We start from the raw sequence: 230686 nt of genomic DNA on the forward strand, positions 1-230686 counted from the left end.
ATACTTTCAGCCTTGCAACATCCACATCCAAATCCATTTTCTCCTTAATCTGCGGGTCTCCTGCACAAAGTGCTTTGATCTCCGCATAGGAAAGAGCCTGCTCATCTACATCATCACAGGAACGTACCGGAGATTTGCTGGTCATGATCTGGCTGATAAACTTCTGCTTATTCTCCAGTGTCTGATAGAGATAAGCGTCAAAGGTTCCTTCCGTCACATACTGATAAACCTGCACCTCTTTGTTTCGGTTTCCCTGACGGATGATACGACCATTTCGCTGGGTCATGTCCGCAGGCCGCCAGCCCACATCCAGATGATGCACGGCCACCAGCCTGTCCTGCACGTTCGTGCCTGCGCCCATCTTCTGTGTCGAACCTAACAACACCCGAACCTGTCCGGTACGGACTTTGGCAAACAAATCTTTCTTTTTTGCCTCGGTATCAGCATCATGGATAAATGCGATTTCTTCCTCCGGCACACCGGACTGGATAAGTTTAGCGCGGATATCCTCATAGACATTGAAGGTTCCATCGTTCTTCGGTGTGCTGAGGTCGCAGAACAGCAGCTGGGTCAGCTTATCCGACTGTCCTTCCTCATAAATCCGAAGCACATTCCGCACACAGGCGTTGAGCTTGCTGTTGGGGTCATCCGGCAGAAGCGGATTCATCAGCCGCTGATCCAGTCCCAGCTTTCTGCCGTCCGATGTGATTTTCAGCATGTTATCGACCGACGGGTCTACCACGCCGGAATGTACAGCCGCCGCCCGTTCCGAAAGCTCCGCCACCATCGCCTGCTGATGCTCCGAAGGCTGCACTACCACGGTTTCAAACTTCGCCTCCGGTACCGGCAGATGCAGCTGATCGGAAGTCTTGATATCCGCCACTTCCTTGAACATGTTCATCAGCTCCGGCAGGTTGAAGAATTTTGCAAATCTTGTTCTTGCCCGGTATCCGGTTCCTTCTGGTGCCAGCTCAATGGCCGTGGTGGTCTCACCAAAGGTAGAAGCCCAGCTGTCGAAATGGGTCAGCCCTTTCTGCTGCAACGTGCCGTACTGGAGATACCGCATCATGGTGTAAAGCTCCGTCATGCTGTTGCTGACCGGGGTGCCGGTCGCAAAAATGATGCCGCGCCCGCCTGTCAGCTCGTCCATATATTGGCACTTCATAAACATATCCGAAGATTTCTGCGCTTCCGATGTGGACAAGCCCGCAACATTGCGCATTTTTGTGTAGAGGAACAGGTTCTTGAACGCGTGTGCCTCGTCTACGAACAGCCGGTCTACGCCCAGCTGCTCAAAGGTAATCACATCGTCTTTTCGGTCGGTTGCCCGGAGTTTCTCCAATCTCGCCTCCAATCCTTTCCGGGTCTTTTCCATCTGTTTGATGGAGAAACGCTCGCCATTCTGGGATTTCATCTCAGCAATAGCATTTTCGATTTCATCAATCTGGGCAGTCAAAATCCGCTCCTGCCGTTCTGCGGACACCGGGATTTTCTCAAACTGAGAATGCCCGATGATAACTGCATCGTAATCGCCAGTGGCAATTCGTGCGCAGAACTTTTTTCTGCGGGCAGTCTCAAAGTCCTTTTTGCTTGCCACCAGCAGTTTTGCACTCGGATACAGGCGTAGGAACTCGTTTGCCCACTGAAGGGTCAAATGATTCGGAACGACAAACATGGATTTCTGGCACAGTCCCAGCCGCTTTGCCTCCATAGCAGAAGCTGCCATCTCGAAGGTCTTACCGGCACCTACCTCGTGGGCCAGCAGCGTATTGCCGCCGTACAGCACATGAGCAATGGCATTCTGCTGATGTTCACGCAGCCGGATCTCCGGATTCATACCGCCAAAGCGGATATGAGAACCATCGTACTCACGAGGACGGGTACTGTTGAACAGCTCGTTATACTTTTCCACCAGTTCCGCACGGCGATAAGGGTCTTTCCACACCCAATTCTGGAACGCATCCTTAATGGCCTGCTGTTTCTGCTGGGCGAGGGTGGTCTCCTTTTTATTCAGAACTCGCTTTTGCTTACCGTCTGCATCCTCCACGGTATCGTAGATACGAATATCCCGCAGATTTAGCGTATCCTCTAAAATCCGGTAGGCATTGGCACGGCTGGTGCCGTAGGTCATATAGGCATGGACATCGTTCCGGCTCGGTGTACTCTTGCCGGTAATCTGCCATTCTGCCGTCATGGGAGAGAATTTCACTTCAATATTTCGGCGCAGATAGAACGGCGGTTCAAAGGTTTCTTCCATAAACTGCTGGATATAATCCCGATTGACCCATGTGGCACCAAGACGCACATCAATCTCCGAAGCATCCAGGTCTTTTGGCTGTGCCTTCTTCAAATATTCCGCGTTCACCGCAAAGGCAGGGTCAGAGGCCGCAGCCAACTCTGCCACACGGAGCTTTTCCCGGACATTGCCGGACAGATATTCATCAGCTGTTACCCAGCCGGTTTCCTCGCTGCCCTGCGTCATCGGGTCTTTGAAAATGACACCATGCAGTTCCTGCTGGATTTTTTCATATTCCCCTGGTGTACCTAAAAGCTCCGACATATAGGGCAAATCCACTCTGCCGCGCTCTCCAATGGAGATTGCCAGAGCTTCAGCCGGAGTATCCACGCTGGTAACAGCCCGTTCCGGTCGAATCGTCCGTTTGGTGAACATATCCGCCTTGGATTCCAGCCTGCCGTTTTCATCCACATTTTCCAGAGAGCAGAGCAGATAATAAGACGAATCTTCCGAAAAAGCCTGTGCATTTGCACGGGAATTGATAAGCCCATACTGATCGGCGAATCGGTCATAGGCTACATTCAGTTCCCGCTGTTTCTGGGCAATCGCTTCCTCCTGGTAATCGTTCAACTGATAGTCGATCAGTTCCTGCACAATGGTGCGAAGCTCCACCATGCCTTTGATCCTGCCGGTGGCTGTCGCAGAAAGGTCAGCCTTCCGCATGATGCTGTTCTCACGGAAGTAGACATCCCCATCCACTACGGCATAGGAGAAGTTCTTGACATTGGGGTCTGCCGGAATAGTTTCGCCCTGCAAGGACAACTCCTCCTCCGGTGCCAGCTCCTGTGCTTCATAATGACCGCCGATGTGCTGCACCGCCTCATGCAGCTGGTCTCCCAGATCCGCACCTGGAATCGGAATGACCGTACATTCTTCCTTGCCGTACTGGGTACTTTCCGTTGTAATCTCACCCAGCACCATTTCCGGGTGGTCAACAAAGTAGCCGTTGAGGGTAATACCCTCCGATGTCAGCCCCAGATGCACCCAATCCGGTTCGATATCAATGGGATGGTCTCTCTTTTGCAGGAAAATGATATCCGACACCACATCCGTACCGGCATTGGCACGGAATGCGTTGTTGGGAAGTCGGATAGCTCCCAGCAATTCTGCCCGCTGCGCCAGATACTTTCGTGCGTCCGGATTTTTGGAATCCATCGTATAGCGGCTGGTAACAAAGGCCACGATACCACCGGGCCGAACCTGATCCAGTGCCTTGGCAAAGAAATAGTTGTGGATAGAAAATCCGAGTTTATCATATGGCTTATCGCTGACACGGTAGTTGCCAAAAGGCACATTGCCCACGGCCAGATCATAAAAATCACGCCGGTCGGTGGTCTCAAAGCCTGCCACCTTGATTTCTGCCTGCGGATACAGCTTTTGCGCAATACGCCCGGTGATGGAATCCAGTTCCACACCATAGAGCCTGCTCCCCAGCATGGAATCCGGCAGCATACCGAAGAAGTTGCCGACACCCATCGACGGTTCCAGAATATTGCCTTTCTCAAATCCCATACTGTCCAATGCCTCATAGATTGCACGGATCACGGTAGGGCTGGTGTAATGCGCATTCAGAGTCGAAGCCCTGGCTGCGGCATATTCTTCTTCCGTAAGAGCTGCTTTCAGCTCCTTATATTCGCCTGTCCAGGCAGTTTTCTCTGCGTCAAAGGCATCTGCCAGCCCACCCCCAGCCGACATAATTGGCCAGCGTTTCCTGTTCTTCCGGTGTCGCATCCCTATGCTGATTTTCTAAGGCTTTCAGCGTGTAGATGGCATCCATGTTGGCACGGAATTTCTGCTTAGGACTGCCTTCGCCGAGGTGAAAGCTGTTGATGCGGTAGTTCTCCGCATGTTTTGCTTCATGCCCTGCCCGGAACGCTTCTTCTTTTCCAGAATTCAGATCAACCACCAGATTGTGCAGGTGAACATTTTCCTCATGCCCCAAAATTCTTGCCAGATTTTCCTTGCTTTCCGAGCGGAAGATCGGATACACGGAATCCGGGTCCCGAAGTTCCACATCGAAAAGCCCGACTTTTTCAATCGTAAATGCCTTTCCGTCCAGATACAGCGTATCTCCAACGCGATAATCCGGCTGCACCGGAGCTGCGGGTTCTGGCTGCACAGTTGCAGGCTCTTTTTCAGCCTCCATGTTCCTGCCGCGAATCTCCTGCAACGCCTCTGATGCACTCACATAATCGGCAAATGTCTGCACTTTTCCGTCCGAATATCCGTAATACTCTTCTTTGACATAATCCCAGATGGCAAACGCATCTTTAGAATCCGGAAAGTTCTCGCCGGTCATTGTGACCACAAACCGTTCATCCGGTGCATAGCCAGACTCTCTGGAAAGTTCGCTGGCGTGTTCCTGCATTTCCAGTACCAGAGGATCTGTCTCTGCGTGAGCCGATTCCTGTACTTCTTCGGATTCCACATCTGGGAATGGAATGTCCTGCTGCAAATTCTGCTTGCTCTGTTCAACATAGAGCCAGTCTTTTGCTTCCCGTTCCTGAACTTTTTCAATCAACTGCTGGCGGTAGGTCTCTGCCTCCCATTCGCTGGTAAACTCTTCGCTGACACCATCCGGCTCCACATGAATGCCGTCCTGAATATCATCCCAGACCGCATAACCATCGTCTGTCTCCATCACGGTAAACCGCTGTGGTGCCGCCAGTTCACTCCGGGCATATACATCCGCAGCCGTATTCAGCATGTTGTCCACATGCTCATTTCCGGTATCGTAGCGTTCCGGTGGCGTTGGCGGAAACACATGGGCGGCAGTCGGCATAGGAAGCGGCGCGCCGTATTCCTGCTCCAGCTTCCGATACTCTTCCATTTCCAGCGCGGTCAGGTACTGATCATTTTCCACAAGCCGGTCTAACCGCTTATCCACCGCCGACCATGTGAGTCGCACTTCCCGGTCATGGTCATAATTGCGAAGCAGAATACCTCTTCCGTTATAATCGGCAAAACCGCGACTGCCATCCATAAAGGTATAGCTGTGGCCACCGAGACCGTATTCCGCTTTCAAGAATGCAGCTCGTTCTTTTGCGTCCCCTTGCTGCTGATACAGCGCATAAATACGGATCTTTCCGCCTTCAAAATTGGAGCCTGTCCGCAGCATCCGGTCGATTTCATCCTCAGAAATAACAAAAGCGGAGGGCTTTTCGCTCTCCGCTTCTTTGGCTGCATTTTCTGCCGCCGCATCAATTTTCTGAATCTGCTCTGCTTCGGACTGAAACAGACTCATGAAGTTTAACTGTTGATAAGTTCCGTCAGAATGACTTCCTCTGCCTGCGCTTTCAGCATGTTCATGTGCTGCACCCAGGCCATCTGGTTCAATTTCTTGTCCGGTGCCGGATTCGCTTTCAGAAGATCCGCCATCATCTGCTCCATCCGTGCGGTCGCGGTCTCCTGAATCTCCCACAGGTGCGGGTACAGCTTCTCGGTCAGGATCAGGTGATTGTACAGCAGCGTGTTGTTCTCCTGCAGAAACGCTCTGCGCATCCTCCCGTACTTGCCCAGGGGCTTCTGTTCCTGCACCGACAACTGGATGTCCGGAATCAGGTAATCGCCGTTCTTCGTGTAATTCAGCTCCATCATAGTTTTGGCTCCTTTCTGCCTGCTTATCTCTTTCATAGGTTCGGATCGTGCGTTCAATTTCCCGGAAGATCTGGCTGGACATTTCGCTGACCGCAGTTCCCAGCACATTGGCGGCAGCCTGCGTATTAAAATCAAAGATGTCCAGAAAATCCTCGTGCTCAAAATAGTCATCTGCATTGCCCACCGTCCGGGTAAAGACGGAATATGCGATGCTGACAGCGGCAGCTCTCTTAAAGGAAGCTCCGATGTTGAGTTCATCATATCCTTCCAGATAGGAATCTGCAACGATGTCACTGATCTGCCTGCGGTTTTCCTCCCAGTAATCCCTTGCAAGGCGTTCTGCCGCTTCCATGATATGATTTTCCAGAGACCCAGCACCGGCAGAAACATCAAATGCTGCATCCAGTGCGCGAATGATTGGCTGCTCATGCTCCGCATTCATTTTCCAGAGCTGTACCGGTCGGGAATTCTTCCGTTCTCCGGTATCTGCCACATCAAATACATACCGCAGTTTCGGCTGCTCGCCGCGCATGTCCAAAAGAGCAATGCCCTTGGAGCCACGCTTCACATAGCGGTTCATCCGATCATTCCAGAGATCGTACTCTGCACAGGCCGTCGCTTCTGGTCTCTGCTTATAGATCATCAGCTGCTCCGCAAAAGGATACTTATAAAGCCGTGCGGATGTGGTCAGAAACGCTGTCCACTGCTCTTTGCTGCCAGTGATCTGTGCCGCAGCTTCCTGCGCCATCTGCATATAATAAGCCGTTTTCGTCATCATCTGTCTTTTTCCTCCTCTCCTTTATTCGTCCGGATACAAATCCAGTGCCTCATATTCTGCATCCGTCATCTCTGCCAGTTTTGCAAGCAGCGAGGCCGTCCACCTGCGCAGGTTTCTGTCTCTGCCCGTCAGACTTTTTTGCATCTTTTGAAGCTCTTCGATCAGCCCTGTCCGTGTGCCAGGGCTGTAAAGCATCATGAGCATCCATTCGTCATCCGTAAAACGCATTTATAACTCCTTTTCTTCGCAGCACCTGCGAGGCGGCGCAGGCGGCACAGCCTCCTGCTTTTCCTTCAGCTGATCCAGAACCGATGCTTTCTCCACCGGTTCTTCCTTCTTTCCGTTATTGATTACGCCGTCAATCATGCCGTAATCGTCCTCCATCGCCATTTCTGCGGCTTTCAGGTAGTTCTCCGGTTTCAAAAATCCGGGCAGTTCCTGGAAGCCGATGGAATCCACATAGTGACAGCTTACAACACCATTCTGCCGTAAAGCCACGATGTCAGACACAGAAAGACTATGACCAGTAAAATCATCAGGGCGGGAAACATTGAATTTCGCATACAGTTCCTCTAACATCGTATTCTGATCCTTGTAGGGAAGAAGCGGAGCCGTATAAACCACCTCATAATGGTCAATATCCGGTTCCAGCCCCATCCGTTCCAGTTCGCGCATAGACGAAAAGCGTTCATATACCGTATCCTCGCTGCGGCGAAGCTGCAAAATCGCATACTGGTCGGTAGTACTGTCGAGAAATGCCATCATTCTTTCGTCCGGTGCCTGCGTTCCATGCACTTCATCCCATTTTTCAATTCTTGCCATCGTTCATTTCTCCCTTCTCCATAAACGGCAGGCCGTTTTCCTTTGCTTCCTGCCGCTGCTGTTCCCGCCGCTTTTCACTATAAGGCGGTCGGATACCGACGCAGCGTTTCGGAATCGTATAAGTGACCGACCCATGCTCCCGGTGCTCCAAAATAAACTGCTCCGGATACTGTTTTCGCAGTTCCCGAAGCTTCTTAATCAGGCGGCTGTCATGGGTATAAATGCTGGCGGTATCCAGTTCATTATCAAAATTGATGACGGTTTCCTGCTCTGCCTTCGTAAGCTTGTATTTCATCGCTCTGCCTCCTTCGCCTTGGCAGCTTTCACCGGCGTATCCGTTCTGGAAGACAAATCCGAGAGTTTACCCAGCACAGATTCCCGTCTGCTGATTTCCGCTTCCTCTGCACGATCACAAAGTTCATCATAGTCAATCCGCGTCATGGTGCGGCCACCGAACCCATAATCCGAAAGAATCTGGTCTCTGGCTGCATTCATGCTGATTTCCGGGTTGTCGATCTGTCCACCGTCAATTTCCGTAAAGTCCTTATGATATAAGGTATAGTCGTAACCGTCCTCACAGGTCTGAATGGCAAGAAAGCCCTTGCCTCCCAAATCCCATGCACTGCGTTCTTCCGTAATCAGCGGCTCCGGGCGGCATGTACCACCGCCGCGTTCCAGCATTTCTGCCAGCTGACAGATGTGCAAAACATCATACCCCAGGCGCAAATGATATTCGTCCATATATTCGCAGCGAGCTGAGAACTTCCGGTTCGGATACTCGATCTCCACTGCACTGCCATCCGGAATTTTGAACCGATCCTCGTAGTTGCTGGTGATAAACCGGATATTTTTTGCATTCTCCAGCTCAGGATCAGCCTTTTTCATCTGCCAGAGAACCTTTCTGCCGCCGCGTACCTGCTCCAGCATCTCCGGAGCTACCGGCGCAACGGCAAGACCGTCAAGCTGGGAAATCTTCTGAAGTGCTACCACCCTTGCGCTTTCTTCCAGCGTAGAAGACGGCTGTTTATCCAACACATCCCAGCCAATGTGTCCCTCGGTGGTCTGCACCTTGCTGTCCATATCAAAGCAATGGAATTCCACGCCGTCCTGCTTTTCCTGCAAGGAAAGCAGCGCAGCATTATCCACCAAATAAGCTGCATTCATCATTTTCATGCTCATTTTTTACCTCCAAACTCCAGCTTAAATGCTGCTGCACCGTCCTCGCCAGTCTCTACATGAACGGTTGTGTCATAGTAACGTCCAGACTTCTTGGAATAGCAGTGGGTAAGCCGTGCTTTTCCCTGATTTACCAGTTGCTTTGCCAGTTCCTCTGTCATCTGCTTTCCCAGTGTCTGAAAGAACCTGTTTTCCTTCCAGAGTGCAAATTTACAGTTCTTATCCCTGCAAAACCATCCATTTGCCGTTTCACAAACATCACTGCCGCAGGCGGGGCAGGAACCAATGACTTTGCATTCCGGCTGCATCAGGACATTGGCACCTTTCACAGCCTCGTAGGTTTTTACAAGTCCGCTGACCATGCTGCTGATTTCTCCCATAAAGGCATCGCTGTCATACTCGCCGTGTTCTATTTTCAGCAGTTTTACCTCCCAGTCTGCCGTCATGGATGGAGACTGAATCTGTTCCGGCACCACCGTCACCAGCGCATTTCCCTTGTCCGTAGAACAAAGGTATTTCGTTTTCTTATCGCCCCTGCGCTCGATAAAGCCTTTCTGTACCAGTTTTTCGATGATGGCAGCGCGTGTAGCTGGTGTGCCGATGCCTTTTCGCTCTACACCAGCCGGAAATTCATCCGAGCTGGCACTTTCCATCGCTGAAAGCAGAAGATCTTCTGAAAGCTTTTGTCAAGGGGGTGCATGGATATTTTTCATATTACTTACGCAGATTCTCTCTCTGCTTCTGCCTGAATAATGCGTTTCAATCTGTCCTCAGCAGTCAAACCGCTACTATGGTCAAAAAACACTTTGACTTTATAATTTGTTTTGCCTTGCTTAATCACAAAAACTCCATCCGGTTTATTTTTCTCCGAATGGTTATTTGGGGTGGGTAGTGTACTGTTCACGATATTTGTCATACGATATTCCTCCTAATTAAATGAAAAAAGCCCGACAAGGAAAGGTCTGACAACGAAGTTCCGACAACGGACATCAGAAAACCTTTTTTCTTTATCGGGCGATACTATTTTTTTACTATTTCCTTTTTCTTTATAATATTGGTTGTCATGGTTGTCAGAGAGGGAAAAGTGCCGCAATATCAAGGCTTTCGGGATTTTTGCCCGACAACCAGACCGACAACCGGCTCGACAACCGAAGCGACAACGGGCTTTTATTTTTGCTTCAACCATTCCTCCGGAAGTCCTAACTGTTCCATTTCCTCTGTCGGGATTTCCTGAAAACCATCCATGCTGTTGTCAGGCTCGTTGTCGTTCCTGATACGCTCCCAGCCCTTTTGTCTGCGGTAAGGCTCTGGAAAATATCTCGGATTGCTGAACGCCCTCCAGCCTGTGACAGCGTTATTCATAATGTCGTTGATCTCTCGCAGCTCCCATTGTTTCGGTTCGTCATAATCATGCCCCAGTGCTTCCTTGTAAAGCTGCTTAGAGCAGACTATGCTGCCGGAATAGCGTTCCAGATAGTCTAAAATCTGTCCTGCCTTTGTGTCCTCCGGCATAAAATCCTTTTGGTGGGCTTTCAGATAATCGTTCATAGCCGGACTGAATCTCAGACGGAAATTGCCGCTTCTGTAAATCTCCATAGCTTCTGCCCACATCTGATTGATATACTCTCTGGAAGCCTGTTCATCTGCCAAAATATGAACCTCAGCCCTTTCAGGATAGACCATAACCGGAACGAAGCGGCGGTTGCCTGTTCTGTCAAGGGGAAGAAAGTCAAGGGTATTAGAAGAACCTCCAAACACACATTGTTGTTTTCTGTCTGCCGGATGTGTTTCATAGGGTATCTTATAGGTTTCCTTTTGGCGGCTCAGAAAGGATTTGATTTCTTCAATGCTCTTAGCGTTGGCGGTTGCAATCATTTCCGACATTTCAATAATCCAATGCCCCTGCATTTTGCGGTACACATTTTCATCATCCAGCTTTTTCAAGTCATCAGAGAACCAATCATCATTGACCGCAAGCAAACGGAAGAAAGAGGACTTTCCGGCTCCCTGACCGCCTACAAGACAGAGCATTACCTCAAATTTGCACCCCGGCTTAAAGGCTCGTGAGATAGCACCCAACAGAAACAACTTCAATGCTTCATAGGTGTAATCATCTGTATCAGAACCGAGAAAGCGGTGCAGACAGAAGCGTATGCGTTCCGTTCCGTCCCAGTGTAGGGCATTGAGAAAATCGCAGACAGGGTGGTAACGGTTTTCGTTGGCAATAACCGCAACTGCGTCTATGATTTTCTTCTCTACGGTCAATCCATAGTTTTCTTCAAAATATAGGAGCAGATATTTCACATCTACATCCGTCAATGTCGGGCTGTCACGATACCAGCCGAGGGGCTTCACAATGTCGATTCTTTCGGTCAGAAGATTTTTTCGGATAGCCCCTTTCAAAAGTGGGTCATATTGCAGAACACGCTTATAATTTGCGGCAGTATTATAAACCTTACCTTTCTCGCTCTGCTCTAAGCTGTTTCGGATTTCTTCTACTGTGCATGGTTCTGTCTGCTGACAGTTCTGCAATTCGCTGTTCAAGTTTTAACACCTCCTTTCTCTGTTCTGCCACAAGTGCTTTTCGTTCCTCCAATGAACCATACAGAAGAATATCAAGTAGATATTCGATATAGTTCTTCTTATACAGTGCTTCTGCAAACAGGGGATTCCATTCCTCATCCGGCTGTTTAGGAGCGTATTTCTTTTCCCATTCTCTAAGAAGATGAAAATAATCCGTCAGCACCTTGTAGCAATGATTTTCTTCTTTTTGATACTTCTGTTCCGGTGTCGGCTCACGAATACGAGGGTGAATACTGGGCTTTTGTCGGCTGTCATAGTTAAGACCAAAATCTTCAGCAAGTTTGACAGCAGCTTCCCTCAGCCCGATACCGAATAGCTTCGCTGTCAGATCAACAGTGTCTCCAGTTGCTCCGCAGCCAAAACAGTAATAGCGTTCATCCAGCTTCATACTGGGGGACTTATCCGAGTGAAACGGACAGCACGCCATACCAGTGCGACCCACTTTCAAGCCATAGGCTTCTGCGGCTTGTCGGGCAGTAACATTTTCTTTTACAACTTCAAATACATTCATGTGACTCCTTTCCAGAAACGAAAAAAGCACCTGTCATTTTCAAAACGAAAATAGCAAGTGCCTTAAAGTTCCATATTTAATTTTAGGTGCAAAAAAGCAGGAGACCTTTTCAGATTTCCTGCTTAGCAAAGCTGTGAAGATTTAATTGTGGTTGGGTTGCCAGTTATACAAACTGGAAATTTTCTTTTTAGAATGAATTATTTAATTTCTACAATAGCACCATATTTCGTATGCGGAAGATATTGTACCTTTAAATAAGTATTTTTATCAATATACCTTGAAAATACTGTGATTTCGATTTCATCATCTTTAACTTTATCATATAGAAAAATACTTCTTCTTTCAGAAGATATATCTGCACCACCATGAGATTGTTCAGTTACATATCCTTCTGCATAACTATACTGTTTGTTTATGATGTAAGGCATATCTAAAACAAAATCTTTCAAATATAAGATTAAAAGAATAGCTACTATAACAAGAATGGTATTAGCCAATCGAAGAAATATTATATCATTTTTTCCAGTATATTCTTTTTTTATCGCTTCTTTATCAAAAAATATCGAATAGATAAGTTTTCTTTTTTTAATTAGATAGATAATGCAAGCAATTAACGCTATAACAAATAATGAAACTCTTATAAACAATCTAAATATAGCAAAATCCATAATATCATCCCCTTAAACTTCAAGTTTGTTGCTTACATTATACTTCATCAACCTAAAGAATGGAAGATTTTTTTCTTGCCTCCCAAAGCAAAAGCACCTGTCATTTTCAAAACGAAGACAGCAAGTGTCTTAGAGTTCCACATTCTATTTTGAGTGCAAAAAAGCAGGAGAACTTTTCAGATTTCCTGCTTAGTAAAGCTGTGAAGATTTAATTGTAGTCAGTTTTTCTTATACCATCCGAAATTTATACTTTAATGTTCTCTCATAACAAAAATCAATTTTGTCCTCCAACAAAAATACCGTTTGGGGGATTATCCCATATAAAATTATCCTCAGCCACTTCGCTCTCCAATGCAATTTCAATTTTATATATCCCCACATTTTGAGCATTTTCATCATCCTCACTATACATATAAAAATTCATACAATACCGTTCCTTTTCTGTCAATATGAGATACATACCATCCAATTCCGTTTTCCTTTTACCATAGTTGCTTTCACTTGATGATGCACAATCGCCCTCAAAACTTTGGATACTGCCCTCAATATAATCGAAAAAAGCAGAGATTTCAGTGTCTAAATTCTCAATGTTCTTTTTGCTTTCTTCGGAAAATAGAGATTTGAGTTTCTCTGAATCCTGTTGCTTACATGCCTCGATAATTTGTTGACACATCTTATCCGTTTCATTTTGTTCAGAGCTAAACCAGTCATTGAAATATTTGTTAGAGCAGCCTGTTAAACCGAGTATAATAATCACACTGGAAAGCAACAATACTTTTTTCATATAATTACATCCTTTACTGAATAATTGCAAAATCACTTATTGGATTAAGGTCATTACAAAAAATTTCTTACTATCATTATACTTCATCAACCTAAAGAATGGAAGATATTTTCTTACTCCCTAAAGCAAAAGCACCTGTCATTTTCAAAGTGAAAACAGCAAGTGCTTTAGAGTTCCATATCCTGTTTTTTGCTTTTTGCCTGATCCGTCCGGCTGACTTCACGCTCTGCAATTTCTTTCTTTTTGCGGCTCAACTGCTCTATAATAGAATTTTTGGCTTTCTTCTTGATTTGCTCCGTTCCGGCTTTTTTGACCTCCGGCTTCATCAGCGTGGTTTGAATTTTCTGAATGGTTGATTTCATAGCGTTTGTGATTCTGGCAATTACTCCATCCAATCGTTTCACTGCATACTCAACTTCTTTCTTTGAAGCCTTACGCTCAGGGGAGAGAACCCACGCCTTAGACTGCTCCACCAGCTTAATATCCTCCTTGTGCGTTTCCAGTTTCACAGTATCAGCAACGACCTCAACCGCCTTGTCATAGGCAATATCGGCAACCTCGTCCACCAGAGCTTCCACATCTTCAATCTTCATCGTGAGTTCTTCTAACTTTTGCTCCTGTGCTGCCAGTTGCTCCTTTTGCTTGAAAAGAATATAGTCCTGTTTTTCCAGATAAGCACGACCACCATATTCCGGTTCTTCTTCCAGTTGTAAGCCATGCTTTTTCGCCACATCGAACAGCAGCACTCGGCAAGCTGAATCGAAAGTCATCTTGCGGTTATTTTTTTCTTCCGACAGGCTTCTCCGGTTCCGGCAGTTCAAATCCCAGTGCTTCCAAAGCCTTTTTCCTGTTGTGGGGCAATCTCCCCATATTGATTTTCACAGTCGAACACATGACGCTCGTGAATATGAGGGGTGCTTTCATCCAAGTGCAGCGCCCAATTCAGGATATGGACATGAGAGCCGAAACGCTCATTTACGATTTCCATAAATTCTGTGACAATCTCAATGAGCAGTTCCGGTGGAACATGATTATCAAGTGTTCCAATCTGATAGACCGTTTCCTCTGGACAGGTCTTTTTGCTTTTGAGCAAATCACCGGTTTCCTTATTCCTTTCAGGGTGTCGGTTCTTCACATTTCTTTCGTTCTGTCCGGTTACAAAATCACGATACCGCTGACGATAAAAAAGCTGTTCCACATCTTCAAAAGTGGCAGACAGCTCATTTTCCTTATCGGGATTTTTGAAATTGCGGAAGCCATTGTAACAGTCCCAATAGAGATTTTGTTTGGCTCGTTCTTCGTCAATGTGTTCGCTGTTGGCAATGTCAAAACTGCGGTCATTGTGCTTCGGATTATAAACGCCATTCTTTCCAGCTCGTCCATTGTGCCTTGTTAATTTCACATGAGTTCCTCCTTTTCTTTTTGATTTCCCCGACAGGGGAGAAGGGCAGCGAAGCTGATTCCTTGCGGCTTTCTGCGTCAAGTAATACCCAGTACTAAGTGGCGAAACGCCACTTAACTGGGCAAGGCTGCCGCCCTTGACCTGCACAGGGGTATTGCATTCCCTGTACCCATGCACAAAGGGTTGCACCCTCTGTACTCCCGCCCGAACAAACTGACTTCGCCCCGTCTCAAGCTCTGTCAGTTCCTTCGGTTTTGCAAAACAGTCCACCGGACTATTTTTGCAAAAAGAAAAACCGACGCATGATCGCTTTACGCTCAATACATCGGTTTCTTCATCTGACCTTAACGGTCATATTCAGTTGTGGCAGATTAGCCAATTTGAAAAATTATTCTGGCACATCTACTGAGTAGCTCAGACAATCGCCTCTTTTATTGCTTTCCAAATCGTTATAATACCACATATACATCGTTCTACCATATTCTTCATATTCTATAATTCCATCTGGCTTTTGACCCTCTACTTCTAATGAGTAAATTTCTTTATCATGTGCATAGCCAAAAACGAATCTGGTATCTGGATAATTTGGATTTAAGTCTTGTTGAATATCACTTATTGTTAAAGATAAATGGATAAATTTTTTGAAGTCTCCCCCATAAGTGGTATCTGGTGTAGTGGCAGATGGTGTGGCATTTACAAACGCATATTGTGTACTTTCATTTTCTATCTGTTTTTTGCAGCGTGCAATCACAAAACCTTGAACGGGATCGTTATCACTTCCTGCTCGATAGAAAATCGTATCATACTGTTTGCCATTCCATATATGCAATATTTCATCAACATGATTAAGAAAATCTTCTGGAGCTGATAAATCTTCATGTTCTGCTTTTAAGGGGGAATTCAAAATAGCTTCTTCGATAGAATTATAATATGTAAGTTTAGAATCGTCTTTTCCATTATCTGTCAACTTAAACTCGATATACTCATTTCCTTTGTTTTCTTCTTCCGGAACATAAGTATAACGACCATTTTCAATATGGTCATCATAATCAACAAACAGTCCAATACATATCAACGCTGCAAAAATCAAAAAAACTATTCCTATAACGATTAGCAATATTTTCAAAAATTTTTTCATACAAAAGTCCACCTTCTTGCTTCATTTCAGTAAATTATATCATACCGATATGAACAATTCAATTTACACTCTATCAAGTAGTTTTTTTTACTTACCTGTAACGCACATTTCTGCAAAATCCATAGTCCCCGATACTTTCCTCACGGGTGATATACAGTCGGAATTCTGTCAGCTCATGAAATAAGAAAAACCGACGCATGATCGCTTTACGCTCAATACATCGGTTTCTTCATCTGACCTTGACGGTCATATTCAGTTGTCTAACATCGTACTGTTATAAAATCTATGTCATTTACGATTTTTCTTATGCTGATTTGCCCAGTAAGATTTTACAGGGATTCTTCTTCTTTTTATGTCCTCCATAAATTCTTCTTTGTCAATATTACTATCAATGGTAAATAATTTTTCTCCATTTACATATACACGCATAGAACCTTTCTTTCTCTCGCAATAGGTAATATCTTCAAAGTGAAAAGTTCTCTTTCTTCCAAAAGTTGAACGCCATGTGATTTCATCTCCGTTCACTTCCAGTTTCCACATAATCATGTTCAATGAGCCGATTAAAGAAACAATAAAGAAAATACTAAAACCAATTGGTGGCAATAAATCATCTTGTTGAATAGCACTGGCTACCGTAGCTCCCCCAAAAAGAAACACCGCCAATACAAAAAACATAGTAAGTACTTTTTCGGTTTTTATTATATAATGCGTCCTAATTATTCCCTTTTTCTGTTCTTCCTCTCGTTCTTTAGCTCTCTTTTGTTGAAGATTTACAAGATATTTCAAAAGAAGAAGTACAACTAAATAGGGACCTATTTGTGTAATTATATTCAAACACATTCGTAAAAAATTATTCATTTTTGCCCTCCATAGTTCCAGCTATATAAAAATGATTGTTTGAAATCGAGTATTAAAAACCTCAATTTTTCATATCTCATTATACTTCATCAACTTAAAGAATGGAAGAAAAAATTTTGTGTACAGAGTTCCTGTTCAAGCCTTGTAACGCACATTTCCGCAAAATCCATAGTCCCCGATACTTTCCTCACAGGCGATAGGCAACGGTCAAAACATCAGGTCTGCACCTGACATTTTAACCGCATATCAGCCCTGATTATCACATTATCCCTGCTGGCTGTTCAGCCCATGCTTTTTCGCATATTCGCTGGCTTTCTGTCTGCGTTCCTCACTGTAAGGCGGCAGGAAACGGATAGACAGACGGGACTTTGCCAGCTCATAAGAAACACCGCCTTGAACATTGGATTTTTCCAGTCGGCAAAGGTCAGGGTACTTCTTAGCAAAAGCAGCCAACCTCTTTTTCAATCCGGCGTTGTGGGTGTAGATATTTGCCTTGTCCTCGCCCTCATTAAAGAGAACGATTGTTTCTTTCTCAATCTTCGTCAGTCTCGTCATAGCAGCCCTCCCTATGGTTTTTCAACACACGCAGCTTGCAGTAAAAGCAGCGATACCACCTTTCAACACCCTCAGCACTCAGCTTGACGGAAAGCATATAAAACAGCTTCTTCGCCACTGGATCGGGTGCAAGGGCAGCTACCATACGCAAACGCTCGACAGTTGCTTTCAGGTTCGGACAGCCAAAGGCATAAAGGGCTTCCATTTCATTCCGGTTCATCTTCATTGTGTTTTCCTCCTTAAAGTTTGATAAATGAAAAGCGACAGACACTTCATAAGGAAATACCTGTCGCTTCGTTTACGATACAAATTTGTTGGTTTTGGACTTGATAAAATCAGCAGTAAATCATTTCCTGTCTGATGATTTCTTCGGCTCGGTTACGGATAGAGTTCATGGACTGTACCCACAACATCTGATTGTCTGCTTTCATGGTTTCGGTCACGCCCTCGGCTTGTTTCATCTGCTCAATGATAAGGCTGCACCTTTCCGTTGCCTGTTCGTCCAGGTCAGCAAGGTAAGTATGCAGTTCGCCGGATAAACAGAGGGCAGAGAACCTTGTAGGGCGGTACTGCTCCAAATATGTCCTGTGCAGTCTGCCCCACATACCGATAGGGCGGTGTTCCTCCGGTAGCTTCAAGTCCGGCACATAGTAATCGCCCACAAGAACATAGTCCAGACCGTTGCTTTTGTCATGGATTCGTGATTTCAATTCTGTCATGCTATTTTTTTCTCCTTTCACTTTTTGCCGATTTGATTTGCTTGTGACGTTCTGTTCAACACACACATTGCTATCAGAACTTTTTTCTTCTGCTATACGCTCATGCTCCGCAAATTCTTTTGATTTCTCACGAATCTTTTTCATATACTTACGATTGGATTCTCGTTTTCTGCGAAGTCGTTCCGCCTCTTTTTCAGCAGCAATCCTTTCTTCCTCTGTTGGTTCATGCTGCTCCACAGGTACTTGAAATTGCCCGACATAGTTAAGATATATCTCCACCTCTGTGGTGCGGTCTGCACCTTTTCCTTGTGGCTCGTGAACCAGAATTTTGTCGATAAATTCATTTATCATGGCAGGAGTAAGTTCTGTAATATTCTCATACTTTTTAACCAGCTTTAGAAAACGCTCCACATTATTTTGACCGCCTATAATCCGTTGCATATCAGCGGTGTCAGTCTCAATAATCTTGTTCAGCTCGTTCTGCTCATTTTCATAATCAGTAAGCATACTCTGAAAAAGTCTGTCCGGCAATCTTCCAATCACATTATCTTCATAGATTTTCCTGATAAGCATATCCAGTTCGTGAACTCGCTTCTGATTTCTTTCAATGCGGTTTTTTACAGTTTCAGAAACAGCAATATCTTTCATCGCCGATTCTTCTTGCAGAGAATAAACAAACTCCCGCTCATTCAAAGAAACATAATGGCAAGTCTCCTGTATGGTTTTCAGAATGATGCTTTTAAGTGCTTTTGTTGAAATATGGTGGCAAGTACAATGTCGGTCATACTTCTGATAAGCAAGATTATATGTGGAACATTCATAACAATCTGCCGGATTGGAATGACTTGTCCTTTTTTTCGCCTTTGGCAGTATAGTATATTCTTTCTCGCCCTTTCCGCTGCCTGTGATTATACATCGGCGCACCACAATCAGCACAGTAAATCTTTCCGGTCAGAACATTAGGCTCGCCCATAGGATCGGCTTTTCTTACATTCTGTCTTAACTTTTGAGCAAGCAGCCATGTTTCTTCATCGACAATAGGCTCTTGTGTATCATCAAAAACCACCCAATCTTCCTTGTCTGCCCTTTTCGTCTTTTTGTCCTTATAGGAATTTTTGAATGTCCTGAAGTTGACAGTCTTTCCAATATACTCTGGTCGGGCAATCAGAGTAGTAACCTGATTTCCTCGCCACATATACGGATTTTCTTTGTCATAGTTGCTTGCATGATTTCCAAGTCCCTTTTTTCCAAGATAATAAGACGGTCTTTCTATTTTTTCTTCTGAAAGTTCTCTTGCTATCTGATAAGGTCCTTTTCCCTCAATAGTCATGCGATAAATTCTGCGGACTACTTCAGCAGCTTCTTCATCAATAATCCAATGGTCGGGGTTTTCGGGATCTTTCAAATAGCCGTATGGTGGGATATTACTTGTATGAGCGTTGCCGGAAGAACCTCTGGATTTCAGTACAGCTTTAATTTTCTTACTTGTGTCCCTGACAAACCACTCATTCATGATATTCAGAAAAGGGGCAAACTCACTGGTTTCTTGACGGTCACTGTCAATACCATTATTGATTGCTATAAATCGAACTTCCTTTTCTCTAAACAGAATGTCAGTGAAAAAACCTACTTGCAGATGATCTCTGCCGATTCTGGACATATCTTTGCAGATACAGGCAGTGATTTCTCCGTTTTTAACACCTTCAACAAGTCTGTTCCATGAAGGTCTGTCAAAAGTCGCTCCACTCCAACCATCATCGGTAAAATGAACAAGATTCGTAAAACCATGTTTCATAGCATAATCTTCAAGCATTTGCTTTTGATGAACTATACTGTTACTCTCTCCAGCATTATCATCATCACGAGACAGTCTTTCATACAAAGCAGTAATGCCATTGCTTCTATCTTTTTTTCTTCTCATGCTGAACTCCTTTCTTCAATTCCTATCCACTCCTTACGCTCACAAAATATCACATCGGTAAACCTCTTGGGTGGGCTGGTCTTGCCTTCTTTCAGATCGACACCGGCAAGTTCCAATGTCATGCCTTCCGAAAGCTCCGGAAGATCACCTGCCTCCGCATTCTTCTCAGCATCTTCAACCGGCTTTCCTGCATATTGCCTCCAGCCCATATCCGTGACTGTTTTGCCTTTCGTGCGGAACTTCTGACCGGCACACTCCGCTTCTACTATGGTTTCTGCATAGTGGCAGGGTGTTCCGACCGCACAAATCAGCCGCACCGCCAGCAGAGTAAGAATCGCTTGTTCTCCACTGGGAAGCGAGGAAATGTCATAACCCGCCGCTGTTTTTGTAGGGATAATGGCATGGTGATCGGTGACTTTCTTAGAATTGATGACCTGCGCTGCATTCACCGGTGCCGGTACATCCGCCTGAATCTGAAAGCTCTGCTGGATCACAGAAACAAGTTCCGGCACCAGCGGTGCCATATCATCCGTCAGATACCGGCTGTCGGTACGGGGATATGTCACGAGTTTCTTCTCGTACAGAGCCTGTGTGTAATCCAGGGTCTGCTGGGCAGTGAATCCCAGCTGCCGATTTGCTTCTCTCTGAAGCGATGTCAGATCAAACAAGGCCGGGGGCTTCTCTGATTTTTCTTTCTGCTCTACCTTGGTAATGATGGCACTTCCTGCCTGGCAACACTCTGCCACCAGTTTTTCTGCTTCTGCTTTTTCTTTCATTCGCTCACCGCCCGCTTGAAAATCCCGAAATTTTAATTCTGCCGAGTAGAACGGCTCCGGCTTGAACGCCCGGATTGCTGCATCTCGCATAACCACCATCGCAAGCGTTGGTGTCATCACGCGCCCCACATTCAGGGTCTGCCCATACAGACATGAAAAAAGCCGGGTGGCGTTGATTCCGACAATCCAGTCGGCTCGCTCCCGGCATAAAGCCGCCTCATATAAGGCATCATATTCTGTTCCCGGTCTGAGCTTCTGAAAGCCTTCCCGGATAGCACTGTCCTCCATTGATGAAATCCAAAGCCGTTCCACCGGCTTTTTGCAGCCGCACTGATGGTAAACCAGTCGGAAAATCAGTTCGCCCTCACGCCCTGCATCGGTTGCACAGATCAGACTCTCCACATCTTTCCGCTGCATGAGCTTTTTCAGGATTCCGAACTGCTTTTTCGTGCTGGCGGACACCTGATACTGCCAATGTTCCGGCAAAATCGGAAGATCATCATACTTCCACTTTGCATACTTTTCATCATAGGCTTCCGGCTGGGAAAGTTCCACCAGATGCCCCACACACCAACTGACAAGGTAGCCATTGCCCTCCATATAACCGTCCCCGCGCTGATCTGCCCCGATCACTTTCGAGAGACTCATGGCAACCGAGGGCTTTTCCGCTAATACAAGCTTCATTCGATACTGCTCCTTTCGCAAAAAAATTAGCAGCCAGGCACCGAAGCGCATGACTGCTATGTAAGGAACGGTATTCTGTTTTAGGTCTACAAACTGGGCCTTTTATGATCTTGCCACAGCTTATCAGTCTATGCACGTCAACTGTTGAAACCGCCGTGTACCGAACGGTACGCACGGTGGTGTGAGAGGACGGCGGCTAGTCACCGCCTCCTACTCGCTTGTGCCCATGTTTCGGCCCTCCACATCATCACTCCGCGCATGCGTTGTGCCTCGCCGCAACGCATTCTGCCCCTCGCTGACTCATCGCCAGGCATCGCTGATGGTGTTCGTCTGCCCATCCTCACTTCTGCAGTATCTGCTTTTCGTTCTCCTGCACACGCCGCTCGAGCGCTGTATACTGCCGGAGCTCGTCCTCGGTAAATCCCCGGAACTTCGCCTGCTCGTAGTCACGCTCCGCGGCCGCGATATCCTGCAGCACCGCATCCGACGCCGGCAGCAGCTCGAGACGAATATTCCGCGGCTCGCGTTTTTTCTTCGTCATTCCGTTCGCGTCTGCATCCTGTGCCTCGCCACGCTTTCCGAAAAGACCGGTCGCCTCGGCTATTTCCGCCGCTTCACGTCGTTTCCTCGGCACGTCGACCACTTCGAGCATCCCGCGTGAGACCAGCTTCTGCAGCGCGGCGCGCAGATCCCCGCGGCTCATATGCATCAGCTCCGCGAGATCCTTCCGGCTCAGCGCCTTTCCGGCATCCTTTCGATCAGTCGCCTCCACGGCATCTTCCCGCGCAGGCATCTGCGCTTCAGCCCCTCGAGTGAGCGCCTTTCCCGCGTCCTTCCGATACAGCAGCAGCGACAGCTCCGCCAGCGTCATATCATACTTCAGCGCCACCGACTCGAGATAGCGCTCGAGCAGCTTCCGGTCGCGGTACTTCTCCACGATGATCCCATCCTCCGAAATCACCTCCTGCAGCGCCTGGCTCCGCTCCTCACCGAGCTTCTGCGTCCCCGGAATCGTCGCCGGGAACACGAAACCATCCTTCGCCGCATCCACTAGAAAATGATAGACCTGCAGCCGCTTCCGCTCATACGCATCCTCATCCAGCACATGCTTGAAGAAGTCGTTGTAGCACTCGAACATCGCGAGTTTCATCTCCACCGTCCGCGCGAAGCTGATCTTCTGATTCACCAGCGAACCCTTCGTCTTCACATAATAGTAGACCGGCGTCCGCAGCGCATAGAACGTCGTCGCATAGCGCACATACTCGAGATTAAACAGAAAATCCTCGCACCAGCTGAGCTTCGCATCCATCCGGATCCCGTGCGCCTCCACAAGCGAGCGCCGGTACAGCTTATTCCACAGCACCCCATAGTAGTAGTCCGCCGGGTTCTCCATCATGAAGCCAACGAACGCTTCACGCCCGATCACCTGGTCCGCGTCGATATCCCCCTTCCGCGACACCATCTCTCCGACGACACGATAGAAATCCGCGATCACCATGTCGCAGCCCGTCTCCTCGGCCGCCCGCACCATCAGCTTCGTCGCATCCGCCGTCAGCCAGTCATCACTGTCCACGAACTGCAGAAACGTACCCCGCGCCCGCGCGATCGCCTGGTTTCGCGTATCCGACACCCCCGTATTCTCCTTATGCACGACCACCACGCGCGCATCCGCCCGCGCATATCCGTCGCAGATCTCCCCGGACCGATCCTTACTTCCATCATCCATGAGGATCAGCTCGAAATCCCGAAACTCCTGATTCAGAATACTGTCCACACAGCGCGCGAGACTCTTCTCCGCGTTATACACCGGCACGATGATACTGACCTTCGGCTCCATAGGCACCTCCATCAAAAAACTACTTCTAGTTGTACCATAAAACCCTCCCGTTGACACTCGTATATTTCTGCTCACTTTTCCCGGGCCAATGTCTCGGCCCTCCGCCTGCTCACTCCGCGCCCACGCGTCCGCACCCTCCACCTTCTCACGTCGCGTCCACCCATTCGCACTCGTTGCCTTTATCGCGCCCATGCCTCCGCCCACTACCTCCTCACGTCGCATCGAAGCACCAATTCCCTCATGAAAATGTCATATTACAGCATAAATTCGCTCATGAAAGTGTAATGAAGCACGGATTATTCCCTCATGAAAGTGGCAAAATACTGAAAAGAACGCTCATAAAAGTGGCAGAGCACGGAAATCTGAGAGGAAAAAGAAGGTGCCATGGTGTTAAATTATTCTTATGATATTTCCGCTTCCTGATGATTTTTTTGAATTATCTTAACTTTAATATCGAAACTTAACTTAAAACAAGTTATAATACAAAAATAGAGTTAAATAGAAGGAGAACATATGGAATATCTCTATAAAGTTCTGGGAATTAAAGCGACAGTTCAGCGCGCAGAGTTTGACCATCTGCCCAATTATATAGCTGTAAGGTATCGTTTACAGAAGGTATCCATGGATGGACAGAAAGTGATTTTTCTTTATCCAAAGACAGAGTTGGAGCAGATCAAAGACCTGAAGGCTCAGCTCAAATCCACCGGCGACGCCATCCTCGCAGAGTGCGCCGTCAAGGACCACATCTGGGGCATCGGCTTATCGATGAAGGACCCAGATCGACTCGACGTGAAAAAGTGGCACGGAACGAACCTGCTGGGGTATGCACTCATGATCGTACGAGAACGGGTGTGAAGGGCGAAAATCCAGATACCAATATAAATACGTATTTGATGATTTATAGATATGAATAAATGCAGATCAAAATGCGCAGAATATGAGCACTTATAGACATTTAATCAACACTATATGAAAATATGCCTATTATTTTTGAGAGATGCTGGATGGTAAAATTCCGAGTTGTTGAGCTGTTCTTACTTTCTATTTTATCAGATATCGCCTACAGAGTCCATAGCTTCATAGCTCAAAACAGTTCACCCACCAACCATTTGGCTATGTAAAGGGGACGGCTTTTCAGCCGCCCCACCGGTCAACGCTGCGTTAATCAGACAGGTTCATCTTCCGATTCCGCTTCATAATCCTCGTTGACATCCACTTCTTCGTCCTCGTCACCATCATCCTCCGGCAGCTGGAGCGTATCTTCATCCTCATCGTGATAATCCGCATCCGGGTCCGGCTGATTTTTCTTGGACGCAGGCTTTACGCCCTTCATCTTGATATAGAGATAACCGCCGACACCGGCTGCACCGATCACAAACAGAAGCAGCATAATCATCGGAAGCGGAGACGATTTCTTCTGCTCGCTCTCTGTTTTCTGCTCTTCCGGTGCCGGTTCCGTCTCCTGCGGCTTTTCGGTTTCCGCAGGTTCCGTGACTTCCGGCTCCTTCTCCCGATACTTGGCAGCTTCCTCTTCATCCATCAGCGCAAGCAGATCGGCCTCGTCCACCATGTTCAGGAAATGCACATTCTGGTTGCCGTCTTTATCGCGGTCGATGATCAGATAAAAGGTGTTGCCCGCCTTTGTCACCAGCGTAATGAACTGCTGGCTGGATTTATCTTCTTCCTCACCGATATCGTCCACCAGCGTCATATTTCCTTCCGGAGTCAAAGCTGCACTGGATTTCGTCTCATCCTCGTATGACATTCCACTCTGCATCAGATCCAGAAACAGCTTCAGCGCATCTTCACTGAACATGCTGCTGTCTTTTGCAGAATCCGTGACATTCAGGTACTTTCCATGTGCATACCCGGTTTTGCCGTTGAAGTTTACCTTATACCAGTCACCGCATTTTTCGACAATCTCCACCGTATCGCCGGAATGCAGATATCCGATAATCTCCTGATCCATGCCGGGACCGGAACGAAAATGCAGACTGGTGATCCCCGGCACCACCGTACCAGTCTGCTTTTGGGACTTTTCGCTGCCGATATTGTATTCTTTGCCGCCCACCGTAACGATCAGGTTCCCATCCGCATCCGTAGAGACCTCATAGCCATCCGGCAGAACCTGCATGTCCGGGTCGATTTCGATGCTGTCGGTATTGTCCGTTTTCCCCCGCATTTGTGCTTTCTGCTGCATCCGTCTCCTGTGCAGCGGTACTGACAGGCGTGTTCTTCTGCACATCATCGCCCGTATAGGCAAATGCAGTGGTCGTAAAGGTTCCTGCCGCCATCACGCTGGCAAGCAGCATTGCCATCATCTTTTTCATTCCATATCCTCCGTTTCTTTCTCATCCAGTTTCAGGTTCTCCGGGTTGGGAACCGCAGCCTGCGCCAGCTGAATGATGACTGCCAGCTGTTCCGGGGTCAGGCTCTGGGCATGTACCATTTCACAGATTTCGCTGTTTTCCTGCTCGTGGTACTTTCTGTCCCATTCCTTTCTGCGCTCCTCCCATTCATCGCGTTTCCTGCGGGCTTTCTCGCGCTCCGCAGCAATCTTTTCCAGTTTCAAGCTCATATCGTATCCTTTCCGGGCGAATAAACGCCCTATTTTTATCGAATTCTTCCCATGCAGTAGTAGTGCTGCCGCCAGTAGCTCGTCTCAATGGAAGCATAGGAAATTGGTGAGCCACAGTGGATCATCATCCCGTTGCCGACATAAATGCCCACATGGGATGCGCCACTGGTGTTGTAGGTTTTCTGGAAGAAGATCAGGTCTCCGGGCTTTGCCTCACTCTTCGGGATAATGTCGCATTTTCCCATCAGACCGTTGGCCGTCTGCCTGCCTACATTCCAGCCATTGCCGCAGTGGTTGATGACCCAGCTTACAAAACCGGAGCAGTCAAAACTGGTACTCGGCGAGCTGCCGCCCCAAACATAGGGATAACCGAGATATTTCTCTGCTTCGGTAATCATCTTCCGGAATTTTTCATCCGTCAGAGCTTCGCCCGGAATGTCGTAATCCTGGTATTCTCCGCTGGAACCCGCGCCATCCGGCGTTGCAAAGGCTATGCCTGCAAACAGGTCATCTCGATTGCCCCGGCACTCCAGTGTGACTTCGTATCGTTGCAGCTGGTCATCTGTAAGGCCGGAATTTCTTGCAACATAGTCAACGCCCCGATTGAGCAGTGTTACATTGAGGATTTTATACTCATACTGTACCGTCACCTGATAGGTGTAGGTGTGTCCGGTTCCGGTGATTGGATTGTAGCGATAGCCCACACGGGTTTCCTTCCTTGTCCGGATTTCCACCTTTTCCTCCAACTTCAGCTCATACTGCGCTTCAAAAATACTCTGGAGCCGCGCCTGCACCTGGCTTCTCGTATAGTTTTCAAATTCTACGGTCAGCAGAGATGCAAGCTCATAGGGATTGTGACCAATCTCTGCCAGATTGTAGCGATACTCGTCATAGCCCGGATGGTCGGTTTCAATGCGGTCGATTTGTTTGCGAAGTTTATCTTCCAGCTTGGTATAATCCGTCTCCACGCCTTTCAAATCTTCATCTTCTGCCGTGTAGGAAGTCCCCAGCACCACATTGCCGCCGCCATTGATCAAGACGGAGCATGACGAAACCGACCCGGCAATCACCAAAACAAGCAGTCCCACGGCTGCGATACCGATGATGATATGCGAGTGGCTCTGCACAAACTGAAATGCCTTTTCCGTTATACTGACAGTACCCTGTGCAGCTTTGGCTGTGCCAGATGCTGTGTTCTCCGCAGCGGCCGCACCTGCCTTCGCAGCGGCATACTCTTTTTTGATGGCCTGCTTCTGCCGCCATCGGGAAAAGAGATTGGAACCAGCCTGCGGATCAGACTTCATGCGTTCCGCAAAGATGGAATCTACGGCATCTTTATTTCCCTTTTTCTCCAACCGCTCCAGCTTTTTGTACTGCCGCAGCTTTCGACCATATTGGAACCGGGAACCAGCACGGGCTGCACCTTCCGCTGAGCCTTCGGTAAAATGCGCTGCCTCCACACCAGAATTATTATCCTGGTCGGCATTGCGCACACTCTGATGTGCCTTGGCTGAAAGTGCATCTGCCGCAAGATTTCCCGGCTTCTTTGGCTTTCCGCCTTTTTTCCCGGAAGCTGCTGCATTCTTTTTCGCTTTTGCTTCCTGATCTGATTTCAGCTTCTTACTGCGCATCTTAGCAAGATCGGCCTCGTGACGAATCTGCCTTCGGTGTTCCGCTTTTTTCTTGCCGCCGTCTCCCGTACTGCTATCTGCGGTTTTGCTTCTGGAATCGCGAAGGGTGTTCTCCGCACCCTCGCGCTCCTGCCGCAGCTTGTCTCCGAGATTCGGATTTTTCTTGCCAGCCATCGCTTACGCCTCCTTCGCTTCCTGCACTTCGGTTAATTTTGTCGTCATAATCCGGTACAGTTCCAGATCGGTCGGGAAACGATCAACGAACGGCAAAATCACATTTCCGTAGAACAGCAGTCCTTCGCCTTCACCGGAGTGGGTCACATAGGACAGCTGATGTGGGCTGATATTCAGCTGATCCGCCAGAATCTGACGATCACCGGCTGCTTGATTCAGCATATAAATGAAGTCGCTGTTCTCAAAAATGTTCGTCACTTCGCGGGAAGAAAGCAGGTCGTAGGGTAGGGTAAAGGCGCCTTGCCGCCGTTGGCGGTAGGTTTCCTACACCCTCCCTCGGAACCGGACTTACTCCTCTCGAAGTATCCGGCTCCCCATTAGTAATTAACGTATTGATTAGTGTCTGTGTATTCTTTCATGGCACTTGCTACAAACAACAAGCGTTTTCCGCCGCTTCTTTTTCATCACGGTTTCCCAATCAGAATTACCCAATTCGTTTAAGTTCCGTATAACGTGAACCTCATACAAATCGGCTTCTTTACACCCACATAGTTCACAAACTCTGGCATTGAGCCGTTGTCTAATAGTGGTTTTCCAGCTGAATTTCTTTCTCTGATAAATGATGTCACTCGCTTCGCCACGCTTACAATCTGCGATTTTAACAGGGCGAACACGTTTTGTTCCTGCTTTAGTTTCATAAGGGACAGACCATGTTTTCCCGTCTTTATACTGGCGAATGATTTTGCGGATACTGGTTTTGTGCTTATTAGCAATCGTCTTTAAGCAACTGTACTCCATAAGATAGCAGAAGTAGTCCAGCGTGTGATAATCACAAGCCAGATTGTAATAGTTGCATAATCCTCTTGCTTCGGCATTGTACTGTTCCACAATCTCATAATCCGCAAGGTTGAGAAGTCCGGCTCGGTGTATCGGCTGAAACTCCCCGTTTTCCTTTTGGCGAATGACTTTCTTTGCAAACATGAATTTCTCAATCTTTTCCGTATGGGGAACAGACAGGGCAACTTTCATGTGCAGGGTACGGGATTTTCTCCACGTTCCGTTTTTCATTCTGTGACCTTTGACTTCCTGATTTCTGCGGACGCAAATATCATATCCAATGAAACGGACTTTTTCGGAGCTGTGCGTTATCAGCGTCTTTTCCTCGCTTAGAGTTAATTTCAGCTCTGTGCTTAGAAATTCAGCGATTTCGGCTTTCAAGTCCTCACATTCCGCTTTTGTGCCGCACACACCTGCCAGCCAATCGTCCGCATAACGGACAAAAGTGAACTTCTTGTTGTCGGCAGGTTTGCAGGGCAGATTTCTCATAGCTTCCTTCTGTGCCCTATGCTGGTCAATCAGTTCTTGTCTTGCCGCTTCATCAGCGGTATGGTCAATCCAATAAGACAGTCTTTTTAATTCTTTGCTTGCCGCATGATATTCCGGTGTCTGATATGCAGACCTCGGCTTATCAAAGCGTTCTGCGATTTCCCGAAACTTTTTGTCCAGCTCATTCAGATAGATATTTGCAAGTATTGGAGAACAGATACCACCCTGCGGGGAACCGCTGTAAGTGGCGTTGTATTTCCAATTCTCGATATACCCAGCTTTCAAAAACTGGCGAATGATGTTCAGAAAACGACTGTCCTTGATTTTCCTGCTCAAAATCTCAATCAATTTTTCGTGATTGATGTTATCAAAACAACCTTGTATATCGCCCTCGATAAACCAGACCACGCCTGTGAAGTCAGAAGAAATCTGACGGAGTGCGGTATGACAGCTTTTACCCGGTCTGAAACCGTGGGAGTGGCTGTCAAAGACAGGTTCATAGATAGCTTCTAAAATCATTCTGACAACTTCTTGCAGGAGCTTGTCACGGAAAGACGGGATACCCAGCGGACGGAGCTTTCCGTTTTTCTTTGGAATATACTCACGCCTTACAGGATTGGCTTTGTAGGTTCCGTCCTTTAGTGACTGGATTAACTCTTTTACATAGAAGTCACTGAAACCGTCTGCGGTATCGTTGTCGATACCCTGTGCTGTTGCACCTTTGTTTGCATAAAGTTTCTGATAGGCGGCGTAGTAAATATCTTCACGAAGTAAGTATCTGTAAAGTCTTGTGAATACGCCGTCTTTGTGTTCGCTGGAACACTTTTCAATACGCTCTAAAATTTCAGATGTTGGTTTCATTGAGGTTTCTCCTCCCTTTCATTCTTACATTTTAGATGTTACTAACTGGCTCCCTTCGCCATGTAAGGGTCGTTATCCCTCTCGGACTACTATGGAGCCTCCGTTACCATATCCGGCAAATGAGCCAGACTTAGGCAATCCCCAGTTAGCACTGTGCATAGGTTAGTGAAGATTGTCGGATATGCTTTCGGTTCGTTGTGACGTGTTCTCACGCCTGTTTCATAACGTGTTGGCAGTTGTCCCGCCGTGAAAGATGACGTGACAGCGTTATGACATGGGTTTCAGGACTTTTCCCACACCTGCAAAAAACAGGAACTGGAACCTTACATTCGATAAACCCAATCTTATCCTCATATCTTCTTAACATTAGAAAACAGTCGCACCTAAGTCCTTTGGTGACTATTCCTTTTTCTGCCATGCGCTGTTCCCGTAAAGGATTTCTCCTTAGTCGGTAAGGCAGATTGTTTCGCACACTGCCGTGTGCGGCAGTACCTTAGACTGCTTTGCACAGCGCCCTATCTGGGCGCACTTTCACGTTCTGGGTGATGCCGGTGGGAATACCGCCCCATTTACGGAATCGCTTCCAGATTTCCACGCTGTAAGCCGCTGTCTGCTCCTCTTTCAAAAGCAGATGGAACTCGTCCATATAGTAGCGGGTGGCTTTACCGGCGTTACGGTTGGCGGTCACACGCCCCCAAACCTGATCCTGCACCACCAGCATACCGATCTTTTTCAGCTGCTTGCCCAGCTCCTTGATGTCATAGCAGACCAGCCGGTTATTGATATCTACGTTGGTGCGGTGGTTAAACAGGTTCAGAGAACCGGTCACATAGATTTCCAGTGCCGTTGCCACATGGTGTGCTTCCTTTTCATCCTGCCGGAGCAGTGCCTCGTACAAGTCCTGTAACACCGGCATATTCTCCGGCACCGGGTTCTCAAAATAGGTCTGGTAAATCTGATGCACACAGCGGTCGATAACCGTCTTTTCTACCGGCTGCAAGCCTTCCTTGCCGCCCACGATCAGCTCACACAGGGACAGGATAAAATCTGCTTTCAAGGCAATGGGATTATCCTCTTCTGAATAATTCGCGTTGATGTCCATCGGATTGATATACTGCGTGCTGGAAGGGCTGATTTTAATAACCTGCCCCTCAAATTTCTGCACCAGAGCCGTGTACTCGGCTTCCGGATCGCACACGATTACATCGTCATCCGTCACCAGAAACGCATTGGCGATTTCTCTCTTGGCAGAAAAGGATTTACCGGAACCGGGAGTACCAAGAATCAGCCCGTTGGGGTTCTTGAGCTTTTTCCGGTCAACCATGATCAGGTTGTTGGACAGGGCATTCAACCCATAGTACAGAGCCTCTTTCCCGGTCTGAAACAGTTCCTGGGTGGTAAACGGCACGAAAATTGCCGTGCTGCTGGTAGTCATGCTGCGCTGAATCTCAATCAGGTTCTGCGCCAGCGGCAGGCAGCTCATCAGCCCCTGCTCCTGCTGAAAGTCCAGACGGCGCAGGTTGCAGTTGTACTTCTGTGCGATGCTGGAAGCCTGAAACACGTTGGTCTCCAGCTCCTGCTCCGTCTCGCCGGTGTTCATCACCAGAAAAGTCAGCAGGAACATACGCTCATTCTGGCTCTGTAATTCCTTCAGCAATGCCTTTGCGTCCTTACCATAAGTCGCCAAATCCGACGGAATGATGTCCATATCGTATCCAGAACGGACTGCTTTCTTCTGTTCCTCAATCTTGGAACGATCCAGCTCCGTGATGGTATGCTTAATGGACTTGATTGCTTTGTTCTGGTCTACCGACTGAATGTGCATGGTCACGATCTGGCTGGATTCCATATCCAGAAAGTCCTTCAGCAGCTGATCCGACAGGTCGGAAGCTGTGATCTGGAGATAGGACATAGAACCATACATCCCGCCCATCTGAAAAATCCGGTTCTTCGGAAAGGCAAATCCGGTCGGAGCAATAAAGTCCTTTACCGACAGCCCGCTCTCCGGCAGCCACTTCCAATCGAAATTGAACCGGTCATGGTCGCCCATGTGGAACATATCGTGCATCAGATGAAGCCGTTCCTTGCCGTTCAGCAATTTTGCCCGGACACCCAAGCGTTTGAAGTTGTTCATCAGGTCGATCTCGATGTGAATGAGCCTCGGCTTTGCCTGTTTCATGGATTCCGCCTCAATGCCAAACGTCAGGTACTTCGTCTTGGTCAGGCCGTTGTTGCCCTGGGCAAGCTGGCGGCGCAGCATGGTGCTGTACTCCGTGCGCACCGGATTGAAATGATCCTTCTGGTACGGAATACACACCATCTTCTCAAAATTCGAGGCATCCGTAGCCATATTCATAAAAGAAAGCTCAAAGCGGATGCTGGAATCAAAGAAGTTCAGGAAGCTGCACCATTCCTCAAAGATAGCTGTCTGATCCTCCTGTTGTGCCAGCTGATAATTGATATCCTGATACTGGATGGTTTTGGTGTAGTAGTTGTCCGTCACACGGCAGATACCGTCCGGGAACATCCGCTGAAAAGGAATGCTCTCCTGTGCCGAATGCGGAATCGTGCGGTCCCCCCTTGCGCGGTCAATCACCGTCTGCACCTGTTTCTGCTCTGCGGCTGACAGATGAGACGGCATTCGGATGTCATCCTGCTTTTTATTCTTCGATGTCAGCTTTTCGAGAATTTTGAACAATGCGATTTACCTCCATTTCCACGTCTGCCTGCTGAACCAGCAGTGCATAGTAATTTTTTGTTTTGTAAGGCCGCGTTTTCGGCCTCTTGAACTTTGCCTCATAGAAGTGCTTTGCCACCACTTCCAGCGGCTGACCGTCTTTCTCGTACATGGCAAGAAAGAAAAGCGGCAGCATCACTGCCATCATGCCAAGTGCAGCAAGGCTCAGATTCCCGCTGGACTTGAGCAAAAAGAAAACCGGAACGCCAATCAGCGCACCGGCTCCGAAGCAGAGAATCTGCCGTTTGGTCAGATTCATAAAGACCTTGGTTTTGACCTTTGAAAGGTCACGCGGTACAGAAATATAAGATGCCACGAATCATGCCTCCTTCCTTAATGCGCTGCAAACACGGATTTTGCGAGGCTTCCCGTCTTAAACAGCGTAAATGCCAGCAAAACCGTATAGCCCATAACGCCCCAAATGCTGCTGATGATGTTATCCGAAAAGGACAGGTTCTGAATCAGAACTGCGTAGATGCCTACACAGATCATGATAAGAAACCCCTGGAATCCCAGTGCAAACAGGGAGCGCAGATAGTTTTGACCGGTATGGCTCTGCTCATGGTTTCCAAAGGTTGCGAACGGAATCGGCGCAAGGCTCACCATGAGTAGGGTAAGAACCCGGCGCCTTACCATATCACTATGGCAGGTTTCCGAGAACTCCCCTCCGAACCGGACTTACACCTCTCGATGTATCCGGCTCTCCAGATGTCAGTCTAACTTTCCTGCGTGTAACTTATCGTGACAGTCAATGCAGAGTGCCATTGTCTTGCGCTTACGCCCAATCATGGCGATTTCCCATTGTTTTCTGCCACTTAAATCTTTGAGTTTTCGTATATGGTGTATTTCAAGCGGCACATTCTCTGCGCCACACCACTCACACCTGTTTGCTTGCAGTCTTTTTATAAGGCTATTACGCCCATAATTCTCAAAAATTCTTGCTACTATATCAGGATTTCCGCTTTCTACTTTAGTGTCCCGGCGGAACCCATTATTGTAAAACAATACCTTTCCGACCTTGCCGTTTTTTCTTCGGATATTCCACAACAAAATCTTTTCCTTGACGGTACTTGCGGATAATTCTGCTGATTCGTGTCCGATATTTTCCAGCAAAGGTTTTGAGCATACTGTATCTCATTACATAGTAGAAGTTATTGAGTACAGACACGTTGTTTGCAAGTCGGTAGTAGTTATACAATCCACGGATTTCTGCGTTGTATTGGTTTAGGATTTCCAAATCGTCCAAGTGCAACAGGCGAGTGCGCCGGACAGGCTCCCAAACCTCTTTGTTTCCATTTTGTTTGTCATATTTAATCTTGAGGGCATTGTAGGAGAACAATCGTTTTACCCACTTATCATGGGGAACATAAAGTAAGACTTTTCCATTGTTTACCCGTCTGGTAGCCCCGGTTTTGGTCTTTTTGTTGTGTTCGCCTTTGGCGATTGTGACCTCATATCCCAAGAACTTCGCAGCGTCGTGTCCATGAGTAATCAATGTCTTTTCCTCGGACATTTCCAGATGGAGTTTGTCCCGGATAAAGTAGCCTACATCTTGTTTAATCTGTTCTGCGTCCTCTTTGCTGCCGATAACTCCGATTAAGAAATCATCGGCGTATCGGATATAGCAAAGCCGTTTATAGCTATCGTCCATCTGGTCGCTATACGGTATAGATTTCAGACTACGCCGAAGTTCCCGGATTTCTGCAATTAAGCCCTCTTTTTCTTCCACGCTCATTTTAGAGATATTTCTTTTAAGCCTTTGTTCTTTTCCTCGGCAGACATCCAATTTCTTCTTGAACGCAGGATTGATTTTACGGCGGTTTCCGCCGTTGAATTTCTCTGCATACTCTGCCATATAACTGTCCAGTTCGTTCATGTAGATGTTTGCCAGGATAGGGCTGATGATGGAGCCTTGCGGAGTTCCGGAATAAGTATTGTGGTAATTCCAATCCTCCATATATCCAGCTTTCAAGAACTTCCAGAGCAGACCGATGAAATATTCATCTGCAATCCGCTTTCGCAAAATAGCAATCAACACATGATGGTCTACGTTGTCAAAACAGCCCTTTATATCCCCCCTCAACGAACCACTTTGTCCCCGTAAAATATTTCTGCACATATTTGAGTGCCGTATGACAGCTTCTGTTTATACGGAAACCGTGGGAATAGTCGCTAAAGGTTGGCTCATAAATACTCTCCAAGATGAGCCGCACCACCTCCTGTATCAGTTTATCGTCGAATGACGGTATCCCCAGAGGACGCATTTTCCCATTGGATTTCGGGATATACGTTCTCCTTGCCGGGTTAGGCTGATAACTAAAATCCCGCATCTTTTCAATGAGGGCGTTTATCCTTGCCATTCCCATTCCGTCAATGGTTTTGCCGTCTGTTCCGGCTGTCATGTTGCCTGGTTTCGCCTGTATCCGCTGATATGCCAGCAGATAGAATTGTGGATTGTACAGGTTGCGGTATAACCGCTCGTACTTGTAACTCTTGTTACACGCCTTGGATTTTAGGCTTTCCAACACATTTTCAGGACTTCTCATAATGCCTCACGCACCTTTCCTTTTTATGAATTGGTTGACATCCTGCCTCCCTTCGCCATGTAGACGGCTTTCCCGCCCTCGGACTACTACGGAGGCTCCGTTGCCATGCCGGATATTCAGCGTCATCTTTCTTGGGTTTTTACCCCTTGAAATTTATCGCCTTGCGGCATTACGCATAGCCGGATAGTTCCGGCGTTCCGGTTTAGGCAATCTCCAGTTAGACACTTTGGGATAAGCGTATTGTGATGTCGGTAGTGGGTTTTCGTCCTTTTCCGCTTACTGCGGCTGGCTGTCATAAGTATCGTGCGGTCTGTGTTTACCTGTCACATTCCGCTATGACATACGGCGAATACAACCATCCTGCGCCGCCGGGTCGAGTATCCCGCCTCGGACTACCCTTAAAGCAGTTTAGCCTTGCTCCTCATTCACAATGTTGCGTCTTGCCGCTCAGTCGTGGGTAGATGGTTTTCCCAACTCGCGATTTTTCCGATACGCTATTGTCCCCCTTGTGGTTTCCCTCCGGGGTAAATCGGATGACGCTAAAGTGACGCGTTTCACGTCTTTGATACTTTTCTTTACCGGCTTGCTAAAGCCGGATTCCCAAAATGTCCGCGCACCGCCTTTGGATGAAAAGCGGCGCTTCTGGACGCGCGGTAAATTTCCACCATTCGGCCATACACGATGACAAAGATGATAGCCGACAACGCCAGCATCGTGACCTGAACCACAAAGGTCTGCAAATACAGTCCCAGCAGCGGTCCCAAGTCCATGCCTTCCAGTGTAGCCTGCATTGCTGTCAGGGTCGCATCGCTGACGGACGTACTGCCGGAAATCAGACCGCCACTTCTGGAGATCACTTGCTGCGCCACATCAAAGACAGCCATCGTGATATTGAATGTGTTCGAGATCAGAGTCACTGCCAGAAAGGTCTTAAAGACCCATTTGAAAAATGTCCACGTCTCGAAATTTGCCAGATTGTTATGCTCGATGAGCATCTGGATCAGCTCATAACAGGCGATGAATGTCAGCACCATTCCGGCAATGGGCAGGATCACGGATTCCGAGATGTTACGGATCATAGAGAAAACCGCAGGTGAAAAGTTCGCCGGTGTGGTTCCCACATCGCCTGCGATCTGTCCAACCTGCTGGTTGACCGAATCGAACATCCCTGAAAGATTTCCCATGATACCGCTGATGATCATGCTCTTGAGCCAATCTGTGATCTGTTCAAGGATACTCTGCATGAGCCGCCTCCTTCCTTACGCAAACACGCCGAACAGCTTCGCCATCCGGGACAGAAGCATGAACAGCTGTGAGAAAAGAGACAGTGCCGATGCAGTTGTAGTAAGAAACGCCATAGATTTGTCCTCCTGTAACTTGTCCGGCCTATCAGCCGTGCGATTCTAAACTGCGGTCCTGCGCCATACTTCCAACATGTGCACCTGCCGGAGAGCGCAGAAAATAGCCAGCTGCGGAGATTGCCTGCACCTGACTATGTAACAGGCAGCTTTCGCCGCCCGGTCGGAATCTTCGCTCCGACAGCCTTTGCTTAACCGAACAGACCGGAAAGCAGCGGCACCAGAGTCGTGCCGATCAGTGCTACACCGCCACCGGCCATCAGCTGTTTCATCCCCAATTAGGTGTAAAAACTCTGCTCGATGGCGGGCGGCGGCGTACAAAAAATCTATATGGTGTTGTTAAGAGAACCGTCCCGGCGGGACAGGTCAGGCAGTGACCTGTTCCACCTCCGGGATGGGTTTGAGATTAAAATGAATTTCGATAGAAATGTGTCTTGTTTTATCTTCGTCAATGCGCTCATGCACAACGATTTCTTTGATTAAGCGGTTGAGGGTGGCTGCGTCCAGCTCTGTGATGTTGGCGTATTCCTGAATGGCTTCCACCCATTGTTTTGCATCATTGGCAAGCTGGACTTCATCGGACAGCCGCTTTCTGCCCTCGGACACTTTTGTTTTAAGCTCCGTCTGCTCGGTCTGTGTCTTTTCCAGCATGGTGTTGAAATTCTGCTCACTGATACGCCCTGCAATCATATCCTCATAAAGCCGCATGACCATTTTGTCCAGAACCTCAATCCGTTCCTCGTCCCTTGTAAGGGAGCGTTCCATTGCTTCCCGCTGTTCCCGCTGCTCGGCTTCACAGGTATTGGTCAGGCGGTCGGCAACCGCTTCCCCGTCCATCAGGGCAGCTCTGGCACATTCCCGGATTTTCCGCAGCACATGGCTGTAAAGGGTGTCATAATCAATCCGGTGCTGGGTGCAGTGGTTCTTTCCAAAGGCATTGTAGGTCTTGCAGGAGTAAATCCGCTGGGGATGTTTAGCGTTTGTGTAGCGTACCGTCAGCGACTTCCCACACTCGCCGCATTTTAACAGTCCGGCAAACAGGCTGATTTCATTGGTCTGCCCCGGACGCTGGCGGGATTTCAGCTTGTTCTGCACAATGTCAAAGCTCATGCTGTCAATCAGCGGTTCATGCTGTCCCTCCACCACAATCCAGTCCTCCGGCTTCTTTTCCCCAATCGTGCCGATTTTGAAGCGGTAGTCCTTTTTCTGGGAAGCAATCGCCCCGGTGTAGACGGGATTCATCAAAAGGTCTTTGATAACGGAGAAGTCCCACATATACCGCCCGTTTTCTGGGTCTTTCTTTTCCCATTTGGTGCGGGTATTGCGAAGCCCCCGTTCCCGGTTCCACCATGTAGGGCAGGGGATTTTTTCTTTCTCCAGCCGTCTGCGGATATAGTTCGGACCATGACCGTTCAGGGCATATCCGAAAATCAGCCGCACAATCGGGGCGGTTTCCTCGTCAATGAGCAGATGGTTTTTGTCCTCCGGGTCTTTCCGATACCCAAACGGGGCAAGACACCCGGTAAACTGTCCTTTCTGCGCTTTCAGAAGATAAGAGGAATGGACTTTCTTGGAAATATCCTTGCTGTACATCTCGTTCAGGATATTCTTGAACGGGGCAATGTCGTTGTTATCCCGCAGGGTGTCGATGCCGTCATTCATGGCGATATAGCGGACACCGTTTCTTGGGAAAAAGTCCTCAATCAAATGCCCGGTTTGCAGATAATTACGCCCCAGTCGGCTGAGGTCTTTCGTGATGACAAGGTTGATCTGCCTGCGCTCAATGGCTCTCAACATTCTCTGTAGGTCAGGACGCTCCATGTTAAGACCTGTGAAGCCATCGTCCTGATAGACTGCCACAACCTCCCATCCCTGCTTTTCGCAGTATTTTTCCAGCATATCACGCTGGTTTGCGATACTGGCACTTTCGCCTTGCAGGTCATCGTCCTTTGACAGCCTGCAATAGACCGCCGCACGATAACCCCCGGCAAGTGCCGAACCGATTGTTCTGTATTCCATTTCGTTCATCATAGCCATTTACCCACACAATCCAGACGGTATCTGGCTCTTTTGAACCTCATCTTCATTATAGCCTATATCTTTCTTTTTAGCAAGATATTCTTTTTGCATTTGTCTTTCCGTATTTCTGGGAAATCAGGCTGACGAACACATCAGTGGCGTCAAGCTCCCCGTCAAATACAGTGGTCACATGAATCTCTGTTTTGTTTTTTGCCATAGGCAGTTATCCTCCATACATGAAAATAGCCAGACAGAGGGTGTCGGCAACGAAGTCCGGCAACGGACTTCAAAAGACCTTGCAAACAATCTCAATCTGGCGATGGTTACTATTTATACTTTTCTTTTATTTTTTTGTTGTTTTGGTTGTTATAAGGGAGAAAAGCCCGGAAATAAGGGGTTTTTCCCGGCAACCGGCTCGGCAACGGGATAACAACAGGGGGTGCAACGGGCTGTCCTTTTCAGAATGGAAGCTCCATCTGTTCTGTGACCTCCACAAAACCGTCCATCGTTTTTTCAGACGGGTTGCCGGAGTCCGTTGCCGGGTTTTCACGCTCCCAGCCCTTTTGTCTGCCATATTCGGAAAACATCCTTGGGTTTGGGAAGTACCGCCAGCTGGAAATGCACTGGTTCATAATCTCGTTGATTTCCCGGATTTCCCATTGCTTCGGCTCGTCAAAAGCATGGTTCAAGGCTTCCTTATAGAGCTGCTTGGAGCAGACCATGCTCCCGGTGTATTTATCAAGATACGCCTGTATCATCCCGGCTTTGGTGTCCTCCGGCATAAAATCCCGCTGGTGTTCTTTGAGATACCGCTGCATGGCGGGGCTGAAAGCCAGCTTGAACCTGCCGCTTTTATAAATCTCCATCGCTTCCGCCCACATCTGCCCGATATAGGCTCTGGAAGCGGCTTCATCCTCCAAAATGTGAACTTCCGCCTGCTCCGGGTACACCATGACCGGGATAAAGCGGCGGTTGCCGGAACGGTCAAGGGGCAGGAAGTCAAGGGCATTGGAAGTGCCGCCAAACACGCACTGACGGGGGCGGTCTGCCGGGTGGGTTTCATAAGGTATCTTGTAGACCTCTTTCTGCCGGCTTAAAAATGACTTGATTTCCTCAATGCTCTTGGCGTTGGCGGTTGCCATCATTTCCGACATTTCAATAATCCAGTGACCTTGCAGCTTGCGGTACACATTGTCATCGTCCAGCTTCCGCAAATCATCGGAGAACCACTCGTCCCGGACTGCCAGCAGCCGGAAGAAGGTGGACTTTCCAGCCCCCTGACCGCCTACCAGACAGAGCATGATTTCAAACTTGCACCCCGGCTGAAAGGCTCGTGAGATTGCACCCAGCAGGAACAGCTTCAACGCTTCATAGGTGTAATCGTCTGCGTCAGCCCCCAGAAAGTGCCGCAGGCAGAAGCGGATTCGCTCTGTCCCGTCCCACACAAGGGTATTGAGATAGTCCCGGATGGGATGGTACTTGTTTTCATTCGCCACAATCCCGATGGCGTTATCAATCTTTTTCTCATTGGTAAGCCCGTAGGTTTCTTCCAGATAAAGAAGCAGATACTTCATGTCCGTATCGTTCAGGGCGGTGCTTTCTCTGTGAAAACCGATGGGCTTTATGATGTCCTTGCGGTCAGTCAGGATGTTGTATGCGATAGCCCCTGAAAGCAGAGGGTCACGTTGGAATACGGTCAGGCAGTTCCGTATGCTCTGACGGACACCGCCTTTCTCGGTGGTTTCCAGCCCCGCCTTGATTTCCTCAACGCTCTGGGGCGGCTGCATGGCGTTCATAGTGTTTTTTAGTTCTTGCTGCGTCTGCGGCTGCAAGTTCTGCCATTCGCTGTTCAAGCTGTATCACATCCTTTCCGTAGTCCGTAATCAAATCCGCTTTTTCCTCTGTTTCCCCGAACAGCAGCACATCCAGCAGATATTCCACTTGGGCTTGCTTCTGTAAGGCTTCCACAAACCGGGGATGAAAGGCTTCCTCCGGGGAGTGCGGGGCGTAGTCCGTTCTCCATGCCATCAGCAGATGGAGATAATCGGCAAGAATACGGAAGCAGCGATTCTTTGCTTCCTGAAACTGTTCCTCCGGGGATTTCTGCCGGGTCTTGGGCTTTTTTTACCTTTCCCGGCGGTTTCCAGTCCTCATAGGAAAGCCCGAAGTCCTGTGCCAGCTGTACGGCGGCTTCTTTCTTTCCCAGCCCATACAGGGCGGCGGCAAAATCAATCACATCCCCATCCGCACCGCAGCCGAAGCAATGGTAACGCCGATCCAGCTTCATGCTTGGGGTTTTATCGTTATGGAACGGGCAGCAAGCCATCCCGTTCCGACCTACATGGATTCCATAATACTCCGCAGCCTGTCTTGTTGTGACGGACTGCTTCACAGCTTCGAATACATTCAAATCTATCCCTCCTTGAAAATAAGAAAAGCACCTGACATTCTCTAATTGAAAATGGCAAGTGCCTGTTAAAGTTCCATATCCTGTTGTCTGTGTTTCTCCTGTGCCGGGGCGGTTCTTTGTGCTTTTTTCTCGTCAGTCTTATCCTGCAAGACTTCTTTGATGGGCTGCTTCTTGGGCGGCTCTTTGCTTTCCTCTGTGCCGGGTGTGGCTTTCCGTACCCAGTAGCGGATGTCCCGCAGCTTCTTCAAATCCTCCTGTACCTCGGTCAGTGGTACTTTCAGCTCTGCGATTTCGCTGAGAAGCGTTTCCTGCTCCTGTTGCAACTCATTTTTCGTTTTATCCTTATCGTCCGGGTGCTTGGCAAGGTAGTCAGCGGCTTTCTCATACCGGGCAACCTCCGGGTGTTCCTGTTTGAATTTCCCCTTTATTTTCTTAAAAAATATCTTCTGGTACTTCTCATAGACAGCCTTACATTCCTTGCAGTCTGTCCGGCTGGCAAGAATCCCGTCAATCACTTTGCTCCGGGCTTCCTTTGGCTTCATCTGATTGCGGTAATCTGCGGCTGATTTCCCGGAAGATTCCAGAAACGCTTCTAAGTCCTCCACAGTGGAAAGCCCCTTTTGCCGGAGATAGGACAGGGCTTCGCTGACTGCCTTTAAGTCCTGTGAAGTTCCCCGGTTCTGTCCAGCCCTTGTCCAGTCCTTCCGTTCTTCCTTTCGTATCTCCATATACTTCATCAGCAGATTGGGAAGAAGTGTCGCTTCCTCCGCCGCCTTTTGTGCAAGCAGCTCCTTCCGTTTTTCTCCCAGCTCGGTAATCCAGCCTTTGAGGTTTTGGATAAGCTGCCGGATGGACTTCATCAGGCGGTTGGCGGCTCTGATTTCCCGGTTCAGGTTGCCGATATTCGTCTGGATACCTCGCTTTTCCATCTGCCGGACAGCAGTCCCCTCATGGACAGTGGGGACTATATCAAGCCCCCTGTCTGGCATAGGAACGCAAGTCCACACGCTCCGGGCGGTCATTGGCGTCCAGATAGCGGTTCTGGATAACCTCCCATTCATGCCGCCAGATTTCACAATACTTCTGGTCGTTCCAGTCCACCGTATCCTCCTTGTGGCTTTTCCATCTGCCGGACGGAAGTTTGATCCGTTCCCCATTCTCGTCAAGGTCATAAACCTTGCGGCTCTTGGGAAGCCATTTCCCATGTTCGTCCATTGCCCTCATAGTGAGCAGGACATGGGCGTGGGGATTGTGTCCCGGCGGATGGGGGTCATGGATGGCAAAGTCAACAATCATTCCTTTGGAAACAAACTGCTGCTCACAAAACTCCCGTACAAGGACAGCGTACTGGTCGGGCGGTATCTCTCTGGGAATGGTAAGCACCCACCGCCTTGCAAGCTGGGAGTTCCATTGCTTTTCCACCGCTTCGGCGGCATTCCATAAAGTATTGCGGTCTGCATATTCCTGTGGAGCATTTGCCGGGAGCAGGATTTCATTGTGGACGATACCACGCTTTTCCGGGTAGTGCTTTACTTGCTGGTCGTATTCACAGAACAGCTTTTCGCCGCTTTGGTAAGCAGCGGCGGCAACCGCAGACTGCCGCTGGCTGCGCTGAACAATCGTGATTTCGTTGTGTGGACAAGGCATTTCGTGTCCCTCCTTTCGCTAATTGGTGGATGGGGTGGCGTTTTACCACCTCATTTTGGGCAGAAAAAAAGCAGGAGACCTTTTTCAGATTTCCTGCTCGGTGTGCCACTGTGTGAGCGGCGGGTATTTAGTTGTAAAAGTTCGGGACAAGTTGACCCGATGTAAAGCTAACAAACTGGAATTGCACCAAAACAATCTAAGACAACAACGCTGCCCTACTTGCGATTTTTTTCTTGTACTGCGGAAACAGTTTCTTGAATGGAATAAGTGGTCGTATCTATAACATTCGATTCATATATTCCCAGATTGCAAAATTGCTCCCACATGGTTTCTACCAATTCGATATTTGTCTTTCGGTCTAACTTTGAGCGTTCAACAGCTCGCTTCAAGGTTTCTTCCTTACTTGCCCTTAAAATAATATAATGCACCTCATAATGTTCCCGAACAAGACTTTGCCACGGCTTTAAAAACCACGGTCCGATAATACCGTCAACAATTACATCATATCCACCACGAGCATATCGCTTCGCAGCTTCTAAAAACGCTTCAATGACAATCAAATTTTGCTCATTTGATTCTGGCAAATGCGGTGGTATTGCCCCTTTACTCAAATAATGATAAAAGTCATCTGTGTGCATATGCACAGACTTTTCCAAATCTGATTCTTTTGCAACAGCAGATGCCGTTGTAGTTTTTCCTGTCCCCGGCGCACCTGTGATTACAATAATTCTACCTTGATTCATCTATATTTTACCTCCACAAATTACGATTTTCTTAATTCTACAAACTGGAATTTGAGTCTCTGTAAAGCTGGAATTAACCCATACAATTATTTTAATTTAGAGGTTCTTACGCAATTATCCGTATTTTGTAATTTTTCAATACTGGAATGCCAGTGTAAATCAGCATTCTCCATTTTTATTAAAGCGAAAAACGTAAAATTGCGGAAGAACCAATTTAGATATTCACAATTTTACTTGCCACAGTATCTCGAAAAACACTGTCATGTTCTACCAGGAGCATGGTCGGGGCAAACTCCGTTATGAGTTGTTCAATCTGCATACGTGAGTACACATCAATAAAGTTGAGCGGTTCATCCCATACATACAAGTGTGCCTTTTCACAAAGGCTTTTCGCAATTAGGACTTTCTTCTTTTGCCCGCCAGAAAAGTCTTTAATATCCTTTTCAAACTGTACACGCTCAAAGTCCATTTTCCTAAGAATTGCCTTGAACAAACTTTCATCAAGGTTGTTTTCTTCTGCAAACTCGGAAAGGGTTCCACATAAATACGATGTATCCTGTGGCACATAAGAAATTACAAGCCCAGAGCCAAGTGTTACTGTACCCGTATAATCTATGGACTGCCCGACTACCAACTTTAACAGGCTACTTTTGCCACTGCCGTTCTTTCCATCAAGCACAATGCGTTCTCCCTGTCTTATTTCAAACGAAACGGGTTCACAAACTGAAATGCCATCATAATAAACTACTACATTCGATAATGATGCAAGCAAATCTGTATGGTAATTAAGCGGTTGTATCTTGAGGGCTTCTGCGGTTTCCATATTTTTCAGCAATGCTGATTTTTGTTCGATTGTCTGTTGTTGTCTCGCTTCTATAGATTTTGAACGCTTCATCATTTTGGCGGCTTTATGACCGACATAACCTTTATCTGCTGCCCCAATTTTGGAAGCTTCTACACGTTCAGACCATACTGCAGCGCGTTTTGCCGACTGCTGTAATCGTCTGATGTCCTTTTGCAAACGTTCGTTCTGAGCCAGTTCAAATTCTTGCTGTCGCTCAAAATTTGACATCCATGATGAAAAGTTTCCTCTTTGCACTTCGATATTCGCTCGGTTAATCGATAGAATATAGTCAACACAATCGTCAAGAAAGCGACGATCGTGAGAAACTAAGATGAATCCCTTTTTCTTTTTCAGATATGCCGCCACACTTTTTCTCGCTTTGGCATCCAAATGGTTGGTAGGTTCATCAATCAGTAGGAAATGCCCTTCATTAAGAAAAAGAGCGGCAATCAAAACCTTTGTCTGCTCTCCGTTGGAAAGTGTTTCAAAAGGTCGCCAAAGCACATCGACATCAACATCAAGATAAGAAAGTTCTCGCATAAGTTCCCATTCTTCCGCAAGTGGGCAAATCTCCTGCAATATATCCTCTGTAATACGATTCTTATCTGAAACGGGATAAGGAAAATAATCAAACTGTACGGATGATAGGATTTTTCCACTATACTCATATTTCCCAAGCAGAAGATTCAGAAAGGTTGTTTTACCTCGTCCGTTTCTGCCCACAAAACCAAGCTTCCAATCGGTATCAACCTGGAAACTGACATTTTCAAAAACATTATCATAACTTGTCGGATATGAAAACGTAAGGTTTTCAATTTTAATCATTGACATAAATATTATCCTCCTTTGCATGTCATACGATACAAAGTCGGTTCGGTGAATGTTTACTACGTATAGATTTCACCAAAAGGAACCGACACTATACGGAGTGAATCATGTGTAACTATCTGTTCTGCACTATTCATAAAGCACCTCCAAAACAAAATAAGAGCCACAAGAAAGTTTATCCTTGCAGCTCGTCATAGCATAAAATAACACCACTAAGCAAAAGTGGCAACAGCACTATATTGAGTAAGATAGACATATAACTTTCTTGCAATAGACACAATAATGCCAAAGTATAGCACTACCGCATATTTTGATTTTATTTGCAAGAAAAGTTAATCATCTTCCCACCTCTTTCTAAATTTCAAAATATTATACCATAAATCGCAGGCAAATACAAGTGGTTATAAAAATTTAACAAATCGCTTATAATACAATCATATAACTTTACGCATTCCTTACTGACCGTAAAATCCCGATTGAGATTTCACCTGTTTTAAGAGATTTAATAACTGTTATATTTTGTTATTAAATTCTCTGTAAACCCTTGAAAACACTGGATTTGTCGCAGGTGAGCTTTCCCTTATTGTTTCCCTTGTGTTATATCGTCCCACCAGTGTTTACGAACTCTGATAAGGGCAAATACAAGGGCAAGAAAATCCTATAAAACAGTATAACACAAAATAAAAGTGACATGGTGAACTGATTGAAATGCTTCTGATTTTTGAAACAAATGATTGATTTAACGATAAGGAGATTTGATACGATGAAAACAATATTTGCAGAATACAATCCACAATGCAACAGTATTGATGTTTATACCAGTGCCGGCTATATGCTTCGCATTGACTGCTGGGAAGCTGAAAAGAAATTAAAGACTACACCTGGATCAGACTGTGCATTAAACGCACTCGCCATTGATGCTCCTCTTGAATATGCAAGATTATATCTTGATGGAAATTTGCAGATGTGGGTAGATGCGGAAGACTCCTTGAAAATTTGATAATCTAACATCAAAAATGAGTTGTGCAAAGAGAGAAGAGAAACTATATATCTCTCCATGCACAGCTCACAAAAAATTTATACAATATCCATTCTTATTTCATCAATAATACTTTTATCCCTTAACTTGTGAATTTCAGTTCGTGTGATAAAAAACACAATTCCTATAAAAACAAATATACCACAAAATAATGCCGCCCACGGAATATGATACAATACCGGGAAAGCCTTCCGAATAGATAAATTAATTAAAAATGGAATGGCAATTCCAAGTATAACTCCCGGAACAAGTGCATTTACAACACAAAAAACACTTTCACTATATAACATCCTGCAAAGTGATTTATTTGTCATTCCAACACTCTTTAATACTGCAAACTCACGGCTTCTGATTCTGATATTTGTCGTCAGCGTACTAATTACACTTGTAAATCCCATGAGAACGAGCAGGATAACAAAGCCATACATCACAATTTCAGCAAGAACTATAGCTATATTGAGCATTTTAATCATAGCATCTGTGCGGGCAATTCTCACGGTATATCCCTGCTCTACATAAGAATCCTCTGCCACAATCGGAAAATATTCATCCATGACACTTCTGGCATATTCTGTATAATCATCTTCATCTGATGGCATACTAAACCAGTCAAAACTCCTCGCATCGGCATCAGGTACGACAATTCTGACCGGATATGGTGTCATTTCCAAAAAACCATATTCCTTTAAATCGGACTGTTCTAAAATACCTCCGATTGTAAGTGTGTTCTTCTCATTGGCTGCGTTTATCAGGGAAATCTGTGTCACATCATCTTTAAAAGGTTTTATCGACACATACTCTCCATTGTCATTATATTGGTAAGTGTTCAGCAGAAGAATACTTCCATATTCTGCGCCTGCCCTGTCACACAGTTTTTTATAGAGTTCATCATCAACGGACACGATTTCTGTCCTTGTTTCCCCATTATCATCAGAAAATTTCGGAACCTGCAGCATATTCTCTGTTAATGTATTTTTATCTAATAGCGCATTGTAAGTAAAAGTATCTGCTCCAACACCATATACGTCTATTCCGTACTTTTCCAGCTTTTGTGTAATTTCATTATATTGGTCTGATGTAACAGGTCGGCTGATTTTTCTCTCTTCTTTCCCTGTTTTCGCATTTACCTCGATATCATAATTGGAAGAATAATCCACCATCATTTCTTTTGATTTTGGTGTCATCCATTCTTGGAATTCCTTTGCCTGACCGGATAATCCTCCGGTTAACAGAAAAAGTAAAATCCCAAGTGACAATGCACGTATCGTTGCCTTATAGCCGTATTTGTTTCTTTTCATGTTTTTATAGGCAATTGCAGACTCACATCCAAATATTTTTTGGATAAAGCTGTCTTTTACTTGGATCTCTTTCAAAACTGTACCTGCTCCAATCCCTTTTACACACTGGATAGCAGTAAATTTACCAACCTTTTTAGCTGGTCTGTATGCAGAGAATAATACAATGCAAAACGAAAATACACCTGCAAACAAATATGTCCACACAGATATATGAAAGAGCAGGGAAAGGGTAAAAGGTCTCATAATAATTTCTTTTGCAGCATCATTGATATCGGAAATAAAATGTCCTGTAAATTTCACACTAATATAACCAAGTATAGTTCCTGCAATGAGTCCAAGCGGGATGGCTGTCAGACTAAGCCATAAACTCTCATAGATAACACTTGCCCTTATCTGTCTGCCTGTTGCACCAACACATTTTAAAATACCAAACTCCTGAATCCGCTTATTGGCACTAGCAGAAAATATATTGGATATTACAGTAATCGACATTGCTGCAATAAGAAGACCTAAAAGCAGTGCCGGTATTGCAAGCATGAGAGAGTATGCTCCTCCATATTCTCCATAATCCGAACCAAGGAAATCCGTAAGCATCTTATTTGCGCTTGTCACAAAGCACATTACAGTTGTAATAAGTGATGTTGCAAGTGCGATTGCAAAAATTCCTGCAATCGTTCTTTTTTTATTCACTTTCATCTGGCTTAAGGCGAGTTGTGCTGTTATTTTCATTACTTCATCACCTCGTCTTTTATGATTTTTCCATCTCCGATCGTGATGATTCGGTTCGCCTGCAGAGCTATCTTTTCGTCATGTGTGACAAGAAGAATCGTCTGCTTATACTTCTGATTGGTAAACTTCAAAATATCCAGAATCTCTCTGCTTGTTTTACTATCAAGATTTCCGGTCGGCTCATCTGCAAGAATAAATGCCGGCTCGTTTATAAGTGCCCTTCCTATGGATACTCTTTGCTGCTGACCTCCTGACATTTGCCCTGGCAGATGTTTTGCTCTTTTCTCAAGCCCCAGCATATTCACAATCTCAGAAAGCCGTTCCTTATTCTCTTTTCTTCCATCTAATTTCCATGGCAGTACAATATTTTCCTCCGCAGTAAGAGTTGGAATCAGATTATAAAACTGATACACAATTCCCAGATTTCTTCTGCGGAAAATTGCAAGTTCATCCTCACTCATTGCTTGTATCTCATTTCCATCAATGATAACCGAACCGCTTGTTGGATAATCGATTCCACCAATCATATTCATAAGTGTCGATTTCCCGGAGCCGGATGCTCCGATAATTGCTACAAATTCTCCTCTTTCTACCGAAAAAGACACATGATCCAGCGCAATCACTTCAGACTCACCTTCACCATATTTCTTTGTTAATTCCTTTACTTCTAATACAGCCATTGCATTTCTCCTTGTTTTGCGGAGCAAAATCCGAACCTTTTGTTAGAAGAGGTCTTTACTCCTTTTTTCAAATACCATCCTAGCAATGCAAAATGACTGTTCTGTGACAAAAGAAATTATTATTGTGACAATTTTGTCACTTAGAAACAATTCCTGGTCTTCCAGCATAAATGATATCACTTGAAAAATTTTAAAATAAAAGTCGTTCCCTCTCCCCTGCCTCCAAAATCAACATCAATGTCGCCACCCTGTCCTTTCAGAATAGAGAGTGCAAGCGGCATTCCGATTCCAAATCCATTTTCATTGGTAGAATTTTCAAACCTTTTAAAAAGAGCAGCATACTCTGTTTTGTCCATTCCCATACCGCTGTCCCTGACCGAAATCCAGCTATACATGGGATTTTCTCCGCTGTCAATCTCAATCACACTTCCATCCGGTGAATATTCGATCGCATTTTTGACAATGTTTGTGAGTGCTTCTGTGGTCCAGCGTTTATCACAATGTATGAGGCAATCCTGTTTCAGCTCTATGGTCAGATTGTGGATATCCAAAAGGATTGCCACCGATGGTTTTACCGCCTCTAAGAGTTCTGACGTGTGGATGTCATTTTTGATAAAATCAATTGCATGGGCATCAAGCTTTGCCATCTTAAGAAGTGCCCCTACAAGCCACTCCATTTTATTTAACGAAACCTGTATGTTATGAATGAACTCTGTCTGTTTTTCCGGCTCTGCCTCCTCCAGTAAATCCGCCATAATCATCATGGAAGTAATCGGTGTTTTTAACTGATGGGAAATATCTGCCATATAATCAGAGAGACTGTCTCTTTCTGCCTCAACTGCCTTTATCTGTTCATTTTTCGTGTTCACAAGAGCATAAATATCATTTTTTAATATGTTAAAAGAGCCTTCCTTATTCACTCGAATATCCAGTTCCTCGCCGGAACTATAGCCTTTCACAAACTCCGACAACTGTTCTATCTCTTTTTTCTTAATCCACACGATATCCCATTCCTCTCACAGTCTCAATGTGTATTGCCTCTCCAAGTTTCTCCCGCAGCCGTTTCACATAAACGGTAAGTGTATTATCCTCAACAAAGTTGCCGTCTGCGTCCCATATTTTGTCAAGAATCTGCTGCCTTTTCAAAAGTATTCCTTTATTACTCGCAAAAATAAGCAGTAACCGATATTCCAATGCTGTAAGTTCTATGCTTTTATCATTCACATAAACCTTTGCCTCATCTGTACGGATGGCTGCATGCCCCATATAGATTATGTTATTCTTCTCTCCATTTTTGATATTGACAGATAAAATGCGCCGAACTCTCGCCAAAAGTTCTCGAATTCTGAAAGGTTTTACAATATAATCCTGTGCTCCTTCATCAAATGCCCTCACAATTGTATTTTCATCATCCACAACTGTCAGGAAAATCACAGATGTAGCATTATTTTTGAATATCTCACTTACATCAAATCCAGTTCCATCCGGAAGCTGCATATCTATAATTGCCAGGTCAAAATTATAATGTTCAATTAAACTTCCGGCATCTTTTATACCTGTGGCATGATTTGTTTCATAACCTTCTGTCTCAAGTGCATACAGAATCCCCGAAGCAATCATTGTGTCATCTTCCACCAAAAGTATTCTACTCATGAATTATAGTCCTTTCGTTATAAGATTATTCTCTTCTTCATATATTCTCCATTAAACAACTTCCGATTTTAATGTCTCTATTATACCATAATGATACTATTATAAAAAAGGAAAAAGAGCTCCTTCAAGCTCTTTTGGGTCAGTTCTGCAAACTTGAATTTGTAAATATCATTTTACATTTTTATATGAAATCACAATATGACTTGGTGCAAATAATACTGATGCAATAATCAATAGCACTGACCTACTCATAATCCCACTAAATAAGAACAACATTGAAGGAATAATAGAAAGTGCTAATGCTCTGAAAACGCTGTTTTTCTTAAAACATATAATCCAAATAGCACAATAAAGCATTACCAATATGGTATCTACAATCAGATATAGTGCAAATGCTTTGTCAGACCACCACCCAAACCAAGTTCCCGGAATATTAATTATCATGAATCCGAAACAACCCAATCTCCCTACTTGTTCTGTGACCTCAACATATTTATTGTTCCACTTATTATCAAATCCATCTTTGCACTTAATCGCAATCTCGTTAAAGAACGTTGCGTCTTTTTCTCAACCCACGAAGCGACACCATACCGTCAGCTTCCATCTGCTTTAATTGCTCCATATAGGTCGGAGCAAAAGGCTTTTTGAAATGCACATTATAGGGTATACGTTCCTCAATCACATTTATATTTTCATAGGTTTCATTCTTGCGTTCGTTGTGCCTTTCCGCCTTGCTCACATCAGAAGCGGTGTACTTTTTTTACCCTTGCACAACTCATATCCGCCTTGTTGCTTTTCGCCATTTCGTTCTCCTTTCTCGGCAAGACGAAGCCATTACACAACATTCTTTGAATGTGTGTAACCCACTATGACACTTTCAGACGTTCTCCATTTGAGAGCAGGGCGGCGATTGATAACATTAACTTGCTTTTCCCATTGCCGGGATCGCCCTGCAACAGAGTAACCTTGCCAAACAGAATATACGGATACCACAGCCATTTCACTTCTTTTGGCTCAATTTCGCTTGCCTTGATAATTTCAAGATGTACAGTTACATTCATTTCATTTTCAATCATTTTCATAGTTCTTTGTTCTCCTTCTCGATAAATATTTTTGGCAATGCACCACAACACAGCGAAAACTCTGCTTACATTCACTACTGCATTTTCTGCAAAGTCGTTGTAGGTAATGCGATTTCTTTCATTCAGAAACAACGCCCACTCTTGTTTCCGCTTCTTGCTCATTCTCGGCATAGCAAGCAATCCTCCTTTCCTGCCGAAAATAAAAACCACAGGAAAGATACATTAAGCCTTGTTTGTGTCATTTCTCGGGTCAAAAATCAGGGAAAATTTCCTTTCTAAGCCTTTCAAAAAATCGCAAGGTGTTTGTACTAACCTGTGGTTGTGTATGAAATTGTGGGTTTGGGGTAACAAAAAACACCGTATTTCTACGGTGCGTTCTGTCAGATATATTCTGTTTTATGATAGCAGAAAACTGGAATTCACAGTTCTTCCATCCTTCCCATCTTCAGCGCCATAACAAGAGTTCCGGCTGCCATCACAAAGGCACCAATTTCAATCACATAGATGGGAAGAAGCGCCGGACCTGCCACGGCAAAGAAGTCCACGATAAAATGAATCCCATATGCCAGAACCGCTGTAAAAGCCGCTGTCCTGCATTTGCCTGCCTTTACCGCCCGATAGATCAGCAGTGACAACCCGATATGCAGAATGATGGCACTGATTCTTTCGATTCCGCTTACAAAAAAGAGTGGTGCCGGTGTTGTCCATAGGGCCGACAGCTGTGACACGGTCTGGTTTGCAGACTCAGCAGGAAGTGCCGCCAGCGTATTCTGCATGGCTCCGCTGTTGATCATCAGCATGGACACAAGATTGCTAATTCCGGAGAGTCCTCCGAGCAGAATGGCCTCCACACCGCCATGCCCGATTCCATACATCAGTGCATTTGGAAAATCCAGCCATTTCTTCATCCAGAACTTCATGGCAATCAGTCTTCCGGTCTCTTCAAAAACCGCTGCAGCCAAAGCCGCGTACACATAGTAAAGCCATGGTCTGCTCTGTGCGTTCAGTCCGCAGAACTGAATGACAAGAACATGCAGCAGCTGCTCCAACAGCATGGCAAACAGCAGATAGGTTCCTGCTCCGATAAAGAACGAGGAAATCCTTGCCTTAAGCTTCACCCTTCCTGCAATGAACAAAGCAATCGGTACCCCCATCGAGAGGACAACGGAGCAGATAACTCCCGCTATCGCCAGACCTGATATTGTGTTCAATTCCATCTTTATACCTCCCTGATTCTCAAAAAATTCCTTTATTGTATTTGAACTGTCCATACAATATAAAGCCTAATCCGACAATAACTGCTGGAAGAATGATATAATCTATAATTATTTCACTCCAAAACGAAACAATAAAACCTAATACAAGAGATATTCCTATAATCAGCGTTCCTGTGCCGACTGTTTTTCCATACTTTGGTATATCTTCTTCCTTTACTTTTCGCCTGTTATAAGAGTGAATTGTGCTGATATTGCCTTTGATATTTACAATTCCCACAACAGATATGAACACTCCCAAAATCAACATTATAATATTTTCCATAATGACCTCCTAAAAATAGAATAGTTCCTCAAATTTTTTGTCCAATGCAATACAAAGAATTAGAGCCAATTTTGCAGTTGGATTAAACTGTCCTGTTTCAATAGAACTAATGGTATTTCTTGATACCCCTACCATTTCTGCAAGCTGAGCTTGAGAAAGATTTGCTTCTGTGCGAACTTCCTTTAAGTGATTTTTCAGTTGTAATTGTTCTTTCATATTCTCACCTCTAAAAGATGGCTAACAAATCCAACAAATGCCAAAATCGAAAGCACAAAAAACAGAACGGTCAAGACCAAATCACTCTTTCGCTTCATTTTGATAAAACGAACTAACCATTGTGTTGCAATAATGCTGAAGTATATAACCCACGGACTGTAAATCATAGTGTGAGCAAGCACAGAAGATAACAGCGAAAGCAAACAACACACTAAAGCACCAACTTTGCTTGCGTGACTTCCGGCTTGATATACCACTTCCATTTCAGCCAAGTCCTTATTGCGATGTTCTTTTCTGCTTGCATTTAAGATTTCGTCCTTTTTCATAAAAACGCCTCCATGTCAAGTTTTCTTTGCATATTTTAATTATACACATACCAAGTTTTCTTGTCAATAGAGTTCATAAAAAAGTTACAACCGATATAAGAGGTAACTTTTCTACCACTTCGATTATACTCGCAACTTAATAACTTCTTGAATACTTGTCGAAAAAGAAAAACTGTCATCGGTTTGACAGCAGTTCTTCTTCGGTTGGTATCCGTTAGGAATACACAATATCATTCAATACAATCTCATCGGCACAGGCTCGAATGTTATTCATCAATCCTATCCATCTCATCATATCCGTTGCTTTCAGTTCTTCCGTTACACCTTGCTTCTTTGCCATTTCCTTTATCAGATATCCCGCCATATCACGAGCCGAAGTATCAATTTCGGCAAAGGTGTTCATATAACTTTCCGCTTGTCAGCAGATTAAAATATAGCACACTTCTCGACAAATTCTTACAAATAACTACAAATTTTTTCACAAGAAACGAAAAAAACGATACTGCATAGATTTCTTACTCCACACAATATCGTTCTCCTATATTTATACTTTCATTGTCTTCGCCAGAGAAGTAAGTCCTGGAAGTTTAGATACGATATTATACTCCTGCAGATCAGAAGGGTATGAACTGCGTCTGATAATCATATCAGTGTTGATAAAGAAACATTTTCCTTCGATTGCAATATGCTGAACTTTCATGCTAATAATTCACTCCTCGTATAATTTTCTTTGGGTTTAAAGCATCTGAAATCTATATCACTGTATATCCGGCATTTAATAATACAGCTAATGATTTTTCAAAATCCGCATCTTTCACTAAAATATAATCTGTGTTGAATGTAGATACCGCAAAAATTCCAATTTTATTATCTGCAAGTATTCCAGACAACTTTGAAAGAATGCCAATGAGTGAAAAATCTAAAATTCCTTGAATACGGAAACCACGCCACCCATCTTCACGTTCTATTGTGTTTTCAGGAACGTCATTTGTTTCACACACAAGAGAAATTTCTTCATCTGTTTTACCAATGAAGTAGAATTCCTTGCTTAAATCTATATCATCAATGTTTTTGACTTTACATACCGTTAGCAACCGCTCTAATTTATTTAATACCAGCAAATTACTCTCCTCCACAATTTCCGATTTTCTCAATTCTCCAAACTTGAAGTTGTATCATCATTTATCTTTATCTTTTTTTGAAAAAATAAGACTGCCAGATATACCAAAAGATATACCCAGACATATTCCGATTCCAATTCCAGCCATGCTATTTAAGACATTTATAAAAACAACGCTCCAAAGTATTGCTGCGATTATTCCGATAGTGACTCCTATAATTATCCTTTTGTTGTTCATCAGCTCTATCCTCCATAAATTCCGATTGAGATTTCACCTGTTTTAAGAAATTTAATAACTGTTATATTTTATTATTAAATTCTTCGCAACCCCTTGAAAACACTGGATTTGTCGCAGGTGAGCTTTCCCTTATTATTTCCCTTGTGTTATATCGTCCCATCAGTGTTTATGCACTCTGATAAGGGCAAATACAAGGGCAAGAAAAATCTATAAGACAGTATAACACAAAATAAAAGTGACATGGTGAACTGATTGAAATGCTTCTTAATTTTTGCTACTACTGATTGATTAAATGATAAGGAGATGGGATACGATGAGAACAATATTTGCAGAATACAATCCACAGTGCAACAGCATTGATGTATATACTAATACGGGCTATATACTCCGTATTGATTGTTGGGAAGCAGAAAAAAATTTAAGAACCACACCTGGATCTGATTGTGCTTTGACATCGCTTGCAATCGATGAGCCATTAGAATATGCAAGGTTATATCTTGATGGGAATTTACAGATGTGGGTAGATGCTGAAGATTCATTAGAGTTATGATTATTCCAATCAAAATCTACTAGAATTTATTAAAAATTAGCTTCATAATTTTAAAAGGACAGCCCTATTGCTATGAGGCTGTCCTTAAAAATACAATAGATAAACCTAGATTATTCTTGCTACTATCTGATTGTTAAATTTTCTGTATTCCATATTGCAAATCTCCCTTTTCGCAATATTTTATTAGTATGAATGCCAGAATCGCTGAAAAAACACGTGCCAATACCGTACTCCACCATATCATAATCTGTCCACCAAATAAAGGTGGTAAAACAAGCATAAATATCAGCATCAATACTGGTTCAATGAATGTAAGAATGTATGACAATCCACTTTTTTCAGTAGCATAAAATCCAGCTGTCGCTATTCTGGTAATCGCAACAAATGGTAATGACACTAAAAATATAGGTACAATTTTAGAAATCTCAATACTTACTTCATAAGAAGCTCCGAAAACCCCTCCAATATTTGCTCTGTTTACATACATGATAATTCCACCACAAACAGCAAGAATTATTGCAAAAATGTATGCCATTCTCTGAACTCCTCTCAGGCTTTCTTGATCCTTCTCACCATAAAAACGGCTCATTAAAGGTTGACTTCCATCACCTACGCCCTGCAATATGAGATATATGATACAGATAATATAGGATACACATGCATAAGTTGCAATAGCTTTTTCTCCCCCATAAGAAGCGGAGAATCGGTTTATAAACACCAATGAAATATTAGGAGTCAATGCTAGCCCAAATGGTGCAAGACCTACTCTGAATATAGCGCCACACATTTCTTTTACATTTTTTAAGGATACATACACATAAAACTTTTTATTATATAATGCGTATATGATTGCAATTGCTGCAGTCACACCCTGTCCGGCTATTGTAGCTGTGGCTGCACCTTTCATGCCCATTTCATATATCCATACAAAGATAAAATCCAGAACAATATTGGTTATGAATCCACCAACCATCGCAAACATTGACCAGAAAGAGTTTCCATAATTTCTAATGAATGGCATCATTCCAGTTCCAAGAATCTGCAATATTGCTCCAAGTGCTATAATTTTGATATAATCTGTCGCATTTGTTAATATAATTCCATCTGCTCCAAGCAATCCTAAAATTTTAGACGAAAAGGAGTAAATAATTATGGTATTGATAACACTTACTATTACAAGAAGCCACCAGCTTGTAGCAATAAATTCTTCTGCCCGTTTTCCTTTCTTTTCTGCTGCATTAATTGAGTAATAAACAGCTCCTCCCATACCAATTCCTGTTCCAAGAGCCTGAATCAAAGCCACAATCGGATATGCAATATTAATAGCCGAAATTCCAGCATCTCCTATGGTATTGCCTACAAAATATCCATCCACTATTGCATATATTCCTGATAATGCAAATGCTATAATAGATGGAATAACATATTTAAAAAATAATGATTTATGATTCATTTTTCTTACAATCTCCTTCCTTGAAAAGTCTGATAAACAGCTCTGTATTATCATTAAGACTTTCTATATTCTCTAATCCCATTTTTTCGATTACATATATTTCTTTTGAGTGCAGTTTTTCTATGATATCTTTCGTATATTCCATTCCTGATTCTGTGAGGCATATCAGCTTATTTCTCTTGTCTGAATCATCAGATACCATATTGATGTATCCTTTTTTCTGAAAATCTTTTAGTATCGTATTTACCGTTTGCTTAGGTATATTCCATTTTTCACTTATCATTTTCTGCGTGCATCTTCCATTACTTTCATAAAATGAATACAAAGCAAAAACTCCATTTGAAGACAGTCCCTGATCCTTTGACCATTCCTCATACATTGCTGTACATTCTTTCCATAAAGCATAATATCGTTGCAACTGTATTATCATATTATTATCTTTTCTCATCTTTTTTCTCCTTAAATTAGTACGAATCCGGACTTTTATAGTATAGTCCGAGTTCGTACTAATTGTCAAGATTTATTTATATACTTTTTCTTTATATAAACAATCAATAGTCCCTTACTAAGGACAGGAAGATTATGAAATTTCCCTGTCCTCTTTTAATAATATCCTCGTTCTTCCATCCAGTCTTTCACATAACATCTGATTCCAATATAAATAATATGCGACAGTAATAGCAATACAATAAGATTTATCGGATTAGCGTTTTTAATCCATTCTCCAAAGTAAATTACAACAGCTGTACTCGTTATCGCTACCACGATACTGATGATATCCCAACAATATTTCCGGTAGATTTTTTCCTACCTGATAACCAATCCCGATTATCAGCCACCCGGTTATTACGAATAAAATTGCCATGACAGTACCGGCAATCAGCCAGTACACAATCCCGGAAAGAATACTGTTAGGTATTCCACTGCTTAACTGTCCGAAAGAGTCTGCACCTGTCACAAACTCCCGAAATAAACTTCCCATTCCTTTTCCTAACGCACCGAAAAAGACGATACAGTCGTTAAGGAAAACCGGCGAAAGAATCGCAGTAAACAGTGTTGTTGTTATGCTGTACCATGCCAGTAGAAACAAGATACTTTCATAACCAATCGTCATATTTTTATATTTCTTTTCTAACTGGCTTTTACGGCTATCGCATTTTTCTTTTGCTTTCCGGTAAGCAGTACGGTCACATTTTTCACATTTCTCATAAGGCACTTTTTTTCTCAACAGCTACCTCTACCGTCTTTTGGTGTGTCTGTGCATAAAGTTTTTCCTGCTCTGCTTTTTCATACTTAAATTTCCATGCCACGGCTTCTGCGTCGGCTCTTTTCCTGCTGTCTGTCTCGCTGGTCAATCGTTCCTCTGTTTGCCTTAATCTTGTCCGCAATGCTTCGATATTCTCGGCTCTGTTTTCGCTGTTCAATTTCTCGTTCAAGGTCAGCGATTCGCTTAGCTGCCTGTTTAGTTCCTGGATTGTCTGGTCTTTCTGATCCAGTTCGTCCTGCATCTGTTCGGTCATCAGCAGAAGTTCTTCCACCTGCCCGACGTTCTCTAAGTTTCTGCATTCGCTCATCGATCTCCCTCGCTTTCTCTATCTGCTGTTTAAGGTCAGCAATTCGCTGTTCTGTTTCTGCAATAAGCTGTTCTCGTTGTTCAGCTTCTGCGTTAATTCCTGCCATTGCTGATTCTCGTTTTCCAACTGTTCGATTCTGGTTTTCTGTTGCTCGATCTGTGAGAGCAGTTCTTCTGTATCTGGCAAAAGATTTAGCAGCCTGGATAATTCGCTGTTTAAGCTTTTTAAACTCTGGTTCTGCTCCTGAAAAGACAGGAGCTGTCGATCCCGTTCCTGCAATTCCTGTACCATCGCTGCCATAAAATTCTGCTGTTCCTCGATCTGGTTTATCATTGTCTCCATCATGGGAATGACTTCCCGGCTTTCTTCTAATGTCATCCAATCGCTCCTTCCATTGTGTCAATGCACCGGATACCTTTCCGAAAGAAATCTGTATTTTATCCAGCAGTGCATTTTGTCTTTTTATGATCTGATTTTCTACCACTTTCCATGACGCTGATTGTGTCTGCCCATTTTGAAATTTCTCATCAATTTTTCTGGCATCCGCGCCCTCATGGATCGTCGGTATCTCTAATTTCCCCTGCCTTGCATAAGAACGGTGGTCAATGTGATTTTCCGTTTTCAAATGTGAATTACAGACATTCGCCCATTCACTCCGCCACAGTTCACAATTTTTCGGACTGTTCCATCCGGTAGCATCGGTTAATACACGTTTCCACTGTTTACGGTTCCTTGCACCGACTTTCTGATTACCGTTTTCGTCCAATACCGGGATTCGGATTCCATGACGGTCAGGGTCCTTTTTATCCTGCCACCAGTCCGGATGGGATTCATCCACCACAATATTTCCATTTTCATCTCTGACAAACTCCCAATCCTTGATTTCTTTGTTCCCCCATGAGTGGTCTGGATTGAATGGTCGCATCGTCACAAGTAAATGCACATGGGGATTTCCATCTCCTTTATCGTGGATACTCCAGTCCGCACACATTCCCTTATTTACAAAGGTCTTTTGAATATATTCGGTTGTATAATCAATCTGTTCCTGTCTGTTCCATTCTTTCGGAAGTGAGAACTCAAATGACCTGCCGAGTTGTGCATCTGCACTTTTTTCTATCCTCAAAACTTCATTCCATAAACGCTGCTTCTGAAAAGTAAGTTTAAATTTTTTCAGTGCGGCTTCTTTGTTATCTGCCCTTTTATATCGGACAGATTTCTGGAACCGTCTGATATTTTCAGCAGGTACATTCAGCCATTCCTGTGGTGCATTTTCACACATCAATAGGTTGGTATAAACAACTTCTCTTTTGGAAGTGTAGTAGCTGATTCTGCCGGTTTCTTCATTTTTCATCACATCACCATTGAGATAGGCAGATGCTGATATGATGGATTTCCCTTTGCTGCGTCCAACAATCTTTACTGTATAATGAAAAATCGCCATGATCCGTTTCCCCCTTTCTGCCGTATCCGGCTTTGATTTCCGGCAGGTAACGTTTTCCCAAAAAGAAAATGGTATCTGCCGGAACGCCCTCTGCGTAAGAGTGCCCTGTGAATAACAGCCTGCATGGAATGCGCCCCTCTGGCGAAGAGTGCCTCCTGCGGCATGAGCAGGTCTGCATGAAATGCCCGCCGACGGAACGAGCCCGGCAAGCGTAAGCGCAGACCGGTTGCCACCTGTGGCAAACTTATACGGACGACCTCTGGTTGTCCATAAGTGCGCCCTTCATGAAAAAGCAATGAAGGGAATGAAAAATCCACTCCCTCCGGCATTACACTTCCTCCGTATTCGCAACTGGCTCTTTCTGCATTGCCTTTGAGAAGAATCTCCCATTTGCTTCCTGCCTTTTTAAGAAGCCGATCAGCTTTGGGATATCATCTTCCTCAATCGCAGAACCCAGCACCGATTCCACCGCACCACCAATCTGGCAGAGCCTGTGTGTCCGCTTTTTGGTTTCCACATCTTTCTGACGTTTCTTCAGTTCCCGTTTCTGTGCTGCATACTGTTTTGCTTTCTCAAGGCTTTCCTGTTCTTTCTTTTTCCAACTGGAGCATACGCTCCTCATAACTCTTTGTTGATCTTGCCATAAATATCATCGTCCTTTCTTTTTCTTCCAAACATAAGTTTCCTGTTGTCTGTCAGACGAAGTACATGGTATAATCTGTTTGCGTGTAGGTATATCATGACTCCGGTCTGATAGAACCTTTGGCGGTTTCTTCGGGAACCGCTTTTTTAAGTTGAACCGTTTCTTGTGACTGCTTTCACATTTCCCTTATCCCTCAAGTCTCTGCCCTCGTTGGCTTCCATAAAAAGTTCCAGCATATCCGTTTTGATCAGGACTTTTCTCCCGACCTTTAATACCGGAAGTTTCTTCCATTCCACCAGTTTTCTCAGGGTGTTCCTGCCGATTCCCGTATAATCAGCAGCTTCTTCAATAGATAAGGCAATCTTTCTTTGTGTCATATGACCACCTCCTTTTAAATTGCATTATGCAATTTCATTTGTGCTGTCAGTATAGCGTGTTTATATTGCTTTGTCAAGCATTATGAAATTTTATTCTTTTTCCATTAATTGCATATTGCAATGTATTTTGTTGCGTGGTATAGTAATGACATACCGAAAAAGGAGGCACATCAGCATGAAAGATAAAGAACTACGCAAGCTGATCGGCAGCAGGGCAAAACAGCGCCGTCTCGAATTAAATCTGACACAGCCTTATGTCGCAGAGAAGATGGGAGTTACCGCTTCCACAATCCTGCGTTATGAGAATGGTTCGATTGACAATACCAAAAAGATGGTACTGGAAGGTCTTTCGGAAGCACTTCATGTATCGATTGAATGGCTCAAAGGGGAAACCGATGAATATGAAACTGATATTACGGATAAGAAAGAATTGCAGATTCGTGATGTGATGGGCGATATTCTCAAACAGTTACCTCTTGATCTTAATAAAACAGAAGACGCTTTTTCTAAAGACTTACTGCTGTTAATGTTAAAGCAATATGAACTGTTTCTGGATTCGTTTCAGTTCGCCTGTAAAAATTACAAAGGCAGTACCAAAGATGCGGACATTGCTAAAGTAATGGGATTTGAATCGAAAGATGAATATAATGAGATTATGTTTCTCAGGGAGATCACGCATACTGTCAACGCATTTAACGATATGGCAGATGTTGTAAGGCTCTATTCAAAGAAACCGGAAGCGGCAGAACAAAGGCTTGCAAATCTTTTATCCGAAGTTATGTATGAGGATTCTGAATCGGTATAGTAAGACAACCGGAGTTGTGATATACTTACACGCAAGAAGCATTTCAGCAGTTCCGATTGTCTGATATCGAAAGGAGACATACGATTATGGCAAAAGGATCTGTTAGAAAAAAAGGAAAGAAATGGTACTATCGCTTCTATGTAGAGGACGCAAGCGGAAAAATGGTTCAGAAAGAATACGCCGGAACCGAAAGTAAAAGTGAGACGGAAAAGCTTCTCCGCAAAGCACTGGAAGATTATGAAAATAAGAAGTTTGTCGCAAGGGCAGAAAGCCTTACGGTAGGAGAACTTCTGGATATGTGGGCGGAAGAAGAACTGAAAGCCGGAACACTCAGCAATGGCACAGTGGAAAATTATCTTGGTGCAATCCGATGTATCAAAAAACACCCGATTGCAGACCGAAAGTTAAAAACAGTTACCGCTGAACATTTACAGAGTTTTCTCGACCTGCTTACATTCGGTGGCGAGTTTCCGGATGGAAAAGTGCGAAAAGGATATAGCAAAGATTATATCCATTCTTTTTCCGCAGTGTTACAGCAGTCTTTCCGTTTTGCAGTATTTCCAAAACAGTTAATCAGTTTCAATCCAATGCAATATATCAAGCTGAAACGACAGGCAGAGGAAGTTGACCTCTTTTCTGATGATGAGGTAGAAGAAGGTACACAGCCGATTTCACATGAGGATTACGAGCGGCTTATCAAGTATCTGGAAAAGAAAAATCCACCTGCAATTCTGCCGATTCAGATCGCATATTATGCAGGACTTCGTATCGGGGAAACCTGTGGTCTTACATGGCAGGACATCAACCTTGAAGAACAATGCCTGACCATAAAACGCAGTATCCGTTATGACGGAACGAAGCATAAAAATGTGATTGGAACAACCAAGCGAAAGAAAGTAAGGATTGTTGATTTTGGAGATACACTGACTGAAATATTGAAAGCAGCAAGACGGGAACAACTGAAAAGCCGGATGCAGTACGGGGAACTTTACCACCGCAACTACTACAAAGAGGTGCATGTAAAAAACAGGGTGTATTATGAATACTATCACCTTGACGGAACGCAGGAAGTCCCGGCAGATTATAAAGAAATATCCTTTGTCTGCCTCAGACCGGATGGTAGTCTGGAACTGCCGAGTACACTCGGCATTGCTTGCAGGTCAGTGTCAAAGAAGCTGGAAGGATTTGAAGATTTTCACTTCCACCAGTTACGTCACACCTATACCAGCAACCTGCTCTCCAACGGGGCGGCTCCGAAAGATGTACAGGAACTGTTAGGACATTCTGATGTCAGTACCACAATGAATATTTACGCTCACTCAACAAGAAAAGCAAAACGGGATTCCGCAAGACTTCTTGATAAAGTAGCGAGCAACGCTTAAACAAAAATTTCCCTTATTTCCCTTACGGATTCCGCATAAGGGCAAAAATAAGGGAAAATACATATCATTTCACTATCTAATGGGCTGAAAAGCCTGTAAAATAAGGAAAGTTCAGGAAATCTCTCCACAAATTCCGATTTATTGCTGACTTTATTATACTTTATTGCCTATCGAAAAGATAGCATATTTTATGAAACTTGTCGGCTGGGAACAGCTTGCAACGCAAGGTGTCCCCAGATGACAAGTCCACAAAAGGGTAGCTGGCGGTAGCCAGCGCAGGGGAAGCGTAGCGTCCCCTGTATGATTTGGAGCAGACCATGACTGCGAAAAATCACAGCCCTCCGGCAAGGAGCCTTCGGAGAACGCAATGCACCAACCTTTGGGTGGTGTATAATTGCGCCCTTAGTAAACTAAGGGGTTTCCGGCTTCTCCCGTTCCAGCAGTTTTTTCAATAGTTCCTGCGTGTCCTGCCTGTGAAAAATGAGTTTCAACAACAGCATGACATCATCATCTGTCAGGCGTTCCGGTTCTTGCAGAAAACTTTCCAGCATACCGCCACGGGTACAGAGCCGGTGTGTCCGTTCTTTTCGGGTAAGCTGCTTTAACTGGTGTTGCAATGCCTTTTCATCATTGATAGCTTTCCGCAGTTTCTTTTCGCTTTTCTCCAGCTCCCGGTTGAGTTTTTCCAGCTTTGAGGTATCAGGCAAGGGCAGCGTCCTCCTTTCCCGGTATCAGCACATAAATCCGGTTTGGCTCCCCCACGCCCTGACGCACCCGCATGATAAGTCCGGCGGTTTCCAGTTCATTCAGAGAACGCTTGACCGTCATGGGGCTGCGGGACAAGACTGCCGCAATGGCTGTAACAGGGAAGCAGACAAACAGGATTCCATTCTCGTCCTCCTGTCCTTTGGATAGCATAGCGTCTAACATCCGGCAGTACATGACCTTTGCAGTGCTGCTGACTGGAAAACCTGTCAACGCTCTGGGAAAGGGCATACAGGGCGGCAAGGGTGTGTCTATCGTCATAAATTCAAAATTCATTCGGTGTGTTCCTCCTTTTTCTTTGCTCGTTTGGATAAATAACGGGGGCAGTCAACCACAACCGCTCGGAAGCTCTGCGTGCACCCATGCTGGCATTTCCGGCATAATTCGTTGTAAGTGACACGCCCCTGGTCATTGAGGTAAAAGGAAAGCTCCTGCTTCCGCTTTTTGCTCATTCTCGGCATATTGCGCTTCCTCCCGTTTTCGTGTATGGTTTCGGGGCGATTTTCGGCAAAATTACGGTCATAGAGCCGCTTAAAATCTCCCGAAGTATCAGCGATAGGGTAGACTATCCCCCTGTCAGATTGTCGTGTTTCGGTATCATTTCGGTGTCAGTTCGCCAGTTCTCCCCGGTGTCGTTCCTCCCCTGAATCTCACAGCGGCGTATCGCTCCCGTTGGTACGCTCGTTTCGGTCAGGGTTCCTCCACATCCCTGCCAAAAGTCATGGCGCTACATCGCCGGGGAAGCATATCCCACACAGGCTGGTCATTCGATTGGAATAATCCATCGATGAACTACCTGTATCATAGAACATTTTTGTGCCCTGTGCCGTATGTCCACAAAGTAGGAATTAGGGGTAAAAATCAGAAATTTCCACGATTACGGAAAGTGTGATATAATCCAGTTAAATGGCAGAAATAAAACCACCGGAAAGGAGCGTGCGCCCATGAAAGGAGCAACAAGCATACAGGAACGCCTTTGGGAACTCCGCAAGGACAAAGGCTTAAATCTGGAAGAACTATCAAAGCTGACGGGTATTTCTAAATCAGCCCTTGGCAGTTATGAAAAAGAAGATTTTAAGGAAATCAATCATGGAAACCTCATCACGCTGGCAGACTTCTATGGGGTTTCTGTTGATTATCTGTTGTGCCGGACAGAGAACAGGGAGCAGATCAACACGCCACTGACGGAGCTGCATTTGAACGATGAAATGGTGGCACTTCTGAAAAGCGGTCGGATTAACAACCGTCTGCTCTGCGAACTTGCCACCCATAAGGACTTTATCAAGTTTCTTGCGGACATTGAGATTTATGTGGATGGGATTGCCACCATGCAGATTCAAAACCTCAACGCCCTTGTCGATACTGTCCGGCATGAAATCATTGAACGGTATCGCCCCGGCGAAGATGACCCGCATTTGAAAGTGCTGCAAGCTGCCCATATCAGTGATGATGAATATTTCAGCCATATGGTTCTGGATGACCTCAATCTCATTATCCGGGATATTCGGGAAACCCACAAAAAGGACAGCGAGAGTGCGCCCCAGACCACCGTTGCCGATGAACTGAAAGAAAATCTGGAAGCGGTCGAAAATTTCAAGGGCAGTCGTTTGGAAAAACTGGCAGTGCTTTACTGCAAGCAGCTCGGTATCAACTATAAAAATCTGTCGGAAGAAGAATTCCGCTGGCTCATTCGGATTCTCAAAAAATCAAAGAAAATGGGAACGCCTATCAGCCAGAGGAAAAAACGGTAACAAAAAACCGCTGTTGCATGGTTGTGTTAGCTTCCATGTAGCAGCGGTTTATGCTGTGGTTATTCAGTTGAAATTTCAGAAAGACAGGCTGGAATTTATGAACTTAATGCCGTTACCAATGATAAATATCTTTCTGTCTTTTTCTTAATATCATCTTCACTAACACCATAATAGATATACAAATCTTTTAAAATTTTCTCAAACTGTTTCATTACTTTCTTGTTTCCAGAATAAGATATACCGAATATATTCCAAATATAATCTATCTCCATCTCAAGAGAATCATCACCGATTCTTATTTCATATAGATGAAAGTTCATAGGAATTACATTATCTGGCATTTCGGCAATCATTTCGCTTCGAGTCTTTATTTTACAAAAATATTCTCTGACAGATTCTTCATTAGAAACATCCGGCTTTGGAATATCCTTCATTTCACCTAAAACTTCTGGTTTATGCTGTAAAATCAAACTCTCCTTTAGGTTTTTTTGTTGTTCAATATATTTTCTCTCAGTTGAATTAGTTTCAATTAGATTGTAGGTATTCATTGCATATTGTACCAATTCATCAAGAGTATGTGAATCTGCAACCACTTTCTTCTCTACTATCTTACGTCTATATCTGTAGATAATATTTCGTATCCTTACTTTTAGAGGCTTTTTCCGTGTTCTGCCAGCTATAAAAATACTTGTTGGGCCATCTGCACCACCTATTATTGAAACTTCACTTTTGCTTTTTTCTTTCATAAGTGTTCATCCTCGCAAATTGGAATTTGACTAATCCTACATGTGCATCATATTACACTCATGTAATTATCCTCTACATAAACAGCTTTTCCATCAGCAAGCTTAATCTCATCTTTGCCGTTCGGTAATACTGTTGTTTCAGAACCATTCCAATGGGGGATAATAGGATTGTCAATAATATGTAATCCATCTGTTAAATTTCCCGCCGCATACATACTTCCTGCACTGATTCCGACATATATAAGTCCGTTTTTAATTGCATTATTAAGTATTCTATCAAAACCAGTTCTAGACATTTCACGACAAAGCACAGATACATCACCACCACTGACAAAAACAGCATCAAATTGGTTTAATTCTTCAAAAGTTAATAGCCTTGTAAGCATAAACGGGGTTGTAACATACGAAGAATAGGTTCTTTGATAGTCTTTTGAAAGAATTAATTCCAGATTGTACACTAATATATTTTCGTACTGAATTCCCATTAGAAAGAGTTCATGAAAACATATTGCAAGCGACTCTCTTGCACCATCTGTTTCAATGCCAGCTGTTGGAATATAAAGCACTTTCACATCCTTCGGACACTTTCCAATAATATCAAAGAATTTCTCTTTCATCTTATCGGTCAACCCTGCAGATGTAAGAAATAGATGTTTTCCATTCATATTCTTTTACCTCGTCAAACTCCGATTTATCATAATCATTCTACCATACCGTTATGAATAAATCATCTCATGCAAAACAATTTCTTCTGCCCGATTGTGAATGTTATTGCAACGCTGCACCCATTCCATTTGATGGGTACGCTTCAATTCCTCGGTCACGCCCTCAATAGCTTTCATCTGCTCCATGATGGTATCTAATCGTTCCTGTGCCTGTTTGTTCAGGTCTGCAAGATATGTCCACAATTCTCCGTTTAGTACTAATGTGCTAAATCTGGCTGGGTGGACTTCTCTTAAATATTCCCGGTGCATCCGTCCATACTTTCCAATGGGGCGGTGTTCTTCCGGCAGTTTCAGGTCTGGGATGTAGTAATCTCCAACAAGGATATAATCAATTCCGTTTTCCGTTATTCTTGGTTTCAATTCGCTCATGTTCCTTACCTCCTGTGGAAGCAGGCTCGTCTGGTACTAACTCAATCACATCGGTAATCTCACAATTCAGCGTTTCGCAGATACGGGCTAATGTGTCCATGCTGATGTGCTTTCCCTCTTTGCTCATGTTGGCAATCATATTCGTTGTCATACCGGCGGCAAGCCTTAAATCTTCTTTTCTCATATCACGCTCTAACAGTGTATGCCAGAGTGGTTTATAGCTGATGTGCATATTGCTTTCCTGCCTTTCTATCCATACCACCGGGGCGACTGCCCCGGCAGGAACTTTTCTCTTATTATAGCACCAATCTTGTGTAATCACAATTTATTCTTGTAGCCTGCCGCTGATACCGTCTGGATTGTGCTTTTCCTTTCTTTTTGTTCCCTTTAATTAGCCATGAACTGCTTCATGCCCTGAGACTTGGCACCGGGGTTGTCGTTGCCGTAGCCTTCCAGCAGGTTGATCGCTCCCCAGATGCCGAGGCCGGCACCCAGTGCGATAACGAGGGTCTGAAGAACGGTTACTGCGCTGTTGAAAAATGCCATAAATGTGTACCTCCTTGTACGTTGCGCCCTTATGGGCTGATGAATAGTGATTTTCCATCTGCATGTGCACCTGCAAATGGGCAAACATATAGCCAGATTTCCAATCCCAATCAGAAACCTGGCTATGTAAAGAGGCGGCAGCTCGCCGCCCCTTCTTATTCTGTTGCCAACAGCACACCTATGACATCTTCGTCACCGGAACGAACTTACTTGGCATGATCTGCATCAACCACTTCGTACTTATCACCGGGCTTGAGTTTCAGCCGATGGTCAAGAAACGCCTCGATGCTGAACGTGTTTTTCTTATCAGCACCGGCAGTGAGCTTGTAGTTCGGATGCTGGGTCAGATCATATTTATCTGACTTGAACGGTCTCACACCGCGCAGCTGCAAAATGCACTTACCGCCATCCAACACAGCCAGTTCATCCACCGAGGCCAGGTCTTTGCCACATTGTCAAGTGATGAATTCAAGAAAACGGCAGCCGCAAAGAAAAATCTTTGTGGCTGCCGTTCTAATTGGCGGCTTGAAGCAAAAAAATCCCCGGTTGTACCAGGGAAATAAAAACTTTAGTATAGCCTAAAAGAGAAAGCTAGCGCCTTGAGGCGCGGCCAAGTAGAGTGGGCTTAAAGCCTGCGTCCCGAGCCACCCGTTTTACGGGTGGCAGCGACTCCTTGTCTGTTTATCTTATACTTGTCAATTTATATTATCCAATAATGTGAATTATAATATGACAGTACGGATGCATATTATAGAAACATAACTTTGAAAGAATCAAGCATAACCTGTGGAGTGACTCTTCAACGGATAAACTATTTTCACTTCATACAGTTCCGACATATGGAATAAGGAACACCAATCGCCCTCAATACAACTTTCTTTCTATTAGTTAAAAATGCACATAATCAAAAAAGAAAATCGACTTATTTTAGACAAATTCATTGACAAGTTCTGCTTTAGGTGATAAAATAAAAGTGAAAAGTCGAAATTTATATTGTTGGGAGGTAAGACCGATGATTTGTTTTAAGGTTAAGTTGCCTAACTTAATAATGGAGCATTTTTACCGACGCTGCCAGCCTTTGGAGGCTTAGAATTAAAATTGTTTCTATTTGCGCATAAGTTAGGCATGATTATTTGTCTACTTATGCGCTTTTTTATTTGAATTTTCAGTATTAGCAGAAAGGAAGTGTTATACATAGATAACATATGGCTTATCCTTTTGCTTCTATTAAGTTTTTTTATGATTTTTAAGCCGGAACTTTTATGGAAAATTGAACACTTCTTTTCTGTAAAAGGCGGTGAACCTACAGATTTATATCTTGGTTTGATGCGGGTTGCTGGAGTATTCTTTTTTATTGCATCCATCATTTGCATTATTGTTTTGGTTTTATAAGAGAAGGGGGGCTTTTAATGAAAAAGCTAACACGTAAGATTGTTGCACTTACTCTTTCCTTGGTTATGTGCATAAGTTTTTCTAACACTACTTTTGCTTATGCCGACAACGAGAATATCAGTTCTTCTGCTGAAGCAAGCAAAGTGAATTGGTGGAAGATTGGCTGGATTATCCTTTCAGATTATGTGGAAAAGCTTATCGATCTCGATGGACAGAGTGAAAAGGATAGTAGTTGGGCCTATCTTGTTTCACCTAGCATAGAATATAACACGGGTGATATGGGGCCTGAGGTTTATTTTCGTCCAGAAGTAGATAACAGCGTTGGTTCTATCCGTATGCATGGACATAGGATTATCTTTGTCGATATTTTTACACAGATTGCACTCATCTTGTCAGATGCCTCTGGTGATACGGTAAGTCAAGCAACTACTGGTACAAATCAGTATATGTTTTATACAAAGAAAGCAGGAGACAGTTCTGGTACATGGAAAGCACAGTTTGTTTCAACTGAGACATACAAATGGCAGTTGTATTATGCCCATTATTACAATGCCAATGCTCGTTCAAGTGTTCCTATGACGGAAGATGGATTTTACTTTGGGGATAATAACAGAGTTTATCAATTCTCTGTTGCAGAATCTTACAGACTTAATTCTCTTCCTCCAGAGGTTGTTGATATGACACAACTTAATGCTCAATTTATTAATCCTGCTGATGGAAAAACTGTAGATTATCTCAAAGACTTTAATGCTGGAGATCAAGTTCATTTCTCTGATATAATTATTGACATTAGTTATGATGCGACTGAGGATGCGACTACATTTTATTTTACCGAGGATACTTATGAGGAAAACATAGGATGGAAATTTGCAGGAAATCTTCTTGACCAATATTCCGCTGGTGATGTTCTGAATCTAACTTTTGATGTGTTGAATGTCGGAAACTATCAGGGCATTACTTTTGAAAGCCTCGACTACTTTGAAGCAGCTTACGCGCATAATAACGGTGCCGCTTATCCCAATATTCAAGATTACCAATAATTTGATTTTGACATAAGGACTTATAGAAGAGGGCGTGTTGCGGATAATTTTCTGCAACGCGCCCTTTTTAGTATGCTTTAGCAAAATAAAGTTATCCCTTTTACTCTGGCCAAAGGAATAACTTTATTGCCTGATAGCATTAAAAGAAAATTGTTGTATCACTTTTGATATAAATTAAAAGTATTTAGCGTCTAAATTCTACCTTGACATTTCCCCAACAAAATTGTAAATAATCTTAACCTCCTGTGTCCTCTGACCATCAATCTTCTTGATTTCTCCAATCAGAATCCGGCTAATGAGCCGGTTCAGCACCGCCTCGTCCAGTTCCTCGATGGCGGCATAGCGCCGGATTTCCTTGATAAAAGTGCGGACTTCGCTTTCTTGCGCATCGGCACGACCTTGCATCATTGCCAGGTCATGCAGGCGTTTCTGGTTGGATTCCTGCTCCTGTTCCAGCGCCGCCGTCAGCTTCACAAACCGCTGCTCGGTCAGGATGCCTTTGGCCTTATCGGTGTACAGGCTCAGGAACATCCCGTCAATTTCCTGATTTCGGGCTTCCAGCCGCAGGCGTTCCTTTTCTGTCTGGGAGGCGTCCACCAGATACCGGTGCTCCATCCGGCGGCTGAGCCGCTGGTAGAACGCATCGGCATCCTTCATAGCCTGCGCCGCCAGTTCCTGAATGTCTTTCAGCACCAGATTGTATAAATCCCTGGCCTCGATCTTGTGGCTGGAACAGACCTTGCAGCCCATGCGGTTGTAGGTCTGGCAGATATAGTACGCCTTGTCAATCGGCTCCCGCATTTCGCCGGTGAAGCGGTTCTTCCCGGTTCGGCCCACTTTCTCATACCGCACCTGCATGGACTTCCCGCAGGTGGCGCAGTAGACCAGACCGTGGAACAGATTATAAAAGGGGCAGGAATTCCCCTGAATGGTCGGCCTGCGGTCAATGAGTTCCTGCACCTGTTCCCATTCCTCCGGCGTCACAATGGCCTCATGGCAGCCCTCGATCACTTCCCACTGGTCACGGGGAATAATGTCATAGGTGTTGGAGCGGATGCCTTTCTGATGCGTCCGAAAGACCAAATGTGCGCCCTTATAGAATGGATTTCTCAGGATGTGACTGATTCTGGCTCCGCCCCAGAAATAATAGTTGGCGTCAAACTCCGTGTTGGCTTTGACATGGGTGATTGGGATTTTTTCTTCCATCAGACGTTTGGAAATCCTCATGCAGCCCAGCCCGTCAAGGGCATAGTCATAGATTTTGCGGATGATTGGCGCTGTCTCAGGGTCAATGATGAGATGCCCCTTGTCCTCCGGGTCACGCATCAGGCCGAAGGGCGGCGTCCCTCCGCAGAACTTCCCCTGCCGGGAGCGGGTGGTGATGCCTGCCAGCACCTTTTTAGAAATATCCCGGCTGTACATATCGTTCAGGATATTCTTAAAGGGCGTAATGTCCATCTCCTGACGGGTCAGGCTGTCCACGCCGTCCGTGATGGCGATATAGCGTACATTGTGTTTGGGGAAAAAGATTTCGATATAGCTGCCAGCTTCAATATAGTTCCTACCAAGCCTGGATAGGTCTTTGGTGATGACGCAGCCGATCTTCCCCGCCTCAATGTCAGCGATCATGCGCTGGAAGGCAGGGCGGTTGAAATTGCGGCCCGTATAGCCGTCATCCACATAATATTCATACTGGAACATTCCATGCTTTTCAGCAAAGTCCCGAAGCATGATTTTCTGGTTGCTGATGCTCATACTCTCGTTGTCGCCGCCGTCATCCAGAGAGATGCGGCAGTAGAGAGCGGTGATTTTCTCATAGACTTGTTTTTTCCTGCTCATAGCGTTCTCCTTCTATGAACAGGGACACGATACCATTATAGTACCATGTCCCTGCCCCTGAATCAACCGTTTTTACGCAGCGTTTTCGGCCATTTCCCGCTGCTGACGCCATTCCTCGAAGTGTTCGCAGGTCTGACGCTCAATCAGCTGCTCAAAGGCTTCCCGCATGGACTTCTCCCCGGAGAACTCCCGCACCACCACAAAACGGACTTTATTTTTCTGCTGTTTGCTTTTTTCCATAGGCTACCTCCATAGAGTAGCAGGCCAGACGGCAGCACTGGCAACGAAGTCCGGCAACGAACCTCTGAAAACCTGTAAACTACCGTCTGACCTGCAAATCTTACTTTATCAATTTTCTTGAAAAATCTCGTTGTTTTCGTTGCCGGAGATAGAGATAGATATTAGAAAATACCTTATTTACAGGCTTTTTCCGTATCCAGACCGGAGAATCCCCGGCAACAAACCCGGCAACCAAGTGGCAACCATCCCGGCAACAGACCGCTAATTTTATGCGATCCACTCCTTCGGCAGTTCCAGCTGGCAGCATTCTTCCTCGGTCAGCTCCACAAATCCATCTTCGTTGCCGGGCAGTTCGTTGCCGGAAACGTCCCGTTCCCAGCCCCTCTGCCTGCCATATCCGGTGAACATCCGGGGATTGGAGAATGGTTTCCAGCCCGTCACCACCGTGTTCATGATCTCGTTGATATTGTGCAGCTGCCACCGCTTCGGCTCATCGTAGGTGTGGCCCAGCGCCTCCTTGAACAGCTGTTTGGAGCAGACCATGCTGCCGGTGTAGTGTTCCAGAAAGCCCTGTATCTGTCCGGCCTCGGTGTCCTCCGGCATGAAATCCTTCTGCACCTCCACCAGCTGGCGCTGGATGGACTTGCTGAACTTCATAGAGTAGTGGCCGCTGCGGTAAATCGTCATGGCCTCCGCCCAGACCTGTAAAAGATAGGCTCTGGAGGCGTCCTCGTCCTCCAAAATGTGAACCTCTGCATTCTCCGGGTAAATCATGATCGGCAAAAAGCGCCGATTTCCGGCCCGGTCAAGGGGCAGGAAGTCCAGTGTGTTGGACGAACCGCCGAACACACACTGCCGCAGCCGGTCTTTGGGCTGGGCCTCGTAGGGCGTCCGGTAGGTTTCCTTCTGGCGGCTGATAAAGGAGCGGATTTCTTCAATGCTTTTGGCGCTGCTGGTAGCCAGCATCTCCGACATTTCGATAATCCAGTGTCCTTGCAGCTTCAGATACACCCTGTCATCGTCCAGTTTTTTCAGGTCGTCACTGAACCACTCGTCCCGGATCGCCAGCAAGCGGAAGAAGCTGGACTTGCCAGCCCCCTGACCGCCCACCAGACAGAGCATTTCCTCATATTTGGAGCCGGGGCGGAATACCCGCCGGATAGCCCCCAGCAAAAAGTGTTTCAGCATTTCCTCCACATAGTCGCTCTCGTCCGCACCTAAGAAATGATGGAGACAGGAGCGGATGCGGGGCGTCCCGTCCCAGACAAGGCCGTTTAGCACGTCCTGTATGGGATGGTAGCAGTTCTCATTCGCCACGATGGAGAGCGCCGCCGTCATCTTTTTCTCACTGGTCAGGCCATAGGTCTGCTCAAAATAGAGAAGCAGATATTTCACGTCCGTATCCGTCAGGGCACTGGTATTCCTGCGCCAGCCTAAATCCTGTACAATGTCCACCCGGTCAGTCAAAAGGTTCAGGCGGATCGCCCCACGCAGGAGAGGGTCATGGCAGAACACCGTCCGGCAGTTGCCGATGGTGTTGGCGGGCTGGCCCTTCTCGGTGACGGACAGGCTTTCCCGCACCTCATCAACGCTCCGCTCCGGCGCTAAGGCTTCGGCTGCGCTCATGGCGGCCTGCCGGGTGGCTAGCGGTAAACTCTGATATTCGCTGCTCAATCTTCCTCACCTCTTTTCCATACTCAGCGACCACGGAAGCACGTTCCTCCATGCTGCCGGACAAGAGAATATCCAGCAGATATTCCGTGTACGGTTTCTTTTGCAGGGCCTCCACGAACAGCGGATTCCACGCTTCATCCGGCGTCTGCGGGGCGTATTCCTTCTCCCAGCGTTCCAGCAGATGCAGGTAATTGCACAGCACCCGGAAACATTTCTGCTCCGCCTGCCGGTAACGCAGTTCCTCGCTGATTTTTCGCTTGACCGGCCTCCTGCGGGGCGGGTCATGGCCTTTGGCGTCATAGTGGACAGAGAAATCCTCCGCCAGCTTCAGCGCCGCCTCCTTACTGCTCAGACTAAACAGACGGGCGGTAAAATCAATCACATCCCCATCTGCCTGACAGCCAAAGCAGTGGAACCGATGGTCAATCTTCATACTAGGATGTTTGTCATCATGGAAGGGACAGTAGGCCATGCCATTCCTGCCAACCTGCACCCCGTAATATTCCGCAGCCTGCCTTGTGGTGACAGACTCCTTCACCGCTTCAAATATATTCGATTTTCTCACCTCCAGGCAGAGAAAAAAGCACCCGTTTCCGCAGAAAATCAGGTGCCTCATAACTCCATATCGTGTTTCTTTTTCGGAGCAATCCGCCCCTCACGTTCCCAGCGTTCCCGGTTATCTCGGTCAGCGTTCAGCCTGCCTTTCGCCAGCTTCTCCCGGATGGATTCTCTGGCCTTCTCCTTAATCTGCTCCTTACCGGCCTTCTTGACCTCCGGCTGCATGAGAGTTTTCTGGATTTTTGCCAGGGCGTTCTGCATGACCCGTTTGATTTTGGTAATCACTCCATCCAGACGGGCGGCAGCGTAGTCACGCTCCTTCTTCGGGGCCTTCCGCTCCGGCGAAAGCACCCACTTTTTCGTTTCCTCGATCAGACGAATATCTTCTTTGTGTGTCTCCTGCCGGACGGTATCGGTCACCACCTCCACCGCCTTGTCATAGGCCGCATCGGAAACATCATCTAACAGCGTCTCCACGTCCTCGATTTTGAGCGTCAGTTCTTCCAGCTTCTGCTCCTGCGCCGCAAGCTGCTCCTTCTGCTTCATCAGGATATAATCCTGTTTTTCCAGATAGTCCCGCCCGCCGTAGGACGGCTCCTGATCCAGATGCAGCCCATGCCGTCTGGCGATGTCAAACAGGATCGTCCGGCAGACCGCATCAAAGGTCTGCTTGCGGTTGTTGTTCCGGCCTTTGGGCTTCTCCGGGTTGGGGAGAGGGATGCCAAGTTCTTCCAGCGCCTTTTCCTGCTGGGGGCACAGTTCCCCATAGCGGTTCTCACAGTCAAAGACGTGCCGCTCATGGATGTGGGGCGTCCCCTCGTCCAGATGGAGCGCCCAGTCCAGGATGTGGATATGGGAACCGAAGCGGCGCTCAAATTCCTGATAAAACTCATTGACGATGGAAAAGAGCGTATCCGGCGAGACGGATTCTCCCATCGTGCCGATCTGGTAGATACTTTCCTCCGGGCAGGTCTTGTTGTTTTTCAGCAAGTCCTCCACAGTGCGGTTGCGCTCGGTGTGCCGGGTTTTCTCATTCCGGGCGTTCTGAGCTTCCACATAGCCGCCGTAATGCTCGTAGTAATACATCCGCTCGATTTCCTCAAAGCTGAAATCCGGCTGCTCCGGGTTCTCCCGGAACTCATGGGTGGTAAAGCCCCGGTAGCAGTCCCAGTAGACATTTTGCCTTGCCCGTTCTGCGTCAATGTGTTCGCTGTTCTCCACATCGAACCGGCGGTCATTGTGGCGGGGATTATAGGTGCCATGCTTGCCGGAGCGTCCATTGTGTCGTGTCAGTTTCAAACAGATTTCCTCCTTCCTGCGAAGATGTTCTGGGGCCGGGGAAGGGGCGGCGAAGCCGCAAATCCTGCGAATTTTGCGTCAGGTAATACCCAATACAAGTTGACGCAGGCATCAACTTTCCCTGGGCAAGGCGTTTCACCCTTGACCCGATGGGGCGGCTGCCCTCAACCTGCCAAGGCACTTCGTCCTTGACCCGATAATGGCTGCCGCCCTTAACCTGCCAATGGGCGTTGCCCCTTGACCCCAGCAGTGCGCTGCCGCCCCTGCACCCCGCCACAAAGGGCTGGCCGCCCTCTGTACTTTCCGCACCGGCGAAGCTGGCTTCCACCGCAGGAACGGTGTTTGCCAGTTTCACCGGCTCCGTATCCACACATTTGCGCCCATAGGCGGGGAGTGGATACGGAATACGCCTGCGGGGATTGCCGGTCAAAACATCGGGTGCAGACCCGTCATTTTTCCCGTAAACACCCCGATTTTAGGCGATTTTTTCTTCCGTTACCACCACCTGAAAGCCATGCTCCTTTGCGTACTCCCTTGCGGCGGCTTTCCGTTCTTCGCTGTACGGAGGCACCAGCCGGATCGACAGCCGGGACTTGTCCAGCACATAGGTCACGCTGCCCTCCGGCGTGCTGCGCTCCAACCGGCACAACAGTGGGTACTTCCGGCTGAAATCAGCCAGCCTGCGCTTCAAGCTGGCGTTGAAGGTGTAGACGCTGGCAAGGTTCTCCGCCTCGTTCCAGTTGATGATGGTTTCTTTCTCATACTTAGACAGCTTCTTCATACAGATCCTCCTCATAATCGGTGTAAGATTTCAGCACACGCAGGTTGCGCTTGAGACGGCGGTACTCGTCCATCTCCATGCGCAGATGGTGATAAAAATCCTCGTACCAGCTTTCGTTCATCTCCGTCTCCACCTTCCGGGCCAGCCCCAGCATCCGGCGTTTGGCCTCCGGGTCAACCGTCAGAGCCGTCAGCCATTTCAGCCGTGTCACCGTATTGTGGTGGCTGAGACAGCCGTAAGCGTAGAGAATCTTCTTTTCTTTCATACTCAGTGTCATAATGATTTCCTCCATTTCTTTGCTGCGGAGCCATGCGCCCCGCATGATAAACTTGTTTCCTGTCCGCCGGTCTGCCTGCAAGCCGCTCCTGCCCGGAATTTCTCCCGGCGTATCGGCCTCTTTGGTGTGCTCGATTTCTGTCCTGGCGTCACTTCCCCGGAGGCCATACCCCTTGCAGCCGGTCATTCGATTTTCAAGGTTCTGTGCCTGTCTGCAAGAACCAGTTTACCGAAAAAAGAGGCCCTTTCCCGTATATCCAAAACGTCGGAAAAACGCTCGAAATCCGCATATTTCCACGCTTATGGAATCGTGCTATAATGGGTGTAATCACTGAAAAAGATAACGAGAGAGGGGGCTTTGGATGTACGCAAAGCTGACAATCCCGGAGCGGCTCAAAGACCTGCGGGTGGTGGACAAGCACCTGACGCTGGAACAACTGGCGGAGCAGACCGGCCTGTCTAAATCCGCGCTGGGAAAATACGAAACCGATGACTACAAGGACATCAGCCCGTTTGCGATTGCAACGCTGGCGGACTTTTACGGCGTGTCCACCGACTATCTGATGGGGCTGACGGAAAATAAAAATCACCCAAACACAGAACTTCAATCTCTGCATCTGAGTGATGATATGGTGGAACTTTTGAGCAGCGGCAAAATCAACAACCGGCTTCTCTGCGAACTGGCTGCCCACCCGAATTTCCGGCGGCTGATGATAGATATGGAAATCTGCATCGACCAGATCGCCAATATGCGGGTGGAGCAGATGAATCTGGTGTTGGAGGCCACCCGGCAGACCGTCATGAGCAAGTATGCGCCCGGAGAGGATGACCTCTATATGCGGACGCTGGAACTGGGGCAGGTGCAGGAAAGCGATTTTTACAGCCATGTCATGCACGATGATCTGGACAGCATCGTCCGGGACATCCGGGAAGCACACCGCAAGGACAAGACCACCGCCGACCCGCAGCCCACGCTGGATGACGTCAAGGAAAAGTTTGAACAGGCGCTCGAACAGGGCAGCCAAGAGGAAGTGGTAATCCACGAATTTTGCGACAGAATGCAGATACCCTTCGAGAAGATTTCCTCAGAGGACTTCTCTGCATTTTTGCGGATACTGAGCCTGTCCAAAATGCTCAAAAATCCCAACAACATGAGAGGAAAGGCCAAGCCGCAGCCGTACTATGCGCCCAAGCGGAAGAAACGCAGATAACAGGAAAGCCGCCCAATCTGTACCGTTGGACGGCTTTCGACCCGTTTGTGGGCGGAATAAAATATGTGGTTATACATCCGTTAGCTGACCGTTTTCATCAGCTTTTTCATAAACTTCCAGAGACGGATGCCATCTTTGAGGCCCAGCCGGTAAAAGAAGCACTCGCTTTCTGCACCAGAATCGAAAATAGAATCACAGTAGTGTCTTACAGCGTCCTTCTGTTCCTCAGACAATGCGCTGATTGCTTTTTCATACTCGTTTTCCAAGCGAAGGCAGTCCTCTTTTTTCTCCGTGCCGGTTTCTGCCTCCCGCCACTTAGCAAACTGGCTCTGCATCCGCTCCTGAATCATCAAATCAACCAATTTTTCTATATCTGTACCCATAAGCGCCCCTCCTTATGCTGGGCGGATATAATTCCGGTATGTTTCCAGGACGGAATCTGACACACCGCTTTTATATACTTTGCGGATGTCGGAGATTTCCTCTTGCTTCAGCAGTTTCAGCCATTTCAGCAGCTCAGCCCTGCCGTTGGCAAAGTTACAATAACGCCCATCGGCGTATTCGATACGGTATCTCATAGACAGGCACCTCCTTAAACAAAAATCATCTCAGAGAGGATGATTTCCTCTGCTCGGCTGCGAATGCTGTTCATGCCCCCGACCCACGCAAGCTGGTCACGGGCTTTCAGTTCCTCGGTGACACCCTCCGCCTCCTGCATCTGCGAGACGATACACGCCAGCCGGTCAGCGGCCTGTTCGTTCAGGTCAGCAAGATATGTCCAGAGTTTTCCCGACAGAAGCAGGGCATTGTACTGGCCGGGCCGGTGTTCTTGCAGAAACGCTTTGTGCATCCGGCCCCACCGCCCAATGGGGCGGCTTTCCTCCGGTAGCTCCAGATCGGGGATGTAGTAGTCTCCCACCAGCGTGTAGCTGATTCCGTTTTGATGGATTTTCTTTGGTAAATGCTCCATGTTCGACCTCCTGTATTCAGTTATTTCAGAATCCAGTTGATCGTGTCCCTGTTCATGATAAATTCAAGGCAACTGAACTCTTCACGAACAAGTATGGCATATCATGCCCAACTTTTTGGTAATTGGTGCCGTAGGATGGGCTATTACCTCTGGTATCGGAAGTGTTGTACAGATCAATCGTTTCTTTCCCCAGTGCCTGATTCAGCTCTTTCAGCGTAGTCGGCTCCGAACCGCCAAGAAAAATACGGGAATCCATATTGCCGATGATGGTATCGGCATTGTCCTTGTAGATTGCCTTCAACTGGCTCTGTGCCTGAAGCACCAGACACGCCGAGATTTCTCTTGATCGGATGGTGGCTACCAGCTTTTCCAGATTCGGAATCTGACCAAATAGTGATAGGTAAGCCTCTGGTGTTACCACCTCGGGCTTTTCCCCCACTCCACACCGTGCGTGATAGTTTCCCATCACACGGCGTTCCACCGACTAAGATTACATTTTAGTGCCTATATAGTCCTCGAATTGTATTTCTTCCAACTCCCTGTATTTTCGGAGTTTGTTTATTTTTTCTTGCATTTCCACGGTCAATGTTAAATTCTGCAACAGTTTCTTTATTACTTTATTTTCTGTTGCATCAACCAATTTTGACACATCTTTGGATAAAATTATCAAATTCCTATATGTGTCATTTCGCTCACCTTTGCACGGTTTTATGTGTATACATACCATGTCTGTTATTGACAGGGCATTGTGTGTTACTGCACATTTTCCTTTTTGTGCTATATACCTTGAAAGGGCATTATCTGCCATCTCCAAGGTCGGATAAAGATGTGCATTTCCCATCATATATTTCATAACATCATAACTGATACAGTTTTCGATGTCTGAATACTTCCTCACATATTTATTGACTTCCCGCCTTTTGTATTTTGGATATTCATACGCCACATACCCTACTGGAATAATCATTCTTCCTTTTATCCATCGGAACTGCTTTGACTTTCCATACTTTTGTTGGATAAATTTACTGGTTATCTCACCCGTTTTTGTTATCGGAAAACATCGGTTATTGTGGTTCATACCGTTACTTTTCCCATTCACTTTATAGGCGATTTCTGCAAAATCTGCTGATACCATTGTTGCCATACAATAATAATTGTGCATACCCATAACCATTGAATTGTAAAGACTTATGTTTTTATCAATTTCGCTTTGCTTGCTTGGATTTTTGATATCTTTCCAGACAGTCCGCAGCTTATTGATAACCTTATCTTTACTTTTGTCGGCTATATGTGAACGGATTATCCATTTATCACCTTTTGGAACAACTTTAAATTTGATTCCAAGAAAAGTTGTATAGTTCTTACGCAAGTTTGTGATTCCAGATTTCTCATCACTTGTTTGCAGATGTAAATGTTCTGCAAGCCATAGTTTTGTTGCATACATGGCTTTCTTAGCTGTTACATAGTCCCGACAGAATATCTTAAAATCGTCTGCATACCTTACGATGTACATTTCTTTAAGTTCTGTCTTTTCCCTCAGCTTTTTCCACTTTGGTGACCTGTCTATTGTGAGGATATTTCCCTCCTTATCAGTCCTGTAAAATTCCAGTCCGGATTTTCCATCTTTGACTTTAAACATCTCCCATTGATTAGCAATCCACCAGTCCAGCTCATTCAATACTACATTTGCAAGAAGTGGGGATAAAATCCCCCCTGTGGTGTACCTGTTTCCGGGGTAATTACAATGTCATTAAACAGGATTTCTGCTTTTAGCATCTGTTTGATTATCATAATCAGTTTCCTGTCCTGTATTCCAAGTCCCCACAACTGCCGAATCAGCTTATTATGGTCAATATTGTCAAAGAATCCAACAATGTCCACATCTACTACAAAATGCAGATTTTGCAACTGTGCCATTTTATAGCATTGAGCAATCGCATTTTGCGTTGACCTGTATGGTCTGAACCCATTATTTCGTTCATGAAATTTTGCTTCACAAATCGGTTCCAGTATTTGCAGAATACATTGCTGTATCAGTCTATCCCATATACTTGGGATTCCTAATGGTCTGGTTTTTCCATTGTCTTTTGGTATTTCTACACGCCGGACCTTTTTAGGCTGATAAAAGTTCAATTTATTTCTGACGGTTTTAATGACCGTTTCGATTGGGAGTGACTGAATTTCTGTTATTGTCTTCCCATCTGTTCCAGGGGTTTTGCTCCCGTTATTTTTGCAGATATTCCGATATGCAAGTATGATATTCTGCTCTGATACTATCAGGGGCATAAGCCTGTCAAATTTATTACCTTTCAGACTGCCTTCATATAACTGATATCCAGTTTCTTTTGCGTCATATCTTTCTGCATTTCTTTCTGCTTTATTTACAATTCGTTTTGCCATAGTAACCAACTCCTTATTGGAGAATGATTTTTTCTTCGTCTCACCTCGACAGCTATGAAAATCTCCATTTGGTGATTACTATATAGACATAAAGGAAATCTTAGTATCGGCTTGTGGCTATCCCTCCACCGCTTATTATCACGGTTTCATCGGTACTGTGCCACTACTCTCACAACCATAAATGTGCTTATTGTAGAAAGGATTCCTTTATACCTTTCCTTTTCGACACAACTACGGTACTTTGTCACTGATACAGTCAGTTCCCGTATTGGTTGCTTTCCACGTTCCACATAACTTAGGATTGTTGTCACTTAGGTCATTCCTTTAGCCCTGCAAGTATTATCTTTATAGATACCTGTGTCCTGTAAACACAGAGGGTATTTCATACTAACAACTTTTACTTTACCCCACTTGCGTACCTACTGGTACACTGGCATTTCTGCCAGCCATTCGTTTAGAGCCGTACATTCGGAATTTTGTCAGACCGCCTTACTGGTCATTCTAACCATATGGCAACCCCACCCGCACTGTCACACACAGCTTGTACCTCTACAAACCTTTCCTCACCTTGCAGTGTTAGGGTGTGCTTCGCACGACTTCCCCGAGCTTATAACCTTAATCGTCTGTATCCGACTAACGCTATTCGGAGTATTAGTGAATTCCCTTCAGGGCGTTACCCCTTCATTTGAAATTTCAGTTATGCAGTTCTCTAAAACCACATTTATTAAATTATTTGTGACTTTAGGCTACGCTTTTGTCGGTTATTCCCACCGTTTTCGGCGTAGAACGTGTCACACTGTTCGCACACTCATCAATCAGGCAGCGCACATGCACCGGCAATCTGCCGCCGTAGACATCATCCGCTTTCTCGCACAGCAGGTTAAACAGCTGTGTATAGATCATGGAAATCAGGAAATTAAAAGTCGGGTCTGTATCGCTCATAATGAGGAACAGAGCCGTTTTCTTATCTCCCACCGTATCCAGCGACAGCTCATCGTACATAGTGATATCACGGACTTCCTCAATATCGAAGGGAGCAAGACGTGCGCCGCAGCTCACCAGAATCGACTTTAAGGTCTTGCCCGCCGCCAGCTTGAACTTGGCATATTGGCGAACAGCAAAGTGGTTCGGTTTTTTCTTTTTCAGAGCTTCAAACATCTGATCCACTGGATTCTGAAAGGTTTCATCATCCTCGCGTACTTCCATCGCATTCAGGAATTCAATCAGCGTTGCAAAGTTCTGCTCTTCCAGCGGTGCCTCATAGTGGATATAACCAATCAAAGCACAATACAGCAAGGTCTCTGCCTTCGTCCAGAATTCGTCACCGGCCTTGCCGTCCCCTTTGGTGTTGGCAATGAGGGTTGTGGTCAGCTTCAAAATATCCTTTTCGCTGTGAATATAGGCGAAGGGATTATAATGCATCGACTTTCTGAAATTGATGGTGTTAAAGATCCGGATACTGTATCCGTTCTTCAAAAGGGCTTGGCCGCAGTCGATTACGATATCGCCTTTCGGGTCAGTGACCACATAGGAACTGTGACATTGTAAAAGGTTGGGTTTAAGCCAAAACCGGGTCTTGCCGCTGCCGGAGCCGCCCACCACCAGCACGTTTTTGTTTCGGGCATTTGCCGGATTCTTCGGGCGGTTGCCCATCATCAGCCGCTCCGTCCGGGTCAGAATCACATTGTTTGCAAACACTGGATCTTCAAACGGTTCAATGTCTTTCTGCGTACCCCAACGAGCAGAGCCATACTCCATGCCATGGCGATATTTCTTGGCATTTTTGCCTTTCAGGTACACAGCAATCCGCAAACCCGCTCCGCAGCACACACCAATCAGCAAATCCATCGGATGCAGACTTGGCATCGGATTGGAAAAGGCTGCACCCAGGGCAGAAAGAAAGCCGAGGAGCTTTTCAGACATGTCTGCGCCCTCGGCAATTCTCCACGCTTCTCCCAGATTGGTACATACAAGACCGGCAATGAAGTACGGCAGGTTCAGGAGCAGCTGCTTCTTTGTCTTATTACTCATAGATCACGCTCCTGACTTTTGTGGCGAACCTTATCCGGAAGAATTGCAGCAACCAGCTCTTTGAGCTTGTTAAGCTGCTCCAGAGCACTCGGTTTTTCCTTTGTTTTCAGCTTTCGGTTGGTGAATTCCTCAAAAGCGGAAGTCAGTGCATCCGCATCCTTCGCCTTAAAGAACACCGTGTACTTGGGTGGCATTACATTTTGGTCTTTCGTAATGGCATAATCCACACCATATTTCCGTGCCACCTGTTCAAAGCCTTTCAAATCCGTTTTCTCAATGGGGATACTGCTGACTCCCTGATTCTGACCGATCAGTTCTTTGATGCTCTGCTTTCCAACCGGCAGCTGCGCTGTTTTCTGAGCCACCTTTGCCTGATGGTGCCGTTTCCACGCATTATAGCCATTCACGATGGTGCGAAAGGTCAATTTCGTGGTGCTGATTGCCAGATTGACGGTACGATTTTCAACTTCTTCCTGCATGAATCTCCGCCTCCTTCCTTACAAACTGTCCCGGTCCGGTGCAGGTTTGCTCTTTTCTTGGGGCTTTGCAGCCTTTTCCTCCATCTTCTTCAGCATGTCATCCGGAACCGGAATCGCCATGATGCTGTGACCCATACGAACGAACATCTGGGGCTGATGGAACTGTTCCTCAAATTTCTGCATCTGCTCCGAAGTCAGAGAACCAAAGTCATCCTCTGTCAGCCCTACCACCAGAAAATCACCGGCATAAATGTCCTGCATATCCCCGTCTTCGGTGTAAATCGCACGGTTCAGCGGCAAGCCATTGATTTTACCGGATTCATTCAGAATAATGGCCACTTCATCCTCAAATGGATAGGTTACTTCAATATCGCCGCCGACCATTGCCTGCAAATCTTCCAGCTCCGTGCCAACGCTGATTTTCTTCGGGTAGGCGTTGGGCTGCACCAGCAGCACATCCATTGTCCTGGTCTCTGCCAATTCATGTTCTCCCACGGTCTTGAAATCCACATCGGTGAAATCGCCGGAATCCAGAACATAGTCCTGATTGTTCCACGCCTGCGTCACCATGCGTTCCGCATCTTCCTGTGAGGCAGCTTCCACGGAAACCTTTCTCTGGAGAGTCTCTGTAATCTCCACATCAAATTTCTTCATAGGCACCTCCTTAGATCAGGCGCAGTGCCGGAACCAACTCGCCGCCAATGGAAACCACCGTCAGGTTCTCGTTCACATAGTCGATGGTGCGTTCCAGCGTAAACAGATTGATGCTGCATTCGTTGCCGTTCTGGTCGATTTCCGAAACCTCCGCAGCTCCCAACAGATAGCGGGTTCTGTCAGTCTCGATCACATCGCTCTTATCATAATGGAGAAGCAGTTCCCCATCTGCCACCAGATCAGCCTCCATCTCATCGTAAACATCCTCAAAGATGTCTCGACTGCCAGCCTCGGTCAGAAGTTCGCCGCCAGCCCCCGGCAGGATCACCATCACAATGCGTTCCTTCGGGTGATCTTCACGGATTGCCTCCAACATCACCCAGTTATGAAGCATCGCAATGGACTTCTCAAACATGGAATCATCCATCGGATTCGGCTGCGATGCACCATTCGGGCAGTTCTTGCAATCCATGCTGCACACTGCGTTGTTCTGATTCTTCTTAAAGTTCATCATCATAAAAATCTCCTTCTCATCGTTCCATATCTCGTTGTTTACTTCGCTGCCACTTTTCCAGCAGCCGGATAATCGTGTCCTGCATCTGCTTCGGCGTATAGGATTTCGGGAAATACTTCCGAAGAACCTCGTTTTTAATCGTCACATGGTCAAGCTCATCCTTTTTGATTTCATTCATCACTTCACACATGGCATCCAAGGTGCAGTCGCCCTCCTGCGAGAGCTTTTTCAATCGCTGTGCCTGCGACAGGGATGGGGATGCCTGTGCATAGTCCATTGCCTCCAGAAATTCTTTCTGTTCGGACGGTTTCAGGTAAGACAGCTCTACCGCCGGATTAAAGGCGATTTTCTTCTCATCCACCATGTCCAGAATTTCTGGAATCAGGTTGGTAAGGCGGATAAAACGCTGAACTTGCGTTTTACTTTCGTTCGCATCATCAGCTAACTGGTTCACAGCCCACGACTTCTGACCAACTTGGTCAGAAGTTAAATCTCCGCGTTGTCCCTGATGCTTCATCGCTTCCAACTTCATCTTGTAGGAAAACGCTCTCTCGCTGGGAAGGATATTTTCCCGCTGCAAGTTGCTGTCCACCATAAAGATGATTGCTGCATCATCGTCCATTTCCTTGACGATGACCGGCACCGTCTCCAAACCTGCCAACTGCGCTGCATGAAGCCTGCGGTGTCCCGAAAGGATTTCAAATCCGCCTTCCGGGTCAGGCCGTACAATCAGCGGTGATACCACACCGATCTGCTTGATGCTCTCCACGGTCTGTTCCATCAGCTCATCGTCCAGCACCTTAAAGGGATGACCTTCAAAGGGATGCAGGTCAGAAAGCGGCATCTCCGTCCGCTTCTCCTTAGCCGCAGCGTCGGCAGCTGAGCCACTGCGGTTTTCTGTTGTAATACTGGTTTTTGCTTTTGCCATTCAGCTTCTTAACCTCCTTCCAGCGGTGATAGATGTCATTCTTACCTGCGAAAAACGCCTTTTTTGCCTTGCACTTCATAAATCAAGTACCTCCTTAACGACCTGCTGTTTTTCTTTTCCAATGCTCTTCCTGCGGTCCTCTCCGCTGATTCGCACCGGCGTACACATTTCCAAAATCCTGCTGTAAATCCGGGCGTATGCCACATCCTCCGGATTGCGGATTTCAGCAATCTTCAGATTGGTTGTGATAATGACCGGAAGTCCGGACTTGTACCGCTCATCGATAACGGCGTAGACCTGCTCCAGCGCATATTCGGTGCTGCGCTCAATTCCCAGATCATCCAGAATCAGCAAAGAATAGTTGGAAAACGAAGCGATATACCGGTATCGCTCTTCCGAATACATGGCTCCCATCTGATTCAGGATTTTGGAGAAGTTCGTCATCAAAACCGGAATGCCCTGTTCCAACAGAGCATTTGCTATACATGCCGCCACAAAGGACTTTCCAGTTCCGACATCTCCCCATAACAAAAGGCCAAGGTTTTCAGCCTTGACCTTTTTCCACTGCTCCACATAGCGTTTTGCCATCTGGATATCCTTGTTGTCTTCTGCAACGGCAAAATTCCATTCCAGAAGATGCTTTTCCTGAATCCCCGTTGCTTTCAGCTGTCTGATTTTACGCTGCCGCTCCACCAGCTCATCCTGGCGTTTCTTTTCCGCCATTGCCTCCTGCTGGCATCTGCAAAGGCAGGGAACAATCCTGTCTCTGCCCCAGAGCTTTACCCTGCACTGCACCGGCGTGTGGCAATTCCGGCAATACAGCAGTCCGTCCTCGCCCTGGTATTCCCGCTCTCCGGGTTCTTTCGGCGTAAAGAGCGAATCCAACGCCGCATTCAAAATTTCAGGCACCATGTCGCTCATAGGCTGTCTCCTTCCTCAAATGTGTAGTCTGCCGGGTTATACTTCGGCTTTTCTCTCTTTGCCCAGCTCCGGATTGTGGCAAGGTGATTTTTGTAGCTCCTGCCGGTGGAGGCCATATACTCAGAGAGCCGTTCAACCCGCATCTGATAATCTCTTGGGAACTCCTGCCGGAGCTTACTGTATTCCGTGTCAGAAAGAAGGACATTTTCGTATGAGCCATACCGGTGCTGGATTTCCTTCTTCTCTCTTTTATTGATTGTTTCAGTACTTGTTCTATTAGTACTTAATTGCGCGGGATTTTCCGTAACCGGTGTGTCCGTATCCGGATTTACCGTATACGGCTTTTCCGTACACGGTGATTCCGAACACGGCTTTTTCCTTGGCATCTCATAAATCACATACTCCGCTCTGCCCATCCGACCGTTACTCTCACGCTGCTGGTTCCTTTCCAGATACCCAAGACGCTCCAGCTCTTTTAGAGCCGTAAGCACCCCATCTACGCCATCCGGCGTAATCGAAGATAACCCCCGTACCGAATAGTTCCATGTGTCCGGCAAACTGAGCAGCATAGAGAGAAGTCCTTTCCCTTTCAGGCTGAGACCCTGATCGCGCAGGTGGTAATTGCACATCGTTGTGTAATTGCTGTTCTTCTCAACCCTGAATACCGGCATGGTGCTCACCATCCTTTTTCGCAGGCTCCGCTTTTTTCTTCGGACATTTGCGCGGACGATCTTCGCTGTCCTCCCGGCGATGGTATTTGCCGGTATCCTGCATCATGCGTTCAAACGCCTGAAGGCGTCCCTCTGTAAAAAGCGTCATTCGACCACACCCCATTTCTTAAACAACTTGAAGAGATGATTCTTTCCCTTGCAGGTCACTCTCGTCTGCTGCACCAGTTTTCCGCTTCTGCCGTAGCAATCCCGGACAATAAAATAGCCCCTTGCAGATTTGTCTGCAAAAGGCATCAGCCAGCCACTCGGACTGCGGTACAGATAGCGATGATCCAGTAAGAGAGCCACTGCCGTCTTCTCCGGGATTCCGATTTCCTTACAGAAATTCCGGATGCAGGTACAATCCTCCGAGTTCACAAAGGTGTCGAAGTAGTCTGCCTTGGGCTGTGCCGCATCCAGCTGTTTGCGGATACCCTCAAGCTGCTCCCTCTCGGCTACAAGCTCCTGTGCCAGGGTGTAGATGACCTCCGGATGCTGAATCACCTGATCCAAAATGGAATCGCTCATATACACACCATGCTTGCGGATAGAAGGGAGAACTTCATCAAACACCCAGTGTTCAAATCGTTCTGCCGATGGCAGCTTGCTGTGAACGATCAGCCGGTAAACATCACCTTCTGTGATAAAGGCGATTTCAACGACCTGCTCTCCAGCATCCCCATACTGATTCACCTTCTGAACGACCCCCTCACGTTTCGTTAGGGGGCCTCTGCAATGGCGTCTCACTGCAGCGTAGGGATTCACATACCCCAACGCTTTCGCCACGTCGCTTGCACAGAAGAATGTCTTGCCTGCCTCCTGAAACAACCGGATCGAACCAAACTCTTGGTTCTCGAACACCTCCGTCATCTGCCTCGACTGTCCGCCATAACTGCCCACATCGGTGTCATGGGTCTTCTGATTGAAATCCGTCATACCTGTTACCTCCTACTCAAATTTGTCTCGCCGGATTTCAGGCGAAAAAAAAAAAATAGAGCCTTGACCCATTCTCGTTTTCAAAGAATGAGCCAAGGCTCTATGTAAATCAGTCAAGTATGTGTTCGTCCGTCGATGGCAAAATTGGACTTCATTTGCTCCTATTGTCCACCAGTAATTTAACCCATAAGAGGTCAAAATGGGCTTGTCCACCAGTAATTTGACCACTATAAACCCATAAATTTCCGTTCAAATTCCATCAAAACCGAACAGTCCAGGCAGAATTTTGGGTATAGAAAAAGCCCGGAAAATAGCGCATTTCCGGGCTTTTTTAGCATTTTGAAGTTGTCGATTATCGCTTGCTGAACTGCGGTGCGCGACGAGCGGCTTTGAGGCCGTACTTCTTTCTCTCTTTCATACGAGGATCTCTGGTCAGGAAACCAGCCTTCTTAAGAATCGGACGGTAATCCGGATCTGCCTGCAGAAGTGCTCTGGAAATGCCGTGTCTTACAGCACCGGCCTGGCCTGTGTATCCGCCGCCGTGAACATTTACGATCACGTCGAACTTGTCAGCGGTCTCTGTAGCCACGAGGGGCTGACGAACGATAACCTTCAGGGTCTCCAGTCCGAAATACTCATCAATAGTTCTTTTATTTACAGTGATAACACCGGTACCAGGTACCAGATATACTCTTGCGATAGATTTCTTTCTTCTTCCAGTTCCGTAAAAACTTGCTTTAGCCAATGTGATTTACCTCCCTCTGATTAAAATGTCAGGACTTCCGGCTTCTGTGCCTCATGTCCGTGCTCTGCGCCTGCATATACAAACAGCTTCTTGTACATGGTTCTTCCTAAAGGTCCCTTCGGCAGCATGCCCTTAACAGCAAGCTCGATCACCTTCTCAGGCTTCTTGTCCATCATTTCTCTTAAGGTTGCCTCTTTCATTCCTCCAACATAATCGGAATGACGATAGTAAATCTTCTGGTCTAATTTCTTACCGGTCACTTTCACCTTGTCAGCGTTTACGATGATCACATAATCACCTGTGTCAATGTGAGGAGTGTAGATCGGCTTATTCTTTCCTCTTAATACCTTTGCTACTTCTGATGCTAAACGACCTAATGTATATCCTGTAGCGTCAACTACATACCATTTTCTTTCAATTGTTGCTGGACTAGCCATGTAACTTTTCATCGGTTGACCTCCTTAAAATATCTGCTTTCTATTAAGTAAAATACCTGATCCGGGGCTTTGGTTCAGGATATTTCCATACATAACCATGCTAAAATAGTTTACTACACACCGCCTGGTGTGTCAACTACTTTTGTGTTTTTTCAATGTTTTTGTGTTTTTTTGTTTTTTCAATGCTTTTTGGACTTTTTTCAATGGACAACTTCTTTTCGCGGATCGTTCTCATATTCCATCTTTACCAGCGTCAATCCTCTGGCCGGTGCTGTCGGGCCTGCTGCCGCCCGGCTGGCAGCTTCCAGAATGTCTTTCATATGCTCCGGCGGGTATTTGCCTTCACCGATCTCCATGAGCGTTCCGGCAATGATCCGCACCATATTATAGAGAAAGCCGTCCCCCACAATGCGCAGGGTGATGATGCTTGTCTGGGGATCTCTTGAAATATCAACAGACCGCACGGTACGCACCGTGGTCAGCGCCTGGCTTTTCACACTGCAGAAGCTGGCAAAATCATGGGTACCGATGAGGAAGGCCGCCCCCCGCCGCATGAGCTCCACGTCAATGTTCCAGTAATTAAAATGCGTGTACAGCCGGTAATTCGGCACCGGATGGATGGTGTTTAAAATCTTGTATTCGTAGGTCTTCCGACAGTGCTGCCTGCGTGGATGGAAATCCAGGGGGACTTCCCGGGAATCCACAATTTTCACATCTTCCGGCAGACGCTGGTTCATGGCAAAGCTGACCTTCTCCGCCGGCATCCGGGCGTTGGTATCAAAAACCGCCACATTTCCCAGGGCATGCACCCCGGAATCGGTGCGGCTGGCGCCGATGACCACAATATTTTCTCGCAAAAGCGATGACAGATGCTTGTTCAGCACTTCCTCGATGGTCACGCCGTTGGGCTGCACCTGCCACCCGGCATAAGCGGTGCCGTCATAGGCCACCGTCAGCATTACCCGTTTCATCACATCCGCCTTTCCTAACGCACGACGATACCGATGGCCGTCACTGCTGCAAGATAAGCCACCAGAATCCCATACGCCATATAATCTCTTTTTTCATAAAGCAACGGTTTCATTTTCGTCCGGCCTTCCCCGCCGCGATAACATCTGGCCTCCATGGCCATGGCCAGGTCGTTAGCCCGGCGGAAGGCAGAAAGGAACAGCGGCACCAACAGGGGCACCATGTTTTTCGCCTTCTGGATCAGATTGCCGTTGTCAAAATCCGCACCTCTGGCCATCTGTGCCTTCATGATCTTATCCGTCTCCTCCAGCAAAATCGGGATGAACCGAAGGGCAATGGACATCATCATGGAAATCTCGTGCACCGGCACATGTACCACCTTCAACGGCCCCAGCACCCGCTCCAGGCCGTCGGTCAGGTCGTTGGGCGTGGTCGTCAGCGTCATGACGGAAGAACCGATGATCAGGTAGATCAGGCGCACCGCCATAAAACCCGCCTGCGAAAGTCCCTCCCGCGTGATTTTCAAAATACCAAAATCCCAGATGACTTCTCCGGGAATGATAAACAGGTTGAACACCACGGTGATCAGCAACAGCACGATGATGGCTTTCAGCCCCCGCATCATATAGCGGAAGGGCACCTTCGACGTGCGGATGATCCCCGCAAGAAACAGAGTGGCCGCCGCATAGCCCAGCCAGCTTTTAAATAAAAACAGGGACACGATAAACGCAATGGTGCCGATGAGCTTTGTCCGGGGATCCAGCCGATGGATCGCGGAATTCGTCGGATAGTATTGTCCCAAAGTAATATCTCTTATCATAATCGTCCTCCTGCCGCAAGTGCACGCAGGATCTCATCCCTTGCTTCCTCCACTGTCGTGGCATCGGTGCGCACATCCAGACCTTTTTCTTTCAGCCGGTTCATCACGTAGGTCACCTGCGGCGCCGCCAGACCGATCTCTTCCAGTTCCTTATAATGGGAAAATACTTCCTTCGGGGTGCCGTCGTACATAACCTCGCCCCGGTTCATGACGATGATCCGCTCCACATAACGGGCCACATCCTCCATGCTGTGAGAAACAAGCACACAGGTGATATGGCGTTTTTCATGCAGCTGGCTGATCAGTCCCAGGATCTCATCCCGGCCTCTGGGATCCAGCCCCGCCGTGGGCTCGTCCAGGATCAGCACCTCCGGCTCCATGGCAAGCACGCCCGCAATGGCCACCCGGCGCTTCTGGCCGCCGGACAGATCAAAGGGCGACTGATGGAACATTTCCTCCGAAATGCCCGTCAGACGCAGGGCTTCTGCCGCCCGCGCTTTCGCCTCTTCCTCCGAAAGGCCCTGATTTTTCGGGCCAAAACATACGTCGCTGATCACATCCACCTCAAACAGCTGATGCTCCGGGTACTGAAACACCAGTCCCACCTTTGCCCGCAGTTTCCGCATATCATAGTCTTTTTCGTAAATATTTTCCCCGTTAAAACGGATCACGCCGCTGGACGCCTTCAAAAGCCCGTTCAGGTGCTGGGTCAGCGTGGATTTTCCCGAACCGGTATGGCCGATGAGGCCGATAAACTGCCCCTCCGGGATTTCCAGATTGATATCCTTTAACGCCTGCCGCTGGTAGGCGGTATTTTCCGAATAAATATAATTCAAATGCTCGATCACGATTGACATAATTCATCCACCAGTTCATCTATTGTCAGGATTCCATCCGAAAGCGGAACGCCTTTTTCTTTCAGCTCATGGGCCAGCAGCGTTACCTGCGGCACGTCCAGGCTGTATTTCTTCAGTTCATCTACCCGGGAGAAAATCTCTCTGGGCGTTCCCTGCATGACGATTTTTCCATCGTCCATGACGATGACCTTATCCGCCCACACCACTTCTTCCATATAATGGGTGATGAGGATGACGGTCACCTCTTCCACCTCGTTCAGCGCCCGCACCGTCCGAATGACTTCCTTGCGGCCGTTGGGATCCAGCATGGCCGTGGGCTCATCCAGCACGATGCATTTCGGATGCATGGCCACCACACCGGCGATGGCCACCCGCTGCTTCTGGCCGCCGGACAGACGGTTGGGCGAATGGTGCCGGTATTCCAGCATTTCCACTGCCTGGAGGCTCTCCTGCACCCGATCCCAGATTTCCAGCGACGGCACGCCCAGGTTTTCCGGGCCAAAGCCCACGTCCTCTTCCACCACGCTGCCGATGATCTGGTTGTCCGGATTCTGGAACACCATCCCGGCCGTCTGCCGGATATTCCAGATGTCTTTTTCCTCTTTGGTGTCCATTCCGCCCACCCACATCGTTCCCTCCGTGGGGGCCAGAATGGCGTTGATATGCTTGGCCAGCGTGGATTTTCCGGAACCGTTGTGGCCCAGGATCGCGATAAACTCCCCCCGTTCCACATCCAGATCCACGCCGTCCACTGCCCGGCGGATCTCCTCCACCTTGCCGTCCTCGTCTCTTCTGATATATTCATGCACCAGCTTTGCTGCCTTAATGATTCCCATGCAAATGCTCCTTCGTAAAAGCCGTCTAAATTACTCCCATTGTATCCAACTTGCCTCATTTTTGCAAGCGGTAATCCCATCTGCCGTAAAACATGCGTACTGTTCAGTTCTCATCCAGACATCAAAAACCGCCGCAGCGGGATTACACGCCTGCCGCTTCTATATGGCAGTTCTGTCAGATTTCAGTCACATCAACCTTAATAAAATCACCAAACTGCTGTTGTAATCGCCGGGCCACTGCCAGAGATGCGCTGTTTCTCTGATCCACCCGGATCCATACCCGGTCCAGATACAGGGAATCCCGGGCGTAGAGAAGAATCTGCCGGCAGGCAAACGAAGCCAGCCCTTTGCCACGGTATGGAGTAGAAATTATGTAGCCTAACGTTATCCTGGCATCTATCGGCTCTTTCACCGCGATCCCGTCCTCAACCGCCGTCTCTGTTTCCGATGCCTGCCTGTCTGTTTTCCCGGTCGTCTCCTCCGATTTCTGTCTGCCTGTTTCTACTGTCGGCGCTTCCGGTTCCCACCTGTCACTGCCTCTGGAATCGTTCCTGCCGGATTCTTCTGTTTGTGCTGTCCTGCCTCCGTCGCTTTCCGTTCCGTCCTCCACGCCCAATCCGACATGCCCGATGATCCTCCCGGTTCGCGCATCCTCCAGCACGTACATGCCGAAATCATAAAACCGATACATATTTTTTACATAGCTTTCAAAATATGCTTCCGGTTCCTCCGCCGGAAAAAAGGAGGGCATATAGGCAAGCATCCCCGGCTCTTCATACAGCGCCCGCACCGCCTCATAGTCATCCACGGTCATTTCCCGGATGGTCAGTCATATGTCTGTTTCCGGCACCTCCGTCTGCGCGATCGTCACCGGCAGATCATGTACCCGATGATGCAGCCGTTTTACAAAATCATAATCCACTTCCTCAAAGCCCTCGGTCACCAGATCCGCCAGACTTAAGTCCTGATTGCCGGAATCCGGGTTATAAAATCCCAGACACGCCGCACCGGCCGCCTTGGCCGCACGCACGCCGTTGCAGGAATCCTCCACGATGACGCATTCCTCCGGCTGCACACCCAGCTCCTCCATGGCTTTCAAAAACACATCCGGTGCCGGCTTCGGGTGCGCCACATCTGCACCGCTGACGATTTTGTCAAAATAATCATATAATCCAATGGCCTTCGTCGTTTTCACGATCAGATCATAATAGGAAGAAGATGCCACCGCCAGCTTCACGCCGTGGGCCCGCAGATCCAGGATCATCTGCCGGATGCCGGGGATTTCCCCGTAGCCATCTTTCTCGATGATGGCCGCCTCGTGCTCCTTGATCCGTGCCCAGTTCTCCGGCTTGCGGATGTCAATGCCGTACTTTTCCATCAGCATTCCCCGCAGATGCTCCGTGGTCGAACCGATGGACGGCGCATAGTAGTCATAATTCAGTTCGATTCCCTGCTCCCGGAAAAATGCCTGATACATCCGAAAATGAATCGGCTCCGTGTTCACCAGTACCCCGTCCATGTCAAAAATCACGCTTTTAAACATTCTATTTCCACCTTTTCTTCGGTTATGGTCGTTTTGTTCCTTCCTCACTATAGACTGTGGAGGAGGATTTTTCAAGCATGAAATGAGCGCCAGATGATGAGCAAAATTTTCTTTCGATTTTGGACAGAATAAGGTATAATAGGAAGAGAAAATTCAACGAAAGAAAGGATGTCATTTATGGCAAAGAACCCCATCGTTACCATTGAAATGGAAAACGGCGATATCATGAAAGCAGAGCTGTACCCGGCAGTTGCCCCGAATACAGTAAACAATTTTATCTCTCTTGTAAAAAAAGGCTTCTATGACGGACTGATCTTCCACCGCGTCATCAAAGGCTTTATGATCCAGGGCGGATGCCCGGACGGCACCGGCATGGGCGGCCCGGGATACTGCATCAAGGGTGAGTTTTCCCACAACGGTTTCCAGAATGATCTGGCGCACACACCGGGCGTGCTGTCCATGGCAAGAACCATGATGCCCGACACCGCAGGCTCCCAGTTTTTCCTGATGCACAAGACTTCCCCGCATCTGGACGGCGAGTACGCTGCTTTCGGAAAAGTCATCGAGGGACTGGAAATTGTGGACAAGATCGCCAACGTACGCACAGACTACTCTGACCGCCCGCTGGAAAAACAGCAGATCAAATCCATGACAGTGGAAACCTTCGGCGTAGATTACCCGGAACCGGAGAAGTGCTAAATGAGAAAAGGATAGCTGATGGGAAACAACATCCCCCGGCTATCCTTTTTCATTCCATGTCTTTTATCGTCAGTTACAAATCTTTCCCAATTTACTCTGTCTGCGTTTCTCCGAAAAGCAGTTCCTTCAGATAGGCAATATTTTTCTCCATATCCGGTACCAGCACCTGCATTTCCCGGATGGTCTGGTTGGTGTAGCCGCCGTCGATGGGCAGGCGGTACGTCTCGATATCGCTTTCATCCATGCCGATGGCCGTCGTTCCCAGACTGATCATGTCACCGATGCCGATATCCGTATCCAACATGGGATAGATGTCTTTTGCCAGGGACAGCATCTTCAGCTTGCCCTGCCCTTTCACTTTGCGGAATACCGTCATGAGCACCGTCCGCTGCCGTTCCGTACGCTGGAAATCAGAATTTCCCACCTGACGGATCCGAGAGTAAGCCAGCGCCTGGTCGCCGTTCAGCGTCTGTACCCCGGCACTTAAACTCCATCCGTTCTGCCAGTACGCCGTGTTCAGATAATCCGCCTCTTCCTGGCTCAGTTCGATTTCCACCCCATCCACCTTGTCAATGATGGTCTTAAAGCTTTCAAAATCAATCTGCACGTTTCCGTCGATTTTTACCTGAAAATCATTTTCTATCGTCTGCTCCAGCAGTTTTACACCGCCCAGAGAATATGCCGCATTGATCCGGTTGTCATCATGCCCCGGAATGGAGACGTACATGTCACGCATCAGGGAGACGATCTTCACCTTGCCGGTTCCTTTATTCACAGACACCAGCATCATGGAGTCAGAACGGCTGCCTTCCACATCCTCCCGGCCATCCTGTCCCACCAGCAGAATGTTGATGACACCTTTGCCGGAGGCCAGCTGGGTCGTATTTCCGCCGGAAGCCAGTTTTGAAAAAATCTTTCCGCCAAATATGGTGATGACCACCAGAAGCACGATGATGATACCAATGATCCCACCGATGAGACGAATGATCTTTTCAGAAAAAAACGGTTTTTCTTCTCTGCGCATGCCCTCGTCCTCCTGCTCCTCTTCCACTTCTTCATACCGCTGCTGCCGTTCCTGGCTGCGATACTGCGCTTCCTGCCGACGACGATTCTCCTCCTGCTGCCGACGTTCATCCGCAACTCGCTGCCCATCCTGCCCAGAGCGGCGACGCGGTGCCTCTTCATAGCCATCACGGCTTCTTCCGGCTTCCCGGCTCTGCCGCTCTCCATAACCATCACCAGTGCTTCCGGCAGCACGGCGGCGCGGCATTTCCTGCGCATAATCCTCACTGGCAGCACGGCGGCGGGTTGCCCCGTCACTGTACCTTTCTTCCGCTGGACGACGGCGGACTGCCCCATCACTGTACCCTTCTCCTGCAGGGCGACGGCGGACTGCTCCGTCACTGTACCCTTCTCTTGCGGGGCGGCGGCGCGACGTTCCCTGCTCGTATCCTTCTCCTGTCGGACGACGGCGCGGGGCTCCCTCACTATAGCCTTCTCCCGTCGGGCGGCGGCGCTGCGCTCCCTGCTCGTAGTCCTCTCCTGTCGGACGACGGCGCGGCGTTCCCTCGTTATAACCTTCTCCCGTCGGGCGGCGGCGCGGGGCTCCCTGCCCGTATCTTTCTCCTGTGGGGCGGCGGCGCGGTGTCTCCCCGTTCCCATTTTCTGTCAGACCTTCCCCACGCGAAGCAGAGCGATAACCGCCTGTGCTGCCCAGGGAATCACGATGCACGGTATCACTCTCTCCCTCGTAAAAATTATGGGCATCCTCATAAGAAGGCGACGTGTATCCCCCCTGCTCGCGGTTCTGCCGCTCTGCCTCCAGTCGTTCCAGCTCTCTATATTTTTCCTCGATCATCCGATCCAGGTCTTCCTGACTTACCGGATTCTTTTTCTCCATTCGTTTTCCTCCTGCATGATCCATTGCCTTTTTATTGTACCTATTTTTTTCTGGAAATTCAAGGAGACAGACTACTTCTTAAAGATTCTTTAAGGAACTCCCCATGGGGCTGCGTGCGTCTGCGTTCCACTTTGATCGCTACATAACAAACGCCACTGACGTTTTGCACCCTACGAAGCGTTTCTGTATGATAAGATGCAATCTCCCGTCATGCAAAAAGGGCACCGCCCGGTACAGATTTCTCTGTATCAGACAGTGCCCTTTTCCAAAAAACAGCTTAATCAAATAATTTTTCTTTGTAAACACCGGCAGCGATCAGCTCTTTGAAAGCTTTCACCACATCTGCCTTGTCTTCCTTATAGGTCACGCCGAACCATTTGTCCCGGCTCTCCAGCAGTTTCACCTTGGCTTCGCCGCTCTGGAGCATATCGCCGATGATGGTGGGCAGAAGATATTCCTTCTTGATCTCCCCTTCCGGAAGATTCTTGAGGAAGTCTACAAAACCTTTTTCCAGATATTCCATGAAATCCGGTGTCAGGCCCCACATGTTCATAGATACATGGCTGTCAGGGTCAAGCCAGCGGATCTGTCCGTCCTCACCGCGCACACCCGGTTTGCCGTCAATCTTCTCGATGTTGCTTGTCTCGTTGACATCCACCAGATTGCCTGCATCGTCCAGCACACACACGCCTCTCGTCACGGCACCGTTATCGCTGAGGGTATTGCCCAGGATAAAGCCCACCATGCAGAACTGGAAATCTGCGGTTTTTTCCGGCTGGGAAACCAGATAATCATGCAGCTTCACAAAACCTTCTTTGCCGTAATAATCATCGGCATTGATAACCGCAAAGGGCTCATGGATAATGTCCTTGCATGCCAGAATCGCCTGGCCGGTTCCCCAGGGCTTCGTCCGGTCTGCGGGCTTTGTAAAGCCGCCCGGAAGATCATCCAGCTCCTGATAAGCATATGCCACATCAGCAATCTTCTCGATCCGATTGCCGATAACTTCCTTGAAATCCTTCTCAAGATCCTTGCGGATGATGAAAACGATCCGGTCAAAACCAGCCTCCAGTGCGTCCTTGATGGAGTAATCCATGATGATCTCTCCATTGGGTCCCACCGGCTCCAGCTGCTTGATGCCGCCGCCAAACCGGCTGCCGATACCGGCCGCCATAATTGCAAGTGTTGTTTTCATTGTACTCACCTTCGTTTGCCTTTCTGTTGTTGCTTGCAGCGCTCCCCTGCTGCCCGGGTAATCTGTGACATTATCATACCAGATTTGGGACAATTATACAATGCTGCCATAAAAAATCGTGTCAAAATTTCAGGCAAAAGCAAGATTTTTTGACTCTAGTCACAAATACCAACCGAATTTTTCTATTTTCAAAAAGCAAACAGGAAAGTAACGTCCTATTTCCACATATCACCCGAAAGGTCTATCGTCAGCAACTGCTTTTAGACACAAGGCACAAAGAACAACCCCAACTATAAAAATTCCAACTCATCCACGTTTACAGGAAGTACTGGCTCAGCTTCTCCGTGATCTGTGCCTCAATAGCTGCCGCAGCCTCCTTATTTTCCGCACTGACAGAAATATAGGTTTTCAGCTTCGGCTCGGTGCCGGAGGGGCGCACCACCACAGAACAGTGATCTGCCAGGATAAATTTCAGCACATCGGACTTGGGCAGGCCGTCCAGTCCCTTTGCATAGTCCAGACACTCCACCAGCGCTTTGCTGCCAAAGTCCGGCGTCTCCTGGCGGAATTTTTTCATGATGCCCTGCATTTTTTCAAATCCTGCCGCCCCGTCGAATTCATAGGAATGCAGCGTATTCAGGCAATGGCCATATGTGCCGTACAGCTCTTTCAACTTTGCGGTCAGGCTGATGCCGCGGCTCTTGTAGTAAGCAAACATCTCACAGATGAGGAAGGCGCCGTCCACAGCGTCCTTATCCCGGACATAACTGCCGCTTAAGTAACCGTAGCTTTCCTCAAAGCCAAAGATATAAGAATCTTCTTTTCCCTGTTTTTCCAGCATGCCGATCTGCTCCCCGATGAATTTGAAGCCGGTCAGCACATTGATGGTGCGCACGCCGTAATGGGCCGCGATCCGCTCCGCCATATCAATGGTCACAATGGTTTTCACCAGCACCGGATCTGCGGGCATTTTCCCAAGGGCCATCCGTCTGCTGCACACGTAATCCAGCAGCAGCATACCGGTCTCATTGCCGGTCAGAAGAACATATTCGCCCTGCTCATTTTTCACCGCGATACCCACCCGGTCACAGTCCGGATCGGTGGCCAGCAACAGGTCTGCCTGCTGTTTTTTCGCATATTCCATGCCCAGCGCCATGGCTTCCCGGATCTCCGGGTTCGGATAGGGGCAGGTAGGGAAATTGCCGTCTGGCAGCTCCTGCTCTTTTACCACGGTAATGTTCGTATATCCGCTCTCTTTCAGCGTGCGCAGCACCGGCTTCCGGCCGGTTCCGTTCAGCGGAGAATACACGATGGCCACATTTTTGTCCACCTGCTCATCCCCCAGCAGCGACTGCCCTTTCACAGCCTCCACGAAAGCTGTCGTCACATCCTCGCCGATCCAGGCAATTTTGCCCGCCTCCATAGAGGCATCAAAATCTGCCCGCTTCACGTCAGCAAACACATCCAGCTTCTCAATCTCCGCCAGGATGGCAGCCGCAGCCTCCGTGGTGATCTGGCAGCCGTCTGCGCCGTACACTTTGTATCCGTTGTATTTGGACGGATTGTGGGATGCCGTCACCATGATGCCTGCCGCGCAGTGTAATTCCCGCACCGCAAAGGACAGGCAGGGGGTGGGCATGAGCTCCGGATACATGTGCACTGTAATGCCGTTTGCCGCAAACACACCGGAAGCGGTGCGGGCAAACAGATCGGATTTGATCCGGGAATCATAGCTCACCGCGATCCGCCGCTGCTCTGCCGGGAAATGTTTGATCACATAGTCCGCCAGGCCCTGAGACGCCTTTGCCACCGTGTATACATTCATCCGGTTCGTGCCCGCACCGATCACGCCCCGCAGTCCTCCGGTACCAAATTCCAGATCCCGGTAAAAAGCATCCACAATCTGATCTTCCTTGCCGTCGATCTCCCCCAGTTCTCGGGCCAGATCGGCATCCTCCGTCGCCAGCTGTTTCCAGCGGGCGTATTCATTTATAATTTTCTGATCCATCATCCTCGTCTCCTTCTATCTTGGCATGCGCACCTCTCGTCACAGTTCCAGCAATCATAAAAATTCCTCATAACTGCAACACAATGTGCCGTATCCCCCATGCCTGTATTCTGACATCAGCAGCTCACCTTCAGGAATTGTGCTTTTCCGTGCAGCTTCATGGGCACAGAATCCGCCGGTACAAAAATACAGTCTCCCCGGAAAAACGGCAGCGACTGGGCTTCTTCCTTCTCTCCCCAAAGTACCGTGCCGCACCCGTTGGTGCACAGCAGCACCTGAAAAGAATTGCTGCCCGTCTGGAAATCCGCCATCTTCCGGCAGCGCTCCGTATTTACCAGCAGCCGCTCCGCCTGAAAATACTGGCACCGGCACAGGAACTCCGAAGCGCAGCCTTCCCGGTAACGCAACACCCGCATGGGCTGCCGCGGCTCAGCGCTTCCTTTCAGGTTCGCCACAGCCAGTGATTTTTCGATATGCAGTTCCCGGGGATTGCCGTTTTTGTCCACCCGGTTGTAATCATACATCCGATACGTGAGGTTGGAGCTCTCCTGGATTTCCGCAATGAGCACCCCTGCCCCGATGGCATGCACGGTCCCTGCCTTGATGTAAAATACATCGTCCCGCTGCACCGGTACTTTCTGCAGGTACTTCTCCACCGTACCTTTCCGAAGACTTTCTTCCAGATCAGCCTTCATCATGTCATGGCGAAAACCGTACACCAGGCTGGCATCCTTCGCCGCATCCAGAACGTACCACATCTCACTCTTTCCCCGGGGCTCATGCTCCTGCTCCCTGGCGTACGTATCATCCGGGTGCACCTGCACCGACAGATCTCGCTTGGCATCAATGAATTTGATGAGAATCGGCAGCCCGTCTGTGCCATCTGGGTGCGTACCCAGATAGGACGGATGCGTTCTTAATACGTCTGCCAGAAGAGCACCTGTATGCGCCCCGCTGGCCACCCGGCTGGGGCCGTCAGGATGGGTCGAGCACTCCCAGGTTTCCGCCAGCGGTTTTAAATCAATCCCTTTGGAAAAATCGTCGTTCAGGCGATTGCCGCCCCACAGATAATCTTTTCCCGCCGGTTTTAACAGGAAGGGGCTATTCTTCCCACTCGAATTTCTGTTTGTCATGTACACTGATCTCCTTACCCAGCTGTACCTCGATGACTGTCAGCTCGGTATCCGCGATAATCGTATGACGGCAGCCCGCCTCCATGGTCACCACATCCCCGGGATGAACCGGCTGCTCCATGCCATCCACAACGGTACGGCCGGTGCCGGACACAATGGTCCACACCTCGTCCCGGTGGGCATGGCTGTGATAATTCATCCGATGGCCCGGATGCAGCGTCACTTTAATCGTCATGCTCTCCGGCTGCACATCCAGTACCCGGAAACTGCCCCAGGATTTTTCCGCAAACATGATCTGCTGATCAATTTTATCCACAAAGGGCTTGATATAGCTGGACTGCTCTTTGTCCGACACGAGAATGCCCTCTGCACTTGCCGACACGATCACGTCCTTTAAGCCCATGCACAGCACCGGCACTGCCAGCTCATTGATCACATGCACATTCTCGCATGTCTCGTTGAGGATCGCATCCCCCACGCAGGATTCCTCCATAGCCTCTGTCAGCGTATTCCAGGTGCCTAGATCCTTCCACTGACCGGCGAAACGCATGACTGTGATAGAAGGTTCTTTTTCCACCACCGCATAGTCGAAGCTGATCTTTTCCAGTGTCTCATATTTTCCATAGAGATCATCATAATCTTCAAAATCAATGAGCTCATGGGCCTTCTCCAGCACATAGCCCAGCCTGTAGGCAAACACACCGCCATTCCAGAGGGCGCCCTGGCTGATGTACTGCTCCGCCGTTTTCACATCCGGTTTCTCCTTGAACGTCTTCACCTGACTGACCGCATCCTTGTCCGCCGGAATGATATAGCCATATTTTTCACTGGGATAGGTGGGCTCAATGCCCATCAGCGTCAGATTGGCCTCCCCTGCCTGGGCCAGATCGGACAGCTTTTTCAGCGCCTCAAAATAATCCTGTTCCACAAAAGGATCCACCGGGCAGACCACCACAGCCTCCTCTGCAGGCACATGCTTCACATCATGGAGGTACGCCGTTGCCAGCGCGATGGCCGGAAACGTATCCCGGCGGCAGGGCTCCACGCAGACACCCACGTTTTCTCCCAGCTGGTTGTGAATGGCAGACACCTGGGTCCTGGAGGTGGCAATGGTCACCGATGCCCCCTGATCCACGGTGCAGATCTGACGGTACACCCGCTGCACCATGGACTCATATTCTCCGTTTTCCCCTTTGAAAATCTTGATAAACTGTTTGGAGCGGACGTCGTTGGACAGGGGCCACAGCCGCTTGCCCGATCCGCCGGATAACAATACGATATTCATATTCTGTTCCCTTCTCCTGCGCACGATTATCGCTCTGCACGCATGGGATTATGCAGGAAATCCTCGTAGGCCAGACGAATGCCGTCCCGCAACTCGGTCTTGTATTTCCAGCCCAGATTTTCCAGTTTGGACACATCCAGCAGCTTTCTCGGTGTGCCGTCCGGTTTGGAAGGATCCCAGTTGATCTTTCCCTTGTAACCGATCACCTCTGCCGTCAGCTCTGTCAGCTCTTTGATGGTCAGCTCCTTGCCGGTGCCCACATTGACCGTCTCATTTCCGGAATAATGGTTCATCAGAAATACACAGGCATCCGCCAGATCATCCACGTACAGGAACTCCCGCAATGGAGTGCCGGTGCCCCAGCAGGTCACCTCCGGCAGTCCTGCCTCTTTTGCTTCATGGAACCGTCGGATCAGTGCCGGCAGCACATGGCTGTGGGTCGGATGATAATTGTCATTGGGGCCGTACAGATTGGTGGGCATGGCAGAAATGTAATCGGTGCCGTACTGGCGGTTCAGGAACTCACAGTATTTCAGACCGGAAATTTTCGCCAGCGCATATGCCTCATTGGTCTTCTCCAGCTCTGAAGTCAGCAGACAGCTCTCCGGCATGGGCTGGGGTGCCATCCGCGGATAAATGCAGGAAGAACCCAGGAACAGCAATTTCTTGCAGCCGTTCTGCCAGGCGGAATGAATGGTGTTCATCTCCAGGATCATATTTTCATACATAAAATCTGCCAGCGCCTCTGCGTTTGCCACAATGCCGCCCACCTTGGCAGCTGCCAGAAATACATAGTCCGGTTTCTCTTTTTCAAAAAAGGCTTCCACCTCATCCTGACGGCACAGGTTCAGCTCCTTATGGGTGCGCAGCACAAAATTGTGATATCCTTCCCGCTCCAGCGCCCGCACGATGGCAGAGCCAACCATGCCTCTGTGTCCGGCAACATAAATTTTCGCATCTTTTTCCATCATCTTATCTCACAACTCCTTTTTCCAGATATTCCTCCAGATTGCATTTGATGTGCTCTTCCGCACGCTCCACGGCCACTTTCCGCATATCATGCTCGGTCATGAGCCGCACCAGTTCCTCAAAGGAAGTTTTGGTCGGGTTCCATCCCAGCTCGGTTTTTGCCTTGGTGGGATCTCCCCACAGGTTTACCACGTCTGTCGGACGGTAGAAATCCGGAGAAACCTCTACCAGCACCTTGCCGGTCGCCTTGTCGATGCCCTTCTCGTCCATGCCCTCACCGGTAAATTCCAGTTCGATGCCGGCATAATGGAAGGCCAGCTTACAGAATTCCCGCACGGAATGCTGCTCGCCGGTGGCAATGACAAAATCCTCCGGCTTCTCGTTCTGCAGGATCAGCCACATGCATTCCACATAATCTTTGGCATAGCCCCAGTCACGCAGACTGGACAGATTGCCCAGATACAGCTTCTCCTGCTTTCCCTGGGCGATTCTGGCTGCTGCCAGGGTGATCTTTCTTGTGACAAAAGTTTCGCCTCTGCGTTCGGACTCGTGATTGAACAAAATGCCGGAACAGCAGAACATATGGTATGCTTCGCGATACTCTTTCACGATCCAGTAGCCATACTGCTTTGCCACAGCGTAAGGGCTATAGGGATGGAAGGGTGTCTTCTCGTTCTGCGGTACCTCTTCCACTTTGCCATAAAGCTCAGAAGTGGATGCCTGGTATACCCGGCATGTCTCGGTCAGACCGCACAGGCGCACCGCCTCCAGCACCCGCAGCACACCGGTGGCCACCACATCTGCCGTGTACTCCGGCACATCAAAGGATACCTGCACATGGCTCTGGGCTGCCAGGTTATAAATCTCATCCGGACGGACGGAACCCACAATGGCCATCAGGCTCATGGAATCCCCCAGATCGCCGTAGTGCAGATGGAACCGCTCATGCCCTTCCAGATGGGCAATCCGCTCCCGATAATCCACGGAAGACCGGCGGATCATGCCGTGTACATCATATCCCTTCTCCAGCAGAAGCTCTGCCAGATAAGAACCATCCTGTCCTGTTACTCCTGTAATCAACGCTTTTTTCATCGTATTCCTCTTTCTCTTTCCGGGCTGCCGTCTGCTTTGGGGTGCCCACCTGTGTCGTTTACTAAATTCTTTTTCATTCTATCGGATCTCTTTCTCCTTTTTAAGGGGTTATCTTGCAGGATCCTAGCACAATATTGACTTTTTTCTTTCAAGTCTGCTATACTGATTTCAAACAGTCCGTCTTTCGCCTGTTCCGACCACATCTGCTTTATCTGATGGGTTTACAAAGGAGGTCTTTCTATGGATGATGCCCTTTTTCACGGAAATATTGTCAACTCCCGCCGTATTTTATATACGCCGTCGGCATTTGCCCGCTCCAATCTGCTGCATCTGCAGGAAATCGGCTCTCTGACGGCCCAGCGCCCTCATGTAAGCCGCCGGGAGAATCTGGCCTCCTGCCTGTTCTTTCTGGTGGAAGATGGTGAAGGAGAGCTTCGCTACGAAGATCGGATCTGGCAATTGAAGGTCGGGGACTGTGTTTTTATTGACTGCAGGCATCCCTACTCCCACAGCACCTCCCAGCCGCTGTGGAGCCTGCGCTGGGCCCATTTCTTCGGCCCCAACCTGAACAGCATTTATGACAAATACGCAGAGCGCGGCGGCCTCCCCTGCTTCCGCCCGGCCGACAGCACCCGTTACCGTACCCTGCTGGAAGAGCTCTACCAGATTGCTGCCTCCTCGGATCACATCAAGGATATGAAAATCTACGAAAAGCTGGCGTCTCTTTTGACGCTTCTCATGGAGGAAAGCTGGAATCCGGGCGCCCACCCGGAGAAAAAGAACCGCCGCAGAAACGTACAGGCGGTGAAGGATTATCTGGATCAGCACTATTCCGAGAAGATCTCTCTGGACAATCTTGCTGAGCAGTTTTATATCAACAAGTTCTATCTCACCCGGATCTTCCGGGAGCAGTTCGGACTGTCCGTCAGCGCCTACCTGCAGCAGGTGCGCATCACCCACGCCAAACAGCTGCTGCGCTTTACCGATCAGTCCATTGAAAAAATCGGGCAGGAGTGCGGCATGAACGACGCCAATTATTTTTCCCGGATCTTCCGGAAAACCGAGGGTGTTTCCCCGGGGAATACAGAAAGCAGTGGTAGGGGCGCATCTTATGACGCGATCCCTTTCCACTGCTTTGCTGTTTCTTTCTGGTTCTGTTTTCTGTGGTTACGCTTCTTCCCTGGCTTTCACCACAGCTACCACCTGATCTACGTACTGATGGCACAGTTCTTCCGTCTCTGCCTCCACCATGACGCGGATCAGCGGCTCTGTACCGGACTCCCGGACAAGGATCCTGCCGGAATCTCCCAGTGCCTGCGCTACAGCTTCCACAGCAGCCTGCACTTCCGGGTCAGCCTGGGCTTTCGCCTTATCCTTCACCCGCACATTTTCCAGCACCTGCGGATAAATGGTCAGCCCTTCCGTCAGCTGGCTCAGCTTCTTCTTGCTGGCCATCATGGCCTCCATGATCTTCAAGCTGGTAAGGATGCCATCGCCGGTAGATGCATATTTGGAGAAAATAATATGCCCTGACTGCTCACCGCCCAGCCGGCAGCCGTTCTGGGTCATGTATTCGTATACATATTTATCTCCCACGGCAGTCTTGGCATAGCCGATGCCCGCCTCGTCAAAGGCTTTGTACAGGCCAAAATTGGACATCACCGTAGTCACCACCGTGTTGGGGATCAGTTTGCCCCGTTCCTGCATGTATTTGCTGTAAATATACAGAATGGCATCGCCGTCCACCACCCGGCCCTGCTCATCCACACACAGACACCGGTCTGCATCGCCGTCATAGGCAAAGCCCACATCCAGACCATTGTCCTTCACCAGCTGCTGCAGCCCTTCGATGTGCGTGGAACCAGCATTTTCGTTGATGTTGGTGCCGTCCGGCTGGGCATTGATGACATAGGTTTTGGCACCCAGGGCATCAAAAATCGTCTTGGCAATGTTCCAGGAGCTGCCGTTGGCACAATCCAGACCTACTTTCACGCCCTTGAAGGAATACAGACCCAGAGAAATGAGATACCCCATGTAACGGTTCCGTCCTGCCACGTAGTCCACCGTGCAGCCGATTTTTTCCCGGTGGGCATAAGGGATCTCCGCATAGTCCTGGTCAAACACATGGAGCTTTCCGTCCAGATAATCCTCCACCAGGCCGATGGTACCCTCATCCATCTTTTCCCCATTGCCATTCATCAGCTTGATGCCGTTGTCGTAGTAAGGATTGTGGCTGGCGGAAATCATGATGCCGCAGTCAAAGCCATCGGTTCTGGCCACGTAAGCCACTGAAGGGGTTGTCGTCACATGCAGCAGATACGCATCTGCCCCGGAAGCCACCAGGCCGCCAACCAGCGCATACTCAAACATATAGCTGGAACGTCTCGTATCTTTTCCTATCACAATTCTAGCCGGGGTATCATCCCCTGCCCTTCTCTTTAACTCTCCGTAATACCATCCAAGGAAGCGGCCGATCCGGTGTGCGTGATCCGCCGTCAGATTCTGGTTCGCCTCACCGCGAAATCCGTCTGTTCCAAAATATCTTCCCATGATTCTCTCCTTTCGCCGTGCTCCTGCCCGGCAGATGTCCGCAAAACACAGACTTTTTTATCTTTTCTATCGTACCACAAATCCCCTTCTATCTCAACTGCAAATCAAGCTACCGTTCACGCAGGTAAAGCTGCCGTTCAAAAAAAGCGCTGCCAGCGGAATTTCTCCCCCAGCGGCGCTTTCTCTTTTTACTGTCCAGTTGTCGAATTTTCTTTTGTGTAAAAATGATCCATGACGTACTGGCGAAGCTGATCCTCGTCAGGATAGAACTCCATGAACTCTTCTCCTTTGACATTCTCGCCATCAATGGTATCGATGTCCGGCATATCACAGGCCGTCAGAAAATCTGCCAACTCCTGTAATTGCGTCACACTGCAGTCCGATGTCACATAATCATTGACCGCCAGAAGCAGCTTTGCCGTAAATCCGGCATCCCCGTCCACACAGGCCATCAGTTTCTCATACAGTGCCTGCATATACTGGCGCTGACGCTCCATCCGGTGCAGGTTCGTCGTATCATCCAGTTCCTTCCGGTTCCGGACATACTTCAACGCCTGCTCCCCTTCCAGTGTCACCGTCTCTCCCTGCACGAAGGAGGGATCCACCATGGTCATATCATCCATGACCTGTACGCTGACGCCGCCCACGGCATCGTTGATCACCGCCACCGCATCCATGGTCACCGAGCAGAAATGATCAATCGAAACGCCATACAGAAGATTGGATACCGCTTTCGCCTGATAGCGGCAGCTGTCCTGTCCGCCGCTGCCATATGTATGTGCCAGTGCCAGCTGTCCCTCATAGGTTCCCGCCGACTCTCCGGCCACACCATAGCTCTCGATCTGGGTCATGGTATCCCGGTTCAGCTGCAGCACCTGGCAGGTGCCGTTTTCCTTGTCCATGATCAGCAGAAGCAGGAAGTCCGCCTGTTTGGTGTTGACGTAGCTCTCCTCCTCCTGCTGGTTCAGGAACTTATCTTCTCCAATGAGCAGCAGTGTCTCCAGATTTTTCTTTGGAAGATACCGGCTGCCGTTGTAATAGACGCCCTCACTGTCCGCATCATCGGCTTCCACAACCCCCTCCTGATTTCTCCGGCTGTGATCCCAGACAGCAACGCCGATCACACCGACACAGAGGAGCAAAACCACCACGATACGGACCACCGCTTTCAGCCGGTGATATTTCGTCCGGCCAAGACGTCTTTTTAAATGATTCATCCTCTTAGAAGCCTGCTTTTCTCTTCTTTGCTGCTGCGGTGCATACAAGAGCTGCTGCGCAGATCACTGCCAGTGCACAGCCGAAGGACATGCCGCTGATATCGTTGGTCTGCGGAGATGCCGGGCCGTTGGGATCTACAGAAGCAGAAGCCACGTCTGTCAGGAATGCAACCGGGCAGAACTTGGTGAAGGTAACGGTTACCGTACCGTCAGCATTGATGGTTACGTTCTTCGGATCAACTGCCTCCCAGGTCTTGCCATCGCAGCGGGTCAGAACAACCAGTGTCTGACCGGGAGTCTTCTTCACATTGAAAGTCAGAGTCAGCGTGTTGCCCTCTGTATCCATGTATCCCCCATAGTTATCAGAAAAGCTGACATCAAACAGATCGCTTACCACCAGATCCTCCGGTGTGGCATCAGAGCCTGCCTCTTTCAGGACATCTGCGATCTGTGCATACAGATCTGTTATTTTCTCGGCTTTCTGAATGCTGTCATATGCTTCATCCAGATTCTTCTTAATGTCTGCGGATGCAGTGTCTCTCTTCGCAACAGGAGTAATTATGATATCTTCCTTCTTCAGACCGGCAATTTCCTTTCCGTCTTTATCTTTGAAAATACCATACACTTCCGTTCCATCTGCCATTTTTGTTGTCTTGACTTCCGGTGCCTCCTTCTGCGTTACGCTGGGTGTGAAGTCTGCTGCCATTACGGACATGGAACTTCCAAGCACCAGTGCCGCAGTGAGTAAAAATGCTGCCATCTTTTTCATTTTGGGTTCCCCTTTCCTCGTTAACCTCTTCAGTTAATCTCTTTGATAAGTTGTGCCGCCACAAGAAAACGTTTTTCATGATTTCCACTTAAGCAAGTAGAAAGAATGATGCCATCCGTGTCAGCAGAAATATATGCCTTCTGATCCACACAGGCATTGATCGCCCGGGTATTCAGAATGTCGCGATAAAAAATCTCAGCCATGCGCATATTGTCAAAATCATAATTATACAAAATATGCACATTGCTGTACGGAACTGCCGCAAAAATCTGATAATGCAGTTCCCGGTCAGGCAGGTAGATGACCGCCTCCCCGTACTGCTGCAGCGCATCCTCACTGGAGTACAGCTCCTGCAGCGAACCAAACATTTCCTGGTTCTTCATATTATGCCCGTAGATGACTGTCATTCTGTCTCCCATCTTCCCATCATTGTAAGAGCATTCGGTAAAAAGACAGCCTTCCTTGTCATCCTCCCCCTTATAATTCCGACGAAGATAATACTCGTCCTCCGTGGGGTGCTGTAAAATCGGGTAACTGACATTCGTTCCCGGAATTTCCAGCCATGCATATATATCTTTGTTTACTTTCTGGAGTTCTTCAAAATCCACCGGGCTCACATAGGACGACGCCTCAGCCGTCTCCGGTGCTTCCGCCTCTTGCGCGGAAGTCTCTTCTTCCGTCTGGTCTATATAGCCGGACAGATCTTCCTGCCCCGTCTCCCAGGGCCATTCAATCGGTGCTTTCCATAAAAACACAGCCACAGCTGCGACCACCAGAATGATCAGCAGCAGCCAACGGTCTATCTTCTTTCCCATGCCTGCTATGCCTTCTTCTTCGTTTTCTTCGAAGCCTTATCTGTGCCGTATCCATATCCGTATTCATATTTTCCATAGCGTTTGCCGCCATGGCCGGACATGGTGACCGCAAATCCCAGTACGTTGGTGCCGACATACTTCAGCTTGCGCACCGTATCATCCAGCACCGGCTGTTCGCAGTAATCTTGGCGCACCACCACGATCATACCATCCAGCATTTCTGCCAGAACCAGCGCATCGGATACCACCCCAACCGGGGGAAAATCAAAAATAATATAATCAAATTGGTTTTTCCATAATTCCAGGTACTTCTTCATGGCATCGGAACCGAGAAGCTCTGACGGGTTGGGCGGCACCGCCCCGGCCTGCACCACGCTGAAATTACAGTCTCCGGCAGGTGGGATCACCACCTCCGCTGCCTCGCATAAACCGGCCAGCAGGTTGGACAGTCCTTTGCGTTTCTCCAGCCGTAGCTTGGAAACAATGCCCGGCAGACGCATGTCCGCCTCGATCAGCAGCACATTGGCGCCATCCTCGGCCACCATATACGCCAGATTGATGGCGGTGGTGGACTTTCCTTCCCCGCGCAGGCTGCTGGTCACGCCAACGACCTTGCACTCCTTCTCCGCCGGTACCGCAAACTTCAGATTCGTTCGCAGCAGCTTATAGGCCTCTGTGCCCTCAAATCCCAGGCTCGGTCCGAAATAGATGCCTTTGCGGGCTTTTCCATAAGACTTGGCCTTCTTCTCCGGCTTTGCGTCTTCTTTTTTCTCTTTTGCCTCAATCTCCATCTCGTCACCGCCCCTACTTATAATAGTACTGTCCATACTTGGATGAACCCTTCTTCTCTAAATCCGGGATCACCGCAATAACCGGGATATCGTAGCGTTTGGCCAGTTCCTCCGGATCGTGCACCCGCTTATCCAGCAGTACCCGAAGCACAATGATGCCGGCACTGATCAGGAAGCCCAGAGCAATGCCCAGGCAGAGATACTTCATCACACTCGGCGAGCAAGGACCCCCAGCCAGTACTGCATACTGCACCACCCGCACCGAGCTTCCATCCACAACCTGAGAAATATGCTCCGGCAGAAGCTCCGCAATCTTATTGGCGACCTCTTTCGCTTCCTTCCGGTCCGCATCCGTCACGGTAATCTGAAATACTTCCGTTCCATTCACAGCCTCCGCTGCGATCATATCCTTAAGCTGCTCATAGGAATAAGGGAGCTCCAGCTCATCGATCACATCATCCAGCATGGGACGGGAATTCAAAATAACAATATAGGTATCTACCAGTCCCTGCGCTGCCAGCAGATCGCCCTGAGAAAACTTGATGGAAGTACTTCCCACAGAAATATCCGTATTGTTGACATACATCTGCACATCCGACTGATACAGCGGCGTGACCAGATAATTCGCATAGCCAAACCCTGCCGCACCAAATATAACCATACTTAATAAAATGATCCAGAAATGCTGCCACAGCGCACGCAGCAGACGTACCAGATCAATCTCTATATAATCATTCTCTTCCGACATATTTTATCCTCTTCGCATCCCTTTTTAATTTAAAAATTAATTTTTATATTAATATCTGTATTATGCCACACTATTTTTCAAAAGTCTATAGCATAAGTCACTATTTTTTTGTCCTTCTTTGCCGTTTTTCTGTTCCATCTACGCGAACAGCCGCTTCAATCAGCCCAAAACGCAAAAATAATGCGTAAATATATGAAATTCCACGGATATCTCCCAGCTCTTTCGGACGCTTCACCGTGATTTTCCCGTTTCTCACACCGGCAAATGCCAGCAGCACCGAACTCCAGGCCAGGCTCTTGCTGTTCTCCCGCCGGTCAATCCACAGCTCTTTCGTATATGACCCGTCTCTTCCCCTGTGCAGTTCATAGGTAAACGGCAGGCCCGAATACGTCCAGAACGGCAGCTTCTGACAGGCAACCACCGCATCCCACAGATGCTGCTCCGTGGGTTCCGTCTGCAGGCGCACAATCAGTGCCTCCCTGTCCGGATCCGGCAGTTTCTCTTCTATTATATTCTGTTCCAAACCATCACCCCGCACTTTCGTCACTGATCCCCGGCCAGATTTCCTTAAAGATCCAGAAGCTGTCTTTTCTTCGTCTCAAATTCTTCTCGGGTGATCACACCCTCGTCCAGCAGCTGTTTCCATTTCCGCAGCTCATCTGCCCCGGAAAACGTGCTGCGGTCTGCCTGCTGCGTTTTCTCCACCGCGCTGCAGATCACCTGCAGCAGAGAAAGGATCTCCTGTGCATCCTGATATGCCTTTTTGTAAGTTCCGCTGTCCTTTGCCGTCTCCGTGCTGATGAGTGAAATATACACCACCGGAGACACCATGCTGGAAACCGTAATCTTGATGCAGAGATTTGTGCATTTCTGGTGCGCCCGTTTACCACCGGTGATGCCGCCCACGACAGCGCCCACGCCGCCAAACATAAAACCACCGACAACGGCCCTGCCCAGGCCCCCTTTGACCACACTCGTTCCATCCTCCAACAGTTCGAAATCCACGATATCCTCATACTGATAAACGGTTCCCTTTTCCAGCGGTGCAAAAATGCCTTTGCCGACCACCCACTGTCTCGTATCTTCATTGATGCCGAAATAAGAACCCACTTTTTTCGTCAGCATCAACTTTTCTTTTTTCTCTGCTCCGGTGTCAGACTGGTATGCCCGCTGCGTTTTCTTTTTTCCTTCGTAAAACCGATATTCCGTCTGGGAGCTTTCCCCTGTTCCTGACATCCCCTCGAGTATGATTTCCGGCCGCTGCCAGCGCTGTTTCACCGTGATGCGGACCTCCTCCCGCCGGGTGGTGTCGATCTTCACCACGTCCGACCTGTTATTATGTGGAAGCGCACAGCTGAAATAAATCACGCCATCCGCCGCATAACAGATCTCCTCTTTTCCATTCTTTACCCGGCACAGCAGCGTATCCCCGTCATAACAGTTCATGGCCAGCGCCGCTCCCATCATGGATTTCTCTCGCTTAATGATCAGTTTTGCCAAACCAATCCCCCCTATGTCACAGCATTTTCGATCTCTGCCAGAAATTTTTTTGTTCAAAAGCATTGCAAAAGTTACCTGCTGTAAGCATAACAAACCGTTCCTGTGAAATCAATACATTTATCCATCTTTACTGTTTCCGGTCTTTCTGTTCCTCTCTTTCTGTTCCTCCCGGCACAGATATACCCATGCGATCGAAAAGAATTCGCTGACTGTCGGGCGCTCCCGCAGCGGATACCCTGCCATCTCATTCAGGAAATCCTGGTTGCCTCTCTCCCAGCAGCTGATCACACACGTCCGGATCGCCCGCTCCACGCTGGGCCATCTTGCCTTATACGCTTTGCCAATGTCCGGATACAACCGCTTCGTCACGCATTGCAGATAATCCGAATTCTCCCGGATCAGCTCAAATCCTTTCAACAAATACTGATACCCGCTCAGATTCGGCCATATTCCCAGCTTCTTCAATAATTCTTTCTCTGTCATAAACAAAATCCCCCTCTCTTTCTATCTATAGAGAAAACGATCTTGTTCAAGATTTTTTTTCACTTTTTCAACAATCTTTACACTTTCTTAACATTTTTCGTCTCAACGTTCTAAAAAATAAAATTACACGGTAAGTTTCACTCACATGATAAAACAACAAAAAGGACCGCTCCAGTCCTGTGAAAACTATTAGCGGTCGTTTTTTGTTTGTACTTTCCAGGACTTTAAAGAGTCTCCCCTCTCTGTCAGAAATCTTCATTCGAAAGCATTGCAAAAGTTTCCAGAAAGCTGGCCCATTTACTGTCCTTCGGCGCCAATACAACAAGCTCATCCACCTTGCCGATCACAACCTCTTCACCCTTAAAACGACATGCTTCCGGAAGCCGAACTGCCTGTCCCTGTTCGTCCTCAAATAATTCCGTTGTCATACAGTCATACACCTCCACATAAGCAATCCGCAATCTGTGCGCGGCTGCACTCTGCTGTAAGCATAACAAACTGTTCCCACGAAATCAATACATTTATCGACCTTCTTCAACAGATATTTTATTCCTCTTCCTCCAGTCCCTCCCGGCACAGATACATCCACGTGATTGAAAAGAATTCACTGACTGTCGGGCGCTCCCGCAGCGGGTACCCCGCCATCTCATTCAGAAAATCCCGGTTGCCTCTCTCCCAGCAGCTAATCACGCACGTCCGAATCGCCCGCTCCACGCTGGGCCACTTTGCCTTATATACTTTTCCTATGTCCGGATACAACCGCTTCGTCACGCATTGCAGATAATCTGAATTCTCCCGGATCAACTCAAATCCTTTCAGCAAATACTGATACCCATTCAGATTCGGCCATATCCCCAGCTTCTTTAATAATTCTTTCTCCGTCATAAACAAAATCACCCTCTCTTTCTATATCTATAGAGAAAACGATCTTGTTCATGATTTTTTTCACTTTTTCAACAATCTTTACGCTTTCTTAACATTTTTCATCTCGGCTTATATTTATTTTTCTTATTTTTTCTACGCTATATCCATTCTGTATTCCCAAGCAACCTGGCACAAGGCGAACGTCATGAAGTTACTTAATCCTTCTGAAGCAAATCCACAACTTCCCGTATCTTCGCCTCACTTTCCTCCAACGCATCCGCAATCTGCGCGATTGTTTGCCCCTTTTTCAGCTTTTTCTCCACCTGTTCCAGTAATTTCTTTTCGGCACCCTGTTGCACGCCTTGCTGTAGTCCTTGTTGCAGCCCTTGCTCTATCCCCTTCTCAATGCCAATTTCCAGAATGTTCATCTTCACAGCCTCCCATTCTTCTGATTCCTTCACTTCTTCTACAATATCATTCAGTTCCACGATCCGTTTGTCTTTTACCGGATCTTCCTCCAATCGCACTTACTGATAATATCATTGATGATATATTTTTTTGAAGAGAGAAGCTAACTCGCTTCTCCCTCAATCTTCTATTCCGTCACATAATTTCAATTCTATATGCATTCCTAACGCCGATGCATATTTTTGTAATACGACCAACGTCGGAACTCTATTCCCACTCTCCAGTCTTGCAAGATTCGGCGGCAGTATTCCTGTAATATCTGACAAATTCTGCTGCGTCATTCCCTGTCTACGCCTTTCTTCTACCAGCTGCTCTATCATTTCTGACGTTTTTTTCAACGTCTGCTTCTGTATAGCATCTGCATATGCAGTCAAGCGTTTCTTTCGAGCTTCCTTTTCCAGTTCATAATCATTTCTGCTTTTTTCTAAATCCCAACTCATATCCAGCCCTCTCACTCACGATATCTCAGTTGCGATTATATCATGGATGATAATTTTCTTCAATCCATATTTCAATTTTAAGCTTTTCTTAAGAGTGCCTGACCCCTTTTATGGACGAAGTCCTTTTACAAGAGTCTGAAACTCTTGCTCTGTATCCACAAAATGATACGGTGCGTACTCGCCATACGCTGTTGGCCTACTGATTGTTACAAGCTGTACTCCCTTATATCCAACCGCCTTATTCAATTCCCGCTTTAATTCTACCAGATGCTTTCCATGGGTTGTTTTCAGAGCAAAACAGCCATGTGCATCACGATCTTTCGCTACCAGATAACACATTATTCAGCACCTCCTTAAATTCATGCTCATTCCGAATCGATCCACTCTCATACTTTTCGCGCATGATTCTCCCTGTCTCTATCGGATAACTTTTCTTATACAGGTAATCGTGAAGCCAGTTATTCAGCTGTCTGTCAAACAGTGTATTAAACTGGATTTCTATAGGATAATGCTTTCCGCTTTTTTGATAGTACGCATGAACGCCTCTGTATCCATCATCCGCTGCTTTTCCATTTGACATATCAGCGATCCTCGATCTCGTAATTGCCATAGTTGGTAAGTCCCATGAGATACGCACCACGGCTCTTGCACTCAAGCATATTGCTTATGGTCTTCCGTAATTTTCCCCCGGACTTTTGCAAACTGAACAGCCAGACAATACATGGCAATCAGCTGCGCACTGTAGGCTTTCGTTGTTGCGACCGAAATTTCCGGCCCCGCAAGTGTGTAAAACACCTTGTCCGCCTCACGGGCAATGCTGCTGCCCACCACATTCACAATGGCCATCGTTGTCATATGTTTTTCTTTTACCAGATCTTCAAACACATACTGTGCGTTTACCCCGATATAACTTGCTGATCCGCAGGCAATCACATAAATCTGTTCAAAATTGCGAATCTCATCATCGGAAAAAAATATACCCATGCTTTAACAGTTTTTCTTTCAGCTCCGCATAGTTCTCGATGATGCCATTATGTACGCCCACCACTTCCGACTCCACCGGGCCTGATCCTGATCTGCTGCAATTTCCGTACACATGGGGATGGGCATTGATCTGGCTGGGCTCTCCATGCGTCGCCCAACGCGTATGTCCGATTCCGAAAGTGCCTTTTAACGCATTTCCGCCGTCTGTTTTCTCGACCAAATTTGAGAGACGTCCTTTTGCTTTCACAACCTGGGCCAGCGCCTCGCCATCTCGCACAGCCAGACCGCCTGAATCATATCCTCTATACTCCCGTTTCGACAGTCCGTCCAACAGGATCGGCGCCGCCTGCTATTTGCTAGTAAAGCCTACAATTCCACACATGAAAAAATCACCACTTTCGTAACTTGTTTTGTTTTTTATGATTACTGTAAGATTTTCTTAGGAGTACCTGCCCCTTGTACATTAATCTCTTGACATTACACCGCTGGACTTCTATATTTCGTAACTATCTTAAGACTTTCTTAACGGGGTCAGCCCCCTTTTATTCTGGCTTTGCAACCATTTTTGTATCCTTCAACTGTCAAAAATGGAATCATGCTCTTTACATTTTATTTTTTGTTGGCATCGGAACAAATTCCAATTTTAATTGCATCCCTAATCCCTGTGCAAGTTTTTTCACCATACTCAGGCTGGGATTTCTTGTTCCATTCTCAATCCGGCTTATATCTGCCTGCGTAATTCCGGTTTTAGCTGATAAATCTTTCTGTGTCATATTCTGCTGCACTCTTGCATCAATCATTGCCTGGATAATATCATATTCCGGTTGCAGTGCATCATATTCTGCTTTTACATCTGGATTCTGCAATGCTCTTTTTTTATAATCTTTATAGCTACTCATTGCCATACCTCCGTTCATAATCTGCTTTATATTTCTTTGCCAGTTCCTTTTCTGCCTTTGGTGTCTTCTGCGATTTTTTTATAAATCCATTTGTCAGCACCGCTTTCTTGCCTACAATAAAGAAATATAACACTCTTGTAATATCTGATCCCTGTTTGGTAGGAAGCTCAAATATTCCATTCTCCAAGGGTTTTGAATATGGCTCACGAAGCAATGGGCCGTTCATTTCCAGCAAGTCAATTGTCCGCAATGTTTTTGCCAGTAACTTAGGCTCCAGGGAATCTAATAGTTCCTGCACAGGGCATCTTCCATCTTCTGTATCATATAAAATGATCTCGTACATTAGTATGCTCCTTCCTCTTTATAATTATAATATGTTGTATTCAACATATTGTCAAGCTGGTTCCGAATACTTTCCTATGTAATATTACGCATGATTTCTACAATATCTCCACTGTATATTCATCTTCTGAAATCATTCCCTGCTTTCTCTTTCCCCTGATTGTTTCCCACTGATAACGGAACTCATTGATTTTTTTGTTCAGAAGATTAATCACAACCTCTCCTGTTCTGCTGTTTCGCTCTTTTTCAATATTTCAAGAAACATCTCAAAATCCATTTCATCTTGGAATATTGCCAGCCTGCGTATTCCTCTCTCCATCAGATGATATGTCGCCCCCGGAAACCAATTTCTTAATTTTCTTGCTATTTTGCTCTTCCTTCTGTTATATTTGTATTTTTTAATAATATCATTAATGATATCTTCTTCTGAAGAGAAGCCACCTCGCTTCTCCCTCAGTCTTCTATCCCGTCACATAATTTCAATTCTATATGCATTCCTAACGCCGATGCATATTTTTGTAATACAACCAACGTCGGAACCCTATTCCCACTCTCCAGTCTCGCAAGATTCGGCGGCAGTATTCCTGTAATATCTGATAAATTCTGCTGCGTCATTCCCTGCCTACGTCTTTCTTCTACCAGCTGCTCTATCATTTCTGACGTCTTTTTCAACGTCTGCTTCTGTATGGCATCTGCATATGCAGTCAAGCGTTTCTTTCGAGCTTCCTTTTCCAGTTCATAATCATTTCTGCTTCTTTCTAAATCCCAACTCATATCCGGCCCTCTCACTCACGATATCACTGTTGTGATTATATCCTGGGTGATAATTTGCTTCAATCCATATTTCACTTGGGCATGCGGACGAAAAGTTGGACTGTGTAATGCCTGACATGTTATGAGGTACACACAAGAACAAATATCGACAGCACTTGTATTATTAAAAGCGACAGGATCCCCAGACAAAGTTGTCCAAACCTTAGGGTATCCATCTGCACCAATGCTTTATCATTGGCGTAAAAAGTATCTTGAATATTACGATGTTCCAAATCAAAAGCATTGGAGACAAGCTCCAACTGAATTGAAACATGACGTAATTAAACGTTGCCTTATTAAGGGCGAGCCTGTAAAATTAGTGGCAGAAGAAATCGGATACACACCTTCCTTGATATATAAATGGATTAGGGAGTATCGGGAGAAGGGATGTTTTCAACCCATGAAAAAAACTACTGCCAACATTAATGTAAATCCAAACGATATCACATCTGCGGAAGATATCAATGAGCTTAAAGCTCAGATGCTTGATATGCAGATGGAAATAGATATTCTTAAAGAAACAATCAATGTATTAAAAAAAGACCCCGGCATCGATCAGACAGCTCTCTCAAATCGGGAGAAGGCAGTGATAATCGATGCCCTGAAAAATAAGTATTCACTGCCGGATCTTCTTAAAAAACTAAACCTTGCAAAAAGTAGCTATTATTATCAAGAAAAAACCATTTATGCAGAGAATAAATACTCCAATCTTCGCAAAAGAATCATACAACTGTTTCATGAAAATCGTGATATATTTGGTTATCGGAGAATTCATACGCTGCTTCATCGTGAAGGTATAAAAGTTTCTGAAAAAGTGGTTCGTCGTATTATGAAGCAGGAAAAACTAATTATCAGACGAAAACGCAGACAGAAATATAACTCCTATAAAGGTGAAATAACACCTGCGGTGGAGAATGTTATAGCTAGAGATTTCCATGCTACAAAACCGAATCAGAAATGGCTTACTGATATCACAGAGTTTTCTATCAAAGCAGGAAAAGTATATCTTTCGCCGATAATTGACTGCCTTGATGGTATGCCGGTGAGTTGGACTATAGGCACTTCTCCGAACGCAGAACTTGCCAACACCATGTTAAGGAATGCTATTGCTACACTTAAACCAAACGAAAAACCTATCGTACATTCTGACAGGGGATGCCATTATCGTTGGCCAGAATGGATACAGATAATGGAAGAAGCAAACCTTACACGATCCATGTCCAAGAAAGGTTGTTCTCCTGATAACTCTGCATGTAAGGGCTTCTTTGGTCACCTCAAAGCAGAAATGTTCTATGGACATGACTGGGATGAATATAGCATTGAAGAATTTATCCAGGAGATAAATGGCTATATGAGTTGGTATTGTAAAGATAGAATTAAATCAACACTCGGAGGACTTAGTCCTCTAGATTATAGAAGGAGTATAGGCATAGCGGTCTAAAAAAATGTCCGCATGCCCCTTTCTCCTTTCAATTCTAAGTTAGCAACCACCACTTCAGAAATTCCCACACAATACTTTTCCCGATATTTTGGAATGAATACTATATGATATTGGCATTTCTATCGTAAGCGCTTTATATTCTAGCGTCAAATAAAACAAATCAGGATTCTCCCGGATCAGTTCAACCCCCTTCAGCAAATACTGATATCCGTTGAGATTGGGCCATATCCCCAATTTTTTCAATAATTCTTTTTCTGTCATAAACAAAACCACCCTCTCTTTCTATTATCTATAGAGGAAACGATCCTGTTCATGATTTTTTTCACTTTTTCAACAATCTTTACACTTTCTTAACACTTTTCACCTCACCGGCGTAGCAACCTGTTTTTTGCGGTCTTTCGGATGGCCTATCTTCTCCTTCACTCCATCCGGCACCTCCTCATTTTGGGCATAAAAATACCCCGTCAGATTTTTCCAACGGGGTTTTCAGTTAATTCAGTTTCCCGGAAAAAGTAGTCTCATATAATCTCTGCCACCGTAAATCACACGGTCAACATAAACCACATTGTTTGGTCTTAAACGGTAAAAGGCAAGATAGTTTTTGAACACAACATAACGATATCCACTATCCAGTCCGTTTTCAAATTCCAGCTTTGCGCCAGATTCAGGAAAGGCTGCGATTCCGTCCACTTTATCCATGATGCCATTTACAGTGTTTTGAGCAGCGCTCGGATTGCAGAGTTCAACCTCAATATAATCCCATATCTCATCAAGGTCCTTCAATGCTCTCGGAGAATAGTCAATCTTACTTTGCATTTGCACGGGCCCTGAAGTGGTTTCTTACATCTTCCGAAGAAATCCAGCCTTCTTCCTCTCCTGATCTTCTGCCCTCTGCCAGTTCACACATCAGGCGAAGCTGTGCCTGCATCCGATCATACTTTTCTGCTTTTTCTCTCTGTTCTTCTTGTTCATCAATATTCATAACTGTATAGCAGCCACGACCATTTTTTGTGAGATATAAAGGCTTCCCAACCTGAACAGTTTCGAGAACAGTCGCATAGTTTCTCAAATCGGAAATCGGTTTGATGTTCGGCATAATAAAGCCCCCTTTCATGGTTTCTGTCTTTATTATACCTCTTGCTTGTGATAAATTCAACATCTTATTTGGTGCTAAATTCTACAATCATCAATCAGAAGGCATCCATGTTTTGCATGAGCTTCCGCATCATCCAGTAGACGCCTACCAAATGAACCGTTCCTGTCATAGCGCCGGAGAACTTGACCTTTTCACGCTACAGGAGAGGATGGGTGAGTTTGAACAGGCACTGGTTGACAAGGAGTTAAGTGCCCTTACGGAGAATATCAAGGTATTCCGTAACGCTCTTTCCATCCGGTTTCTGATTATTACTATCAGTCTGCTTTTTTTGGCTAATTTCCACATCACTCATATGCAGATTCCTCATCCCAAAAGCCAGTCGATGACATTCACAACTTTTATACCATCGTAATTTCCGAGTGAAAATCGATCCAGTGTCAGGACAATTTTTTCATAATTATCCTGAATGCTCCGCAACGGTCTCATCTCTCTCTCAAAGGTTTCTTCCGCCGTCATATCAGCAGTTACCTGATAATAGGTAAGCACGCCTTCCTTCTGTGTCACAAAGTCAACCTCAGTAGAACCATATTTTCCGATGTTGACTTTGCCGCCCCTTCGTGAAAGTTCAAGATACACAATGTTCTCAATGGTAAATCTAAGATCATATCGCTTTCTCGGAAGAATGTGGTTTCTGATTCCCATATCTACCATGTAAAACTTATTGTTGACCTTTAAGAGCTGCTTTCCCACAATGTCAAATCGCTCCACAGGATAAAAAATGAAAGACTCTATCAGGGCTTCAACATAATCGCTGACTGTGTTTTGGGATACTTTTCTGCCCGCTGAGGTCAGATAGTCGGTTATACTTTTCATTGATACCGGGCTGCCGATAACGCTTGACAGATACCTGGCAATTGTCTTTAGTAACGCAATATCTGTGATTTTTCGTTTTCCGCCCTCTTTTTCCCTTCTTGCCTGACGCTGCTCAATATCTTTTACAATAACGGTATTGTAGATTTCCTCTAAATACTGATCTATTTTTTCAACCGTGCGGTTCATTACTGCCACATACGGAATTCCACCAGTTTTCATAAACTCTGCAAAAGCTTCCTCTTTTGCCATACCTGTCACCGCCATATACTCACGGAAAGAAAGCGGCAGCATCTTGATCTCTGTGTACCTTCCTGACAAAAGCGTTGCAAGCTCACTTGACAGCATATATGCATTGGAGCCTGTGATATAAACATCCACATGGTCTCTGATATAAAGACTGTCAATCACTTTCTCGAATGATGGAACTTCCTGAACCTCATCCAAAAAGATGTACGTCATCTTATCAGCACACAGACGTTCTTTGAGATAGTTGTACAGCTTCATATAATCTTTTAAAGGTTCGTAATCCAGATTTTCAAAATTGATAGAGATAATCTGTTCCGGTGTGACTCCATTCGCTAAGAGTCTCTGCTGATACTGTTCCAGAAGTACAGATTTTCCACAGCGACGGATTCCGGTCACGACTTTGATCTGCTGCTCGTCTTTCCATGCCCAAAGCTGGTCAAGATATTCTTTTCGTTCAACGTGGGTTATGCGTTGGGGTTGGCTTCCTTCCAAGCCTCGTATTCATCGATCAGCTCCGCTTCTTCGATGACCTGCCAGACGCTGCAAAACCGAATCCTCTGCTTTTCGATTTCCTCTGCCGCCCTGCAAAGGCTTCCGAGGTCGTTGCAGCTAATTGTCATGTCCTGCTTGAAGGCGATCTCGATGCCGATCAGCTCCCGCTCGGTGACTGCCGCCTGAATGCTGGTAAGGTAGGTTTTTGCTTTGTTCGTCATAGTCTGTATCCTCCGTGTGTTTTGTTTTCCGTGGAGCTTTTCCCCCTTCGGTGTCTGTATATTACCGTCACTTCGGCACACTATCAAGCGGCTATACTATACGATCATCTTCCCGGAATACCGGGCAGAATGTACATTACTCTGCATCTTCGGCATCCTGCTCCATGGACATCACCGCCAAACACGCCGCACCGGATAAAGACGGTGTACGCATCGCAGAGCTGGATGAGGAATCTTTCCGTTATCTCCTCTGGGATCACAAGCCACTCACAGACTTCTGGATGACCGGCCCCGGCACCGTCAAGCGGCTAGAAAAGCACGGCATCCATACGATGGGCGAGCTGGCCTATTTCAGTACCGTCAATCAGGATATCTTATATAAAATACTCCATGCTTCCCGCCCGGAGCCACCGCATGATCATCCCCGGATGCCGATGTCAAATCGCGCTAAAATCTTCTCTCCGTTTGCCGCCTTACGAGGCTATGAGGATGAGATTGCTTCTGAGGGCAGGGATCACCTGAAAGGAAATAGAATCGAACTGTCTGAAGAAGGCAAGGAAGTTCTGAACCAAAAGATCAGCCAGCTTCGGAAGGGACAAGAGATCACAATAAAATATTTCACAGACGGCTACTATGAAGATATAGCCGAGGTACTGGATGCTGTGGATGCGATAAACAAAGAACTGCGAATTTACACAGGCTTTATAAATGATACCGGCAAAGAGCTGCCGACCATTATTGCATTTGAAGATATATCAGAGATTGGGGTGAATATGACTTGAATTACTGTTTTTGCGATGCCTGCCGCTACTGCTTCTCTGCGGAGAAGCTGCCAGACCACTGCCCAGACTGCGGAGCACAAATATATAAGGAGAGGTCAGCGGTACACTTGGCGAATAAAAATGAAATAGAGGAATTGCTCAGAATACGAGCTGAAGATAATAACTGACCAGCGCCCCACTGTGTATCACTCACAGCGAGGGCTTTTTTGAACTTCAGGAGTTTATTTTATTTCTGTCACAAACTATATATCAAGAGCCTCCATCATGAGTCGTATCCCGACTTTCAGACCTTCCTCAAAAGCGGTCTTCTCCTATGCGCAACACACCGTCCCCTGCCGGTCCATAATCTTTTCCCAGAGTGGGATCTTATCGCCGACATAGTCATCTACGAGCCTATCCATTCCTTCCAAGCCGTGCAGCCACTCTTCCAGTTCCTTTTCTTTGGCCTTTGCTGCTTTCCCGGCAACTGTGTTTTTCTCTACTGGGTTGTTCTCCGTGTAATGCTCGTAGATCAGATCAAGCAGGTTCTCCACCGGTGGATAATACTCCGGCTCTGTTTTCTTCAAATACTCCTCCAGCATTTTCTTCAATTTTTCTATAATGCTACCATCCTTCCCAACTGAGATTCACATCCTCAGTTACGGCACATCTTACCGTAGACTTTTGCACATAGCAACCTATTTTTTGCGGTCTTTCGGATGCCCCATCTTCTCCTTCACTTCATCCGGCACCTCGATCAGTCCGAACCGATAGAACATCCCGTAGATGTAAGTCACTCCCCGGATGTCCCCCAGAGCTTTGGGTCTCTCTACTACTTCACCTTTTATATTTCCCAGTGCCAAAACTATAGAGTTCCACGCCAGACTCTTGCTTTTCTCCCGGCGGTCGATCCAGAGTTCTTTTGTGTATTCACCGTTCCTGCCTTTCCGTACCTCATAAGAAAATGGCAACCCGGAGTAGGTTTTGAATTTCACACCAGCATAAGCCACAACCACACCCCAAAAGTTTTCTTCTGTCTGATCAGCCCTCCAACGCTTCATCGCTCTGTATCTCCGTTGCCGCTCTGCTCCAATACTAATCTTATCTTCCTCTGTACCGGGGAAGTACACGCCTTTCTGATATGGTAGGTACGAGGTAACGGAAGCTTTGGAGAGTTGAAGAGCATTTGCGGTTGAGAGTATGGAGTTTTTGTAGTCTTGTGTTTCTCGATACTCCTCAAAGGTATCCTGTACCTTCTCCGCCACATCCGACTCATACACACCGGCCGTGATGAGTAGCTTTCGTACTTTGATAGGGTTTAAGTTCAGCGCATCGCCGATGGCCTGCAAAGACATCTCAGAATCATAAAGCGCCACAGCCGCATCCATCTGCTCTTTCAGATTCTTCACGGCATCGTACTCCGGCTTCAACTTCTTCCGACCACCGCCGGGTTTTCTTGTCTTCTTCATTTTACTCATGCAGCTCTAGCGGCAGTCCATCCGGGTCATGGAAGAAAGTCATCTTTTTTCCGGTATAATCATCGACTCGAATCGGCTCACATTCAATGCCAACTTCTGCCAGTTCATTCACCGTCTGCTCCACGCTATCCACGCAGAACGCAAGATGACGCAGGCCACAGGCCTCCGGGCGGTTCACACGCTTCGGCGGATTTTCCTCAGCGAAAATCTCCAGCTCTGTGTACTCGTTAACACGAAGATCCAGCTTCCAGTCTTTACGCTCTGGGCGATAGTTTTCCCTGATGACAGAGAAGCCCAGCTTGTTCACATAGAAATCCTTTGCGGCTTCGTAGTCAGATACGATGATTGCAATGTGGTGTATTTTAGATAAGTTCATTATTCTCACACTCCTTTTTTATTTTCGTTATAAACTATATAGCTACCTTCAAAATATACCGTGTGAACTCCTAGAGTTCAGTTTGTCCACACGGCATTTATTTTTTCTTGTGTTCTTGTTTATTTCAGTTTTTCAAGGATCTCATCCGCGCTCATACCGCTGGCCAGCAACTTCTTCAGCACTGCTTCAGCTTCAGCCTTCTTAGCTTCTTCAGCGGTCTTAGCATCTGCCTTTGCCTTCTTCGCTTCCAGCGTTGCCACTTCTTTTTCGACCTTCTTCAGAGCAGTCTTCTTCTCTTTCAGATCAGCCTTCAAAGTGTCAATGTTTGCGGTGATGGATGCAATCTCAGCAGTCAGGGAAGTGATAGATTCCTGTTTCTCCGCGATTTAGGATGCGTAGTCTTTGGTGATATTGGTTTTGGGACGGTTTTTGCTGCCTTTCGTTCTTGGCATGGTGATAACCTCTTTCCTTTTTAATAGTTTAAGTATAGAACTATGTGGAATAACGGATACAATATTACTGTTGAGCCGCTGGCAATTCCATAACATTTAAGTATTTATATAGTTCATATAATCGCTCTAATGCGGTATCATAAAGCCGTCGATAATCTTGAAAATCAGTCAATCCAAATGTGCTTAATATATTCTGCTTTCTCTGCTCAATATTTTCTTGCGGTAGCAAATGCGCAAAGCAAATTCTTAAATCATTCAGTGAGTACAACGGGCCTATAATTTTCTTTGCTTTTTTCTTCATCCTCAACACAAGCAATAATTCCCTGTAAAAGTTTTCTTGTCTGTGTTGAATTATTCGGTAATGTTCCGTTCAACTTTTTATATAGTGATCTCAATCCATCTCCACTAATACCCTCGTTTAACAAACCATCTAACAATATCATGTTTTCACGAAGTTCACTTTCAGAATAGTTAAGCGGCTTTCGGATTCGATTTGCCGATAACTCACATTCATTTTCCAAATGGAATAAATCTATCCCATATATATTTTTTACTCTTTGGTAAAATAGATTTCTAAGGGATATAATTCTTTTTTCAATAATTGGTTCACTAAATACACAGTTTAATTGTGCCTGATATAACTCCGTATCAACAATACAATGGTCTGATGGAATATTATATGATTTCAACCATAATACTGCTCTGTCATCCTTGTCAATTTCGTCCAAATCTCCAAGGAATAGAATCACCTTATCATTTTTATTAATTCCAAATGGAATATTCCACTCGTACTGATACCCACCAGTTCCTTTTTCCGCTATGGTTCCATAGCTTTCCGAAAAGAAATTCAGTTCATAGTCACTATCATTATAAAATATGCCCAAAACCTTTCTGTCAAAAAAGACAGGACAGGAAAAGCCTTCTGGATGAGTTGGATCAAGGTCAATGCCCAATCCAGGAATACTCAAATCTCGTGAATCATATTTATAGTCTGCATCTTCCGCCCACTCAAAACGGTGATCACCTTTCATCGTGATTCGACATGCATTCTGATTTCTTTTTTCCAGTTGAAAATATGCTCTATACAATTCTTGCGGAATATCTGGGCATAAGCATTTTCTTCCACAATTGTTGCACCCCATTATGGGACAATCAACAACTTCTATATGATAATTTCCAATATCAACAGTTACCGTTTCTAATTTCATTTCACGGCGTGCCCCACAAGAACAATCTGCGCCAGTAATTTCCCGCATTGCCACAGGATCATTGTACACTTTCTCAAATTCAGCCAAATCTTTGTATTTGAAATACATCGCCGTCTCCCTTTCCATTTTCATCACATCTTCGCCGATCATAAGGTCGTTGCCTGCTGCTCACCACGAAGAGGTGTGTGATTATTACGAGCAGCGTAGGGAGCTACCGCTCCCAGTAGATCACAATTTCAGCCAGTTTTACAGACGCTTTCTTGCCTTCATCGTCGCATAGTACACCAATCCACCTACTACTCCACCGACTGTGTTGTAGAATATGTCTGATAGTTGGAATGTTCCTAGCCGTAGCAGTAGCTGTAGCATCTCTATGCTTATCGAAAAGATAAATGCTATCTTTCCGCTATTGCACAGTATCTTCTTCCAGCCGTTTCCTATCTTTTCTTCGAATGTCCACATCGCTACAGCTGAAAACGGCACCATCATAATTACGTTCTCGATGCACTCGGTGGTCAGCTTCTGTTCGCCATTCACAGTCTCCCAGAAGCCCCAGCCACCCATGACATCGGATAAAGGATTCATCCAAAGATTGCGGTTTAACAGAGTTCGGAACAGAATAAGTGAAGTCACAAAGGCCAGGAAGAACAGTTTCCGAAAGAACACACTCTCCTTGAACTTCTGATACCATGTCACTATGGCATTCTTCCAACCTTTGCCGGCTTCGGTAGGTTCATAAGCATAAAGATAGAAAAACATGGCAAGGAAGGAAAGCAGGAGTGAAAAGCCAAACGGCTCATACAGAGCAGTCAGGACGTTTGTGAGGATCTTTCCGAGTAAATCAATCGTTTCTTTCATCGTCGTTTACAGATCACTAAACAGATCAGCCTTGTACCCACCGTTCTCCAGCATCTTCTTGAAACTGTTCTTTACAGCTGCGACATCTTCATGGTAGGTCATACCATACCATGTATCATTGGTTTTCAGAACCTTCACTGACATCTTTCCCTGATCCAGCAGTTCGCCGATGAAGATAGGAATCAGATACTCTGCTTTCAAAGGATTACCCGGCACTTCTTTCTCAAAGAACTCCTTGAAGCCCTCCTCCAGCACATCCAAGAAATCTGGTGTCAATCCCCACATGTTCATAGAAACCAGAGAATTTACATCAACAGCCACACCGTCTGCTTCTGCTCCATCTGTGGTCTTCACGATGTTCTTGGTCTCCACAACCTCAGTCAAGTTTCCATTCTCATCCATCTTGCAGATACCACGAGTCACACCACCGTTATCTGACAGAGTGTTCTTCAGAACGAAACCAGCCATGCAGGACTTGCCGCCATTCACCAGATACTCATGGACTGCCTTAAATCCTTCCTTGCCGTAGTAATCGTCTGCATTAATGACGATAAACGTAGTCTTGATGACCTCCTTTGCCGCAAGCACAGCCTGACCGGTTCCCCACGGCTTTGTACGACCTTCCGGCAGAGTTCCCGGGATATCATTAATATCCTGGAAAGCGTAGTCTACAGTTACATTGTGAGAGGAACAAATGGAGGCAATGCGGTCACCAATAACCTCTTTGAACTCCTTCTCGATATCCTTACGGATAATAAATACTACATGGTTGAAGCCTGCTTCAATCGCATCATGGATTGAGTAGTCCATGATGATATGTCCAGCATCATCCACTGGCTCCAACTGCTTGATTCCTGTTCCAAAACGGCTGCCGATTCCGGCGGCCATGATAAGTAATGTTGTTTTCATAACTCTCTCCTTACTGTGCTCGTGCTGCTTTTATCGGACACACTTTAATACATTGGTAGCACCGCACGCATTTACTTTCATCAATTTGTGGATATTCAAAGCCTTCTTCGTCCTCGACCATAGAAATAGCCTCTTTCGGACAGATGGCATAACAAGCCGTACATCCACAGCATTCTTCTTTTCTTTTATATAATATTGGAATCTCTCTTTCCACCTTTTACCACCAACTTTTTAATTTTTCTCTTAATCTTTCTCAAAAGCAACTTAGCATCATTTTTTAGTCCGATGCCACCGTATTTCTTGGCAACATACTCAAACGATTTATTTTCAAAGTCACTCCAGAACTGCTCTCTATTATCTGGTTTTGGAAATGGAGCTTTAAGAGGCGGCTGCATACTGTCCTCTAGCTTTGTCTGCTTCCAAATCAGTCTCTTTTTTTACTTTTTCAAATATTTTTTCTCCAGCCTCATTATTTACTAGCACCAATGAAACGCCCTTGTTATCATCAAACTCTGGTGCGGCTTTTTCGATTCCCCAGTAATCTGCAATTGTAATATCTCCTGGATGTATTACAGACTTATAGGGACATTCATAGCAACTCGGCCGCAGCACGGTATGCCCATAGAAAAGTTCCTTGAATACCCGACTACTCGTAGACTTTCCATTTTCAAAACAAAGCGTTTCTACATGATCATGCCATCCAAAGTCTTTCTTATTTCGGAAGTCCACACTTGCAACTTTTGAATGCATTTTCTGCTCTTGCCAACGCAGATATGCCTCCCATATTTTTTTGCTTGGTACTCCGTGACAGACAATATCCACGCAGAACAAGTTATCATACTCTTTTCCAATGTGTTTTTTCAATCCTGCTACCTGACAGGAAGTTCCAGAAAAAAGTACACTTTTCTTAGCATCGAGATCTGTTTTGACACTTATAAATGTATCACCTAATTTACTCTGGATATATTTTGAGCCTCGCATTCGATTACGATCTTCCTCATTATCAGTGCGAATATGTACGGCATCAAATTCATCCGTCAAAACACACCCATAGACCACACCACCGTTGGATAAAACCTGATCCGAAAGAGCTGTAAAAATACCACCCGATCTGGAAGCTGCTCTTGTTGCTTCATCCTTATGTCTTACTGCATATACTTTAGGCTGCTTCCAATTCATTATGCCGCCCTCCTTTCGGAGTAATCAGCATAATCGAGGTTATTTAGTTCGTACCCCCCCCCTCAAAATTTTGATGAGTTTATTCTTTACTTTTGTCTTCATTGGAACTGTTCCATATTTCTTCATCACGAAATCAATTCCTTTCTTTTGATAATCGTTCCAGAATGCATCTCTTTGTTCAGACTTTTGAGTCGGCGCTTCAAGATTCGCCTGCCAACATTGTGTTGTATTGCTTAATCTATAATCCAAATTATCTCGAATCTTTTCAAACAATTCTTCACCCCGGTCAGTATGAATCAAGAACAGAGAATTACCATTAGGGTCATAAAAATCTGGAATAGTCTCTTCAATATGCCAGAAATCCCCAATGGTCATATCTGTTTTTCGTTCTGCCGTAGCATAAGGGCATTCATAACAAGACGGCCGTAACGCACACCGATTATAAAACACCTTAACATAATCTTTAAGCGGTCTCTCTGACCCGTTGACTTTCACGTAAGCTGTAGGCGATTTCCAACCATTGCGCTTGTCTTTGAAGGTAAGATAAGTTATCCTTCCATCCTTCTTTTGTATTGATTCTGCATATTCTCTCCACAGTTTCGGACTTGGAGAGCCGTGGCAGATAATGTCTACGATATGCACCCGATCACGGATTCCTTTTATTTCACTGAACTTCCGAAATCCATCTGATTGACATCCCATGCCAACAAAGAGCAATTCTTTATTTGGATTATCCATTAACCAATGATACGCTTCCTGGTAAATATCACCGGGCTTGCTCTGCATATATTTTGAGCCTTTTGCTCTTTCACGCTGCTTCTCATCCAGAATCATCTGGAATTCCACAGTATGATTCTCATAATTATAGACTGCAGCCACCACAGCATCTCCGCTTTTCAGAAAAGCATCCGAAAGTGCAGTAAATGCGCCACCAGAAGAACTGCTCATCAAGGCAGATTTGTCTTTTAACCTTCCTGCATATACTATTGTATCTATCAATTCCTCCATAAGCTGTTCCTCCTCTTATTATTTATTTTTAATTACAGTTTTGACCTTCTTCTATAGAACAACAAGAAATATAATCGTTACACATAAAATTGGCGCAATATATCTATAAATCGATTAAACTTCGAGCTTATCTACTACTCTCTAAAAAGCAGTAATAAGAATCGAATGGAGAATATTAAATCATGTGAAATACTCTCTTTAATCACAGCCAAGACCTATTTCCCAAGATGACTCTTTACTAATTTCATGCCAGATTTCAACATATCAACATTCGTCAGCACTGCGTAGATTGCTGTGATACAAAGTGCGATGAACTGAATCATCTTATTTTCACAATAGTATGTTCCCATCAGCATAGTACCAATTAGAATGCTTCCGATAATAATTGGCTTCCGAATTCGCATATGCACAGTCTTATTTACATCAATATAACGAATGATAAACATTGAAAAGAATGCAACCAGTGTAGATATTGATGCTGCAAAAATCTTAATTTTATTTATTAAAATCAAATTCACTGTAATATTGATTATAGCTGCAGAAATAGAAGTATAAGCAATCTTTTTTGCATTTTTCTGAGCTACATATATGCAACTATATAATCCGACGAGCACTCTAAAAAGCATTGCATACATCAAAATCAAGATTTGATCATATCCAGCGACATACTTCTCATTAATCAAAATCGGGAATACAAATGGCATACACGCAACAATGCCAAAGCATGCAGCTGCAAACAGTTTAAAAAGAGATGTCATTGTTTCCGTTAGAAATTCATCGCGATCCTCATCATCAAAATGTAATGATACTGTCTCCGTCCAGGACAAATTCAAGATATTATAAAAATTGATAAACACATTAGGAAACTTATTTGCTATAGAATAAATACCATTGGCAGCGGTTCCTAAAAAATGTGCAATTATAGTTCTATCCGACGCATTTACAACCCACCAAGCCAGATTATTGGGAATTAAAGGAATAGAATAAGCACCAACCCGTTTGAATACCGTCGGCCGAATACTCTTAACAGAAAAATACTCCCACGCTCTGGATGTAAACACCAAATACAACAACGTCAAAAACTGAGCTATCAGAGTGGACAAGAACAATCCTTGCAGCCCCATTTTCAAAATAGCCAGCGCAATGACATTTAAAACTGTTGTTGCCGAAGCGGATATAAACGATGCAATTGTATATTTAACACTATCTCCCAATCCTCTAACAAATTGAAGAAACAATGCCGTGTAGACATGCAACACCACATACAGCAACAAAAAATATGCATTTTGAATTTTCAAAAAAGGTTCTACACAAACAAAAAGAATAATGTAAATAATACTTTGTATTGTACTAGATAGTAACAGCGTAGAAAAGAGTTTTCCTTGTTCTTCTTTGTTTCCACGATAATCAAGCATAAATCGGAACAGTCCCTGATCCAACTGCCAGTTTACGAGTGGAAGTAATAATGTTGAATATGTGACCAATAAATCAAACGTGCCATACTCTTCCGTTGACAAAATTGCCGTATATAAAGGAAGAAGGAAAAAGCTAATACATTGTGTGCATAGTTTTCCCACTGTAAGTATAGCCGTATTTTTTGCTAATTCTGTGTTACGACTCATTAATATTATTCCTCATATAATTAAGTATTTTTTGACTGTGTAGAATTTTTCAGTTCTCAATATCTCAGTGAATGAGCCAAAGCTATAGGCACTTCACTGCGTCAGATACTAAAATGGCAACAGAAGGCTACTCGAAATTAACCTTCATTGATGTTCGTTTAACCATTCCTAGCGTATCTCCATTTCTCTATGGAAATATATCTTCCATATCCATCAAGAATATCATTGTCTCCAGAAATCCTAACTGCCTTTACCTATAACTATAGTGGCTATCAAGCGGGTGTCCTCCCCCATGGATACTATTCCTATCGACTCATTCCTTGGATTGTTGATTACTGACTCACTTTCCGTTTCAGACTTCACATGATTTAAGAGCGTCTATATATATCTTTTGTGATTCCTGCCTTTTTTTTTCGATTATAGTCTCGAATAATTCATAGCTATGTTGTTTGGTAATCAGGCTCTCAAATTCATCATATGTAGCTGTCAATGACAACATTGTCTCTTCTTTATGTGTCCACTCAAGTAAATCTTTCAATTTTTTTGAACAACTATAGATAGCGCACTTCTTATGATTCAACAATGTGAAAATCGTCCCATGGAATGTCGTTGTATAAACACACTCAGAAAAACGAATATATGAACTAAACTCCATCGGGTGACAGTTAATATTCAAATCACACCAGGACTGATACAAACATATCGATACAAGTTTTAAATTATTCTTTCTTGCATATCTTTTTATATATGCCTGATGTTCTTTAGGAACGCTATATGAATAAACAATCATATATTTATCTTTAATCTTACGTTCGTGCGGAAAATCAAATTCATTAATAGGCAGTAACATCGTAGGATCACAAACAATTTCTACTTGCTTTGCAACAAGTTTTCCAACAATATTCCTAGTATTTTCATCTCTTACACCCGCATACGTCATTTTTTCCAAGCACTCTCTAACCCATGGAAAATCATTATAATCCTTGAGTGCTGCCTGTCCTGCACTAGGTGCATATGCTATACAGCTTTTTTGCTCCACACCACCATAAAAAATCGGATTTTGAAATTGTGAAACCTTTATGTTCCAAATTTCATCACTACCTACTACTATACAATCTAAATCATCAGTATTTTTCTGAATATCAAATTCCTTTAATGCCTGAGTCATGCGCTTATAACGTGCACATAAAAAGGGATATCGTTGAATACACCTAATCAATTCCTTTATGGTCTTGGGTTTAGAAAAGAATTCCTTTTTTCGCTGCTTTTCATTTCTCCACTGTATAAAACACACATTATGGTTATTCTTTTCTAAAAAACATTTATTAGCATATGCTTGCAAATAAGCACCGCAGTTCGCCGAATCATACGGAGTTACTATTCCTATTTTCATAATTTACTCTAATTCACTCCCATCATCATTATTAGCATAATTAACACTTATTGCGCATGCAATAAAATACGGCACAAACATTTCACGATCATACAAAGGATTTCCTGTGAAGCCATATAATAAAAAAAATATTTGCATTGCCAACGAAAAATTCATCAAGCAATAATCTTTATTCATATAATCTTGTGGATTTACACGCATTTTTGAATACGTCGACCATGTCCTTACTAGATGAAACAGAAACCATCCACAATAGATTATAAATCCTATTATACCGGTTTCAACAAGTAACTGAATATATATGTTATGAATATTCCAGAACCAGCCACCTTGGTTAACATACTGTCCCCAACCTATACCAACAAGACTATGCTTGCCGAACATAGAAAACGCCTTTAACCATACATCAACTCTACCTACTGACATATCCCCAGTCTCTGCAGTATCAATAAAACGAAAAACAACAGTTGCAAGTGCCGGCACGCAATAACTTGCTACAGCAAATACAGTTAATGCTCCCAATAAAACGCCTATGCATTTTACGAGTCGACTTTTTTTAGCATTTGAATTATATGCAAAATAACAGAGGTACAACGCAGTAAGTCCAAAAACAGTATGTGCTCTTTTTCCTGATAAAAGCAATGCAGCAACCGATATCAAAAACAATAAATAGTCAGAACGTCTTTTTTCAGTCAATGCATAGCTTCCAAATATCATCGTCCCAACAGCAAGAAGCATTCCATTTGTTGAATAGTGCTTTGTTAACCCTGGGATTCCCGCATTATGATACTGATTAAGAATTGTACTCGCAGCATCCGGGAACAAACTACATACAAAATTTATCGCTGAACTATCTAAAAACATATAAATGGTAAATGCAATATAAATAAAGTAAAGATATCGCCAAGAGCTTACCATTTTTATCATCCAACACCGATCATTGAAACCTCCCAATGCTGAAAATAATATACAGCAGACAAAAAGCAATAAAACCTGGATATACGTTAGACTATAGAATTTAATATTGGGATTATTTCGTACATAAAAGAATATCATTAATGGTATCCACAATAATCCAATATTTTTTTTTATACCTTTAGTGCCAAATATAAAAACAACTTGTCCCGCCAAAATAACTGCAGCACTGAACTGAACTACGCTTGGCAAAAGCGAACCAAGAGACGCTAGCGTAGCAAAAGTCAAAATTGGTATACATTGGAGTAAAAGTCGTAGTTCATGTTTCTTAACTTTTAATTGCATCTATATCCCTCCATCTAGCAAATAGATTTTTCATACAAAATACATTCTCTCTGCAGCACGTTTTTTCAAGATAATCATTTTGAAACACACCTCATAAATTTATACAAAAGAGTGCAATATTTTATAGATAAAACACCAAACACTTGTTTTTTGTCCATATATGAAAGCACTGATTTAAAACTAGTAGATTTAATTTTATCAATAACTAGCTGATACTCCTTTTTGTATTGATTTCTGAAAGGATACATCCTACGTAGAACAGTGTAGTATGCAATCAATAATTGATATCTTGCAAAGACTTCCAAATTATTACGGCCTTTAAGTTCTTCATATATTCTATCCGCAAAGTACAGTGAATCGAACCATCTTTCAGAGAAGGATTGATTAGTCACCGAATTTTCCCTGCAATAATAATAATACAATTTTTCAGCACAATAGACTATTTTTTTACTTTTCAGCAGAGATCTAAATACAAAATATTTATCTTCATTTATCTTCTTACCTTCTTCAAAATGAACATCCTCGATCGTAGAAGCTTTAAACAACTTATTCCATGCGCCCGACTCAATTTTTTGGCCCAACAACAGCCATTCTATCGCCTGATCAACAGTAATTTCCTCATAATTGCAATGATACTTTTTCTTCTCCTCTTGCTTTTTTTCAAAAATCCTATCAACTCCACACACAGATATATCTGAATCAGTTTTCCTTGCTTGAGTATATAAAATCTCAAGCATTCTGCAATCAAGTTCATCGTCAGCATCTATAAAAATAATATAGTCACCTGTTGCATTTTGCTTTCCTACATTACGAGCTTTTGATACGCCTTGATTATCTTGATTTATTATGATAATGCGCTTATCAATCTCTTGTAATCTATAGCATTCAGCAAGAGATTGATCATTAGATCCGTCATTTACGACAATAACTTCTATATCTTTCAATGTTTGTTGCAAAACTGAATTTAAAGTATCAACTATATAATTTCCTGCGTTATAGACAGGGATAATAACACTAATATGTGGCATTGGTGTCCTCCCATAGAATCATTCTATTCAAAAATCTTACACTCTCCATCTTCAAATATGTGTGTGAATAAATCAAAGCAATCCAATTACTTATTCTCAACAACCTCAACTTTTTTTTCCTTTATTTAAATGGCGTGCAACAGTTATTAGGCCTGTTTTGAATAGAAATCTTTTAGATTTTTCAATTATTTTATCCTTTAATGTAATTGGATCAATTTCATTCAAAGCCTTATCAATTGAATAATGTTCAGCCAGCTGGTAAAATTCAGCCCGCCTAGGATGTGGTTTTGCACTATTGCAAACCATAACACCATTTTCCGTCACAAGACTATTTACATCTTCTTCTTGTATTTCAATATGTGATTTTATGGCCTCTAAAATCTTTCCACCTTTTTCAGTATGCACAAATATTGATGAATACCCTCTATTATCATCTTTTCTTCCGGTGATTTTTGAATATTCATAACAATCAAAGACAGTGATATCGCTTGGTCTTTCTATTCCTTTAAAAGCACATGCTGCGCAAGATGGTCTTGATGAGATTTCTCTTACAAACGCCTTCATGTATGGATCGACTCTACCAGACCCATAGTAGGTTTTTCCATTTGCAAAATCTATTTTCATTGTGCTCGTGTGATACCCATATGTTTTATGTTTAAAACGGGCTCCAACTATTTTCGAGCTGTATTTGTTTTCCATATACTTCACATAGTTATCCCACAAGCCAGGCGATGGTACACCTCGGCAAACAAAATCCACACATAAAAGGTTATCTGGTTTTTTCCTTAAAAAGCTTAGCAGCCCTGCCACTTGACAAGGTGTCCCAGAAAACAAAATAGTCGTGCCTTCTTTTAATTCTTTTTTAATATCTTGAAAAATGTTTCCAAGATCACTTTGAACAAATTTAGAGCCTCGCATCTCCTGCAACTGTTGCTTTGTAGTAGCCCTTTTACACACTACTCTCATGTTATTGTCGTATCCAGCTCCATAAACTATACCATTCTGCTCAAGGATATAATCAGCTAGAGCTGTGAATGCACCACCAGAGGTACTCTCATAGAGAATTTTGTTATCTTTAATTCTAATAATATAGCCTTCTGTTTTTTCAGATATTACCTTTTTTTTATTAAGAATCGGGCATGCTCTTTCGCATGCTCCACATTCAATACAACGTCTCATATCAATTTTAGGATACAGAAAACCTTCTTCGTCAGGAACCATCGTAATTGCACTTTTAGGGCAAGAACTTGCACAGGCAGTGCAGCCACAACAATCCAATTTGCTCTTTATTTGAATCATATATCCTCCTGAATCCAAATCATTCAGAAGCAATAACAGATTCTCATTTCTTGTTCTTCAGAAACTTATACACACCCATCCGATAAAAGATTCCTTTAGATTTCTCTATTAAATAATCCCTTATTCTGATTGGTACAAATTTTTGTATATGTGCTCTTAGGGTTTCTTTATCTAAATTCAGATAGTATTCATCTCGTCTTGGATGAGGCTCTGCTGAATGGCAAATCATCGTGCCATCCAATTCTATAGCCTTTTCCAAATTTGTTGCATAAAGCTCATACCTGTCTGCAATTCTATCCAGAATCCTTTCTCCCTTTGAAGACTGCACGATCAGATTAGTAAAGCCTTTATCATCATCAACAAGACCTTCCACTAAGTTATTTGCATGCCAGCAATCATAAATAGTGAAATCACTACATCGTTCCACTGATTTAAAGTGACATTGATAGCAACTTGGTCTTGACGAAATTTCAGCAAAGAAACTCTTAAGCATTGGATCCACACGGGCGCTTCCATAATAAACAAACTGATTTTTGAATCTTATACGCATGGTGCCACTGTGATATCCATATGTTTTATTTCTGAAAACAATATCATCTATTTCTGAATGATATTTGTCTTTTTGTTCGTCTAAATATTTTTTCCAAAGTTTCGGCGACGGTGTACCATGGCAAACCAAATCTACGGTTACCAGATTATCGTATTCTTTTCTCAGATATGATTTTAATCCATACACCTGACACGGCGTTCCAATAAAGCACACTTTCGTTTCTTGCATCAAGTGTTTTTTTATTTCAGAAAAGCAATCGCCTAAATCGCTCTGCACGTATTTTGAACCTCGAAACTCTTCTGCCCCCCCCGGAAATTTTATGAATTACCTTATATTCTTCATTATAAGTTGCGCCACAAATAACACCTCCCTGATTTAGGATCCATTCGCCTAACGGTGTTACAAATCCTCCAGAGGTACTTGTAGAAACAATTTCTACGTCCTTTGCTCTGAGTACGTATGCTTTTCTATCAAACATTTTAGACTCGATTTTATTTTCAATAGGACAAGCAGAATCGCACAATTTGCAATCTATACACTTTGAAATTTCCACGAATGGATATAAAAAGCCCTCTTGATCCTGCTGCATACTTATAGCTTTTTTCGGGCATACACTATAGCATGCCGTACATCCACAGCAATCTGCTTTATTCTTCACTACAATCATTAAGCACTTTCTCCTTCCATCCTTTATAGTTTTTCAGCAACATTCAAATACAGTTGTGCAAGTGTATCTGCTGTCTGCTGAATATCATAACCTGCCTGCTCCAATATTTTTCTTTCACTTTTCCTTTGCACATTCATATACTTCAAAACATGTTCCGCCCACACATCAGGTTTTTCTTGAAGAGAAAGGAATTCTGTATTTGAAGTTAAGCCTACTTCTTTTGTTATTGCATCGGAGAAAACACATGGCAATCCGCTCGCCTGTGCCTCAACCCCCGTGACCGGAAGACCTTCATGCAAAGATGGCATTACAAAAATATCCATTGCCTGCCACATTTTATTCATTTCATTTGAAGCTCCATAAAAAATTACAGCGTCTTCAATTCCTAATGTCCTAGCCTTATTTTTCATCGCTTCTTGTAGTTCACCAACGCCAAATAAAAGTAACACAGTATTTGGATTTTTTCGGTGTACTGCTTGAAAGATGTCCAGCAAAAAGCTGTGATTTTTTTGATCAGAAAACCGTCCAGCATGTCCTACAACATACTTACCTTCCAGATTCAGCTTTTTTCGTATTTCTCGACGAACAGCTTCATTATAATCATATTTCTCCAAATCAATTCCATTCGGAAGTACTGAACACCTACCAGATTCAATAATTGACCTCGGAAATAGAAATCTTGCAGCTAGTTCTGAACAGCCATAAAAGTTATCGCAAAAGAGTGGAATTAATGGCTTTAAGATTTTGCTTATAAATCGAATTCCATTACCTGCTGCTCCAAAGCCAGCATTGTGACTATGTATTGTAATATATTGAACTCCACCCAATTTTGCGCCAATAATATTTGTCATATCTGCTGCACAATCCGCATTATAATGTAGGATTTTAATATGATTTCTCTTGCAGACTTTCCGAATTTCATTAATTCTCCAAATTCTTCTAAAAGGTCTAAATTTCACATTATCCGCTGAGGCAACATACTTTTTACTTCCCAATGAAAGAACTTTGTCTTCCATAGGTTCGTGCCTATCATGAAAAACAAGATAGTCAAAATTTATTTTAGATCTGTCCAGGTGTTCCTGGATATGAATCATCATATTAGTTACACCTCCAACACCAAGCGGAGATGTCACCAATACTCTAACTACTTCATTATTCATATAATATTTATCCTTTCGCAGCGACAATCTCATGCATTATTTCATATTCCTATTTCGGCACGATTACACACGCTTTCTAATTTCTTTCAATACAGTATTTAAATATTGATCTGTTACCTGCTTAAGGTTTTTATATTTTTCCCCTACAGCTTTATAATCAATATCATCTTTTACAACGTCTGATAAGTCCATTCCATTTTTATAACGCCGACTTTCTAGACCAAAATTCACACACAGGGTATCAATACGAGAATTTTTTGAAAAGCTGGAATTTTCAGCATATCTGTTAAATACCACAAACTGCTTTTCATTAAGAATAGAAAATGCAGTCCCGTGGAAAGAATCTGTGCAGACATACTCTGCATTTCGCAGAAGATTCAGAAATCTCTCTGGGCTCACGTCATACGGAGCAAAGTCTCCAAAGTTTTCATCTTCTTCTACATACTGATCCATGTGTCGCAATGCAACGACTTTCATGCCCTTGTCGCGAGCTAATTTCTTTACTGCATTGCGATATTCCTGTGTGGCACCAAGGAAGTATGCGAAAATATATGGCTCATTGATTTCTCTTTTATTAGGAATTCTCTCCAGCCATTCGTTTCTACTCAAAAAGAAAACAGGGTCTAAAATCGTAGGAACATCTCGACCAGTCAATTCCTTGACAATCTCACTTCCTCGATTCTCACGCATACTAATGTATTCAATGCGATTCAAATACTGTATCGTTCTTTTCTTTTGATACCACGGAATTTCCTTTACTCCGAAACTAGAAGCAATTGAAATTTTTAGCGTGTCATCCGGAACAAACATCAAATTGTAATAATTCGTTGGCAATCCTGCTGGACTCCAAAGCTGATCGCTTCCTGTTATAACCGCCAAATATTTCTTTCCACCCTCGCGTAATGCCGCATAGCCGATATACTCATCGGAGAAATCCTTAAAAGCCCATTTTTTGAATCCGGCAAATGCTTTCATACGAATTTCATTATTCTTTGCATACTCAGGATGCTTTTTTAGACTAAGTTTTCTCTGAATTCCCTCAAATCTGCTATTAAACCAAACTGCATTAAAAAGACGCGGCACATCTTTCAGTGCTTCTGTCACAGTCTTCTTTCTAGTATATCGAACCAACTCATACTCAATATTTTGATTTTCCAAATAACTAACAGTTGCATATGCTTGCAATATGCCTCCGTAATTTTCATGCATATATTTTATGCATACTCCAACCATTTTAAACTCTCCTCTATGCTGCACATCTTACTTTTTCAGCAGTTCCTCATATATTGCCTGATACTTCTCGTTTTTTTTCTGCCAGGTATACTTTTCTGCTTTCTTCCGTGCGTTTTTTCCACGCCTTGTTACTTCATCAGGATAAGCAATACATTCAAAAATTGCCTTTTTTAAATTCTCAATGTATTCCTCTTTCGAGTTTCCTCCATAAAGCCAACCGGTGTTTTCATCAAAAAGAGTTGCTCCGCCAAACTTATTAATGGTGATAACCGGAATACCTTTTGACATTGCCTCCAGTAAGACCGTGCCTGTCGTCTCTCGAATGCTCGGCATAATAAATACATCCGCACCTGCATATTCCTTTTCCATTTCCATATAGGGAATAGAACCCATGCAGTGCACATGCTCAGACAAGTTCAAGTCTTCCTTACCGCGTTTACGTAGATGCTCAAGTTCCGGGCCATCGCCTACAACTCTAACCTGATATCTAGTTTCCTGCGGAATTCTCATCAATGCATCAAAAAGAAAATCCAAGCCCTTTCGATATATCATTCTTCCAGCAACCAGAAAGACGCATTCTTCATTTCTGCCCTTTTCATTGCAAGTATCTTTAATATCATTTATATCTACCGCAACCTCAGTCACTGGCTCATCACTTACATTGTAATTCTTCATTCACTTTTTCCTTTTCTGTCCAGCTCACCAATTCGTCCGGTCTTAATCCGTTATCAAAGGCTAATTCATACGGACAGTTTAGTTCTGCCCCCTCTACGAGGAATTCTTGAGTCTCTTTATTCGCAAACATAATATAGTCGCAGCGATTTAGTTTGCCAGTGATTCTCAGTTTAAAACGATACCAGCGATTTATCCCTGAGCGAACGACTTCAATGATTTCATGCCCCTTTGCGTAATCTTTTAATCCATTAGGCAAAGACTCTCCTCCGCCAAGTGGTCCGCAGACGAATTTGATATTTGCTATCTTTCCATAGTCTCCAATTGCACGGAATTCAATTGGCGTAATCTGATGAATAACGTCAATTTTTTGATCCGCACAGATTTTTTTTGCGAGAGGAAGTACCCGTCTATTCCACACATTAAGTCTTCCAGAATACATAAATCCCTTGAAGATTTTTTTGTAAAAATTAGGGATGTCAACATAATAAAACTTTATATTTTCAAGTGGGTGACTCTGCAAATATTTTTCGACTGGTTCACGTTGTTCTTCTTTTGTAATTACATAAACTTTATTTGTTTTTGAACTTTCATAAGGAACGCACCAACCGATTTTATCTTCACTTCCAGCAAAAGGGTTACATGAATAAGCTATATACAGGATATTCATCACTTCGTCTCCATCTGCTGTGCAATATCAGCATCCACGATTTCCTCGCCAGTCTTATGCTTCAGCTGTTCCTTGGATGCTTCACTCAGACCGTTGTTGATCACACAGTTCATATCGCAGGTGCTACACTTATCCAGATCCTCTTTAGTAACCTTACCATCGCGATAGTCACGGCAGATCTTCAGCTCATACATGCTGTACGGATGCTTGGTGAACAGAGCCTTGAACTTGTGAACCAGAACCCAGGTAGCAGGCTTCCAGATATACTTGTGCATAGCAGGGCTGACAGAACCGATCATCCAGCAGTCACGGTCGCAGCAGCGAACCTTTGCACGAACTGTCTCTGCTTCCGGGCTGTTCCACAGCTCATCCCAAGTCTGATTGTTCAGGTTTCCCATGACCTCTTTGTCCTTGGTACCGTTGCAAGGCATAACATCGCCATACGGGTCGATGAAGAAGGTATCAAAGCTCATATCGCAAGGCAGCAGACGCTTCTGGCCATAGATGTAATTGATCAGGCCGTGGTTAAAGTAAGCACGGAACCACTTCTTCGGGCTATTGCTGCGGAGCAGTTCGTTGACCAGATTCTCGAAGTTCTTTGCCACCATCGGACGGTCGTGGATAATGTTCTTCGCCTCAACGAAGTAGAAGCTGTTGTGCAGAGAAGCAGTTGCAAACTCCATGCCCATCTCGTCAGAGATCTTGTACAGCGGAACCAGGTCAGGAGCGTTTTTGTCCTGAACAGTCATACCGAAGCCGACATCCTTCATGCCCATCTCACGAAGCTTCTTCAGCGTGCCATAACCACGCTGGTAGCCATTCTGCAGGCCTCGGATCTCGTTGTTGGTCTTCTCCAGACCCTCGATGGAGATACGAATACCGATCTGCGGGAACTCTTTGCACAGGTCAACAATACGGTCAGTGAAGAAACCATTAGTCGAAATAACGATACGGTCAGACTTCTTATACAGTTCACGCACAATATTTTTCAGGTCGGTACGGATGAACGGCTCGCCACCGGTGATATTGGTAAAGTACATCTTCGGCAGCTTCTTGATGGTTTCGATGCTGATTTCCTCTTCCGGCTTGGAAGGTGCTTTATAACGGTTGCACATAGAACAACGAGCGTTGCAGCGATAAGTGACGATGACCGTACCATTTAACTTCTTTTCTTCAGACATGATTAACTCTCCTAACTCTCTCTTTTAAGAATGTTTCGACTTTATTTAAGAACCACTTGGCACATACCGAGAACACAACCGAACCGCAGATGACTGCAGCTGCTGTGAAAACATATGCCAATAGGCCATTTCCAAATAGATGTACAAGGTGTAGCTTCTCAAGCACTCGATAAATTACCATGTGGCACAGGTAAATCTCGAAGCTGATACCACCGAGGAACTTGGCAACCGGATTGACCAGCACCCCCCGATTGCATCCGAGGGTATAGACAAGTGCTGCCACACAGAAGAACAACATTGTGAGTGTAGAACCGCCTACTGCAAAATAGGCAACTGTGGCAATCAGTAAAATCGCTCCTGCAATGACCTTATACTTCGATGCAAACTCAGCCAGTTCCTTTCGATAAAGGAAAATCAGGCCACCTACGATGAAATAAATAGCGTCATATACAACGCTAGTCCTTGCACTAAACTTTATTACATGATTTGCATCAAAGAAATAACTGCTACACACCCAGTTAAACACCAGAGCCGCAACCGCTACTCCCCATGCTCTCTTCTTGTTTCCAATCAGGAAACAGAAGAATGGAAACAGCATATAAAACACAAAAATGACTGCCAGCGTCCAACTTACGCCGATGACAGAAATATTCGCATTTGGCAGAAGTCCCTGGCACAAAGTCAAGTTTGCGAAAACTTCAAACAGGGATTCCTTGCTCGGCGAAATCACAAATTCTAATGCACAAAGCAGTGCAAAATACGGCCAGATTTTGATGTACCGCTTCTTGTAGAAATCCTCCATGCTGATCTTCTGGTCAATAATTTTCTGGTAATAACCGCAACACATACCAAAGCCACTGACCATCATAAAAAGAAAAACGAGATTTGTGAATGATGGTATTAGCCGTTCAAACACAAATCCTCCTATCCCATATTCTCCATTTGCGCGAACATGCATCAGCGCAATGCCAATAATGGCATACGCCTTCAAGCCGTCTATCCCCTCGTATCGATCTGCTTTTATAGCCACAAGTTTTCTCCTCACATACCAGTCTTACTGATACACCTTCATAATTTTCTCGTAATACTCATCAATGGTATCAAAGCTGATGTCCTTACAGTTCGCACTGTACTCCGCACACAGCTTCTTATCACCCCAGAGCTTCTCGATCTTCTTCTTCAGATCTTCGGCATTACCGCTCTCAAACAACTCGCCGGTCTTACCAACCTGAATCAGTTCCGGGATGCCACCGATGTTCGCTCCCAGCACCGGCGTGCCGTACATCTGGGATTCCATCACAGAGAACGGGCAGTTCTCATACCACTCAGAAGGGTAAATGGAGAACCGTGCCTCACGGATGAGCTTTTCCAGTGCCTCGCCTTTCTGGAAGCCAACGTTCTTGATGTTCTTAATACCATTTACTGTCTCTTCCAGAGGACCGGTGCCAGCGAAGATGAACTGTACATCCGGCAGTTCCTTACAGACCTTGATGAGCGTGCCGATACCCTTCTCCTCCGAAAAGCGCCCAAAGTAAAGGATGTAATCCTTCTTTTCCGTTTCCTTCCACTCCACCTTATCGATGAAGTTGTGCATTGCGATTGTCTTAGTTGCAAACAACGGATTCGTGTCCATCTTGCTCTTCATGAACTCAGAGCAGCAGATCATAGTGTCAATGTACTTGTAGGTACCCTTCCCCTTCCAGAACTCAGCCTCCATCATACCGATAGCAGATTTCGCCGTGGAACCGTGGATGCACTTGCCTTTCATGCAGTTCACGAAATGGCCGCCGAGGCACTTCTCACAGTTCTGGTGGGTGTTCGGATTGTTCAGCATGTGGTTCGGGCAGACCAGCTGGTAGTCATGTGCCGTGAAGATGATCTTACAATCTCTTCCGGTCTCCTTGCGCCACTTCACGATTCCCAGAATGATGGAAGGTGTCAGTTGGTAGTTGAAGTTGTTCAGGTGACAGACATCCGGCTTGAAGTCGTCTAGTACCAGTCTTAATTTTTCTCTTGCTTCCTTGCTATAGATAGTTTTGATGGGGTAAGTCAGCTTGCTCAGTTTGCTGCCGCCGTGGAAGTCCATATCAGATGTATAAGCATTGACACGGTTACCCACGCAGCGGCCTTCATGCTCCATACCGAAGTACTGAACTTCATGTCCCATCTGTTCCAGATGTTCACCTAATTTAAATATGTAGGTTTCTGAGCCACCATTTGGATACAGAAACTTATTTATTATCAATACTCTCATCTATTATTTTCTCCTGTACAGTTTCATCGTTTCCTTTACAACTTCATCCCAGTTATATTTCTCACAGATAAAATCAGCTGCCTGACTCTTCATTTTCATAACCAGTTCAGGATGGTCACAGGCGTCTTGCAATTTTTCTTGTAAGTCCTCTACATCCGATTTTTTGAAAATCAATGCCTTATCTTCCACAACCTCAGCGCACTCTGGAATGTCGGAAACCAGACAGCAATTACCATAGCTCATTGCTTCCAGCAGACTTAAGGGCATTCCTTCCAGATCAGACGGCAATGTGTAAATGTAAGCGTTGCTGTACAGTTCGTCCAACATCGCTCCCTGCACAAACCCGGTAAAGAGAATCCGATCGTCACCCTTCGCCAGTTCTTTCAATTCCTCCATAAAGGAATCCGTATCGCTGGAGCCGCCTGCGATGACCAATTTTTTATCTGTCTTGACATTCTTAAAGGCCTCAACCAGATATCGAATCCCCTTCTCCGGCACCAGACGACCAAGGAATAATATGTAGGAATCTTTTTTCAATTCAAAATGATCCGTGATCAGGTTTGCTTCCCGAATCTGCGGTCTATTGACACCATTAGGGATAAAATGCGTCTCCCTTCCGTATGTTTCCATGAAATACTTCTGCACGCCTTTGCTTAGAACAATGATTTCGTCTGCATATTTCACGGCATTTTTTTCTCCGCCACGAATAAACTTGGATGCAACGCTCCCGCGCCATTTTTCGCGATCCCAGTCCAAACCATGTACCGTGTTGATGACACGCTTGCCAAAAAGTTTCGGTAACCAACAGAAAAAGGCCGGGCCTTCCGCATGGATATGTACCACATCGTATCTTCCAAATGCACTGTAAAGAGTCGCGAAAAAGGAAGCGCTTACCGCTGCCAGTCCTTTTTTATCTATGGTCGGCACATATTTCATGCGGATTCCCTGATATTCATTGACTCTCTTTTCATCAAATTCTTTTCCGCTCACATGATGTCCGCTGCGGTTGTAAACAGTCACCTGCTGTCCCAGTTTCACCATGCGAACTGCCAGCTGTTCCACGACGATTTCAATACCGCCCTGTCGGCTGGGAATGGTTTTATGTCCAAGGATTGCCACCCGAAGCGGCCGTTCCTTCTTTTTTTCTGCTTTCATCCTGACGATCCTCTAAATCCTTATAATTACAACAAAGTCCGCACCACCCTATACTTTCCCGTACACGGTGCTGCGGCCTGACTGTTTCCTTATTTTTTCATACCAGATTCTTTTCCATCATGCGCAATCTCCCCGCAGCAGCTACATGGAGCCATCCTTTTTCACAACGGCCAGCACGGTTTTGAGCAGGATCTTAATGTCCATCCCAAGGCTCCAGTTATTGATATACTCCGTGTCCAGCCGTACAACTTCTTCAAAATCCAGAATGTTGCTGCGGCCACTGACCTGCCACATACCGGTGATACCCGGCCGGATGGCCAGGCGGGCACGGTGATGGTACTCGTACTTCTCGAACTCGTCCAGGGTAGGCGGACGGGTTCCCACCAACGACATATCGCCTTTGAGCACGTTGAAGAACTGTGGAAATTCATCCAGGGAATATTTCCGGATAAATTCACCGATGCCGGTGACCCGGTTGCCGTTTGCATCGATGCGGTTGCCGATGATCCGGGGATCGAATGCCATCTTAAACATCATGCCGTCCTGGATCCGGTTCTGGCTCATGAGCTCTGCCTTGCGCGCTTCCGCATCCAGATACATACTGCGGAACTTATAAATCTTGAATTGCTTTCCATTCTTGCCCACCCGGGTCTGGGTGAAAAATACTGGGCCCGGGGATTCCTTTTTGATGGCAGGTGCCACGAAAAGGTAAACGATGCCGGTGAAAATGCAGCCCACCAGGCCACCGATGATATCCAGCACCCGCTTCTCAAAGCTCTGGCGGCTAGACATGTAGTTCAGGGTAGAGGTAATGACCGCCAGGCCGCCCACGTTGCCCACCAGCTGTTTTAATCCCACCAGTTCTTTGGACTTGTCCAGACTCATGTGAACGGTAAGGCCCATGGCCGTCAGCTGCTCAATGAGTCCCCCGGGGTAGGGATCGGCCTCGGGCACTGCCAGAAGCACCTCGTCCACCCATCTATCCCTGACATAATCTGCCACAGTGGCATAGGTGGCCACTACGGGAACACCGTCCACGATCCTGCCGACCTTCTCCGCATCATGGCACACCAGCCCACGAATGGTATAATGCTCATAGTTGTGTTCCCGGATTTTCGCAAAAACAGAAGGAGCCTTCTGCTCGCTGCTGACCACCAGCAACGCGGTATGTATCTCCCGGTTCATGTGCCGAAGGAGATACCTTTTCAGCAAAATCCGGGTAAAATAGGAAAGGAGCAGATAAATGAACCCCATGTTAAAAATAGTGAACCGTGAATAATCGGTTCCTTCCTGGGTGGCAAACATATATGCAGTCACGCACAGCACAAGCATCACTGCCTGATACAGGGTTCGCACAAACTCTTTATAATAGCCCCGTTTCAGGACATTTTTCAACGTATCCAGAAACTGCAGAAGCACAAAATCAATAAAGAAAACAATAATCGTCAGATTCCGGTATCTGGGTTCGCATAGCCAGTTTGAAACACCATGGCGCATCATATAAGCAATGGCCAGTGCGATCTCCAGACAGATCACATCCAGCACGATGAAATCCAGATGCTTCGCCCAGCCATCCGCTGCTTTTTCGTACAATTTCTTCACCCCTCCCCAAGAGTATCGCAATCTCGCCTTTTCTCTAAATTTTCCTGTTCTCCAGAATACACGACGGATTCTCATACAACAGCCACCTGGCATAATCCGCGCTGTATTTTTTACACAGATAGGCGGCACAATCTGCCATCTGCGGTGCCCGTGCCCGCATATCGTGGGCATCCGTGGCGATAAAGGAGAGCATTTCCTGATCCAGAAGCGCTTTCAAAAATGCCTTCTTATGCCGTCCGTCTTTTCCACAGACCGGTCTGGCGTTGGCCTGCAGGTAGACCCCCATGTTATACAACTCCTCGACCCGGCCGAAATCCTGATATAATGTGTCATATCGTTCCAGGTGGGCCAGTATGACATAATAGCCGTTTTCCAGAAGGCGGGTCAGTCCCTGCTGCAGGGACTGGTAACGCACGCCCGGAGAGAATTCCACCAGGATATACCTGGAATCTGCCAGGGTTCTGGCGATTCCGTTGGCGAGGAACGCCGGGGTATCGTAACTATAATAGAGCTCACTGCCCAGATAGACCTGCACATCCAGCTGCCATTCCTGTGTGAGCCTGGCCTTAAGTTCCGCGAACCGTCGTCCGACCGTCTCACTGTCCGTGTCCATGTGCCCCGGGTAGTAATGGGGGGTTAAAATCACAGCTTCTGCGCCCTCTTCCGCAGATGTCTTCAGCATTCTCCGACACAATTCCCAGCTGTCCGCGCCGTCATCCACCCCCGGCAGCATGTGACAATGGATATCTATGTACTTTTCTGTCATTTTGTGTAATAAACTCATGCTTATAGAATAACATCAAATCCGGGAGTTATCAATCCCAAACCTGCATTTTTTAGGTTTTGCCCGTTTTTGAAAAGAAAGTTTCAAAATCTTTAAGCATTTTTTCTCATTTCAAATCATTTTATCCATTTACGTGCACAAAAAACCCGGCAAAAGCATGTCCTGCTCCTGTCGGGTTCTCTTTTTGCCGCATTTTCTGCGATTATTTCTTCTCTTCGTGGTATTCCTTCTCAGTGTTGACGCTCCAGATGTTGCTCTTGTCTTTGGCGCCGCTTAAAATGTTTTTCACAGCCTCGAAGGAGGTGACCATGGAATGGTCGATGTTGTTGTACCGGTGCTGGCCGTTGCGGCCCACGCAGTACAGGTTGTCGATGGTGTTCAGCCAGGCGATGAGCTGATCCATATCCTTGTATGTATCAAAATACGCCGGGTAAGCCTTCTTTACCTTCTCCATGTGATAATCAATGACATCCTCGGCCTTGTCGATGAGTCCCATCTTCACCATCTCGCCAATGCCGAATCTGGCAAACTCGTCCTCAGTCATGTTCCAGTACTTGTCATTCTCATAGACGAAGTACTCCAGACCCACCCAGACGGTGTGTTCCAGATCTTCTACCATGTATGGAGACCAGTTGTTGTAAATCTGGAAGCGGCCCAGCTTGACGGTGCGGTCATGGACATATACCCAGTTGTCCGGCACGATGTCACCCACGGTCTTGATCTTGGTCTTGTTTTTCAGGTTCAGCTTCGGCACCAGCACGCCCAGTGTCATATAATCGCGGTACGGAAGGCCTGCTGCGATGGCTGCTTCCTTCTCCGGTACATGATCCATTCCTGCCACCAGATCCTTCACCGGCATGGAAGAGATCACGATATCAGCATCTGCGGTGATCTTCTCGCCGTCTTTTTCATAGATCACGGAGGTGATGGCGTTGTCTGCGCCGCGGTTGAAGCCCACTGCCTTACAGCCCTTCAGGATATGGCCGCCCAGCTTCTCGATCTCAGCTGCCGTCACATCCCACAGCTCGCCGGGTCCCAGCTTCGGGTACTTGAAGGACTCGATGAGGGATGTCTCCACATGGCGGTTTTTCTTGTTCGGTAAAAGCTTGCCGAACATGTCCTTGATGATGGCCATAACGGACAGGCCCTTGGCTCTCTGGGCGCCCCAGCTGGGATCGATCTCGCTGGGATGGCGGCCCCACAGGTTCTCCGTGTAGTTTTCAAAAAACATGGAGTAGAGCTTGCGGCCGAAACGGTTGATGTAGAAATCCTCCAGGGAGTTTTCTTTTCTCTTGAAAATGGTTGCTTTCAGGTAGCTGAAGCCTGCCACGATGGTGGTGGCCAATCCCATATTTTTGAAGGTCTCCCATTTCAGGGAAATCGGATAGTCGAAAAACTTCTTATCAAAATAAATACGGGACACGCGGTTTCTCGTCAGCATGACCCGGTCTTCCCTCTCCGGATCCGGGCCGCCCGGGGTCGTCTCCACGGGACGCTTCAGATAAATGTCATCCCAGGCCGGGGCACCCTGCTGAGGCAGCATCTGTGCCCACCACTCGTTGACCTCCGGTACTTTGGAGAAGAAACGGTGGCCGCCCATGTCCATGCGGTTGCCTTTATAGCGGACGGTCTTGGAGATACCGCCCATGTCCTGGCTCTCCTCCAATACGGTGACGTCCATCTCGTCTGATTTCTTTAATAATTCATAGGCCGCGGTCAGTCCTGCCGGTCCCGCGCCTACTATAATGACCTTTTTCACTCAAAATTCCCTCCTGCGGACAGTTTACTCTTTGTCTACTATACACCAAAATCTGCGGTTATTCAACCGAATTTGATGGGGAGGCGGTGTAGATTTTTCCGCTTTCGTAGTCCCACAGCATGGGTTCCCGTCCGGTGATGGCGTAGCTGGCAGCATTTTGCCCGGCTTCGGCGCCCGTCAGGTTGTAGCCCTCCTGGGTGTAGTGGTACACATCCCGCATGAGGCCGGTGTCTGCCATCTCGGCAAATCGGGTGGAAATGAGCACCACCGACGGATCTTCCCGGCACAGGCGGGTCTGGGCTGCCATGACTTTGTCATACTTTTTCGGGTCTGCACCGAAATTGCCGATGCGGATGACCAGGCACTGCTCCACCACACCATCCTGACAGAGGGTATCCATCAGTTCCTGCATGGCCGTGTAGTAGGCGTCCTCGGAAATATTGGCGTCGCCGTCGCTCTCGCCCTGGCACCAGACAAGATATACGTGCCGCAGAGTGTATGCTTCGTTTTCATGCAGGTAATCCTTTGCCGCCTGGCAGCGGCTCACCAGATCGTCATACCGGGCCGTTCCCGGCATCCACTGATCGATGGTGGTGGCCCCCTCGGAAGCGCTGACGCCCACCACAGGTACGCCGGTGCTGTCATAGTAGGCATTCATGAACGCTGGTACCAGATCTCCCAGCTTCCGGCGGGTGCCGCTGTCTGACCAGATGTCGTAAATGCCATCCTCCCGGTTTTCCTCGATGCCGAAGGGATCCTCCACCGGGTACAGGGTGGTTGGATCTGTCACAGCGCGGAATTCATAACCGTGGCCTTCCGGTACTTCCGGGGCCTGATCAGCGTCGCCGTTGCCTGCCATGTTGGACTGGCCTGCGAAGATCATCAGGTCTACGGACTGGGCCTGGGCGGATTCTGATGGCTGGGAATTCTCTGCGGTGGCGGATGCGGAATCTTCGTTGGTATCGATGAAAGAAGCATCCGTGGTGGGTTCCGATGCTTCTCCGTCTGTCTGTGCTGTTTGCGTCTGTGTTGTTTCTTCCCGTGCAGTCTCTGTCTGCGCTGTCTCCGTGCTGGCCGGGACGTTTGCCTGCTGGGTGCAGGCTGTCAGGAGAAAAGCGGACAGGAGCAGGGGCGGAATGCATCTATGTAGGTATCTTTTTTTCATTGTCAATTCCTCCGTATTGAAAAAAATCAGTTTCTGTGTTATATTAAGCACAGAGAGAGGGAAACCAGAGAAGCGGCTACCCCTCAAAAGTAATTGACTGGTACTTATTCACAGCCGTCAACTATTGCAGTAGTTGGCGGCTATCTTCTTTTTTCCCTTGAAAATTGTATAACACAATCCTACAAGGGCACAAATGAATATTTCTATCTGAATCAAATCAGAATATGTAACATACATTTGCATCGCCCTCCTTTCTTTCGTCTGGAGGGTGCTCCCTCCGTTAAAAGAGGGGAGAGCCGCCTTGTTCTCTGATTTCCCATAATCTTATCCTAACATTTCCTGACAAAACTTGCAATTAACCCAGCTGGAATTATTTACGGAACACAGCCACCTGTTCTACAGGGGGCATTTTTTATACATAAAGCGGCTTGCAATCCCGCCGGGCACGGGGTATACTATTAGGGATTATTGGTATGTTTTGGAGGGAATTATGTCGCAGAACACGAATGAAGTAGAGTTGACGATCCTCATGCCCTGCCTGAACGAGGCAGAAACGCTTGAGGTGTGTATAAAGAAGGCGTTTCACTTCCTGGAGGAGTATCATGTAGACGGCGAGGTGCTGATCGCGGACAACGGCAGCACGGACGGCTCCCAGGAGATCGCAAAACGTTGTGGAGCCCGGCTGGTACATGTGCCGGTGAAGGGCTACGGGGCCGCGCTGATCGGCGGCTGTGATGCGGCCTATGGAAAATATGTGATCATGGGCGATGCAGATGACAGCTATGATTTTCTGCACCTGATGCCGTTTCTGGAGAAGCTGCGGGAGGGCTATGAGCTGGTGATGGGTAACCGTTTCAAGGGTGGTATTGCGAAAGGGGCCATGCCGCCGCTGCACCGCTATATCGGCAACCCGGTGCTGTCTTTTATCGGCCGTCTGTTTTATCCCAGCGATATCGGCGATTTCCACTGCGGCCTGCGCGGTTATAATAAGGAAAGCATTCAGAAGCTGGATCTGCAAACGACCGGTATGGAGTATGCCAGTGAGATGGTGGTGAAGGCCACGCTGATGCATCTGAAAATGACGGAGGTGCCCACGACGCTGGCGCCGGATGGCCGTTCCCGTCCGCCGCATCTGCGCAGCTTCCGGGATGGCTGGCGGCATCTGAAGTTTCTGCTCATCCACAGCCCCAAGTGGCTGTTCCTGTATCCGGGCGTGGTGCTGTTTGTGCTGGGCCTGATCATGATGCTTGTGCTGCTGCCAGGCCCGCTGCATATGGGTTCTGTGGCATTTGACATTCACACGATGCTGGCCGGTTCGGGCTGTATGATCCTGGGCAGCCAGATGGTACAGTTTGCCCTGTACACCAACGCCTACGCCAAGGTATCCGGCTTTATTCCGGTAACCGCCCGCACGGACAACCTGCTGGAGCGGCTGACGACGGAGAACGGCACACTGGCCGGGCTGATTCTGGTCGTTATTGGCATTGTCATCGCCATTTTGTCGGTGGTGCTCTGGAAAAATACTTCCTTTGGTGACCTGGATCCCCAGCGCGTGATGCGTTATACGATTCCGGCCATGACCTGCATCGTCATCGGCGCACAGATCATTTTCGGAAGCTTTTTCCTTGGCATTTTGAAAATCAAACATAAATAAACCGGGAGATAGGACTCCGGTCCCGCAACGCAAAGGGGCCGGGGTTCTTTTCATGTGACGGTTTCAATATTATTTTTAAATATAAAGGAGTACTCCTATGGCAATCATCAAACAGTTGAAAAAATATGCGGCGCTGTATATCGGCGTTATCGTCATTTACATGGCAGCGCTGCTTTTGGTATATGCGATCCCCAACAGCGCGGTGGCAGAAAATGTGAAAATTTCTCAGGAATATCTGGAGCTGGAGGGGGACAATCCGCTGTATATCTTTTTCAGTCCCGCTTCCCGCACGGACAATTATTCCGATAAGATCATTTACGAAGAGGTGTTAAAAGAGGACGACCACGGCATTCTGTACAATGCCATGGATAATCAAGACTACGCCCGCTACTGGCACGGACACAGCGTGTACATGCGTCCGCTGTCGGTATTTTTCAATATTTTGCAGATCCGGTATGTGCTCATGGCGGTGTTTTACGGGCTGGTGCTGCTGACGCTGTACAACAGCTACCGGCGGTTCGGCCTGCGGGTGGCGATCCCGCTGGCGGTGGGATTTCTCATGATTTACCCCAACACGGTTTCCACCTGCCTGCAGCTGGCGGCGATTTTCCTGGTGACGATGATTTTTTCCAATATCATTATCCGCACCTATGATGCAAAACCGGAACGCATCGGGCGCATCATTTTCCTGTGTGGCTCTGTGGCAAACTTTTTTGATCTGCTGACGATCCCGCTGCTGTCCTTCGGCATGCCGCTGATCTTTGTACTGCTCATGAACAAGGACGCCATCAAAGACCAGTTTCTGCTGATGGTGCGGCTGGGCATTGCCTGGGTGCTGGGCTATGGCGGTACCTGGGCGGCCAAATGGGTCATCGGCACGGTGGTTCTGCACCGCAGTGTCATCGCCGACGCCCTGAACACGGTGGCCTACCGCATCGACGGAAAAGAGGACTGGTTCGATATCAATTACCCGAATATGTACCGCTCCAATATCACCAACATTTTGCCGCCGCTGCCCATGGCACTGAATATCGCGATCCTGGCGGCGCTGGTGGTCGTGGCGGTGGTGCTGCTCGTCCGCTCTTCGGCGGCCCGGGCCCGGATGAAGGAGCTGTGCCTGCTGCCTGTGGCGGCGCTGGCCCCTTACGCCTGGTACACCGTAGTGCTGAACCACTCCTGTATCCACGCATTTTTCACCTACCGCCTGCAGCTGATCACCCTGGTGGCCCTTGGGGTCTGCTTCGCGGAGATTATCTGCGCTTATCGAAAGGAAACTGCCCATGAAAGCATCGACGTTGCAAACCATTGATAAAGGAAAACACGGGCTGTACCTGTTCAGCATCGGCGTTCTGTTTTTCCTCACAGCGCTGGCCTTCCTGCATGCGCCTGCAAGCACCATCCACATGGATTTTCTGGCAGCCGTCATGCCCCGCTGGGCACTGACACTGCTGGTGCTGGCACTGGCGGTGGTGCTGGCCTTTGTCTTGCTGTTTTTTTACCAAAAACTGATCTCCCTGCCGGAGAAAACCCAGATACTGGTTGTAGGCATTCTGGCAGCACTTGGCATTTTGCTGCAATACGCGCTGCTTTTTACCTTTCGGGCCACGCTGCGCTACGATCACCTGAAGGTGTTTGACGAGGCGCTGGAAATTTTCCGCACCGGAGAGATTTCCATGACCTACGGGGAGGCGTATTTTGCCCAGTATCCGTTCAACATTCCGATCACCCTGTTCAACTATCTGGTGCTGAATATCGCCAAACTTATCGGCATTCCGAAGAGCGGCTACATGCTGACCATCCAGTGCGTGTACCTGGCAGGAACCGATCTGGCGGTATTTTTCTCCTATCGGATTTTGCGGATGCTGCGCTCCCGGAATACAGCCACCCTGTTTGCCCTGCTGTGCATCATCAATCCGCTCATGTACATGTACGGTTTTGCCTGCTACACCACCATCCTCATGCTGCCGTTTCTCATGAGCAATCTGCTGCTGTTTTTCACCATGTTAAAAGAAAAGCGGCCGAAACGGAAGATCATCTACGCCTTCCTCTTAGGCGTCGCGTTTATCCTGGGCACCAAGATCCGGGCCAACCTGCTGATCACGCTGATCACTTTTGCAGGCTATCTCATCATTCATGTGCGCAATGCCGATACCTTTGTGGAGAAAAAGAAACAGGTGGTATTCCTGCTGCTGGCTGCCCTCATCGGCGGCGGCCTGTGCTACAGCGCCTGCATGTCGGCAGAGCACAAATACGTGAAAGGGGATTACACCGATACCCAGCTGCCGCCGTCCTATTATTTTCTCTTTTCTTCCAAGCTGGACAGCCTGGGCTCCTACAACGAGGAAGACCATGTGTTTATCCAAGGCTTTGAAACCGAGGATGAGAAAAATAATGCTGCCTGGCATGCGCTCTTTGCCCGGCTTGCGGAAAACGGCCTGTCCGGCAATGCGTTTCTGGCAGATTATAAGTTGTCCTTCACTTGGAGCGATGGCATCGACGATTACCCGGAATTTCTGCACACCACCGACGTCTACGGCACGCTGCATGATTTTCTGGCGGGCAGCCGCAAAGACCTGTTTGCCCTGTATTGCCATGTGTACCATGTGATGACCATGGCGGCGCTGGTGTACGCCGTGTTCCTGGCTTTCCGCCGGAAATGCGATACGCCGTTTTACTGTGTGTATCTGAACCTGCTGGGTGCCATGCTCTTTCACCTCATGTGGGAGGCCGGATGGGCGTACAGCATCAGCTTCACCATGCTGGTACTGCTGCTGGCGGCAGAGGGGATGGACTGCTTTTCGGGAAAAATGGCTGAAAGCATACACCAGTCCGTTGACAGTTCACAGGCGGATGGTACGTTCCGATCTGATTCTGTTTCTGACGGTACAATCTCATCAGGCGCATCCTCCCGATATTGGCGCATCCTTGCCTGCGGCGCTTTGGTGATCACGTTGGGGATCAGCGTGATCTATGGAAGATCTCTCTTCACCGTGCCCTTCAAGCAGATGGAATACGCCGTCATGCAGGACATGTCCGAGGGAGAAGACTTGCAGGAACTGCTCACCGGCGAGGTCATCACCCAGACCTTCACCACCAGCCGCAGCTTCAACCACATCGGCTGTAAGGTGCTCAATCCCCTGGGCGACGCCAATCCCTCCTCCTACCGGATCGAGGTACTGGACAGCGATGGAAATGTGCTGGGCAGCCGGGATCTGGGCGGCAGCGAAGTGCTGAACAAAGACTACGCTTATGTGAAATTTGATACTGTTGTTCCCGTCGGGGAAGAAACGTACACCATCCGGGTCACCGGCCTGTCGGCAGAGCCCGGATCAGCGCTGACATTCCTGTATTACAACAGTGGAAACTGGGATATTTATCCTGAGGGAAAGATGACGGGGCTGAACAGTGGGGAAATGTCTGACCTGACGTTTGTTGTATATGATTCCGTGACCAAGTGCTTTTTTAACTGAAAATGAAAGAAAAGAAATTCCGGCGGTATCCTCTCAGGTAAGGGGAATATGGCCGGAATTTTCTATCCTTGCATATGGATCATCGTTTAGCGATTGTATCCGTTGCGGTGCTGATTGTTGCAATACTGAATTATACACGAAAAAAATAGCTGTCCCAACTTTGACGAGTTGACAGCTATTTTTTGTAGTTAAAGATTCGCCGGAGCGGGTGAGGTACATTCACCTTCCGACTTGCCTGTTAAGCATATTATAAGGCAGATTTTTCTTTTGTCAAATATGCAAATCACATTCTGTGGATGCCATCCTTCTAGTGGAAAGCCCACAGTTTATTCAGAATAAAGTTCAGCGGAATGGTGATCAGCAGGTTGATGACCGGCCCCAGATACTGGGAAATGCCCAGCAGGTCAACCCAGACGAACAGCAGCACGGCTCCCACACAGAAGCTGACGCCGTAGGAGGCGAATACCTTAGCCAGCGCTTTCACATGGTTGCGCTTCTTGCCCTCTTCTTCCTCGAACACGTACTTATTATTCCAGTAGTAGGAATTGAAGATGCCGGCTACATAGCTGAGCACGTTGCTGAGCTGATAGTGCAGCCCCAGGGTGACGAAAACGGCATACAGGATGTAGGTCAGCGCCGTATTGGACAGTCCAACCATGCCGAATTTGACGAACTGCATGAAGGCTTCCCACTGTTCGTCCGTCAGTTCTTTATGGAAAAGTCCCAGAAAACCGAACACGAAGAAATGGGCAATGGCTTCGATCAGTGTCCAGAGCTTTGCTCCCATCGCTTTCATTCCGGCTTTTCCTCCTCTTTCTCTGCAAAAATGGTTTCCGCAGATACCCGTCCCGCAAAGTCTTCTTTCAGGAAACGCTTCTGTTCCTCGTAGCTTTTTGCATGATCAACGGCTGACATCCGGCTGTCCCGCACCTCGTCAATGAGGAAGGGCGGACGGTTCCGGGAGGCATCCAGCGCACGGTAAACGTACTCGCCCAGGATACCCAGCATGAACATGATCAGGCCGCTGGAAAACAGCAACAGCACCATAATGCTCGCCCATCCGGCCACATCTGCGCCGTATACACACGTCTGAATGATCAGCAGGATAGCAAAAATAAAGGCCAGAACAAAAAATCCCACGCCACACATGGACATAAAATGCACCGGTGTATAGGAAAAGCTCATCATGGAGTCCAGAACAAGCTTGATCTTCTTAGACAACGTCCACCGGGATTCCCCGATTTCTCTTGCTTTCCGGTGAAAATAGATTTTCTCGGATTTGAAGCCCACCCAGAGCACCTGCAGCGTCAAGGCAGAATTTTTCTCATCCAGCATCAGCAGCACTTCGATGACCTGACGGTCCAGCAGGTAACAGTCAAAACCGCCCACCGGCATGTCCTTCATGACGAATTTGCGGACGATGGCATAATACAGGTTTGCAAAAAACTTCTGTACCGCCCCTTCATCCCGCTCTGCACGGACGGCCAGCACCACCTTGTTGCCCCGTTTCCAGCTGTCGTACATGTCCAGGATCAGCTCGGAATCTTCCTGCAGATCGGCCTGCTTGGTCACGGCGCAGTCGCCGGTACACTGGGCAAGGCCCGCCAGAATGGCCGCATGCTCGCCGAAGTTTCTGGAAAGCTTCACCAGCTTCACCCGGTCATCCATTTCCCGGATCTGGTTCATGATCTCCCAGGAATTATCTCCCGATCCGTCATCCACGAACACCAGCTCATAATCGCCGAGGACGCCCAGGATCTTGGCTTTCATATCCTCGTACAGCAGCATCAGCGTGTCCGCATTGTAATATACCGGGATAACGATTGAAATTTTACTCATGGGTTCTACCTACTTCTTTCAGGAATTCATCATAGTCACGGATATACTCGCTGGCATCGTAATGGGTGCTGGCGAGTACCAGCAGAATCGAATCCGAAGAAAAGTCATACATATCCTTCCACATCATGGTCGGAATATAGAGCCCCATTCTCGGTTTGTTCAGCTCAATGATATCCGTCTCAAAGCCATTGTCCACCTTTACCTTGGATGTCCCGCCCACGTTGATCAGGACAAACTCGGATTCCCGGTTGGCATGCTGCCCACGGATAATGTGCGGATCGGAACCGTACATATAGAACACCCGCTTGATCTCAAACGGAATATCCTGATTGCCCTCTGCAATGACCAAATTGCCCCGGTCATCCCCGTGCTCCGCGAATTCCAAAATACGATATTCGTCTTTAATACTCATGTATATTTCTTCCTCTAACCATTAAATTTATTTAAAGCATCAATGACAATGCTCTGTTCCTCTTCGGTCATGCCGTTGTACATCGGAATGGACACCACCGATTTGGCATAACGCTCCGTGATGGGGAATGCCCCCTCTTTGTAGCCCAGATACTGATAGGCCTCGGACAGATGCGGCGGGATCGGGTAATGAATGATCGTGCCGATGTCTTTTTTGTCCAGATAGGCAATGAGCTCGTCCCGTTTTTCACTGCGCAGCACGTACTGGTGCCAGATATGGGAAGCGCCCTCTCTGATCTTCGGCAGCTCAAACAACGGATTGTGAAGCTCTGCCGTATACCGGTCGGCGATGCGCACCTTCTCTGCTGCCAGCTCGTCCAGATGGGACAGCCGCACCCGCAGAAGGCCTGCCTGGATCTCATCCAGACGGGAGTTGGCGCCTACCACCTTGTTGTAGTAGCGCTTCTCACTGCCGTAATTGCGGTAAACCCGGAAATCCTGGGCGATTTTCTCATCATTGGTGACAATGGCGCCGCCATCTCCGAATGCGCCCAGATTCTTGGACGGATAGAAGGAAAAGCAGCCGATATCGCCGAAGGTTCCTGTCATCTGTCCCTGCCAGCAGGCGCCGTGAGACTGGGCACAGTCCTCCACCAGGCGGAGGTTATATTTCTTCGTCAGTGCCACGATCTTGTCCATCTGGGAAGCCTGTCCGTACAGATGCACCACCAGGATCGCTTTTGTCCGCTCTGTGATCTTTTCCTCGATCTTCGATGCGTCAATATTATAATATTCATCGGGCTCCACAAAAATCGGTGTCGCGCCGTTCATGGTAATGCCCATGACGCTGGCGATATACGTGTTGCCCTGCACGATTACTTCGTTTCCTGCTCCGATGCCCAGAATGCGGAACGCCATCCACAGCGCATCCAGTCCGCTGGCCAGTCCCACACAGTATTTTGCCCCTGTGTACGCAGCCCATTCCTCCTCGAAGCTCTTTACCTCATTGCCGAGCACATACCAGCCGGAACGAAGCACCTCCAGTGCCTTGTCCTCAAATTCCTTCTGGTACATATAAAATCCCCGGTCCAGACGATTCGGCATAATCTTCATTTTTCAAACGCCTCCATCTTATGCATGCCTATGGTTTACCCACTTTAATCTGCATTACTCTTTATTTTACCATGCGCCCCAGTATTCGTCAAACCATAGTTACAGTTCACTCGCATCTTCTTGTGGACAGATTGCATGCTTGCATGTAAAGCTGGACGCACAAGGATGCGAAGGGAGCGCCTTTTTATGAGCAAAAGCTAGCTTATTTTTATTTCTTTCCATACAACAGAAATCTCGTCACCTGAAAATGCCGGCACGCCACAACCACCAGCGCCGTCAGCACACTCATAACACAAAAGCTTGCCGCCACAAATCCCAGCCAGGGCAGACTGTATACAGCAAAATCCAGTGTCCCCGGATTTAAAATCCGGGCAAAATGATAGTGAATGGAATAAATCTCCAGCGTGTACTGTCCCAGCCAGGCCAGGAATCGCTTGCACCTGCCGTCCCGGAGCCGGTAAAAAAATACAATGACCGAAATGCAGCCGCCAAAAGAAGCCAAGTTCTGTAGCACGTAATCCCGGATGCCGTTCATCACCATCAGATCCATGCCCACCGCCGCCGCGATGCAATAGATTCCGCCCGCGATGGCAATGCCGTTCACCAGTTTTTTCCAGAGCTCCGGCGAAAAATGCGCTGTGATGCGCGGCTGATATTCCCCCCACAGGTAAGCCGCCATGTAAAAGGGCAGATAAATCTTCGTCAGGTGCGGCCCCAGCCACGGAATGCCCGCCCGGGCTTCCAGCAGTACCAATACAGTCAGCGCACCATACACCAGCCAGAAAGCGACCTTCCCCTTCCTGCCGCCTCCCAGCAGCGCTTCCGCCAGCTGCGCGGTATACACCATAAATGTCAGTACAAACAGCGTGATCAGAAACCAAAGCCCCCGCTCCGGCTGCTCCAGATAGGCCGGAAACGCCCAGGTGAAATCATCCAGGTGAAAAACCAGCGTCCAGGCAAGAAAAGGCAGCAGATACCCGACGGCACGTTTTTTCAGCATCCACCCATAATCTGCAAAACTTCCCACCTTGACCGCCTTACCACACAGATACCCCGACACCATCATAAACAGCGGCATCTGCACCGCCTTGATCCAGTCATAAATCACCGGATCGTTGATTTTATTTAAGACAAGAACATGTCCCAGCATCACGATCAGGATCGTAAAACCCTTCACCGCGTCCAGGGAACTGTCCCGCGCACTCTTCGCCATTCCATTCTCCTTCATTCATCATACCGGCAGAGCGCCCTATAAGAACCACTGCCCGTCCTAAAATTTTATCCCAAACCGTAGAAGAATACAAGCATTTGTGGTAAAGTTGTAATAACAGTTTAGTCATGGTCTCCTGCAGACAGATTGCATGCTTGCATGTAAATCTGGCTACAGGGGAGCATGAGCGAAGCGCCGAGTAATGAGCAAAAGCTAGCTGCGACAGCAGCGGAAAGTGCGCAGCACGATTTTGCGAATGGCGCGGCTAAACTGTTAGAATTTTATAGGAGATTTTTCTATGCATACATTGATTCAACTGATCAAAAAATGCCCGCCGCTGATGGCCGTTATCCAGTGGCTTCTTCGCACGCTGGAGCAGATCCACCAGCTCTACCTGAAGCTTTGCTGGCAGATTTTTGTGCGGCTTCCGCTGAAAGAGCGAAAGGTGATTTTCTGCAATTTCTACGGCGGCGGTTTTGGCGACAATCCGAAATTCATTGCGGAGGAAATGATCCGCCGGGACTTGGGCTTTGAGATGTACTGGGTATGCGCCCACCCGGAGATGGTTTTCCCGGCGCCCATCCGGTCGGTGAAGCCCAATTCCACGGCTTTCGCCTACCACATGGCCACCGCCAAGTTTCTGGTGGAAAATACCCGCCGCCAGTATTATTTTATCAAACGGCCGGGACAGTTTTATATCCAGACGTGGCACGGCGGACCGGGCCTGAAAAAGGTGGAGATGGACGTGCAGGCGGCTTTGAGCGACGAGTACATTGCTTACGCCAAGCGGGATTCTGCCTGCATTGACCTGTTCCTTTCCTGCTGCCGCTGGTGCTCCGACCTGTACCACCGGGCGTTCTGGTACAGCGGCCCCATTCTGGAGCGGGGCATTCCCAAGAACGACCTGTATTTCACCGATCACGGAGAAGCCCGCCGGAAGATCGAGGAATACTATCACATTCCCGCCGGGAAAAAGATCGTGCTCTACGCCCCCACCTACCGGGACAACCGGGCCACAGACATGTACAATCTGGACTATGACCGGGTGCTGGCGGCGTTGGAAAATCGTTTTGGCGGCGACTGGTACTGTCTCATCCGTCTGCACCCCAACCTGGCGGCCCAGGCGGGCATCGTTCCCACCGGCGAGAAGCTGCGCAACGCCACCCTGTACGAAAACATGCAGGAGCTGCTGGTGGCCAGCGACGTGATCATCAGCGATTACTCCGGCTGCGCTTTCGACTATCTGGTGCTGAAACGCCCCGGTTTCCTGTACGCGGAGGATTACGAGGAGATCAAAAAGGTGAAGGATTATTATTTCACCCTGGAGGAGCTTCCCTTCTCCCTGGCCCAGAGCAACGACGCGCTCATCCACAATATCGAAACCTTCGACGAGGCAGAATATGACAAAAAATGCGCTGCCTATGTGCAGCGCATTCAGTTCTTTGATGATGGTCACGCCTCCGAAGCGGCAGTGGACGCCATGCTGGCCCAGTTGTCACCGGCCCGGGACAACAGATAAAGGATGATGGGCAGACTTGTCATGTAGGGATACATATACCGCATACAGGACACCGGCCCGAACAATAACGTGAGGAAATATGCCCACATGGGGATCAGGATGGTAAAAACTGGTCCCCATTTTTTTGTCCAGATCAGGTAAAAACTGGCAAACAGCACAATCCAGATAAACGTGCCCGCGCCAAACAGGATACCGCCAATGACCGGAATCCGGGTCAGCACACTGTCCTGACAGATGGCATAGCTGATCTGATGGAACAGCGGCAGCTTCGGATCAAAATGAATGCCCAGAATTTCCTGGGTCTCTGTCCCGAAGAAATATTCCACGTACATGCGGATGGTGGTGTCATCCGGCAAAATGTCCCATGGATACCAGAGGCCGAAATTGGTGGAGAAAAATCCATCCAGGTACATAAGCGGATGGGACAGCCCTTTTTCGATCCACAGCTTGAAAAATTCCGCTTTGTGCTCGTTGAAGGCCGCCGTATCAAAGCCCCAGCGCACCTCATCCCCCTTGTGGGGCACATACCGCACGATATAATCCTCCGGGATCACCTCGAACAGCAGCTCCTTTTCTTCCTCTGTAAAATCCTCCGGCGCCAGATTGTATGTCCGGGAAATGGTCTGAATGATAGCATTATACGCCTCTCTGGCATCCACCCGCTCCACACCTAGGGCGTCATACACCGGTCCGGTGTAGATTTTCAGCAGGAGCAGCGGCACTGCCACCGCCACCAGCGCGCCCTTCCAGTGTTTTCGATACCAGATCAGGAAAAACGGCGCCCCGATGAGGATCATATACATGGTGTTGTTGCGCAGGATCATCATGAGAAAACAGGTGATGATCAGCTCTGCCAGCTGTTTCTTTGACCGGAAAAATCCGTCCGGATCCAGTCCCGCTGCCAGCAGCTGGGCCATATAAAATCCGAACAGTGCGGAAAAAATGCTATCCTTGGTGGCAGTCATGCACAGGTACGCATTAGCTGGGTAAATGCCGTAAAAGATCACCGATGCCGCAAACAGCCACAACGGCGCTTTTTTCCGTCCCAGATACAGACAGATGCCCGCAAACAGCGCCGACATGATAACCATCTGGGTCAGGGCGTACAGCACCGCCCCGGCCTGATAGGAGCCAAACAGCGTGTGCCCCAGATCCACCAGACCGCCCAGCATCCATGTATGTACCAGCGGATGATGCGCCGACCGGTAATCCGTGAAATACCAGTTGAACTGCAGATTGCTATCATAGGAAAAAATGCCCGGATACGAACTGAGCCAGAACGGGATCCACAGCAGGAAGATCACCGCCCAGAGCACAAAGAACGCGTATTTTTTCTCTATAAAAGAAGCATATCTGGTGCGCCAAATGCCGGACTTTTCTTTCTTCCGTTCATTTCCTGTTGCAGTCTGACCGTCTTTCTCATGATCATATTCGGCCGCATCTGCTGTCGGGGCTGATGTGCTCGTACATTTGTTTTCCGGCATGACTGTCGGGGTTTCTGTCCTGCAAAATCCTCCTGACAGCGCCCGGAAAAGCACCGCCAGCACTGCCGCCGCCACGATCCCGGTGAGCAGGATCTCGCCGCCCACCAGCCAGAAATTTCCTCCCGGCAAAATGGTATTGTCATAGGTCAGATGATAGCCGAACCAGAACAGGATGGCGTACAGAAGCCCGCCTGCCAGCACCAGGAACAAACCCAGCCCTTTTAAATCCTCTCTGATCCAACGTTTCCATTGTTTCATATTTTTATTTTTTTCACTCCTCTATCCTCGCGCTGCTGCCGCATGATCACCGACATTTTCCCTGATCCTGTATTTTCTGATCAGAGATGGCAGTCTTTAGGCGACGCTCCATTAAGCCACTTCACGAAATCAAAATGCTTTTCCACAACGGTTTTGTCCGTGATGGCATTTTTCCCCAGATAATAGCCCACATAGTCCTCGTTGGCATATTCCGGCAGCTGGAACGCAAAATCAATGTCCGGGTGGGGCTTTGCAGTGAGCACCACTTTATTTTTGCAATCCACCTGCTCTAATTTGCGCATATCGTCCTCAGTGATGCCATCCCGGTCACACATGAGAATGTACAGATTGTCCATGTGCATCCGTTTCTTACGCTCCTCCCATTTTTCCCGGGCTTCCTCCGCGGTCTTATAATGGTTGAAATACAGCTTGATGTCGTCCAGCATGGCCACCGGATAAGGCTCCTCCGTCTCAATAAACTGCAACTCGCAGCCCAGATAATGAGGCAGATCCAGCACAAATTTCAGGAAATCATCCTGCCAGATAAACATGTTGATGGTAGGGGAAAGGAATTTCATCCCCAGCCGATGATAAATAATTCCCGCCGTACAGTTGGACGCAAGGAACGTAAAATCATGATTTTCCAGCCTGCGCCGCATTTTTTTCTCATAAGGCGGCAAAAAAATCTTGTGACAAACCTCGATGACAGCCTCTTTAATGGTCATTTTTTCCTCCCACATAGTCCACGATCCGCTCGTAGTCCTCAATATAGTCGATCTCCGACCAGAAATACGGCGCCACATCCAGCGTGTGGATCGGGAATTCATAGCAGTGGGCGTACAGGATCGTCTCCCACCAGGTGGTGTACTCCTCCGCGTCCACCATTTCCTGCATCAGCTCCACAAAATGGGGCATGTAATTTTTGCCCACCTTGGCAATGCCCACGTACTCACACGTGCGTTCGGACACCGGCAGCTCCTTGCCGTATTTGCGCACCAGGCCATCTTCACAGTGGAAGAAATAGTCGCCGGTCTCGATTTTCCGGTAATCCGCCAGCATGGTGATGTCCTCTTTGGACGCCAGCAGCCGTTCCAGAATTTCCTCCTCCAGGAAAACGTCGGCGTTGCCGAACAGGTAATCCTCGCCGGTATCCAGAAGATCTTTCGCAAACCAGAGGGATGCGATGCTGTTGGACACCCGGTAGAAGGGGTTGACCACAAAGGTCACGTCCAGGCCTTTCAGCGCCTCATAAAACAGCTCCTTCTGGTAACCCACCACGATGGTCACGTCCAGGCCGTGCCGTTTCAGCATTTTGACTGTATAATGTAAAAGCAGCTCTCCGTTGCCGATGTCCAGAAGACTTTTCGGCTTGCGCACCTCCCGGCTGATCCGGCTTCCCACGCCTGCTGCCATTAATACTGCTCTCATCCCTTCGACCTCCTCTTTTTCTTTGTTCATTTTTCAATTTGATCGCATATCCGCCAGGGCCAGATGATCTTATATTTTTATTATAGCAATCTGCGCCAGTTTGTTTGAATTTATCTCATTTATTGATCTAACTCCAAAAAAGCTTCCAGGAACTGCTCCATCACGCGCTTGGAACCAATGGAAATGCGGATGTATTTTTTCAGAAGCGGTTTTCCATAGGTTTTGATCAGGATGCCTTTCTCCCGCATTTTCTTTTCCAGTACCATCGGATCGGTGTGGGGCTCCACAAAAAAGAAATTGCCCTGACCGAAATCGCAGTGGTAACCGTTTTCCAACAGTTTCTCCCGGATCCAGGTGCGGCCCTCCTGCTCGATGGCCAGCATCTGGTCAAACAGCTCCGGGTGATCCAGCATCCGCTCGCCAAACAGCAGCGCAACCGTGTTCACCTCAAAGCCCGGGATGGATTTCTGCACATATTCGATGATTTCCGGCCGAGAGATCACGATGCCCATCCGCAGACCGGCCATGGAGCACAGCTTGGAAAACGTCCGAAGCACGATCACATTGTCATATTCCCGGAACAGCGGCAGAAAGCTGTTGGGATTGAAGTAAAAATAAGCCTCGTCGATGACGACCACAGCCTCCACTTCCCGGGCACGCGCAATGACCGCCCGCACCTCGGCCTCTGTGAATACATTGCCGATGGGATTGTTGGGGTTCAAAAGTGCCACCAGATCGGTGTGCTCGTCGATGGCCCCCACGATCTGCTGGCCGCTGATTTTCAAATTCTCATCGTAGGGAACACCAACATGTTTCAGACCCAGCATGGCGCAGGTCACCCAGTACATCTCAAAGGAAGGCGCCACTGTCACCACGGTTTCTCCTTTTTTTACAAAGGTTTCCAGAATGTATCGGATGGCCATGACCGACCCGTTGGTGAGGCACAGATTCTCCGGCTTTACCCCCAGATAATCCGCGTATTTCTGCTTGAACACATCCGGCTCCGGGTAGGTGGCCAGATACTCCGGCGTGATCTCCGCCAGCACGCTGTCCACAAATGCCTTTGGCAGTCCCTCCGGGTTTTCATTCATATCCAGCCGCAGATAGGGCCGTCTGCCCTGCTCCGGATAAACCCGGACACAGTCTCTGATATTTTCATTTACATAATACATCGTTATCCCTGCTTTCTGATCAGCTTCGCCCAGCCGGTGCCTGCTGCATAGCCGGTCTTGGCGTAAAGTCTCGCTGCACTCTTTGTATAATAGAACAGGCAGGGATGCTTCCCCTCTGCCAGAAGTTCTTTGTTTAACTTAGATACTACTCTATCCGCAAGATTTTGTCCACGGGAATCTTCCGCCGTGATCACGCCGCTGACCACCGCCAGGTCGTCCACCTCCGCGTAAGTGCCCGCATGGCACACAATACGGCCGTTTTGCCGGATAAAATAATTGCGGCCGAAGCCATCCCGCTGCCGCTCCAGCAGCTGAGCCGCCAGTCCCTCCGGGGTATACGTGCCGCCCACGCCCTCGTCGGTGCAGATCAGGGCCGCGATCTCCGGTAGCTCGGCTTCGCCGGCTTTTTCCACGGGGAATTCCGCTTGCGTCTCCGCATCAGATTCGTCGGTTTCTGACATACTTTCGTCTTTCGGTTTTTCCAGCAATTCTGTCACATACCCGGCTTCAAAATCATAGGTTTCCCGAAAATATGGGTATAATTTTTCCAGCGTTTCCAGCGGCCCGTTGATCATGGAGGGCTGTTTTTCCTGCAGAAAAGCGACGGTGGCAGGCACATCCAGATTATTTTTATAAGAAAAAACATTGATGCCCGTGTAATACTGGAGCAAGACGCAGCGCAGGGCGCCTGCTGTCAAAGCACTGTCCGCCGCGCCAGCCTGCGAAGTGTCTGCTTCCTTCAAAATATCGTGCATCGTTTCAGCCTGCAAAGTATCAGCATATCCTTGATCTGTAACAAGGCCGCGGTCAATATACACCGACAGGTGCGGATTGCCCAGGCCATATTTTTTCAGATCAATATAGCTGTACAGGCAGTTTTTGCGATCCTGCCGGTAATAGTCCAGCACCTCTGCCAGTTCTTTTTGCGTTACTTTCGTATACATATCATTCCTCCACTGGAACGTAAATGGTGTACAGTTCATCCACGTACAATGTCCGGTAAGCACTGCTCTCTCCCAGTTCTTTGATCATGGCATACCGGGACGGGCTCCAGTTCATGCCCGACTCTTCCACGGTTCCCAGAAGCAGCACCGGTGCCTGACCGTCAGCCAGCGCGTTTTCCAGTTGCTCTTTAAATTCGCTCATGGGCAGGTATTCCAGATCCGGCCAGGAGCTGTCATAGAAGGGCTTCATGTCCGTCAGCACACAGCCGATGTTGAAACAGCCGATCTGCAGCAGCTTCTGTTCTTTGTAAGGCGCCAGTTCTTCCATGAGCCGGTTCAGAGACGCCGCCCGGGCCGGGGAGGTGTAGATATCCTCGTACATGGGATGGTCGATGGTGGCCGTCAGTTCCCCGTTGGGTGCGTCATGGTACACATGAGTAGCCGCATAACGCACGCCCGCTGTTGTCACAAAGACAAAAGTAAATACTGCCAATATCTGACAAAAACCACAAGCAAACCTTTGTATACACAGATTTCTGGGCTGTCCATGCCTATTTCCATTGAATTGACCATATCCTCCGGGCTGTCCATCTACCCTGTCCTGTCCGTGGTCGTGCGCATCATTCAACCTATCTTCATTAAATTGGATATAGCCTCTGTCCGATCCATGGCCATGTTTATCAAATTCTCCACATCCGCTAGATTGTCCACATGCATTGCTTCGCCCCCAACTAAGGAGCAGGAACAGCAGCACGCCCAGCGGCAGTGCCATATACACCCGATAATAGTTGACCCCCGTGTCTGTGCCGATGGTAAGCAGTCCCTCGATGATCACTGCCGATGCGCACAGACAGGAGCGTAATGTGTCTTTTTTCGCATAGAGGAAAGTGCCAATGGTGCCCAGCAGAATCACCCCAAAAGCCACCCATATATGTGCCGATAAGATGTTCTCCCGCAGGCCCTCGGACAGACCGAAAAAGCAGGCAATGCCAGCCGTAAAGTATATAGCCAGTGAAGGCTTTTCCATCGCTTCTTTTGAAGATTCCCCGCGCACGCGCTTCCACACCTCACTGGCACCGGCCACAACTGCCCACACCACTGCCAACAGACAGCCAAGCCGCAGCCAAAGAAGTGCCCCGTCCCGCATGCCCAGCAGGAACAGATAAATGCCGGTGGTGATGCTGTGGGTGTTCTCCGCGTTTTCACCGGCGCCCACGGAAGTCAATACCGACAGATTGTGAAGCACCGTGTCCGGCCCCAGGAAAATCAAGGCCAGCAAAAGTCCAACTGCCGCTCCGGCCACCGCCCCCAGGAAAAATCCCCGACAGCTTTTCAACGCCTCCCACCAGATACGTGGACGGAACAAGGCGCGAATCTTAACCTCCCCTGTTTTTTCAGCTGACACGGTTCCATCCGGCACGTGATTGATTACTCGATGTGCTGATGCCACATTATCAGGCATGGCCAATGCATTTTCTTCCGCAGCACCCACATGTTTCCACTCATCCAATAGTGTTTTCCAGAACACCACCGCCATCAGCGCCAGGAACAGCATATTGGGCATCCGAAAATAGGTGTTGATGGCCAGCACAAATCCAGCGGCTGCCAGCCATTTCTGGCTGTTTTTCTGCAAGCCTGCCAGCAGCAGCGCCAGCCCGGCACTTAAGAACAACACCGTCCAGGCATTCCAGTTCAGTGTCCGGATCCATGTAATTCCATAGAAACTTCCCGTCAGGGCACAGGCCAGGGCCAGCACCCGGGGGAGCACTTTTTGCAATACATAGGCAGTCAGCAGCGCTGCCGCCACGTACACAAGACTGCTGGCCACGTTCAGCGCCAGCACTTTTCGTACCGGTGTCAGGGCATAGATGATGCCGCCTGCCAGCTCGCCGAGGAAATAATGGAGCTCATTGACTTTCACGGACGGATCAAAAATATACCGGTATTTGGTCAGGTACGAGCCAGTATCCCGGACGTCGATGCCCTTTCCCACCAACGGCAGTGACCAAAGCACCAGTACCAGAAGCAGCAGGCCACAGACTGTTTTCTGCCAGTCCCCTTTTTCCCGGGGCAGGAGCCGCCACCGATAAAAAGGCACCAGGAGTACAAAAGCGCCCAGGATCTCCCATAGCTTCCACAGATTCCGGCTGCCGTCGATGCCCAGCACCCCATAGCCGCCGGAAATGAGCATAAATACAAACAGATGCAGGCAGAGCACCGCCATGGTATGACTTCCCGCGAACGCAATGAGCGCTCCGGCCTGCCGGAAGGTGTTTTCGATCCATTTTGCCAGCAACATGGCCAGCACCGAACCCAGCAAAGCCGCCGCCAGATAACACAGCATGTGATTTCCATAGCTTCTCACCGACAGGTTTCCGCTGCCGGAAAGGGCTGACACCAGAAAAAATATCAGACCGCAAAGGACGATTTTCCAGGGACAGCCATATAATTTTTCGATCAGATCTGTTTCACGCAGAAGCACCCCTGCCCCCAACAGCACCATATGAAACCACAGGGTATCCAGGCTCCAGGGCAGCAGCACCGGCAGGAACGAAAAGCCCCAGGCTGCGCACAGACATACAGCCATCCCGGCCAACAGCTTTTTGCGGCTTCCTTTCGCCCAGGTCATCAGAAGCCAAAAAACCAGCAGTGCCGTAAACAATCCCGTCAGGAACCAGGTGGGGCCGTTTAAGATCCGCATAAGCACCGTCTGTCCGGCCGTTTCTCCGGCATACAGGTAGCTGCGGGAATACAGAATGCCAAGGAGCGACACCCCGGCCTCCCGCAGCGGCTGTCCCCCCAGCAGCTGGTCTTTTACAAAAAAGAACAGAAAGAAGAAGGCATTGTATCCCACATAGGGAAGCAGCAGCCGCTTCGCCTTTTTTTTCGCAAAAGCAGAGAAGGACTCACCGGGCCGCAGGCGGAACGTGTATCCGGCCAGCACAAAAAACACCGGCACGTAAAACATGCCGCCGAAATAATTGACACCGCCTGCCGACAGTTCCGCGTGGTTCATCAGGACAATGACCAGCCCCAGCACCTTGGCAATGTCAATCCATCCGGCCCTTGTTTTCGTCGTCTGCTCTCCCATCCGATTTCCTCCGTTCTTTACTTCTATCCTTTAACCAATCCAGCAGTCTATTTTTTTCCTGCCAGCTATCCATTTTCACGACCAGCACAAACAGATTCCTCATTTCTTTCCCCTGTACGCAGAATATTCTCCGCGCCACGGCCTTTTCAATGAGAATTGCACATCGCCATCCCAATAGTTTCTATAATGGAAATTCACAGCCCTTCATCTCAACAATTTCTGCAATGGAAATTCACAGTTCTTCATCCCAACAATTTCTGCAATGGAAATTCACGTCTCTTCATTCCTGCTATCTCTGCCTTGCGTCAATCACTTCCAAATTTTATTCAACAGCCGGTTCCAGGGCTGCTCCACCCATTTCGTCATCGCCGCGGAAATCACCCACACAATCACCGTGGTCAGCACAAAATTGATCAGCATGAGCACATGGTAATTCATCAACCCGTAAAAACGCAGCAGAAAAGCGCTGGAAAAAACCGCAATCACCGGAAAATGCACCAGATACCAGGAGAAAGAAATTTTCCCTAGCCGTACAAACAAACCCTCCCCAGACTTTTTTCTCTTATGGCTGGTAAGCAGAAAATCCTCCCCGGAAGCTTTTGCCTCGTTCCGGCCAGCAGCGTCCTGACCTCCAAAAAAACGCTGCAAACGCTCCGAAAGCAGCACAGCCAGCACGATGAGCGCCGCACCGATCCGGTGATACAGCACCGACAGCACCGGCAGAAAGCCGTACATGCTGCCCTCCAGATTTGTGCCGATGGACGGATAAGATCCAAAATAAATGCCCAGCACCAGGGTCACCAGCCACAGTCCCGGAATTTTCGCCAGTTTTTTCATAAAATCCGGTTTTGTATACATCAGGTCGCAGAAAATATAGCCCAGCAGAAGTCCCGCGTAGTCGGTACGCAGCAGCGCCAGCAGCAAAATCGCATACACGCCGTATCGGTATTTCCACTGGCCACAGACCGCCGCCAGAGCATACACCAGCAGAGCACCCAGGAACAGATATTTCACCGTCCAGAGCACCCCGTTGAAATAATTATGTCCAAACAGGAAACAACCAAACAGCGCTTCCCGCAGAGCATGGCTGTAGCCCGGCTCGAAATTGTTGAAGCCCGCAAACCAGTCTGTGGAACCGGCCAGCGCCGCCGCCTCGGTGTTCTGATAAAGCCCGGCTTTCATAAGAAAGAAAATGACCGTGCTCACCAGAAGGATCGGCCCAGCCAGCCGAAAATACCGTTTTGCCGCACTTTTTGCCAGCCGTTTCCGGTCATGATCCTGAAAATAGCGGATACAGAGCACAAACCCGCTGGCCACAAAAAACAGCTGCACCGCAAAATTGCCGTTGTAAAGAATGTTGAGGGGCGTTTTACCGATGGCCACCTCCACATTTCCCGCCGTGTGGCTGTTGGCCGGATTCAGGGAATAGAGTGCAAAGTAGAACGCATATGCAAAGTGGCACAGGTACACAATCAGCGCTCCTGTGCCTTTCAGCCCGTCAATATAGGTTAATTTTTTCGTTTCACTCATACTGCCGCCTCACCTTCTGTCAGTTCCTCCGGCACCCGCTCCCGATGCATGTCCCGATACAGATCCATCCCCACCGTCGCCAGCAGGAACAGAAGCAGGAATGCATAGAAAACCATGGGCAGCGTGCTTTCCTTGGTCAGGAACTTCATATAAGAGACGCAGGAAATGAGCACGTGCAGCATGGGCACGTAAAACCGCTTTGGCCGCAGCACCGCATACAGTACCGTCAGTACATCCGCCAGATAGCCATACCGTTCATGCATAAACGGCAGGAAATAGACGGTGATCATGGCGTAAAACAGCACCATTTCCACCATGATCCGGGGCGTCATCCGGTATTTTCTCCGGGACATGTCATACATGGTACACATGAGGATCACCAGAATGAGGCATTTGCCCAGACCAGAATACACCTGGATCAGCGCCTCCGGGCCAATGATCTGGTAAATATTTGGCCAGCTCAACGTCAGCGCCCACACGTCCGTGGAGCCCTGCCGCACGTAGACCAGCAGCATATCCAGAAACGAACAGCCGCCGAAAAATACCGCCGGAAGGACGCTGAGCACGTACAGCACCGGAAGAGTGAAAAAATGCTCTGCTTTTATTTTTTTGTGTACCCAGAACACCACCAGCGCCGGGAAAATAAAAAGCGTCTGCAGCTTCAGGCAAAAGGACAGCCCGTAAAAAATCATGGCCGGCAGCGGTTTTTCCCGGATCAGATTATATAAAAACAACATGATCAGCAGCGTGTATGTCACATCACACTGACACCAGAGGGCACTGTTGGCCATCACCGTGGGCAGCAGAAATACCAGGCCGTATGTGGCCATGCCTTTTTCCTTCGATCCGGTCAGCTCCCCCGCCAGCATCCCGCAGGCAACTGCCAGCAGCACGTCCAGCAGGCACATGGCAACCTTGTAGCTGATCATGGGATCAAAGGGCAGGCCCTCGATAAACACCAGAAAATACATAAATGTCGGCGCATAATCGTAGAAATCATGGGACAGCGACGCCATGCCGCCATACCGGTGGATCTCAGCGAACCACTTTTCCCAGTATCCGGTATAATCCTGGGACACATAGGGTAAAAACGCCCCCCGGATCACGATCCCCAGCACCGTCATCCCCAGCAGATAAAGCAGCCAGACGCCCGACACCGTAAATGAGCCTATATGAAATTGTCGGTTCAGATGTTCTCTGATACGGTCATCCATTGTCTAACTCCTCTGTATAAATCCATTCCCGCCAGGCAGATCAGCACCAGCTCCGCCGCCGCATACACCGCCAGCGGCATGGGCACTGCGCCCGCCAGCACGTTTTGCATCATGGAAAAGGAAATGATCAGCTGCACCAGCGCAAAATAGCTCTTTTTCTTATTAAAAAATAACAGCATCACCGCAAAGCAATCTGCCAGCAGTCCGCACCGGGCGTTCATATGCGGCAGAACAAAGGGCATCAGCAGTGCGAAAAATAACGCCAGTTCCGTCACGAATTCCTGTCCAGACAACCAGATACCTGAGAGTTCCCTTCTCGTCAACTTCGTCTTGATCGTTCCCGTCGGCTGCTCTAATTTCACAAAAAACCACAGAAAAATCACCAGCAAAATAGCTGCGGTAAACGCGATACCGCCGATAAAAAATTCCCGGGCAAAATCTTCCGTGCGCAAAAACTGGTACACATTGGCCCAGCTGTCCGAGAGAGGTGCTGTGTGCGTGAGCGCCTGCACACTCGGACTGATATTCTGGCTCATCTGCACTGCGCTCTGGCCTGACTGGCTGATACTCTGGCTCATCTGCACTGCACTCTGGCCGGCCTGCCGCATGGCCTGGGCCGCATCGTATTCTCTCAAGATCCGGTCTGCTGCTGCCAGACTTCCATTGCCAAACAACAGCTGCTGCACGTTTTTTCCAAGAAGCAGCCGCCCGATCATCGCTGCAAACGCCACCAATAAAGGCACAGTCGGAAAACTTCCCAGCAGCCACAGCACCACAAACACTGGCAATACAAATACGGCCTGCACGTTCATCAGAACTGCCAGTCCAAACAGGATAGCCGCCGCCAGCATCAGCCCGGATTTTCCAGAATGTGCTGCCAACGTAGTCCGGGACGCTGCATCAGATACAGCCTTTCGGCCAGACGCTTTCGCCAGAGGGAAACACCCAGCTCCCAGGCAGGCAAAGGACAGCATCACCAGTGCCACATAAAAGCTGTCAGCCTGGCCCCAGTAGGCGCTGGCCATCATCAGCGTGGGCATAATGACAAAAAAGGAATAGGCGCCCAGACTTTTTCTGAGGCTTCCCGTTCCTCTTCGCACATACACCGCCGCCGCTGCCGCTGCCACATAGTCCACCAGCCAGAACCAGCCGATGAACCCCCACATGAGTGCCAGACGCATGATCAGACTGGAGCCTGTGATGGCAACGAAAAGAAGGGCATCCAGAAAAGACACCCATTCCCCTTTGATTTTCCATTTCATTTCCAGAAAACTTCTGAAAAATTTATCCATATACTTCAACTCCGTAAGGCCCTGGCCCGTTCATCAGTCCTTCAGGAATTTTTCAATGATAAACTTCGGTCTCGCCTTTGCTTCCATATAAATCTTGCCCACATATTCTCCTATGACGCCCATGGAAAGGATCTGCAGACCACCGATGGCCCAGATGGACACCATGGTAGAGGACCAGCCGCTGACCGTATTACCCAGAAAATGCTGCACCACAGAGTAGATCAGCATGAGAATGCTGATTGCAAAAATGATCACACCCATGGTGGTGATCATCCGGATCGGCTTGATGCTAAACGAAGTAATGCCATCCATGGCAAAGGCCAGCATTTTTTTCAGCGGATACTTGGATTCTCCCGCAAACCGCTCATTCCGCTCATAGGTCACCACTGCAGACTGATATCCGATGAGGGGCACGATGCCCCGCAGGAACAGATTCACTTCCTTGAACTGCTCCAGATCGTACAGGCTGCGCTTGCTCATCAGACGGCAGTCCGCATGGTTGTATACAATATCCACGCCCATGGCCATCATCAGGCGGTAAAAACTCTGGGCTGTAAATTTTTTGAAAAACGTATCCTTTTTCCGGGAACTGCGGACACCATAGACGATATCGCAGCCCTCGTAATATTTGTCCATGAATTTTTCAATGACATGCACATCGTCCTGAAGATCCGCATCCATGGAAATCGTCACATCCGCATACTCTTTGGCTGTCATCAGGCCTGCCAGCAGCGCATTCTGATGTCCCTTGTTCCGGGAAAGCTTCAATCCCAGAAACAGCGGATCCTGGGCGTGCAGGTCTTCAATGATGTTCCAGGTCTCATCCTTGGAACCGTCATTGACAAAGAGCACCCGGCTCTCCCGGGAAATTTTCCCCCGATCCATGAGGTCATAAAGGATCTCTTTCAGCTGCCGGGACGTCTCCGGCAAAACCTCCTGCTCGTTGTAGCAGGGAATAACCATATATAATATATCCTGTCTGTTTTCCATTCTGTCACTTCCTAAAATCATTCGATTTTCATATTTTCAACTTTCAATTCGCACACCGATATGCGTAGAAATAACGTACTTACGAAGACATTCTACGGCAAGCCATCATCTACAGCAAATCATCATCTGCTTTTTACATCTGTGCGATGTATTCCCGAATGGCGTCCTCCCACTGGGCGAAGCTGTAATCGGTCGTCAGCCGCAGCATATAATTGTCCAGCACGGAATAGGCCGGACGCGGTGCTGCCGTCGGGGTACCTGCCTCGTACTCTGCGGTGGTAATGCCCTCTACATGAGTCTTCTTGCCTGCCAGCCGGAAAATCTCTGCTGCAAAATCAGCCCAGCTGCACACACCTTCGCAGGTGCCGTGGAACAGACCATAGTTGTCTGTGGGGAGCAAATAAGCGATCATCTTTGCCAGCTCCGCAGCGCTCGTGGGTGATCCCACCTGATCCCGCACCACGCGGACTTCATCGTGGGTTTCTGCCAGGCGCAGCATGGTTTTCACAAAGTTTTTGCCGTCACCGTACAGCCATGCGGTACGGATGATGAAATGCTCATCGGAGAACTCTTTCACAAAATTCTCTCCGGCCAGCTTGGTTCTGCCATACATACTCCGGGGTGCCGGCGCATCAAACTCGGTCAGCGGACGGGTGCCCTGACCGTCAAACACGTAGTCCGTAGATACCTGTACCATCTTGGCGCCGTATCTCCGGGCCGCGATGCTTAAGTTTCTCGGGCCGATGGCGTTGATCCGGTAAGCATTGTCGCCGTCCGTCTCACATTTATCCACCGCTGTATGGGCTGCGCAGTTCACAATGGCATAGGGCTTCACCTGCCCGGTCAGTTTCAGCACCTGCTCCACATCGGTGATATCCAGATCAGCCACATCCGTATTGATCAGTTCATATTCTCTGTTTCCTTCATACAGCGCATTCAGCGCTCTTCCCAGCTGTCCGTTACAGCCGGTGATCAATAGCTTCTTCATGTATCTGTTCATTCCTTTCCGTATTTCCATATACGCGGGCCTTTTCATCCCGTCGTTTCTTTCTATTCTTCTGCCTTTTCAGACTACCGGCAGTCATTTCTATTCGTTTTCAGGCGCCTTATGTTTTGCATATGCCTTTTATTTCCGGTCAGATGTTTTGCATTCTTCTCCGTTTGTCAATGCCGCAGTTTCTCTCTCATCCCCCGCCTGCAGGTCCAGCCGCTGCTCCAGCGCCTTGATCCGATCCTCGTTCAGGGCAATGATCTGGGTGAGCCGCCGCATCTTCGTAGACATGCGGGAAAGTGACACCGTCAGAATGTAGATGATCACCAGGGAAAAGCAAAATCCCAGGAAAAAGATCATGTTCACCGGGGCATCAATACCCAGGAACCGGGCCATCACCACCATCGCCCGGGGGAATGCGGCAAAAATCGCCACCGCCGCCAGGGCAAACAGCCAGGAAAGGGCATATTTCAGTTCCAGGCTTTTTCGCCGGATCATATTGACGATCGCCGCCAGCGCCACCACCAGAGCCAGAAGGATCGTAATCTGCAATTTTACCGTCATCATACGCTATTTCCTCCGTTTTCTCAGGCATTCCATCAGGATCGCCAGCGTTACCTTGATCATATAGTACACAGCCTTCCTCGGGGAAATGGAGGACACGCCGCCCTGCCGCTCCCGCATGATCACCGGAATCTCCGATACCTTTTTCCCCATGCGAAGGATCGTAACCACACTTTCCGGCTCCGGATAATCTACGGGGTAGTCCTCCGAATAAATCTTCATCACATCCCGGTTCACCATACGCATGCCGGAGGTCGGGTCTGTCACCCGTTTGCCCGTCAGCAGCTTGATCAGCGCGCTGAAATAGCGGATGCCAAACTGACGGATGCCCGAAGACTGAAAACCTTCCTTCTTAATATAACGGGAACCGATGACCACATCCGCCTGCTGCTCCTGCAGAAAATCTGCCATCTCGCCAAGATAGCTTGCGTCATGCTGTCCATCCCCGTCAAACTGCACCGCCACGTCGTAGCCGTTGCGCCACGCATACAGATACCCCGTCTGCACAGCACCGCCGATGCCTAAATTCACCGGCAGGTTGATGATATTCATGCCCTGCTCCGTGCAGAACCGCATCGTGCCATCCTGGCTGCAGTCGTTGATAATCACATAATCAAAACCCGGCGCATGATCCAGAATGTCCTGCACCGTTGTGCGGATATTGCTGATCTCATTGTATGCCGGAATAATCACAATTTTCTTCATACGATTCCTCAGTATTTCCATTTATGGGCAGAACTTCCCCTGTCCCTTTGTGTATCTTACCATCTTCCGCCCGTTTTTGCAACGCATAACGGCTTAAGATATTCTTACCACTTGCATATCCCTGAAAAACAGGGTATACTTTATAGCCGTGTGTTATCACTTGATTTTACTGCTGTCTTGACAGCAAATCTGATAAAACAAGGAGTTTTTTATGAAAGACGCATCTATTACAACAGAAGCCCTTTACCAGGGCACGGATGTCCGCGGCATGGACCTGCACCCGGAAGCAATCCCCTGTTTTCTCACCACGGCCTTCACCATGAAAGGCTTTGAGGAAGTGCAGGAAACCTATGCTGCCAAAGGCTACACGTACGTGCGTACCCGCAATCCCAACCGGACGGCGCTGGGCGAGATCATTTCCTGTCTGGAGGGCGGCGAAGCTTCCCTGATTTTTTCCTCGGGCATGGGCGCCATCACCAGCACGCTGCTGACGGTGCTGAAAGCCGGAGATCACGTAATCTGCAACGCCAACATCTACGGGGAAACCTTCTCCGTGATGACGGATATCCTGAAAAAATTCGGCGTGGACGTGACGTTCGCGGATTACCAGATTCCCGGGGCGGCAGCAAAAGCCATCCGTCCGGAAACGAAGCTGATCTACTCAGAAGTACTGTCCAACCCCACCCTGACGCTGGTGGATTTGAAAGCCATGGCAGACCTGGCCCACGAAAACGGCGCACTGCTCATGGTGGATAATACGTTCACCACCCCCATCGCCATCCGTCCCATGGACTTCGGTGCCGACATCGTTATTAACAGTCTGACCAAATTTCTGAACGGACATTCCGACGCTATGGGTGGTTCAGTCACCACCTCTCAGGAATTGTGCGATCGGATCCAGCCTCTGGCCATGCTCCTTGGCACCCCCGGCGATCCGTTCAGCTCCTGGCTCATCCAGCGGGGCGTCAGCACGGCCTCCGTCCGCCTGCCCAGGCAGATGCACAACGCAGAACAGCTGGCGGCTGCATTGGCACGCAATCCGCACGTATCCAAAGTCAATCATCCCAGCCTGCCGGACTATCCGCAGAAAGAGCTGGCTGACCGCATGTTTGGAGAGAACGGCCGCTGCGCCATGCTCAGTTTCATCGTCCCGGAGGATATGGAAAAAATTGATGCCTTCATGAAAGCACTGCGTTTTCCCCGCTATGCACCCACGCTGGGCGGCCTGCACACGACCCTGAGCCATCCGGTGACTTCTTCCCACATGGGCGTGCCGGACGACGTGCGCCGGAAAATGGGCATCACCCCGGGCATGATCCGCGTGTCCGTCGGCATCGAGGATGTGGGCGACCTGATCGCAGACTTTGAAAACGCCCTGCGCGTTTTTGACTGATTTTTTATATAGAAAGGACTTTATATAGTATGGCAGTGATCAATTTCCTGAACTGGCTGGACGGCATCTTATGGGGAACGCCGTTCCTGATTTTCTGTATGGTACTGGGGCTGTATTTCATGCTCCGGGGCGGCTTTTTCCCCTTCCGCCATTTCGGACACATTTTAAAAAATACGGTATTCGAAAAAGCAACCCAAAACGACAAAAACGGCAATGGCAAGATTTCTCCTTACCGGGCATTCTGCATCGGTCTGGGCGGCGCCGTTGGTATGGGCAACATTTCCGGCGTAGCTACTTCTGTTGCTGTAGGCGGCCCCGGCGCCATTTTCTGGATGCTCGTCTGGGCATTTTTCGGCATGATGCTGAAAATGGCTGAGATTTCGCTGGGCCTTTATTACCGTAGAAAAGACAGCAACGGCAAATACGTGGGCAGCGCCATGGATTACATGGAGCGCGGCATCAAGGGTGAGCAGGGCAAAAAAATCGGCGGCCCGCTGTCCGTACTTTTCGCCATCGGCCTGTTCATGCAGTTCACCCAGGGCAGCGGCTCCTACACAGTCGCCGAGACACTGAACGCCTCCTTCGGATTTAACATCATGGCCGTGGGCATCATTTACACCGCTTTTGTTCTGTTTCTCATCATCCGCGGTGAAAACGCCATCGGACGGATGGCAGAAAAGATTGTGCCCGTCATGTGCGCCATCTATCTGCTGGGCACCGTTGTCATCATTCTCATGAACATCACCAACGTACCCTCCATGCTGGTGGGCATTTTCCAGGGCGCATTCTCCGGCACCGCTGCTGTAGGCGGATTCGCAGGCGCTGCAGTTTCTCTGGCGATCCGGCAGGGTGTTTCCCGGTCTATCTATTCTAATGAAGCCGGAAACGGTACTTCCCCGCTGATCCATGGTTCCGCGGACACGGTACATCCCATGCGCCAGGGCCTGTGGGGCGCCGTAGAGGTATTCGGCGACACCATCATCGTCTGCATGTGTACCGGCCTGGCCATCCTCGTCACGGATGTGTGGAGTTCCGGCACCCGGGGCGCGGCGCTGGGCGTGCTGGCCTTCACCGAAGCCTTCGGCCTGTTCGGCAAATATTTTGTGGGCATCATGACCATTGTCTTCGCATTTACCACCTCCACCACCTGGTACCTCTACTACCAGAACATGCTGGAGTTCCTGTTCAAAAAATGGCCCACTGCCCAGAAAATCGCCCATCGGGCATTTTCCGTCATCTTCCCGCTGACCATGGTGGGTGTGTGCGCCTTCATCTATTTCACCGGTTCTGACGCGGGCCTGTTCTGGACCATCGTCAGCATTGCCACCGCCTTCCCGGTATTCTTCAACGGTATTGCGCTGTTTCTGCTCCGTGACAAGGTGTGGGCACTGCTGAAAGACTACAAAGCACGGTATCTGGGACTGGGTGAGGTTGACCCGAATTTCCATCCGTTTGCAGAAGAAGATCCTGTCGTCATGGAGAAAATCCAGAAAAATCTACGGTAAACGCTACAGAATTTGTACATAAAAAGGGCTGCGCATATTCTTCTCAGCATAAAAGAGGGAATAAACGCAGCTCTTGTTTTATTATTCCGCAAATCTGACACCGGACGGATTTCGACTCTCACAGGGCACCTTTGTCTGGCACAGCCCGCACCCATATCTTGGCGCATGGATTTCTCCCATTTTGTCCAGCCAGGCGCCGCAGAGCACATGATCCTTGCCTTTTTCCAGGCTGATGGCATCCACCGGGCAGCGGCGGACACAGGCCCCGCACCGAATACAGTTGTCATAAATCCCCTGATATGGCCGCGGGTCGGCAGGCAGTTCCTCGCTGATCAGGACGGACACAAAACGTCCTGCCATTCCTTTGTCGGTGATCAGCCCTTTGGACATCCCAAAGGTGCCCAGACCGCACACATACGCCGCATGCCGCTCCGACCAGTTGCTGCCGAAGGTTTTCTCACTGATGCCCGCATAGCCGGTGAAATTCCGGCCTGCCACAATTTTTACAAACCGGGCATCCAGGCCGGGCACGCAGGCCTCCAGCCCCAGTGCCTCCAGCCGTTCTTTCAGCCTGCGCATATAACTGTTCAGATATTCCTGCCCTTCAATCCGGCCATGCAGCCACAGCGGTGACGGGCCATCCGTGTATGTCCAGTTGCTTTTCTTCACAGCCTGGGTAAACGGAAAAAACAGGGACACCACAGTTCTGGCACTTTCCATCCACTCTGTCGGCGTCAGGAACCAGGGGCCCACCACTTCCGGCTTTTTATATTCTGTGAACAATGCATCCTCTGCACTGCCAATACCCAAAAGTGGCGCCTCAAACAGCTTTTCCCCCATGACTTCCGGGCAGAGTGCCTGTGCCTCCGACACCGTATTGCCGGGACATTCCTCATAAAGTGCACGAATTTCCCGCAGCAGACCGTTTTTATCCATCCTACTCCCCCTCCTTAAAGAGGCCTTACATACACCTGACGTTTGCTTCTGATTTTTCTTGCAGTTGTTTTTCCACGTATCTACGCTTCTTCCCATTCTTATTGAAAATCAAACAGATCGGCATGATAGCCCACCGGCGCAGTGATGGCCTTGGGGTTGTACATGACCACCACGATATCCGGGCGGGTCTCTTCCATATATTTTTCCAGACTGCCGTTGAAATACCGAAGATCAATGACGTCCAGCTCGGAAATGGCCGTCGCCAGGAAAGGGGCGGTAGTCAGGCCGAAGGAATCCTTGAGTAATAATACCCGTGGTGTCCCTGTGGTTTCGCGGTTGGTGACCTCCACCAGTGCCTGATCGTCCCGGAAATAAGCCGCATAGGGATTCCGGTTGTAGTAATCAGCCACCAGCTGGCTCTGATCCATGAAGGTATGGGTAAAATCGCCCTCATAAATCCTGCCGGAGCCGACAATCTTCATGGTAAAATCCGTGGAAAATTTGGGTGTCAGCAGGTTCATATCATCCAGCGGCACATAGCCAAGACCGGTTTTTTTGCCCAGTGCGCCCAGGAAAATATGCTCATAAATCTTCTCGTCGTAGGCATCCTGACTGCACTTGTCGGCATCAAAATCGGTGCCCAGACGTGCATTCATGGTTTCCAGAATTTTCCGGGCCGCCCACAGGCCGGTTCTTGGCTTCCAGTGATGATCGGAGGCATAAAAGGCGCTGTCAAAATCCATATTCTTGACAATCTCATCCCGCAGATCCAGCACGGAATAGCCATCTGTGGTCAGGGCTTCCGTCAGCCGGTCTGCATTTTCATTGGCGTAGTCCTCCACGCCTGCTGGCAGCTGGTTATCGTATTTGTTGATCTTGTTGGGTGTCTGCACGTAGAGAAACTGCGCACCCAGTTGATCCGCATAGTCGGCCAGCCCTTCCAGATTGGAAATACATGTGTGGGCTTCTTCGTCGGTCAGGCGATCGCTTAAAAACGTCAGCAGGCCGTTGTTCAGCTTCACCACCACGTCGTCACCGTCAATGACCTGGCTGCCCAGCAGCTTCTGGATCTGGATGTACACCTCGATAAAACGGATGCGTCCCGGCACCTGCTCGTTGGCCGCGTCCTCGATGATGCTGATCTTTCCTTTCAGATTGGATTCCACTGACTGGATTTTCTCATAAATGCCGCCATTGTTTTCCGCATCTGCGGTTTCATCGAAGGGATAGGTTTCCGCAAAATTCACCGGTTCTGTCGTCTTGTCCGGCCCCTGTGCGGTGGCTGTCTCCGACATGGAGGCTTCATTTGCGGCATCGTTCTTCCCGGTGCCCGGCAGGGAAATGCCGAGACGACGGCAGACAGACGGCGCCGCCATGCCGAATAACATGGCAAACAGGATGCCCACAAACAGGACGATCACAGCAATTTCATGTTTATTATAGCGTTCTTTCATATGATTTCCTTTCGGTAGGCGCTTCGCCTTAGAAGGTAAAATATATAAACGGATTATAAGTCCCTTTTACCATGTAGGTGACAGCCAAAGCGAAGACGACAAATGCCGCCAGATGGATGCCCGTCTGTACCCAGGGCTTGCTCCGATCCACCTTTTTGGCCAGAACCTGCCCCCCAGGGGATGCAGGCCAAGATGGCGGCCGCCAGATAGACACCGTATTCTTTCAGGTAGAGTGCACAGCTGGCATCAGTAAATCCTGCGCAGCCGACACCGAACATGTTGCCGATGTATTTCAGAGCCAGGGGCAGGTTGTCTGACCGGAAGATGGTCCAGCCCACGACGACGATGATCAGGGTATACACCCGGGAGAGAGGCAGGGGCTTTTTGTCCCGGCCGCTCATTTTTTCGATGGTGAGCACCACGAAGTACATGAGCCCCCAGAGGATGAACGTCCAGTTGGCGCCGTGCCAGATGCCGGTAAGCAGCCACACCACAAACAAATTGAAAATGTGCCGCGCCCGGGAGCTGACCCGGCTGCCGCCCAAGGGAATGTATACATAATCCCGGAACCAGCTGCTCAAAGAAATGTGCCAGCGGCGCCAGAATTCCGTGACCGTTCTGGAAATGTACGGATAATTGAAGTTTTCCAGGAACTCGAAGCCGAACATTTTGCCCAGGCCGATGGCCATGTCGGAGTAGCCGGAGAAGTCAAACAGGATCTGCAGGGAATAAAAAATCGCCCCCAGCCAGGCGGCACCGAAGGACAGATTGCGCTCCGCAATGGCGCCGAAGCAGGCGTCCGCCCCCAGGGCCAGCGTATTTGCCAGCAGGATCTTTTTCCCAAATCCATAAATAAACCGCAGGATGCCCTCGTAAAAGCCGTGCAATGTCTCCTGCCGGTGGCCGATCTGCCAGGCAACGGTCTCATAGCGGACAATGGGCCCGGCGATGAGCTGTGGAAACAGTGCAATGTACAATCCCACATTGAGCGGATTTTTCTGCGCTTCGCCTTTGCCCCGGTGCACGTCCAGCACATAGGACATGGCCTGGAACGTATAAAAGGAAATGCCCACCGGCAGCGCGATCTGCGGAACGCGGATGTCTGACCGGAACAGCAGGTTCAGATTGTTTACGGTAAAATTCAGATACTTGAACAGAAACAGAACGCCCAGGTTGTACACCACCGTCACGAGGAGCACGGCTTTTTCCCCGGGCCGGTTCCGGAAACGATCCACCAGCAGGCCCAGCCCCCAGTTGACCACAATGGAGAGCAGCATGAGCAGCACATAGAAAGGCTCGCCCCAAGCGTAGAAAAAAATACTGGCCAGGAGCAGAAACACGTTGCGGAACTGCCTGCTCCTGATGATTGGATTATAATAGACCGCCAGAACCAGCGGCAGAAATACGAACAAAAAGATGGTTGTGGAAAATAACATACAAAACTCCTATCTCCTGATGAACTGCGTGAACAGACGCAAGATCCGGCAGGCATCCGTAAACCAGGCAAAACGCACCTGATTTTCCTTCAGTCCCCGGTGCCCCTCCACCAGAGATACCCAATATGCCTTGAGGCTGCTGGTACTCGTTCCGCCGTAATCCATCTCAATGAGCGTTTCCGGGATGTAGGACAGGCGCACTTCCCCGTCCTTCAGAATGCGTACCATGTATTCATAGTCTGCTGAGCAGACGTAATCGGTCTTATACAGGCCGAATTTTTCGTAAACCTCCCGTTTCAGATAGAGCGTCGGGTGTCCCGGCATCCAGCCGAAACGGATGTTGCCCTGGCCCTGCCGCCAGGTACGGATGACCTTATCTCCGTCCTTGTACACCAGATCCGCGTGCACGCCGTCGGTGCCCTCCCGCCGGATCACATCCACCATCCGGGCGATCACGTCATCCCCGGTAAAATGGTCGAAGCAGCAGCCGATGAGATCACCGGTGGCCAGGCGCACGCCCTTGTTGATGGCGTCATAAATGCCTGCATCCGGCTCCGAGATCCAGCGCAGCCGCCCGCCAAAGGCCGGTTCCATTTCTTTTAAAAGGTCGATAGTGCCGTCTTTGGACGCCCCATCCACCACAATGTACTCAATATTTTCATAGGTCTGCCGCAGCACCTGCTCCATGATCTGCCGCAGGTGAGCAGCATCGTTGAATGTCGTTGTGATTATCGACACTTTCCAGTTATCGTTCATCCGTCACCCCTGTTTGTCTGCTTCCAGGATGTCCTCATACAGCTTGATATATTCCCGGAAACGTTCTTCTTTATCATACTGTCTGGATTTGAGAATGCAGCTTTCTTTTAAAACCGGCGACTCCTCCATATCCAGAATGGCTACCAGCAGCGCATCCACATCTCCCTTGGGCACCACCTTGCCGCAGCTGGCATCGATGGCTTCCGGGCTGCCGCCGGTGGCAAAGGTGATCACCGGTGTGCCGCAGGATAACGCCTCCAGATTGGTGGTTGGGAAATTATCCTCATAGGTCGGGTTTACATAAATATCCGCCAGTGTGTACCACTGGGCCAGTTCCGAAGGCTTCCCTGTCCGCGGAATGCCCAAAATCTTTTCCGGCAGCTTCTTGCTCTGCCGGTCACTGACCCCCACAAGGACGATCTGGTATTCCTCCGGCAGACGACTTGCCAGCTGAAGAAATACATCCAGCCCTTTTCGTTTTTCCCAGATATTGGCAACACCCAGCAGCACCTTTTTCTCCTGCAGGCCATATTTTCTGCGAAAGCGCCCTTCCATAGGAGAAAATACCTCCCGGTCGATGCCGTTGGGAATGACTTTCACCGGGTATTTTTTCAAAAAGGACTGCCCCACCAGATCTGCCAGCCACTGAGACGGCGTCACAATGGTGAGATTAGGTACCTTCGTAAACGCCTTTTCCTTGCGCTTGTAATTTTCCCGGCTGTTATCCTTAAAAATGGCGTACGGGTAGGCCGTCCGGTGCTGGGGACAGTTCCCGCAGCCTTCCTTCCACCGGTCACAGCCCGCATAATCAAAATAAGCACAATGGCCCGTAAAACTCCAGCAATCGTGCAGTGTCCATACGACCGGGATCCCGGCCACCTTCAGATAATTGAACAGCATCTCCACGTTGAGATAAAACCCGTGGATGTTATGCAGTTGGATCACATCCGGCTGATATTCATTGATGCAGGCGATCATCCGCTCGGTCACTTTTTCGGAAGCAAATCCATGCTCGCCCTTGAAAAAAGTAGCCAGCACGTGCTGTGCCATGGACAGGTTGTTGCCCACGCGCACGGCTCCCTCCAGACCCTCCGGCGCTTTTCTTCTGCCGTAGAGGATCTCACAGTCGTGCCCTTCTTCTTTCAATGTCAGCATCAGATCTGTGGCAATTCTTCCGACACTGCCGCTGCCACAGACGGTATTTATCTGCAAAACCTTCAAAATGTTATCACCAAAACCCTTTTCTGTCGTCACTTTAGATGTTATACTAAATTTGAGACCCGCCGAGACATGAGAAAGTAGCGATTTACGCAGTAAATCAGCGAATTTCGAATGTCGGATGGATTGCGGGAGCAGCATGCTGCGAAGCAATCCGATGGCATCAAATCAAGAAAATTCATTCCTACTACAAAGGAGAGAAACTATGATTATAATACAACCTTCCGGGGGTTTATGCAATAGAATCCGTTCCATTAATTCCGCCGCCACCCTGGCCCGGAAAAAGGGCGTTCCCTTAAAAGTGCTCTGGCTGAACGCGCCGGAACTGAACTGTCCCTTTGAGGAATTGTTCCTCCCCACAGACGAATTTGAGCTCATCAACATCCACTCCCTGAACAACCCGAAGAAGCTGTTTTTGCAGCTCACTGCCAGACAGCGCTTTAATAATGAAGACATCCTGAAAAATAAGACCGGCGATATGCTGAACGAAGATTTCTACGAGAAGCTTTCGGATTCGGTGTATATTTTTACGTGGGAGCAGTTCTACCCCACCGAGGACTACCATCTGTTCCGGCCCACGCCCCAGATCCAGGAGAAGATCAACGCCATCACCGCAGATTTTTCTTCTCACATGATCGGTGTGCACATCCGCCGGACAGATAACGTGACCGCCATCGGCAAAAGCGGCACGGACGCTTTTATCCGGGCCATGAAGGCGGAGATCGCCGCCGACCCGGAGGTGCGGTTCTTCCTGGCCACCGATGAGAAAAAAGAAGAAGCCATTCTCCGGGAACATTTTGGGGAAAAGCTTCTTACAAACGAAAATCGGGTCATCGATCGGAACAGCGTCCAGGGCATGCACGACGCCATGATCGACCTGTTCTCTCTGGCCGCCACCGACAAGATCCTGGGCAGCTACTGGAGCTCCTTCACAGACGTGGCCGCCAGCATGCGGGGCATCCCGAAAGTGATCGTCGGAGAGGATGCCTGACGAATCGTGCCTTTGTTCACAGTCTGTCAAAATTGCTGTCGAAAAAAGAACGGCAATGAAACTTTACTTTAAGAATAATCTCCCGCACACGTAGCACACGGGATACAGATGCAGCCGAATGAGCAGCAGGTATACCCGCACGGACAGCGGCATGCTTTCCATATGATACGCCTTCCGGGTTTTCACAAACTCCGGATGCTGACAGATCCCCCGGATCCTGGCAATGACAAAGGATGCGGGAGCCTTTTTATTTTTCACAATGACGCTGCGGATGGCCATGATGGACAGGATGAGAAAATCATTTTCGATCTGGGTGGAAAAAATCATACACATCTTTGACCTTGGCGATCCACCGGATGCGATATTTGGTCAGCGCAATTTTTTTTCATATAATCCGGGTCGTAGCCACCGGTCATGGAACCCTCGTTGATCCAGTAATGATACGGATAATAATCCGGCAGAAAACTGATCCGCTGAGCGTCGCAGAGTACGGAAAAGGTCAGCTGCAGATCCTCCCCCACTGTCACCCGGTTGTCGCAGTATTTGCTGTTTTTACGCACCAGAGACGTGCGGTACAGCTTGGTCACCCGGGCCGCCTGAATCGTCCGTCCAAAGAAGGTGCCGTTGTTGATGAGCACCGGAAACAGCTCCTGCCGGATGGCCTGCCGGTCATAAGATTCCCGGGACAGCCGGGATGTCTCCACCGTTTTTTCCCGGGAGCTATCCTCGTAATCGTACACCAGGCCGCAGATGGCCATGTCCGCATCGTGGCTTTCCGCCGATGCCAGCAGTTTTTCAAACATGTCTGCATCCACCCAGTCGTCACCGTCCACAAATCCCACATAATCCGCCGTGGCGGCTTCCGCCCCAGCCTTCCAGGCGGAGGTAAGACCGCCGTTTTCCTTATGGATCACCCGGATCCGGGCATCCTCTTTTGCCCAGGCATCACAGAGTGCCCCGGAATTGTCCGGCGTACCGTCGTCCACCAGGATGATCTCCATATCCTCCAGCGTCTGGCTGCGGATGCTGTCCACACATCTTTTCAAATATTTTTCCACGTTGTACACCGGTACAACCACACTCACTCTGCTCAATAGTTCAGCAACCTCCGATAAATACCCGGCGCCAGCAAAAACAGCCGGTAGCCGTACGCCGTGCGGGACGGAAATCCGCCAAACCGGGCACAGCGTTTCAGGCTTTCTTTCACGTAATCTCTCATTTCCTGCTGCTCTTTTTTCGAATCCGGCAGAAAACGGACACATTTAAAATACAGATCGATGCAGCCGTCCGCAAAGGCTTTCAGCGCCGCGGGCAACATCTGCTCATACTGAGCATGAGATTCCAGAAACAGGATCCGCTCATGCACCGCCCAGGCCCAGTCCAGCCGTTTTTTGGAAAAATTGCCCCGGGTGATGCTGTCGTTGCCGGTAAAATAGCCGTACATGCACGCATCAATGACCGCCGCCCTTTTCACCCGGTCAAAAATCCGGTAAGTGGTGGCCTCATCCTCATGGATGCGCCCCTCCGGGTAGCGGATGCCGTCAAACAGCGACCGGTGATACAGCTTGTTCCAGGCCACTACAAAATAGGCACCGTCGTGAATGTACAGGTTGCTCATCATCTGGGCACCGGTAAACACATCGATCCGGCCGGTGTCATTTAACGGATCGGGCACGGCTTCCCCGGTGACATACTTCCACTTGCACTGGGCCATATCGCTGCCGGTGGTGGCCACCGCCTCGTAAAGCCGCAGGATAAAGTCGTCCGTCACATAGTCGTCCGAGTCCACAAAGGCCAGATACTCGCCCTTTGCCATATCGATGCCCGCATTTCTGGCGCCGGACAGCCCCTTATTTTTCTGATGGATCACCACCACCCGGTCATCCTTTGCCGCATATTCGTCACAGATAGCGCCGCAGCCGTCCGGCGACTCGTCGTCCACCAGAATAACCTCCAGGTTCCGGTACGTCTGAGACAGGATGCCGTCTACACACCGCCGCAGATACTTTTCCACATTGTAGATCGGAATGATCACACTTATCAACACATTTATCATACTTATCCCCTTATTTTCCGCACCAGCTGCACCACCATTTTGCGCAGATAGATGAGCACGTACACCGCTTCCGTATTTCCCTGCCGGAAAAAATGGTTGATGATGCGGTAATCCAGCGCCGGAAGCCACAGATCAGGCCCATTGGCCGCCTGCATGTAAGCGTTCCGGCTGTAGGAGGTGATGAGCTGCTTTTTCTCCGCTTTTGTCAGGTCATCGTCAAAGGCCAGCCCTTCCACCTCGTCCAGGAATTCCTTCACAAACTTTCCGTCAATCCGGGTACAGTCCGCCTCCGGCCCCGCCAGCTCCCGGTAAAATGCTTTCGTCCGGTCACAGATCCGGGAGGCAATCTCCAGCTTGTCCGCCCGCCGTCTGGTGGACAGCGTGTTTTTCTTGTCCTCCTGAATATAGTGGCAGAACATCTCCCGGGTCACGCTGATCCGGGGGGCCTGTTGCAGATAGGCCAGATTGAACAGCAGATCCTCCCCCAGATTCAGGTCGTGGGGAAAGCCTTCCCGGATCAGCGATTTTTTGAACAGCTTATTCCAGGGCATATTTAAAAAACCGTCCTCGTACAGATCGAGAAATGCCGCCGGAAACGTCTGGCGCGTGTATGTTTTTTCCTCCCGGGGACATTTTTTCACATCTCTGCCCAGGTAAATATGATGAAAACCGGCAATGACCAGATCCGAGCATTCCGCATCCATGATCTCCAGCATCCGGGCACAGGTATTGGCCTCGATGAAATCGTCACTGTCCACGAAACAGATATATTCTCCGCCAGCTGCCTGCACACCCCGGTTCCGGGCCTGGGACACGCCCTCGTTGTGGCGGTAGAGCACCCGCACCCGGGCATCTTTGTCCGCATATTCCTCACAGATCTCCGCAGAATGGTCGGGCGAGCCGTCCACCACCAACAGCACCTCGATATCGCTGTACGTCTGGCGCAGCAGACTGTCCACGCACCGATGGAGGGTGCGCTCACTTTTGTAAACCGGTACGACAATACTGATCATTTCACTACCCTTTCCCGTTTCTGATAAAATACCGTGCCCGGCGGCACCTCCCCGGACACCACACTGCCCGCCGCGATGACGCAGTGGTCGCCGATGGTGGTCCCTTTGAGGATCACGCAGTTGGCCCCCACCCACACGTCATTGCCGATATGCACCGGCGCTGTCCGGTAATGGCCCCAGCCCGCCCGGTAATCGTGGTCATGATCCACAATGACCAGGTTGTTGGCGAACTGGCAGCGATCCCCGATGGTGATGTCCTCCATGGCCGTCAGACTGCAGTTCGTATTGAAAAAACACTTGTCTCCGATGACAATTTTCCCCTGCTCCGCCCGGATGGTCAGCCCACCCCGGGACACCGTCTCCCGGCCCAGGGACACGCGGGCCTCTTTTCCCAGCCGCAACACACAGCCCCGGCCAAAGGACTGCACCAGCGCCAGAGAAAGCCGTCCGCCATATTTGATTTTCCAGAACAATTCTTTTGGCAGCGTGAATGCCGCTCTCGCCGCAAGCTCCATATCCATGGCTTATCCCTCCTGCTGCCGGTGCAGCTTCTTTTTCACAAAGCCTGCCACCATGGCACGCTCTTCTTTCTTTAACACAATGAGATAGTTGACGATCAGCGCCACCACCCCGGCCACGCAGCCAAAGCCGATCAGCGTGATCCAGGAATGGATGGGGAACACGGTGCGGAACAAAAGGCCCACCAGCCCCACGCACACCAGAGATTTCACGCCGGTGAGGATGTCCCCGTAGAAGGTCGTCCACTTTACCTGCAGACATTTGCTGGCGTACAGCGGCGTGAACAAGAGGTTTCGCAGCCATCCGTAAAAGGCACTGGACAGCACGATGGCGTACAGCCCCAGGTTCGTCGTTTTCAGCAGCAAAAACACCGTGCCCGTGGACAGAAATCCCGACAGCAGCACCACCAGGGAGTTCACCTTTACCTTTTTCGTGATGATGAAAATGTGGTAAAGCACCTGGATACTCATGCTGACATACAGCGTGCCCATGGACAGCACGCAGAGCAGATGCAGCTGGTGCGCGTCGTAGGCCGGCAGCCACAGGGAGAAGAAAATATCGCCGAAGGCCGTCACAAAGGCAATGGGAATGCTGAGCATGAAAATCATGATCCGGTTGGCGCTCTTGATCATCTGCACCATCTCATCATATTTTTCCTCCGCATACAAAATCGTGATCTGCGGATTGAAAATGCCCACCACACTGGACATCAGGTTCACGATGCACAGGGGTACTTTTTTGGCAAAATCCAGAATGCCCATGGCGCCGGGATCGATGAGAATGTTGGCGATAAGCAGATCCAGCCCCTCCAGCAGCGTCTGCCCCAGCCGGGTGACGGAGTTCCAGGCACCCAAAGACACCAGCTCTTTGATTTTTCCCATGTCAAAGTATTTCCGGCTGATGTGCACCTCGGGCATGAGCCGTTTTGTGTAGCGATAGTTGCCCAGTCCCAGCACCAGCGTGTACACCACGGAGCCGATGCCCACGTACCACATGTAAGGCCGGAAAAAGGTGTAGCAGCCCACCAGCAGCACCATGCGCACGATCTCGGACTCAATGGTTTTGATGGCCAGCAGATCCAGCCGGTCCTTGGCATAGACCGACACGCTGAACACAGACAGGATAATATTCAGGACAAAATTCAGCATGACGAAAAACAGCATGATCTGCAGATCCGTCACCATGGCCGCGGGCACGTTCATGATCTGATCCACAAACAGGATGAGAAACGTGGCCGGAACCGCAAACACCGCCGCCATGAACACGTTGCCGAAGAACACCGAGGAGAAATACCGGTTGGCTTCCTCTTCCTTGCCCTGATGGATGCTCACGGTGATGAACCGGCTGGCCATGGTGTTCAGCGCCGAGACGAGGATCTGGGCGTAGGACACAAACTGGTTGCCCTGGGTCACAAAACCCGAGGCACTGATGTCGATGGCCTTCGCCAGATAGGGGCTTAAGATGAAGCTGACGCCCATGCTCACCGCAAAAGACACGATCTGGGCGGTCATACTGATAAATAACTGTTTTTTATTCATGATTTATCTCTTTCCCAGTTCGCTTATACAATTCTGTGGGCAAATTTTATGCTTGCATATAAATTTGTCTGCAAGATTGTATAAAGAGAGCGCCTTATTATGAGCAAAAATGAGCTGCAATGCAGCGGAGAGCATCAAAGATGCGGTTTTGCGAATGGCGCCGGGCGAACTGTTACTTTATCTAGATTTAGAACAGCGTAGCTTTCAAAATATACTGGTAGATGCCATATCCGTTGAGCAGCGCGGCCCCCAGGAACAGCACCCGGTAATACCACACCCGGCTGCCTTTCCACACCAGCTTCCGGTTGCCAAACAGATACAGGAACGGCAGCATGAGCGGGATGTAATACCGGGCCTGCACACCGTCGATGGCGGCAGCGCCCACCACGCTGAAAGTACCGTACAGGGACGTCCAGATGACGCACACCACACCGAAGATCATCACGGCCAGCAACAGCTTGTACCACTTGCCCACCACCGGGCAGTCCTCACCTTTTTCCCGGACAAAACCCGCCAGAAGAAGCAGAGCTGCCGTCACAAAGGACGCCGCTGCCGGGAAAATGCCGCAGTAAGCCAGATCCAGCCAGGGGAACCGGCAAAGGGTGTAGGCAACCGCCGTCCGGGCAATGCTTTTCAGCAGCAGTACCGTATAAGTCAACGGATTGGCCAAAATGTACTGGATCTGTCCCATCATGGACACACCCCTGCACCCGCCGGTCGCCCGCCGTGGAGAAATCATAATCAATGCCGGTGCCGATGGCCAGCGTCTTGGCAGCCCCCGGTGCACTGAAAATGGACGTCAGGATGAGCAGCACACAGGCCACCGTCATGCCCTTGAACACCCACTCGCTCACCCGGCTGTTGAATTTCCGCCTGGGCAGAAATACCAGCAGAAGCATCATAAAAATATAGATCTGCTTGGACCAGCTGCCGGCCACAAAACAGCCCATCATCACCAGCGCCCGGTACCAGGTCAGCTTTTTCCTCACTCTGGATCTCATTCACCCACAGCACAAAGCCCAGAAATAAGAAGGCTGTGATAAAGGCGTCGTAGGTGTATTCCGATGCCAGAAACAGCGGCGTGGGCATCATACCAAGCAAAGCGATAAACTTCTTTCCCGACCGGCTGATACGGATGGCCAGCATGAGCACCAGAATATAAAATACCAGATTGCCGAATTTGCCCGCCATATACTGCCAGTCAAAGGGCAGATGAAGAGCCCTGGCCACTTTCAGGCCGATGGCCTGGGGCAGGTAGGCCCGGGTGCTGTACCCGATAAACTTGGACTGATAGGAAATGTCCGCCTTGTCCAGATCGTCGTTGTCCCGCAGATATTTCGTTACCGCCCGGCGCTCTGTCAGGCTGGCAAACTCCGGATTGTATTTTCCGCGCATGCCCATGGCCGCCTCCGGCGTCTCGATGGTGGAGCCAAAGGATGCCTCGTAAGCTTTCAGAAAATGGATATGCTCGTCCCAGCCGGACTGGTTGCTGCCCACCAGGATCACCATGCAGCCGCCAAACCAGAGGCAGACAATGGCAAAGGCCACCTCCAGCCGTTTGATAAACAATTTCTTCTGGCAGAGCAGGAACAGCAGCATCCATGCAGTGCCGATGAGGAAGATCACCCGATACCAGTTGAACTGGAAATCATTGCGGAAGGACGCGGTCACCCACGTACCCTCAAAAGCAAAATCGCCGTAGGTGATCAGCTCCACGGAGTCCGCCAGCAGGGATACGTTCATGTAGCCCGTATCGATCCGGGAATTTACCGTATCGTACAACAGATAATCATTGAGCAACTTGCCGTCTTTATAGAACCGGGCTTCCACGCCATAGCTGGCATATTTGCTCTCGTCCACCGGATAGGAAAACTGCATCTGGCGGACAAACTTTGCCTCCCCCAGATCAATGTGCACCACCGCCTGGCTCACCGTCTTGTATGTCTTGCCATCGATGACCGTCAGCGTCTCATCCAGGGTGCTCTCGTATTCCGCCCCCAGCAGCTCATAATACAGCCGGTTCATCTCGTCCTGATAGCGCAGATCTTCCGCCGTCTGCTCGTCCAGCTCAGAGGTAAACTCTTCCATCTGCATGTCCACCCGGTCGTCCGTGCCGTCCAGCCGGTATGTCTCCTGGTAAGTGCCATATTTCAGACCGTTCTGGTTGAAATAAAAGATCTCCAGAAGCACCACCACGACTGCCGCCGCCAGGCCTGCAAGGAAGGGCCAGCGTCTGCATAGCATATCGCGTCGATGCCGGTTCGATACCGCAGTTCCAGTCGTCACATCTGTTTTCTCGATTTCATCCGAAATCAGCGCCGTCCCTGCTCTTTCGATACTACCATCCATTTCGCGGTCTGATTCTGTCTCTGTTTTCTCATTCTCGGCTAAATTCCCGCTCACAACTTCAGAATCTGTCCGTGTGCACATCACTCTGCTGGCCTGCACAGGGGATGCCGCCTCTTTCTTGCTTTTCGGCACCCACAGCAGGAAGGTTCCCACCACATTGTCTTTTTTCCGTCCGGTCAGGAAAAACACGCCCACAAAGAGCAGCAGCGCCGTGCACAGATCGAACAGCAGCGGATAATAGTCCAGCTTATAAATATAGTAGGATTTCAGATTGCCGGAAAGAAGCTCCCCGTTGACATAGGTGGCAGCATCGTCCATGGTCTGACTGTTGATGAACAACCCCGGATACTCGCCCTGCCCGCCTGCCACCGTGAACTCGATGGTTAATGTCCCGATACACTGCTTATAATTGTCAAAGGGAATGTAGACGTACTGCCCTTCATCCAGTTCCGCCAGCGTCACCCCGCTCCGGGACAGTAGTGTGGTACCCGCCTCGTCATAGACGCTGCAGATCAGCTGCATATCCGTAAAAGTATACCCGTTCTTCGTCACACCCACCTGGATGCCCGCCATGGGATATCCTTTCGTGTCGCAGACATAACGGATGCTCTCGTCGTTTTTCAACGGTACGGTGCTTTCGCCCTCGGTTCCCATATTGATAGCCACCGTCTCCAGCTTCTGTTTCGGTTTCATATAACTGACTGCCAGCCCCGCAACGCACAAAAGGATGGCAAGACCGGTCAGAAGCCTGCCGTATGCCTGCAGCCAGCGTGTGATCTTCTCTTTCAAATGATTTCCTCCATGTAAATTTCCTGTGAAACTTCCTAATTATACAAAAAGGCTGATGCATCCGCACCAGCCTGTTAAGGTATCTTATTCGCCTAATCCATTCTCGATCGCAGCCACCAGCGAATGCAGTGCTTCTTCTTCGTCTGCGCCGTCGCAGTGGAGTTCAATCTCATCCCCACACTTCACGCAGGCACCCAGGACACTTAAAACACTCTTCGCATTGGCAGTCGTCTCGCGGAATGAAAATGTAATCAAGGACTTAAACTGCATTGCTTCCCTGCACAGATTTCCAGCCGGACGCAGATGCAGCCCGGTAGGGTTCTTAATTACCACTTTCTGACTTACCATGCTGATCCCTCCCATTAATTTCTTCAGTCTTCTATGTCAGATTATACCAGATTATTATAAACTGCACAAGAGATTCCCGGAAATTAATTATTCTTTTGGTTAGTTCGCCGTATCTTTCTCAATTTTTACAACCGCAATGGGCGTATCCGGCAGCTCATAGCCATCCGGCAGATTGATCGTCACCGGTACCTCATACGTGTCTGCCTTCCGATATTCGGACAGATCGATCTGGCCCGTCCACTGGGACGTATCCAGAGATTCCATGCTGGCCCTGCGGCCTCTCACGGTAAAGGACAGATCAGTGGTTGTCAGGAAAGAAGCCTGGTAGCCATCCGGCACGTTCTCCAGGGAAATCCTGCTCTTTTCCAGCGTCACCGTCCGCTCCTCCAGCTTCTCCACCGATACCGTCACAGCTACGGTGGCCGATTCTTCTTCCTCCAGCTGGGTATTCGCCGGCAGGTAAGTGCTGATGTCCACCACTTTTTCCACATCGGCTGTGGCCTGGCTGATGTCCACATCGGAAGCCGGAATCTCAATGGCGGTCACATTTTTCAGCACATTCTCCTTGCCCGCCAGAGTAATGGTGGACGGTTCGCAGCTGACCTTTGTATAGGCATAGCCGTCCGCAGCCCGGCCGGATACCGAAGCCTTCACCGGCACCTCCTTTGTCTTCAGCAGCTTGATGGAAATATCAATGCTGTTCGTGTCAATGTTGTAGGTCAGAGAGCTGTTCTTGATGGAATCGCCGTCACCGTTGTACAGTGACAGGGAAGTAATCCTCTCGGTGTCCTTGGTGATGCCGGACACATCCACCTCTGCATATACCCTGCTGATCTTGCGGATCGCACTGGCTGCGCCGGTGATGCGCACGCTCTCCGGCGACGCAATGGTATTGTTTTTGTCAATGATATAGCCTGCCCCCGGTGTTCCATTGATCCGCACCACAATGGGCAGCGTCTTCGTATCCGAATCCTCGATACTGATCTTCAGGTTCGGTGTCTTTGTCGTAATGCTCTGGATGTTTACATTCTTCGTGCAGCTGATATTGATGGGTACATACTTCATCAGCTGGATATCCTGCATGTTGGCAACCGCTTTGAAATCCGTATCCGAAAGCGCAGCCGACCGGCGTGCTTTTACCTGGATCGTGATCACATCGCTGTCATCCAGCACTTCATAAACCTTTCCCTCGCTGGTAATGGCGGAACTGTTTACCACATCTACATGGATGCCCGAAAAGGTAAACGTCCGGACCGGGTCATTGATGCCCACAACCACCAGCCACAAAAGAATGGCGCTGACGAGAGAAAGCAGCTTTAACTTCCAGTTATGCATGATCCTCTTTCTCATCTTTCACCTTCCCCTTCCAGAAACGGAACCGCGGTTTGGGTTCCATCGTCTTATTCTGGAACAGCTTTAAGCGCTCCTTCAGCCGTGCCGCATCCATACCGCGCTCCAGCTCACCGCCGTAAGCCACGGATACCTTGCCGGTCTCCTCGGATACAATGATCGTCAGAGAATCCGTCACCTCACTGATGCCTACACCGGCCCGGTGTCTCGTTCCCAGTTCCTTGCTCAGCTCCATATTATCTGACAGCGGCAGATAGCAGGTAGCGGAAGTCACCCGGTCTCCCCGGATGATCACGGCCCCGTCATGAAGCGGTGTATTGTGTTCAAAAATATTGATCAGCAGCTGGCTGGAGACGATGGAATCCAGTGCAATGCCGGTTCTCTCATACTCTGTCAGCGGATAGTTCTGCTGCAGAACAATGAGGGCGCCGGTCCGCACCTTTCCCATCTCAAAGGAAGCCTTGACGATCTCATTGAGTGTCCGGTCGCTGAACAGACCAGCCTCCTCCCGCACGGGATCCAGCAAAGGAATGCCCTGCAGAAACTTTTTCTTGCCCAGCTCTTCCAGGCCTTTGCGCAGCTCCGGCTGGAATACCACAAGCAATGCCGTAATTCCCAGTCCCAGGATCTTCTCTGCCAGCCAGTAGATCGTATCCATATGAAGCAGTTTGGCTGCAAGTGTAAAAAGCAGAAGTACGGCAAAGCCTTTCAGTAAGATCCAGGCCCGTGTGCGCTTGACCCAGCGCAGCAGCTGATAAATAGCCACCGTCAGGATCAGGATCTCCACAAAATCCATGGGAGTAGGCCTAAGACCTGCAAATCCATCCCGAAACCATCCGAGAATCGTCTCTGACATTTACACTCACCTCCGTTCCTTTCCTCATTTCATATCTTTCGACCATTCCGCAATATTCTTCATTGCCAGAACACGGCAGGAATACAAAGAATTCCATGCTATATTTCTCGATACATCCACAGCCTTTGCCCCGCGCCTGTATGCGGTAAGCGCATTGTGAACATATCCTTTATTTTCTCACATCTGTCCTATCTGTTTCCATGCTCCGCGCTCTGCGTTGGCCGCGGCCGTCTCTTTGCCTGGGAATGCTCCTGCTGCCGTCGGGCACGCTGTCCATCCCGGTGCTTTCCTGAAGGGGAATGGATCTCCTTCACCTGCTTATCCTTGGCCGATATGGTGATCTTCGGCACCGCTTTCACGTAATAATAATACTCGTCGTCCTCGAACTGCACCTTCCGGGTGCCCGCATAATCCACGCTGAACACGAAGAACTGCACCACCAGCGCTGCCGCCACGGACAGCACCGTGCCCACCAGCAGCCCCAGGATCGAATTGGAAATATCCATGGCGAAATCCCCGATGAGGAAGATCAGGATATTGGCAAGGGCGCCTGCGCCGATGGCAATATACCAGGCGTAATCCATGGAAGTCCGGCGGAGAATGTACACCAGCGCCAGCACAATGGCAAAGGCAACGATGGTCAGCATCATTTCCTTATTGCCGATCATGTACTCCATCATAAACTTGATCCGGTCTGTTATGGCATCGGTACTGCTGTTCTGGAAGGTTGCCGCATTCGCAGACGCAAAATGCATGATATAGTAAGCCACCACACCGCAGGACACCGGTACGATCCCAAGAGGAGTTCCCACCAGGCCTACCACAATGGGCATCACATAAGGCATTTTCAGTGCAAACAAAAGCGGCGTCAGCACCAGCAGATAGCCGTCCTTCGGTGCCAGGATAAAATAAAGGCAAAGCATCATCAGCAGGATAACCGCTGCCACGGCCGCCAGCTCCAGCGAAAGCGCAAACAGCTGCACCAGAACAATGAGCACGGCAAAGAGCACCATGCAGTTCACCGGCAAAAAGCTGCACAGCAGACTCAACAGCACCGGTATGGCAAAGTTATCCAGCCTGCTCATGAAGCCCAGTTTCGCATTGATCATGAAAAACACAAACAGGCCCATGACAAACTTCAGCAGTGTGCGGATATACATGTCATACTTGCTGTAGTAATATTTGATCTGTTCTCTTATCTCATACAAAATCGTCATCGTATCCGCGGCCTCCTGTCGCATCACGGCCCTCCAGCCGCTGATCTTCCTGCTCGTACAGCCCGCTGATCTGGCGAAGCTGTGCATAGTATTCTTTCATCTCTTCCCGCACCCGGGTATATCTCCGGTAATAGGCAAGAAATACAATCAGTTCATACACGATGATGAACAAAACGTACCATTTCACCACGCTCATACCGAGGCCTGCAAAATCCAGCGTATACATCTCGGCCAGCAACTGCTCCATCCGGCAGGCCAGCCAGAGCACAGCCCCCAGAAGGAAGGCGATGGTGCCGCCGATCCAGGCTTTCACCATATGAAATGTCACATAGTCGCCCCGGAAATACTCATTTACTTTAAAAGCCTCCCGGCCTTCCCGCGCTTCGAACTCCGCTGCCTTTGTCATGAGACGGATTCTCTCTTCGTTTAACATATGCCACCTCAATTCCGGTCTATGCATTTTCACACATATCAGAATTATAACACAGGAAAAAGCATCTGGCTAGTACCCCTTCCCGATACATACCGACAGACAGTAGATCTGCTTCGCCCCCGCTGCCAGCAGAGTGCGCGCCGCCTCGTTCATGGTGCTCCCCGTTGTATAAATATCGTCCACCAATAGAATACGCGCGGGCATTGCTTCATACTCACATTTCTGTGTCTGATTATACCATTGCCTGTATGGTCGCCTGTCCGTGAATGTATCCCATACTCGCACATCAGCCACATGTTCGTCAGCCTGCTCTGCCACAATAAACGCGTCCTTCACATTCTCCCGCCGGTCTTCATCATTCAGCGCCCGCTGGTATCCAGTCTTCCGACTGCGGATCAGCAGATCCTCCCGCACCGGGATGCCGCTTCTTTTGGACAGCTCCCGGCACAGAAGCGCCGCCTGGTTATACCCCCGCTGCCGCATTCTGCTGCGGTGGATGGGAATGGGCACCAGCGCCTGTACCCGCCACCGGGCCTGCACTTCCTGATATACCTCCCATAATGCTTTCCCATAAGCCCGGGCATATTCCTGCCGTCCCCGGTTTTTGAACCGGTGCATGGCATCCTCCATCTCCCGGTACCAGAAGGCTGCCCGCCCCTGGGTGAATACGGGTGGATGCCTCCGGCAGTCCTGACAGTATTCCTGCCGAAAATCCTCCAGCGGTTTCCCGCATTTCAGGCAATAGGGGGCACGCACCGGCCTTGGCCTGTCCAGGCTCCGGCAGACGGCGCACACCGTTCCGCCCTGCCCCGGCGGCAGGATCCGGTCGCACCCCGGACACCGGGGCGGGTAAAAAATATCCAGCAAATCGTTTTTCGTCATGGCAATCCTTTCCCATGACTCTCTTCTGACAGATTTTCTCTCTTATGCTTAGTATTTCCCCTCCCGGAACTCTTCAATCCGATCCAGCAGGCCGCTGTAGCGTTTCTGCTCGTTTTCGTTCTCAATCATCTGGGCAAAGGTCTCCGGGCTGCCCACCACGGTGACACATTTTCGTGCCCGGGTCACCGCCGTGTAGAGCAGGTTCCGGTTAAACAACTGTCTGGGGCCCGTCAGCAGCGGCAGCAGCACCGCCGGATACTCACTGCCCTGGGCTTTATGTATGGTGATGGCGTAGGCCAGCTCCAGCTCATCCAGCTGCTTGAAGCTGTAGGTCACGCACCGGCCCTCGTCGAACTCCACCGTCATCTGCTCGGAAAAGGGCAGGATCTCTTTGACGATGCCCATGTCGCCGTTGAACACACCGGTGCCGCTGTCGCTCAAAATGCCGTAGCGGCTGCGCACCTCCCACTCGATCTGGTAATTGTTCCGGATCTGCATGACCTTGTCCCCTTCCCGGAACAGGCCGCCTGCGTGCTCCTTCTCCTTTTTCTCCGGGGACGGCGGGTTCAGATACTGCTGCAGCACACTGTTGAGCCGTTCCACCCCCAGCACGCCTTTTCGCATGGGCGTCAGCACCTGAATGTCAAAGGGCTTGGCGTCCACGAATTTGGGCAGTTTTTCCTGAATGAGCGTCAGCAGTACCCGGATGATGATGTTGGCGTCATACCGTTTCAGGAAAAAGAAATCCATGCTCTTATTGTCCAGCGGCACCTGCTCCCCCCGGTGGATGCGGTGGGCATTGACGATGATGTCGCTCTTGGATGCCTGCCGGAAAATCTTCGTCAGCCGCAGCACCGGAAAAGCCTCGGAACGGATGATGTCTTTCAGCACACAGCCCGGCCCCACAGAGGGCAGCTGGTTCACGTCACCCACCATGATGAGCCGGGTGCCCGGGATCAGCGCCTTTAACAGAGCATGCATGATATGAATGTCCACCATGGACATCTCGTCGATGATGACCGCGTCCGTCTCCAGCGGATTCTGCTCGTTCCGCTCAAAGGAGGCCGCCTGGGTGCCGCCCTCGCTGTCCGGCCCGCCCGACAGCTCCAGCAGCCGGTGGATGGTCTGGGCTTCACAGCCGGTGGCCTCCGTCATCCGCTTGGCTGCCCGGCCCGTGGGTGCCGCCAGCCGGATGTCCAGCCCTTCCGACTCCAGATAGCGGATGATGGCATTGATGGTCGTCGTTTTGCCCGTACCGGGGCCGCCGGTGATGACCAGCAATCCCTGGCGGGCCGCTTCCCGCACGGCTTCCTGCTGCATCTCATCCAGCTTCATGCCGGTATTTTCTTCAATGGAAGCGATCCGGTGATCCAGCGCTGCCTCCGATACATCGTAGCGCACCCGCAGATCAAACAGCATCCGGGCCGTGTCCATCTCCAGATAATAATAATTGGAGGCGTAAATCTTCACCACGCCGTCTTTTTCCTTGCGGATGATCTTCCGATCCATGAGCAGATCCATGAGATACTGATCAAAATCCTCCACGTCCATGCCCAGGATCTCCTGGACATTGCGCTTTAAAATATCCACGGGCAAACACGTATGTCCCTGTCCGGACGCCAGCAGCAGCATATAAGTGATGGCGCTGCGGATGCGGAAATCCGAGTCTGCAGCGATGCCGGCCCGGCGGGCGATCTCATCTGCCGCCCGGAAACCGATGCCGTTCACCTCATCCGCCAGACGGTACGGATTCTCCTGCAGTACCCGGTAAATCTCGTCCCCGTATTTTCCATACAGCTTCACCGCCATATTGTTGGAAACGCCATACTGCTGCAGGAACATCATGGCCTTGCGCATGTCCTTCTTCTCTTCCAGCTGGGCCGCGATCTCCCGGGCCTTTTTCTCACTGATGCCCTTGATCTCCGCCAGCCGCTCCGGCTCTTCCTCAATGATGCGGAACGTCTCGCCCTTGAAGTGTCGGACGATCCGGGCCGCCAGCGCCGAGCCGATGCCCTTAATGGCACCGCTGCCCAGATACCGCTCCATGGCCACCTCATCCTCCGGTGTCTTCAGCTCGTAGAATTCGATGAGCAGCTGCTCCCCGTACATGGGATGCTCCTTTAACGTCCCCGACGCTTCCAGCAGTTCCCCCTCCCCGATATAGGAAAAGGTACCCACGCACGTCAGCTCCTGCCCCTCTGTCACCAGATTCAGCACCGTATAGCCATTTTCCTCATTGCGGAAAATAATATGTTCCACATAACCCTTGACGGTATCCAGCCCGTCCACCTCCTCTGTACATAAGGCCGACCCCACAGCCTCCTATAAAACGCAAGAGGACGCCTCCGCGCCCTCTCACTTGACTTTATCTGCCCTGCATCCGGCACCGAACGGTTACTCTGTCCGGTCCCCGCTTAAGAATTCCACATATTTACCCGTTCCGATGGCCACTGCCGTCATCGGATCCTCTGCCGTCATCGTATTGATGCCGGTCTTGTCCTCAATGAGCTCCTCCAGACCACGAAGCAGAGAGCCGCCGCCTGTGAGCACGATGCCCCGGTCTGCAATGTCCGCAGCCAGTTCCGGCGGCGTCTTCTCCAGCACGCCGTGCACAGCCTCCACGATCTGCAGCGTCGTCTCCTTCAACGCCTCCTCTGTCTCCTCGGAGGTTACAGTGACGGTCTTCGGCAGACCTGTCACCAGGTTACGGCCTCTCACATCCAGGGTATCCACCTCCGGACGGGGGAAACAGGAACCGATCTTGATCTTGATATCCTCCGCCGTCCGCTCACCGATGAGCAGATTGTGCTTCTTTCTCATGAAACGGACGATGGCCTCATCGAAGTCATCTCCGGCGATCTTGATGGAAGTGCTGACCACCGTGCCACCCAGGGAAATGACAGCGATATCTGTCGTTCCGCCGCCGATATCCACCACCATGTTGCCGCAGGGTCTGGAAATATCGATACCTGCACCGATGGCAGCCGCAATGGGCTCCTCAATGATCATGACCTCTCTGGCGCCTGCCTGATAGGTGGCATCCTCCACGGCCTTCTTCTCTACCTCGGTCACGCCGCTGGGGACGCACACACTGATCCGGGGCTTCCGGAACGTCTTCTTGCCGATGGCCTTCTGGATAAAGTGCTTCAGCATCTTCTCGGTTACGGTATAATCGGAAATAACACCCTGCCGTAGGGGACGCACAGCCACAATGTTGCCCGGCGTTCTTCCCAGCATGAGCCGGGCCTCCTCGCCGATAGCCTTGATCTTATTCGAATCCCGGTCAAAGGCCACGACCGAGGGCTCCTTCAACACAACCCCCTTGCCTCTGACATAAACCAAAATGCTGGCAGTTCCCAAATCTATTCCAATATCTGTCGAAATCATCATCTTTGCATTCCTCTTCCTCTCTTACTGGGCGTCCTGATATCCGCCCGGTGCGGACATATACGCAAAAATATTATATACAAAATACTGGTAAAAAAAAAGTCCTTTTTCCCTGATTTCGGTAAATTTCATTTATTCTTAAGGTTTTGGTTTTGCCGCAGGCAGTCTTTACATCAGGTTTTCCGGGTTCAGGCACTCCAGCTCCGGCAGAACGAACCGTCCGTCCTTGCGGATGAGCACATCATCAAAATAAATCTCGCCGCCGCCGTACTCCGGACGCTGGATCCACACCAGATCCCAGTGCACGGAAGAGTGGTTGCCGTTGGGCGCCTCATCATAGCAGTTGCCCGGGGTAAAGTGGATGGAGCCCTGGATCTTCTCATCAAACAGAATATCCTTCATGGGGTGCAGCACATAGGGGTTCACGCCGATGGCAAACTCGCCCACATAGCGGGCGCCTGCGTCCACATCCAGCACCTGGTTGATCCGGTCGGTGTCGTTGGCGGTCGCCTTCACGATCTTGCCGTTTTCAAAGGTCAGGCACACGTTTTCAAAGGTAAAGCCCTGATACAAGGACGGTGCATTATAGGAAATCGTGCCGTTGACGGAATCCTTCACCGGCGCCGTGTACACCTCGCCGTCCGGGATATTCAGGTTGCCTGCGCAGGGGATGGCCGGGATACCCTTGATGGAGAAGGTCAGGTCTGTGCCCGGGCCCACCAGACGAACCTTGTCGGTGCGCTCCATGAGAGCTGCCAGCGGTTTCATGGCCTCTGCCATCTTGCTGTAATCCAGGGTGCACACATTGAAATAGAAGTCCTCAAATGCCTCGGTGCTGGTGTTGCACAGCTGTGCCATAGCCGTGTTGGGATAGCGCAGCACCACCCAGCGGGTCTTGGGCACCCGAATATCGTGGTGCACCGGGGTGGAATATAATTTCTCATACAGATTCATTTTTTCTGCCGGCACATCGGAAAGCTCGGATACGTTGTCTGTTCCGCGGACAGCAATATAGCAGTCCATCTGAGACATTTCCTCGCAGTCCAGCTTTGCCATGAGCCGCAGCTGCTCCTCGGTACAGTGCATGATCACTTCCCGCTGTACCCGGGGCTCGGTGTTGTGCACAAAAGGAATGCCCTTTGCCAGATATACTTCTTTGATGATGGCACGGGCCAGGGGCTCGGTGTCGTTGCCAATGTAGTGCACATACACCTTATCCCCTTCCTTTACGCCACAGGAGTAGTTCACCAGGTTGTGTGCCAGTGTTTTGATTCTCTCGTCCATGTTTTTTCCCTCTCTTTTTGTCTTTTTATTCTGTCCGCTCAGCTTTTCAGCTTCTTTACGGCACGTAGCTGATAAATACGTTGCCTGCCGCCGCAAACATGGCCTCGCTGTCCGCAGGGCCGGTCTTTCCGATGCTGCCGCTGACCGCATCGTACAAGATCAGGTTGCCGAATTCATCGTAACCCACAATGAGTGCCGCCGTATCCGCGCTCTTCATGGCAAATACCGGCACGCCCCGGCTGACGAAATAAAGCGCCGCGTCCAGAGAACAGCCGCTCAGATCCACCACCTGTCCCGGCAGATACTCCCGCAGCATATCCAGGGCGGTCTTGCCCTCCGTTGTCATCTGCTCCTGTACATTTTCATAAATGCCCGCATAATTAAGCATCTGCTCCACGCACACGGAAACGCTGGATTCCCCGGCAGCCGCCGCCCGGGCGGTAATGCCGCTGATCTGGATCTTGGTTACGCGGCCGCCTTTTTCCCAGATATAGCTCTGGCCGCCGTTGACCACCACGCCCTGCAGCGCGTCTGCCCGGGCAATGGCATCTCCGGCCCTCTGGGTAATCATGTCCAGACGGCCCCTTCCATATACATAGAAATTATGATCGGTCTGCCCGTCCCGGTTGATGGAAAGTGCCCGGGATACCTCAAAGAGTACCTGCTTCGGCTCCCGGATCTGGGGCTGCACTTCCTTCAACTCCGAAGAAAAGACGATCCGATATTGTTTTTTTCGCGTATCGGTCACAAACGTTTCCTGCACCGTCTGACTCTCGGACGCTTTTTCATTGCTGATGATCTGATCGTCCGAAATGGCCACGTACGTGCCGTCGGAAAGGGTGGCCCGCTCCAGGGTGATCATGGCGCCTTCCAGCCGGGCGCCCAGGATGTAAATGCCGCTCTGGCTGTATTCTCTCACATCGTTTCCCTGTTCATCCACGATCTTCACCGCTTTCATCGGGAAGATCAGGTTGCCCGTGGCATCATTGGTCAGACTGTCCGCATCCGCGATCCCGTACACCAGGTCATGCTCCATGAAGCCCACCGGCCGCACATATTCCCCGGCTCCGGCAGACACCACAAAGGAAGTGCCGGTCTCCAGATTCAGCAGATGCAGGTTCATGGAATGGTCATAGTCTTTCTCCTCCAGCCAGGCAAATACCTGTCCGTCCTCCGACAGCACATAGCAGTCCTCAGGCAGATTTTCCACCACCGTCTCCCAGGTGCGGTCGTTCAGGTTGATGTTGTACACCGCGCCGTCCAGCATACAGTACATCTGCTGATTGCGATTGATGTACGCCAGCCGCCCCATCTGCTGTCCCATCAGGGCAAAACTCTTATCATAAGGAATAAAAGCCTTTTCCTCCACCGTATTCATGGTGGCATCATAGCGACAGGCCAGAATGCCCACCGCGCCCTCATGGTCGCCCCTGTTCATATAACCGTACACGATGAAATCCATGCTGCCGCTCTCATCCACATCCGCGATCTTGATCTCGTAATCACACCGGCGGCTGCGGACATCCGTAATGTTGTCCGTGTCGCCGTAGATCCGCGTCACCTGGCCGTTGGTGTTGTTGAAGCTCCACAGCGTTCCCTCCTGTACAAAGGCCGCCACCTTGCTGTCTTCGGATGTCTGGAACTCTGCCGCCTCATCCAAAATGCCCAGTGTGATGGAGCTCTTGCCATATTCCGTACCGGACTGCATGAAGATCTGGTTCATCGTCCGCTCATAATCCAGCAGGTACATCCGACCATCGCCGGAACGCACCCGGAAATATTCCGTCACATTATAGTAATCCGGGCTGTCCTCTCCCTCCTGGGTCGTCATCAGATAGGTGAGACGGAAGGAAGCCGAATTGCTGCGCACCTCCATGACAGACAGCTGCGGGCTGGTCACCCGCTGGGCATTCAGTCCATTATACACCACCATCCGATAACTGGAATGGATGTCCACATGGGCAAAGCTGCTGTTGTCCCCGGAAGCATTGGGTTCCAGATAGGAGGACAGCTCCGCCGCCCGGTCCGGATCGAAGGTCTTTTCCGAAAAATCCAGACAAAATGCCAGCTCATTGGAAATATCACGACTCTGCCGGTCCACGATCCTCGTATAATAGGAAATGTCCTGATCATTGTCCGCATGGAGCACGATCTGCAAAATATATTCCTCGTTTTGATCCAGCAGCTTCTTCAGCGGAAGCTCTGCCTCCAGATAACCGTCCTTCTCCGTCAGGTAAGTGACCTCTGTGTTTTCCACCAGGCGGGTGGCATCGGCGCTTCGCACCTCATAGCTGATCTTGTTGATCGTTCTGCCGTAGGTGTCCACATCCACCGTCAGCCGGTAATCGGACGGCAACAGGGTCAGCGTATCCCGCATATAATTGGCCTGCATCTGTCCGGTATAGCCGTACATCTCATTGATGAGCTGATCGCCGTCCCGCACGTACACCACCGGAAGCGTAGGCTCTGCCATCGCACTGGTACGGTCTGTATTTTCAATATTCATAAAATGGCTGAACAGGAAGATTCCCAGGAAAAACACAGCCACAAGAACACCGATGCGTATCAGAATCTTTCTCATCAGGCCTTCTTCTCCTCTCCCAGCAGCCGGTCAAGGATCAGCGGTGTGTGCAGGAAATCCCGCAGCGCTTCATAGGCCGCCGGATCAGCGGCTGCCTGTCCCCGCACCGCCCGGATCAGAATATTTTTCGGCGTATGCTCCATGTCAATAAATTCCAGCAGCTGTACCTGATAACCCTGCTGCTCCAGCAGGTTGGCCCGCATAGCATCGGTAAAAAGGGCCGCCATCCGTTCCTTGATGATGCCGTATTTCAGTGCCGGAGCCAGCACACCCTCCGCTTTCAGCGTCTGATTGCACTCATGCTGACAGCAGGGCACCGACAAAATGACGGAAGCACTCCAGCTGATGGCCTTGTACAGGGCGTAGTCCGTGGCCGTGTCGCAGGCGTGCAGGCTCACCACCATATCCACGCTGTTCATCCCCTCATAAGAGGCAATGTCGCCCACCAGGAAGGTCAGTCCCTCATAGCCGTATTTTTTTCGCCAGCTTGCTGCAGGAGGCAATGACATCCTCCTTCAGATCCAGGCCGATCATGCGCACATCAAAGCCCTTCTGCTCATGCAGAAAATAATACATGGCAAAGGTCAGATAGGACTTGCCGCATCCAAAATCCACCACGGTGATCTGCCGGTCTGTGGGCAGATGCGGCACCACGTCCGCCACAAATTCCAGAAAACGGTTGATCTGCCGGAACTTGTCCTGCTTTCCCTTCACCAGCTTTCCCTCCGAGGTCATGAGCCCCAGATCCACCAGAAACGGCAGCGGCTGATCCGTGGGCAGCAGATACGTCTTCTTCCGGTCATGGGACAGATCCCGGGGTGCCGCTTTCGTCTCCTGCTTCTTCCGCCGGATTGTCACGTTGCCCTTCTTGCCCGCCAGCACCGTGATCAGTTCCCCCGGCATCTGGATCTGCAGCTGGGAAAATTCCCCGTCCAACAGACGGCCCAGCTCTCGGACCATCTCTTTCTTCTTATAATTATTGTGAAAAATCTTCTTCTCCTCCTGGGCGCTGGCCTGGAACACCAGGTCATCCCGGATGATCACCGGCCGGATCTTCACCTTCAGGATCCCGCCTTTTTTTCTCGGCCCGCTGACCGTCGCCTGGATCAGGTCAAAGGTTAAAACCTCGTCCAGTAATTTATATAATTTCTCCATAAAGATCTCCTTTTTCATTCGCTGTCGCGGCACTCGCCAAGGTCTCGCGCAAGCGCAGACTTTGCCTCGTTGCTCGCGCAAAAAATATAGCCATAACCGGGCAGTTATGACTATATTCTAAAACCTTCTCAGGCAAACTACAACTTAAATTTCAATAAACAAAATGACCGCGGACACGCCTACGTCTGCACCTTCTCCGGTAGATTTCCTGCAAAAGCAGCAATTCTGCCATTTCAGTCAGCGCCTGCGCCCGGGTGTTCGTTCCATCGTTTTCGTCTTTCTGTGCTTCCTCTGCCAGCTGCCTGCCAATCCGCTCGGCCTCCCGGTGGATCCAGATTCTGTCAGGGTACTGGGCATACATCGCACTGCCGTCGTACTCCCAGCGGTCACACGTATCCTCCACCTGCGGCCAGAGCCTTCTGGCTGCGGGCGGGTACAGCTCCGCCATTCTCTGCATATCCCGTTCGTTCTCGCTCTCTGCGGACAGATTTTCCGAAAAAGGAAACGTCATATAAAAGGGCAGTTTTCTGCCGTCGCTTCCGCCTGCGGCACCATGTTCCACCGCAATTCCCCCTTGCCCTGTCAACTTACCTTATCTTATGCAAGATCAGAGTGAAGGGTGAAAACATTTTCACACAGATTTCTTATTACAGTTTATTTTTGCTCATAATCAGGCGCTCCCTTCGAATATCCATGCATCCGGATTTTCATGCGAGCATGAAATCTGCCTGCCCGATATTCGAGTGAACTGTAATATTACTTCGCAGAAAGATACTCCACGATGGCCTCCATGGCCTTCTCCTCATCGGTGCCGTTGGTGCTGACCTCGATGCTGTCGCCCATGTCCAGCCCCAGTGTCATCATGCCCATGATGCTCTTGGCATTGACCTTCTTGTTGTCTCTCATGATGTAGATCTCGCTGTCATACTGACTGGCCACCTGTACCAGCATCGCCACCGGTCTTGCTTCCAGCCCTGATGCGATCTCAATCGTTACTACCTGCTTTTTCATAATTACCCTGTTCCTCCTTATTTTCCCTTATCTCTTCCGCCATCTGTGACAATTTCCGGAGTCTGTGGTTCACCCCTGACTTTCCAACAGGAGGTGTGAGCATGTTCCCCAACACATGCAATGGGGCGTCCGGATTCTGCAGCCGTACCTCCGCGATATCCCGCAGAGCGTCCGGCAGTGTATGAAGCCCAAGCACCTCATCGATCAGACGGATATCGTCAATCTGACGCACCGCCGCCGACACGGTCTTGGTAATGTTCGCTGTCTCGCAATTTACCCTCCGGTTGATGGAATTGCGCATTTCCTTCACAATTCTGACATTCTCCAGCTGCATGAGGGCCACATGGGCCTCCATCACATTCAGAATGTCCACAATCCCGGAGCCTTCTTTCAGATAAACGACATAATGCCGCTTTCTCTCTACCACACGGGCTTCCAGCCCGAAGCATCCGATCATCTCCTGCAGCTGCACCGCCTTGGGCTGTGTGGCGCACACGATCTCGAAATGATAGGACTTGTTGGGATCGCTCATGGATCCCGCTGCCAGATATGCGCCCCGGATGAATGCCCGCTTGCAGCAGCTGCTCTGGATCACCCGGTTGTTGACAAGAGAAAGGTTCTCCCGGATTTCTCCTGTCTCATCTACCAGCTTTGCCGCCTGTAAAACCGTCATGGATTGTACAGGATCTTTGATTACTATACTATAAATTCTGCTTTTTTTCAAAAGAATATTCTGCCGGATAGACACTTCCGGCAAAATGCCGTCGAACGTCCGCCGGATCAGTTCAAAATACTTCCTCGCCACTGCGATATTTTCCGTGTGCACCAGCACCCGGTAATGATCGTCCTGATCGATCAGGATCCGCCCGCACATGCTGATGATCGCCGTGATCTCCGCGATCCGGCAATGCCTTGCCTGGGGCAGCTGTCTGGAAAGTTCATCCTTTACTTCACTGGAAAAAGACATGCCTTCCTCCCGTCATGCTTACAACGCCTTGCGCACCGCATCCTTCTCAATATCCCGGTGCTCGATCTTCACTCCATAGGCATCCTGCGCCGCCAGTCTCTCGTAGAGGCGGTTTGCCAGCGTCACCGACCGGTGCTTGCCGCCGGTACATCCAATACTGATGATGAGCTGATTCTTCCCCTCCTGAATATAATTCGGGATAAGAAAGGCCAGCATATCCTCCAGCTTGTCGAGGAACTTTGTTGCCACGGAAAAGCCCATGACATAATCCTGTACCTCTTTGTCGTTGCCGCTCTTTGCCTTCAATTCATCTATATAGTAGGGATTCGGTAAAAACCGGACGTCAAATACCAGATCCGAATCCGCCGGAATGCCGTATTTAAACCCGAAGGACAGTACTGTGATCACCAGGTTCTTGAACTCCTGGTTGCGAACAAATATCTTCTCCAGCTCGCTCTTCAGCTCCCGGGGCAGCAGGCGGCTCGTGTCAATGATGTACTCCGCATGCTGTTTTAAGTACACCAGACGCTCCCGCTCCAGAGCAATGCCCTTATCCACCCGCCCGTCCTTCGCCAGCGGATGTACCCGTCTCGTCTCTTTGTATCGCTTCACCAGCACATCGTCCGCCGCATCCAGGAAAAGGATCTCGTACTGTCTGCCATCCATGGTCAGACGCTCCAGAACCTGTTCGATCTCCCCCAGAGCCTGTCCGCTTCGGATGTCGATGCCCAGCGCCACCTTATTTACTTCTCCGCCGGAGGTAAAGGTCAGCTCTGCGAACTTCTCAATGAGCGATATCGGAAGATTGTCTACACAGAAATATCCCATATCCTCCAACATCTTCAGGGCTGTTGTCTTGCCCGCTCCGGACATGCCGGTCACAATCACAAAACGCATTCTTTTCCTCCTGCCTGTTCCACCTGTTTCTTCCGTTCGGCTGAGCTTTTATTCGAAGGTTCCAATTCTTCTCACTTCTAATTCCAGCTGGACACCGAACTTCTCTTCCACGATTGTCTGCACCTGGCTCACCAGCGCCATCACGTCCGCCGCTGTGGCGTTTCCCCTGTTGATGACAAATCCGCAGTGCTTCTCGGACACTTGCGCATCTCCCACGGAGAATCCCCGCAGTCCCGCATCCATGATGAGTTTTCCTGCGAAATACCCCTCCGGCCGCTTAAAGGTGCTGCCCGCGCTGGGATATTCCAGGGGCTGCTTGGCAACCCGCTGTTCCTTCAGCTCCTCCATCCGTTCCCGGATCTTCACCGGATCTCCCTGCTGCAGGGTAAGCTTCACTTCCAGCACCACCAGTGCTTCTTTCTGGATCCGGCTGGTGCGATAGCCCAGCTCCAGCTCCGCCGCCGCATACTGCCGCACGTAGCCATCCCGGTCGATGGCTTTCACCCAGACGAGCACGTCCTTCATCTCGCCGCCATAGGCCCCGGCATTCATCGCCGCCGCGCCGCCTATGGTTCCCGGAATGCCGGATGCAAACTCCAGACCGGTCAGCCCTTCTCTCGCTGCAGCTGCTGCAGTCTGTCCCAGAAGCGCCCCCGCCTGCACATACAGGTCTGTTCCTTCTATCCTGATACTGGCATAATTTCTGTAAATCTGCAGCACCACGCCGCACACGCCGCGGTCCCCCACCAGGAGATTGCTGCCGTTGCCGATGACCGTGCAGGGAATGTTCTCTTCCCGGCAGATCTGTAACACCCTTTCGACCCCGTCCGCACTGTCCGGCGCTGCGAATACTTCCGCATTGCCGCCGATGCGAAACGTCGTATGGTTCTTCATCGGCTCTTCTCTGTATATGTGATCTGTTCCCGCTGCCGCCTCCAGCAACTGATAAATTTTCTCTTCTATCACTGATCTCGCGTCTCCTGTTTTCTATAGTATATTCCGCAGCAGGGCAGACTTATTCCCAGACAAACATTTAAAACTAGCTTTTATGATACCGCAATCCCGGCCCGAATTCAACCGAAAAAAATGCCAAAAACTTATCGATATTTATTGCTGTCTTTCATGCGCTTTTTCGTCGCTTTTTTCCAGTTTTCCTTCTTCTTTTCTTCCTTCTTTTTCTCCCGGTTCTTCATCCATCGGGACTCCACCTTCAATTTCCGCAGCGCCCTCATGATCAGCGGCTGATCCAGCATATAGCAGAGCCGGCCACAGATATGCGGAATGATGATATACAGGAACGGCCGGTACACCAGATACTCCAGATCCAGCCACTGGGGCCAGCGATAGACATACTCCATAACACCATCCCCGTTTTTCTTCATAAAAGCTTTCCGCACGAGAAGGAAATATATGAGAACACCAAATCCAATGGAAACAAAGGCTCCCTTCATCACATGCGGATCAAAATAATGCACCGCATGATCCATGGTCAGATGGGTCATGATCGTCTGGCCGTAATCGGCGATCTTATCCAGCGTCTCATAGGGCCGCATGCCCAGCACCGGCGGCACCAGCGCAGCCAGGAACAATGCCACGGTGGCCAGTTTTCCCATATAATGACCATTCCTGCTGTCATGCTTTTCCTGATCGGTGGGATGTTTCTCTAGGAACAGGCACACATACAGCTTCGTCATATAGGCAAATGTCATGCCCCCCGCCAGCAGGAACAGCACCTCTACGATCTCATACGCCAGCGGACTGCCGCCCAGATGCATGCATTCCACAATGGCCTCATGCAGCAGCGTCTTGCTGATATAGCCGTTCCAGAGCGGAACACCGGAGATGCCCAGTGCCCCCATCAGGTAGGCAAAATGCAGCAGCGGTTTGCCATGTCCGTAGCCCCGGATATCATTGAGATCCAGTGTGTGCATCTTCATATAAATAATCGCCGCACACAGGTAAAGCACCAGCTTCAGGAACGAGTGGTTCACCATGTGCAGGATCGCGCCCCGCACGGCCAGCAGATTCTCCGCACCCAGACTGCAGGAAGCGCCGATCCCGATCAGGATAAAGCCCATCTGGGACAGGGAGGAAAACGCCAGAATCCGCTTCATGTGTATATCAAACAGCGCCCGGGTAGCCCCCAGCAGCATGGTAAAGGTTCCCAGCACAAGGACAAATTTTCCCCATATCTGATTATCCATGAAAATATTGGAGCAGATGAGGATCACGCCATACAGGCCGGTCTTGGTGATGATACTGGACAGCAGGGTGCTGATAGGTGCCGGTGCCCCCGAATGGGCTCTCGGCATCCAGAAATGGAACGGGAAGATACCCGCCTTGGCGGAAAATCCCAGGAACAGCAGGAAGCCCGCCACATAAGCCGGCCCTCTGTCTTCCATATTTAATACGCATTCCCGCACAACATCGATCTCCAGTGTGCCGAACAGGTGATACAGCTGGATCAGTCCCATCAGCACGAAGCATCCGCCGGTCATCTCCGATGCCAGATACGTGGTGGCCGCCTGGACCGCCGTGTCCTTCTCATCATGGGCAATGCCCACGAAGGTCGTGATGGTGATGATCTGATAAAACAGAAATGTGGTAAACAGATCCGCCGACATGAACAGCCCCAGCGTCGCCCCCAGGGTGGGCAGCACAAACGCATAGTATCGGTTTCTGTTGTGATAATGTTCAAAATATTCCCGGGAAATGAGCGTTGTCATCGCCCAGATAAAAGCCGCGATCATACAGTATACTTCCCGGAAGCCATCCAGCCGCAGATGGAAGTTCAGGCCGCACATACCGGAAAACCGGAATTCCGGCGTCACGCCCGCAAAGACGATGCGGAACATCCCCATCAGCAGAATAAACTCCGTGATCACAACCACGTCCGCGAAGTAGTCACGGGCGATCTTATTCTTATGGCCGATCTGATATCCGATCAGCGCACCGATCATCGGCCAGAGGATCAGTGCGCACAGACGATAATCTCCTGTCATTTTTCATCCCCCTCTTTTACAGTGCCATACCCCGCAGTGCCTGCTCGATCAGTTGCAGAAGCGGTACCGGATAGAAACCGATCACATAGACAGCCGCTGTCAGCAGATATGCCGGAAGCCTTGTAAACAGCGACGGCCTGCACACATTTTCATGTACATAATCATAGCGCTCACCCGGGAAAAAACCCCGGAGGATGATATTGAACTGATACCCCGCAGCAAACAGCTCACCAAAAATAAAGATCACAATGCCGATCTCCGGCAGACAGGGGATACTTGTCTCCAGCGCCCCTAAAGACACATTCCAGTCTCCCACAAAGCCCAGTGTCGGCGGGATCCCCATGATCACGAACGATACGAGGGAAAAGCAGAACATCATGTGGGGAACCTGTCTTCCGATCCCCCGCAGCTCACTGGCCCGTTTGTACCCCGTCTGATAGACGATCGCCCCAACTGTGAAAAACAGGACGAGAGATGCCAGCGTATGAGCCGTCAGCAGTATCAACGAACCTGTGACAGCGCGCTTTTCCATGAGAGAAACCCCGTATAATACACAGCCCACCTGGCCTACCGTACTGTATGCCATCCGTTCTGCCAGCGCATCTGTTTTATATGCCAGCACCGCGCCGATGAAAATACTCAGGACTGCCAGCACCATCCACACATACTGTACCCATGTATCCCGCAGAATATCCGCGCCGATCATGCTGGCCACAATGCGGATCACTGCGATGACGCCCGTCTTCGTCACCACCCCGGAAATCGCACCGGAAGCGGCAACCGGCGCCGCTTCCGTAACGATCTTCGTCCAGCCGTGAAACGGAAACAGGCAGGATTTGATACTGTAGCTGACGATGAGCAGGAATGCCATGAAGAGGAACATGCCCTCATGCCCGGCCACCGCCGCCGCATCCAGACTTCCGCCTGCCACGAACTCTTTGGATGTCAGGAACCGGCTCACATAACCGCCGCCGATCTCCAGGCCGATGAGACCGATGAGGAAAAATGCCGCATAATAGAGCGCCGCCTGCACAGATTTCTCATCCTGCCGATGCACGATCAGCGGAATGATCGCCACTGAAATCAATATGTAAAACAGCTTCATCGTACCGTAGCTTCCCGCATAGGAAAATCCGTTGATCAGACCATCCACCATCAGATAGAAGGCAAAGAACTGCACCTGGTTCTCCTCCTTGGACATATACTCAAAGGAAAAGAAACCGTTGGCGATCCAGCCCACCGATGTCAGTGTGGCGAAGATCCTTGCCAGTCCGTCCTGACGCAGGAGGAACAGGAATCCTCCCAGATGTGCCCGGTACTCCAGATCCATTCCCCGGACAGAAAAAAAAAGCCGCGCATAACAGACTGAATAAAAGAACGATGCCCACATACCAGTCACGCACCTTCCGCTCTTTCATCTTCGTAATGTTCAGCATGGCAATTCCGGCCGCTATCGGCACAAACACCGGCAGCAGCAGCATACTTCCAGACATATTACCCCTCACTTCCGTCTCTCGTCTTGTTGTCGTGTTTACTTTCTTAACTGGCAAAAGAAAAGCGGAGAGTCCCGAAAAGACGATGCTTCTTCGGAGATTCTCCGCCCTTCGATCCGGCCGTGCCGCCGTGTTCCTTCTTACGCGCACGCGCCGACTGCTCCTATGTGTGTATTATATAAAATTACAGAGCAAAAAACAATAAAATCTGAACGATTTTTTAACAAGTTCACTCAAACTTTTTGACTGACAGATGCCGTGCTTGCACGAGCATATGGCTGTCGGAAAGTTTGAAGGGAGCGCCACAGAATGAGCTGCAACGCAGCGGAAAGCATCGAAGATGCGGTTTTGCGAATGTTCCCTGTGGCGCGGGTGAACTGTAATCCCTCATTATTCTCTATTTTTTATCATACGTTTTGCAAATCTTTGCCACCACGCCGCTAAGTGCCAGCAGTGCCAGCAGGTTCGGGATAACCATCAGTCCGTTGAAGAAATCAGACAGCTCCCATACAAGATTAACCTTCAGGGTGGAGCCTACCACGATGAACGCCACCACCAGGATGGAGTAAATCTTGGATGCCTTCGCGCCGAACAGATATTTCACATTGATCAGGCCGAAGAAATGCCAGCTTAAGATCGTGGAGAAAGCAAAGAACAGCAGGCAGATCGCGATAAAGATATCACCAAAGCCGCCGAATTTTGTCATGAATGCCGCCTGGGTCAGCGCGATGCCTCCCTTGCCGGTGGACATGGCCCCTGTGGTCAGTACGGAGAATACGGTCAGGTTCAGAATGACGAACGTGTCAATGAACACGCTGATCATAGCGGAAAGTCCCTGCTCATGCGGGTTCTTTGCTGCTGCTCTCGCATGTGCATGAGGTGTGGAACCCATACCAGCCTCATTGGAGAACAGACCTCTTGCCACACCATAACGAATGGCTTCTCTTACGGTAATACCGGCTGCGCCGCCCACGATAGCAGAAGGATTGAATGCGCCCACGAAAATCTGACGGAACGCTTCCGGGATCTGTGCTGCGTTTAAAAGAATCAGAATCAGGCTTCCGATAATGTAGATCACTGCCATGAAAGGCACCATTTTTTCCACTACCTGTGCCAGACGCTCCGTGCCGCCCACGAAAATAAACAGGGCGATGATGGCCAGAACGATACCCACTGCCACCGGCGGGATCGGGATATTTCTGGACTCAAACACACCGGAGAACGCGGAACCGATGGAGTTACTCTGTACCATATTTCCCATGAATCCCAGTGCCAGAATGATAAATACTGCGAATAATGTGGCAAGAACTTTGCCGAATGTGCCTTTGAACGCCTGTCTTATGTAATACACCGGGCCGCCGGTCACTTCGCCGTGGGCCGTTGTCTTGTATTCCTGTGCCAGACTTGCCTCTGCATAGATGGTCGCCATGCCAAAGAATGCGGATACCCACATCCAGAAGATCGCGCCCGGGCCTCCCGAGATCAGAGCAGTTGCCGCTCCGGTCAGATTACCGGTACCTACCTGTGCCGCGATGGCTGTCGCCATAGACTGGAACGGAGTCATTTCTCCATGCTTCTTCTCGCCGCTGTGTCCCTTTATATGCCCGAATACGAGCCGGATGCCCTCGCCGAAGCGACGCACCTGAATAAAGCGCAGGCGAATCGTGAAATAAATTCCCGTTCCGCACAGAAGCAGCAGAAGACCAATCCCCCACATGAATCCGTTCACCTTTGTTACCATTTCCAACATGTCATTTTCCTCCTTTGTCCTTTTGCCTGAGAGATTAGCGGATACACACTTCCGCCGTACACCTTCGGCGCCCGCTTCGTTCCAGCGGGGCTCTCCAAAGCCAAGGTTTGAACGTTATAAAATTTTATACCAGACCACTTTATCACATCACAGTGTGATTGACAATATTTTTTATCACCCGTTCTCCTCCTTTGTGCGAATATTACAAAAATTCTTCTTCAAAACATGTATTTATAGTTGACTTTTTCACCTGTAAATGGTACATTCTGGGTATGGGATTTCTTCGGAAATGGGAAGCTACTCTACTGGCGGTACAGCCCGCGAGCGCAAGCTAATCCGGTGCAGTTCCGGAGCCAACAGTCAAGTCTGGATGGGAGAAGAAAATGCCTGTGAGATACTTTTATTTCTTCTATATGTAATGTAAGGAGGTATTTTTCATGACAGATTCCAATTCCAAAACATCCAGCTCTGTGCCGCCTGCGGCCAATCCGCTGGCCACCGAGCCCATCAGCCATCTGATCCGCAAGTATTCCATTCCCACAGCCCTGACGCTGATGGTGAACTATCTTTATAATATTGCCGACCAGATTTTCGTCGGACAGGGCGTGGGCATCACCGGCATGGCTGCCACCAATGTAGCCTTTCCGCTGACCATCGTCACCACCGCACTGGCGCTCATGCTGGGAGACGGCTGCTCTGCCAACCTGAACTTAAGCCTGGGACGAGGCGAACAGGATACCGCCGACCGTACCATCAGCCACGCCGTGACGCTTCTGGTGAGCACCGGCGTTCTCCTTGCACTGTTCGGCAGCATTTTTGCGCCGCAGATCGTCCGGGCCTTCGGCGCCACCGACACGGCATTTTCCGCAGCCCTGGACTACACCCGGATCATCGTTTTCGGTCTGCCGTTCCTTCTGTTCTGCACGTCATTCACATCCATCATCCGGGCAGACGGCAATCCGGCTTATTCCATGCGCTGCATGATCCTGGGTGCCATCATCAATCTGGTGCTGGATCCGCTGTTTATCTTTGGCTTTCACGCCGGGGTCAAAGGCGCTGCCGTTGCCACCGTCATCGGACAGGTGGTATCCGGCTGCTGCTTCCTTGCCTACCTGCCGCGGCTGAAAAGCTTCCATATAAAAAAGAATCACCTGAAACCCACGGCAGCACTGACCGGCAGAATTCTCAAACTGGGCTTTCCCAGCTTTCTGACCCAGATCATGACCGCCCTGGTGCAGGTGACCATGAACAACCTGATGAAGACCTGCGGCGCTGCCAGTGTGTACGGCAGTGATATCGCCCTGTCCGTGTACGGTGCTTCCATGAAGGTGTACCAGATCGCCCATGCCATGTTTGTCGGCGTGTCCTCCGCCACCCAGCCCATCAACGGCTTCAACTATGGTGCCAAAAATTACGGCCGTGTCCGGGAGACGTACCGGCTGGCTTCCAGGATCGCGCTACTGGTATCCATCGGCTGGTTTGCTGTATATCAGCTATTCCCCACCTACATCGGACGGCTGTTCGTCTCCGGAGAGCCGCTGTACCTGGCTGCCTGCCAGCATTTCTTCCGATTATATATGATGGCGTTCTTCGTGTATGGCATCCATATGGCCATCTCCGCATTTTTCCAGGGCATCGGCCAGCCCACCAAGGCGCTGATCATTCCACTGGTGCGGCAGGGCATTGTCCTGATCCCGCTGGCACTGCTTCTGTCCGCCCGGTTCGGCCTGGACGGCGCACTGCTGGCCGTTCCCGTGGCCGATCTGGCAGCCTTCGTGATCTCCGTCGTTCTGGTGAAGGGAGAATTCTCCCGGTGGAGAAAACAGGGATGGCTTTAAAATTTGCCGCACCATACAGTCATACCTATCAAAACAACACCATATGACGATTACCTGTAAAGAGGGAGCGCTTTCTGATATCTATCAATCTCTCTTAAGACGTGCTCCCTCGTCACCTTCTGATCACAGATTTTCACTCATGAATCTCTCCAGCACAGCCGCCGCCTCTTCCTCGTCCGGCCCTTCCACCGTGATCTCCACCCGGTCTCCCTCTTTTGCCGCCAGTCCCATGAGGCTTAAGATCTTCTTGGCATCCCCTTCTTTTCCCTTACAGCGCACCCGGATTTCCGAGGTAAACTTTGACGCTTCTTTCACAAGCATTCCCGCCGGTCTGGCATGGATCCCCAGCGCATCCCGGATCGTATATTCTATACATTTCATAGCATTTCCCTTCCTTATACCTTTCATTTTTTCACTGTATAGTATCTTCCGCAAATGCTGTTTTATCCCTGATTTCCGCCATTTTCAGGTAGTTGTAACTAACTCCGGTTTTTTATAAAAAATTTTGACGAAATGCGTACATATCTTGTCATTGTACTTGATTATGTACACGAAGCACCTTGTGAAATGCTTCAAAAAATGCTATATTTTTATCAATGAATTAAATAACTCAATAATTCATTTTAATAGAAGGAGGATTTCATATGAGTACCAATCACGACAAGGCCGAGGGACTCGTCGGAAAGATTCTGGCGTTTCTGCCCGGTCTCGATTGCTGTGGTTTGGGTGGCTGCGGAAAAGCAAGCTGTGCGGAATGTGCACAGGCTATCGCTGAGACCGGAGATGCTGCCCTCTGTCCCGCATGCGATCAGGATGCTGTCAATTCCATCAGCGAGCTTTTGGGCGTAGCTCCGGTGGAAGTAACCAAGAAGATTGCCTTCATCAGCTGCGCTGGACATGCTGCCGGCAAAGCAAGATTCGCCGGCTGTTCTTCCTGCCAGGAGGCTGTTGACCAGGGCTTCCAGCGCGGAGAGTGCAAGAGCGGATGTGTAGGCGTTGGTTCCTGTATCGATGTCTGTAAATATGGCGCAATGAGCTTCGAAGACGGTAAAGTGATCATTGACGCCGAGAAGTGCAACGGCTGTGGTGCCTGCGCGAATGCTGCTGCCTGTCCGCAGCATATTATCCGCATGATCCCTGCGGATGCTACCAACTTCATCCCCTGCTCTTCCACAGAGGAGGATGATGAGATCGTACGCAAGACATGCGGCTACGGCTGTATCGCCTGCGGCGAGTGCGAACGTGCCTGCCCGAAGGGTGCTGTTTCCATCGTGAATAACCATGCGGTTATCGACTATGAGAAGTGCGAAGGCTGCGTTGCATGTACCGTAAAATGTAAGAAGAAGATTATCGTTGATACACTCCACGACCTGACTGTCCTCAAGGACAAGGTTGCTTTCGTAAGATGCAGCGGCGGCAGAGCTTCCGAGGTATTCAAACAGATGGGCATCCAGACCTGTGCTGAGGCAGCAGCAGTTGACCGCAAGGAGCTGGGTCTGTGTACCACAGGCTGTGTTGGCCAGGGTGCTTGTACAGCAGCCTGCCGTTACGGTGCTCTGACAATGGTTGACGGCGTAGCCAAGGTTGACCCTGACAAGTGTGTGGGATGTAAGGATTGTACATATGCATGTCCTATGGGCCTGATCACCATGGTTCCTTACAAGGGCATGAAGCTCGTTCCCTGCTCTTCTACTGCTGACTATGCAGACAAGGCTAAAGTATGTGATTCCGCATGTATCGGATGCGGCGACTGTAAGGCAAACTGCCCGAACGGCGCGATCTATGCAGAGGGCAAGCACGCAGTGATCGATCCCGAGATCTGCGAGGACTGCCAGGTATGTCAGTACATGTGTGCAAGAAAGGTCATCAAGGAACAGGTTGTTCCGGAGCACATTTTCCTGCAGCGTGAAGCTTTAGGTCTTGGAAAAGGAGAGTGATTCAGGTGAGAAAATTAAAGACAATGGATGGAAACACCGCTGCCGCTCATGTAGCCTATGCCTTTTCTGAGGTTGCTGCGATCTACCCGATCACACCTTCCTCCCCGATGGCTGAGAACATGGACGAATGGGTTTCCCAGGATAGAACCAATATTTTTGGCGAGAAAGTTAATATCGTAGAAATGCAGTCCGAGGCTGGTGCTGCAGGTGCCGTACACGGTTCCATTACCGCAGGTTCCTACACTTCCACCTTCACTGCTTCCCAGGGATTACTTCTGATGATCCCCAACATGTACAAGCTGGCCGGTGAGCAGACACCTACCGTGTTCCACGTAGCTGCAAGAGCACTGGCTTCCCATGCATTATCCATCTTCGGCGACCATTCCGACGTTATGGCATGTCGTCAGACCGGTTTCGCAATGCTGGCTTCCAACAGCGTACAGCAGGCAATGGACCTGGCAGCTGTTGCACATCTGTCCACCATCGCAGGCCACCTTCCGATGATGCACTTCTTCGATGGCTTCCGTACTTCTCATGAGTACCAGAAGATCGAGGTATGGGATTATGATGACCTGAAGGAAATGGTTGACTGGGATGCTGTCAAGGCATTCAAGGCTCGTTCCCTGAACCCCAACCACCCGCACCTGATGGGATCTGCCGAGCAGCCTGAGACTTTCTTCCAGCACAGAGAGGCAAGCAACCCTGCATATCTGGAGACTCCGGATCTGGTTGCCAAGTACATGGATAAAGTCAATGCAAAGATCGGCACAGACTACAAACCGTTCAACTACTATGGCGCAGAGGACGCAACAGAGATCATCGTAGCTATGGGTTCTGTCTGCGACGCTGCTGAGGAGCTGATCGACTACCTGACAGCGCAGGGACGCAAGGTCGGCATGATCGAGGTACATCTGTACCGTCCGTTCTCCCAGAAGTATCTGCTGAACGTAATGCCGAAGACTGTGAAGAAGATCGCTGTTCTGGACCGTACGAAAGAGCCCGGAAGTATCGGCGAGCCTCTTTACCTGGATATCGTTGCTGCACTGCACGGCACAGAGTTTGAGAACTGCACGATCGTAGGCGGCCGTTACGGACTTGGTTCCAAGGATACACAGCCTGGCGATATCCTTGCTGTATATGAGAACCTGTGGAGCGAGAACCCGAAGAAAGAGTTCACCATCTCCATCAACGATGATGTGACACATCTGTCCCTGCCTACCACAAGCAATCCGGATGTTGCTCCTAAGGGCACGAAAGCTTGTAAGTTCTGGGGTCTGGGTGCAGACGGTACCGTTGGTGCCAACAAGAACAGCGTTAAGATCATCGGTGACCACACAGACAAGAAGGTACAGGCATACTTCCAGTATGACTCCAAGAAGTCCGGTGGTGTTACGATCTCCCACTTACGTTTCGGAGATTCCCCGATCAAATCTACTTACTATGTAAAACAGGCTGACTTCGTTGCCTGCCACAACAGCGCATATCTGTATCGTTACGAAATGGTACAGGATGTAAAACCGGGCGGATTCTTCCTCCTGAACTGCGTATGGAGCGACGAGGAGCTGGAAGAGCATCTTCCTGCAAAGGTAAAACGTTACATTGCCAACAACAATGTACAGTTCTACACCTGTGACGCTGTATCCATCGCCAAGAAGATCGGTCTGGGCGCAAGAAGAACGAACTCCGTTCTGCAGGCTGCATTCTTCAAACTGGCTGATATCATCCCGATCGACGATGCAGTAGGCTACATGAAGGACGCTATCCGTCATACCTACGGCAAGAAGGGTGAAGATATCGTAAACATGAACCTGGCAGCTGTTGATGCCGGTGTTAATCATATTCATAAAGTTGTTGTTCCGGAGAGCTGGAAGACCGCTGCTGATGAGGCTCCGGCACCGAAGCTTGTCGGCCGTGACAAGGCTCACACCGATTACCTGAACGACATCCTGGTACCGACCAACACCTTAACCGGTGATGCTGTTCCGGTATCCACCTTCCTTTCTACCGTCAACGGTATGATCCCGTCCGGTACTGCTGCATACGAGAAGCGCGGCATCGCTGCTGATCTTCCGAAGTGGGATTTCACAAAATGTATGCAGTGTAACTGGTGTTCTTATGTATGCCCGCACGGCGTAATCCGTCCGTTCGTTCTGAACGATGCTGAGGCTGAAGGCGTTGATGGCGTACTGAACATGAAGGGTACCAAGGATAAGAAGTTCACCATCGCAATCTCTGCTCTTGACTGTACCGGATGCGGATCCTGTGCACAGGTTTGCCCGGCAAGAGAGAAAGCTCTGGAGATGATCCCTGCAGAGACAGAGTACATGGATGAGCAGCAGGCAAAATACAACGGCCTGTTTGGCAACGTAACAGATAAAGAGATTCCGTTCAAGGAAGACACTGTAAAGGGCTCTCAGTTCCGTCAGCCTCTTATGGAGTTCTCCGGTGCATGCCCTGGCTGCGGCGAGTCTCCTTATGCAAAACTGATCACACAGCTGTTTGGCGAGCGTATGTTCATTGCAAACGCAACAGGATGCTCCTCTATCTGGGGCTGCAGTGCACCGAGCTCACCTTACACAGTCAATAAAGAAGGCAAAGGACCGGCATGGGCTAACTCCCTGTTCGAGGACAATGCCGAGTTCGGTTTCGGTATGTCTGTATCCGTAGAGGCAAGAAGAAACGAACTGAAATCTGCTGTTGAGCGTCTGAATGATGTACTTGGAGTTCCTGCACGTGCATGGCTCGCATCCTTCAATGATGCAAAACAGTCCAAGGTAACCGGAGATATCCTTCTTGCAGAGTGTGAGAAGATCCAGGATACCAATGCCGATGCAAAATACGTTGTAGAGAACCAGGATATGCTGAACAAGCCGTCCATGTGGATCTTCGGCGGTGACGGATGGGCATACGATATCGGTTACGGCGGTGTTGACCACGTTCTCGCTTCCGGCCGCAATATCAATGTCATGGTATTCGATACCGAGGTTTACTCCAACACCGGCGGACAGTCTTCCAAGTCCACACCTATGGGTGCTGTTGCGAAGTTCGCTGCTTCCGGTAAAGCTGTAAAGAAGAAAGACCTGGCACAGATCGCTATGGCTTACGGCTATGTATATGTTGCACAGATCGCTATGGGTGCAAACCCGAACCAAACACTGCAGGCACTGCGTGAGGCAGAGGCATATGACGGACCGTCCCTGATCATCGCTTACGCTCCTTGTATCAACCACGGTGTAAAAGCCGGCATGAACAAGGCTATGCTGGAGATGAAGAACGCCGTTCGTTCCGGTTACTGGAACCTGCTTCGTTACAACCCGACCCTGGCTGCAGAAGGCAAGAATCCTCTGTCCATCGACAGCGGTGTTGCTACTGAGAGCTACCGTGATTTCATCATGGGTGAGGTACGTTACAACTCCCTGAAACTGAAGTTCCCTGACAGAGCAGAACAGCTCTTCACCAAGGCTGAGGAACTGGCTCATGACCGTTATGACGAGCTGATTACCCGTCGTGACAGCTTCAGCGAACTGGAAACACTGGAAAAGGGAGGAAAGTAAAGCATGATTAACTTAGTCAGAGAAAAAAATCCTATGCCTGAGCAGTCTCCCGAGGTTCGTGTAGGCAACTTCGAAGAGGTTTCCCAGGGTTACACAAAGGATATGGCCATCCGTGAGGCTATGCGCTGCCTGAAATGCCGGAAAAAACCGTGCATGATGAAGGGCTGCCCCACACAGATGCGCATTCCTGAATTCATCGCCAAGGTTGCTGAGGGTGATTTTGAAGCAGCATACGAGATCATCCGCTCTGTCAGCACACTGGCACCTGTCTGCAGCCGTGTCTGCCCTCACGAGAATCAGTGCGAAGGCAGCTGTGTACATGGCATCAAAGGACAGCCTGTGGCAATCGGAAGCATCGAGCGTTTCGTATGTGACTGGCATGCCGCACATTGCAAAGACGAGATTACAAAGGCAGAACCCAACGGGCATAAGGCAGCCGTGATCGGCGCCGGCCCGGCAGGCCTGTCCTGCGCATCTGACCTTGCTGACAAGGGCGTAGATGTGACCGTATATGAGAGCCTGAACGTAGCAGGCGGTGTCCTGGTATACGGAATCCCTGAATTCCGTCTTCCGAAGGATATCGTAGCTAAGATCGTCAGCGAACTGGAAGCCAAGGGCGTAAAGTTCGTGACTGGCTCTGTGGTTGGTAAAGACATCACCGTTGAGGATCTGATGAAGAAAGAGGGCTTCGAGTCCGTATTCATCGGTACCGGCGCTGAGGTTCCCACCACCATGAACATCCCCGGAGAGGATCTGAAGGGTGTATACACAGCCAACGATTACCTGACAGCTGTGAACATCGGCAAGGCTTACCTGCCGGAGAACAGCGGACTTCTTCCCCAGGCTGACCGCGTAGCCATCATCGGCGGCGGTAACGTTGCCATGGATGCATGCCGCTGTGCAGCCCGTATGAACGCAAAAGAAGTTACCGTTATCTACCGTCGTTCCCGTGAGGAAATGCCGGCATGTGACGCTGAGATCCACGAGGCAATGGCTGAGAACATCGAGTTCAAGTTCCTGACCAACCCGGTTGCTGTCAAAGCAGGCGCAGATGGTAAGGTAGCCGCTCTGGAGTGCGTACAGATGCAGCTGGGTGAGCCTGATGCTTCCGGCAGAAGACGTCCCGTTGCTGTAGAGGGCTCCAACTTCGAGATCCCGGTTGACGCTGTGATCATGGCCATCGGAACCAAGATGGATTCCATCGTAACCAGCACAACCGAGAACCTTGCAACTGACAAGTATGGCTGCATCACCACTTCCGACGATGCCTCCACAAGCCGCGCAGGCGTATTTGCAGGCGGTGATGATGTCACCGGACCGCTCACGGTTGTAAAGGCAATGAAGGCCGGCAGAATCGCAGCTGCAAGCATGGACGAGTATATGAACAAATAATTTGATTTACCGTTTGCGGCAAGTCTGAAAATGACCCGGAGGCCAAAAGACTTCCGGGTCATTTTTTTTATACCAGAACAGCAGAATATGCCATTTGACAAACAAATCTATTCCCTGTTATGATAGTATAGATATTGTTATATATGTAACAACAGCCTCATCAAGCAAGACTGACAGTAATATGATATGCTAATATTTTTTTACCAGGAGGGAAACAAATGAACTACCGTGAAGAGTATGCTTCAAAGCTTACAACTGCTGCCCAGGCCGTATCTGTAGTGAAAGACGGCGACTGGATTGACTATGGATGGTGTACCGGACATCCGGTTGCCCTGGATCAGGCACTGGCAGAGCGCATGCCTCAGCTCACTGACATCAAGGTGCGCGGCGGCGTAGCACTTTGGGCACCCGCTATTTTCAAGATTGACAATCCCCAGGATCATTTCTGCTGGAATTCCTGGCATATGTCAGGCATCGAGCGCAAAGCCGTTGATCAGGGTTTTGCTTACTACGGCCCCATGCGTTATTCCGAGCTTCCCCGCTTCTATCGGGAAAATGTAGAAGTGGATGTTGTCATGATCCAGGTAACTCCCATGGACGAGCATGGATACTTTAATTTTGGCCCCAGTGCATCCCATCTGGCTGATATGTGCCGCACAGCCAAGCACATCATCGTGGAAGTGAATACCAATATGCCCCGGTGTCTCGGCGGCTTCGATGAAGGCATCCATGTTTCCCAGGTTGATGCGATCGTAGAAGGAAACAATCCGGAGATCGGCATTCTGAATGGTGCTGCTGCTTCTGATGTGGATAAAGCCGTTGCAGAGCTGATCGTAAAGGAGATCCCCAACGGTGCCTGCCTGCAGCTGGGTATCGGCGGTATGCCAAATGCAGTCGGTTCCCTCATCGCAGAATCCGATCTGAAGGATCTGGGCGTCCATACAGAAATGTATGTAGACGCTTTCGTTGATATTGCCAATGCCGGCAAGATCAACGGCAGTAAGAAGAATTTCGACCGCGGACGCCAGACATATGCCTTCGCAGCCGGAACAAAGAAGCTTTATGATTATCTGGACAACAACCCGGAGTGTATGTCCGCTCCCGTGGATTACACCAACGATGCACGCGTTATCGCCGGCCTGGATAATTTCATTTCCATCAACAATGCCGTAGATATCGACCTCTTCGGTCAGGTGAACTCTGAGAGCGCCGGAATCCGTCATATCAGCGGTGCCGGCGGACAGCTGGACTTCGTAATGGGCGCATACCTTTCCCATGGCGGAAAGAGCTTTATCTGCTGCTCCTCTTCCTTCACCAGCAAGGACGGGCAGCTCCATTCCCGTATCGTCCCCACTCTGACACAGGGTTCCATCGTTACAGATACCAGAGCCAACACGCAATATCTCGTTACCGAGTATGGAATGGTGAACCTCAAGGGACTGGCTACCTGGCAGAGAACCGAAGCCATCATCTCCATTGCACATCCGCAGTTCCGGGATGAACTCATCAAAGAGGCGGAGAAGATGAAGATCTGGAGAAGAAGCAATAAGATCTGATCAATGAATTGCAATTTCATTGTTTGAAAAAGAG

215 protein-coding genes, 25 pseudogenes and 2 riboswitches (1 of these 242 only partly in view) are annotated in these 230686 nt (G+C 48.4%); of the genes and pseudogenes, 25 read left to right on the forward strand and 215 right to left on the reverse strand.

What is annotated here, in order from left to right; all coding sequences use genetic code 11:
- The 21 genes and pseudogenes from RJD28_15010 to RJD28_15110 form a co-directional block, all read right to left on the reverse strand.
- Window positions 1–5540: pseudogene (locus RJD28_15010) on the reverse strand (SNF2-related protein); it reaches 696 nt to the left of the window's first position.
- A 5-nt stretch (window positions 5541–5545) separates the two neighbouring features.
- Entirely contained in the window at window positions 5546–5890 is a 345-nt protein-coding gene (locus tag RJD28_15015; protein ID WNV59646.1) for a TnpV protein, read from the reverse strand.
- A gap of 802 nt (window positions 5891–6692) precedes the next feature.
- Window positions 6693–6899 carry a transposon-transfer assisting family protein gene (locus RJD28_15020; protein WNV57512.1) on the reverse strand — a complete coding sequence of 69 codons (207 nt, stop codon included), beginning with the start codon at window positions 6897–6899 and terminating at the stop codon, window positions 6693–6695.
- Complete coding sequence (locus RJD28_15025) at window positions 6900–7493, reverse strand: YodL domain-containing protein (protein ID WNV57513.1); 594 nt, start codon at window positions 7491–7493, stop codon at window positions 6900–6902. It lies immediately after the preceding gene.
- A complete protein-coding gene (locus RJD28_15030; protein WNV57514.1) occupies window positions 7480–7788 on the reverse strand; it encodes an immunoglobulin in 309 nt (102 codons plus the stop codon). Before RJD28_15030 ends, RJD28_15025 begins: the two co-directional genes overlap by 14 nt.
- Window positions 7785–8672 carry an LPD16 domain-containing protein gene (locus RJD28_15035; GenBank protein WNV57515.1) on the reverse strand — a complete coding sequence of 296 codons (888 nt, stop codon included), beginning with the start codon at window positions 8670–8672 and terminating at the stop codon, window positions 7785–7787. Before RJD28_15035 ends, RJD28_15030 begins: the two co-directional genes overlap by 4 nt.
- Window positions 8669–9322, reverse strand: coding sequence for a DNA topoisomerase (locus tag RJD28_15040; protein ID WNV57516.1), 654 nt, complete (start codon window positions 9320–9322; stop codon window positions 8669–8671). Before RJD28_15040 ends, RJD28_15035 begins: the two co-directional genes overlap by 4 nt.
- 65 nt (window positions 9323–9387) lie before the next feature.
- Window positions 9388–9585, reverse strand: coding sequence for a hypothetical protein (locus RJD28_15045; GenBank protein ID WNV57517.1), 198 nt, complete (start codon window positions 9583–9585; stop codon window positions 9388–9390).
- Between the two features lie 251 nt (window positions 9586–9836).
- Window positions 9837–11213 (reverse strand): virulence-associated E family protein, encoded by a 1377-nt coding sequence (locus RJD28_15050; GenBank protein WNV57518.1) that lies wholly within the window; start codon window positions 11211–11213, stop codon window positions 9837–9839.
- Window positions 11125–11763: a CHC2 zinc finger domain-containing protein gene (locus RJD28_15055; GenBank protein ID WNV57519.1), complete on the reverse strand. Its 639-nt coding sequence runs from the start codon at window positions 11761–11763 to the stop codon at window positions 11125–11127. Before RJD28_15055 ends, RJD28_15050 begins: the two co-directional genes overlap by 89 nt.
- A gap of 197 nt (window positions 11764–11960) precedes the next feature.
- Window positions 11961–12431, reverse strand: coding sequence for a hypothetical protein (locus RJD28_15060; protein ID WNV57520.1), 471 nt, complete (start codon window positions 12429–12431; stop codon window positions 11961–11963).
- 274 nt (window positions 12432–12705) lie between these two features.
- Window positions 12706–13215 carry a DUF5104 domain-containing protein gene (locus RJD28_15065; GenBank protein ID WNV57521.1) on the reverse strand — a complete coding sequence of 170 codons (510 nt, stop codon included), beginning with the start codon at window positions 13213–13215 and terminating at the stop codon, window positions 12706–12708.
- 167 nt (window positions 13216–13382) lie between these two features.
- Window positions 13383–14617 (reverse strand): annotated as a pseudogene (locus RJD28_15070) (serine/arginine repetitive matrix protein 2).
- A gap of 388 nt (window positions 14618–15005) precedes the next feature.
- Window positions 15006–15755 carry a hypothetical protein gene (locus tag RJD28_15075; GenBank protein WNV57522.1) on the reverse strand — a complete coding sequence of 250 codons (750 nt, stop codon included), beginning with the start codon at window positions 15753–15755 and terminating at the stop codon, window positions 15006–15008.
- A 288-nt stretch (window positions 15756–16043) separates the two neighbouring features.
- Entirely contained in the window at window positions 16044–16613 is a 570-nt protein-coding gene (locus RJD28_15080; GenBank protein WNV57523.1) for a DUF6560 family protein, read from the reverse strand.
- Window positions 16614–16877: 264 nt separating this feature from the next.
- Window positions 16878–17168: a molecular chaperone gene (locus RJD28_15085; GenBank protein ID WNV57524.1), complete on the reverse strand. Its 291-nt coding sequence runs from the start codon at window positions 17166–17168 to the stop codon at window positions 16878–16880.
- On the reverse strand, window positions 17146–17394 hold the full coding sequence (locus tag RJD28_15090; protein ID WNV57525.1) for a ferredoxin: 249 nt from the start codon (window positions 17392–17394) through the stop codon (window positions 17146–17148). Before RJD28_15090 ends, RJD28_15085 begins: the two co-directional genes overlap by 23 nt.
- Window positions 17395–17503: 109 nt before the next feature.
- Window positions 17504–17887 (reverse strand): TnpV protein, encoded by a 384-nt coding sequence (locus tag RJD28_15095; GenBank protein ID WNV59647.1) that lies wholly within the window; start codon window positions 17885–17887, stop codon window positions 17504–17506.
- Window positions 17888–19808, reverse strand: a pseudogene (locus RJD28_15100) (recombinase family protein).
- A 53-nt stretch (window positions 19809–19861) separates the two neighbouring features.
- A pseudogene (locus RJD28_15105) lies at window positions 19862–21268 on the reverse strand (DNA topoisomerase).
- Window positions 21269–21608: 340 nt separating this feature from the next.
- A complete protein-coding gene (locus RJD28_15110) occupies window positions 21609–23327 on the reverse strand; it encodes a glycosyltransferase (protein ID WNV57526.1) in 1719 nt (572 codons plus the stop codon).
- Window positions 23328–23783: 456 nt separating this feature from the next.
- On the opposite strand from RJD28_15110, the pseudogene RJD28_15115 reads away from it, so the two are divergent.
- Window positions 23784–23960: pseudogene (locus RJD28_15115) on the forward strand (NADAR domain-containing protein).
- A gap of 310 nt (window positions 23961–24270) precedes the next feature.
- Here the strand turns inward: RJD28_15115 and RJD28_15120 are convergent.
- From RJD28_15120 to RJD28_15210, 19 genes and pseudogenes are all read right to left on the reverse strand, one after another.
- Window positions 24271–25287 (reverse strand): DUF4366 domain-containing protein, encoded by a 1017-nt coding sequence (locus tag RJD28_15120; GenBank protein ID WNV57527.1) that lies wholly within the window; start codon window positions 25285–25287, stop codon window positions 24271–24273.
- On the reverse strand, window positions 25214–25435 hold the full coding sequence (locus tag RJD28_15125) for a hypothetical protein (GenBank protein WNV57528.1): 222 nt from the start codon (window positions 25433–25435) through the stop codon (window positions 25214–25216). Before RJD28_15125 ends, RJD28_15120 begins: the two co-directional genes overlap by 74 nt.
- Window positions 25432–25683: a DUF4315 family protein gene (locus RJD28_15130; GenBank protein WNV57529.1), complete on the reverse strand. Its 252-nt coding sequence runs from the start codon at window positions 25681–25683 to the stop codon at window positions 25432–25434. The genes RJD28_15125 and RJD28_15130 overlap by 4 nt, the downstream gene beginning before the upstream one ends.
- 35 nt (window positions 25684–25718) lie before the next feature.
- The gene (locus RJD28_15135; GenBank protein ID WNV57530.1) at window positions 25719–27488 is read right to left on the reverse strand and encodes a C40 family peptidase; all 1770 of its coding nucleotides are present in this window, start codon (window positions 27486–27488) and stop codon (window positions 25719–25721) included.
- Window positions 27489–27491: 3 nt separating this feature from the next.
- Window positions 27492–27767: pseudogene (locus tag RJD28_15140) on the reverse strand (conjugal transfer protein TraE).
- 117 nt (window positions 27768–27884) lie between these two features.
- A complete protein-coding gene (locus RJD28_15145; GenBank protein WNV57531.1) occupies window positions 27885–29675 on the reverse strand; it encodes a reverse transcriptase domain-containing protein in 1791 nt (596 codons plus the stop codon).
- A gap of 529 nt (window positions 29676–30204) precedes the next feature.
- A pseudogene (locus tag RJD28_15150) lies at window positions 30205–32316 on the reverse strand (ATP-binding protein).
- A gap of 19 nt (window positions 32317–32335) precedes the next feature.
- The gene (locus tag RJD28_15155; GenBank protein ID WNV57532.1) at window positions 32336–32728 is read right to left on the reverse strand and encodes a PrgI family protein; all 393 of its coding nucleotides are present in this window, start codon (window positions 32726–32728) and stop codon (window positions 32336–32338) included.
- A gap of 17 nt (window positions 32729–32745) precedes the next feature.
- Window positions 32746–33021 (reverse strand): annotated as a pseudogene (locus RJD28_15160) (hypothetical protein).
- 102 nt (window positions 33022–33123) lie between these two features.
- Window positions 33124–34958 (reverse strand): annotated as a pseudogene (locus RJD28_15165) (reverse transcriptase domain-containing protein).
- Window positions 34959–35611: 653 nt separating this feature from the next.
- Window positions 35612–36202: pseudogene (locus tag RJD28_15170) on the reverse strand (CD0415/CD1112 family protein).
- A 305-nt stretch (window positions 36203–36507) separates the two neighbouring features.
- A pseudogene (locus RJD28_15175) lies at window positions 36508–36591 on the reverse strand (Maff2 family protein).
- Between the two features lie 91 nt (window positions 36592–36682).
- Window positions 36683–38353 (reverse strand): recombinase family protein, encoded by a 1671-nt coding sequence (locus tag RJD28_15180; protein WNV57533.1) that lies wholly within the window; start codon window positions 38351–38353, stop codon window positions 36683–36685.
- Window positions 38354–38552 (reverse strand): annotated as a pseudogene (locus RJD28_15185) (hypothetical protein).
- 241 nt (window positions 38553–38793) lie between these two features.
- A complete protein-coding gene (locus tag RJD28_15190; protein WNV57534.1) occupies window positions 38794–40131 on the reverse strand; it encodes a virulence-associated E family protein in 1338 nt (445 codons plus the stop codon).
- A pseudogene (locus tag RJD28_15195) lies at window positions 40100–40745 on the reverse strand (CHC2 zinc finger domain-containing protein). The gene RJD28_15190 and the pseudogene RJD28_15195 overlap by 32 nt, the downstream one beginning before the upstream one ends.
- A gap of 65 nt (window positions 40746–40810) precedes the next feature.
- Window positions 40811–42392: pseudogene (mobQ, locus tag RJD28_15200) on the reverse strand (MobQ family relaxase).
- Between the two features lie 215 nt (window positions 42393–42607).
- Window positions 42608–43135, reverse strand: coding sequence for an AAA family ATPase (locus RJD28_15205; GenBank protein WNV57535.1), 528 nt, complete (start codon window positions 43133–43135; stop codon window positions 42608–42610).
- Window positions 43136–43349: 214 nt separating this feature from the next.
- Window positions 43350–44810 carry an Lsa family ABC-F type ribosomal protection protein gene (locus tag RJD28_15210; protein WNV57536.1) on the reverse strand — a complete coding sequence of 487 codons (1461 nt, stop codon included), beginning with the start codon at window positions 44808–44810 and terminating at the stop codon, window positions 43350–43352.
- A 760-nt stretch (window positions 44811–45570) separates the two neighbouring features.
- Here RJD28_15210 and RJD28_15215 point away from each other — a divergent pair.
- The gene (locus tag RJD28_15215; GenBank protein ID WNV57537.1) at window positions 45571–45807 is read left to right on the forward strand and encodes a DUF6061 family protein; all 237 of its coding nucleotides are present in this window, start codon (window positions 45571–45573) and stop codon (window positions 45805–45807) included.
- A gap of 77 nt (window positions 45808–45884) precedes the next feature.
- Here the strand turns inward: RJD28_15215 and RJD28_15220 are convergent, their stop codons facing one another.
- The 15 genes and pseudogenes from RJD28_15220 to RJD28_15290 form a co-directional block, all read right to left on the reverse strand.
- A complete protein-coding gene (locus RJD28_15220) occupies window positions 45885–47873 on the reverse strand; it encodes an ABC transporter permease (protein ID WNV57538.1) in 1989 nt (662 codons plus the stop codon).
- The gene (locus RJD28_15225) at window positions 47873–48553 is read right to left on the reverse strand and encodes an ABC transporter ATP-binding protein (GenBank protein WNV57539.1); all 681 of its coding nucleotides are present in this window, start codon (window positions 48551–48553) and stop codon (window positions 47873–47875) included. The genes RJD28_15220 and RJD28_15225 overlap by 1 nt, the downstream gene beginning before the upstream one ends.
- A gap of 176 nt (window positions 48554–48729) precedes the next feature.
- Window positions 48730–49554 carry a HAMP domain-containing sensor histidine kinase gene (locus RJD28_15230; GenBank protein WNV57540.1) on the reverse strand — a complete coding sequence of 275 codons (825 nt, stop codon included), beginning with the start codon at window positions 49552–49554 and terminating at the stop codon, window positions 48730–48732.
- Window positions 49544–50206, reverse strand: coding sequence for a response regulator transcription factor (locus RJD28_15235; GenBank protein ID WNV57541.1), 663 nt, complete (start codon window positions 50204–50206; stop codon window positions 49544–49546). Before RJD28_15235 ends, RJD28_15230 begins: the two co-directional genes overlap by 11 nt.
- 168 nt (window positions 50207–50374) lie before the next feature.
- A pseudogene (locus tag RJD28_15240) lies at window positions 50375–50743 on the reverse strand (hypothetical protein).
- 7 nt (window positions 50744–50750) lie between these two features.
- Window positions 50751–50945, reverse strand: a complete 195-nt coding sequence (locus RJD28_15245; protein WNV57542.1) for a plasmid recombination protein — start codon at window positions 50943–50945, stop codon at window positions 50751–50753.
- A 127-nt stretch (window positions 50946–51072) separates the two neighbouring features.
- Window positions 51073–51288: a DNA repair protein RadA gene (locus RJD28_15250; GenBank protein ID WNV57543.1), complete on the reverse strand. Its 216-nt coding sequence runs from the start codon at window positions 51286–51288 to the stop codon at window positions 51073–51075.
- Window positions 51275–51459 (reverse strand): annotated as a pseudogene (locus RJD28_15255) (hypothetical protein). Before RJD28_15255 ends, RJD28_15250 begins: the two are co-directional and overlap by 14 nt.
- 248 nt (window positions 51460–51707) lie before the next feature.
- The gene (locus RJD28_15260; protein ID WNV57544.1) at window positions 51708–52505 is read right to left on the reverse strand and encodes a YhfC family glutamic-type intramembrane protease; all 798 of its coding nucleotides are present in this window, start codon (window positions 52503–52505) and stop codon (window positions 51708–51710) included.
- 19 nt (window positions 52506–52524) lie between these two features.
- Entirely contained in the window at window positions 52525–52827 is a 303-nt protein-coding gene (locus RJD28_15265; GenBank protein ID WNV57545.1) for a hypothetical protein, read from the reverse strand.
- 9 nt (window positions 52828–52836) lie between these two features.
- Window positions 52837–53043 carry a helix-turn-helix transcriptional regulator gene (locus RJD28_15270; GenBank protein WNV57546.1) on the reverse strand — a complete coding sequence of 69 codons (207 nt, stop codon included), beginning with the start codon at window positions 53041–53043 and terminating at the stop codon, window positions 52837–52839.
- Complete coding sequence (locus RJD28_15275) at window positions 53040–53369, reverse strand: DUF6442 family protein (protein ID WNV57547.1); 330 nt, start codon at window positions 53367–53369, stop codon at window positions 53040–53042. Before RJD28_15275 ends, RJD28_15270 begins: the two co-directional genes overlap by 4 nt.
- A 214-nt stretch (window positions 53370–53583) precedes the next feature.
- A complete protein-coding gene (locus RJD28_15280) occupies window positions 53584–53772 on the reverse strand; it encodes a TnpV protein (GenBank protein ID WNV57548.1) in 189 nt (62 codons plus the stop codon).
- Window positions 53773–54121: 349 nt separating this feature from the next.
- Complete coding sequence (locus tag RJD28_15285) at window positions 54122–54487, reverse strand: ACT domain-containing protein (protein WNV59648.1); 366 nt, start codon at window positions 54485–54487, stop codon at window positions 54122–54124.
- 60 nt (window positions 54488–54547) lie between these two features.
- The gene (locus RJD28_15290) at window positions 54548–54727 is read right to left on the reverse strand and encodes a hypothetical protein (protein ID WNV57549.1); all 180 of its coding nucleotides are present in this window, start codon (window positions 54725–54727) and stop codon (window positions 54548–54550) included.
- Window positions 54728–55040: 313 nt separating this feature from the next.
- Between RJD28_15290 and RJD28_15295 the strand changes: the two genes are divergently transcribed.
- A complete protein-coding gene (locus RJD28_15295) occupies window positions 55041–55277 on the forward strand; it encodes a DUF6061 family protein (GenBank protein WNV57550.1) in 237 nt (78 codons plus the stop codon).
- 133 nt (window positions 55278–55410) lie between these two features.
- On the opposite strand, the gene RJD28_15300 is transcribed toward RJD28_15295, so the two are convergent.
- The 8 genes and pseudogenes from RJD28_15300 to RJD28_15335 all read right to left on the reverse strand — a co-directional run bounded on the left by RJD28_15300 (window position 55411) and on the right by RJD28_15335 (window position 60765).
- Window positions 55411–56730 carry an MATE family efflux transporter gene (locus RJD28_15300; GenBank protein WNV57551.1) on the reverse strand — a complete coding sequence of 440 codons (1320 nt, stop codon included), beginning with the start codon at window positions 56728–56730 and terminating at the stop codon, window positions 55411–55413.
- Window positions 56720–57178 (reverse strand): MarR family transcriptional regulator, encoded by a 459-nt coding sequence (locus RJD28_15305; protein WNV57552.1) that lies wholly within the window; start codon window positions 57176–57178, stop codon window positions 56720–56722. The genes RJD28_15300 and RJD28_15305 overlap by 11 nt, the downstream gene beginning before the upstream one ends.
- 155 nt (window positions 57179–57333) lie before the next feature.
- Window positions 57334–57495: a DUF6040 family protein gene (locus tag RJD28_15310; protein ID WNV57553.1), complete on the reverse strand. Its 162-nt coding sequence runs from the start codon at window positions 57493–57495 to the stop codon at window positions 57334–57336.
- Complete coding sequence (locus RJD28_15315; protein WNV57554.1) at window positions 57443–57958, reverse strand: DUF6040 family protein; 516 nt, start codon at window positions 57956–57958, stop codon at window positions 57443–57445. Before RJD28_15315 ends, RJD28_15310 begins: the two co-directional genes overlap by 53 nt.
- Window positions 57959–58023: 65 nt before the next feature.
- Window positions 58024–59745 (reverse strand): MobA/MobL family protein, encoded by a 1722-nt coding sequence (locus RJD28_15320; GenBank protein WNV57555.1) that lies wholly within the window; start codon window positions 59743–59745, stop codon window positions 58024–58026.
- Window positions 59721–60074 (reverse strand): hypothetical protein, encoded by a 354-nt coding sequence (locus RJD28_15325; protein ID WNV57556.1) that lies wholly within the window; start codon window positions 60072–60074, stop codon window positions 59721–59723. Before RJD28_15325 ends, RJD28_15320 begins: the two co-directional genes overlap by 25 nt.
- Window positions 60074–60389, reverse strand: a pseudogene (locus tag RJD28_15330) (DUF3847 domain-containing protein). The gene RJD28_15325 and the pseudogene RJD28_15330 overlap by 1 nt, the downstream one beginning before the upstream one ends.
- Window positions 60390–60534: 145 nt before the next feature.
- A complete protein-coding gene (locus RJD28_15335) occupies window positions 60535–60765 on the reverse strand; it encodes a helix-turn-helix domain-containing protein (protein WNV57557.1) in 231 nt (76 codons plus the stop codon).
- Window positions 60766–60940: 175 nt separating this feature from the next.
- Between RJD28_15335 and RJD28_15340 the strand changes: the two genes are divergently transcribed.
- Together RJD28_15340 and RJD28_15345 are read left to right on the forward strand one after the other, a co-directional pair.
- Window positions 60941–61570 carry a helix-turn-helix transcriptional regulator gene (locus RJD28_15340; GenBank protein WNV57558.1) on the forward strand — a complete coding sequence of 210 codons (630 nt, stop codon included), beginning with the start codon at window positions 60941–60943 and terminating at the stop codon, window positions 61568–61570.
- A gap of 86 nt (window positions 61571–61656) precedes the next feature.
- Window positions 61657–62952, forward strand: a complete 1296-nt coding sequence (locus RJD28_15345; protein ID WNV57559.1) for a tyrosine-type recombinase/integrase — start codon at window positions 61657–61659, stop codon at window positions 62950–62952.
- Between the two features lie 410 nt (window positions 62953–63362).
- On the opposite strand, the gene RJD28_15350 is transcribed toward RJD28_15345, so the two are convergent.
- From RJD28_15350 to RJD28_15360, 3 genes are read right to left on the reverse strand one after another with little or no spacing between them, the layout of a single operon-like run.
- Entirely contained in the window at window positions 63363–63659 is a 297-nt protein-coding gene (locus RJD28_15350; protein ID WNV57560.1) for a DUF3847 domain-containing protein, read from the reverse strand.
- Window positions 63652–63993, reverse strand: coding sequence for a DeoR family transcriptional regulator (locus tag RJD28_15355; GenBank protein WNV57561.1), 342 nt, complete (start codon window positions 63991–63993; stop codon window positions 63652–63654). Before RJD28_15355 ends, RJD28_15350 begins: the two co-directional genes overlap by 8 nt.
- Window positions 63990–64178 (reverse strand): hypothetical protein, encoded by a 189-nt coding sequence (locus tag RJD28_15360; protein WNV57562.1) that lies wholly within the window; start codon window positions 64176–64178, stop codon window positions 63990–63992. The genes RJD28_15355 and RJD28_15360 overlap by 4 nt, the downstream gene beginning before the upstream one ends.
- A 483-nt stretch (window positions 64179–64661) precedes the next feature.
- Between RJD28_15360 and RJD28_15365 the strand changes: the two genes are divergently transcribed.
- Window positions 64662–65468, forward strand: coding sequence for a helix-turn-helix domain-containing protein (locus tag RJD28_15365; protein WNV57563.1), 807 nt, complete (start codon window positions 64662–64664; stop codon window positions 65466–65468).
- A gap of 95 nt (window positions 65469–65563) precedes the next feature.
- Here the strand turns inward: RJD28_15365 and RJD28_15370 are convergent, their stop codons facing one another.
- The 6 genes and pseudogenes from RJD28_15370 to RJD28_15395 all read right to left on the reverse strand — a co-directional run bounded on the left by RJD28_15370 (window position 65564) and on the right by RJD28_15395 (window position 68303).
- Window positions 65564–66214 (reverse strand): hypothetical protein, encoded by a 651-nt coding sequence (locus tag RJD28_15370; protein ID WNV57564.1) that lies wholly within the window; start codon window positions 66212–66214, stop codon window positions 65564–65566.
- A gap of 47 nt (window positions 66215–66261) precedes the next feature.
- The gene (locus RJD28_15375) at window positions 66262–66879 is read right to left on the reverse strand and encodes a Type 1 glutamine amidotransferase-like domain-containing protein (GenBank protein WNV57565.1); all 618 of its coding nucleotides are present in this window, start codon (window positions 66877–66879) and stop codon (window positions 66262–66264) included.
- Between the two features lie 51 nt (window positions 66880–66930).
- The gene (locus tag RJD28_15380) at window positions 66931–67308 is read right to left on the reverse strand and encodes a TnpV protein (protein WNV57566.1); all 378 of its coding nucleotides are present in this window, start codon (window positions 67306–67308) and stop codon (window positions 66931–66933) included.
- The gene (locus RJD28_15385; protein WNV57567.1) at window positions 67268–67540 is read right to left on the reverse strand and encodes a helix-turn-helix domain-containing protein; all 273 of its coding nucleotides are present in this window, start codon (window positions 67538–67540) and stop codon (window positions 67268–67270) included. Before RJD28_15385 ends, RJD28_15380 begins: the two co-directional genes overlap by 41 nt.
- A gap of 161 nt (window positions 67541–67701) precedes the next feature.
- Window positions 67702–67854: pseudogene (locus tag RJD28_15390) on the reverse strand (Maff2 family protein).
- Between the two features lie 206 nt (window positions 67855–68060).
- Window positions 68061–68303: pseudogene (locus tag RJD28_15395) on the reverse strand (type IV secretory system conjugative DNA transfer family protein).
- 960 nt (window positions 68304–69263) lie between these two features.
- Between RJD28_15395 and RJD28_15400 the strand changes: the two are divergent.
- Complete coding sequence (locus RJD28_15400; GenBank protein WNV57568.1) at window positions 69264–70286, forward strand: hypothetical protein; 1023 nt, start codon at window positions 69264–69266, stop codon at window positions 70284–70286.
- A gap of 198 nt (window positions 70287–70484) precedes the next feature.
- Here the strand turns inward: RJD28_15400 and RJD28_15405 are convergent, their stop codons facing one another.
- From RJD28_15405 to RJD28_15435, 7 genes are all read right to left on the reverse strand, one after another.
- Window positions 70485–72125 (reverse strand): recombinase family protein, encoded by a 1641-nt coding sequence (locus RJD28_15405; protein ID WNV57569.1) that lies wholly within the window; start codon window positions 72123–72125, stop codon window positions 70485–70487.
- A 72-nt stretch (window positions 72126–72197) separates the two neighbouring features.
- A complete protein-coding gene (locus tag RJD28_15410; protein ID WNV57570.1) occupies window positions 72198–72365 on the reverse strand; it encodes a hypothetical protein in 168 nt (55 codons plus the stop codon).
- Window positions 72366–72632: 267 nt separating this feature from the next.
- A complete protein-coding gene (locus RJD28_15415; GenBank protein ID WNV59649.1) occupies window positions 72633–73991 on the reverse strand; it encodes a virulence-associated E family protein in 1359 nt (452 codons plus the stop codon).
- The gene (locus tag RJD28_15420; protein WNV57571.1) at window positions 73951–74655 is read right to left on the reverse strand and encodes a CHC2 zinc finger domain-containing protein; all 705 of its coding nucleotides are present in this window, start codon (window positions 74653–74655) and stop codon (window positions 73951–73953) included. The genes RJD28_15415 and RJD28_15420 overlap by 41 nt, the downstream gene beginning before the upstream one ends.
- Window positions 74652–75896, reverse strand: a complete 1245-nt coding sequence (locus tag RJD28_15425) for a serine/arginine repetitive matrix protein 2 (protein WNV57572.1) — start codon at window positions 75894–75896, stop codon at window positions 74652–74654. Before RJD28_15425 ends, RJD28_15420 begins: the two co-directional genes overlap by 4 nt.
- Before the next feature lie 475 nt (window positions 75897–76371).
- The gene (locus RJD28_15430; GenBank protein WNV57573.1) at window positions 76372–76677 is read right to left on the reverse strand and encodes a molecular chaperone; all 306 of its coding nucleotides are present in this window, start codon (window positions 76675–76677) and stop codon (window positions 76372–76374) included.
- Window positions 76661–76954: a hypothetical protein gene (locus RJD28_15435; protein ID WNV59650.1), complete on the reverse strand. Its 294-nt coding sequence runs from the start codon at window positions 76952–76954 to the stop codon at window positions 76661–76663. The genes RJD28_15430 and RJD28_15435 overlap by 17 nt, the downstream gene beginning before the upstream one ends.
- 361 nt (window positions 76955–77315) lie before the next feature.
- Between RJD28_15435 and RJD28_15440 the strand changes: the two genes are divergently transcribed.
- Window positions 77316–78164, forward strand: coding sequence for a helix-turn-helix transcriptional regulator (locus tag RJD28_15440; GenBank protein WNV57574.1), 849 nt, complete (start codon window positions 77316–77318; stop codon window positions 78162–78164).
- Window positions 78165–78244: 80 nt separating this feature from the next.
- Here RJD28_15440 and RJD28_15445 read toward each other — a convergent pair whose 3' ends face one another.
- From RJD28_15445 to RJD28_15555, 23 genes and pseudogenes are all read right to left on the reverse strand, one after another.
- Complete coding sequence (locus tag RJD28_15445; GenBank protein WNV57575.1) at window positions 78245–78547, reverse strand: hypothetical protein; 303 nt, start codon at window positions 78545–78547, stop codon at window positions 78245–78247.
- A 12-nt stretch (window positions 78548–78559) separates the two neighbouring features.
- Complete coding sequence (locus RJD28_15450) at window positions 78560–78742, reverse strand: hypothetical protein (protein ID WNV57576.1); 183 nt, start codon at window positions 78740–78742, stop codon at window positions 78560–78562.
- Window positions 78743–78756: 14 nt separating this feature from the next.
- A complete protein-coding gene (locus RJD28_15455) occupies window positions 78757–79134 on the reverse strand; it encodes a TnpV protein (protein ID WNV57577.1) in 378 nt (125 codons plus the stop codon).
- Between the two features lie 52 nt (window positions 79135–79186).
- A pseudogene (locus RJD28_15460) lies at window positions 79187–79522 on the reverse strand (TraG/TraD/VirD4 family protein).
- A gap of 102 nt (window positions 79523–79624) precedes the next feature.
- Window positions 79625–80812, reverse strand: coding sequence for a hypothetical protein (locus tag RJD28_15465; GenBank protein ID WNV57578.1), 1188 nt, complete (start codon window positions 80810–80812; stop codon window positions 79625–79627).
- 2 nt (window positions 80813–80814) lie between these two features.
- Entirely contained in the window at window positions 80815–81534 is a 720-nt protein-coding gene (locus tag RJD28_15470) for a reverse transcriptase domain-containing protein (GenBank protein ID WNV57579.1), read from the reverse strand.
- 798 nt (window positions 81535–82332) lie between these two features.
- A pseudogene (locus RJD28_15475) lies at window positions 82333–83565 on the reverse strand (type IV secretory system conjugative DNA transfer family protein).
- Window positions 83562–84044, reverse strand: coding sequence for a PcfB family protein (locus RJD28_15480; protein WNV57580.1), 483 nt, complete (start codon window positions 84042–84044; stop codon window positions 83562–83564). The pseudogene RJD28_15475 and the gene RJD28_15480 overlap by 4 nt, the downstream one beginning before the upstream one ends.
- 18 nt (window positions 84045–84062) lie before the next feature.
- Window positions 84063–84698 carry a DUF3846 domain-containing protein gene (locus tag RJD28_15485; protein WNV57581.1) on the reverse strand — a complete coding sequence of 212 codons (636 nt, stop codon included), beginning with the start codon at window positions 84696–84698 and terminating at the stop codon, window positions 84063–84065.
- 10 nt (window positions 84699–84708) lie between these two features.
- Window positions 84709–85215: a hypothetical protein gene (locus RJD28_15490; protein WNV57582.1), complete on the reverse strand. Its 507-nt coding sequence runs from the start codon at window positions 85213–85215 to the stop codon at window positions 84709–84711.
- Window positions 85216–85228: 13 nt separating this feature from the next.
- A complete protein-coding gene (locus RJD28_15495) occupies window positions 85229–86140 on the reverse strand; it encodes a ParB/RepB/Spo0J family partition protein (GenBank protein ID WNV57583.1) in 912 nt (303 codons plus the stop codon).
- 75 nt (window positions 86141–86215) lie between these two features.
- The gene (locus RJD28_15500; protein ID WNV57584.1) at window positions 86216–87061 is read right to left on the reverse strand and encodes an ATP-binding protein; all 846 of its coding nucleotides are present in this window, start codon (window positions 87059–87061) and stop codon (window positions 86216–86218) included.
- Complete coding sequence (locus RJD28_15505) at window positions 87058–87732, reverse strand: helix-turn-helix domain-containing protein (protein WNV57585.1); 675 nt, start codon at window positions 87730–87732, stop codon at window positions 87058–87060. Before RJD28_15505 ends, RJD28_15500 begins: the two co-directional genes overlap by 4 nt.
- A complete protein-coding gene (locus RJD28_15510) occupies window positions 87713–87880 on the reverse strand; it encodes a hypothetical protein (GenBank protein ID WNV57586.1) in 168 nt (55 codons plus the stop codon). The genes RJD28_15505 and RJD28_15510 overlap by 20 nt, the downstream gene beginning before the upstream one ends.
- A complete protein-coding gene (locus RJD28_15515) occupies window positions 87877–88707 on the reverse strand; it encodes a phage antirepressor KilAC domain-containing protein (protein ID WNV57587.1) in 831 nt (276 codons plus the stop codon). The genes RJD28_15510 and RJD28_15515 overlap by 4 nt, the downstream gene beginning before the upstream one ends.
- 352 nt (window positions 88708–89059) lie before the next feature.
- Window positions 89060–89452, reverse strand: coding sequence for a 30S ribosomal protein S9 (rpsI, locus tag RJD28_15520; GenBank protein ID WNV57588.1), 393 nt, complete (start codon window positions 89450–89452; stop codon window positions 89060–89062).
- A 20-nt stretch (window positions 89453–89472) separates the two neighbouring features.
- Window positions 89473–89901, reverse strand: coding sequence for a 50S ribosomal protein L13 (rplM, locus tag RJD28_15525; protein ID WNV57589.1), 429 nt, complete (start codon window positions 89899–89901; stop codon window positions 89473–89475).
- 188 nt (window positions 89902–90089) lie between these two features.
- On the reverse strand, window positions 90090–90860 hold the full coding sequence (gene truA, locus RJD28_15530) for a tRNA pseudouridine(38-40) synthase TruA (GenBank protein WNV57590.1): 771 nt from the start codon (window positions 90858–90860) through the stop codon (window positions 90090–90092).
- Window positions 90861–90874: 14 nt separating this feature from the next.
- A complete protein-coding gene (locus tag RJD28_15535) occupies window positions 90875–91678 on the reverse strand; it encodes an energy-coupling factor transporter transmembrane component T (protein WNV57591.1) in 804 nt (267 codons plus the stop codon).
- Window positions 91675–92535, reverse strand: a complete 861-nt coding sequence (locus RJD28_15540) for an energy-coupling factor transporter ATPase (GenBank protein ID WNV57592.1) — start codon at window positions 92533–92535, stop codon at window positions 91675–91677. Before RJD28_15540 ends, RJD28_15535 begins: the two co-directional genes overlap by 4 nt.
- Complete coding sequence (locus RJD28_15545) at window positions 92523–93371, reverse strand: energy-coupling factor transporter ATPase (protein ID WNV57593.1); 849 nt, start codon at window positions 93369–93371, stop codon at window positions 92523–92525. Before RJD28_15545 ends, RJD28_15540 begins: the two co-directional genes overlap by 13 nt.
- Window positions 93372–93546: 175 nt before the next feature.
- Window positions 93547–94179, reverse strand: a complete 633-nt coding sequence (locus RJD28_15550) for a GNAT family N-acetyltransferase (GenBank protein ID WNV57594.1) — start codon at window positions 94177–94179, stop codon at window positions 93547–93549.
- A 21-nt stretch (window positions 94180–94200) separates the two neighbouring features.
- Window positions 94201–94914, reverse strand: a complete 714-nt coding sequence (locus RJD28_15555; GenBank protein ID WNV57595.1) for an HAD family phosphatase — start codon at window positions 94912–94914, stop codon at window positions 94201–94203.
- Between the two features lie 177 nt (window positions 94915–95091).
- On the opposite strand from RJD28_15555, the gene RJD28_15560 reads away from it, so the two are divergent.
- Complete coding sequence (locus tag RJD28_15560) at window positions 95092–95613, forward strand: peptidylprolyl isomerase (protein WNV57596.1); 522 nt, start codon at window positions 95092–95094, stop codon at window positions 95611–95613.
- A gap of 91 nt (window positions 95614–95704) precedes the next feature.
- On the opposite strand, the gene RJD28_15565 is transcribed toward RJD28_15560, so the two are convergent.
- From RJD28_15565 to gmd, 7 genes are all read right to left on the reverse strand, one after another.
- Window positions 95705–97513 (reverse strand): LCP family protein, encoded by a 1809-nt coding sequence (locus RJD28_15565; GenBank protein WNV57597.1) that lies wholly within the window; start codon window positions 97511–97513, stop codon window positions 95705–95707.
- A 277-nt stretch (window positions 97514–97790) separates the two neighbouring features.
- A complete protein-coding gene (locus RJD28_15570; GenBank protein WNV57598.1) occupies window positions 97791–98708 on the reverse strand; it encodes a sugar phosphate nucleotidyltransferase in 918 nt (305 codons plus the stop codon).
- A 316-nt stretch (window positions 98709–99024) separates the two neighbouring features.
- Window positions 99025–100716 carry a phospho-sugar mutase gene (locus tag RJD28_15575; protein WNV59651.1) on the reverse strand — a complete coding sequence of 564 codons (1692 nt, stop codon included), beginning with the start codon at window positions 100714–100716 and terminating at the stop codon, window positions 99025–99027.
- A 116-nt stretch (window positions 100717–100832) separates the two neighbouring features.
- The gene (locus tag RJD28_15580; GenBank protein ID WNV57599.1) at window positions 100833–101849 is read right to left on the reverse strand and encodes a type I phosphomannose isomerase catalytic subunit; all 1017 of its coding nucleotides are present in this window, start codon (window positions 101847–101849) and stop codon (window positions 100833–100835) included.
- Window positions 101818–103134 (reverse strand): sugar phosphate nucleotidyltransferase, encoded by a 1317-nt coding sequence (locus RJD28_15585; protein ID WNV57600.1) that lies wholly within the window; start codon window positions 103132–103134, stop codon window positions 101818–101820. The genes RJD28_15580 and RJD28_15585 overlap by 32 nt, the downstream gene beginning before the upstream one ends.
- A 26-nt stretch (window positions 103135–103160) precedes the next feature.
- The gene (locus RJD28_15590; GenBank protein WNV57601.1) at window positions 103161–104105 is read right to left on the reverse strand and encodes a GDP-L-fucose synthase; all 945 of its coding nucleotides are present in this window, start codon (window positions 104103–104105) and stop codon (window positions 103161–103163) included.
- Window position 104106: 1 nt separating this feature from the next.
- Window positions 104107–105195, reverse strand: a complete 1089-nt coding sequence (gmd, locus tag RJD28_15595) for a GDP-mannose 4,6-dehydratase (protein WNV57602.1) — start codon at window positions 105193–105195, stop codon at window positions 104107–104109.
- A 240-nt stretch (window positions 105196–105435) separates the two neighbouring features.
- Between gmd and RJD28_15600 the strand changes: the two are divergent.
- Window positions 105436–106229: pseudogene (locus tag RJD28_15600) on the forward strand (AraC family transcriptional regulator).
- A 133-nt stretch (window positions 106230–106362) separates the two neighbouring features.
- Here RJD28_15600 and glmM read toward each other — a convergent pair.
- The 18 genes and pseudogenes from glmM to RJD28_15690 all read right to left on the reverse strand — a co-directional run bounded on the left by glmM (window position 106363) and on the right by RJD28_15690 (window position 118839).
- Window positions 106363–107745, reverse strand: a complete 1383-nt coding sequence (glmM, locus tag RJD28_15605) for a phosphoglucosamine mutase (protein WNV57603.1) — start codon at window positions 107743–107745, stop codon at window positions 106363–106365.
- 188 nt (window positions 107746–107933) lie between these two features.
- On the reverse strand, window positions 107934–108962 hold the full coding sequence (locus tag RJD28_15610; protein WNV57604.1) for an LCP family protein: 1029 nt from the start codon (window positions 108960–108962) through the stop codon (window positions 107934–107936).
- Window positions 108963–108966: 4 nt separating this feature from the next.
- The gene (locus RJD28_15615; protein ID WNV57605.1) at window positions 108967–109731 is read right to left on the reverse strand and encodes a hypothetical protein; all 765 of its coding nucleotides are present in this window, start codon (window positions 109729–109731) and stop codon (window positions 108967–108969) included.
- A 29-nt stretch (window positions 109732–109760) separates the two neighbouring features.
- Entirely contained in the window at window positions 109761–110546 is a 786-nt protein-coding gene (locus RJD28_15620; GenBank protein WNV57606.1) for a class B sortase, read from the reverse strand.
- Between the two features lie 5 nt (window positions 110547–110551).
- Window positions 110552–111337, reverse strand: a complete 786-nt coding sequence (locus tag RJD28_15625) for a CpsD/CapB family tyrosine-protein kinase (GenBank protein WNV57607.1) — start codon at window positions 111335–111337, stop codon at window positions 110552–110554.
- Between the two features lie 13 nt (window positions 111338–111350).
- Window positions 111351–112085, reverse strand: a complete 735-nt coding sequence (locus tag RJD28_15630; GenBank protein WNV57608.1) for a Wzz/FepE/Etk N-terminal domain-containing protein — start codon at window positions 112083–112085, stop codon at window positions 111351–111353.
- A 100-nt stretch (window positions 112086–112185) separates the two neighbouring features.
- The gene (locus RJD28_15635; protein WNV57609.1) at window positions 112186–112608 is read right to left on the reverse strand and encodes a hypothetical protein; all 423 of its coding nucleotides are present in this window, start codon (window positions 112606–112608) and stop codon (window positions 112186–112188) included.
- A 44-nt stretch (window positions 112609–112652) separates the two neighbouring features.
- The gene (locus tag RJD28_15640) at window positions 112653–113585 is read right to left on the reverse strand and encodes an SHOCT domain-containing protein (GenBank protein WNV57610.1); all 933 of its coding nucleotides are present in this window, start codon (window positions 113583–113585) and stop codon (window positions 112653–112655) included.
- 117 nt (window positions 113586–113702) lie between these two features.
- Window positions 113703–114068 carry a sporulation initiation factor Spo0A C-terminal domain-containing protein gene (locus tag RJD28_15645; protein WNV57611.1) on the reverse strand — a complete coding sequence of 122 codons (366 nt, stop codon included), beginning with the start codon at window positions 114066–114068 and terminating at the stop codon, window positions 113703–113705.
- A gap of 245 nt (window positions 114069–114313) precedes the next feature.
- Window positions 114314–114496 carry an AbrB/MazE/SpoVT family DNA-binding domain-containing protein gene (locus RJD28_15650; GenBank protein WNV57612.1) on the reverse strand — a complete coding sequence of 61 codons (183 nt, stop codon included), beginning with the start codon at window positions 114494–114496 and terminating at the stop codon, window positions 114314–114316.
- A gap of 118 nt (window positions 114497–114614) precedes the next feature.
- On the reverse strand, window positions 114615–114953 hold the full coding sequence (locus RJD28_15655) for a sporulation initiation factor Spo0A C-terminal domain-containing protein (protein ID WNV57613.1): 339 nt from the start codon (window positions 114951–114953) through the stop codon (window positions 114615–114617).
- A gap of 194 nt (window positions 114954–115147) precedes the next feature.
- Entirely contained in the window at window positions 115148–115420 is a 273-nt protein-coding gene (locus RJD28_15660) for a hypothetical protein (GenBank protein ID WNV57614.1), read from the reverse strand.
- A gap of 99 nt (window positions 115421–115519) precedes the next feature.
- Window positions 115520–115840 carry a helix-turn-helix transcriptional regulator gene (locus RJD28_15665; GenBank protein ID WNV57615.1) on the reverse strand — a complete coding sequence of 107 codons (321 nt, stop codon included), beginning with the start codon at window positions 115838–115840 and terminating at the stop codon, window positions 115520–115522.
- Window positions 115841–115948: 108 nt separating this feature from the next.
- Window positions 115949–116179 (reverse strand): DUF6718 family protein, encoded by a 231-nt coding sequence (locus RJD28_15670; protein ID WNV57616.1) that lies wholly within the window; start codon window positions 116177–116179, stop codon window positions 115949–115951.
- 330 nt (window positions 116180–116509) lie between these two features.
- Window positions 116510–117161 (reverse strand): annotated as a pseudogene (locus RJD28_15675) (SIS domain-containing protein).
- A gap of 265 nt (window positions 117162–117426) precedes the next feature.
- Window positions 117427–117729: a helix-turn-helix transcriptional regulator gene (locus tag RJD28_15680; GenBank protein ID WNV57617.1), complete on the reverse strand. Its 303-nt coding sequence runs from the start codon at window positions 117727–117729 to the stop codon at window positions 117427–117429.
- Window positions 117716–118066 carry a type II toxin-antitoxin system RelE/ParE family toxin gene (locus tag RJD28_15685; GenBank protein WNV57618.1) on the reverse strand — a complete coding sequence of 117 codons (351 nt, stop codon included), beginning with the start codon at window positions 118064–118066 and terminating at the stop codon, window positions 117716–117718. The genes RJD28_15680 and RJD28_15685 overlap by 14 nt, the downstream gene beginning before the upstream one ends.
- 452 nt (window positions 118067–118518) lie before the next feature.
- Complete coding sequence (locus RJD28_15690; GenBank protein ID WNV57619.1) at window positions 118519–118839, reverse strand: helix-turn-helix transcriptional regulator; 321 nt, start codon at window positions 118837–118839, stop codon at window positions 118519–118521.
- 121 nt (window positions 118840–118960) lie between these two features.
- Between RJD28_15690 and RJD28_15695 the strand changes: the two genes are divergently transcribed.
- Window positions 118961–120319 carry an IS3 family transposase gene (locus RJD28_15695; protein ID WNV57620.1) on the forward strand — a complete coding sequence of 453 codons (1359 nt, stop codon included), beginning with the start codon at window positions 118961–118963 and terminating at the stop codon, window positions 120317–120319.
- Between the two features lie 54 nt (window positions 120320–120373).
- Here the strand turns inward: RJD28_15695 and RJD28_15700 are convergent, their stop codons facing one another.
- The 6 genes and pseudogenes from RJD28_15700 to RJD28_15725 form a co-directional block, all read right to left on the reverse strand.
- Window positions 120374–120580 carry a hypothetical protein gene (locus RJD28_15700; GenBank protein ID WNV57621.1) on the reverse strand — a complete coding sequence of 69 codons (207 nt, stop codon included), beginning with the start codon at window positions 120578–120580 and terminating at the stop codon, window positions 120374–120376.
- 234 nt (window positions 120581–120814) lie between these two features.
- Window positions 120815–121135 (reverse strand): type II toxin-antitoxin system RelE/ParE family toxin, encoded by a 321-nt coding sequence (locus tag RJD28_15705; protein ID WNV57622.1) that lies wholly within the window; start codon window positions 121133–121135, stop codon window positions 120815–120817.
- A complete protein-coding gene (locus RJD28_15710; protein WNV57623.1) occupies window positions 121125–121415 on the reverse strand; it encodes a hypothetical protein in 291 nt (96 codons plus the stop codon). Before RJD28_15710 ends, RJD28_15705 begins: the two co-directional genes overlap by 11 nt.
- Before the next feature lie 363 nt (window positions 121416–121778).
- Window positions 121779–122537, reverse strand: coding sequence for an ATP-binding protein (locus tag RJD28_15715; GenBank protein ID WNV59679.1), 759 nt, complete (start codon window positions 122535–122537; stop codon window positions 121779–121781).
- Window positions 122538–122609: 72 nt separating this feature from the next.
- Window positions 122610–122930: pseudogene (locus tag RJD28_15720) on the reverse strand (AAA family ATPase).
- Window positions 122931–122998: 68 nt separating this feature from the next.
- Window positions 122999–123247 (reverse strand): hypothetical protein, encoded by a 249-nt coding sequence (locus tag RJD28_15725; protein ID WNV57624.1) that lies wholly within the window; start codon window positions 123245–123247, stop codon window positions 122999–123001.
- A 161-nt stretch (window positions 123248–123408) separates the two neighbouring features.
- Here RJD28_15725 and RJD28_15730 point away from each other — a divergent pair.
- Together RJD28_15730 and RJD28_15735 are read left to right on the forward strand one after the other, a co-directional pair.
- A pseudogene (locus tag RJD28_15730) lies at window positions 123409–123633 on the forward strand (DNA methylase).
- A 48-nt stretch (window positions 123634–123681) separates the two neighbouring features.
- Window positions 123682–124029: a YolD-like family protein gene (locus RJD28_15735; protein WNV59652.1), complete on the forward strand. Its 348-nt coding sequence runs from the start codon at window positions 123682–123684 to the stop codon at window positions 124027–124029.
- Between the two features lie 311 nt (window positions 124030–124340).
- On the opposite strand, the gene RJD28_15740 is transcribed toward RJD28_15735, so the two are convergent.
- The 30 genes from RJD28_15740 to RJD28_15885 form a co-directional block, all read right to left on the reverse strand.
- Window positions 124341–124595, reverse strand: coding sequence for a hypothetical protein (locus RJD28_15740; GenBank protein ID WNV57625.1), 255 nt, complete (start codon window positions 124593–124595; stop codon window positions 124341–124343).
- Between the two features lie 111 nt (window positions 124596–124706).
- Window positions 124707–125477 carry a hypothetical protein gene (locus RJD28_15745; protein WNV57626.1) on the reverse strand — a complete coding sequence of 257 codons (771 nt, stop codon included), beginning with the start codon at window positions 125475–125477 and terminating at the stop codon, window positions 124707–124709.
- Between the two features lies 1 nt (window position 125478).
- Window positions 125479–125862, reverse strand: coding sequence for a VOC family protein (locus RJD28_15750; protein ID WNV57627.1), 384 nt, complete (start codon window positions 125860–125862; stop codon window positions 125479–125481).
- A 119-nt stretch (window positions 125863–125981) separates the two neighbouring features.
- On the reverse strand, window positions 125982–126248 hold the full coding sequence (locus RJD28_15755; protein ID WNV59653.1) for a hypothetical protein: 267 nt from the start codon (window positions 126246–126248) through the stop codon (window positions 125982–125984).
- A gap of 317 nt (window positions 126249–126565) precedes the next feature.
- Entirely contained in the window at window positions 126566–127672 is a 1107-nt protein-coding gene (locus RJD28_15760) for a hypothetical protein (GenBank protein WNV57628.1), read from the reverse strand.
- 96 nt (window positions 127673–127768) lie between these two features.
- The gene (locus RJD28_15765; GenBank protein ID WNV57629.1) at window positions 127769–128380 is read right to left on the reverse strand and encodes a VanZ family protein; all 612 of its coding nucleotides are present in this window, start codon (window positions 128378–128380) and stop codon (window positions 127769–127771) included.
- Between the two features lie 6 nt (window positions 128381–128386).
- A complete protein-coding gene (locus RJD28_15770; GenBank protein ID WNV57630.1) occupies window positions 128387–129289 on the reverse strand; it encodes a sugar phosphate nucleotidyltransferase in 903 nt (300 codons plus the stop codon).
- 10 nt (window positions 129290–129299) lie between these two features.
- Complete coding sequence (locus RJD28_15775; GenBank protein WNV57631.1) at window positions 129300–129503, reverse strand: 4Fe-4S binding protein; 204 nt, start codon at window positions 129501–129503, stop codon at window positions 129300–129302.
- Window positions 129475–129684 carry a hypothetical protein gene (locus RJD28_15780; protein WNV59680.1) on the reverse strand — a complete coding sequence of 70 codons (210 nt, stop codon included), beginning with the start codon at window positions 129682–129684 and terminating at the stop codon, window positions 129475–129477. The genes RJD28_15775 and RJD28_15780 overlap by 29 nt, the downstream gene beginning before the upstream one ends.
- Window positions 129668–130468, reverse strand: a complete 801-nt coding sequence (locus tag RJD28_15785; protein WNV57632.1) for a Coenzyme F420 hydrogenase/dehydrogenase, beta subunit C-terminal domain — start codon at window positions 130466–130468, stop codon at window positions 129668–129670. The genes RJD28_15780 and RJD28_15785 overlap by 17 nt, the downstream gene beginning before the upstream one ends.
- Before the next feature lie 39 nt (window positions 130469–130507).
- Window positions 130508–131476 (reverse strand): Coenzyme F420 hydrogenase/dehydrogenase, beta subunit C-terminal domain, encoded by a 969-nt coding sequence (locus RJD28_15790; GenBank protein WNV57633.1) that lies wholly within the window; start codon window positions 131474–131476, stop codon window positions 130508–130510.
- Between the two features lie 215 nt (window positions 131477–131691).
- Entirely contained in the window at window positions 131692–133098 is a 1407-nt protein-coding gene (locus tag RJD28_15795) for an oligosaccharide flippase family protein (protein WNV57634.1), read from the reverse strand.
- Between the two features lie 352 nt (window positions 133099–133450).
- A complete protein-coding gene (locus RJD28_15800) occupies window positions 133451–134491 on the reverse strand; it encodes a polysaccharide pyruvyl transferase family protein (protein ID WNV57635.1) in 1041 nt (346 codons plus the stop codon).
- Between the two features lie 3 nt (window positions 134492–134494).
- The gene (locus tag RJD28_15805; protein ID WNV57636.1) at window positions 134495–135751 is read right to left on the reverse strand and encodes an O-antigen ligase family protein; all 1257 of its coding nucleotides are present in this window, start codon (window positions 135749–135751) and stop codon (window positions 134495–134497) included.
- Window positions 135752–135825: 74 nt separating this feature from the next.
- Window positions 135826–136779: a glycosyltransferase gene (locus RJD28_15810; protein WNV57637.1), complete on the reverse strand. Its 954-nt coding sequence runs from the start codon at window positions 136777–136779 to the stop codon at window positions 135826–135828.
- A 105-nt stretch (window positions 136780–136884) separates the two neighbouring features.
- On the reverse strand, window positions 136885–138078 hold the full coding sequence (locus tag RJD28_15815; protein WNV57638.1) for a Coenzyme F420 hydrogenase/dehydrogenase, beta subunit C-terminal domain: 1194 nt from the start codon (window positions 138076–138078) through the stop codon (window positions 136885–136887).
- Between the two features lie 43 nt (window positions 138079–138121).
- Window positions 138122–138904, reverse strand: coding sequence for a Coenzyme F420 hydrogenase/dehydrogenase, beta subunit C-terminal domain (locus tag RJD28_15820; protein ID WNV57639.1), 783 nt, complete (start codon window positions 138902–138904; stop codon window positions 138122–138124).
- Entirely contained in the window at window positions 138873–139295 is a 423-nt protein-coding gene (locus RJD28_15825) for a 4Fe-4S dicluster domain-containing protein (protein WNV57640.1), read from the reverse strand. Before RJD28_15825 ends, RJD28_15820 begins: the two co-directional genes overlap by 32 nt.
- Before the next feature lie 23 nt (window positions 139296–139318).
- Window positions 139319–140455: a glycosyltransferase gene (locus tag RJD28_15830; protein ID WNV57641.1), complete on the reverse strand. Its 1137-nt coding sequence runs from the start codon at window positions 140453–140455 to the stop codon at window positions 139319–139321.
- A gap of 63 nt (window positions 140456–140518) precedes the next feature.
- On the reverse strand, window positions 140519–141688 hold the full coding sequence (locus tag RJD28_15835) for a polysaccharide pyruvyl transferase family protein (GenBank protein WNV57642.1): 1170 nt from the start codon (window positions 141686–141688) through the stop codon (window positions 140519–140521).
- 27 nt (window positions 141689–141715) lie between these two features.
- The gene (locus RJD28_15840) at window positions 141716–142363 is read right to left on the reverse strand and encodes a glycosyltransferase family 4 protein (protein WNV57643.1); all 648 of its coding nucleotides are present in this window, start codon (window positions 142361–142363) and stop codon (window positions 141716–141718) included.
- Window positions 142341–143030, reverse strand: coding sequence for a hypothetical protein (locus tag RJD28_15845; GenBank protein ID WNV57644.1), 690 nt, complete (start codon window positions 143028–143030; stop codon window positions 142341–142343). The genes RJD28_15840 and RJD28_15845 overlap by 23 nt, the downstream gene beginning before the upstream one ends.
- Entirely contained in the window at window positions 143030–144211 is a 1182-nt protein-coding gene (locus tag RJD28_15850) for a radical SAM protein (protein ID WNV57645.1), read from the reverse strand. The genes RJD28_15845 and RJD28_15850 overlap by 1 nt, the downstream gene beginning before the upstream one ends.
- On the reverse strand, window positions 144204–145241 hold the full coding sequence (locus tag RJD28_15855; GenBank protein ID WNV57646.1) for an acyltransferase: 1038 nt from the start codon (window positions 145239–145241) through the stop codon (window positions 144204–144206). Before RJD28_15855 ends, RJD28_15850 begins: the two co-directional genes overlap by 8 nt.
- A 24-nt stretch (window positions 145242–145265) precedes the next feature.
- On the reverse strand, window positions 145266–146465 hold the full coding sequence (locus RJD28_15860) for a glycosyltransferase (protein ID WNV57647.1): 1200 nt from the start codon (window positions 146463–146465) through the stop codon (window positions 145266–145268).
- A 3-nt stretch (window positions 146466–146468) separates the two neighbouring features.
- Window positions 146469–147620, reverse strand: coding sequence for a glycosyltransferase family 4 protein (locus RJD28_15865; GenBank protein ID WNV57648.1), 1152 nt, complete (start codon window positions 147618–147620; stop codon window positions 146469–146471).
- 141 nt (window positions 147621–147761) lie between these two features.
- Window positions 147762–149213 (reverse strand): sugar transferase, encoded by a 1452-nt coding sequence (locus RJD28_15870; protein WNV57649.1) that lies wholly within the window; start codon window positions 149211–149213, stop codon window positions 147762–147764.
- 43 nt (window positions 149214–149256) lie between these two features.
- Window positions 149257–149988 (reverse strand): CpsB/CapC family capsule biosynthesis tyrosine phosphatase, encoded by a 732-nt coding sequence (locus tag RJD28_15875; protein ID WNV57650.1) that lies wholly within the window; start codon window positions 149986–149988, stop codon window positions 149257–149259.
- Between the two features lie 220 nt (window positions 149989–150208).
- Window positions 150209–151765, reverse strand: coding sequence for an NAD(P)/FAD-dependent oxidoreductase (locus RJD28_15880; protein ID WNV57651.1), 1557 nt, complete (start codon window positions 151763–151765; stop codon window positions 150209–150211).
- A 58-nt stretch (window positions 151766–151823) separates the two neighbouring features.
- Entirely contained in the window at window positions 151824–152930 is a 1107-nt protein-coding gene (locus RJD28_15885; protein ID WNV57652.1) for a sialate O-acetylesterase, read from the reverse strand.
- A 490-nt stretch (window positions 152931–153420) separates the two neighbouring features.
- On the opposite strand from RJD28_15885, the gene RJD28_15890 reads away from it, so the two are divergent.
- From RJD28_15890 to RJD28_15900, 3 genes are all read left to right on the forward strand, one after another.
- Window positions 153421–154584 (forward strand): glycosyltransferase family 2 protein, encoded by a 1164-nt coding sequence (locus tag RJD28_15890; GenBank protein ID WNV57653.1) that lies wholly within the window; start codon window positions 153421–153423, stop codon window positions 154582–154584.
- Between the two features lie 97 nt (window positions 154585–154681).
- A complete protein-coding gene (locus RJD28_15895; GenBank protein ID WNV57654.1) occupies window positions 154682–155893 on the forward strand; it encodes a hypothetical protein in 1212 nt (403 codons plus the stop codon).
- On the forward strand, window positions 155865–158054 hold the full coding sequence (locus RJD28_15900; protein WNV57655.1) for a glycosyltransferase family 39 protein: 2190 nt from the start codon (window positions 155865–155867) through the stop codon (window positions 158052–158054). The genes RJD28_15895 and RJD28_15900 overlap by 29 nt, the downstream gene beginning before the upstream one ends.
- Window positions 158055–158361: 307 nt before the next feature.
- Here the strand turns inward: RJD28_15900 and RJD28_15905 are convergent, their stop codons facing one another.
- The 5 genes from RJD28_15905 to RJD28_15925 form a co-directional block, all read right to left on the reverse strand.
- Window positions 158362–158850: a GtrA family protein gene (locus RJD28_15905; protein ID WNV57656.1), complete on the reverse strand. Its 489-nt coding sequence runs from the start codon at window positions 158848–158850 to the stop codon at window positions 158362–158364.
- Window positions 158847–159893, reverse strand: a complete 1047-nt coding sequence (locus tag RJD28_15910; GenBank protein ID WNV57657.1) for a glycosyltransferase family 2 protein — start codon at window positions 159891–159893, stop codon at window positions 158847–158849. The genes RJD28_15905 and RJD28_15910 overlap by 4 nt, the downstream gene beginning before the upstream one ends.
- The gene (locus RJD28_15915) at window positions 159886–160305 is read right to left on the reverse strand and encodes an FdtA/QdtA family cupin domain-containing protein (protein ID WNV57658.1); all 420 of its coding nucleotides are present in this window, start codon (window positions 160303–160305) and stop codon (window positions 159886–159888) included. The genes RJD28_15910 and RJD28_15915 overlap by 8 nt, the downstream gene beginning before the upstream one ends.
- Before the next feature lie 14 nt (window positions 160306–160319).
- Window positions 160320–161417 (reverse strand): DegT/DnrJ/EryC1/StrS family aminotransferase, encoded by a 1098-nt coding sequence (locus RJD28_15920; protein ID WNV57659.1) that lies wholly within the window; start codon window positions 161415–161417, stop codon window positions 160320–160322.
- A 208-nt stretch (window positions 161418–161625) separates the two neighbouring features.
- The gene (locus RJD28_15925) at window positions 161626–162630 is read right to left on the reverse strand and encodes an acyltransferase family protein (GenBank protein ID WNV57660.1); all 1005 of its coding nucleotides are present in this window, start codon (window positions 162628–162630) and stop codon (window positions 161626–161628) included.
- Window positions 162631–162925: 295 nt separating this feature from the next.
- Between RJD28_15925 and RJD28_15930 the strand changes: the two genes are divergently transcribed.
- Window positions 162926–164146, forward strand: coding sequence for a CDP-glycerol glycerophosphotransferase family protein (locus RJD28_15930; protein WNV57661.1), 1221 nt, complete (start codon window positions 162926–162928; stop codon window positions 164144–164146).
- On the opposite strand, the gene RJD28_15935 is transcribed toward RJD28_15930, so the two are convergent.
- The 13 genes from RJD28_15935 to RJD28_15995 all read right to left on the reverse strand — a co-directional run bounded on the left by RJD28_15935 (window position 164080) and on the right by RJD28_15995 (window position 179809).
- Entirely contained in the window at window positions 164080–165888 is a 1809-nt protein-coding gene (locus RJD28_15935) for a DUF6020 family protein (GenBank protein ID WNV57662.1), read from the reverse strand. The genes RJD28_15930 and RJD28_15935 overlap by 67 nt on opposite strands.
- Before the next feature lie 80 nt (window positions 165889–165968).
- Window positions 165969–166613 carry a DUF1919 domain-containing protein gene (locus RJD28_15940; GenBank protein ID WNV57663.1) on the reverse strand — a complete coding sequence of 215 codons (645 nt, stop codon included), beginning with the start codon at window positions 166611–166613 and terminating at the stop codon, window positions 165969–165971.
- Window positions 166603–167316 carry a phosphocholine cytidylyltransferase family protein gene (locus RJD28_15945; protein ID WNV57664.1) on the reverse strand — a complete coding sequence of 238 codons (714 nt, stop codon included), beginning with the start codon at window positions 167314–167316 and terminating at the stop codon, window positions 166603–166605. The genes RJD28_15940 and RJD28_15945 overlap by 11 nt, the downstream gene beginning before the upstream one ends.
- Before the next feature lie 119 nt (window positions 167317–167435).
- Entirely contained in the window at window positions 167436–168488 is a 1053-nt protein-coding gene (locus RJD28_15950) for a histidinol-phosphate transaminase (protein WNV57665.1), read from the reverse strand.
- Between the two features lie 2 nt (window positions 168489–168490).
- Complete coding sequence (locus RJD28_15955) at window positions 168491–169432, reverse strand: GNAT family N-acetyltransferase (protein ID WNV57666.1); 942 nt, start codon at window positions 169430–169432, stop codon at window positions 168491–168493.
- 1 nt (window position 169433) lies between these two features.
- Window positions 169434–172523: an acyltransferase gene (locus RJD28_15960; protein ID WNV57667.1), complete on the reverse strand. Its 3090-nt coding sequence runs from the start codon at window positions 172521–172523 to the stop codon at window positions 169434–169436.
- 309 nt (window positions 172524–172832) lie between these two features.
- A complete protein-coding gene (locus RJD28_15965; protein ID WNV57668.1) occupies window positions 172833–174053 on the reverse strand; it encodes an acyltransferase in 1221 nt (406 codons plus the stop codon).
- Window positions 174050–175267 carry a hypothetical protein gene (locus RJD28_15970; protein WNV57669.1) on the reverse strand — a complete coding sequence of 406 codons (1218 nt, stop codon included), beginning with the start codon at window positions 175265–175267 and terminating at the stop codon, window positions 174050–174052. Before RJD28_15970 ends, RJD28_15965 begins: the two co-directional genes overlap by 4 nt.
- Window positions 175240–176559 carry a hypothetical protein gene (locus tag RJD28_15975; GenBank protein ID WNV57670.1) on the reverse strand — a complete coding sequence of 440 codons (1320 nt, stop codon included), beginning with the start codon at window positions 176557–176559 and terminating at the stop codon, window positions 175240–175242. The genes RJD28_15970 and RJD28_15975 overlap by 28 nt, the downstream gene beginning before the upstream one ends.
- Before the next feature lie 33 nt (window positions 176560–176592).
- A complete protein-coding gene (locus tag RJD28_15980) occupies window positions 176593–177549 on the reverse strand; it encodes a glycosyltransferase family 2 protein (GenBank protein ID WNV57671.1) in 957 nt (318 codons plus the stop codon).
- Window positions 177550–177682: 133 nt separating this feature from the next.
- Window positions 177683–178537 carry a dTDP-4-dehydrorhamnose reductase gene (rfbD, locus tag RJD28_15985; protein WNV57672.1) on the reverse strand — a complete coding sequence of 285 codons (855 nt, stop codon included), beginning with the start codon at window positions 178535–178537 and terminating at the stop codon, window positions 177683–177685.
- A gap of 138 nt (window positions 178538–178675) precedes the next feature.
- A complete protein-coding gene (locus RJD28_15990; GenBank protein ID WNV57673.1) occupies window positions 178676–179107 on the reverse strand; it encodes a DUF2304 domain-containing protein in 432 nt (143 codons plus the stop codon).
- 3 nt (window positions 179108–179110) lie between these two features.
- The gene (locus tag RJD28_15995) at window positions 179111–179809 is read right to left on the reverse strand and encodes a glycosyltransferase family 2 protein (protein WNV57674.1); all 699 of its coding nucleotides are present in this window, start codon (window positions 179807–179809) and stop codon (window positions 179111–179113) included.
- Window positions 179810–180020: 211 nt separating this feature from the next.
- On the opposite strand from RJD28_15995, the gene RJD28_16000 reads away from it, so the two are divergent.
- Window positions 180021–181202 carry an aminotransferase class I/II-fold pyridoxal phosphate-dependent enzyme gene (locus tag RJD28_16000; protein WNV57675.1) on the forward strand — a complete coding sequence of 394 codons (1182 nt, stop codon included), beginning with the start codon at window positions 180021–180023 and terminating at the stop codon, window positions 181200–181202.
- A gap of 29 nt (window positions 181203–181231) precedes the next feature.
- Window positions 181232–182707 (forward strand): amino acid carrier protein, encoded by a 1476-nt coding sequence (locus tag RJD28_16005; GenBank protein ID WNV57676.1) that lies wholly within the window; start codon window positions 181232–181234, stop codon window positions 182705–182707.
- A gap of 81 nt (window positions 182708–182788) precedes the next feature.
- Here the strand turns inward: RJD28_16005 and RJD28_16010 are convergent, their stop codons facing one another.
- The 5 genes from RJD28_16010 to RJD28_16030 form a co-directional block, all read right to left on the reverse strand.
- Window positions 182789–183643 carry a 4Fe-4S binding protein gene (locus RJD28_16010; GenBank protein WNV57677.1) on the reverse strand — a complete coding sequence of 285 codons (855 nt, stop codon included), beginning with the start codon at window positions 183641–183643 and terminating at the stop codon, window positions 182789–182791.
- A gap of 98 nt (window positions 183644–183741) precedes the next feature.
- Entirely contained in the window at window positions 183742–185097 is a 1356-nt protein-coding gene (locus RJD28_16015; protein WNV57678.1) for a hypothetical protein, read from the reverse strand.
- A 53-nt stretch (window positions 185098–185150) separates the two neighbouring features.
- Window positions 185151–186533, reverse strand: a complete 1383-nt coding sequence (locus RJD28_16020; GenBank protein ID WNV57679.1) for an MBOAT family protein — start codon at window positions 186531–186533, stop codon at window positions 185151–185153.
- Window positions 186534–186542: 9 nt separating this feature from the next.
- Window positions 186543–187289 carry a glycosyltransferase family 2 protein gene (locus RJD28_16025; protein ID WNV57680.1) on the reverse strand — a complete coding sequence of 249 codons (747 nt, stop codon included), beginning with the start codon at window positions 187287–187289 and terminating at the stop codon, window positions 186543–186545.
- 3 nt (window positions 187290–187292) lie between these two features.
- A complete protein-coding gene (locus RJD28_16030) occupies window positions 187293–188510 on the reverse strand; it encodes a glycosyltransferase (protein WNV57681.1) in 1218 nt (405 codons plus the stop codon).
- A 202-nt stretch (window positions 188511–188712) separates the two neighbouring features.
- On the opposite strand from RJD28_16030, the gene RJD28_16035 reads away from it, so the two are divergent.
- Window positions 188713–189498: a hypothetical protein gene (locus RJD28_16035; GenBank protein ID WNV57682.1), complete on the forward strand. Its 786-nt coding sequence runs from the start codon at window positions 188713–188715 to the stop codon at window positions 189496–189498.
- A 63-nt stretch (window positions 189499–189561) separates the two neighbouring features.
- Here RJD28_16035 and RJD28_16040 read toward each other — a convergent pair whose 3' ends face one another.
- From RJD28_16040 to RJD28_16175, 28 genes are all read right to left on the reverse strand, one after another.
- Window positions 189562–189831: a hypothetical protein gene (locus tag RJD28_16040; protein ID WNV57683.1), complete on the reverse strand. Its 270-nt coding sequence runs from the start codon at window positions 189829–189831 to the stop codon at window positions 189562–189564.
- Entirely contained in the window at window positions 189822–190583 is a 762-nt protein-coding gene (locus RJD28_16045) for a glycosyltransferase family 2 protein (protein WNV59654.1), read from the reverse strand. Before RJD28_16045 ends, RJD28_16040 begins: the two co-directional genes overlap by 10 nt.
- A gap of 5 nt (window positions 190584–190588) precedes the next feature.
- Window positions 190589–191554: a glycosyltransferase family 2 protein gene (locus tag RJD28_16050; GenBank protein ID WNV57684.1), complete on the reverse strand. Its 966-nt coding sequence runs from the start codon at window positions 191552–191554 to the stop codon at window positions 190589–190591.
- A 2-nt stretch (window positions 191555–191556) separates the two neighbouring features.
- Window positions 191557–192567, reverse strand: a complete 1011-nt coding sequence (locus RJD28_16055) for a glycosyltransferase family 2 protein (protein ID WNV57685.1) — start codon at window positions 192565–192567, stop codon at window positions 191557–191559.
- Entirely contained in the window at window positions 192564–193088 is a 525-nt protein-coding gene (locus RJD28_16060) for an acyltransferase (GenBank protein ID WNV57686.1), read from the reverse strand. Before RJD28_16060 ends, RJD28_16055 begins: the two co-directional genes overlap by 4 nt.
- A gap of 3 nt (window positions 193089–193091) precedes the next feature.
- Window positions 193092–194624 carry a lipopolysaccharide biosynthesis protein gene (locus RJD28_16065; protein WNV57687.1) on the reverse strand — a complete coding sequence of 511 codons (1533 nt, stop codon included), beginning with the start codon at window positions 194622–194624 and terminating at the stop codon, window positions 193092–193094.
- 187 nt (window positions 194625–194811) lie between these two features.
- Window positions 194812–195318, reverse strand: coding sequence for a DUF2142 domain-containing protein (locus tag RJD28_16070; GenBank protein WNV57688.1), 507 nt, complete (start codon window positions 195316–195318; stop codon window positions 194812–194814).
- A gap of 47 nt (window positions 195319–195365) precedes the next feature.
- On the reverse strand, window positions 195366–197762 hold the full coding sequence (locus RJD28_16075) for a DUF2142 domain-containing protein (GenBank protein ID WNV57689.1): 2397 nt from the start codon (window positions 197760–197762) through the stop codon (window positions 195366–195368).
- 84 nt (window positions 197763–197846) lie between these two features.
- A complete protein-coding gene (locus RJD28_16080; GenBank protein ID WNV57690.1) occupies window positions 197847–198110 on the reverse strand; it encodes an HPr family phosphocarrier protein in 264 nt (87 codons plus the stop codon).
- Between the two features lie 99 nt (window positions 198111–198209).
- Window positions 198210–199460, reverse strand: a complete 1251-nt coding sequence (locus tag RJD28_16085) for a CdaR family protein (protein WNV57691.1) — start codon at window positions 199458–199460, stop codon at window positions 198210–198212.
- Window positions 199438–200316 carry a diadenylate cyclase CdaA gene (cdaA, locus tag RJD28_16090; protein WNV57692.1) on the reverse strand — a complete coding sequence of 293 codons (879 nt, stop codon included), beginning with the start codon at window positions 200314–200316 and terminating at the stop codon, window positions 199438–199440. Before cdaA ends, RJD28_16085 begins: the two co-directional genes overlap by 23 nt.
- A 188-nt stretch (window positions 200317–200504) precedes the next feature.
- Window positions 200505–201557, reverse strand: a complete 1053-nt coding sequence (locus tag RJD28_16095) for a hypothetical protein (GenBank protein WNV57693.1) — start codon at window positions 201555–201557, stop codon at window positions 200505–200507.
- A complete protein-coding gene (locus RJD28_16100) occupies window positions 201517–201966 on the reverse strand; it encodes a hypothetical protein (GenBank protein ID WNV57694.1) in 450 nt (149 codons plus the stop codon). The genes RJD28_16095 and RJD28_16100 overlap by 41 nt, the downstream gene beginning before the upstream one ends.
- Window positions 201967–202035: 69 nt before the next feature.
- On the reverse strand, window positions 202036–202848 hold the full coding sequence (locus tag RJD28_16105; GenBank protein WNV57695.1) for a ComF family protein: 813 nt from the start codon (window positions 202846–202848) through the stop codon (window positions 202036–202038).
- A 48-nt stretch (window positions 202849–202896) separates the two neighbouring features.
- Window positions 202897–205128 (reverse strand): ATP-dependent RecD-like DNA helicase, encoded by a 2232-nt coding sequence (locus tag RJD28_16110; protein WNV59655.1) that lies wholly within the window; start codon window positions 205126–205128, stop codon window positions 202897–202899.
- A gap of 114 nt (window positions 205129–205242) precedes the next feature.
- The gene (locus RJD28_16115; protein ID WNV59656.1) at window positions 205243–206235 is read right to left on the reverse strand and encodes a rod shape-determining protein; all 993 of its coding nucleotides are present in this window, start codon (window positions 206233–206235) and stop codon (window positions 205243–205245) included.
- Window positions 206236–206403: 168 nt separating this feature from the next.
- Complete coding sequence (locus tag RJD28_16120) at window positions 206404–207519, reverse strand: aminopeptidase (protein WNV57696.1); 1116 nt, start codon at window positions 207517–207519, stop codon at window positions 206404–206406.
- 55 nt (window positions 207520–207574) lie between these two features.
- On the reverse strand, window positions 207575–210100 hold the full coding sequence (locus RJD28_16125) for a hypothetical protein (GenBank protein ID WNV57697.1): 2526 nt from the start codon (window positions 210098–210100) through the stop codon (window positions 207575–207577).
- Window positions 210100–210603 carry a methyltransferase gene (locus RJD28_16130; protein WNV57698.1) on the reverse strand — a complete coding sequence of 168 codons (504 nt, stop codon included), beginning with the start codon at window positions 210601–210603 and terminating at the stop codon, window positions 210100–210102. The genes RJD28_16125 and RJD28_16130 overlap by 1 nt, the downstream gene beginning before the upstream one ends.
- Window positions 210563–211255: a methyltransferase gene (locus RJD28_16135; protein ID WNV57699.1), complete on the reverse strand. Its 693-nt coding sequence runs from the start codon at window positions 211253–211255 to the stop codon at window positions 210563–210565. The genes RJD28_16130 and RJD28_16135 overlap by 41 nt, the downstream gene beginning before the upstream one ends.
- Window positions 211256–211406: 151 nt before the next feature.
- Window positions 211407–211817, reverse strand: a complete 411-nt coding sequence (locus tag RJD28_16140; protein WNV57700.1) for a hypothetical protein — start codon at window positions 211815–211817, stop codon at window positions 211407–211409.
- Window positions 211818–212011: 194 nt separating this feature from the next.
- A complete protein-coding gene (locus RJD28_16145) occupies window positions 212012–212266 on the reverse strand; it encodes an HPr family phosphocarrier protein (GenBank protein WNV57701.1) in 255 nt (84 codons plus the stop codon).
- On the reverse strand, window positions 212241–213233 hold the full coding sequence (gene whiA, locus RJD28_16150; GenBank protein ID WNV57702.1) for a DNA-binding protein WhiA: 993 nt from the start codon (window positions 213231–213233) through the stop codon (window positions 212241–212243). The genes RJD28_16145 and whiA overlap by 26 nt, the downstream gene beginning before the upstream one ends.
- Window positions 213234–213251: 18 nt before the next feature.
- A complete protein-coding gene (rapZ, locus tag RJD28_16155) occupies window positions 213252–214130 on the reverse strand; it encodes an RNase adapter RapZ (GenBank protein ID WNV57703.1) in 879 nt (292 codons plus the stop codon).
- A gap of 48 nt (window positions 214131–214178) precedes the next feature.
- A complete protein-coding gene (gene murB / locus RJD28_16160) occupies window positions 214179–215024 on the reverse strand; it encodes a UDP-N-acetylmuramate dehydrogenase (protein ID WNV59657.1) in 846 nt (281 codons plus the stop codon).
- A 203-nt stretch (window positions 215025–215227) separates the two neighbouring features.
- The gene (locus RJD28_16165; GenBank protein WNV57704.1) at window positions 215228–217132 is read right to left on the reverse strand and encodes a proton-conducting transporter membrane subunit; all 1905 of its coding nucleotides are present in this window, start codon (window positions 217130–217132) and stop codon (window positions 215228–215230) included.
- A 16-nt stretch (window positions 217133–217148) separates the two neighbouring features.
- Window positions 217149–218522, reverse strand: a complete 1374-nt coding sequence (locus tag RJD28_16170; protein ID WNV57705.1) for a proton-conducting transporter membrane subunit — start codon at window positions 218520–218522, stop codon at window positions 217149–217151.
- Between the two features lie 500 nt (window positions 218523–219022).
- Complete coding sequence (locus RJD28_16175) at window positions 219023–220375, reverse strand: sodium:alanine symporter family protein (GenBank protein ID WNV57706.1); 1353 nt, start codon at window positions 220373–220375, stop codon at window positions 219023–219025.
- 4 nt (window positions 220376–220379) lie between these two features.
- Window positions 220380–220483, reverse strand: a riboswitch (glycine riboswitch).
- A gap of 167 nt (window positions 220484–220650) precedes the next feature.
- Window positions 220651–220761: riboswitch (FMN riboswitch) on the forward strand.
- A gap of 51 nt (window positions 220762–220812) precedes the next feature.
- On the opposite strand from RJD28_16175, the gene RJD28_16180 reads away from it, so the two are divergent.
- The gene (locus RJD28_16180; GenBank protein WNV57707.1) at window positions 220813–222213 is read left to right on the forward strand and encodes an MATE family efflux transporter; all 1401 of its coding nucleotides are present in this window, start codon (window positions 220813–220815) and stop codon (window positions 222211–222213) included.
- A gap of 123 nt (window positions 222214–222336) precedes the next feature.
- On the opposite strand, the gene RJD28_16185 is transcribed toward RJD28_16180, so the two are convergent.
- A complete protein-coding gene (locus RJD28_16185) occupies window positions 222337–222594 on the reverse strand; it encodes an HPr family phosphocarrier protein (GenBank protein WNV57708.1) in 258 nt (85 codons plus the stop codon).
- A 263-nt stretch (window positions 222595–222857) separates the two neighbouring features.
- Here RJD28_16185 and RJD28_16190 point away from each other — a divergent pair, with 263 nt between their 5' ends.
- The 4 genes from RJD28_16190 to RJD28_16205 all read left to right on the forward strand — a co-directional run bounded on the left by RJD28_16190 (window position 222858) and on the right by RJD28_16205 (window position 230652).
- A complete protein-coding gene (locus RJD28_16190; protein ID WNV57709.1) occupies window positions 222858–224150 on the forward strand; it encodes a 4Fe-4S dicluster domain-containing protein in 1293 nt (430 codons plus the stop codon).
- 23 nt (window positions 224151–224173) lie between these two features.
- Complete coding sequence (gene nifJ / locus RJD28_16195) at window positions 224174–227704, forward strand: pyruvate:ferredoxin (flavodoxin) oxidoreductase (GenBank protein ID WNV59658.1); 3531 nt, start codon at window positions 224174–224176, stop codon at window positions 227702–227704.
- Between the two features lie 3 nt (window positions 227705–227707).
- Window positions 227708–229096 (forward strand): NADPH-dependent glutamate synthase, encoded by a 1389-nt coding sequence (gltA, locus tag RJD28_16200; protein WNV57710.1) that lies wholly within the window; start codon window positions 227708–227710, stop codon window positions 229094–229096.
- 218 nt (window positions 229097–229314) lie between these two features.
- The gene (locus RJD28_16205; protein WNV57711.1) at window positions 229315–230652 is read left to right on the forward strand and encodes a butyryl-CoA:acetate CoA-transferase; all 1338 of its coding nucleotides are present in this window, start codon (window positions 229315–229317) and stop codon (window positions 230650–230652) included.
- The last annotated feature ends 34 nt before the right edge of the window (window positions 230653–230686 follow it).

This window comes from Oscillospiraceae bacterium NTUH-002-81 (assembly GCA_032620915.1).
Classification (GTDB): Bacteria; Bacillota; Clostridia; order Lachnospirales; family Lachnospiraceae; genus JAGTTR01.

Bases quoted from the DNA above. Each gene is read 5' to 3' on its own strand.
- RJD28_15625 (WNV57607.1), bottom strand. From the start codon at position 111,337: ATGGAGATTGAGGCAAAAGAGAAAAAAGAAGACGCAAAGCCGGAGAAG.
- RJD28_15250 (WNV57543.1), bottom strand. From the start codon at position 51,288: ATGAAAATGATTGAAAATGAAATGAATGTAACTGTACATCTTGAAATT.
- RJD28_15235 (WNV57541.1), bottom strand. From the start codon at position 50,206: ATGAGTAGAATACTTTTGGTGGAAGATGACACAATGATTGCTTCGGGG.
- RJD28_15815 (WNV57638.1), bottom strand. From the start codon at position 138,078: ATGATTCAAATAAAGAGCAAATTGGATTGTTGTGGCTGCACTGCCTGT.
- RJD28_16085 (WNV57691.1), bottom strand. From the start codon at position 199,460: ATGAGAAAGAGGATCATGCATAACTGGAAGTTAAAGCTGCTTTCTCTC.
- RJD28_15480 (WNV57580.1), bottom strand. From the start codon at position 84,044: ATGCAGGAAGAAGTTGAAAATCGTACCGTCAATCTGGCAATCAGCACC.
- RJD28_15035 (WNV57515.1), bottom strand. From the start codon at position 8,672: ATGAGCATGAAAATGATGAATGCAGCTTATTTGGTGGATAATGCTGCG.
- RJD28_15830 (WNV57641.1), bottom strand. From the start codon at position 140,455: ATGAATAATGAAGTAGTTAGAGTATTGGTGACATCTCCGCTTGGTGTT.
- RJD28_16000 (WNV57675.1), top strand. From the start codon at position 180,021: ATGAAAGACGCATCTATTACAACAGAAGCCCTTTACCAGGGCACGGAT.
- RJD28_15760 (WNV57628.1), bottom strand. From the start codon at position 127,672: ATGATCGGCGAAGATGTGATGAAAATGGAAAGGGAGACGGCGATGTAT.
- RJD28_15500 (WNV57584.1), bottom strand. From the start codon at position 87,061: ATGAGCGACATGGTGCCTGAAATTTTGAATGCGGCGTTGGATTCGCTC.
- RJD28_15215 (WNV57537.1), top strand. From the start codon at position 45,571: ATGAAAACAATATTTGCAGAATACAATCCACAATGCAACAGTATTGAT.
- RJD28_15950 (WNV57665.1), bottom strand. From the start codon at position 168,488: ATGTATTATGTAAATGAAAATATCAGAGACTGTGTCCGGGTTTATCCG.
- RJD28_15745 (WNV57626.1), bottom strand. From the start codon at position 125,477: ATGAAGAAGACAAGAAAACCCGGCGGTGGTCGGAAGAAGTTGAAGCCG.
- RJD28_15090 (WNV57525.1), bottom strand. From the start codon at position 17,394: ATGAAGATGAACCGGAATGAAATGGAAGCCCTTTATGCCTTTGGCTGT.
- RJD28_16025 (WNV57680.1), bottom strand. From the start codon at position 187,289: ATGAACGATAACTGGAAAGTGTCGATAATCACAACGACATTCAACGAT.
- RJD28_15785 (WNV57632.1), bottom strand. From the start codon at position 130,468: ATGAATTGGAAGCAGCCTAAAGTATATGCAGTAAGACATAAGGATGAA.
- RJD28_15370 (WNV57564.1), bottom strand. From the start codon at position 66,214: ATGAAAGAAAAAAGCAAAAGTGAAGTTTCAATAATAGGTGGTGCAGAT.
- whiA (WNV57702.1), bottom strand. From the start codon at position 213,233: ATGTCTTTTTCCAGTGAAGTAAAGGATGAACTTTCCAGACAGCTGCCC.
- RJD28_15655 (WNV57613.1), bottom strand. From the start codon at position 114,953: ATGACGGAGAAAGAATTATTAAAGAAGCTGGGGATATGGCCGAATCTG.
- RJD28_16135 (WNV57699.1), bottom strand. From the start codon at position 211,255: ATGGAGAAATTATATAAATTACTGGACGAGGTTTTAACCTTTGACCTG.
- truA (WNV57590.1), bottom strand. From the start codon at position 90,860: ATGAAACGGGTAATGCTGACGGTGGCCTATGACGGCACCGCTTATGCC.
- RJD28_15430 (WNV57573.1), bottom strand. From the start codon at position 76,677: ATGAAGAAGCTGTCTAAGTATGAGAAAGAAACCATCATCAACTGGAAC.
- RJD28_16190 (WNV57709.1), top strand. From the start codon at position 222,858: ATGAGTACCAATCACGACAAGGCCGAGGGACTCGTCGGAAAGATTCTG.
- RJD28_15965 (WNV57668.1), bottom strand. From the start codon at position 174,053: ATGAGTGAAACGAAAAAATTAACCTATATTGACGGGCTGAAAGGCACA.
- RJD28_16070 (WNV57688.1), bottom strand. From the start codon at position 195,318: ATGATGGGACAGATCCAGTACATTTTGGCCAATCCGTTGACTTATACG.
- RJD28_15120 (WNV57527.1), bottom strand. From the start codon at position 25,287: ATGCGGGGGAAAACGGACAATACCGACAGCATCGAAATCGACCCGGAC.
- RJD28_15045 (WNV57517.1), bottom strand. From the start codon at position 9,585: ATGACAAATATCGTGAACAGTACACTACCCACCCCAAATAACCATTCG.
- RJD28_15535 (WNV57591.1), bottom strand. From the start codon at position 91,678: ATGATAAGAGATATTACTTTGGGACAATACTATCCGACGAATTCCGCG.
- RJD28_15795 (WNV57634.1), bottom strand. From the start codon at position 133,098: ATGAGTCGTAACACAGAATTAGCAAAAAATACGGCTATACTTACAGTG.
- RJD28_16115 (WNV59656.1), bottom strand. From the start codon at position 206,235: ATGATTTCGACAGATATTGGAATAGATTTGGGAACTGCCAGCATTTTG.
- RJD28_16205 (WNV57711.1), top strand. From the start codon at position 229,315: ATGAACTACCGTGAAGAGTATGCTTCAAAGCTTACAACTGCTGCCCAG.
- RJD28_15575 (WNV59651.1), bottom strand. From the start codon at position 100,716: ATGGATCAGAAAATTATAAATGAATACGCCCGCTGGAAACAGCTGGCG.
- RJD28_15055 (WNV57519.1), bottom strand. From the start codon at position 11,763: ATGAATGTATTTGAAGTTGTAAAAGAAAATGTTACTGCCCGACAAGCC.
- RJD28_15065 (WNV57521.1), bottom strand. From the start codon at position 13,215: ATGAAAAAAGTATTGTTGCTTTCCAGTGTGATTATTATACTCGGTTTA.
- RJD28_15695 (WNV57620.1), top strand. From the start codon at position 118,961: ATGAGGTACACACAAGAACAAATATCGACAGCACTTGTATTATTAAAA.
- RJD28_15080 (WNV57523.1), bottom strand. From the start codon at position 16,613: ATGAATAATTTTTTACGAATGTGTTTGAATATAATTACACAAATAGGT.
- rplM (WNV57589.1), bottom strand. From the start codon at position 89,901: ATGAAAAGTTACATGGCTAGTCCAGCAACAATTGAAAGAAAATGGTAT.
- RJD28_15495 (WNV57583.1), bottom strand. From the start codon at position 86,140: ATGGCAAAAGCAAAAACCAGTATTACAACAGAAAACCGCAGTGGCTCA.
- RJD28_15435 (WNV59650.1), bottom strand. From the start codon at position 76,954: ATGACACTGAGTATGAAAGAAAAGAAGATTCTCTACGCTTACGGCTGT.
- RJD28_15610 (WNV57604.1), bottom strand. From the start codon at position 108,962: ATGAATCATTTAAAAAGACGTCTTGGCCGGACGAAATATCACCGGCTG.
- RJD28_15020 (WNV57512.1), bottom strand. From the start codon at position 6,899: ATGCGTTTTACGGATGACGAATGGATGCTCATGATGCTTTACAGCCCT.
- RJD28_15355 (WNV57561.1), bottom strand. From the start codon at position 63,993: ATGAATTTTGAATTTATGACGATAGACACACCCTTGCCGCCCTGTATG.
- RJD28_15690 (WNV57619.1), bottom strand. From the start codon at position 118,839: ATGAGTTGGGATTTAGAAAGAAGCAGAAATGATTATGAACTGGAAAAG.
- RJD28_15670 (WNV57616.1), bottom strand. From the start codon at position 116,179: ATGTGTTATCTGGTAGCGAAAGATCGTGATGCACATGGCTGTTTTGCT.
- RJD28_16105 (WNV57695.1), bottom strand. From the start codon at position 202,848: ATGACGAAAAACGATTTGCTGGATATTTTTTACCCGCCCCGGTGTCCG.
- RJD28_15450 (WNV57576.1), bottom strand. From the start codon at position 78,742: ATGAGATACCGTATCGAATACGCCGATGGGCGTTATTGTAACTTTGCC.
- RJD28_15630 (WNV57608.1), bottom strand. From the start codon at position 112,085: ATGTCGGAAGAGAATGATTATATAGAGATTGATCTGGTACGTCTGCTG.
- glmM (WNV57603.1), bottom strand. From the start codon at position 107,745: ATGGGAAGATATTTTGGAACAGACGGATTTCGCGGTGAGGCGAACCAG.
- RJD28_15295 (WNV57550.1), top strand. From the start codon at position 55,041: ATGAGAACAATATTTGCAGAATACAATCCACAGTGCAACAGCATTGAT.
- RJD28_15940 (WNV57663.1), bottom strand. From the start codon at position 166,613: ATGACCATTAAAGAGGCTGTCATCGAGGTTTGTCACAAGATTTTTTTG.
- RJD28_15725 (WNV57624.1), bottom strand. From the start codon at position 123,247: ATGACGAACAAAGCAAAAACCTACCTTACCAGCATTCAGGCGGCAGTC.
- RJD28_15805 (WNV57636.1), bottom strand. From the start codon at position 135,751: ATGCAATTAAAAGTTAAGAAACATGAACTACGACTTTTACTCCAATGT.
- RJD28_15265 (WNV57545.1), bottom strand. From the start codon at position 52,827: ATGGAAAATATTATAATGTTGATTTTGGGAGTGTTCATATCTGTTGTG.
- RJD28_15935 (WNV57662.1), bottom strand. From the start codon at position 165,888: ATGAAACAATGGAAACGTTGGATCAGAGAGGATTTAAAAGGGCTGGGT.
- RJD28_15590 (WNV57601.1), bottom strand. From the start codon at position 104,105: ATGATGGAAAAAGATGCGAAAATTTATGTTGCCGGACACAGAGGCATG.
- RJD28_15445 (WNV57575.1), bottom strand. From the start codon at position 78,547: ATGGGTACAGATATAGAAAAATTGGTTGATTTGATGATTCAGGAGCGG.
- rfbD (WNV57672.1), bottom strand. From the start codon at position 178,537: ATGAAGAAGCTATTGATCACCGGCTGTAACGGACAGCTGGGAAGAGCG.
- RJD28_15470 (WNV57579.1), bottom strand. From the start codon at position 81,534: ATGGCAAAACGAATTGTAAATAAAGCAGAAAGAAATGCAGAAAGATAT.
- RJD28_15380 (WNV57566.1), bottom strand. From the start codon at position 67,308: ATGAGCGAATTGAAACCAAGAATAACGGAAAACGGAATTGATTATATC.
- RJD28_15945 (WNV57664.1), bottom strand. From the start codon at position 167,316: ATGAGAGCAGTATTAATGGCAGCAGGCGTGGGAAGCCGGATCAGCCGG.
- RJD28_15275 (WNV57547.1), bottom strand. From the start codon at position 53,369: ATGAAAAAGGACGAAATCTTAAATGCAAGCAGAAAAGAACATCGCAAT.
- RJD28_15680 (WNV57617.1), bottom strand. From the start codon at position 117,729: ATGGCAATGAGTAGCTATAAAGATTATAAAAAAAGAGCATTGCAGAAT.
- RJD28_15135 (WNV57530.1), bottom strand. From the start codon at position 27,488: ATGGCTGGCAAGAAAAATCCGAATCTCGGAGACAAGCTGCGGCAGGAG.
- RJD28_15455 (WNV57577.1), bottom strand. From the start codon at position 79,134: ATGGAGCATTTACCAAAGAAAATCCATCAAAACGGAATCAGCTACACG.
- RJD28_15205 (WNV57535.1), bottom strand. From the start codon at position 43,135: ATGAATCAAGGTAGAATTATTGTAATCACAGGTGCGCCGGGGACAGGA.
- RJD28_15130 (WNV57529.1), bottom strand. From the start codon at position 25,683: ATGAGCTTGAAACTGGAAAAGATTGCTGCGGAGCGCGAGAAAGCCCGC.
- RJD28_15570 (WNV57598.1), bottom strand. From the start codon at position 98,708: ATGAAAACAACACTTGCAATTATGGCGGCCGGTATCGGCAGCCGGTTT.
- RJD28_15735 (WNV59652.1), top strand. From the start codon at position 123,682: ATGTCAAATCGCGCTAAAATCTTCTCTCCGTTTGCCGCCTTACGAGGC.
- RJD28_15980 (WNV57671.1), bottom strand. From the start codon at position 177,549: ATGGAAAACAGACAGGATATATTATATATGGTTATTCCCTGCTACAAC.
- RJD28_15920 (WNV57659.1), bottom strand. From the start codon at position 161,417: ATGAAGATTATGCCGAATCGTCTGGACCGGGGATTTTATATGTACCAG.
- murB (WNV59657.1), bottom strand. From the start codon at position 215,024: ATGAAGAACCATACGACGTTTCGCATCGGCGGCAATGCGGAAGTATTC.
- RJD28_16185 (WNV57708.1), bottom strand. From the start codon at position 222,594: ATGAAATGTATAGAATATACGATCCGGGATGCGCTGGGGATCCATGCC.
- RJD28_16050 (WNV57684.1), bottom strand. From the start codon at position 191,554: ATGATAAATGTGTTGATAAGTGTGATCATTCCGATCTACAATGTGGAA.
- RJD28_15910 (WNV57657.1), bottom strand. From the start codon at position 159,893: ATGAGTAAAATTTCAATCGTTATCCCGGTATATTACAATGCGGACACG.
- RJD28_15845 (WNV57644.1), bottom strand. From the start codon at position 143,030: ATGAATATCCTGTATATAGCTTATTCATGTAACCCTTTTGCTGGAAGT.
- RJD28_15860 (WNV57647.1), bottom strand. From the start codon at position 146,465: ATGAGAGTATTGATAATAAATAAGTTTCTGTATCCAAATGGTGGCTCA.
- RJD28_16180 (WNV57707.1), top strand. From the start codon at position 220,813: ATGACAGATTCCAATTCCAAAACATCCAGCTCTGTGCCGCCTGCGGCC.
- RJD28_15960 (WNV57667.1), bottom strand. From the start codon at position 172,523: ATGGGAGAGCAGACGACGAAAACAAGGGCCGGATGGATTGACATTGCC.
- RJD28_15335 (WNV57557.1), bottom strand. From the start codon at position 60,765: ATGACACAAAGAAAGATTGCCTTATCTATTGAAGAAGCTGCTGATTAT.
- RJD28_15875 (WNV57650.1), bottom strand. From the start codon at position 149,988: ATGACAGAAAAGTACATAGATATCCATTGTCACATGCTGCCGGGGGTG.
- RJD28_16020 (WNV57679.1), bottom strand. From the start codon at position 186,533: ATGTTATTTTCCACAACCATCTTTTTGTTCGTATTTCTGCCGCTGGTT.
- RJD28_15750 (WNV57627.1), bottom strand. From the start codon at position 125,862: ATGAACTTATCTAAAATACACCACATTGCAATCATCGTATCTGACTAC.
- RJD28_15025 (WNV57513.1), bottom strand. From the start codon at position 7,493: ATGGCAAGAATTGAAAAATGGGATGAAGTGCATGGAACGCAGGCACCG.
- RJD28_15890 (WNV57653.1), top strand. From the start codon at position 153,421: ATGTCGCAGAACACGAATGAAGTAGAGTTGACGATCCTCATGCCCTGC.
- RJD28_15650 (WNV57612.1), bottom strand. From the start codon at position 114,496: ATGACAACGGAATTATTTGAGGACGAACAGGGACAGGCAGTTCGGCTT.
- RJD28_15405 (WNV57569.1), bottom strand. From the start codon at position 72,125: ATGAGCAGGAAAAAACAAGTCTATGAGAAAATCACCGCTCTCTACTGC.
- RJD28_15885 (WNV57652.1), bottom strand. From the start codon at position 152,930: ATGAAAAAAAGATACCTACATAGATGCATTCCGCCCCTGCTCCTGTCC.
- RJD28_15770 (WNV57630.1), bottom strand. From the start codon at position 129,289: ATGAAAACAACATTACTTATCATGGCCGCCGGAATCGGCAGCCGTTTT.
- RJD28_15540 (WNV57592.1), bottom strand. From the start codon at position 92,535: ATGTCAATCGTGATCGAGCATTTGAATTATATTTATTCGGAAAATACC.
- RJD28_15835 (WNV57642.1), bottom strand. From the start codon at position 141,688: ATGGTTGGAGTATGCATAAAATATATGCATGAAAATTACGGAGGCATA.
- RJD28_15850 (WNV57645.1), bottom strand. From the start codon at position 144,211: ATGTCTGAAGAAAAGAAGTTAAATGGTACGGTCATCGTCACTTATCGC.
- RJD28_16080 (WNV57690.1), bottom strand. From the start codon at position 198,110: ATGGTAAGTCAGAAAGTGGTAATTAAGAACCCTACCGGGCTGCATCTG.
- RJD28_15085 (WNV57524.1), bottom strand. From the start codon at position 17,168: ATGACGAGACTGACGAAGATTGAGAAAGAAACAATCGTTCTCTTTAAT.
- RJD28_15705 (WNV57622.1), bottom strand. From the start codon at position 121,135: ATGCAAAGTAAGATTGACTATTCTCCGAGAGCATTGAAGGACCTTGAT.
- RJD28_15865 (WNV57648.1), bottom strand. From the start codon at position 147,620: ATGAAAGCAGAAAAAAAGAAGGAACGGCCGCTTCGGGTGGCAATCCTT.
- RJD28_15345 (WNV57559.1), top strand. From the start codon at position 61,657: ATGGCAAAAGGATCTGTTAGAAAAAAAGGAAAGAAATGGTACTATCGC.
- RJD28_15800 (WNV57635.1), bottom strand. From the start codon at position 134,491: ATGAAAATAGGAATAGTAACTCCGTATGATTCGGCGAACTGCGGTGCT.
- RJD28_15320 (WNV57555.1), bottom strand. From the start codon at position 59,745: ATGGCGATTTTTCATTATACAGTAAAGATTGTTGGACGCAGCAAAGGG.
- RJD28_16100 (WNV57694.1), bottom strand. From the start codon at position 201,966: ATGTTAAACGAAGAGAGAATCCGTCTCATGACAAAGGCAGCGGAGTTC.
- RJD28_15360 (WNV57562.1), bottom strand. From the start codon at position 64,178: ATGCCGAGAATGAGCAAAAAGCGGAAGCAGGAGCTTTCCTTTTACCTC.
- RJD28_15095 (WNV59647.1), bottom strand. From the start codon at position 17,887: ATGACAGAATTGAAATCACGAATCCATGACAAAAGCAACGGTCTGGAC.
- RJD28_15930 (WNV57661.1), top strand. From the start codon at position 162,926: ATGCATACATTGATTCAACTGATCAAAAAATGCCCGCCGCTGATGGCC.
- RJD28_15485 (WNV57581.1), bottom strand. From the start codon at position 84,698: ATGAAGAAATTTGATGTGGAGATTACAGAGACTCTCCAGAGAAAGGTT.
- RJD28_15900 (WNV57655.1), top strand. From the start codon at position 155,865: ATGAAAGCATCGACGTTGCAAACCATTGATAAAGGAAAACACGGGCTG.
- RJD28_15420 (WNV57571.1), bottom strand. From the start codon at position 74,655: ATGAGGCACCTGATTTTCTGCGGAAACGGGTGCTTTTTTCTCTGCCTG.
- RJD28_15895 (WNV57654.1), top strand. From the start codon at position 154,682: ATGGCAATCATCAAACAGTTGAAAAAATATGCGGCGCTGTATATCGGC.
- RJD28_15325 (WNV57556.1), bottom strand. From the start codon at position 60,074: ATGCCGGAGGGAGTGGATTTTTCATTCCCTTCATTGCTTTTTCATGAA.
- RJD28_15555 (WNV57595.1), bottom strand. From the start codon at position 94,914: ATGTTTAAAAGCGTGATTTTTGACATGGACGGGGTACTGGTGAACACG.
- RJD28_16175 (WNV57706.1), bottom strand. From the start codon at position 220,375: ATGTTGGAAATGGTAACAAAGGTGAACGGATTCATGTGGGGGATTGGT.
- RJD28_15040 (WNV57516.1), bottom strand. From the start codon at position 9,322: ATGGAAAGTGCCAGCTCGGATGAATTTCCGGCTGGTGTAGAGCGAAAA.
- RJD28_15790 (WNV57633.1), bottom strand. From the start codon at position 131,476: ATGGAGGAATTGATAGATACAATAGTATATGCAGGAAGGTTAAAAGAC.
- RJD28_15560 (WNV57596.1), top strand. From the start codon at position 95,092: ATGGCAAAGAACCCCATCGTTACCATTGAAATGGAAAACGGCGATATC.
- RJD28_15565 (WNV57597.1), bottom strand. From the start codon at position 97,513: ATGGAGAAAAAGAATCCGGTAAGTCAGGAAGACCTGGATCGGATGATC.
- RJD28_15190 (WNV57534.1), bottom strand. From the start codon at position 40,131: ATGAACGCCATGCAGCCGCCCCAGAGCGTTGAGGAAATCAAGGCGGGG.
- RJD28_15970 (WNV57669.1), bottom strand. From the start codon at position 175,267: ATGGATGACCGTATCAGAGAACATCTGAACCGACAATTTCATATAGGC.
- RJD28_15440 (WNV57574.1), top strand. From the start codon at position 77,316: ATGTACGCAAAGCTGACAATCCCGGAGCGGCTCAAAGACCTGCGGGTG.
- RJD28_15510 (WNV57586.1), bottom strand. From the start codon at position 87,880: ATGACGCTTTTTACAGAGGGACGCCTTCAGGCGTTTGAACGCATGATG.
- RJD28_16145 (WNV57701.1), bottom strand. From the start codon at position 212,266: ATGAAAAAGCAGGTAGTAACGATTGAGATCGCATCAGGGCTGGAAGCA.
- RJD28_16035 (WNV57682.1), top strand. From the start codon at position 188,713: ATGATTATAATACAACCTTCCGGGGGTTTATGCAATAGAATCCGTTCC.
- RJD28_15955 (WNV57666.1), bottom strand. From the start codon at position 169,432: ATGTATACGAAAGTAACGCAAAAAGAACTGGCAGAGGTGCTGGACTAT.
- RJD28_15145 (WNV57531.1), bottom strand. From the start codon at position 29,675: ATGAAACCAACATCTGAAATTTTAGAGCGTATTGAAAAGTGTTCCAGC.
- RJD28_15290 (WNV57549.1), bottom strand. From the start codon at position 54,727: ATGAACAACAAAAGGATAATTATAGGAGTCACTATCGGAATAATCGCA.
- RJD28_15580 (WNV57599.1), bottom strand. From the start codon at position 101,849: ATGACAAACAGAAATTCGAGTGGGAAGAATAGCCCCTTCCTGTTAAAA.
- RJD28_15365 (WNV57563.1), top strand. From the start codon at position 64,662: ATGAAAGGAGCAACAAGCATACAGGAACGCCTTTGGGAACTCCGCAAG.
- RJD28_16170 (WNV57705.1), bottom strand. From the start codon at position 218,522: ATGTGGGCATCGTTCTTTTATTCAGTCTGTTATGCGCGGCTTTTTTTT.
- RJD28_15415 (WNV59649.1), bottom strand. From the start codon at position 73,991: ATGAGCGCAGCCGAAGCCTTAGCGCCGGAGCGGAGCGTTGATGAGGTG.
- RJD28_16040 (WNV57683.1), bottom strand. From the start codon at position 189,831: ATGTGTATGATTTTTTCCACCCAGATCGAAAATGATTTTCTCATCCTG.
- RJD28_15995 (WNV57674.1), bottom strand. From the start codon at position 179,809: ATGAAGAAAATTGTGATTATTCCGGCATACAATGAGATCAGCAATATC.
- RJD28_16015 (WNV57678.1), bottom strand. From the start codon at position 185,097: ATGAAAGAACGCTATAATAAACATGAAATTGCTGTGATCGTCCTGTTT.
- RJD28_15340 (WNV57558.1), top strand. From the start codon at position 60,941: ATGAAAGATAAAGAACTACGCAAGCTGATCGGCAGCAGGGCAAAACAG.
- RJD28_15615 (WNV57605.1), bottom strand. From the start codon at position 109,731: ATGAAAAAGATGGCAGCATTTTTACTCACTGCGGCACTGGTGCTTGGA.
- RJD28_15375 (WNV57565.1), bottom strand. From the start codon at position 66,879: ATGAATGGAAAACATCTATTTCTTACATCTGCAGGGTTGACCGATAAG.
- rapZ (WNV57703.1), bottom strand. From the start codon at position 214,130: ATGCGTTTTGTGATTGTGACCGGCATGTCCGGAGCGGGCAAGACAACA.
- RJD28_15490 (WNV57582.1), bottom strand. From the start codon at position 85,215: ATGATGATGAACTTTAAGAAGAATCAGAACAACGCAGTGTGCAGCATG.
- RJD28_15210 (WNV57536.1), bottom strand. From the start codon at position 44,810: ATGTCAATGATTAAAATTGAAAACCTTACGTTTTCATATCCGACAAGT.
- RJD28_16055 (WNV57685.1), bottom strand. From the start codon at position 192,567: ATGATCAGTATTGTCGTACCGGTTTACAAAAGTGAGCGCACCCTCCAT.
- RJD28_16125 (WNV57697.1), bottom strand. From the start codon at position 210,100: ATGAGAAAGATTCTGATACGCATCGGTGTTCTTGTGGCTGTGTTTTTC.
- RJD28_15400 (WNV57568.1), top strand. From the start codon at position 69,264: ATGAAAAAGCTAACACGTAAGATTGTTGCACTTACTCTTTCCTTGGTT.
- RJD28_15505 (WNV57585.1), bottom strand. From the start codon at position 87,732: ATGCCGGTATTCAGGGTTGAGAAGAACAGCAATTACACAACGATGTGC.
- RJD28_16120 (WNV57696.1), bottom strand. From the start codon at position 207,519: ATGGACGAGAGAATCAAAACACTGGCACACAACCTGGTGAACTACTCC.
- RJD28_15300 (WNV57551.1), bottom strand. From the start codon at position 56,730: ATGAATCATAAATCATTATTTTTTAAATATGTTATTCCATCTATTATA.
- nifJ (WNV59658.1), top strand. From the start codon at position 224,174: ATGGATGGAAACACCGCTGCCGCTCATGTAGCCTATGCCTTTTCTGAG.
- RJD28_16005 (WNV57676.1), top strand. From the start codon at position 181,232: ATGGCAGTGATCAATTTCCTGAACTGGCTGGACGGCATCTTATGGGGA.
- RJD28_15260 (WNV57544.1), bottom strand. From the start codon at position 52,505: ATGGAATTGAACACAATATCAGGTCTGGCGATAGCGGGAGTTATCTGC.
- RJD28_15990 (WNV57673.1), bottom strand. From the start codon at position 179,107: ATGATGACGGTAAAATTGCAGATTACGATCCTTCTGGCTCTGGTGGTG.
- RJD28_15665 (WNV57615.1), bottom strand. From the start codon at position 115,840: ATGAGTTGGGATTTAGAAAAAAGCAGAAATGATTATGAACTGGAAAAG.
- RJD28_15765 (WNV57629.1), bottom strand. From the start codon at position 128,380: ATGAAAGAAACGATTGATTTACTCGGAAAGATCCTCACAAACGTCCTG.
- RJD28_15030 (WNV57514.1), bottom strand. From the start codon at position 7,788: ATGAAATACAAGCTTACGAAGGCAGAGCAGGAAACCGTCATCAATTTT.
- RJD28_15810 (WNV57637.1), bottom strand. From the start codon at position 136,779: ATGCCACATATTAGTGTTATTATCCCTGTCTATAACGCAGGAAATTAT.
- RJD28_15685 (WNV57618.1), bottom strand. From the start codon at position 118,066: ATGTACGAGATCATTTTATATGATACAGAAGATGGAAGATGCCCTGTG.
- RJD28_15305 (WNV57552.1), bottom strand. From the start codon at position 57,178: ATGAGAAAAGATAATAATATGATAATACAGTTGCAACGATATTATGCT.
- RJD28_16165 (WNV57704.1), bottom strand. From the start codon at position 217,132: ATGACAGGAGATTATCGTCTGTGCGCACTGATCCTCTGGCCGATGATC.
- RJD28_15060 (WNV57520.1), bottom strand. From the start codon at position 12,431: ATGGATTTTGCTATATTTAGATTGTTTATAAGAGTTTCATTATTTGTT.
- RJD28_16065 (WNV57687.1), bottom strand. From the start codon at position 194,624: ATGAATAAAAAACAGTTATTTATCAGTATGACCGCCCAGATCGTGTCT.
- RJD28_15700 (WNV57621.1), bottom strand. From the start codon at position 120,580: ATGACAGAAAAAGAATTATTGAAAAAATTGGGGATATGGCCCAATCTC.
- RJD28_15075 (WNV57522.1), bottom strand. From the start codon at position 15,755: ATGAAAAAATTTTTGAAAATATTGCTAATCGTTATAGGAATAGTTTTT.
- RJD28_15545 (WNV57593.1), bottom strand. From the start codon at position 93,371: ATGGGAATCATTAAGGCAGCAAAGCTGGTGCATGAATATATCAGAAGA.
- RJD28_15385 (WNV57567.1), bottom strand. From the start codon at position 67,540: ATGCACATCAGCTATAAACCACTCTGGCATACACTGTTAGAGCGTGAT.
- RJD28_15825 (WNV57640.1), bottom strand. From the start codon at position 139,295: ATGATTGTAGTGAAGAATAAAGCAGATTGCTGTGGATGTACGGCATGC.
- RJD28_16060 (WNV57686.1), bottom strand. From the start codon at position 193,088: ATGGATATGGAGCTTGCGGCGAGAGCGGCATTCACGCTGCCAAAAGAA.
- RJD28_15645 (WNV57611.1), bottom strand. From the start codon at position 114,068: ATGACAGAGAAAGAATTATTGAAGAAGCTGGGAATATGGCCGAATCTG.
- RJD28_15225 (WNV57539.1), bottom strand. From the start codon at position 48,553: ATGGCTGTATTAGAAGTAAAGGAATTAACAAAGAAATATGGTGAAGGT.
- RJD28_15905 (WNV57656.1), bottom strand. From the start codon at position 158,850: ATGAAAGCGATGGGAGCAAAGCTCTGGACACTGATCGAAGCCATTGCC.
- RJD28_15925 (WNV57660.1), bottom strand. From the start codon at position 162,630: ATGGCGAAGAGTGCGCGGGACAGTTCCCTGGACGCGGTGAAGGGTTTT.
- RJD28_15715 (WNV59679.1), bottom strand. From the start codon at position 122,537: ATGGCAAAAGAGGAAGCTTTTGCAGAGTTTATGAAAACTGGTGGAATT.
- RJD28_15125 (WNV57528.1), bottom strand. From the start codon at position 25,435: ATGAAAAAGATGATGGCAATGCTGCTTGCCAGCGTGATGGCGGCAGGA.
- RJD28_16095 (WNV57693.1), bottom strand. From the start codon at position 201,557: ATGCGACAGGAGGCCGCGGATACGATGACGATTTTGTATGAGATAAGA.
- RJD28_15585 (WNV57600.1), bottom strand. From the start codon at position 103,134: ATGAATATCGTATTGTTATCCGGCGGATCGGGCAAGCGGCTGTGGCCC.
- RJD28_15180 (WNV57533.1), bottom strand. From the start codon at position 38,353: ATGGCTATGATGAACGAAATGGAATACAGAACAATCGGTTCGGCACTT.
- gltA (WNV57710.1), top strand. From the start codon at position 227,708: ATGATTAACTTAGTCAGAGAAAAAAATCCTATGCCTGAGCAGTCTCCC.
- cdaA (WNV57692.1), bottom strand. From the start codon at position 200,316: ATGTCAGAGACGATTCTCGGATGGTTTCGGGATGGATTTGCAGGTCTT.
- gmd (WNV57602.1), bottom strand. From the start codon at position 105,195: ATGAAAAAAGCGTTGATTACAGGAGTAACAGGACAGGATGGTTCTTAT.
- RJD28_15110 (WNV57526.1), bottom strand. From the start codon at position 23,327: ATGCGACGTGAGGAGGTAGTGGGCGGAGGCATGGGCGCGATAAAGGCA.
- RJD28_16010 (WNV57677.1), bottom strand. From the start codon at position 183,643: ATGGATAAAAACGGTCTGCTGCGGGAAATTCGTGCACTTTATGAGGAA.
- RJD28_15780 (WNV59680.1), bottom strand. From the start codon at position 129,684: ATGCAGCCGCCTCTTAAAGCTCCATTTCCAAAACCAGATAATAGAGAG.
- RJD28_15915 (WNV57658.1), bottom strand. From the start codon at position 160,305: ATGAGTATTAAAGACGAATATCGTATTTTGGAATTCGCGGAGCACGGG.
- RJD28_15515 (WNV57587.1), bottom strand. From the start codon at position 88,707: ATGACGGATTTCAATCAGAAGACCCATGACACCGATGTGGGCAGTTAT.
- RJD28_15015 (WNV59646.1), bottom strand. From the start codon at position 5,890: ATGGAGCTGAATTACACGAAGAACGGCGATTACCTGATTCCGGACATC.
- RJD28_15620 (WNV57606.1), bottom strand. From the start codon at position 110,546: ATGGGAAAGAAGATAGACCGTTGGCTGCTGCTGATCATTCTGGTGGTC.
- RJD28_15410 (WNV57570.1), bottom strand. From the start codon at position 72,365: ATGGAAAAAAGCAAACAGCAGAAAAATAAAGTCCGTTTTGTGGTGGTG.
- RJD28_15975 (WNV57670.1), bottom strand. From the start codon at position 176,559: ATGGATAAATTTTTCAGAAGTTTTCTGGAAATGAAATGGAAAATCAAA.
- RJD28_15270 (WNV57546.1), bottom strand. From the start codon at position 53,043: ATGAAAGAACAATTACAACTGAAAAATCACTTAAAGGAAGTTCGCACA.
- RJD28_15280 (WNV57548.1), bottom strand. From the start codon at position 53,772: ATGAACACCTTTGCCGAAATTGATACTTCGGCTCGTGATATGGCGGGA.
- RJD28_15840 (WNV57643.1), bottom strand. From the start codon at position 142,363: ATGAAGAATTACAATGTAAGTGATGAGCCAGTGACTGAGGTTGCGGTA.
- RJD28_15710 (WNV57623.1), bottom strand. From the start codon at position 121,415: ATGCCGAACATCAAACCGATTTCCGATTTGAGAAACTATGCGACTGTT.
- RJD28_15220 (WNV57538.1), bottom strand. From the start codon at position 47,873: ATGAAAATAACAGCACAACTCGCCTTAAGCCAGATGAAAGTGAATAAA.